This is a genomic window from Enterobacter cloacae complex sp. 677-3DZ2D5B (genome assembly GCF_004136695.1).
GTDB classification, from domain to species: Bacteria; Pseudomonadota; Gammaproteobacteria; order Enterobacterales; family Enterobacteriaceae; genus Enterobacter; species Enterobacter hormaechei_C.
Genome location: NZ_QFLS01000001.1, coordinates 573,235 through 801,020, shown reverse-complemented (window position 1 = coordinate 801,020; position 227,786 = coordinate 573,235). Strand labels below are relative to the sequence as shown.

At 55.2% G+C, this 227,786-nt stretch carries 231 protein-coding genes, 2 tRNA genes, 1 other RNA gene, 3 pseudogenes and 1 other annotated feature (1 of these 238 running past the window's edge); of the genes and pseudogenes, 118 read left to right on the top strand and 119 right to left on the bottom strand.

Annotation, left to right across the window (positions count from 1 at the left end; genetic code table 11):
- Positions 1-1,596, bottom strand: the 5' portion of a protein-coding gene (gene fumA / locus DD597_RS04020) for a class I fumarate hydratase FumA (protein WP_023314046.1). Its footprint begins 51 nt before the window's first position; only the first 1,596 of its 1,647 coding nucleotides appear in the window; the start codon lies at positions 1,594-1,596; its stop codon lies off the left edge, out of view.
- Positions 1,597-1,795: 199 nt separating this feature from the next.
- On the opposite strand from fumA, the gene manA reads away from it, so the two are divergent.
- Both manA and DD597_RS04010 read left to right on the top strand, forming a co-directional pair.
- A complete protein-coding gene (gene manA, locus DD597_RS04015; RefSeq protein ID WP_003857564.1) occupies positions 1,796-2,971 on the top strand; it encodes a mannose-6-phosphate isomerase in 1,176 nt (391 codons plus the stop codon).
- 99 nt (positions 2,972-3,070) lie between these two features.
- Complete coding sequence (locus DD597_RS04010; RefSeq protein ID WP_023324553.1) at positions 3,071-4,597, top strand: YdgA family protein; 1,527 nt, start codon at positions 3,071-3,073, stop codon at positions 4,595-4,597.
- Positions 4,598-4,698: 101 nt separating this feature from the next.
- Here the strand turns inward: DD597_RS04010 and DD597_RS04005 are convergent, their stop codons facing one another.
- The gene (locus tag DD597_RS04005; protein WP_003857568.1) at positions 4,699-5,727 is read right to left on the bottom strand and encodes a Mal regulon transcriptional regulator MalI; all 1,029 of its coding nucleotides are present in this window, start codon (positions 5,725-5,727) and stop codon (positions 4,699-4,701) included.
- 179 nt (positions 5,728-5,906) lie between these two features.
- Here DD597_RS04005 and malX point away from each other — a divergent pair, with 179 nt between their 5' ends.
- From malX to add, 3 genes are all read left to right on the top strand, one after another.
- Positions 5,907-7,499, top strand: coding sequence for a maltose/glucose-specific PTS transporter subunit IIBC (malX, locus tag DD597_RS04000; RefSeq protein WP_023324552.1), 1,593 nt, complete (start codon positions 5,907-5,909; stop codon positions 7,497-7,499).
- Positions 7,500-7,549: 50 nt separating this feature from the next.
- Positions 7,550-8,722 (top strand): MalY/PatB family protein, encoded by a 1,173-nt coding sequence (locus DD597_RS03995; protein ID WP_129255968.1) that lies wholly within the window; start codon positions 7,550-7,552, stop codon positions 8,720-8,722.
- Positions 8,723-8,818: 96 nt separating this feature from the next.
- Positions 8,819-9,817, top strand: coding sequence for an adenosine deaminase (gene add / locus DD597_RS03990; RefSeq protein WP_015570661.1), 999 nt, complete (start codon positions 8,819-8,821; stop codon positions 9,815-9,817).
- Between the two features lie 56 nt (positions 9,818-9,873).
- On the opposite strand, the gene DD597_RS03985 is transcribed toward add, so the two are convergent.
- On the bottom strand, positions 9,874-10,914 hold the full coding sequence (locus DD597_RS03985; RefSeq protein ID WP_129255967.1) for an oxidoreductase: 1,041 nt from the start codon (positions 10,912-10,914) through the stop codon (positions 9,874-9,876).
- Between the two features lie 239 nt (positions 10,915-11,153).
- On the opposite strand from DD597_RS03985, the gene blr reads away from it, so the two are divergent.
- The 12 genes from blr (at position 11,154) to gstA (ending at position 21,338) form a co-directional block, all read left to right on the top strand.
- Positions 11,154-11,279, top strand: coding sequence for a division septum protein Blr (blr, locus tag DD597_RS03980; RefSeq protein WP_151884424.1), 126 nt, complete (start codon positions 11,154-11,156; stop codon positions 11,277-11,279).
- 229 nt (positions 11,280-11,508) lie between these two features.
- Positions 11,509-11,724, top strand: coding sequence for a transcription modulator YdgT (ydgT, locus tag DD597_RS03975; protein ID WP_000217941.1), 216 nt, complete (start codon positions 11,509-11,511; stop codon positions 11,722-11,724).
- 85 nt (positions 11,725-11,809) lie between these two features.
- The gene (locus DD597_RS03970; protein ID WP_015570663.1) at positions 11,810-12,250 is read left to right on the top strand and encodes a DUF2569 domain-containing protein; all 441 of its coding nucleotides are present in this window, start codon (positions 11,810-11,812) and stop codon (positions 12,248-12,250) included.
- Positions 12,251-12,326: 76 nt separating this feature from the next.
- Positions 12,327-12,908: an electron transport complex subunit RsxA gene (gene rsxA, locus DD597_RS03965; RefSeq protein ID WP_003857582.1), complete on the top strand. Its 582-nt coding sequence runs from the start codon at positions 12,327-12,329 to the stop codon at positions 12,906-12,908.
- Positions 12,908-13,486, top strand: coding sequence for an electron transport complex subunit RsxB (gene rsxB, locus DD597_RS03960; RefSeq protein ID WP_003857583.1), 579 nt, complete (start codon positions 12,908-12,910; stop codon positions 13,484-13,486). The genes rsxA and rsxB overlap by 1 nt, the downstream gene beginning before the upstream one ends.
- Entirely contained in the window at positions 13,479-15,500 is a 2,022-nt protein-coding gene (gene rsxC / locus DD597_RS03955) for an electron transport complex subunit RsxC (protein WP_003857585.1), read from the top strand. The genes rsxB and rsxC overlap by 8 nt, the downstream gene beginning before the upstream one ends.
- Complete coding sequence (rsxD, locus tag DD597_RS03950) at positions 15,501-16,553, top strand: electron transport complex subunit RsxD (protein WP_003857588.1); 1,053 nt, start codon at positions 15,501-15,503, stop codon at positions 16,551-16,553.
- Between the two features lie 10 nt (positions 16,554-16,563).
- The gene (gene rsxG / locus DD597_RS03945) at positions 16,564-17,184 is read left to right on the top strand and encodes an electron transport complex subunit RsxG (protein ID WP_003857590.1); all 621 of its coding nucleotides are present in this window, start codon (positions 16,564-16,566) and stop codon (positions 17,182-17,184) included.
- A 2-nt stretch (positions 17,185-17,186) separates the two neighbouring features.
- Positions 17,187-17,873: an electron transport complex subunit E gene (locus DD597_RS03940; protein ID WP_003857592.1), complete on the top strand. Its 687-nt coding sequence runs from the start codon at positions 17,187-17,189 to the stop codon at positions 17,871-17,873.
- Entirely contained in the window at positions 17,870-18,505 is a 636-nt protein-coding gene (gene nth / locus DD597_RS03935) for an endonuclease III (RefSeq protein ID WP_003857594.1), read from the top strand. The genes DD597_RS03940 and nth overlap by 4 nt, the downstream gene beginning before the upstream one ends.
- A gap of 613 nt (positions 18,506-19,118) precedes the next feature.
- Positions 19,119-20,627, top strand: a complete 1,509-nt coding sequence (dtpA, locus tag DD597_RS03930) for a dipeptide/tripeptide permease DtpA (RefSeq protein ID WP_003857596.1) — start codon at positions 19,119-19,121, stop codon at positions 20,625-20,627.
- Between the two features lie 105 nt (positions 20,628-20,732).
- The gene (gstA, locus tag DD597_RS03925) at positions 20,733-21,338 is read left to right on the top strand and encodes a glutathione transferase GstA (RefSeq protein ID WP_003857598.1); all 606 of its coding nucleotides are present in this window, start codon (positions 20,733-20,735) and stop codon (positions 21,336-21,338) included.
- A 90-nt stretch (positions 21,339-21,428) separates the two neighbouring features.
- Here the strand turns inward: gstA and pdxY are convergent, their stop codons facing one another.
- The 5 genes from pdxY to anmK all read right to left on the bottom strand — a co-directional run bounded on the left by pdxY (position 21,429) and on the right by anmK (position 26,011).
- Positions 21,429-22,289 carry a pyridoxal kinase PdxY gene (gene pdxY / locus DD597_RS03920; RefSeq protein WP_096946945.1) on the bottom strand — a complete coding sequence of 287 codons (861 nt, stop codon included), beginning with the start codon at positions 22,287-22,289 and terminating at the stop codon, positions 21,429-21,431.
- Between the two features lie 66 nt (positions 22,290-22,355).
- The gene (tyrS, locus tag DD597_RS03915; RefSeq protein ID WP_017384594.1) at positions 22,356-23,630 is read right to left on the bottom strand and encodes a tyrosine--tRNA ligase; all 1,275 of its coding nucleotides are present in this window, start codon (positions 23,628-23,630) and stop codon (positions 22,356-22,358) included.
- A gap of 125 nt (positions 23,631-23,755) precedes the next feature.
- Positions 23,756-24,412: a pyridoxamine 5'-phosphate oxidase gene (pdxH, locus tag DD597_RS03910; RefSeq protein WP_003857601.1), complete on the bottom strand. Its 657-nt coding sequence runs from the start codon at positions 24,410-24,412 to the stop codon at positions 23,756-23,758.
- Between the two features lie 57 nt (positions 24,413-24,469).
- Positions 24,470-24,793 carry a C-type lysozyme inhibitor gene (gene mliC, locus DD597_RS03905; RefSeq protein WP_370325177.1) on the bottom strand — a complete coding sequence of 108 codons (324 nt, stop codon included), beginning with the start codon at positions 24,791-24,793 and terminating at the stop codon, positions 24,470-24,472.
- Positions 24,794-24,886: 93 nt separating this feature from the next.
- Positions 24,887-26,011, bottom strand: coding sequence for an anhydro-N-acetylmuramic acid kinase (gene anmK, locus DD597_RS03900; protein ID WP_022650944.1), 1,125 nt, complete (start codon positions 26,009-26,011; stop codon positions 24,887-24,889).
- Positions 26,012-26,266: 255 nt separating this feature from the next.
- On the opposite strand from anmK, the gene slyB reads away from it, so the two are divergent.
- Both slyB and DD597_RS03890 read left to right on the top strand, forming a co-directional pair.
- The gene (slyB, locus tag DD597_RS03895; protein WP_003857604.1) at positions 26,267-26,734 is read left to right on the top strand and encodes an outer membrane lipoprotein SlyB; all 468 of its coding nucleotides are present in this window, start codon (positions 26,267-26,269) and stop codon (positions 26,732-26,734) included.
- A 193-nt stretch (positions 26,735-26,927) separates the two neighbouring features.
- The gene (locus tag DD597_RS03890; protein WP_129255965.1) at positions 26,928-28,292 is read left to right on the top strand and encodes a GGDEF domain-containing protein; all 1,365 of its coding nucleotides are present in this window, start codon (positions 26,928-26,930) and stop codon (positions 28,290-28,292) included.
- A 35-nt stretch (positions 28,293-28,327) separates the two neighbouring features.
- Here DD597_RS03890 and slyA read toward each other — a convergent pair whose 3' ends face one another.
- Positions 28,328-28,768, bottom strand: a complete 441-nt coding sequence (slyA, locus tag DD597_RS03885; protein WP_006808997.1) for a transcriptional regulator SlyA — start codon at positions 28,766-28,768, stop codon at positions 28,328-28,330.
- A gap of 187 nt (positions 28,769-28,955) precedes the next feature.
- On the opposite strand from slyA, the gene DD597_RS03880 reads away from it, so the two are divergent.
- The 3 genes from DD597_RS03880 to DD597_RS03870 are packed head-to-tail and all read left to right on the top strand — an operon-like array spanning position 28,956 to position 32,088.
- A complete protein-coding gene (locus DD597_RS03880) occupies positions 28,956-29,192 on the top strand; it encodes a DUF1656 domain-containing protein (protein WP_003857607.1) in 237 nt (78 codons plus the stop codon).
- A gap of 2 nt (positions 29,193-29,194) precedes the next feature.
- Complete coding sequence (locus DD597_RS03875; protein WP_032610212.1) at positions 29,195-30,055, top strand: HlyD family secretion protein; 861 nt, start codon at positions 29,195-29,197, stop codon at positions 30,053-30,055.
- Positions 30,055-32,088 carry an FUSC family protein gene (locus DD597_RS03870; RefSeq protein ID WP_003857609.1) on the top strand — a complete coding sequence of 678 codons (2,034 nt, stop codon included), beginning with the start codon at positions 30,055-30,057 and terminating at the stop codon, positions 32,086-32,088. Before DD597_RS03875 ends, DD597_RS03870 begins: the two co-directional genes overlap by 1 nt.
- Here the strand turns inward: DD597_RS03870 and sodC are convergent.
- The 3 genes from sodC to DD597_RS03855 all read right to left on the bottom strand — a co-directional run bounded on the left by sodC (position 32,067) and on the right by DD597_RS03855 (position 33,851).
- Positions 32,067-32,585 carry a superoxide dismutase [Cu-Zn] SodC gene (gene sodC / locus DD597_RS03865; protein WP_032609061.1) on the bottom strand — a complete coding sequence of 173 codons (519 nt, stop codon included), beginning with the start codon at positions 32,583-32,585 and terminating at the stop codon, positions 32,067-32,069. The two genes, DD597_RS03870 and sodC, sit on opposite strands and share 22 nt — an antisense overlap.
- 81 nt (positions 32,586-32,666) lie before the next feature.
- Positions 32,667-33,563, bottom strand: coding sequence for an aldo/keto reductase family oxidoreductase (locus tag DD597_RS03860; protein ID WP_023313962.1), 897 nt, complete (start codon positions 33,561-33,563; stop codon positions 32,667-32,669).
- 48 nt (positions 33,564-33,611) lie between these two features.
- Positions 33,612-33,851 carry a DUF1289 domain-containing protein gene (locus DD597_RS03855; RefSeq protein ID WP_003857614.1) on the bottom strand — a complete coding sequence of 80 codons (240 nt, stop codon included), beginning with the start codon at positions 33,849-33,851 and terminating at the stop codon, positions 33,612-33,614.
- Positions 33,852-33,998: 147 nt separating this feature from the next.
- Here DD597_RS03855 and eptA point away from each other — a divergent pair, with 147 nt between their 5' ends.
- From eptA to rnt, 5 genes are all read left to right on the top strand, one after another.
- Positions 33,999-35,624: a phosphoethanolamine transferase EptA gene (eptA, locus tag DD597_RS03850; protein ID WP_032609060.1), complete on the top strand. Its 1,626-nt coding sequence runs from the start codon at positions 33,999-34,001 to the stop codon at positions 35,622-35,624.
- A 41-nt stretch (positions 35,625-35,665) separates the two neighbouring features.
- Positions 35,666-36,265, top strand: a complete 600-nt coding sequence (locus tag DD597_RS03845; protein ID WP_003857618.1) for a TetR/AcrR family transcriptional regulator — start codon at positions 35,666-35,668, stop codon at positions 36,263-36,265.
- 53 nt (positions 36,266-36,318) lie between these two features.
- Positions 36,319-37,416, top strand: a complete 1,098-nt coding sequence (locus DD597_RS03840; RefSeq protein WP_015570682.1) for an alkene reductase — start codon at positions 36,319-36,321, stop codon at positions 37,414-37,416.
- 99 nt (positions 37,417-37,515) lie between these two features.
- On the top strand, positions 37,516-37,923 hold the full coding sequence (gene gloA, locus DD597_RS03835) for a lactoylglutathione lyase (RefSeq protein ID WP_003857623.1): 408 nt from the start codon (positions 37,516-37,518) through the stop codon (positions 37,921-37,923).
- A gap of 96 nt (positions 37,924-38,019) precedes the next feature.
- Positions 38,020-38,679 carry a ribonuclease T gene (gene rnt, locus DD597_RS03830; protein WP_003857625.1) on the top strand — a complete coding sequence of 220 codons (660 nt, stop codon included), beginning with the start codon at positions 38,020-38,022 and terminating at the stop codon, positions 38,677-38,679.
- Between the two features lie 79 nt (positions 38,680-38,758).
- Here the strand turns inward: rnt and grxD are convergent, their stop codons facing one another.
- Entirely contained in the window at positions 38,759-39,106 is a 348-nt protein-coding gene (grxD, locus tag DD597_RS03825; protein ID WP_003832760.1) for a monothiol glutaredoxin 4, read from the bottom strand.
- Between the two features lie 338 nt (positions 39,107-39,444).
- On the opposite strand from grxD, the gene DD597_RS03820 reads away from it, so the two are divergent.
- Positions 39,445-40,203 (top strand): C40 family peptidase, encoded by a 759-nt coding sequence (locus DD597_RS03820; RefSeq protein ID WP_022650940.1) that lies wholly within the window; start codon positions 39,445-39,447, stop codon positions 40,201-40,203.
- 122 nt (positions 40,204-40,325) lie between these two features.
- Positions 40,326-40,907: a superoxide dismutase [Fe] gene (sodB, locus tag DD597_RS03815; protein ID WP_003857629.1), complete on the top strand. Its 582-nt coding sequence runs from the start codon at positions 40,326-40,328 to the stop codon at positions 40,905-40,907.
- Positions 40,908-40,944: 37 nt separating this feature from the next.
- On the opposite strand, the pseudogene DD597_RS03810 reads toward sodB, so the two are convergent.
- A pseudogene (locus DD597_RS03810) lies at positions 40,945-42,110 on the bottom strand (MFS transporter).
- A gap of 161 nt (positions 42,111-42,271) precedes the next feature.
- Complete coding sequence (locus DD597_RS03805; protein WP_003857632.1) at positions 42,272-42,361, bottom strand: YnhF family membrane protein; 90 nt, start codon at positions 42,359-42,361, stop codon at positions 42,272-42,274.
- A gap of 297 nt (positions 42,362-42,658) precedes the next feature.
- Here DD597_RS03805 and purR point away from each other — a divergent pair, with 297 nt between their 5' ends.
- Positions 42,659-43,684 carry an HTH-type transcriptional repressor PurR gene (gene purR, locus DD597_RS03800; RefSeq protein WP_003857634.1) on the top strand — a complete coding sequence of 342 codons (1,026 nt, stop codon included), beginning with the start codon at positions 42,659-42,661 and terminating at the stop codon, positions 43,682-43,684.
- Positions 43,685-43,701: 17 nt separating this feature from the next.
- Here the strand turns inward: purR and punR are convergent, their stop codons facing one another.
- Positions 43,702-44,613 carry a DNA-binding transcriptional activator PunR gene (punR, locus tag DD597_RS03795; RefSeq protein ID WP_003857638.1) on the bottom strand — a complete coding sequence of 304 codons (912 nt, stop codon included), beginning with the start codon at positions 44,611-44,613 and terminating at the stop codon, positions 43,702-43,704.
- A gap of 112 nt (positions 44,614-44,725) precedes the next feature.
- Here punR and punC point away from each other — a divergent pair, with 112 nt between their 5' ends.
- The gene (gene punC, locus DD597_RS03790) at positions 44,726-45,925 is read left to right on the top strand and encodes a purine nucleoside transporter PunC (RefSeq protein ID WP_003857639.1); all 1,200 of its coding nucleotides are present in this window, start codon (positions 44,726-44,728) and stop codon (positions 45,923-45,925) included.
- Between the two features lie 298 nt (positions 45,926-46,223).
- Positions 46,224-47,372, top strand: coding sequence for a cyclopropane fatty acyl phospholipid synthase (gene cfa, locus DD597_RS03785; RefSeq protein ID WP_003857641.1), 1,149 nt, complete (start codon positions 46,224-46,226; stop codon positions 47,370-47,372).
- Between the two features lie 31 nt (positions 47,373-47,403).
- Here cfa and DD597_RS03780 read toward each other — a convergent pair whose 3' ends face one another.
- Entirely contained in the window at positions 47,404-48,045 is a 642-nt protein-coding gene (locus DD597_RS03780; protein WP_003857643.1) for a riboflavin synthase, read from the bottom strand.
- A gap of 225 nt (positions 48,046-48,270) precedes the next feature.
- Between DD597_RS03780 and mdtK the strand changes: the two genes are divergently transcribed.
- From mdtK to DD597_RS03765, 3 genes are all read left to right on the top strand, one after another.
- Positions 48,271-49,644, top strand: a complete 1,374-nt coding sequence (gene mdtK, locus DD597_RS03775; protein ID WP_032609058.1) for an MdtK family multidrug efflux MATE transporter — start codon at positions 48,271-48,273, stop codon at positions 49,642-49,644.
- A gap of 153 nt (positions 49,645-49,797) precedes the next feature.
- Positions 49,798-49,874, top strand: a tRNA-Val gene (locus DD597_RS03770).
- A 4-nt stretch (positions 49,875-49,878) separates the two neighbouring features.
- Positions 49,879-49,955, top strand: a tRNA-Val gene (locus DD597_RS03765).
- Positions 49,956-50,133: 178 nt separating this feature from the next.
- On the opposite strand, the gene DD597_RS03760 is transcribed toward DD597_RS03765, so the two are convergent.
- The 7 genes and pseudogenes from DD597_RS03760 to tssB form a co-directional block, all read right to left on the bottom strand.
- A complete protein-coding gene (locus DD597_RS03760) occupies positions 50,134-50,604 on the bottom strand; it encodes an Hsp20 family protein (protein WP_003857647.1) in 471 nt (156 codons plus the stop codon).
- A 172-nt stretch (positions 50,605-50,776) separates the two neighbouring features.
- Complete coding sequence (glgS, locus tag DD597_RS03755; protein WP_022650936.1) at positions 50,777-50,977, bottom strand: cell surface composition regulator GlgS; 201 nt, start codon at positions 50,975-50,977, stop codon at positions 50,777-50,779.
- A gap of 356 nt (positions 50,978-51,333) precedes the next feature.
- Positions 51,334-51,729 carry a hypothetical protein gene (locus DD597_RS03750; protein WP_072034766.1) on the bottom strand — a complete coding sequence of 132 codons (396 nt, stop codon included), beginning with the start codon at positions 51,727-51,729 and terminating at the stop codon, positions 51,334-51,336.
- 331 nt (positions 51,730-52,060) lie between these two features.
- Positions 52,061-52,504: a type VI secretion system baseplate subunit TssE gene (gene tssE / locus DD597_RS03745; RefSeq protein ID WP_003857652.1), complete on the bottom strand. Its 444-nt coding sequence runs from the start codon at positions 52,502-52,504 to the stop codon at positions 52,061-52,063.
- On the bottom strand, positions 52,504-52,983 hold the full coding sequence (tssJ, locus tag DD597_RS03740) for a type VI secretion system lipoprotein TssJ (protein WP_129255964.1): 480 nt from the start codon (positions 52,981-52,983) through the stop codon (positions 52,504-52,506). Before tssJ ends, tssE begins: the two co-directional genes overlap by 1 nt.
- A 182-nt stretch (positions 52,984-53,165) precedes the next feature.
- Positions 53,166-53,990, bottom strand: a pseudogene (gene tssC, locus DD597_RS03735) (type VI secretion system contractile sheath large subunit); the annotation flags it as partial.
- A gap of 34 nt (positions 53,991-54,024) precedes the next feature.
- Positions 54,025-54,516, bottom strand: coding sequence for a type VI secretion system contractile sheath small subunit (tssB, locus tag DD597_RS03730; protein ID WP_129255963.1), 492 nt, complete (start codon positions 54,514-54,516; stop codon positions 54,025-54,027).
- A gap of 596 nt (positions 54,517-55,112) precedes the next feature.
- On the opposite strand from tssB, the gene DD597_RS03725 reads away from it, so the two are divergent.
- A complete protein-coding gene (locus tag DD597_RS03725) occupies positions 55,113-56,708 on the top strand; it encodes an FAD-NAD(P)-binding protein (protein ID WP_109948833.1) in 1,596 nt (531 codons plus the stop codon).
- Positions 56,709-56,736: 28 nt separating this feature from the next.
- On the opposite strand, the gene DD597_RS03720 is transcribed toward DD597_RS03725, so the two are convergent.
- Complete coding sequence (locus tag DD597_RS03720; protein WP_003857662.1) at positions 56,737-57,372, bottom strand: carbonic anhydrase; 636 nt, start codon at positions 57,370-57,372, stop codon at positions 56,737-56,739.
- 72 nt (positions 57,373-57,444) lie between these two features.
- Positions 57,445-58,227 (bottom strand): MBL fold metallo-hydrolase, encoded by a 783-nt coding sequence (locus DD597_RS03715; protein WP_003857664.1) that lies wholly within the window; start codon positions 58,225-58,227, stop codon positions 57,445-57,447.
- Between the two features lie 125 nt (positions 58,228-58,352).
- Here DD597_RS03715 and DD597_RS03710 point away from each other — a divergent pair, with 125 nt between their 5' ends.
- Positions 58,353-58,493 carry a hypothetical protein gene (locus tag DD597_RS03710; protein ID WP_003857665.1) on the top strand — a complete coding sequence of 47 codons (141 nt, stop codon included), beginning with the start codon at positions 58,353-58,355 and terminating at the stop codon, positions 58,491-58,493.
- A gap of 56 nt (positions 58,494-58,549) precedes the next feature.
- On the opposite strand, the gene DD597_RS03705 is transcribed toward DD597_RS03710, so the two are convergent.
- Positions 58,550-59,956: a DUF1996 domain-containing protein gene (locus DD597_RS03705; protein WP_063855509.1), complete on the bottom strand. Its 1,407-nt coding sequence runs from the start codon at positions 59,954-59,956 to the stop codon at positions 58,550-58,552.
- Positions 59,957-60,100: 144 nt separating this feature from the next.
- A complete protein-coding gene (locus DD597_RS24810) occupies positions 60,101-60,268 on the bottom strand; it encodes a hypothetical protein (RefSeq protein ID WP_032653328.1) in 168 nt (55 codons plus the stop codon).
- 245 nt (positions 60,269-60,513) lie between these two features.
- Here DD597_RS24810 and DD597_RS03700 point away from each other — a divergent pair, with 245 nt between their 5' ends.
- The 4 genes from DD597_RS03700 to DD597_RS03685 are packed head-to-tail and all read left to right on the top strand — an operon-like array spanning position 60,514 to position 63,577.
- Complete coding sequence (locus tag DD597_RS03700) at positions 60,514-61,344, top strand: ABC transporter substrate-binding protein (protein ID WP_129255962.1); 831 nt, start codon at positions 60,514-60,516, stop codon at positions 61,342-61,344.
- Between the two features lies 1 nt (position 61,345).
- Entirely contained in the window at positions 61,346-62,161 is an 816-nt protein-coding gene (locus DD597_RS03695) for an amino acid ABC transporter ATP-binding protein (RefSeq protein ID WP_129255961.1), read from the top strand.
- Positions 62,161-62,907, top strand: a complete 747-nt coding sequence (locus tag DD597_RS03690; protein WP_023324532.1) for an amino acid ABC transporter permease — start codon at positions 62,161-62,163, stop codon at positions 62,905-62,907. Before DD597_RS03695 ends, DD597_RS03690 begins: the two co-directional genes overlap by 1 nt.
- Positions 62,891-63,577: an amino acid ABC transporter permease gene (locus tag DD597_RS03685; protein ID WP_045332073.1), complete on the top strand. Its 687-nt coding sequence runs from the start codon at positions 62,891-62,893 to the stop codon at positions 63,575-63,577. The genes DD597_RS03690 and DD597_RS03685 overlap by 17 nt, the downstream gene beginning before the upstream one ends.
- On the opposite strand, the gene fumD is transcribed toward DD597_RS03685, so the two are convergent.
- From fumD to DD597_RS03665, 4 genes are all read right to left on the bottom strand, one after another.
- Positions 63,558-63,767 (bottom strand): fumarate hydratase FumD, encoded by a 210-nt coding sequence (gene fumD / locus DD597_RS03680; RefSeq protein ID WP_003857676.1) that lies wholly within the window; start codon positions 63,765-63,767, stop codon positions 63,558-63,560. The two genes, DD597_RS03685 and fumD, sit on opposite strands and share 20 nt — an antisense overlap.
- A 108-nt stretch (positions 63,768-63,875) precedes the next feature.
- Positions 63,876-64,688: a MetQ/NlpA family ABC transporter substrate-binding protein gene (locus tag DD597_RS03675; RefSeq protein ID WP_003857677.1), complete on the bottom strand. Its 813-nt coding sequence runs from the start codon at positions 64,686-64,688 to the stop codon at positions 63,876-63,878.
- 23 nt (positions 64,689-64,711) lie between these two features.
- Positions 64,712-65,380, bottom strand: a complete 669-nt coding sequence (locus DD597_RS03670) for a methionine ABC transporter permease (RefSeq protein ID WP_023324531.1) — start codon at positions 65,378-65,380, stop codon at positions 64,712-64,714.
- Positions 65,373-66,395: a methionine ABC transporter ATP-binding protein gene (locus DD597_RS03665; protein WP_045336581.1), complete on the bottom strand. Its 1,023-nt coding sequence runs from the start codon at positions 66,393-66,395 to the stop codon at positions 65,373-65,375. Before DD597_RS03665 ends, DD597_RS03670 begins: the two co-directional genes overlap by 8 nt.
- 400 nt (positions 66,396-66,795) lie before the next feature.
- Between DD597_RS03665 and DD597_RS03660 the strand changes: the two genes are divergently transcribed.
- From DD597_RS03660 to lpp, 4 genes are all read left to right on the top strand, one after another.
- Positions 66,796-68,166, top strand: coding sequence for a cystathionine beta-synthase (locus DD597_RS03660; protein WP_063855506.1), 1,371 nt, complete (start codon positions 66,796-66,798; stop codon positions 68,164-68,166).
- A 12-nt stretch (positions 68,167-68,178) separates the two neighbouring features.
- Entirely contained in the window at positions 68,179-69,324 is a 1,146-nt protein-coding gene (locus DD597_RS03655) for a PLP-dependent aspartate aminotransferase family protein (RefSeq protein ID WP_129255960.1), read from the top strand.
- A gap of 377 nt (positions 69,325-69,701) precedes the next feature.
- A complete protein-coding gene (gene pykF, locus DD597_RS03650) occupies positions 69,702-71,123 on the top strand; it encodes a pyruvate kinase PykF (RefSeq protein ID WP_003857687.1) in 1,422 nt (473 codons plus the stop codon).
- Positions 71,124-71,435: 312 nt separating this feature from the next.
- Complete coding sequence (gene lpp / locus DD597_RS03645; RefSeq protein ID WP_001082307.1) at positions 71,436-71,672, top strand: murein lipoprotein Lpp; 237 nt, start codon at positions 71,436-71,438, stop codon at positions 71,670-71,672.
- A 60-nt stretch (positions 71,673-71,732) separates the two neighbouring features.
- Here lpp and DD597_RS03640 read toward each other — a convergent pair whose 3' ends face one another.
- The 7 genes from DD597_RS03640 to sufA form a co-directional block, all read right to left on the bottom strand.
- Positions 71,733-72,746, bottom strand: a complete 1,014-nt coding sequence (locus DD597_RS03640) for a L,D-transpeptidase family protein (protein ID WP_022650923.1) — start codon at positions 72,744-72,746, stop codon at positions 71,733-71,735.
- A gap of 97 nt (positions 72,747-72,843) precedes the next feature.
- Positions 72,844-73,260, bottom strand: coding sequence for a cysteine desulfuration protein SufE (gene sufE, locus DD597_RS03635; protein ID WP_003857730.1), 417 nt, complete (start codon positions 73,258-73,260; stop codon positions 72,844-72,846).
- A 14-nt stretch (positions 73,261-73,274) separates the two neighbouring features.
- Positions 73,275-74,495, bottom strand: coding sequence for a cysteine desulfurase SufS (gene sufS / locus DD597_RS03630; RefSeq protein ID WP_129255959.1), 1,221 nt, complete (start codon positions 74,493-74,495; stop codon positions 73,275-73,277).
- The gene (sufD, locus tag DD597_RS03625) at positions 74,492-75,763 is read right to left on the bottom strand and encodes a Fe-S cluster assembly protein SufD (protein WP_022650922.1); all 1,272 of its coding nucleotides are present in this window, start codon (positions 75,761-75,763) and stop codon (positions 74,492-74,494) included. Before sufD ends, sufS begins: the two co-directional genes overlap by 4 nt.
- The gene (sufC, locus tag DD597_RS03620; protein WP_003857736.1) at positions 75,738-76,484 is read right to left on the bottom strand and encodes a Fe-S cluster assembly ATPase SufC; all 747 of its coding nucleotides are present in this window, start codon (positions 76,482-76,484) and stop codon (positions 75,738-75,740) included. Before sufC ends, sufD begins: the two co-directional genes overlap by 26 nt.
- Positions 76,485-76,493: 9 nt before the next feature.
- On the bottom strand, positions 76,494-77,984 hold the full coding sequence (gene sufB, locus DD597_RS03615) for a Fe-S cluster assembly protein SufB (RefSeq protein ID WP_003857739.1): 1,491 nt from the start codon (positions 77,982-77,984) through the stop codon (positions 76,494-76,496).
- Positions 77,985-77,992: 8 nt separating this feature from the next.
- Entirely contained in the window at positions 77,993-78,361 is a 369-nt protein-coding gene (gene sufA, locus DD597_RS03610) for a Fe-S cluster assembly scaffold SufA (RefSeq protein ID WP_003857741.1), read from the bottom strand.
- A gap of 496 nt (positions 78,362-78,857) precedes the next feature.
- Here sufA and DD597_RS03600 point away from each other — a divergent pair, with 496 nt between their 5' ends.
- Together DD597_RS03600 and DD597_RS03595 are read left to right on the top strand one after the other, a co-directional pair.
- Positions 78,858-79,217 carry a CHAP domain-containing protein gene (locus tag DD597_RS03600; protein ID WP_129255958.1) on the top strand — a complete coding sequence of 120 codons (360 nt, stop codon included), beginning with the start codon at positions 78,858-78,860 and terminating at the stop codon, positions 79,215-79,217.
- 1 nt (position 79,218) lies between these two features.
- On the top strand, positions 79,219-79,671 hold the full coding sequence (locus DD597_RS03595; protein WP_048208803.1) for a DUF3828 domain-containing protein: 453 nt from the start codon (positions 79,219-79,221) through the stop codon (positions 79,669-79,671).
- Between the two features lie 110 nt (positions 79,672-79,781).
- Here the strand turns inward: DD597_RS03595 and DD597_RS03590 are convergent, their stop codons facing one another.
- On the bottom strand, positions 79,782-80,510 hold the full coding sequence (locus DD597_RS03590; protein ID WP_003857744.1) for a MerR family transcriptional regulator: 729 nt from the start codon (positions 80,508-80,510) through the stop codon (positions 79,782-79,784).
- A 189-nt stretch (positions 80,511-80,699) separates the two neighbouring features.
- Positions 80,700-81,920 (bottom strand): diguanylate phosphodiesterase, encoded by a 1,221-nt coding sequence (locus DD597_RS03585; protein WP_003857746.1) that lies wholly within the window; start codon positions 81,918-81,920, stop codon positions 80,700-80,702.
- A gap of 339 nt (positions 81,921-82,259) precedes the next feature.
- On the opposite strand from DD597_RS03585, the gene ycgZ reads away from it, so the two are divergent.
- From ycgZ to fdhF, 4 genes are all read left to right on the top strand, one after another.
- Positions 82,260-82,499 (top strand): regulatory protein YcgZ, encoded by a 240-nt coding sequence (gene ycgZ, locus DD597_RS03580; RefSeq protein ID WP_003857747.1) that lies wholly within the window; start codon positions 82,260-82,262, stop codon positions 82,497-82,499.
- 4 nt (positions 82,500-82,503) lie between these two features.
- Positions 82,504-82,824: a hypothetical protein gene (locus tag DD597_RS03575; RefSeq protein WP_032658210.1), complete on the top strand. Its 321-nt coding sequence runs from the start codon at positions 82,504-82,506 to the stop codon at positions 82,822-82,824.
- A 29-nt stretch (positions 82,825-82,853) separates the two neighbouring features.
- Positions 82,854-83,132: a biofilm/acid-resistance regulator YmgB/AriR gene (locus DD597_RS03570; RefSeq protein ID WP_003857748.1), complete on the top strand. Its 279-nt coding sequence runs from the start codon at positions 82,854-82,856 to the stop codon at positions 83,130-83,132.
- 193 nt (positions 83,133-83,325) lie between these two features.
- On the top strand, positions 83,326-85,476 hold the full coding sequence (gene fdhF, locus DD597_RS03565) for a formate dehydrogenase subunit alpha (protein ID WP_063401521.1): 2,151 nt from the start codon (positions 83,326-83,328) through the stop codon (positions 85,474-85,476).
- A gap of 51 nt (positions 85,477-85,527) precedes the next feature.
- Here the strand turns inward: fdhF and DD597_RS03560 are convergent, their stop codons facing one another.
- The 6 genes and pseudogenes from DD597_RS03560 to DD597_RS03535 form a co-directional block, all read right to left on the bottom strand.
- Positions 85,528-86,181, bottom strand: a complete 654-nt coding sequence (locus DD597_RS03560) for a LuxR C-terminal-related transcriptional regulator (protein WP_023324523.1) — start codon at positions 86,179-86,181, stop codon at positions 85,528-85,530.
- 41 nt (positions 86,182-86,222) lie between these two features.
- Positions 86,223-86,735 (bottom strand): fimbrial protein, encoded by a 513-nt coding sequence (locus DD597_RS03555; RefSeq protein WP_129255957.1) that lies wholly within the window; start codon positions 86,733-86,735, stop codon positions 86,223-86,225.
- Between the two features lie 11 nt (positions 86,736-86,746).
- Positions 86,747-87,694: a fimbrial protein gene (locus DD597_RS03550; RefSeq protein WP_110108340.1), complete on the bottom strand. Its 948-nt coding sequence runs from the start codon at positions 87,692-87,694 to the stop codon at positions 86,747-86,749.
- 1 nt (position 87,695) lies between these two features.
- Positions 87,696-90,239 (bottom strand): fimbria/pilus outer membrane usher protein, encoded by a 2,544-nt coding sequence (locus tag DD597_RS03545; protein WP_129255956.1) that lies wholly within the window; start codon positions 90,237-90,239, stop codon positions 87,696-87,698.
- Positions 90,240-90,266: 27 nt separating this feature from the next.
- Positions 90,267-90,943, bottom strand: a pseudogene (locus DD597_RS03540) (molecular chaperone).
- Positions 90,944-91,000: 57 nt separating this feature from the next.
- Positions 91,001-91,531, bottom strand: coding sequence for a fimbrial protein (locus tag DD597_RS03535; RefSeq protein ID WP_022650915.1), 531 nt, complete (start codon positions 91,529-91,531; stop codon positions 91,001-91,003).
- Positions 91,532-91,885: 354 nt separating this feature from the next.
- Between DD597_RS03535 and DD597_RS03530 the strand changes: the two genes are divergently transcribed.
- Together DD597_RS03530 and DD597_RS03525 are read left to right on the top strand one after the other, a co-directional pair.
- Positions 91,886-92,545, top strand: a complete 660-nt coding sequence (locus tag DD597_RS03530; RefSeq protein WP_003857763.1) for a winged helix-turn-helix transcriptional regulator — start codon at positions 91,886-91,888, stop codon at positions 92,543-92,545.
- Between the two features lie 77 nt (positions 92,546-92,622).
- Positions 92,623-93,252 carry a helix-turn-helix domain-containing protein gene (locus DD597_RS03525; RefSeq protein WP_032658193.1) on the top strand — a complete coding sequence of 210 codons (630 nt, stop codon included), beginning with the start codon at positions 92,623-92,625 and terminating at the stop codon, positions 93,250-93,252.
- A 46-nt stretch (positions 93,253-93,298) separates the two neighbouring features.
- Here the strand turns inward: DD597_RS03525 and DD597_RS03520 are convergent, their stop codons facing one another.
- The 3 genes from DD597_RS03520 to DD597_RS03510 form a co-directional block, all read right to left on the bottom strand.
- Positions 93,299-93,493 carry a YdiH family protein gene (locus tag DD597_RS03520; protein ID WP_003857766.1) on the bottom strand — a complete coding sequence of 65 codons (195 nt, stop codon included), beginning with the start codon at positions 93,491-93,493 and terminating at the stop codon, positions 93,299-93,301.
- Between the two features lie 85 nt (positions 93,494-93,578).
- On the bottom strand, positions 93,579-93,989 hold the full coding sequence (gene menI, locus DD597_RS03515; RefSeq protein WP_003857767.1) for a 1,4-dihydroxy-2-naphthoyl-CoA hydrolase: 411 nt from the start codon (positions 93,987-93,989) through the stop codon (positions 93,579-93,581).
- Entirely contained in the window at positions 93,986-97,042 is a 3,057-nt protein-coding gene (locus DD597_RS03510) for an FAD-binding and (Fe-S)-binding domain-containing protein (RefSeq protein WP_129255955.1), read from the bottom strand. The genes menI and DD597_RS03510 overlap by 4 nt, the downstream gene beginning before the upstream one ends.
- 199 nt (positions 97,043-97,241) lie before the next feature.
- Between DD597_RS03510 and ydiK the strand changes: the two genes are divergently transcribed.
- Together ydiK and rprA are read left to right on the top strand one after the other, a co-directional pair.
- Positions 97,242-98,357 carry an AI-2E family transporter YdiK gene (gene ydiK / locus DD597_RS03505; protein WP_015570721.1) on the top strand — a complete coding sequence of 372 codons (1,116 nt, stop codon included), beginning with the start codon at positions 97,242-97,244 and terminating at the stop codon, positions 98,355-98,357.
- A 209-nt stretch (positions 98,358-98,566) separates the two neighbouring features.
- Positions 98,567-98,674, top strand: an RNA gene (rprA, locus tag DD597_RS03500) — antisense sRNA RprA.
- A 5-nt stretch (positions 98,675-98,679) separates the two neighbouring features.
- On the opposite strand, the gene DD597_RS03495 is transcribed toward rprA, so the two are convergent.
- The 3 genes from DD597_RS03495 to ppsA all read right to left on the bottom strand — a co-directional run bounded on the left by DD597_RS03495 (position 98,680) and on the right by ppsA (position 105,072).
- The gene (locus DD597_RS03495; protein ID WP_129255954.1) at positions 98,680-101,055 is read right to left on the bottom strand and encodes a glycoside hydrolase family 3 N-terminal domain-containing protein; all 2,376 of its coding nucleotides are present in this window, start codon (positions 101,053-101,055) and stop codon (positions 98,680-98,682) included.
- Positions 101,056-101,058: 3 nt separating this feature from the next.
- On the bottom strand, positions 101,059-102,459 hold the full coding sequence (locus tag DD597_RS03490) for an MFS transporter (RefSeq protein ID WP_003857776.1): 1,401 nt from the start codon (positions 102,457-102,459) through the stop codon (positions 101,059-101,061).
- Positions 102,460-102,693: 234 nt separating this feature from the next.
- Complete coding sequence (gene ppsA / locus DD597_RS03485) at positions 102,694-105,072, bottom strand: phosphoenolpyruvate synthase (RefSeq protein ID WP_129255953.1); 2,379 nt, start codon at positions 105,070-105,072, stop codon at positions 102,694-102,696.
- 335 nt (positions 105,073-105,407) lie between these two features.
- On the opposite strand from ppsA, the gene ppsR reads away from it, so the two are divergent.
- From ppsR to DD597_RS03445, 8 genes are all read left to right on the top strand, one after another.
- Positions 105,408-106,241 carry a posphoenolpyruvate synthetase regulatory kinase/phosphorylase PpsR gene (gene ppsR / locus DD597_RS03480; protein WP_017384644.1) on the top strand — a complete coding sequence of 278 codons (834 nt, stop codon included), beginning with the start codon at positions 105,408-105,410 and terminating at the stop codon, positions 106,239-106,241.
- 150 nt (positions 106,242-106,391) lie between these two features.
- A complete protein-coding gene (gene aroH / locus DD597_RS03475) occupies positions 106,392-107,438 on the top strand; it encodes a 3-deoxy-7-phosphoheptulonate synthase AroH (protein WP_023315935.1) in 1,047 nt (348 codons plus the stop codon).
- Between the two features lie 211 nt (positions 107,439-107,649).
- Complete coding sequence (gene hemP, locus DD597_RS03470; protein WP_015570723.1) at positions 107,650-107,838, top strand: hemin uptake protein HemP; 189 nt, start codon at positions 107,650-107,652, stop codon at positions 107,836-107,838.
- A 76-nt stretch (positions 107,839-107,914) separates the two neighbouring features.
- Complete coding sequence (locus DD597_RS03465; RefSeq protein WP_022650912.1) at positions 107,915-109,897, top strand: TonB-dependent hemoglobin/transferrin/lactoferrin family receptor; 1,983 nt, start codon at positions 107,915-107,917, stop codon at positions 109,895-109,897.
- 35 nt (positions 109,898-109,932) lie between these two features.
- Positions 109,933-110,961 carry a hematinate-forming heme oxygenase ChuS gene (gene chuS / locus DD597_RS03460; protein ID WP_022650911.1) on the top strand — a complete coding sequence of 343 codons (1,029 nt, stop codon included), beginning with the start codon at positions 109,933-109,935 and terminating at the stop codon, positions 110,959-110,961.
- Positions 110,958-111,776: a hemin ABC transporter substrate-binding protein gene (locus DD597_RS03455; protein ID WP_022650910.1), complete on the top strand. Its 819-nt coding sequence runs from the start codon at positions 110,958-110,960 to the stop codon at positions 111,774-111,776. The genes chuS and DD597_RS03455 overlap by 4 nt, the downstream gene beginning before the upstream one ends.
- Positions 111,776-112,768 (top strand): iron ABC transporter permease, encoded by a 993-nt coding sequence (locus DD597_RS03450; RefSeq protein WP_129255952.1) that lies wholly within the window; start codon positions 111,776-111,778, stop codon positions 112,766-112,768. Before DD597_RS03455 ends, DD597_RS03450 begins: the two co-directional genes overlap by 1 nt.
- Positions 112,761-113,540, top strand: coding sequence for a heme ABC transporter ATP-binding protein (locus tag DD597_RS03445; RefSeq protein WP_023324502.1), 780 nt, complete (start codon positions 112,761-112,763; stop codon positions 113,538-113,540). The genes DD597_RS03450 and DD597_RS03445 overlap by 8 nt, the downstream gene beginning before the upstream one ends.
- Here the strand turns inward: DD597_RS03445 and selO are convergent.
- From selO to thrS, 14 genes are all read right to left on the bottom strand, one after another.
- Positions 113,537-114,979, bottom strand: a complete 1,443-nt coding sequence (gene selO, locus DD597_RS03440) for a protein adenylyltransferase SelO (RefSeq protein WP_003857792.1) — start codon at positions 114,977-114,979, stop codon at positions 113,537-113,539. The two genes, DD597_RS03445 and selO, sit on opposite strands and share 4 nt — an antisense overlap.
- Before the next feature lie 61 nt (positions 114,980-115,040).
- Positions 115,041-115,754 (bottom strand): EAL domain-containing protein, encoded by a 714-nt coding sequence (locus DD597_RS03435; RefSeq protein WP_003857794.1) that lies wholly within the window; start codon positions 115,752-115,754, stop codon positions 115,041-115,043.
- 293 nt (positions 115,755-116,047) lie between these two features.
- Positions 116,048-116,512, bottom strand: a complete 465-nt coding sequence (locus DD597_RS03430) for an NlpC/P60 family protein (RefSeq protein ID WP_015570730.1) — start codon at positions 116,510-116,512, stop codon at positions 116,048-116,050.
- A gap of 72 nt (positions 116,513-116,584) precedes the next feature.
- On the bottom strand, positions 116,585-117,340 hold the full coding sequence (btuD, locus tag DD597_RS03425; RefSeq protein ID WP_022650906.1) for a vitamin B12 ABC transporter ATP-binding protein BtuD: 756 nt from the start codon (positions 117,338-117,340) through the stop codon (positions 116,585-116,587).
- Positions 117,340-117,891 carry a glutathione peroxidase gene (locus DD597_RS03420; protein ID WP_022650905.1) on the bottom strand — a complete coding sequence of 184 codons (552 nt, stop codon included), beginning with the start codon at positions 117,889-117,891 and terminating at the stop codon, positions 117,340-117,342. Before DD597_RS03420 ends, btuD begins: the two co-directional genes overlap by 1 nt.
- A gap of 33 nt (positions 117,892-117,924) precedes the next feature.
- Positions 117,925-118,905 (bottom strand): vitamin B12 ABC transporter permease BtuC, encoded by a 981-nt coding sequence (gene btuC / locus DD597_RS03415; RefSeq protein WP_129255951.1) that lies wholly within the window; start codon positions 118,903-118,905, stop codon positions 117,925-117,927.
- Positions 118,906-119,008: 103 nt separating this feature from the next.
- Positions 119,009-119,308: an integration host factor subunit alpha gene (ihfA, locus tag DD597_RS03410; protein WP_003857805.1), complete on the bottom strand. Its 300-nt coding sequence runs from the start codon at positions 119,306-119,308 to the stop codon at positions 119,009-119,011.
- Positions 119,309-119,312: 4 nt separating this feature from the next.
- Complete coding sequence (pheT, locus tag DD597_RS03405) at positions 119,313-121,700, bottom strand: phenylalanine--tRNA ligase subunit beta (RefSeq protein WP_032667094.1); 2,388 nt, start codon at positions 121,698-121,700, stop codon at positions 119,313-119,315.
- A gap of 15 nt (positions 121,701-121,715) precedes the next feature.
- Positions 121,716-122,699: a phenylalanine--tRNA ligase subunit alpha gene (gene pheS, locus DD597_RS03400; RefSeq protein ID WP_033145275.1), complete on the bottom strand. Its 984-nt coding sequence runs from the start codon at positions 122,697-122,699 to the stop codon at positions 121,716-121,718.
- Positions 122,700-122,761: 62 nt separating this feature from the next.
- Positions 122,762-122,886 (bottom strand) — a sequence feature (Phe leader region).
- A complete protein-coding gene (gene pheM, locus DD597_RS24805) occupies positions 122,837-122,881 on the bottom strand; it encodes a pheST operon leader peptide PheM (protein ID WP_001386830.1) in 45 nt (14 codons plus the stop codon). It overlaps the preceding feature by 45 nt.
- A gap of 117 nt (positions 122,887-123,003) precedes the next feature.
- Positions 123,004-123,360, bottom strand: a complete 357-nt coding sequence (gene rplT, locus DD597_RS03390) for a 50S ribosomal protein L20 (RefSeq protein WP_000124850.1) — start codon at positions 123,358-123,360, stop codon at positions 123,004-123,006.
- A gap of 50 nt (positions 123,361-123,410) precedes the next feature.
- Positions 123,411-123,608 (bottom strand): 50S ribosomal protein L35, encoded by a 198-nt coding sequence (gene rpmI, locus DD597_RS03385; protein WP_001124225.1) that lies wholly within the window; start codon positions 123,606-123,608, stop codon positions 123,411-123,413.
- 97 nt (positions 123,609-123,705) lie between these two features.
- Positions 123,706-124,248 (bottom strand): translation initiation factor IF-3, encoded by a 543-nt coding sequence (gene infC, locus DD597_RS03380; protein WP_023616141.1) that lies wholly within the window; start codon positions 124,246-124,248, stop codon positions 123,706-123,708.
- Between the two features lie 3 nt (positions 124,249-124,251).
- Positions 124,252-126,180 (bottom strand): threonine--tRNA ligase, encoded by a 1,929-nt coding sequence (thrS, locus tag DD597_RS03375; protein ID WP_003857814.1) that lies wholly within the window; start codon positions 126,178-126,180, stop codon positions 124,252-124,254.
- A 324-nt stretch (positions 126,181-126,504) separates the two neighbouring features.
- On the opposite strand from thrS, the gene yncL (DD597_RS03370) reads away from it, so the two are divergent.
- Together yncL (DD597_RS03370) and yniD are read left to right on the top strand one after the other, a co-directional pair.
- Positions 126,505-126,597: a stress response membrane protein YncL gene (gene yncL, locus DD597_RS03370; protein ID WP_071785204.1), complete on the top strand. Its 93-nt coding sequence runs from the start codon at positions 126,505-126,507 to the stop codon at positions 126,595-126,597.
- 98 nt (positions 126,598-126,695) lie between these two features.
- Positions 126,696-126,803 (top strand): small membrane protein YniD, encoded by a 108-nt coding sequence (gene yniD / locus DD597_RS03365; protein ID WP_003857815.1) that lies wholly within the window; start codon positions 126,696-126,698, stop codon positions 126,801-126,803.
- Between the two features lie 149 nt (positions 126,804-126,952).
- Here yniD and DD597_RS03360 read toward each other — a convergent pair whose 3' ends face one another.
- Positions 126,953-127,183 carry a hypothetical protein gene (locus DD597_RS03360; protein WP_129255950.1) on the bottom strand — a complete coding sequence of 77 codons (231 nt, stop codon included), beginning with the start codon at positions 127,181-127,183 and terminating at the stop codon, positions 126,953-126,955.
- 263 nt (positions 127,184-127,446) lie between these two features.
- Positions 127,447-128,205 carry a YdiY family protein gene (locus tag DD597_RS03355; RefSeq protein WP_026080717.1) on the bottom strand — a complete coding sequence of 253 codons (759 nt, stop codon included), beginning with the start codon at positions 128,203-128,205 and terminating at the stop codon, positions 127,447-127,449.
- A gap of 296 nt (positions 128,206-128,501) precedes the next feature.
- On the opposite strand from DD597_RS03355, the gene pfkB reads away from it, so the two are divergent.
- The 3 genes from pfkB to DD597_RS03340 all read left to right on the top strand — a co-directional run bounded on the left by pfkB (position 128,502) and on the right by DD597_RS03340 (position 130,782).
- Positions 128,502-129,434 (top strand): 6-phosphofructokinase II, encoded by a 933-nt coding sequence (gene pfkB / locus DD597_RS03350; protein WP_023324496.1) that lies wholly within the window; start codon positions 128,502-128,504, stop codon positions 129,432-129,434.
- Between the two features lie 91 nt (positions 129,435-129,525).
- A complete protein-coding gene (gene ghoS / locus DD597_RS03345) occupies positions 129,526-129,816 on the top strand; it encodes a type V toxin-antitoxin system endoribonuclease antitoxin GhoS (RefSeq protein WP_003857822.1) in 291 nt (96 codons plus the stop codon).
- Between the two features lie 105 nt (positions 129,817-129,921).
- Positions 129,922-130,782, top strand: coding sequence for a fructosamine kinase family protein (locus tag DD597_RS03340; RefSeq protein ID WP_022650899.1), 861 nt, complete (start codon positions 129,922-129,924; stop codon positions 130,780-130,782).
- Between the two features lie 36 nt (positions 130,783-130,818).
- Here DD597_RS03340 and DD597_RS03335 read toward each other — a convergent pair whose 3' ends face one another.
- On the bottom strand, positions 130,819-131,355 hold the full coding sequence (locus DD597_RS03335) for a YniB family protein (RefSeq protein ID WP_003857823.1): 537 nt from the start codon (positions 131,353-131,355) through the stop codon (positions 130,819-130,821).
- Between the two features lie 140 nt (positions 131,356-131,495).
- On the opposite strand from DD597_RS03335, the gene hxpB reads away from it, so the two are divergent.
- The 4 genes from hxpB to tcyP all read left to right on the top strand — a co-directional run bounded on the left by hxpB (position 131,496) and on the right by tcyP (position 135,262).
- The gene (gene hxpB / locus DD597_RS03330) at positions 131,496-132,167 is read left to right on the top strand and encodes a hexitol phosphatase HxpB (RefSeq protein ID WP_003857825.1); all 672 of its coding nucleotides are present in this window, start codon (positions 131,496-131,498) and stop codon (positions 132,165-132,167) included.
- Positions 132,168-132,295: 128 nt separating this feature from the next.
- Positions 132,296-133,057 carry a 2-dehydro-3-deoxy-D-gluconate 5-dehydrogenase KduD gene (gene kduD, locus DD597_RS03325; protein ID WP_003857827.1) on the top strand — a complete coding sequence of 254 codons (762 nt, stop codon included), beginning with the start codon at positions 132,296-132,298 and terminating at the stop codon, positions 133,055-133,057.
- Positions 133,058-133,152: 95 nt separating this feature from the next.
- Positions 133,153-133,743, top strand: a complete 591-nt coding sequence (locus tag DD597_RS03320) for a metal-dependent hydrolase (protein WP_015570742.1) — start codon at positions 133,153-133,155, stop codon at positions 133,741-133,743.
- A 127-nt stretch (positions 133,744-133,870) separates the two neighbouring features.
- Positions 133,871-135,262, top strand: a complete 1,392-nt coding sequence (gene tcyP / locus DD597_RS03315) for a cystine/sulfocysteine:cation symporter (RefSeq protein ID WP_023324494.1) — start codon at positions 133,871-133,873, stop codon at positions 135,260-135,262.
- A gap of 48 nt (positions 135,263-135,310) precedes the next feature.
- Here the strand turns inward: tcyP and cedA are convergent, their stop codons facing one another.
- Positions 135,311-135,565 (bottom strand): cell division activator CedA, encoded by a 255-nt coding sequence (cedA, locus tag DD597_RS03310; protein WP_071785203.1) that lies wholly within the window; start codon positions 135,563-135,565, stop codon positions 135,311-135,313.
- A 188-nt stretch (positions 135,566-135,753) separates the two neighbouring features.
- Between cedA and katE the strand changes: the two genes are divergently transcribed.
- Positions 135,754-138,003 carry a catalase HPII gene (katE, locus tag DD597_RS03305; RefSeq protein WP_022650896.1) on the top strand — a complete coding sequence of 750 codons (2,250 nt, stop codon included), beginning with the start codon at positions 135,754-135,756 and terminating at the stop codon, positions 138,001-138,003.
- Between the two features lie 109 nt (positions 138,004-138,112).
- On the opposite strand, the gene chbG is transcribed toward katE, so the two are convergent.
- From chbG to osmE, 7 genes are all read right to left on the bottom strand, one after another.
- Positions 138,113-138,862 carry a chitin disaccharide deacetylase gene (gene chbG / locus DD597_RS03300; protein ID WP_022650895.1) on the bottom strand — a complete coding sequence of 250 codons (750 nt, stop codon included), beginning with the start codon at positions 138,860-138,862 and terminating at the stop codon, positions 138,113-138,115.
- A gap of 11 nt (positions 138,863-138,873) precedes the next feature.
- Positions 138,874-140,229 (bottom strand): 6-phospho-beta-glucosidase, encoded by a 1,356-nt coding sequence (locus DD597_RS03295; RefSeq protein ID WP_129255949.1) that lies wholly within the window; start codon positions 140,227-140,229, stop codon positions 138,874-138,876.
- A gap of 109 nt (positions 140,230-140,338) precedes the next feature.
- Complete coding sequence (gene chbR, locus DD597_RS03290) at positions 140,339-141,157, bottom strand: transcriptional regulator ChbR (protein WP_017384663.1); 819 nt, start codon at positions 141,155-141,157, stop codon at positions 140,339-140,341.
- Positions 141,158-141,187: 30 nt separating this feature from the next.
- A complete protein-coding gene (gene chbA / locus DD597_RS03285) occupies positions 141,188-141,535 on the bottom strand; it encodes a PTS N,N'-diacetylchitobiose transporter subunit IIA (protein WP_003857835.1) in 348 nt (115 codons plus the stop codon).
- A 48-nt stretch (positions 141,536-141,583) separates the two neighbouring features.
- Positions 141,584-142,942, bottom strand: coding sequence for a PTS N,N'-diacetylchitobiose transporter subunit IIC (chbC, locus tag DD597_RS03280; protein WP_032609028.1), 1,359 nt, complete (start codon positions 142,940-142,942; stop codon positions 141,584-141,586).
- 80 nt (positions 142,943-143,022) lie between these two features.
- A complete protein-coding gene (gene chbB / locus DD597_RS03275; protein WP_015570750.1) occupies positions 143,023-143,340 on the bottom strand; it encodes a PTS N,N'-diacetylchitobiose transporter subunit IIB in 318 nt (105 codons plus the stop codon).
- Positions 143,341-143,621: 281 nt separating this feature from the next.
- Entirely contained in the window at positions 143,622-143,966 is a 345-nt protein-coding gene (gene osmE / locus DD597_RS03270) for an osmotically-inducible lipoprotein OsmE (protein WP_003857836.1), read from the bottom strand.
- A 231-nt stretch (positions 143,967-144,197) separates the two neighbouring features.
- Between osmE and nadE the strand changes: the two genes are divergently transcribed.
- Together nadE and cho are read left to right on the top strand one after the other, a co-directional pair.
- Complete coding sequence (gene nadE, locus DD597_RS03265) at positions 144,198-145,025, top strand: ammonia-dependent NAD(+) synthetase (RefSeq protein WP_003857837.1); 828 nt, start codon at positions 144,198-144,200, stop codon at positions 145,023-145,025.
- A 115-nt stretch (positions 145,026-145,140) separates the two neighbouring features.
- A complete protein-coding gene (cho, locus tag DD597_RS03260) occupies positions 145,141-146,019 on the top strand; it encodes an excinuclease Cho (RefSeq protein WP_072139661.1) in 879 nt (292 codons plus the stop codon).
- Here cho and ves read toward each other — a convergent pair.
- The 7 genes from ves to DD597_RS03225 all read right to left on the bottom strand — a co-directional run bounded on the left by ves (position 145,997) and on the right by DD597_RS03225 (position 153,576).
- On the bottom strand, positions 145,997-146,554 hold the full coding sequence (ves, locus tag DD597_RS03255; RefSeq protein WP_022650891.1) for an environmental stress-induced protein Ves: 558 nt from the start codon (positions 146,552-146,554) through the stop codon (positions 145,997-145,999). The two genes, cho and ves, sit on opposite strands and share 23 nt — an antisense overlap.
- A gap of 167 nt (positions 146,555-146,721) precedes the next feature.
- Positions 146,722-147,216, bottom strand: a complete 495-nt coding sequence (spy, locus tag DD597_RS03250; protein ID WP_015570753.1) for an ATP-independent periplasmic protein-refolding chaperone Spy — start codon at positions 147,214-147,216, stop codon at positions 146,722-146,724.
- A 337-nt stretch (positions 147,217-147,553) separates the two neighbouring features.
- A complete protein-coding gene (astE, locus tag DD597_RS03245) occupies positions 147,554-148,519 on the bottom strand; it encodes a succinylglutamate desuccinylase (RefSeq protein ID WP_022650890.1) in 966 nt (321 codons plus the stop codon).
- Positions 148,520-148,528: 9 nt separating this feature from the next.
- Positions 148,529-149,854 (bottom strand): N-succinylarginine dihydrolase, encoded by a 1,326-nt coding sequence (gene astB, locus DD597_RS03240; RefSeq protein WP_022650889.1) that lies wholly within the window; start codon positions 149,852-149,854, stop codon positions 148,529-148,531.
- Positions 149,841-151,328 carry a succinylglutamate-semialdehyde dehydrogenase gene (astD, locus tag DD597_RS03235; RefSeq protein WP_129255948.1) on the bottom strand — a complete coding sequence of 496 codons (1,488 nt, stop codon included), beginning with the start codon at positions 151,326-151,328 and terminating at the stop codon, positions 149,841-149,843. Before astD ends, astB begins: the two co-directional genes overlap by 14 nt.
- Positions 151,325-152,359: an arginine N-succinyltransferase gene (gene astA / locus DD597_RS03230; protein WP_022650887.1), complete on the bottom strand. Its 1,035-nt coding sequence runs from the start codon at positions 152,357-152,359 to the stop codon at positions 151,325-151,327. Before astA ends, astD begins: the two co-directional genes overlap by 4 nt.
- A complete protein-coding gene (locus DD597_RS03225) occupies positions 152,356-153,576 on the bottom strand; it encodes an aspartate aminotransferase family protein (protein ID WP_022650886.1) in 1,221 nt (406 codons plus the stop codon). Before DD597_RS03225 ends, astA begins: the two co-directional genes overlap by 4 nt.
- A gap of 433 nt (positions 153,577-154,009) precedes the next feature.
- On the opposite strand from DD597_RS03225, the gene xthA reads away from it, so the two are divergent.
- From xthA to DD597_RS03195, 6 genes are all read left to right on the top strand, one after another.
- Positions 154,010-154,816: an exodeoxyribonuclease III gene (gene xthA / locus DD597_RS03220; RefSeq protein WP_022650885.1), complete on the top strand. Its 807-nt coding sequence runs from the start codon at positions 154,010-154,012 to the stop codon at positions 154,814-154,816.
- A gap of 6 nt (positions 154,817-154,822) precedes the next feature.
- Complete coding sequence (locus DD597_RS03215; RefSeq protein ID WP_032628204.1) at positions 154,823-155,506, top strand: TVP38/TMEM64 family protein; 684 nt, start codon at positions 154,823-154,825, stop codon at positions 155,504-155,506.
- Positions 155,507-155,512: 6 nt separating this feature from the next.
- The gene (locus tag DD597_RS03210; RefSeq protein WP_072134609.1) at positions 155,513-156,682 is read left to right on the top strand and encodes an ABC transporter substrate-binding protein; all 1,170 of its coding nucleotides are present in this window, start codon (positions 155,513-155,515) and stop codon (positions 156,680-156,682) included.
- Positions 156,655-158,184, top strand: a complete 1,530-nt coding sequence (locus DD597_RS03205) for an ABC transporter permease subunit (RefSeq protein ID WP_047653636.1) — start codon at positions 156,655-156,657, stop codon at positions 158,182-158,184. Before DD597_RS03210 ends, DD597_RS03205 begins: the two co-directional genes overlap by 28 nt.
- A complete protein-coding gene (locus DD597_RS03200; protein ID WP_047653638.1) occupies positions 158,184-158,804 on the top strand; it encodes an ATP-binding cassette domain-containing protein in 621 nt (206 codons plus the stop codon). Before DD597_RS03205 ends, DD597_RS03200 begins: the two co-directional genes overlap by 1 nt.
- Positions 158,805-158,877: 73 nt before the next feature.
- Positions 158,878-160,185: a sulfurtransferase gene (locus DD597_RS03195; RefSeq protein ID WP_023324484.1), complete on the top strand. Its 1,308-nt coding sequence runs from the start codon at positions 158,878-158,880 to the stop codon at positions 160,183-160,185.
- Here DD597_RS03195 and DD597_RS03190 read toward each other — a convergent pair.
- A complete protein-coding gene (locus DD597_RS03190; RefSeq protein WP_022650879.1) occupies positions 160,182-160,799 on the bottom strand; it encodes a CDP-alcohol phosphatidyltransferase family protein in 618 nt (205 codons plus the stop codon). The genes DD597_RS03195 and DD597_RS03190 overlap by 4 nt on opposite strands.
- Positions 160,789-161,361: a carboxymuconolactone decarboxylase family protein gene (locus DD597_RS03185; RefSeq protein ID WP_047653640.1), complete on the bottom strand. Its 573-nt coding sequence runs from the start codon at positions 161,359-161,361 to the stop codon at positions 160,789-160,791. The genes DD597_RS03190 and DD597_RS03185 overlap by 11 nt, the downstream gene beginning before the upstream one ends.
- A gap of 75 nt (positions 161,362-161,436) precedes the next feature.
- Here DD597_RS03185 and DD597_RS03180 point away from each other — a divergent pair, with 75 nt between their 5' ends.
- On the top strand, positions 161,437-161,853 hold the full coding sequence (locus tag DD597_RS03180; protein WP_023315911.1) for a pyrimidine (deoxy)nucleoside triphosphate diphosphatase: 417 nt from the start codon (positions 161,437-161,439) through the stop codon (positions 161,851-161,853).
- On the opposite strand, the gene DD597_RS03175 is transcribed toward DD597_RS03180, so the two are convergent.
- Entirely contained in the window at positions 161,813-162,085 is a 273-nt protein-coding gene (locus DD597_RS03175) for a YnjH family protein (RefSeq protein WP_003857857.1), read from the bottom strand. The two genes, DD597_RS03180 and DD597_RS03175, sit on opposite strands and share 41 nt — an antisense overlap.
- A gap of 225 nt (positions 162,086-162,310) precedes the next feature.
- On the opposite strand from DD597_RS03175, the gene gdhA reads away from it, so the two are divergent.
- Entirely contained in the window at positions 162,311-163,654 is a 1,344-nt protein-coding gene (gene gdhA, locus DD597_RS03170; RefSeq protein WP_045895317.1) for an NADP-specific glutamate dehydrogenase, read from the top strand.
- A 71-nt stretch (positions 163,655-163,725) separates the two neighbouring features.
- Here the strand turns inward: gdhA and DD597_RS03165 are convergent, their stop codons facing one another.
- From DD597_RS03165 to DD597_RS03155, 3 genes are all read right to left on the bottom strand, one after another.
- Positions 163,726-165,633, bottom strand: a complete 1,908-nt coding sequence (locus tag DD597_RS03165) for a DNA topoisomerase III (protein ID WP_023324481.1) — start codon at positions 165,631-165,633, stop codon at positions 163,726-163,728.
- 4 nt (positions 165,634-165,637) lie between these two features.
- On the bottom strand, positions 165,638-166,681 hold the full coding sequence (gene selD, locus DD597_RS03160; protein ID WP_045350495.1) for a selenide, water dikinase SelD: 1,044 nt from the start codon (positions 166,679-166,681) through the stop codon (positions 165,638-165,640).
- Positions 166,682-166,797: 116 nt separating this feature from the next.
- A complete protein-coding gene (locus DD597_RS03155) occupies positions 166,798-167,349 on the bottom strand; it encodes an NAD(P)H nitroreductase (protein WP_003857859.1) in 552 nt (183 codons plus the stop codon).
- A 167-nt stretch (positions 167,350-167,516) separates the two neighbouring features.
- Between DD597_RS03155 and sppA the strand changes: the two genes are divergently transcribed.
- The 4 genes from sppA (at position 167,517) to DD597_RS03135 (ending at position 172,579) form a co-directional block, all read left to right on the top strand.
- Positions 167,517-169,373: a signal peptide peptidase SppA gene (gene sppA / locus DD597_RS03150; protein WP_129255947.1), complete on the top strand. Its 1,857-nt coding sequence runs from the start codon at positions 167,517-167,519 to the stop codon at positions 169,371-169,373.
- A 62-nt stretch (positions 169,374-169,435) separates the two neighbouring features.
- Complete coding sequence (gene ansA, locus DD597_RS03145; RefSeq protein ID WP_023303507.1) at positions 169,436-170,452, top strand: asparaginase; 1,017 nt, start codon at positions 169,436-169,438, stop codon at positions 170,450-170,452.
- Positions 170,453-170,461: 9 nt separating this feature from the next.
- Positions 170,462-171,103, top strand: coding sequence for a bifunctional nicotinamidase/pyrazinamidase (gene pncA, locus DD597_RS03140; protein WP_032609018.1), 642 nt, complete (start codon positions 170,462-170,464; stop codon positions 171,101-171,103).
- A 219-nt stretch (positions 171,104-171,322) separates the two neighbouring features.
- Positions 171,323-172,579 (top strand): glycoside hydrolase family 18 protein, encoded by a 1,257-nt coding sequence (locus DD597_RS03135; protein ID WP_032665945.1) that lies wholly within the window; start codon positions 171,323-171,325, stop codon positions 172,577-172,579.
- Between the two features lie 60 nt (positions 172,580-172,639).
- On the opposite strand, the gene DD597_RS03130 is transcribed toward DD597_RS03135, so the two are convergent.
- Both DD597_RS03130 and msrB read right to left on the bottom strand, forming a co-directional pair.
- Positions 172,640-172,918, bottom strand: a complete 279-nt coding sequence (locus DD597_RS03130) for a YeaC family protein (protein ID WP_003857863.1) — start codon at positions 172,916-172,918, stop codon at positions 172,640-172,642.
- Positions 172,919-172,959: 41 nt separating this feature from the next.
- Positions 172,960-173,373 carry a peptide-methionine (R)-S-oxide reductase MsrB gene (gene msrB, locus DD597_RS03125; protein ID WP_003857865.1) on the bottom strand — a complete coding sequence of 138 codons (414 nt, stop codon included), beginning with the start codon at positions 173,371-173,373 and terminating at the stop codon, positions 172,960-172,962.
- Positions 173,374-173,714: 341 nt separating this feature from the next.
- On the opposite strand from msrB, the gene gapA reads away from it, so the two are divergent.
- Positions 173,715-174,710 carry a glyceraldehyde-3-phosphate dehydrogenase gene (gene gapA / locus DD597_RS03120; protein WP_006809136.1) on the top strand — a complete coding sequence of 332 codons (996 nt, stop codon included), beginning with the start codon at positions 173,715-173,717 and terminating at the stop codon, positions 174,708-174,710.
- A 74-nt stretch (positions 174,711-174,784) separates the two neighbouring features.
- Positions 174,785-175,669, top strand: coding sequence for a D-hexose-6-phosphate mutarotase (locus DD597_RS03115; protein WP_023324474.1), 885 nt, complete (start codon positions 174,785-174,787; stop codon positions 175,667-175,669).
- A 66-nt stretch (positions 175,670-175,735) separates the two neighbouring features.
- Here DD597_RS03115 and DD597_RS03110 read toward each other — a convergent pair whose 3' ends face one another.
- On the bottom strand, positions 175,736-176,482 hold the full coding sequence (locus tag DD597_RS03110) for a MipA/OmpV family protein (protein WP_129255946.1): 747 nt from the start codon (positions 176,480-176,482) through the stop codon (positions 175,736-175,738).
- Positions 176,483-176,914: 432 nt separating this feature from the next.
- Here DD597_RS03110 and yeaG point away from each other — a divergent pair, with 432 nt between their 5' ends.
- From yeaG to DD597_RS03095, 3 genes are all read left to right on the top strand, one after another.
- A complete protein-coding gene (yeaG, locus tag DD597_RS03105) occupies positions 176,915-178,849 on the top strand; it encodes a protein kinase YeaG (RefSeq protein WP_129255945.1) in 1,935 nt (644 codons plus the stop codon).
- An 89-nt stretch (positions 178,850-178,938) separates the two neighbouring features.
- Positions 178,939-180,222 carry a YeaH/YhbH family protein gene (locus tag DD597_RS03100; RefSeq protein WP_017384692.1) on the top strand — a complete coding sequence of 428 codons (1,284 nt, stop codon included), beginning with the start codon at positions 178,939-178,941 and terminating at the stop codon, positions 180,220-180,222.
- A 99-nt stretch (positions 180,223-180,321) separates the two neighbouring features.
- Positions 180,322-180,822, top strand: coding sequence for a YbaK/prolyl-tRNA synthetase associated domain-containing protein (locus DD597_RS03095; RefSeq protein WP_022650816.1), 501 nt, complete (start codon positions 180,322-180,324; stop codon positions 180,820-180,822).
- 20 nt (positions 180,823-180,842) lie between these two features.
- On the opposite strand, the gene yoaI is transcribed toward DD597_RS03095, so the two are convergent.
- Complete coding sequence (yoaI, locus tag DD597_RS25090; protein WP_017384693.1) at positions 180,843-180,944, bottom strand: small membrane protein YoaI; 102 nt, start codon at positions 180,942-180,944, stop codon at positions 180,843-180,845.
- Between the two features lie 287 nt (positions 180,945-181,231).
- Here yoaI and DD597_RS03090 point away from each other — a divergent pair, with 287 nt between their 5' ends.
- The 3 genes from DD597_RS03090 to DD597_RS03080 all read left to right on the top strand — a co-directional run bounded on the left by DD597_RS03090 (position 181,232) and on the right by DD597_RS03080 (position 185,168).
- On the top strand, positions 181,232-182,563 hold the full coding sequence (locus DD597_RS03090; RefSeq protein ID WP_044596273.1) for a glycoside-pentoside-hexuronide (GPH):cation symporter: 1,332 nt from the start codon (positions 181,232-181,234) through the stop codon (positions 182,561-182,563).
- A 15-nt stretch (positions 182,564-182,578) separates the two neighbouring features.
- The gene (locus tag DD597_RS03085) at positions 182,579-184,615 is read left to right on the top strand and encodes a TIM-barrel domain-containing protein (RefSeq protein WP_023315858.1); all 2,037 of its coding nucleotides are present in this window, start codon (positions 182,579-182,581) and stop codon (positions 184,613-184,615) included.
- A 106-nt stretch (positions 184,616-184,721) separates the two neighbouring features.
- The gene (locus tag DD597_RS03080; RefSeq protein WP_003857881.1) at positions 184,722-185,168 is read left to right on the top strand and encodes a DUF441 domain-containing protein; all 447 of its coding nucleotides are present in this window, start codon (positions 184,722-184,724) and stop codon (positions 185,166-185,168) included.
- Here DD597_RS03080 and DD597_RS03075 read toward each other — a convergent pair.
- Positions 185,152-185,943 (bottom strand): helix-turn-helix transcriptional regulator, encoded by a 792-nt coding sequence (locus DD597_RS03075; protein WP_022650813.1) that lies wholly within the window; start codon positions 185,941-185,943, stop codon positions 185,152-185,154. The genes DD597_RS03080 and DD597_RS03075 overlap by 17 nt on opposite strands.
- Positions 185,944-186,042: 99 nt before the next feature.
- Here DD597_RS03075 and DD597_RS03070 point away from each other — a divergent pair, with 99 nt between their 5' ends.
- Entirely contained in the window at positions 186,043-187,230 is a 1,188-nt protein-coding gene (locus DD597_RS03070) for a CynX/NimT family MFS transporter (protein WP_023324471.1), read from the top strand.
- 31 nt (positions 187,231-187,261) lie between these two features.
- Here DD597_RS03070 and DD597_RS03065 read toward each other — a convergent pair whose 3' ends face one another.
- The gene (locus DD597_RS03065; protein ID WP_022650811.1) at positions 187,262-187,969 is read right to left on the bottom strand and encodes a CTP synthase; all 708 of its coding nucleotides are present in this window, start codon (positions 187,967-187,969) and stop codon (positions 187,262-187,264) included.
- 150 nt (positions 187,970-188,119) lie between these two features.
- Here DD597_RS03065 and DD597_RS03060 point away from each other — a divergent pair, with 150 nt between their 5' ends.
- Positions 188,120-188,464, top strand: a complete 345-nt coding sequence (locus DD597_RS03060) for a DUF488 domain-containing protein (protein ID WP_003857886.1) — start codon at positions 188,120-188,122, stop codon at positions 188,462-188,464.
- On the opposite strand, the gene DD597_RS03055 is transcribed toward DD597_RS03060, so the two are convergent.
- Both DD597_RS03055 and DD597_RS03050 read right to left on the bottom strand, forming a co-directional pair.
- A complete protein-coding gene (locus DD597_RS03055; protein ID WP_022650810.1) occupies positions 188,465-188,770 on the bottom strand; it encodes a hypothetical protein in 306 nt (101 codons plus the stop codon).
- An 80-nt stretch (positions 188,771-188,850) separates the two neighbouring features.
- Positions 188,851-189,105 carry a DUF333 domain-containing protein gene (locus DD597_RS03050; protein WP_022650809.1) on the bottom strand — a complete coding sequence of 85 codons (255 nt, stop codon included), beginning with the start codon at positions 189,103-189,105 and terminating at the stop codon, positions 188,851-188,853.
- Positions 189,106-189,417: 312 nt separating this feature from the next.
- Here DD597_RS03050 and DD597_RS03045 point away from each other — a divergent pair, with 312 nt between their 5' ends.
- Genes DD597_RS03045 through yoaJ form a run of 3 tightly spaced genes read left to right on the top strand, consistent with a single transcriptional unit; the run spans position 189,418 to position 190,665 of the window.
- Positions 189,418-190,446 carry a sensor domain-containing diguanylate cyclase gene (locus tag DD597_RS03045; protein WP_032609012.1) on the top strand — a complete coding sequence of 343 codons (1,029 nt, stop codon included), beginning with the start codon at positions 189,418-189,420 and terminating at the stop codon, positions 190,444-190,446.
- Between the two features lie 45 nt (positions 190,447-190,491).
- On the top strand, positions 190,492-190,590 hold the full coding sequence (locus DD597_RS03040) for a YoaK family small membrane protein (RefSeq protein WP_015570793.1): 99 nt from the start codon (positions 190,492-190,494) through the stop codon (positions 190,588-190,590).
- Positions 190,591-190,665 carry a protein YoaJ gene (gene yoaJ, locus DD597_RS25300; RefSeq protein WP_015570794.1) on the top strand — a complete coding sequence of 25 codons (75 nt, stop codon included), beginning with the start codon at positions 190,591-190,593 and terminating at the stop codon, positions 190,663-190,665.
- Between the two features lie 53 nt (positions 190,666-190,718).
- Here yoaJ and DD597_RS03030 read toward each other — a convergent pair whose 3' ends face one another.
- Positions 190,719-190,967, bottom strand: a complete 249-nt coding sequence (locus tag DD597_RS03030) for a GlsB/YeaQ/YmgE family stress response membrane protein (RefSeq protein ID WP_003857896.1) — start codon at positions 190,965-190,967, stop codon at positions 190,719-190,721.
- Positions 190,968-191,338: 371 nt separating this feature from the next.
- On the opposite strand from DD597_RS03030, the gene yncL (DD597_RS03020) reads away from it, so the two are divergent.
- On the top strand, positions 191,339-191,431 hold the full coding sequence (gene yncL / locus DD597_RS03020; RefSeq protein ID WP_071524166.1) for a stress response membrane protein YncL: 93 nt from the start codon (positions 191,339-191,341) through the stop codon (positions 191,429-191,431).
- A 124-nt stretch (positions 191,432-191,555) separates the two neighbouring features.
- On the top strand, positions 191,556-193,055 hold the full coding sequence (locus DD597_RS03015) for an EAL domain-containing protein (RefSeq protein ID WP_129255944.1): 1,500 nt from the start codon (positions 191,556-191,558) through the stop codon (positions 193,053-193,055).
- Between the two features lie 4 nt (positions 193,056-193,059).
- Here DD597_RS03015 and DD597_RS03010 read toward each other — a convergent pair whose 3' ends face one another.
- Both DD597_RS03010 and icd read right to left on the bottom strand, forming a co-directional pair.
- Positions 193,060-193,305, bottom strand: coding sequence for a YmjA family protein (locus DD597_RS03010; RefSeq protein ID WP_022650806.1), 246 nt, complete (start codon positions 193,303-193,305; stop codon positions 193,060-193,062).
- Positions 193,306-193,380: 75 nt separating this feature from the next.
- On the bottom strand, positions 193,381-194,631 hold the full coding sequence (gene icd, locus DD597_RS03005; RefSeq protein ID WP_003857898.1) for an NADP-dependent isocitrate dehydrogenase: 1,251 nt from the start codon (positions 194,629-194,631) through the stop codon (positions 193,381-193,383).
- A gap of 117 nt (positions 194,632-194,748) precedes the next feature.
- Here icd and rluE point away from each other — a divergent pair, with 117 nt between their 5' ends.
- Genes rluE through purB form a run of 5 tightly spaced genes read left to right on the top strand, consistent with a single transcriptional unit; the run spans position 194,749 to position 199,084 of the window.
- Positions 194,749-195,411: a 23S rRNA pseudouridine(2457) synthase RluE gene (rluE, locus tag DD597_RS03000; RefSeq protein ID WP_022650805.1), complete on the top strand. Its 663-nt coding sequence runs from the start codon at positions 194,749-194,751 to the stop codon at positions 195,409-195,411.
- A complete protein-coding gene (locus DD597_RS02995) occupies positions 195,411-195,884 on the top strand; it encodes an NUDIX hydrolase (RefSeq protein ID WP_022650804.1) in 474 nt (157 codons plus the stop codon). Before rluE ends, DD597_RS02995 begins: the two co-directional genes overlap by 1 nt.
- Before the next feature lie 40 nt (positions 195,885-195,924).
- Positions 195,925-197,037, top strand: coding sequence for a tRNA 2-thiouridine(34) synthase MnmA (mnmA, locus tag DD597_RS02990; protein WP_032103856.1), 1,113 nt, complete (start codon positions 195,925-195,927; stop codon positions 197,035-197,037).
- 27 nt (positions 197,038-197,064) lie between these two features.
- On the top strand, positions 197,065-197,694 hold the full coding sequence (hflD, locus tag DD597_RS02985) for a high frequency lysogenization protein HflD (RefSeq protein WP_006809213.1): 630 nt from the start codon (positions 197,065-197,067) through the stop codon (positions 197,692-197,694).
- Between the two features lie 19 nt (positions 197,695-197,713).
- Positions 197,714-199,084: an adenylosuccinate lyase gene (gene purB, locus DD597_RS02980; RefSeq protein ID WP_022650802.1), complete on the top strand. Its 1,371-nt coding sequence runs from the start codon at positions 197,714-197,716 to the stop codon at positions 199,082-199,084.
- An 87-nt stretch (positions 199,085-199,171) separates the two neighbouring features.
- Here the strand turns inward: purB and DD597_RS02975 are convergent, their stop codons facing one another.
- Positions 199,172-199,564 (bottom strand): hypothetical protein, encoded by a 393-nt coding sequence (locus DD597_RS02975; protein WP_181014327.1) that lies wholly within the window; start codon positions 199,562-199,564, stop codon positions 199,172-199,174.
- Positions 199,565-199,958: 394 nt separating this feature from the next.
- Here DD597_RS02975 and phoP point away from each other — a divergent pair, with 394 nt between their 5' ends.
- The 3 genes from phoP to DD597_RS02960 all read left to right on the top strand — a co-directional run bounded on the left by phoP (position 199,959) and on the right by DD597_RS02960 (position 203,307).
- On the top strand, positions 199,959-200,630 hold the full coding sequence (gene phoP, locus DD597_RS02970; RefSeq protein ID WP_026094318.1) for a two-component system response regulator PhoP: 672 nt from the start codon (positions 199,959-199,961) through the stop codon (positions 200,628-200,630).
- Positions 200,631-202,094 carry a two-component system sensor histidine kinase PhoQ gene (phoQ, locus tag DD597_RS02965; protein WP_015570801.1) on the top strand — a complete coding sequence of 488 codons (1,464 nt, stop codon included), beginning with the start codon at positions 200,631-200,633 and terminating at the stop codon, positions 202,092-202,094.
- Positions 202,095-202,185: 91 nt separating this feature from the next.
- On the top strand, positions 202,186-203,307 hold the full coding sequence (locus tag DD597_RS02960; protein ID WP_129255943.1) for a cupin domain-containing protein: 1,122 nt from the start codon (positions 202,186-202,188) through the stop codon (positions 203,305-203,307).
- A gap of 88 nt (positions 203,308-203,395) precedes the next feature.
- Here DD597_RS02960 and DD597_RS02955 read toward each other — a convergent pair whose 3' ends face one another.
- Both DD597_RS02955 and pepT read right to left on the bottom strand, forming a co-directional pair.
- A complete protein-coding gene (locus DD597_RS02955) occupies positions 203,396-203,887 on the bottom strand; it encodes a transposase (RefSeq protein ID WP_129255942.1) in 492 nt (163 codons plus the stop codon).
- Between the two features lie 98 nt (positions 203,888-203,985).
- The gene (gene pepT, locus DD597_RS02950; protein ID WP_023315823.1) at positions 203,986-205,209 is read right to left on the bottom strand and encodes a peptidase T; all 1,224 of its coding nucleotides are present in this window, start codon (positions 205,207-205,209) and stop codon (positions 203,986-203,988) included.
- A 237-nt stretch (positions 205,210-205,446) separates the two neighbouring features.
- On the opposite strand from pepT, the gene potA reads away from it, so the two are divergent.
- The 4 genes from potA to potD are packed head-to-tail and all read left to right on the top strand — an operon-like array spanning position 205,447 to position 209,255.
- Positions 205,447-206,595, top strand: a complete 1,149-nt coding sequence (potA, locus tag DD597_RS02945; RefSeq protein WP_171854206.1) for a spermidine/putrescine ABC transporter ATP-binding protein PotA — start codon at positions 205,447-205,449, stop codon at positions 206,593-206,595.
- Positions 206,579-207,436, top strand: a complete 858-nt coding sequence (gene potB, locus DD597_RS02940; protein WP_017693625.1) for a spermidine/putrescine ABC transporter permease PotB — start codon at positions 206,579-206,581, stop codon at positions 207,434-207,436. Before potA ends, potB begins: the two co-directional genes overlap by 17 nt.
- A complete protein-coding gene (gene potC, locus DD597_RS02935; protein ID WP_015570805.1) occupies positions 207,433-208,224 on the top strand; it encodes a spermidine/putrescine ABC transporter permease PotC in 792 nt (263 codons plus the stop codon). The genes potB and potC overlap by 4 nt, the downstream gene beginning before the upstream one ends.
- A complete protein-coding gene (gene potD, locus DD597_RS02930) occupies positions 208,221-209,255 on the top strand; it encodes a spermidine/putrescine ABC transporter substrate-binding protein PotD (RefSeq protein WP_022650796.1) in 1,035 nt (344 codons plus the stop codon). The genes potC and potD overlap by 4 nt, the downstream gene beginning before the upstream one ends.
- Positions 209,256-209,289: 34 nt before the next feature.
- On the opposite strand, the gene cobB is transcribed toward potD, so the two are convergent.
- Genes cobB through lolC form a run of 5 tightly spaced genes read right to left on the bottom strand, consistent with a single transcriptional unit; the run spans position 209,290 to position 214,229 of the window.
- On the bottom strand, positions 209,290-210,111 hold the full coding sequence (gene cobB, locus DD597_RS02925; protein WP_003857915.1) for a Sir2 family NAD+-dependent deacetylase: 822 nt from the start codon (positions 210,109-210,111) through the stop codon (positions 209,290-209,292).
- A 14-nt stretch (positions 210,112-210,125) separates the two neighbouring features.
- The gene (gene nagK, locus DD597_RS02920; RefSeq protein ID WP_022650795.1) at positions 210,126-211,037 is read right to left on the bottom strand and encodes an N-acetylglucosamine kinase; all 912 of its coding nucleotides are present in this window, start codon (positions 211,035-211,037) and stop codon (positions 210,126-210,128) included.
- 54 nt (positions 211,038-211,091) lie between these two features.
- Entirely contained in the window at positions 211,092-212,336 is a 1,245-nt protein-coding gene (lolE, locus tag DD597_RS02915; RefSeq protein ID WP_003857918.1) for a lipoprotein-releasing ABC transporter permease subunit LolE, read from the bottom strand.
- Positions 212,336-213,037, bottom strand: a complete 702-nt coding sequence (gene lolD / locus DD597_RS02910) for a lipoprotein-releasing ABC transporter ATP-binding protein LolD (protein WP_015570809.1) — start codon at positions 213,035-213,037, stop codon at positions 212,336-212,338. The genes lolE and lolD overlap by 1 nt, the downstream gene beginning before the upstream one ends.
- Positions 213,030-214,229, bottom strand: coding sequence for a lipoprotein-releasing ABC transporter permease subunit LolC (gene lolC, locus DD597_RS02905; protein WP_017384712.1), 1,200 nt, complete (start codon positions 214,227-214,229; stop codon positions 213,030-213,032). Before lolC ends, lolD begins: the two co-directional genes overlap by 8 nt.
- A 256-nt stretch (positions 214,230-214,485) precedes the next feature.
- Here lolC and DD597_RS02900 point away from each other — a divergent pair, with 256 nt between their 5' ends.
- From DD597_RS02900 to DD597_RS02890, 3 genes are all read left to right on the top strand, one after another.
- Positions 214,486-215,559, top strand: coding sequence for an acyltransferase family protein (locus tag DD597_RS02900; RefSeq protein ID WP_129255941.1), 1,074 nt, complete (start codon positions 214,486-214,488; stop codon positions 215,557-215,559).
- 145 nt (positions 215,560-215,704) lie between these two features.
- On the top strand, positions 215,705-219,151 hold the full coding sequence (gene mfd / locus DD597_RS02895) for a transcription-repair coupling factor (protein ID WP_129255940.1): 3,447 nt from the start codon (positions 215,705-215,707) through the stop codon (positions 219,149-219,151).
- Between the two features lie 144 nt (positions 219,152-219,295).
- Positions 219,296-220,261 (top strand): L,D-transpeptidase family protein, encoded by a 966-nt coding sequence (locus tag DD597_RS02890; RefSeq protein ID WP_022650791.1) that lies wholly within the window; start codon positions 219,296-219,298, stop codon positions 220,259-220,261.
- A gap of 77 nt (positions 220,262-220,338) precedes the next feature.
- Here the strand turns inward: DD597_RS02890 and bhsA are convergent, their stop codons facing one another.
- On the bottom strand, positions 220,339-220,596 hold the full coding sequence (gene bhsA, locus DD597_RS02885) for a multiple stress resistance protein BhsA (RefSeq protein WP_006809234.1): 258 nt from the start codon (positions 220,594-220,596) through the stop codon (positions 220,339-220,341).
- 245 nt (positions 220,597-220,841) lie between these two features.
- Here bhsA and DD597_RS02880 point away from each other — a divergent pair, with 245 nt between their 5' ends.
- Complete coding sequence (locus tag DD597_RS02880) at positions 220,842-221,477, top strand: TetR/AcrR family transcriptional regulator (protein WP_129255939.1); 636 nt, start codon at positions 220,842-220,844, stop codon at positions 221,475-221,477.
- A 59-nt stretch (positions 221,478-221,536) separates the two neighbouring features.
- On the opposite strand, the gene DD597_RS02875 is transcribed toward DD597_RS02880, so the two are convergent.
- From DD597_RS02875 to hinT, 8 genes are all read right to left on the bottom strand, one after another.
- Entirely contained in the window at positions 221,537-222,076 is a 540-nt protein-coding gene (locus DD597_RS02875; protein ID WP_017384715.1) for a glycine zipper 2TM domain-containing protein, read from the bottom strand.
- 193 nt (positions 222,077-222,269) lie between these two features.
- Entirely contained in the window at positions 222,270-223,574 is a 1,305-nt protein-coding gene (locus DD597_RS02870) for an NAD(P)/FAD-dependent oxidoreductase (RefSeq protein WP_022650789.1), read from the bottom strand.
- A 236-nt stretch (positions 223,575-223,810) separates the two neighbouring features.
- Complete coding sequence (gene ycfP / locus DD597_RS02865; RefSeq protein WP_032658040.1) at positions 223,811-224,353, bottom strand: alpha/beta hydrolase YcfP; 543 nt, start codon at positions 224,351-224,353, stop codon at positions 223,811-223,813.
- A gap of 31 nt (positions 224,354-224,384) precedes the next feature.
- The gene (nagZ, locus tag DD597_RS02860; RefSeq protein WP_003857934.1) at positions 224,385-225,410 is read right to left on the bottom strand and encodes a beta-N-acetylhexosaminidase; all 1,026 of its coding nucleotides are present in this window, start codon (positions 225,408-225,410) and stop codon (positions 224,385-224,387) included.
- An 11-nt stretch (positions 225,411-225,421) separates the two neighbouring features.
- Complete coding sequence (gene thiK / locus DD597_RS02855) at positions 225,422-226,246, bottom strand: thiamine kinase (protein ID WP_129255938.1); 825 nt, start codon at positions 226,244-226,246, stop codon at positions 225,422-225,424.
- The gene (lpoB, locus tag DD597_RS02850) at positions 226,227-226,871 is read right to left on the bottom strand and encodes a penicillin-binding protein activator LpoB (RefSeq protein ID WP_085929697.1); all 645 of its coding nucleotides are present in this window, start codon (positions 226,869-226,871) and stop codon (positions 226,227-226,229) included. The genes thiK and lpoB overlap by 20 nt, the downstream gene beginning before the upstream one ends.
- A gap of 13 nt (positions 226,872-226,884) precedes the next feature.
- Complete coding sequence (locus DD597_RS02845) at positions 226,885-227,259, bottom strand: YcfL family protein (RefSeq protein ID WP_003857939.1); 375 nt, start codon at positions 227,257-227,259, stop codon at positions 226,885-226,887.
- Position 227,260: 1 nt separating this feature from the next.
- Positions 227,261-227,620: a purine nucleoside phosphoramidase gene (hinT, locus tag DD597_RS02840; RefSeq protein ID WP_006809243.1), complete on the bottom strand. Its 360-nt coding sequence runs from the start codon at positions 227,618-227,620 to the stop codon at positions 227,261-227,263.
- Positions 227,621-227,786 lie beyond the last annotated feature (166 nt).

The following is a 227,786-nucleotide window of genomic DNA, read 5'->3' as shown; positions in this document are numbered from 1 at the left end:
GTTACCTTTGTCATCCACGAGGATGAACGCCGGGAAGTCTTCCACTTCAATTTTCCAGATCGCTTCCATACCCAGTTCCGGGTACTCCACGCACTCAAGGCTCTTGATACTGCCCTGCGCCAGCACCGCCGCCGGGCCACCGATGCTACCGAGGTAGAAGCCGCCGTGCTTGTGGCACGCGTCCGTCACCTGCTGGCTGCGGTTGCCTTTCGCCAGCATGATCATGCTGCCGCCGTTGGCCTGCAACTGGTCGACGTAGGAGTCCATACGGCCCGCCGTGGTTGGGCCTAACGAGCCGGAAGCATATCCATCAGGCGTTTTTGCCGGACCTGCGTAGTAGATCGGGTGATCTTTAATGTACTGCGGCAGCCCTTCGCCGTTGTCCAGGCGCTCTTTCAGCTTCGCATGGGCGATGTCGCGGCCCACGATAATCGTCCCGTTCAGGGATAGACGGGTCGAGACCGGATACTGCGAAAGCTGCGCCAGAATCTCTTTCATCGGACGATTCAGGTCCACGCGAACCGCTTCCCCCTCGCCCGCTTTACGCAGTTCTTCAGGGATGTATTTGCCCGGGTTGTTCTCCAGCTTCTCGATCCAGATGCCGTCGCGGTTGATCTTCGCTTTGATGTTACGGTCCGCTGAACAGGAAACGCCCATCCCCACCGGACAGGAAGCACCGTGGCGCGGCAGGCGGATCACGCGAATGTCATGCGCGAAGTATTTGCCGCCAAACTGCGCGCCCAGCCCCAGGTTCTGCGCTTCGGCCAGCAGTTCCTGCTCAAGCTGCACGTCGCGGAACGCCTGACCATGTTCGTTACCTTCCGTTGGCAGGCCATCGTAGTATTTGGTTGAGGCCAGCTTAACGGTTTTCAGGGTGCTTTCGGCAGACGTACCGCCAATCACAAATGCGATATGGTACGGCGGGCAGGCCGCGGTGCCGAGGGTACGCATCTTCTCGACCAGGTAGTTCTTCAGCTTGCCCGGGGTAAGCAGCGCTTTGGTTTCCTGGTAAAGATAGGTTTTGTTGGCTGAACCGCCGCCTTTGGCGATGCAGAGGAATTTGTACTCGTCACCGTCGACGCTGTAGAGGTCAATCTGCGCAGGCAGGTTAGTGCCGGTGTTCACCTCTTTGTACATATCCAGCGCCGCGTTTTGCGAATAGCGCAGGTTGTCTTCGGTGTAGGTATTGTAAACGCCGCGCGCCAGCGCCGCTTCGTCACCGCCGCCGGTCCAGACGCGCTGGCCTTTTTTACCGGTGATAATCGCCGTGCCGGTGTCCTGGCAGGTCGGCAGAATGCCTTTCGCCGCGATATCAGAGTTACGCAGGAATTGCAGGGCAACGTACTTATCGTTCTCGCTGGCTTCCGGGTCGCTCAGGATATCAGCAACCTGCTGCTGATGCGCCGGACGGAGCATAAAGGAAGCATCATGGAAGGCTTGCTGCGCCAGCAACGTCAGCGCCTGCGGGTCAACTTTGAGGATCTCCTGCCCTTCAAACTCAGAGACAGTAACGTAATCGCGGGTTAACAGATAATACTCGGTCTGATCCTGACTGAGGGGGAAAGGATCCTGATAATGGAAGGGTTTATTCGACATTGTTCTCTCACTTACTGCTTCGGTCTGTTTATTCAGGGCAGATGTTCCGCTGCCCGGCTTAAAAGCGAGTCAGCTTATCCTACACAATTTTTTAACAAAAACTGAGACTAGTACGACTTTTTACATCCGCAGGTTACTTCCATTCGGTTTATTGCTTTAATACGCGGAGTTAATTCCACATATGAATCAGGGCTTGATAATGCAAAAACTCATCAACTCAGTGCAAAACTACGCCTGGGGAAGTAAAACTGCGTTAACGGATCTCTACGGTATCGCCAACCCGGACAACCTGCCGATGGCAGAGCTGTGGATGGGCGCACACCCGAAGAGCAGCTCAAAAATTGAAGATGCCAGCGGTCAGGTTCGTAGCCTGCGTGACGTCATCGACGCCGACAAAGCCGCACTGCTCGGCGATAAAGTGGCGAATCGTTTTGGTGAGCTGCCGTTTCTGTTCAAGGTATTGTGCGCCGACCAGCCGCTCTCCATTCAGGTTCACCCGAACAAAAAAGCCTCTGAACTGGGCTTTGCCAAAGAAAATGCCGCCGGTATTCCGTTAGACGCCGCAGAGCGTAACTACAAAGATCCTAACCACAAGCCGGAACTGGTTTTCGCCCTCACCCCTTTTCTGGCGATGAATGCCTTCCGCGAGTTTTCCGAGATCATCTCCCTGCTGCAACCGGTCGCCGGGGCTCACAACGCGATCGCCCACTTCCTGGAAAACCCGAACGCAGAAGCCTTGAGCGAGCTGTTTGCCAGCCTGCTGAATATGCAGGGCGAGGAAAAATCACACGCGCTGGCGGTGCTGAAAGCCGCGCTGAACAGCCAGCAGGGTGAGCCATGGGACACCATTCGCGTAATTTCCGCGTTTTATCCGGACGACAGCGGTCTCTTCTCTCCGCTTCTGCTGAACGTGGTGAAGCTCAACCCGGGCGAAGCGATGTTCCTGTTCGCTGAAACCCCGCACGCCTACCTCAACGGCGTGGCACTGGAGGTGATGGCTAACTCCGATAACGTACTGCGCGCGGGCCTGACGCCAAAATACATCGACATCCCTGAGCTGGTTGCCAACGTGAAGTTTGTGGCGAAACCTGCTGCGGAGCTGCTTACTCAGCCGGTGAAAAACGGCGCAGAGCTGGACTTCCCGATTCCGGTTGACGATTTTGCCTTCTCCCTGCACGACCTCAGCGCAGACGAAACCGCCATTGCACAGGAGAGCGCCGCGATCCTGTTCTGTGTGGAAGGCGAAGCGACGTTGCACAAAGATAGCGAGCGTCTGGTGCTCAAACCGGGTGAATCCGCCTTTGTCGCAGCAAACGAGTCGCCTGTCCGGGTGAGCGGCACCGGTCGCCTGGCGCGTGTTTTTAATAAGCTTTAGGGACTTACTGAATTTTTTAACAACTCTTGCTAAGCTAGTAACAGGCGTTGTAACACCAGGCGGTTTTAACCGCCTGGTTTCATTTTAGGGATAATCGCAATGAAAAAATCGGTCGTAGCGGTAGGAGTGATTGTTGCTTTAGGCGTGATCTGGACGGGTGCTTCCTGGTATACCGGGAAACAGCTGGAAAGCCGTCTGGCAGAGATGATGACGCAGGCAAACAGCGAGATTAAGCGCAGCGCGCCTGAAGCAGGTCTGGAGCTGAGCTATCAGAACTACCAGCGTGGCGTGTTTACCAGCCATATGCAGGTGGTGGTGAAGCCGGTTGCGGGTAATCAGAACGCCTGGCTGAAACCGGGCCAGAGCGTGGTGCTGGATGAAGTGGTCAGCCACGGTCCGTTCCCGCTGGCGCAGTTGAAAAAGTTTAACCTGATCCCCTCTATGGCATCCGCCAGAACCGTACTGGTGAATAACGAGGTGACGAAGCCGATTTTCGATATGGCGAAAAATGAGTCGCCGTTTGAGATCAATACCCGCATCAGCTATGCCGGTGATACGCATTCCGACATCGACCTGAAAGCCCTGAATTACGAACAAGGCACCGATAAAGTCGCCTTCAGCGGCGGTAATTTCCAGCTTGATGCCGATCGCGACGGCAAGAATGTCTCCCTGACCGGCGATGCCGCCAGCGGCCTGGTGAATTCAGTCAATGAATATAACCAGAAGGTGCAGCTTACCTTCAACAACCTGAAAGCCAGCGGCAATAGCCGTATGACTGATTTTGATGAGCGTATCGGCGACCAGAAACTGAGCCTCGATAAGATCGCCATTGCGATCGAAGGCAAAGAGATGGCGGTGCTTGAAGGCATGGATCTGGACGGTAAGTCTGACGTGTCCAAAGACGGTAAAAGCATCAACACCCAGCTGGATTACAGCCTGAAAAGCCTGAAAGTACAGAATCAGGATCTGGGTACCGGTAAGTTGTCTCTGAAAATCGGCAACATTGACGGCCAGGCGTGGCACGAATTCAGTCAGAAATACAGTAAAGAGAGCCAGGCTCTGCTGACCGATGCCGCCCTGCAACAGAACCCACAGGCTTACCAGCAGCAGGCGATGACGGTGCTGTTTAATAACCTGCCGATCCTGCTGAAGGGCGAGCCGGTGATTACCGTTGCGCCCCTGAGCTGGAAAAACGGCAAAGGCGAAACCAACTTCAACCTGTCGCTGTTCCTGAAGGATCCGGCAGCCACGACTGGCGAGCCGCAGACCCTGGCGCAGGAAGTTGACCGCAGCGTGAAATCGCTCGACAGCAAGCTGACCATCCCGATGGATATGGCAACCGAGTTCATGACGCAGATTGCGAAACTCGAAGGGTATGGTGAAGAAGATGCAGGTAAACTGGCAAACCAACAGGTGAAAGGCCTGGCGGCGATGGGCCAGATGTTCCGCATCACGAAGGTGGAAGACAACACCATTTCCACCAGCCTGCAATATGCTAATGGCCAGGTGACGCTCAACGGCGACAAAATGCCGCTGGAAGAGTTTGTCGGTATGTTTGGTATGCCGACGCTGGGCATGCCTGAACCGGCCGAACCGGCTGCGCCGCCGGCAGTACCGCAGCAGTAAACGAAAAACCCCTCGCATGAGGGGTTTTTTATTGCCGGGTGGCGCTGACGCTTACCCGGCCTCCGATCCTGAGCCGTTGTAGGCCCGTGCAAGCAAAGCGTTTACTTCACCGTCACTAAGCGCGCAGCCACAATCTGATGCCCGGCCTGCACGTCCGTATTTTCAATGCGCTGCATAATTCGTTCTGCCAGGGTGTACCCCATTTCACGAGCCGGCGTCGTCGCCCAGACGATGGGGAGATCGTCTAACGCATTTTCACCGACATCTGCAAACGCCCCCAGCGCCACCTGATGGCCGAAGAACGTTTCTACCCCGCCCTCACCGCTCTGGCGTCCGGCGCGGATCAAGCCGAACCACGCCCCCATCGCAATAACGTCGTTATAGCAAATCACCGCGCTGATCGTCGGGCTGTTGCGAAGCAGCGTGCCGATGGCTTCCGCGGCTTTTTTCTGGCTGGATTCACACTCCACCACCCATTCGCTGTGAAACGGCAGGCCATATTTGATGAGCGTGGAACAGTAACCGCCCACCCGCTCGGCACGCGTCAGGGACGAGCTTTTACCGCCGAGCCAGGCGATGCGCTGATGGCCGCGATGAATAAGATGCTCGGTCAGCATTTGCGCGGCCTGCATGTTATCTGGCCGAAGGGTATCGGCTTCGTCGAGATAGCTGGCGCGCGACGCAAACACCAGCGGTACGCCTTTCTGCGCCGCGCGCTCACACAATTCACTGCCCACGCCGGACGCGCCGGCCACGATTACCCCATCCACCCCTTGTGTCAGCAGCAAATCCAGCCTGGAGAGCAGTTGCTCCGGTTCGCGCCCACCGTGGAGCAGGAAAACCATTCGCCCCTGCGCTTCAAGCGCCTCGGTAAGCCCGGCGGTCAGTTCTGCATAAAACGGCGACGCGAGGTCGCGAACAATCAGCCCTATCACCCCGCTTTGCCCACCGCGCAGCGCCGACGCCTGGCGATTACGCACAAAGCCCAACTGCTCAACGGCCTCGTTGACGCGCTGACCCGTTGCAGGAGAGATGCGCCCCTTCCCGCTTAATACCAGCGAAACGGTGCTGACGGAAACCCCCGCCGCCAGCGCGACATCGTTGATGGTGATCTTTTTCGCTACAGCCATGTGGTGGCGTGACTCCTTGATAATGGGATCGCTAAAACGTTTTATCAATACGTTATCTTTATACTACCAGTAAAAGCCTGAGAATGTGATTTAGCGCGCACTAAAGTTTGATAAAACGTTTTATCTTCTCGCCCCATCGAGGTCGTTAAATCTCTTTCTACCCTTTAAGGAGTCGTTTTATGACGACGAAAGCAGCACAAAAAATATCACTGTGGGAGTTTTTCCAGCAACTGGGTAAAACCTTTATGCTGCCCGTGGCGCTTCTCTCTTTTTGCGGGATTATGCTGGGGATCGGCAGCTCGTTAAGCAGTCATGACGTCATTACCCTGATCCCTTTCCTGGGAAATCCGGTACTTCAGGCGATCTTCATCTGGATGAGCAAGGTCGGATCGTTTGCCTTTAGCTTCCTGCCGGTAATGTTCTGTATCGCCATTCCTCTGGGTCTGGCGCGCGAAAACAAAGGCGTGGCGGCGTTTGCGGGCTTCGTTGGCTATGCGGTCATGAACCTTGCGGTTAACTTCTGGCTGACCGCCAAAGGGATCCTGCCGACGACCGACGCGGCGGTACTGAAAGCCAATAACATTCAGAGCGTGATTGGTATTCAGTCCATCGATACCGGGATCCTTGGAGCCGTGATCGCGGGGGTGATTATCTGGATGCTGCACGAGCGCTTCCACAACATCCGCCTGCCCGATGCGCTGGCCTTCTTCGGCGGGACCCGCTTTGTGCCAATCATTACGCTGGTTGTGATGGGTCTGTTTGGTCTGATCATCCCTCTGATTTGGCCGATTTTTGCCATGGGGATCACCGGGATTGGCCGCATTATCAACGGCGCGGGTGATTTCGGCCCGATGATTTTCGGTACGGGTGAACGTCTGCTGCTACCGTTTGGTTTACAGCACATCCTGGTTGCCCTGATCCGCTTTACGGAAGCAGGCGGCACCATGGACGTTTGCGGTCATTCCGTTAGCGGCGCGCTGACCATCTTCCAGGCCCAGCTGAGCTGCCCGACCACTCACGGCTTCTCTGAAAGTGCGACGCGTTTCCTTTCTCAGGGTAAAATGCCTGCCTTCCTCGGCGGCCTGCCGGGTGCTGCGCTGGCGATGTACCACTGTGCCCGTCCGGAAAATCGTCATAAAATTAAAGGTCTGCTGATCTCCGGCGTTATTGCCTGCGTGGTGGGCGGTACGACAGAACCTATCGAGTTCCTGTTCCTGTTCGTGGCACCGGTACTGTACCTCATCCACGCCGTACTGACGGGCCTGGGCTTTACCGTGATGGCTGTGCTCGGTGTGACCATCGGTAACACCGACGGTAACGTGATTGACTTCGTGGTATTCGGTATCCTGCACGGCCTGTCCACCAAGTGGTATCTGGTGCCGGTTGTGGCCGCCATCTGGTTCGCGGTTTACTACGGGATCTTCCGCTTCGCCATCACCCGCTTCAACCTGAAAACGCCTGGCCGCGATACCGATACGGCCACCAGCGTTGAACAGGCGGTGGCCGGTACCGTTGGGAAATCCGGATATAACACGCCGGCTATTCTGGCGGCGCTGGGCGGTGCGGATAATATTACTTCTCTGGATAACTGCATCACCCGCCTGCGTTTGTCGGTGGCGGACATGTCCAAAGTGGATACCAACGCACTTAAAGCTAACCGGGCTATTGGGGTGGTACAGTTAAATCAACACAATTTGCAGGTCGTCATTGGCCCGCAGGTACAGTCAGTGAAGGATGAGCTGGCAACCCTGATGCGAACCGTCGAAGCCTGATGCCTCGCCCCCCCTCGTCATGAGGGGGTTTTACTTTACGGAGCACCGTCATGTTTGATTTTTCAACCGTCGTGGATCGACACGGCACCTGGTGTACCCTGTGGGATTATGTCGCTGACCGTTTTGGCGCTGCCGACCTGCTGCCCTTCACCATCTCTGATATGGATTTCGCCACCGCCCCCTGCATTACCGATGCGCTGCACCAGCGAATAAACCACGGGGTGTTTGGTTACAGTCGCTGGAAAAATGACGAATTTCTGGCCGCCGTGGCGCACTGGTTCCGGCAACGCTTTAACAGTCAGATTGATACCGAAACCGTGGTGTATGGGCCGTCGGTCATTTATATGGTCTCAGAGCTGATCCGCCTCTGGTCCTCGCCTGGCGACGGCGTGGTGGTCCATACTCCGGCTTACGATGCCTTTTATAAAGCCATCGAAGGCAACCAGCGTACCGTTGTTTCCGTGCCGATGCAGAAAACAGCGCATGGCTGGGAGGGGGAAATGGCCTCGCTGGAAGCGGCGCTATCAAAACCGGAAAACACGATTCTGCTGCTGTGTAGCCCGCAAAACCCGACCGGAAAAGTCTGGACTCGGGAGGCGCTGACCACAATGGCGGCCCTGTGTGAACGTTATGACGTAGCGGTGATCAGCGACGAAATTCATATGGATATGGTATGGGGCATGCATCGTCACACCCCGTGGAATGAGGTTGCGCGCGGTAAATGGGCGCTGCTGACCTCGGGTTCCAAAAGCTTCAACATTCCGGCGCTGACGGGCGCCTGGGGGCTTATCGCCGATGATGCCAGCCGTAACGCCTATCTGAACGCATTAAAAGGTCGGGACGGACTCTCTTCCCCTTCCGTGCTGGCGCTGACCGCGCACATTGCTGCTTACCGGCAGGGCGAACCGTGGCTGGACGCGCTGCGGACCTATCTCGAAGAGAATCTGCGGTATGTTGCTCGCGAACTAAACAGTGCTTTTCCGACACTCAACTGGCAACCGCCCGAGGCCACCTATCTGGCCTGGATCGATCTCAGCCCACTCGGTATTGATGACAAGACGCTGCAAAACGTGCTGATTGAACAGCAAAAAGTGGCCATCATGCCGGGATATACCTATGGGGATGAAGGTAAAGGTTATGTGCGTCTGAACGCTGGCTGTCCGCGTAGTAAGCTTGAACAGGGCGTTCAGCGCCTGATCGCTGGCATCAACACGCTGCTGTAAATCATTTGCGCAACGGAATATTCCCTTGCGCAAATAGCTTTTTACCCCGTTTTGTTTTTATAATATGGCGCACTTTAACCAGCAAAGAGTGCGACCATGATTGATACACGCCTGCCTTTAACTGATATTCACCGCCACCTCGACGGAAACATTCGTGCCCAAACCATTCTCGATCTTGGCCGCCAGTTCAATTTAACCCTCCCTGCCGAAACGCTTGAAACCCTGATCCCCCATGTTCAGGTCACGTCGAACGAACCGGATCTGGTGAGCTTTCTGAGCAAGCTCGACTGGGGCGTGAAGATGCTGGCCTCGGTCGATGCCTGTCGCCGTGTCGCCTTTGAAAACATCGAAGATGCCGCGCGCAACGGCCTGCACTATGTCGAACTGCGTTTCTCCCCGGGCTATATGGCAATGACCCACAATCTCCCCGTAGCGGGCGTGGTTGAAGCGGTCATTGAAGGCGTGCGTGAAGGCTGTAAAACCTTTGACGTTCAGGCGCGTTTGATCGGCATTATGAGCCGTACCTTCGGTGAAGCGGCCTGTCTTCAGGAGCTGGAAGCATTACTGGCGCATCGCGACCAGATCACCGCCATCGACCTCGCCGGTGACGAGCTGGGCTTCCCGGGCAGCCTGTTCCTGTCTCATTTCAACCGCGCACGTGATGCAGGATGGCATATTACCGTTCATGCAGGCGAAGCCGCGGGGCCGGAAAGCATCTGGCAGGCCATTCGTGAACTGGGTGCGGAACGTATTGGTCACGGCGTGAAAGCCATTGAAGATCGCGCGCTGATGGATTTCCTCGCCGAACAACGTATTGGAATCGAATCCTGCCTGACCTCCAATATTCAGACCAGTACAGTGGCATCGCTGGCGCAACACCCGCTGAAAACCTTCCTTGAACACGGGGTGCTGGCTTCACTGAACACGGACGATCCGGCGGTTCAGGGCGTGGATATTATTCACGAATACAACATCGCCGCGCCGCAGGCCGGGCTGAGCCGCGAGCAGATCCGTCAGGCGCAAATCAACGGGCTGGAGATCGCCTTCCTGACGCCTGAAGAGAAACAGGCGCTGCGCGATAAAGTTGCTCAGTAGTCCTCTTTACTGCCGGGTGGCGCTGCGCTTACCCGGCCTACGAAAGCGTTTGGCACTTATGCCAGACAGAGCGTTGCGCGATGTTTGGCAGATTCGATCCCCAGCTCAATGAGCTCCATAATCTGGATTGCCTGGCTTGCGGGAACCGGATTTTCACCTGAACCGTTCAGCGCGTCACGAATGGCGGCGTAATACGCCGGATAGTTCCCCGGCAGGGTCAATACCGTCTCTTCAACCAGCGCCTCACCCTCCGCACGCGTCACCACCCCGTCGCGCATGTCGTAGCCCCAGTCCTCCTGCGGTAAGCGTTCGCCATTTTTGAGGCGCTCTTCCTGCGGATCCAGGCCGAACTTCACATAGCTGCCGCGCGCCCCATGAATGATATAGCGGGCCGATTCCGCCGCCGCAAGCATTGTCCCGTGCAGCACAATGCGCCGCTGCGGATAACTCAAAATGGCATGGAAATAGTCGGTGGTCTGCGCCCCCGGCCTGAGCTGCGCTAAATCGACCGTCATGCTTACGGGCAGACCAAACAGATGAACGGCCTGATCGAGAAGATGCGGCGCTAAGTCATACCAGATGCCGCTGCCCGGTCCCGCCTGCTCGCGCCAGCGATCTCGCACCTGCGGACGATAACGATCGAAGTGCGACTCAAAAAAGGCAATTTCGCCGAGCGTGCCTTCGTTGAGCAGCGCTTGGACCGTCAGGAAATCGCTGTCCCAGCGCCGGTTGTGAAAGACCGATAATAACCGACCCAGACTTCGCGCCAGCGCATCCAGCTCGCGCGCCTGTGACAACGTCACGGTGAAGGGCTTATCGACAACAACATGTTTGCCTGCCTCCAGCGCCGCTTTCGCCAGGGGGAAATGAGTGTCGTTAGGGGTAGGAATGACAATAAGGTCAATATTAGGATCGTTAAACAGATGCTTAGGCTCCGTTACCACCGGCACAGCTGGCCAGTCGGCGCGGACCTTAGTCTCATCGCTGCTTGTGATGGCCGCTAGTTCCATTCCCGGCGTGCCGGCAACCAGCGGTGCATGAAAGGTTTTGCTTGCGTACCCGTAGCCAATAAGACCGACGCGGATGTTTTCACTCATCGTTTGCCCCCTCGCTGTGCGCTTATTTATCACTGGCCTTGTGCTTAACGCACACATTAATAATGTGCCCTGTGAGTTAAAATAGCATCTCACGACAGCGTTTTTTGTTACCTCGCATTAAAGTGCGCATAGGGGGCCGGGGAATCGTTCCCAAAGCGCTTGCTCTGAAGAAAAGGGCGCTGTAACATTTGTAATCTGTATTTATGGATAAATTACAAACACAAATTATGACGTCAATAATTAATCGAATCATTGAATTAGCGGGATGGATTGTCCTTGGGGTTTCAGTCGTGTTGCTCGGCATTGCCAGCCATATCGATAACTACCAGCCGCCGGAGCCTGTGACTGTCGCACAACAAAAGTAAGCCGTGTCGTCATAAAGCGTGACACATTACGTCATGGAACATATTGCCAGCCGTAATGAACGGGGTTACCCTTCTCTTTCAGGCATCTCCTGATGCCTGATTCTTCGCAAAGAAAACTCCTAATTTCGTCGCGTTACCCGAGTGGACAGTTTACGTCTTTATTAATCCGTTTATTATTCGGACGCATTACCTTTATGGGTATTACCCTTTTATATGGAAACTTATTAATATGACAGTTCAGGACTATTTATTAAAATTTCGCAAGATCAATTCCCTTGAAAGCCTGGAAAAACTGTTTGACCATCTGAACTACACGCTGTCGGATAATCAGGACATCATCAATATGTACCGCGCTGCTGACCATCGTCGCGCCGAACTGGTCTCTGGCGGTCGTCTGTTCAATGTGGGGGAAGTGCCTAAATCCGTATGGCGTTACGTTGTATAAGAAAGTAGCCTTCGGCGTGAAATGTTATATACTCTCCGCCCTGCAAATTTCTGTATAACATTTCGCGCAGACTATGGGAGAGCGTATGACCGCATTGCCTGGAGAGAGAATTGGGGGCTGGTTAATCGCCCCGCTGGCATGGCTGCTGGTGGCATTACTAAGCGCTTCACTGGCGCTGTTGCTTTACACCACCGCACTGGTTACGCCTCATGCTATCCAGACACTGATGTCCCAGAGTGCGCTCAATATTGCGACGTGGTTTGTGTCGTTCGTTTTCGCGATCGCGATGTGGTACTACACGCTGTGGCTGACTATCGCCTTCTTCAAACGCCGCAAAAGCGTGCCAAAACATTACATTATCTGGCTGCTGGTCTCCGTGCTGCTGGCTGTCAAAGCGTTCGCTTTCTCGCCTGTGTCTGACGCGCTGGCGGTTCGCCAGTTACTGTTTCCGCTACTGGCGACGGCGCTTCTGGTCCCTTATTTCAAGCGTTCGACGCGCGTTAAGAAGACCTTTGTCAACCCGTAATAACCTTACAGTTAACCTGTTGTGGCCTGTTGTCGTTTATCCGATAATAGGCGGCTATTTTATTTCAGGCTAAATAATGACCGATTACTTACTGCTCTTTGTCGGAACTGTGCTGGTGAATAACTTCGTACTGGTGAAGTTCCTTGGCCTGTGCCCGTTTATGGGCGTCTCCAAAAAGCTGGAGACGGCAATGGGCATGGGGCTGGCAACCACCTTCGTGATGACGATGGCCTCCATTTGCGCATGGCTGATTGATACCTGGATCCTAATCCCGCTCGACATGCTCTACCTGCGCACTTTGGCCTTTATTCTGGTCATTGCGGTCGTGGTGCAATTTACCGAAATGGTGGTGCGGAAAACCAGCCCTGCCCTGTATCGCCTGTTGGGTATTTTTCTGCCCCTCATCACCACTAACTGTGCGGTGCTGGGCGTGGCGCTACTGAATATCAACCTTGGGCATAATTTCCTGCAATCGGCGCTGTATGGTTTTTCCGCCGCGGTCGGTTTTTCTTTTGTTATGGTCCTGTTCGCCTCGATTCGCGAGCGTCTGGCCGCGGCGGATATTCCCGCGCCGTTTCGCGGTAACGCCATCGCTCTGGTGACCGCAGGTTTAATGTCTCTGGCCTTTATGGGCTTTAGTGGTCTGGTGAAGTTGTAATGAGTGCTATCTGGATTGCCATCGCGTCCATCAGCGTGCTGGGACTCGTCTTTGGCATCATTCTGGGTTACGCCTCCCGCCGGTTTGCGGTGGAGGACGATCCGGTGGTTGAAAAAATTGATGAACTTTTACCCCAGAGCCAGTGCGGGCAGTGCGGCTACCCTGGCTGCCGCCCTTACGCTGAGGCGGTGGGCGTGCAGGGAGAAAAGATCAACCGCTGCGCGCCGGGTGGCGAAGCGGTCATGCTTAAAATAGCTGCCCTGCTGAACGTCGATCCCCAGCCTGTCGACGGCGATGAACAGGCCCAGGAGCCTGTTCGTGCCCTTGCTGTTATCGACGAAGCCAACTGCATTGGCTGCACAAAATGTATTCAGGCGTGTCCTGTTGACGCCATTGTGGGCGCAACGCGCGCGATGCATACCGTTGTGGCGGATCTGTGCACCGGCTGTAATCTCTGCGTGGCGCCCTGCCCGACGCAGTGTATAGAACTGCGCCCGGTTGAAACGACTACCGAAAACTGGAAGTGGGACCTTCAGACCATTCCGGTTCGCAATATTCCTGTGGAACAACATGCTTAAGTTATTTTCTGCCTTCAGAAAAGAGAAGATCTGGGATTTCGACGGCGGCATTCATCCGCCTGAGATGAAATCGCAGTCTAACGGCACGCCGCTGCGCCAGATCCCGCTGGCGACCCGTTACGTTATGCCCCTGAAACAGCATATCGGCGCGGAAGGCGAATTGTGCGTGAAAGAAGGCGATAGCGTTCTTCGCGGCCAGCCGCTGACCTTTGGTCGCGGACGGATGTTGCCGATACATGCCCCGACTTCCGGTAAGGTGGTGGCTGTTGCCCCCCATACCGTTGCCCATCCGTCGGCGTTGTCTGAGCTGAGCGTGATCATTGAAGCCGATGGTGAAGACCGCTGGATCGAGCGTGACGGCTGGAGCGACTACCGTTCCCACAGCCGTGAAGCGCTGATTGAACGCATTCATCAGTTCGGCGTGGCGGGTCTGGGGGGCGCAGGCTTCCCGACCGGCGCTAAGCTTCACGGCGGCGGCGATAAAATCGAAACGCTGATCATCAATGCCGCCGAGTGCGAACCGTACATCACCGCCGATGACCGTCTGATGCAGGACTGTGCCGCGCAGGTGGTGGAAGGTATTCGCATTCTTGCGCATATCCTGCAACCCCGCGAAGTGCTGATCGGTATTGAGGACAATAAACCGCAGGCCATTTCGATGCTGCGTGCGGTTCTGGCGGACAGCCATGATATCGCCCTGCGCGTGATCCCGACCAAATATCCGTCCGGCGGGGCAAAACAGCTGACGCAGATCCTGACCGGCAAACAGGTCCCCCACGGAGGCCGTTCGTCCGACATCGGCGTGCTGATGCAAAACGTGGGGACCGCCTACGCGGTGAAACGTGCGGTGATTGACGGCGAGCCATTGACCGAGCGCGTCGTCACGCTGACCGGCGAGTCCGTCTCCCGTCCCGGCAACATCTGGGCGCGTCTGGGTACGCCGGTGCGTCATCTGCTGGAACAGGCTGGCTTCTGCCCGGGTAGCGATCAACTGGTCATTATGGGCGGCCCGCTGATGGGCTTTACCCTGCCGTGGCTTGATGTGCCGGTGGTGAAGATTACCAACTGCCTGCTCGCCCCTTCCCTGACGGAGATGGGCGAAACGCAGGAAGAGAAAGGTTGCATACGCTGTAGCGCCTGTGCGGACGCATGCCCGGCAGATTTACTGCCGCAGCAGTTGTACTGGTACAGCAAAGGCCAGCTGCACGATAAAGCCCAGGCGCATAACCTGGCTGACTGTATTGAATGCGGTGCCTGCGCCTGGGTCTGCCCAAGCAATATTCCGCTGGTGCAGTATTTCCGTCAGGAGAAAGCTGAAATCTACGCCATCTCCATGGAAGAAAAACGTGCCGCTGAAGCGAAGGCCCGCTTTGAAGCGCGCCAGGCGCGACTGGAGCGCGAGAAACAAGCCCGTCAGGAACGCCATAAGCAGGCTGCCGTGCAGCCTGCGGCGAAAGATCAGGATGCCATTAACGCAGCCCTGGCCCGCGTACGCGAGAAGAAAGCCACCGCCGCCCAGACGGTTGTGATCGCTCCGGGAGAAAAACCGGACAACAGCGAAGCGATTGCAGCCCGCGAAGCGCGGAAAGCCGAAGCACGCGCGCGTCAGGCGGAGAAAGCGCAAAACGCCAAACCGGAAGCCGACATCGACCCGCGTAAAGCGGCGGTGGAAGCGGCTATTGCCAGGGCAAAAGCCCGCAAAGCCGGTCAGCAGACAGTGGTGGTTGAACAGGAAGCGACGGATCCGCGCAAGGCGGCCGTTGAAGCCGCTATCGCCCGCGCCAAAGCACGTAAAGCGGCACAGCTACAACCTGCCGAAGAGAGTGAAGCCCCTGTCGATCCGCGTAAAGCCGCCGTTGAAGCGGCCATCGCCCGTGCCAAAGCACGAAAAGCGGCACAGCAGGACGAACTGCCTGCGGCCGCTAATGACGATCCACGCAAAGCCGCAGTCGCCGCCGCGATTGCGCGCGTTCAGGCAAAGAAAGCCGCGCAGCAAGCCGTTAACGAGGATTAAATGGTTTTCAGAATTGCAAGTTCCCCTTATACCCATAACCAGCGCCAGACATCGCGTATTATGATGCTGGTGTGCCTGGCCGCGCTGCCAGGTATTGCCGTACAGTGTTGGTTTTTCGGCTGGGGTACGCTTTTCCAGTTAGTTCTGGGTTGCGCCAGTGCCGTCGCAGCGGAAGCCGCGATCCTGAAGCTGCGCAAAATGGAGGTGACTCGCATCCTGAGCGATAACTCCGCCCTGTTGACCGGCCTGTTGCTGGCCATCAGCATTCCCCCGTTCGCCCCGTGGTGGATGGTGGTATTGGGAACGGTGTTTGCGGTGATCATCGCCAAGCAGCTGTACGGCGGGCTGGGCCATAACCCGTTTAACCCGGCGATGATTGGCTACGTAGTACTGCTGATCTCCTTCCCGGTACAGATGACCAGCTGGCTGCCGCCGCATGAGATCGCCGCCACGGTGCCCGGCTTTATGGATGCCCTGCACGTTATCTTTACCGGCCACACCGCGCTGGGCGCAGATATGAACGCGCTTCGCATGGGCGTGGACGGCATCAGTCAGGCCACTCCGCTCGATACCTTCAAAACCTCCCTGCGTGCCGGACAAAGCGTGGAGCAGGTGATGAAATCGTCTATTTACAGCGGCGTACTGGCAGGTGCTGGCTGGCAGTGGGTCAATCTGGCCTACCTGTTGGGTGGCGCGTTCCTGCTGCAACAGAAGGCGATCCGCTGGCATATTCCGGTGAGCTTCCTGGTGACGCTGGCCGTCTGCTCGACGCTCGGCTGGGTTATCTCACCTGAGTCACTGGCCAGCCCGCAGCTCCATCTGCTCTCCGGCGCGACCATGCTCGGGGCATTCTTTATTCTGACCGATCCGGTCACCGCCTCTACCACCAACCGTGGTCGTCTGATTTTCGGCGCGCTGGCAGGCTTGCTGGTCTGGCTTATTCGCAGCTTTGGCGGCTATCCGGACGGCGTGGCATTTGCCGTGCTGCTGGCTAACATCACCGTTCCGCTCATCGACTACTACACGCGTCCACGCGTGTACGGTCATCGCTAAGGGTCGCGCCATGCTCAAGACAATGCAAAAACACGGCGTCACGCTGGCGATCTTCGCCGCCGCCCTCACCGGGCTGACCGCGCTGGTAAATGAACTGACGAAAACCACCATTGCAGAGCAGGCAATGAAGCAGCAAAAAGCGCTGTTCGATCAGGTGATCCCATCCGATCTCTACGATAATGACCTGCAAAAAAGCTGCTTTGTCGTGCAGGCTCCGCAGCTTGGTAAAGGACCCCATCGCGTTTATATTGCCCGCAAGGGCGATAACCCCGTGGGCGCCGTCATGGAAGCCACCGCGCCGGACGGTTACTCCGGTGCGATTCAGCTGCTGGTGGGCAGCGATTTTTCCGGCACCGTACTGGGTACGCGCGTGACGGAGCATCACGAAACGCCGGGCCTTGGCGACAAAATTGAAACACGCTTAAGCGACTGGATCTTACACTTCGCCGGAAAGATGATTCATGGCGAGGACGATCCTGCTTTCGCGGTGAAAAAAGATGGCGGCGAATTTGACCAGTTCACGGGCGCCACGATTACTCCGCGCGCGGTGGTCAACGCCGTAAAGCGCGCCGGGCTGTATGCCGAAACGCTGCCCGCGCAGATCAATCATCTTTCCACCTGTGAGGAGTGACCATGAGCCAGGTTAAAGAGGTTATCGTCCAGGGTCTCTGGAAGAACAACTCCGCGCTGGTGCAGCTGCTGGGGCTATGTCCGCTGCTGGCGGTGACGTCTACCGCCACCAACGCGCTCGGGCTGGGGCTGGCGACCACGCTGGTGCTGACCCTGACTAACTTTTCCATTTCTGTTTTGCGCCGCTGGACGCCGTCAGAAATCCGTATTCCGATTTATGTCATGATCATTGCGTCGGTGGTCAGCGTCGTGCAAATGCTGATTAACGCTTACGCATTTGGCCTGTACCAGTCGCTCGGGATCTTCATTCCGCTTATCGTGACTAACTGTATTGTCGTAGGCCGCGCTGAAGCCTTCGCCGTGAAAAACAATCCGGCCATATCCGCGCTGGATGGGTTTTCCATCGGCATGGGCGCGACTGCCGCCATGTTCGTCCTCGGCTCTCTGCGTGAAATTTTGGGCAACGGTACGCTCTTCGACGGTGCGGACGCGCTGCTTGGCGGCTGGGCGAAGTCGCTGCGTATTGAGGTGTTCCATACGGACACCCCGTTCCTGCTGGCCATGCTACCTCCTGGCGCCTTCATTGGCCTTGGGATGATGCTGGCGTTAAAATACCTGATTGATGAAAAACGTAAACGCCGCGCCGCTGAACGCAGCGTACAGGAAGGGATCCCCGAGAAAGCAGTATGAATAAAGAGAAACGCATTGCGATCCTGACGCGCCTGCGCGATGAGAATCCTCATCCAACGACAGAGCTGAACTTTAACTCGCCGTTTGAACTGTTGATCGCGGTGCTGCTCTCTGCACAGGCGACGGACGTGAGCGTCAATAAAGCCACGGCCCTGCTCTACCCTGTCGCCAATACGCCGCAGGCCATGCTGGAGCTGGGCGTTGAAGGTGTGAAATCCTATATCAAGACCATTGGCCTGTTTAACAGCAAGGCCGAAAACGTCATTAAGACCTGCCGGATCCTGCTGGAGAAGCACGGCGGTGAAGTCCCGGAAGATCGCGCCGCGCTGGAAGCGTTGCCGGGCGTCGGGCGTAAAACGGCAAATGTGGTGCTGAACACGGCGTTTGGCTGGCCGACCATCGCCGTGGATACCCATATCTTCCGCGTCTCAAATCGCACCCGTTTCGCGCCGGGTAAAAACGTGGAAGAGGTTGAAGAGAAGCTGTTAAAAGTCGTTCCTGCGGAATTTAAGGTGGACTGCCACCACTGGCTGATCCTGCACGGACGGTATACCTGTATTGCCCGTAAGCCACGCTGCGGTTCCTGCATTATCGAAGATCTCTGCGAATACAAAGAAAAAGTCTATCCCTGAGCGTAAACCACCTTACTTCTTACCTGTTCAAGCCCTTAGAATTAACAAGGGCTCTGATATCTTCTCGATTGACCATAAATTGCCCTCTCTTTCTCCTTTACGCATTGTCGATTCTTCGGTCATTTAACACTCAAACAGGTTAATAGTTTTTTCATCACCAAAAATTTCTATACATCTGTGATCGCGATCACTCTGATAACCTGATGTTGGATTTTTGTTGTTAAAACCCGCCCAACCCCTTTGTCAGACAAGATTTCGTCTATTCCACACCGCACATAAGACCAGTCATTTTTCAGAACATGGGCTATATCACTGTCAATCACCCGAAATAGCAGAACATATCGCCATACAGCCATTAAACAGGGTCACTCACAGTCAAAAAAACCACTAATTTTCAACCAATGAAATTTAAAGCTGCATAACATTTGCGTGAACCGATGATTATACCGCCAGAGTTATATGTAACAGATTATTACAAACGTATTGCCAGATGGGGCTGGATAGTGAACATTACCCGCCGTTTCCCCTCCCAATATAACTATAAAGCGGATGGACTACGGTCATCACGCTATGAACACCCCCGTTAATATGGGATGTAAAAAAAGAGGTATATGTGTCTACTGCAAACAATAAACCAACAGATGAGAGCGTAAGTCTTAACGCTTTCAAACAGCCTAAAGCGTTCTATCTCATTTTCTCTATCGAATTATGGGAACGTTTTGGCTACTACGGCCTGCAAGGGATCATGGCGGTTTACCTGGTTAAACAGCTGGGTATGTCTGAAGCCGATTCCATCACGCTATTCTCTTCCTTCAGCGCCCTGGTGTATGGCCTCGTCGCTATCGGCGGCTGGTTAGGCGATAAAGTCCTCGGTACTAAACGAGTCATTATGCTGGGCGCCGTTGTTCTGGCGATTGGCTATGGGCTGGTTGCCTGGTCCGGGCACGATGCAGGTGTGGTTTACATGGGCATGGCTACCATCGCGGTAGGTAACGGCCTCTTCAAGGCGAACCCATCTTCCCTGCTCTCTACCTGCTACAGCAAAGATGACCCACGTCTGGACGGTGCATTTACAATGTACTACATGTCCATCAACATCGGCTCCTTCTTCTCTATGCTGGCAACCCCATGGCTGGCCGCAAAATTCGGCTGGAGCGTAGCGTTTGCGCTGAGCTTCGTGGGTATGCTGATCACCGTTGTGAACTTCCTGTTCTGCCGTAGCTGGGTTAAAGACTATGGTTCAAAACCAGACTTCGAACCCGTGCACATGGGCAAACTGCTGGCAACCATCGTCGGCATCGTGATCCTGGCCGCTGTCGCCACCTGGCTGCTGCATAACCAGGGCGTTGCACGTGCCGTACTGGGCGTGGTTGCGCTGGGTATCGTGATTATCTTCGCGAAAGAAGCCTTCGCGATGCAGGGTGCGGCACGTCGTAAGATGATTGTGGCGTTCATTCTGATGCTGGAAGCGATCATCTTCTTCGTTCTGTACAGCCAGATGCCAACGTCTCTGAACTTCTTCGCTATCCGCAACGTTGAGCACTCCATCCTCGGTATCGCGTTCGAGCCGGAGCAGTATCAGGCCCTGAACCCGTTCTGGATCATGATTGGTAGCCCGATTCTGGCCGCTATCTATAACAAGATGGGCGACCGTCTGCCTATGCCGCACAAATTCGCTATCGGTATGGTGCTGTGCTCTGGCGCATTCCTGGTGCTGCCGCTGGGGACGAAATTCGCGACCGACGCGGGTATCGTTTCTGTTAACTGGCTGATCCTGAGCTATGCGCTGCAATCCATCGGTGAACTGATGATCTCCGGTCTGGGCCTGGCGATGGTTGCGCAGCTGGTCCCTCAGCGTCTGATGGGCTTCATCATGGGTAGCTGGTTCCTGACTACCGCTGGCGCGGCCATCATCGCAGGTAAGATTGCGAACCTGATGGCGGTACCAGACAACGTTACCGACCCGCTGGTTTCCCTGAATGTCTACGGCACCGTGTTCATGCAAATTGGTATCGCAACCGCCGTGATTGCCGTACTGATGCTGCTGACCGCACCTAAACTGAATCGTATGACGCAGGACGACGACAAATCCGCTAAAGCGATTAAAACCGCGAACGCGTAATGTCATCGGGAAACGACTGAACAGAAGCCGCTATTTGATTAGCGGCTTTTTTTTTATCCGAACGCGCACTAACATAGCTGGAACCTCAGCAAAAAGGAGTTACCGATGAAACTGTTCTATAAACCGGGCGCCTGCTCTCTTGCTTCCCATATTACGCTTCGCGAGAGCGGTAAAGATTTCACGCTGGACGGCGTTGACCTGATGAAAAAGCGCCTGGAAAACGGGGATGACTTTTTTGCGATTAACCCAAAAGGGCAGGTTCCGGCCCTGCTGCTGGATGATGGCACCCTGCTGACCGAAGGGGTGGCGATTATGCAATTCCTGGCGGACAACGTACCGGATCGTCAGCTCCTTGCCCCCACCGGCAGCATTGCGCGTTATAAAACGCTGGAGTGGCTGAACTATATTGCCACCGAACTGCACAAAGGCTTTACGCCCCTGTTCCGCCCGGACACGCCAGAAGAGTACAAACCTACCGTGCGCGCGCTGCTGGAGAAAAAGTTGCAGTACGTTAACGACGCGCTGAAAGACGACCAGTGGATCTGTGGCTCGCGTTTCACTATCGCCGATGCCTATCTGTTTACCGTTCTGCGCTGGGCGCGCGCGGTTAAGTTGAACATGGAAGGATTAGACCATGTCGCATCGTATATGACGCGCGTGGCGGAGCGTCCTGCGGTGGCGGCGGCTCTGAAAGCGGAAGGGTTGAATTAACGGAGCGGCCTGGGGAGCCGGGTGGCGCTGACGCTTACCCGGCCTACAAATTCCGTAGGCCCGTGCAAGCGCAGCGCCGCCGGGCAGTGTCTATAGCTGCGTTGCGCTAAAATAGTGCTCCGGCTTCGCGATGCGATCCTGTGCCGCGACGACCTGGAGCTCATATTCCTGCATCGTCTTCGTCGCAATCATGATTTCATAAACGGCTGCGGTGACGTGCTCCAGCGCATCGCGCAGGCTCGCGCCCTGCAATAGTTTCACCAGCAGCAAACCGCTGGTCACATCCCCGACTCCGACAGGCTGACGTGTACCGAAATCCACTAGCGGTCGACTGATATGCCAGGCTTCATCCTTCGTCACCAGCAGCTTCTCAAAACGGTCCTGGCTCAACCCTGCGCGTGCCAGGTGTTTCACCAGTACAATCTCTGGCCCTTGGGCGATCAGCTCGCGAGAGGCGCTTACAGCCTCTTCTACGCTGTTAACCGGATGCTCGCTGAGGATCTCCAGTTCAATCAGGTTGGGGGCAATAATATCGCTGGCGGGCAATGCATGACGGACATGAAACTCCGCAACGCCCGGCGCTACGATGCAGCCTTTTTCCGGATGTCCCATCACCGGATCGCAGAAATATTTCGCCGCGGGGTTTGCCGCTTTCATCTGGCGCACAATGCCGAGGATATGTTCCCCCTGCTCCGCCGAACCCAGATAGCCGCTCAGTACGGCATCGCAGCGTTTAAGCTGGTCGATATCCGCAATCCCCTGAACGACTTCCGTCAGATGCGACGGCGGCATCACGCAGCCGGTCCATTTACCGTACTGGGTGTGATTTGAAAACTGGACGGTATTGAGGGGCCAGACGTTAACGCCGAGGCGGCGCATCGGGAATTCCGCAGCGCTGTTGCCAGCATGTCCAAACACAACGTGGGACTGAATGGCGAGGATGTTCTTCATGTTGTACTTACCAAACCCTGTCAAAACAAAAGGGGCGTGGTTTCCCACGCCCCTGCATACTTTTAATTACTTCCAGCAGACCAGGCAGTAATTTTTCTTACCGCGACGCAGCAGCGTGTAGCGACCATAGAGACGGTCGTTCTCGGTAAAGGTATATTCCGGATCGGCCTGTTTTTCGCCATTAATGGTGATCGCGTTAGAGGCGATGGTTTTACGCGCCTGACCGCGAGACGGCTGGAGCTCGGAGTCCACCAGCGCCTGCATCAGATCGGCGCCTTTTTCCATCTCCACCATCGGTACGCCATCCTGCGCCAGCTGTTCGAAATCCGCTTCGCTTAAATCGCTCAGGGTCCCGTTGAACAGGCTCGCCGTAATGCGTTTCGCTGCCGCCAGACCTTCTTCGCCGTGAACCAGTTTGGTTACTTCGTCCGCCAGCACGTACTGGGCGCGTGGTGCTTTACCGCTGTTCTTGTCTTCTTCTTCCAGCGCATTGATTTCTTCGATATCCATAAAGGTGAAGAACTTCAGGAAGCGATAAACATCGGCATCCGCCGTGTTGATCCAGAACTGGTAGAATTTATACGGGCTGGTTTTCTTCGGATCCAGCCATACCGCGCCGCCTTCGGTCTTACCGAACTTGGTACCGTCTGCTTTGGTGATCAACGGCACGGTCAGACCAAACACCTGATTCTGGTGGAGGCGACGGGTCAGATCGATACCGGAGGTGATGTTACCCCACTGGTCGGAACCGCCAATTTGCAGAGATACGCCGTGCAGCTTGTTCAGGCAGGCGAAGTCATACCCCTGCAACAGGTTGTAGGAGAACTCGGTGAAAGAGATACCTTGGTCGTCACGGTTAAGACGCTGCTTCACTGCTTCTTTGTTAATCATCTGGTTAACAGAGAAGTGTTTGCCGATGTCACGCAGGAACGTCAGCACGTTCATGCCACCAAACCAGTCGTAGTTGTTCGCCGCAATCGCAGAGTTATCACCGCAGTCGAAATCCAGGAACGGTGCAACCTGTTTACGGATCTTATCCACCCACTCCTGCACGGTGTCTTCGGTATTCAGCTTACGCTCAGCGGCTTTGAAACTTGGGTCGCCAATCAGACCGGTCGCGCCGCCAACCAGAGCGACAGGCTTATGGCCGGCCATCTGGAAGCGTTTCAGGCATAACAATGGAACAAGATGCCCCAAATGCAAGCTGTCAGCGGTGGGATCGAAGCCGCAATAGAGCGCGATCGGGCCTTGCGCCAGTCGCTCTGCTAACGCTTCCTCGTCCGTCACCTGGGCCACGAGGCCCCGCTCTTGCAATTGTTTAATCAAGTTACTGCTTGCCATCAAATTCTCCATGTATAAACGACTGCACCTTTGCCGGTACACGACTTTTCGCCTGATGCGAAAGGACCATAGAATAAAGCGCCAGCGCGGTGTGCGCTAGCGCTTAAATCAACAAATTTTGGGGATTACGGTGCCAGTCTGTCGATTTTCCAGCCACCGTTGTCGCGCTGGTATAAAAAGCGGTCGTGGAGACGGTGTTCACCGCCCTGCCAGAATTCCATCTGCTCAATGGGGATGCGGAACCCACCCCAGAAACTCGGCAGCGGTACTTCACCCTGCTGAAACTTCTGTTTGAGTTCGAGGAATTTACTCTCCAGCACGCCGCGGGCTGAGATTCGGCTGGACTGTTTAGAGACCCAGGCACCGATCTGACTGTCGCGCGGGCGGCTGTGGAAATATTTCACCACTTCGAGCGTAGAGAGCCGCTCCGCCTTGCCGGTAACCATCACCTGGCGCTCAAGCATATGCCACGGGAAGAGCAGGCTAATACGCGGATTATTTTCAAGGTGATGCGCTTTACGACTGCCCAGGTTGGTGTAGAACACCAGCCCTTTCTCGTCATAATGCTTGAGAAGAACGATGCGTTGATACGGCTGACCATTTTCATCAACCGTGGCAACGACCATCGCCGTCGGGTCGGCCAGTTTCGCTTCGCAGGCCTGCTTCAGCCAGCGTTCAAAAAGCACCAGCGGTTCGGCGGGAAGATCCTGGCGGCGCAAACCGCCTTTGGTGTATTCACGGCGCAGATGCGCAATTTGCTGTAGTTCGTCGTTATCTGACATGGCGTTAGCTGAAAGTGAGATTGGGTGGCGCTATTGTGCGCGCCCCCTTCAAAAATCTCAACGCTTCGGATTTTGAAGCTGACAATTGTTCAGCACAATGCGGTCACGCTTGTAGACGGTGGCGCTGTCGCCTTTCGTCCAGAAGACGTAGATCCCGTCTGAGTAGCGCGCACCGGAGGCCGACATTCCCTGCTTCAGCGTCAACAACTTATTGTCATAAACAAAGCTGGCTTCCTGACGCGGGTTGTTCAGCTTCACCGTCAGCGGTTTTTCATCACAACGATATTCCAGCGTATCGGTTTGCATACGCTCAACGAACTGGTTATAGACGCTGCATCCGGTCATAAGAAAAGGTACAGCAATGAGAAGAAGTTTTTTCATGGGCAGATTCCGAAGACTATCCTGGTCCTGGAGGGCCTAACCGCCCTCCTGTTTTTCCCTATTTTACGGGTTACGCCTCCCGCTGAATTTCAGTTAACTCTGATTATGGCGCGGGTTTGCGGGGAAAATGGCCCCGAGGACGCTCGCCTCCCGCGCACCGGTTACGGAGGGTAAATTACCCGGCAGACCGGCAACCGTACGCCAGGCAAGCCAGGCGAAGGCCAGCGCTTCCATATCGTCTCCGCTGATCCCGGCTTCATCAGTGGTCGTGACTTCGGTGCCCGGCAGCAAGGCGGCGAGGCGTGCCATCACCAGCGGGTTTCGGCTTCCGCCTCCGCATACCAGCAAGCGCTCACACCCGCCGCTCAGCAACACCTGTTCAGAGATCGACACCGCGGTGAGCTCCGTCAGCGTAGCCTGAACATCCTGAGGCGCAAGGCCGGGGAAGCGCGCCAGCTGACGTTCAAGCCAGCCGTAGTTGAAATATTCCCGCCCCGTGCTTTTTGGCGCAGGCAGAGCAAAGAAAGGATCGCTTAACAGGGTTTGCAGCAAGGGAAGGATCACTTTCCCCTGGCTGGCCCACTGCGCGTCTTTGTCATAGGCTTTACCGCTCTGACGCCAAATCCAGGCATCCATCAGCATATTACCGGGTCCGGTATCGTACCCCCGCACGGGCTGCCCGGGAATAAGCATCGACAGGTTGGCGATCCCGCCGATGTTCAGGACCATCCTGCGCTCTACCGGGTGCGCCAGCAGCGCCTGATGAAATGCCGGAACCAGCGGCGCCCCCTGCCCGCCGAGGGCCATATCACGACGACGGAAATCACCCACCACCGTTACGCCGGTTTTTGCCACAATCTGGTTGTTATCGCCAATTTGCATCGTGTGCGGCGCCTCGCCGACAGGTTCATGCCAGACGGTCTGCCCATGGCAGCCTATTGCCACGATGTCCTGCGGGTGGAGTCTTTCCTGCTGCATCAGGGCCAGTACCGCATCAGCAAACAGCGCCCCCAGACGCACATCCAGTTGGCCCAGTTGGGAAAGCGTCAGCTGTTGCCCCTGGCAGATGTTCAGGATCTCTTCTTTTAACGAGACCGGAATTGGCCAGGTCAGGCTTGCCTGCTGCGCCACCATGTTTTCATCAATGGCGGCCAGAACGACATCCACACCGTCAAGACTGGTACCAGACATCACACCGATATAGCGACCCGATTTCATGCGCTTTCCTTACGTTACATGGGCTAAGTGCAAACACTCCATCATAAATAACGCGGCTTTGCTATGCGGTGATAATAATTTTTAACAATCTCAGACCTGTAGCACAGGCGATGTTTGTTTATGTCCCGTTAAGCCCTGTTCAGGTAAAATTTATTTATTCGGCATGCAAAGATATGAACTGTGGTCAGGAATGCCATATAATTTAGCCATAACGGATGCCCCAACCGGGCGTTTTTTGGTGAACAGGAGAGTCAAATGATTTTACGTGTACTGGGCGTTTCGCTGATTGGTTTAACACTGGCGGGTTGTGTGAATGACAGTTCACTCTCCGGCGACGTATATAGTGCTTCTGAAGCTAAACAGGTACAGAACGTGACATACGGTACTATCGTTAATGCCCGTCCTGTTCAGATTCAGGGTGGCGATGACACGAACGTGGTGGGCGCAATCGGCGGTGCTGTGCTGGGTGGTTTCCTGGGTAATACCATTGGCGGCGGCACCGGACGTTCTCTGGCGACCGCAGCGGGCGCAGTTGCAGGCGGCGTAGCGGGTCAGGGCGTTCAGGGTGCGATGAACAAAACTCAGGGCGTTGAGCTGGAAATCCGCAAAGACGATGGCAGCACTATTATGGTTGTGCAGAAACAGGGTAACACCCGCTTCTCTGCTGGCCAGCGTGTTGTTCTTGCAAGCAACGGCAGCCAGGTCACCGTCTCCCCGCGTTAATATCCTGATGGATGTGGTCTTTCAGACCGCATCCATTTACCAAAATCATCATTTCCAATAATATATTGGCACAATATATTCACATGGTGAATTATTCATTTCACCCGTTCTTGTCCGTGCGCAAAGTATTTTTTATTTCCCTCGCTTAGACTCTTCGCAATCTCTTTTTCCTTTTTTAATTTTTAAATTCTCTATGCTTGCGATCTGTCGATTTGTAAAGAACCGCTTTGTGGCCTTCGCGCTTGGGTGCATTGTTATCATTGCCGTATTACAAGGTTTTTTTATAAAACTTGTTGCATGGGTTCCTTCGTTTTCACCTTTGTTTTTCCCTACGCTGACGATATTTCTTCTGGTGTTCCATCTGTTTATTGCCTGTTTTATGGCAATGAAATACTGGTGCGACAAAAGGCGATTATATCTTGTTCCCATTGCCCTGGCCTTTGCCGGTTCGGCGTTACTGATGGTGGGGACACTGGCCAGCTTCCCGGCCTGGCTTGATCTCTATCAGTTCAACCAAGCGAACTATAACGACGCCATGATTTTCTACATGTTCCGCCACTTTTTAATGGCGGTGCTGATGATCGTCGCAGCATTACTGTATACCCTGCGCAATTCTGCGCTCTCACGAAGCGCCCATGTTGGTATCGTTGTCGGCGCCTCGCTCTTTACGGGCTGTATGCTTGGGCTGGCATTGTTCTATTCCAGCCATTCAACCCTGCTCACACTGGACCTGGTGGATAATGAAACCCGACAGTTTATGGTTCTCTGGAGCCAGGCGATCAATATCATTTTGATCGTCCTGTGGGTAGTAACGTTAATCACCCTGTTGGCCATTACCCGCGTGAGGAATTTGTTTTGGGTCGGCGGCAATTTTTTATGTGTCTGTTATATCGTCACTCTGCTCATGCTATTGTTAGGCGGACACGCTGAAGATATTTCATGGTACCGGGCACGGTTATTCGAAACTGTCGCTACGTTAATGATTATTTTCATCTTACTTTCCGACGTATTTAATTTGTATCGTGACTCGCATGTAAAATATCAGCAGTCTTATCAAAATTCCATCCGCGACCCCCTCACCCGTCTTTATAATCGCAGCTATTTCTATGATTCATTAAATCACGCGCTAAACACGGCCACGGTGACACATCCGGTGTCGGTGGTCGTGAGCGATCTTGACCGTTTTAAACGCATTAACGACTGCTACGGTCATTTGCAGGGGGATAGGGTTTTACAGTTTGTCTCAAACCTGTTGACCGATTCGGTGCGACCGCAGGATATCGCGGCGCGGATCGGCGGCGAAGAGTTTGTGCTCATGCTGACAAATACACCGTCCGATGTCGCGCATCAGGTTGCCGAACGTATTCGCCTCAAGTTGAGCGGGTTTGACAAGGCCAGCAGCGGTGGGCAGCTTCCGGAACCGATTACCATTAGTATGGGAGTATTCACCGCTACCTCGCCGGAAACCAGCGCTGAAACCTGTGTGGAAAGCGCGGATAAAGCCATGTACGAGGCAAAAGAGACGGGCCGCAACCGGGTGGTGGTGTTCAGAACATGACAAAGGCCTTGCACGAGCAAGGCCAGTGAACAACGTCAGTCGCGCGACTGTAAATCGTGGATGTTTTGCTCAAGACGGGCGATGAGTCCGATCAGCATCTCCAGCTCAGCGGGTGAAATACCGGCCAGGATCTCCCCTCGCGTTTTACTGATGACGGTTTCCATCTCAGTAATAATCGGGGCCGCTTTTTCCGTCAATTTGATCCGCTTGGCGCGACGGTCGCTGGCGCAGGTTTGTCGGGAGATGAGTCCCTTCTCTTCCAGCTGGTCAAGGGTACGCACCAGGGAAGGCTGTTCAATACCAATCGCTTTTGCCAATTGGATCTGTGACTGATCGGGCGGAAGCTGATGGATGTTGTGCAGCGTAACCCAGTGCGTCTGTGTGAGTTCCAGAGGTTTCAGGCGATGGTCAATCAGAGCACGCCAGATGCGTACCAACCTTGCCAGATCAGAACCTAATGGCGATTCCAATTTCATCTCCTTATAATTAGCTTGCTAAGTGATTATAGTGATTTTAGAATAGTTTGCAGTATTTGTATTGCCAAAACAAATGCAATCACGGTATTCATCATTCCTTAAAGGATGATTTACACTGAACGGTAATGCGCCAATGCATTGAAATCTGCCATTGTGGCCCTCATTCCACCGCAAAGGATCGCTGCTTGTGACGTTGTTTTCCTTCTCCGCAGGGTTGCCCCTCCAGGATCTGATTGTTGGCGCATCGGTCTACTTTCCGCCACTGTTTAAAGCCGTGATGGTCGGTTTTGTGATCTGGCTCATTGCGCATCGTCTGCTGCGCGACTGGATGTATTCCGGTGAAATCTGGCACCCGATGTTAATGGATCTCTCCCTGTTTACCCTCTCCGTCTGTCTTGGCCTTGCCGTGTTAACCGTGTGGTGAGAATAGCATTGAAAACGTTAAAATATTTTTCCACTCTTTTCGTCTTAGCGCTGGCGCTTATCGCCGGCTGGTGGCTCTGGAATTATTACATGCAGTCGCCCTGGACGCGTGACGGCAAGATCCGCGCGGAACAGGTCAGCATCACGCCACAAGTGTCCGGCAGTATCAGCGCGCTGCTGGTGAAGGACAACCAGTTCGTTCATGCGGGTGATGTGTTATTCCGCATCGACGAGACCCCTTTTCACATTGCGGTGCTCAATGCCCAGGCGCAGCTCGCAAAAGCTCAATCCGATCTGGCAAAAGCCAATAACGAAGCCGAACGTCGCCGACATCTGTCGAGGAATTACATCTCTGCGGAAGATCTCGATACCGCCAATATCAATGTAAAAGCCATGCAGGCCAGCCTGAAGGTTGCAGAGGCAACGCTGAAACAGGCCGAGTGGCAACTGACCCAGACCGTTGTCAAAGCTCCGGTGGATGGATGGATCACGAGCCTGTCGACCCGTGTGGGGGATTACGCCACCACAGGCCAGCCGGTCTTTGCCCTGGTCGACAGCCGCTCTTTCTATGTTGTAGGTTATTTTGAAGAGACCAAGCTGCGCCATATCCGCGAGGGAGCGCCTGCCCGAATCACGCTTTACAGCGGCGCAGAAACGTTACAGGGTCACGTTAGCAGCATAGGTCGGGCAATTTACGATCAGAGCGTGGAAACCGATTCTGGCCTGGTGCCCGACATCAAACCCAACGTACCGTGGGTGCGTCTGGCTCAGCGGGTGCCTGTTCGCGTCGAGTTTGATCAACTGCCGAAAGACATTACCCTGGTCTCTGGCACAACCTGCACCGTCGCCATCGGATCGCGATGATGAACCTGGGAGCTCTCTCCTGGCGCAATACGCCGTGGATAAAAGCGACACGGCCGCAGTGGCGTTACGCGCTGCGTAACGGCATCGCCATGTGCCTTGCGCTTACGGTTGCCTATTATCTAAATCTGGATGAGCCTTACTGGGCGATGACCTCTGCGGCGGTCGTCAGCTTCCCTACCGTCGGGGGCGTTATCAGTAAAAGCCTCGGGCGCGTGGCAGGTAGCCTGCTGGGGGCAACCGCCGCACTGCTTCTTGCCGGCCATACTCTGAACGATCCCTGGCTCTTTTTGTTAAGCATGTCGGCATGGCTGGGGCTGTGTACCTGGGCCTGCGCTCATTTTACCAATAACGTTGCCTATGCGTTTCAACTGGCGGGTTACACCGCGGCCATTATCGCCTTTCCGGTCGTCAACGTGCTGGATACCACCGAGCTGTGGGATATCGCCCAGGCACGCGTGTGTGAAGTGATGGTCGGCATTCTGTGCGGGGGCGTCATGATGATGATCCTGCCCAGTACCTCAGATGGCACTACGCTTATCACCGCCCTTAAAACGATGCACGCACGTTTGCTGGAACATGCCAGCCTGCTCTGGCAGCCTGACAGCAGCGATGACATCCGCCTCGCGCACGAAAAGGTCATCGGCCAGATCCTGACCATGAACCTGTTGCGCATCCAGGCTTTCTGGAGCCACTACCGTTTTCGTCGCCAGAACACGCTTCTGAACTATTTACTGCACCAGCAATTGCGGATGACGAGCGCGATCTCGAGCCTTCGTCGGATGTTGCTGAACTGGCCTGCACCCCCAGCCCATACCCGGGAGATTATCGAGGCGCTGCTCGCTGCCCTTGCGCGTTCGGATGCCGATATTTATACCGTGGCCCGCATTATCGCGCCGCTCGCCCCAGCGGATGAATATGACTACCGGCATCGCGCCTTCTGGCAGCGTCTGAACTATTTCTGCCGCCTGTATCTGCGCAGCAGCCGCTGGTTAAAAGCCGTCGAGAATGCCACGCCCGTCACCGAATTTTCCGTTCCCGGTAGTCCTGCTCTGGCGCGGCATACCGACGCAATGGAGGCGCTGTGGAGCGGTTTTCGTACGTTTTGCGCGTTGACGGCCGTGGGCGCATGGGCCATCACCACGCAATGGGATGCGGGCAGTGCGGCCCTGACGCTTGCGGCAATCAGCTGCGTGCTCTATTCCGTCGCCGCTTCCCCCTTTAACTCCCTGACGCTTCTGCTGCGTACGCTGGTGCTGCTGTCGCTGTTCAGCTTCGTGGTGAAATTTGGTTTGATGGTGCAGATAACCGACCTCTGGCAATTTCTGCTGTTTCTCTTCCCGCTATTAACCACCATGCAGTTGCTCAAACTGCAAATGCCTAAACTGGCCGGTCTGTGGGGTCAGTTAATTGTTTTTATGGGCTCATTTATCTCTGTAACGAATCCACCAGTTTACGATTACGCTGATTTTCTCAACGACAACCTGGCGAAGATCCTCGGCGTGGGGCTGGCGTGGCTGGCTTTCGCCGTGCTACGCCCAGGCTCGGACGCGCGTAAAAGCCGCAGGCATATTCGGGAGTTGCGCAGGGGTTTTGTCGATCAGCTGAGCCGCAGGCCGCATCTGCGCGAAAGCGAGTATGAATCGCTGGTTTACCATCATGTCAGCCAGCTGAATAACAGCCAGGATTCACTCTCCCGTCGCTGGCTACTGCGCTGGGGCGTGGTGCTGCTAAACTGTTCGCACGTGGTGTGGCAGTTGCGCGCCTGGGAGACGCGTTCCGATCCGCTGTCGCAGGTCCGTGATAACTGTATTTCTATGCTCCGCGATGTGATGAGCGAGCGCGGGGTGCAGCAGCGCCCCCTGAGCGTCACGCTCGCCGAGCTTCAGCGTATTTGCGACACGCTGGCGCACCATCATCAGCCTGCGGCCCGCGATCTGGCATCCATTATCTGGCGGCTGCACTGCTCCCTGTCACAGCTTGAACAGGCGCCGCCACCCGGAACGATTGGCGATCAGATCACCCCGCAGGCATAGCGCGCCCCGCCGCCGCCAAGCGGTTTAGGTTGATCGGACATGTTATCGCCGCCCACGTGGATCATCAGCGCCTTGCCTTTGACCTCGTCAAGCTTTTTGAGTCGTGGCGCCACAACCGGATCGGTGGCTTTACCATCGTTATTTACCACCAGCACCGGCAGATCGCCGAGGTGCCCCATCCCTTCCGGGCCTTCATGCTTACCGGAGTTCTGCGGGTCGAGATGCCCCCCTGCGGCTTCCGCAGCTGTTGGTTTCCCCTCTTTCATCGCGGGTTGACAGCTGCCTTTAGCATGAACGTGAAAACCATGTTCGCCGGGTGGAAGAGCCTTGAGATCGGGAGCAAATTCCAGCCCTTTATCGGTTTCGGTGATTTTCACCGTCCCGATGGACTGACCTACCCCCTGAGAAGTGACGAGATTCATTTCAACGTCCTCGCTGGCTGCCTGCGCCCCTGCGCAAACAACCAGCGTGACCATTGCCAGAGCAAAACGCTTCATATGACCTCCACGGGTTATTTTTTGCACCTTAAGTCTATACCAGAGGCGCAGATTTCACCGGAAAGTCAGGTTCAGGCGTGCTCAGGGTACGTCGTAGCCCAGCGCCGCCTTACGAATGCGGAACCACTGCTGACGCGTCATATCCAGCTCCTCAGCAACAAGCGCAGCGCGGACACGCTCAATTTTGCCGGAGCCAATAATTGGCAGCGGTTTAGACGGCAGGCGCAGGATCCAGGCGTAAACCACCTGCTCGATACTCTCCGCATTCAGTTCGCGCGCCACCGTTTCAAGCTCGTTACGCAGCGGCTGGAATGCCTCATCGTTAAACAGACGGCCGCCTCCCAGGCAAGACCATGCCATTGGACGGATGCGCAGCTGTTGCAGTTGGTCGAGCGTGCCATCCAGCAGCAGCGGCTGATGAACAGGCGAGATCTCCACCTGATTCGTCGCCAGCGTAAACGGCAGGCGAGACTGCAATAGCGCAAACTGTGCCGGGGTGAAGTTAGACACGCCAAAATGGCGCACTTTGCCGCTCTGGTGCAGCGTCAGAAAGGCTTCCGCGACCTCATCCGCATCCATCAACGGATCGGGACGGTGGATCAGCAGCAGGTCGATACGATCTGTGGCCAGGTTGACCAGTGACTGCTCGGCGCTTTTAACGATATGCGCGCTGTCAGTGATGTAATGTCCAAGCGCATGCTCCGGTTTTGCTGTGGTGGCAATACCGCATTTGGTCACAATCTCCATTCGTTCACGCAGCCCCGGCGCACGCTTCAGCGCTTCGCCAAAGGCGGCCTCGCACTGATAGCCGCCATAAATATCAGCATGATCGACGGTGGTGATCCCGAGATCGAGATGCTCTTCTATAAAGTCCGCCAGCTGGACCGGAGACATATTCCAGTCCATGAGGCGCCAGTAGCCCATAACAAATCGGGAGAATTCCGGGCCCTGTGGGGCAAGGGTAATACGCTGAACCATAACATTTTCCTCAAGGAAGTCATGTCACCAGTATACGCAATTACCCTGCTAAAACAGTGAAGGTTGCTGAGGTTCTTCGGGTTCAACCGCTTTGTTTGCACGAATTTTACGCAGCAGACGCTGTCGGCAAAGCCGTAAGACCTCCTGCTTTTGCGCGTCGCTGAAATTTTGCCAGTTAAAACGTTCATCGCGCGTGCGCATGCAGCCACGACAGTATCCTCGTTCATCAACCTGGCAAATACCCCGGCACGGGCTCTGGACAGGGAAAAATTCCAGTTGCTCTGCCACACCTACCTCCAGAACGTCATTATTCCCTACAGTGAAGACCCTAAATGGCTTGCATGCAAGGATGTCTGCCACAAACAGGACATTAAGGTTTCGCTAATCTTCCCTTCTTATACTCGCCGCATTGATATAACGAATGGTCTGCTTATCATGTGGTTCGCAAAAAAGTTACACTGTAACGATATAAAATTTACTCTGGGCTGTGCATTTTTCTTTACCGTACTGAATGCACTGTTTATCCAGCGCAGCTGGTCAATTATTGCGCCTGCGCATCTGCACGATGTCCTGTTTGCTGCCAGCGTGCCGCTGGTACTGTTCTGCGGCTGGGTGATTGTCTTCAGCCTGTTAAATATCCCCTATATTCGTAAGCCGCTCCTGATTGTCCTGACCCTGGGATGTGCCGCCGCGACCTGGTTTATGTATACCTATGGCGCGGTTATCGATCAGAACATGATTGTGAACGTGTTCGAGACTAATTCTCAGGAAGCGACAGCCCTGGTGACGCCGCAGATGATCCTGTGGCTGGTCGTAGCGGGCCTGGTTCCATCTGTTGTGTTAGCCCTGACGCGCATTCGCACCGGAAAATGGTGGTATGCCCTCCTGACGCGCTTCGCCGCTATGCTGGGTGCGCTGCTGGTGATCATCCTGGTCGCGTCAGTGTTCTATAAAGACTATGCTTCGCTGTTCCGCAATAACAAAAGCATCGTAAAAATGGTCACCCCGGCGAATTACGTGAGCGCCGTGGTGAAATACAGCAAAATGCGCTGGTTTGCCGGCGACCAGACGCTGGTCCGCATTGGCGAAGATGCTCATAAAGGCGCGCTGATTGCCAGCCAACGCAAGAAAACCGTGCTGGTTGTGGTGGTGGGCGAAGCCTCCCGCGCTGCAAACTACTCGTTAAATGGTTACCCGCGTGAAACCAACCCCGAGCTGAAAAAGCAGGATGTCATCAACTTCCCGCGGGCCTCCTCCTGTGGCACGGAAACCGCTGTTTCCGTCCCCTGCATGTTCTCCGGCATGACGCGGAAAAAATATGACGCGGACCTCGCCCATCATCAGGAAGGTCTGCTTGATGTGCTTAACCACGCCGGGTTCAACCTGCTGTGGCGCGACAACGACGGCGGATGTAAAGGCGCCTGCGACCGCGTGCCGCACACGGACATGACCCAGTGGAAACTGGATCAGTTCTGTAAGGACAAATCCTGTATCGACGACGTTAACCTGTACCGCCTGGACAACGTGCTGGATGGAATAAAGCAGGATACGGTTCTGGTTATTCACCTGATGGGCAGCCACGGTCCGGCCTATTACAAACGCTACCCTGATAGCTTCCGCAAGTTCACCCCAACCTGCGATACCAATGAAATTCAGGATTGCGATCATCAGTCGCTGATCAATACCTATGACAACACGATTCTGTATACCGACAGCGTCGTCAGCCGAACCATCGACGCACTGAAAGCCCGGCAGGCCAACATGAACACGGCGCTCATTTACCTCTCCGATCACGGTGAATCGCTGGGCGAAAGCGGAATTTACCTGCACGGTACGCCGTATATGCTGGCCCCGGAGCAGCAAACGCATATTCCTTTTATGTTCTGGCTCTCCCCGGATTATGCGAAAAACTTCGGCGTAAACACGGATTGCCTGCGTGACCATGCCGCAAAAGAGGCGGTTTCACAGGACAATTTATTCGCCACCGTTCTGGGCATGATGGACGTGAAATCAGCGGTTTATCAGCCGCAGCTGGATATTCTGTCGCAGTGTCGTCGCTAAGCGGGCTTGCATTAGACCGAACGGTCTATTAGAGTAAGGGCATGAGCAGACACACTGAACACGATACACGAGAACATTTGCTGGCTACCGGCGAGCGCCTTTGCATGCATCGCGGGTTTACCGGGATGGGGCTTAGCGAGTTGTTAAAAACCGCTGAAGTACCTAAGGGATCGTTTTATCACTATTTTCGTTCCAAAGAGGCGTTCGGCGTTGCCATGCTGGAGCGGCACTACGCCAGCTACCATCAGCGCCTGGCAGCCCACTTCGCCAGCGGTGAAGGTGACTACCGGGATCGTGTTCTGAACTACTATCAGGAAACGCTGACGCAGTTCTGTCAGCAGGGCATCATCAGCGGCTGCCTGACGGTAAAACTGTCTGCCGAAGTGTGCGATCTCTCCGAAGATATGCGCACCGCCATGGATAAAGGGGCCAGCGGCGTGATTGCCCTGCTGGCTCAGGCGCTGGAGAGCGGGCGCAATGAAAAAACGCTCTCCTTCTCCGGCGATCCGCTCACGCAGGCACAGGTGCTCTATTCCCTCTGGTTAGGCGCCAACCTGCAAGCAAAAATGTCTCGCAGCGCCGTGCCGCTCGAAAGCGCGCTGGCGCACGTGAAAAACTGTATAACCGCGCCTGGCGTGTAGCCGGCGTTTTTATTTACACTTTTACTAGTCGACTGGTCTACTCAGGAGCCATTATGTCCGCTGAAAAGCTGTTTACCCCACTGAAAGTGGGTGCCGTTACTGCCCCAAACCGCGTGTTTATGGCCCCACTCACCCGTCTGCGCAGCATCGAGCCGGGCGATATCCCAACGCCATTGATGGGTGAGTATTATCGTCAGCGCGCCAGCGCGGGCCTGATTATTTCCGAAGCCACGCAGATTTCTGCCCAGGCAAAAGGCTACGCCGGTGCGCCGGGTCTGCACAGCCCGGAACAGATCGCCGCGTGGAAAAAAATTACCGCAGGTGTTCATGCTGAAGATGGCCGTATTGCGGTTCAGCTGTGGCACACCGGACGTATCTCACACAGCAGCATCCAGCCTGGCGGTCAGGCGCCGGTTTCTGCTTCTGCCCTGAACGCCAATACCCGTACTTCCCTGCGCGATGAAAACGGTAATGCGATCCGCGTTGACACCACCACGCCACGCGCGCTGGAGCTGGACGAGATCCCGGGTATTGTGAATGATTTCCGTCAGGCCGTCGCCAACGCCCGTGAAGCGGGCTTCGACCTGGTTGAGCTGCACTCTGCGCACGGTTACCTGCTGCATCAGTTCCTGTCCCCTTCTTCCAACCAGCGTACCGACCAGTACGGCGGCAGCGTTGAAAACCGCGCGCGTCTGGTGCTTGAAGTGGTGGATGCTGTCTGTAATGAGTGGAGCGCAGACCGCATTGGTATTCGTGTCTCCCCGATCGGTACTTTCCAGAACGTCGACAACGGTCCGAACGAAGAAGCAGACGCGCTGTATCTGATTGAAGAGCTGGCGAAACGCGGTATCGCCTATCTGCACATGTCCGAGCCGGACTGGGCAGGCGGCAAGCCTTATAGTGAAGCCTTCCGCCAGAAAGTGCGCGAGCGCTTCCACGGCGTGATTATCGGGGCGGGCGCGTATACGGCAGAGAAAGCTGAAGATCTGATCGGGAAAGGCCTGATCGACGCCGTGGCCTTTGGCCGTGACTACATTGCTAACCCGGATCTGGTTGCCCGTTTGCAGAAGAAAGCCGAACTGAACCCGCAGCGCCCTGAAAGTTTCTATGGCGGCGGCGCGGAAGGTTATACCGACTACCCTTCACTGTAATCCCGCTTTGTACATTGATAGCGGCGACCTTTCGCCGCTATACTAAAACATCGTTTCTGTTCAAAAAGATAATCCATTCCACTGGTTAATGAGGAAATTATGCGCCTACTTCACACCATGCTGCGCGTTGGCGACCTGCAACGTTCCATCGATTTCTACACTAACGTTCTGGGCATGAAGCTGCTGCGCACCAGCGAAAATCCGGAATATAAATACTCTCTGGCGTTTGTCGGTTACGGCCCGGAATCTGATGAAGCGGTCATCGAGCTGACCTACAACTGGGGCGTGGACAGCTATGAGCTGGGTACGGCTTACGGACACATCGCGCTGGAAGTGGATAACGCCGCCGAAGCCTGCGAACGTATCCGCAGCAATGGCGGTAACGTCACCCGTGAAGCCGGTCCGGTTAAAGGCGGTACCACCGTCATTGCGTTTGTGGAAGATCCGGACGGTTATAAAATCGAACTGATTGAAGCCAAAGACGCTGGTCGCGGTCTGGGCAATTGATCCCGCAGGGCGCACTATGCGCCCGTTGTTTTGCTGCATCCCCTCTCAAAATTTGCCATAATGCGCACTGCTTTTTCCCCCTTGTAAGAGACCCTGATGTCCGATAACGCTCAATTTACCGGTCTGTGCGACCGTTTTCGTGGTTTTTATCCCGTTGTCATTGATGTTGAAACAGCCGGATTTAACGCTAAAACCGATGCGCTGCTTGAGATTGCCGCCATCACGCTGAAGATGGATGAACAGGGCTGGCTTGTACCGGACACCACGCTGCATTTCCACGTTGAACCCTTTGAAGGGGCAAACTTACAGCCAGAGGCGCTGGCCTTTAACGGTATCGATCCGACAAACCCGCTGCGCGGGGCGGTAAGCGAATACGAGGCGCTGCACGCCATATTCAAAATGGTGCGCAAAGGCATGAAAGAGAATGACTGTAGCCGCGCCATCATGGTAGCCCACAACGCTACGTTCGATCACAGCTTCACCATGGCTGCCGCCGAGCGCGCCTCGCTGAAGCGTAATCCATTCCATCCGTTTGTGACCTTCGACACCGCCGCGCTGAGCGGCCTGGCGCTGGGGCAAACCGTGCTCTCGAAAGCCTGCATCACGGCGGGTATTGCGTTTGACGGTACCCAGGCGCATTCCGCGTTATACGATACCGAGCGTACGGCGGAGCTGTTCTGTGAGATCGTCAACCGCTGGAAACGTCTGGGCGGCTGGCCGCTGCCGATGGGCGACGAGGCCGATCTTCAATCGTAGGTTGGGTTATCAACAGCCCCCCAGGACAAAAAAAAAGCGACCAACATAATGTGGTCGCTTTTTTATATCCGCAGAAACCTTATTCTGCGTCCGGCTCTTCGGTTTTATACTTCGCCGCAGTCTCTTTGATCAGCTGTTGCAGTTCGCCGCGCTGATACATTTCAATCAGGATATCGCATCCGCCAACCAGTTCACCATCAACCCACAGCTGTGGGAAGGTCGGCCAGTTTGCGTATTTTGGCAATTCAGCGCGAATGTCCGGGTTTTGCAGGATATCAACGTAAGCAAAACGCTCACCACAGGCGGACAGCGCCTGAACCGCTTGCGCGGAGAAGCCGCAGCTTGGCAGCTTCGGAGAACCTTTCATGTACAGGAGAATCGGGTTTTCAGCGATCTGGCGCTGAATTTTTTCAATAGTGGTGCTCATGTCTTGCTTCCTTTAACTTCTGTTACGGCATCAGTCTGACATTGTAGCGGGTCAGGCCGACATCGGAAAATAACATTTTTGTCACGTCTAATTATTTTATCGCTTATCGCATAAAGTTGCATTGCTAATGTCGTTTATCGCCAGACGGGGTGCGGTTTTGCTTAAGGAGCGAACAGGAGTGCGTCAGAATGGTGAATTTTTTTGCACTTGCTAACGAAACATAATTTTTGAATGAAAAATGCTATTAACTTCTTCTGATTTTATGGATTAGAATCGACAGGTTTTGTAAATCTCACGCGGGTATGCATTGTGGCCTGCATTTATCAGGGGACTGCCCAGTGGCGCGGATAACTAAAATCTCGATGACGCTCTGTGCTTTACTGTTTACCACACTCTCATTTACGCCAGCGGCGAACGCCTCTGAACAGGCGCGGCATTCTGCTGTACAAAAAACGCATCTGGCAAAATCCACAGAACGTAAGAAAAAAACCACCAGTAAAACAGTAAAGAAGAAAACCACCGCTCAGACCAAAAAGACCGCCTCCAGTAAAACCAAAACTCTCCGCTCCGGCACGCACAAAACCACCCGCACAACCGCCAGCCTGGTGAATGAAAAATGCACCGTGCGCAAAGGCCATAAAACGAAATGCGCAAAAGTGACGAAGCTGGCTGACGTGCATAAAGCGCGTATGCAGAAAGCGCAAAAAACGGCGATGAACAAACTGATGGGGCAAATAGGTAAACCGTATCGCTGGGGTGGCACCTCTCCGCGCACCGGTTTTGACTGTAGTGGGCTGGTTTATTATGCCTATAAAGATCTGGTGAAGTTTCGCATTCCACGCACCGCCAATGAGATGTACCATCTGCGCGACGCCGCCCCTGTAAACCGTGGCGAACTGCAAAATGGCGACCTGGTGTTCTTCCGCACCCAGGGACGCGGTACGGCAGATCACGTTGGGGTGTATGTGGGTAACGGTAAATTTATCCAGTCACCGCGCAGCGGTCAGGACATTCAGATCACCTCTCTCAGCGAAGATTATTGGGTGCGCCACTATGTGGGTGCGCGCCGCGTGATGACGCCAAAAACCATCCGCTAGCCCCTGCCCTGCCGCCCTTGTGGCAGGGTAAGTTCCTCTTTTGCATACCCTTTCAATTTGCTATCCTGTCCTTGTTGTCTGTAGGGTTATTGGCAACGTATAAAACTATAAGGAGAGAAGCAATGTCGTTCGAATTACCTGCACTACCGTATGCAAAAGACGCCCTGGCCCCGCATATTTCCGCGGAAACCCTGGAGTACCATTACGGCAAGCATCACCAGACCTATGTCACCAACCTGAATAACCTGATCAAGGGCACCGATTTTGAAGGCAAAACGCTGGAAGAGATCGTGCGCAGTTCAGACGGCGGCGTATTCAACAACGCCGCACAGGTGTGGAACCACACCTTCTACTGGCACTGCCTGGCCCCGAATGCAGGCGGAGAACCTGACGGTGAGCTGGCGGCAGCGATTAACGCCGCGTTCGGCAGTTTCGCGGATTTTAAAGCGAAGTTTACTGACGCAGCCGTTAAAAACTTTGGCTCCGGCTGGACCTGGCTGGTAAAAGAGGCTGATGGCAAACTGGCTATCGTTTCCACTTCTAATGCGGGTACCCCTCTGACCACCAGCGCCACGCCGCTGATGACCGTGGACGTATGGGAACACGCCTATTACATTGATTACCGTAATGCGCGCCCGAACTACCTGGAACACTTCTGGGCACTGGTTAACTGGGAATTTGTTGCGAAGAACTTCGCCGCGTAAGAGACACGCAGAAGGGGCAGCCCTTCTGCGTTTTTGTTTATTCCGCCGTACACACCGCTTGAGGCTGTTTACGACCAGACATTATCACCAGCAGCAGGCCGAGTGCGGCAATGATCGCCCCCATCACCGGCACAAAGCTATAACCCAAACCACCGGAGATCACCGCCCCGCCCGCTGCGGCCCCCAGCGCATTGCCCAGGTTAAACGCACCGATATTCACCGATGAAGAGAGCCCCGGCGCTTCGTGTGCAACGCGCATTACGCGCATCTGCAACGGTGGCACCACGGCAAAGGTTGCGGCGCCCCACACCACCATGGCAATCGCGGCACCCACTTCGTTACGCGCCAGCCACGGAATCGCCACCATGATGACAATCAGCAGCGTTAAAAAACCTTTCAGCGTCCCACTCACGGAGCGGTCGGCAAATTTCCCGCCGAGATAGTTGCCAATCGAGAACCCGACACCAATCAGCACCAGCATCGCGGTAACAAAGAGTGGCGTTGCGTGGGTTATGTCGTGCAGCACCGGGGAGATATAGGTGTAGAGCGTAAACATCGCCCCGGCCCCCAGCACCGTGGTGAGCAGCGCGGACAACACCTGAGGACGCATCAGCACCGCCAGCTCTTTACGTACTTCCGGACGTTCTCCAGCACTTCCTTTCGGCAGTGAGAAGAACAGCGCAACCATTGCGACCACGCCCAGTCCGGCGGTTGCGAGGAAAGACATACGCCAGCCGATGGCTTCTCCCAGCCAGGTGGCGGCGGGAACGCCGCCGATATTAGCGATGGTGAGGCCCATAAACATAGTGGCTACCGCGCTGGCCTGCTTATGTTTTGGCACCACGCTGGCAGCAACAACCGAGCCCAGTCCGAAGAAGGCGCCATGGTTGAGGCTGGTAAGAATGCGCGAAAGCATCAGAGTGGTGTAATCGGGCGAAATCGCGGAAAACACATTGCCGAGAGTGAAAATCGCCATCAGGAAAATCAGCGCGTTGCGGCGCGCACGGTGCGAAAGCAGCAGCGTCATCAGCGGCGCGCCCACCATCACGCCGATCGCGTAGGCGCTAATTAACATACCGGCCGCAGGGATAGATACGTCCACCCCCCGGGCGATAACAGGCAATAACCCCATCGGGAGAATTCAGTGGTGCCAATCCCAAAGGCGCCAATCGCCAGGGCCAGCAGGGGAAAATTGATTTTCATGAAGAGACTCCGGATACCGTGCCATAACCCGGCACAGAACTAAGAAGTCAAAAGCATGACATCAATCACAAAAAATGAGAAGTTAACATTTTGGCAAAAGATTTTTGCCGGAGAGGTAACAATAGCGGCAAGAGAGGGAGAAGGTTCTCCCTCCGCCTGAATCAGTGCAGTGCAGCGGTTAAACCACCGGCAACAATCAGAGCAAGAACAACAATGGTGGTAAACAGCGAAAACTTCAGATCGGTACTCATCAATTTTTCTCCTTTTATTCACCCTACGAAAAGTGAGCTTGCTCATTTTTACACAGTTCAGGTCAAAAATCTTCCAGGATTTAAACGGATATCCACTTTACCTCTTCCCCTTTTCATCAAGATAGGACAAAATTCCACGCTAAATTTATTAGCGTACCGGCCACTGACCCCCTCCTGACGTCCTGTGTCGTTTTCCCGGCGTGTCGCAACTCATGTTTGCGTAATAAGGGTGAGAGAAGGCAAACGTTTACCTTCAATTTTTTCAGGTGCTTAGGGTATGGTCTGGAGTGACATTTAATGGCAACAATTAAAGACGTAGCAAAACGCGCAAACGTTTCCACTACAACCGTATCACATGTTATTAACAAAACGCGTTTCGTCGCTGAAGAGACGCGTAATGCCGTCTGGGCGGCAATCAAAGAACTGCACTACTCGCCAAGTGCCGTCGCCCGCAGCCTGAAGGTTAATCACACCAAATCGATTGGCCTGCTGGCCACCAGCAGTGAAGCGGCCTATTTTGCTGAAATCATCGAAGCCGTTGAAAAAAACTGCTTCCAGAAAGGCTATACCCTGATTCTGGGCAATGCGTGGAACAACATTGAAAAACAGCGCGCTTACCTGTCAATGATGGCGCAAAAGCGCGTCGACGGCCTGCTGGTAATGTGTTCTGAATACCCTGAGTCGGTCCTTTCCATGCTGGAAGAGTATCGCCACATTCCGATGGTGGTCATGGACTGGGGCGAGGCGCGCGCAGACTTCACCGACTCCGTTATTGATAACGCCTTTGAAGGCGGCTACATGGCGGGGCGTTATCTGGTAGAACGCGGTCATCGTGAAATTGGCGTGATCCCGGGTCCTCTGGAGCGTAACACCGGTGCTGGCCGTCTGGCCGGTTTCATGAAAGCGATGGAAGAGGCGCTGATCACCGTGCCGGAAAACTGGATTGTTCAGGGCGACTTCGAGCCGGAGTCAGGCTATCGCGCCATGCAGCAGATCGTCTCCCAGCCGCATCGCCCTACCGCGGTGTTCTGCGGCGGCGACATCATGGCGATGGGCGCGCTATGCGCGGCAGATGAACTCGGCCTGCGCGTCCCCCAGGATATCTCGGTGATCGGCTATGACAACGTGCGCAACGCCCGCTTCTTTACCCCGGCGCTGACCACCATTCACCAGCCGAAAGATTCGCTGGGTGAAACGGCCTTCAACATGCTGCTGGACAGGATCGTCAACAAGCGTGAACAGTCCCAGTCCATTGAAGTTCACCCGCGCCTGATAGAACGCCGTTCCGTTGCGGACGGTCCGTTCCGCGACTACCGTCGTTAATCACTTTCCGGGGCCAGCTATGCTGGTTCCCGCAACCACTCCCGGTTCAGCGTTTCGCTGTCTCCCAGATAATCCAGCAGCCAGGCCATGGCGGGCGAGACGTCGTTTTGCTGCCACGTCAGACAGCATGCGGCATCCGGGAAGGGGTTTTCCAGCGTCAGAGCCACCCACTCTCCCGCGTCGATGCGCGGGCGCGCAAAATGCACCGGCACCATGCCAACGCACAGCCCCGCGCTCAGACAGGTGGCTGACGACTCCCAGTCCGGCGCGACCACGCGGCGCTGATTATCCAGCAACCAGGTAATGCGCTTGGGCAGCGAGCGGGAGGTATCTTCCAGCACCAGCGAGGGCCAGTTGCGTAATGTGTCATCGCTCAGCGGCCCTTCCAGCGCTGCCAGCGGGTGATCGCGCGCGACCACGCAGGTCCAGCTCAGCATGCCCATGTCGCGAAACGCGTAGCGCCCACCAACCGGGATCGCCTGGGTTGCACCAATCGCCATCTCCGCCCTGCCGTCCGCCAGCGCATCCCAGACGCCGTTGAACACTTCCTGCGAAACACGCAGTTCGACGTCGGAAAAATGACGATAGAAATCGACGATCATCTGCCGGGTCCGCTCCGGCTTAACAATGTTATCCACCGCGATAGCGAGATGCCCGCGCCAGCCGTTGGCGATCTGCTGGCACTGCTCACGGGTGATCTGCATTTTTTTGATGACAGACCGCCCTTCCTTCAAAAACCACGCTCCGGCAGGCGTGAGCTCCACGTCGCGATGACGCCGCTCGAACAGCGGCACCGCCAGCCACGCTTCCAGCTGACGCACCGTGTAACTGATCGCCGAGGGAACGCGATGCAGCTCCTGGGCGGCGCCGGTAAAGCTGCCGTTACGCGCCACGGCATCAACCACTTCAAGGGAATAATCTGACCACATCTTTAGCCTGCAAATTTTTTGAATGCACCCGCCAAATATTAGCGTTTCACAAGCCGCTTTGCACTCCCTACACTCTGCGCCAACGTACACCTGCCTCCTCAGGAGAAAAAAAGTGCAACCCAGGAAAGGATTTTTAGTCTGGCTCGGCGGCTTAAGCGTGCTGGGCTTTTTGGCGACCGATATGTATCTGCCCGCGTTCGCCGCGATGCAGGAAGATTTGCAAACCCCTGCCGCCGCCATCAGCGCCAGTTTGAGTTTGTTCCTCGCCGGTTTTGCTTTTGCGCAATTGCTGTGGGGGCCGCTCTCGGATCGTTTTGGCCGTAAACCCGTCCTGTTGTTGGGGCTGGCGATTTTTGCCGCAGGCTGTCTGGGCATGCTGTGGGTCCGCGATGCCGCCTGGCTGCTGGCGCTGCGCTTTATTCAGGCGGTCGGTGTCTGTGCCGCTGCGGTGACCTGGCAGGCGCTGGTAACCGATTACTACCCCGCCTCGCGCACTAACCGTATATTCGCCACCATTATGCCCCTGGTCGGCCTGTCGCCGGCGCTTGCCCCGTTACTGGGAAGCTGGATCCTGGCGCATTTCGACTGGCAGGCCATTTTCGCCACGCTCTTTGCTATTACGCTGGTCCTGATGCTGCCCGCGTTCGGGCTTAAACCGGCGCATAAAAAAGAGACGCATCCGGACGCGAAGCCCATCACCTTTACCTCTTTACTGCGGTCGAAAGCCTATCGCGGTAACGTGCTGATTTATGCCGCCTGCTCTGCCAGCTTCTTTGCCTGGCTGACCGGTTCGCCGTTCATTCTGCATGACATGGGCTACAGCCCGGCGGCTATCGGCCTGAGCTATGTACCACAGACCATCGCCTTCCTGGTGGGTGGCTATGGCTGTCGCGCCGCGCTGCAAAAATGGGAAGGCCAACAGATGCTGCCCTGGCTGCTGGTGCTGTATGCGCTAAGCGTGATTGCGACCTGGGCTGTCGGCTTTATTCCCGGCGCCGGGCTTGCAGAAATTTTGATTCCGTTCTGCGTCATGGCGATCGCTAACGGGGCCATCTACCCTATCGTTGTAGCCCAGGCGTTGCGTCCATTTCCGCAGGCGACAGGCCGCGCTGCCGCGCTGCAAAATACCCTGCAACTTGGCCTGTGCTTCCTGGCAAGTCTCGTGGTCTCTGCGTTGATTGCAACCCCGCTGCTCACCACTACCAGCGTGATGCTGATCACCGTTGCGCTGGCGGGATTGGGTTATCGCATGCAGTCCTCCGCGCTTCGCGAGCAGAATGACAATGCACAAACCGAAACGTCGCACGCCTGATTGCGCGGGAAACTATGTTAAAAACCAGTGATTAGGTAGCTAACAATTTTCTGTTGAATCACCAAATTTTGCGGCCTATACTGAATTTGGTTCGATTAAATACGATAAATATTAAGTGTTAACGGGAGCCGGAGCGCTCCCGTTTTACCATGGAAGGCATTTCGGCAAGGGTTATCTCCCTTCCTCTGTTCTACGTCGGATATTAGCCTCGCGGGCATTTACCGTGAGATTTCTCACAAACCAAAAAAGCGTCTACGCTGTTTTAAGGTTCTGATCACAGCAAGGTGATGGAGAAGCTATGAGTTCATCGTGTATAGAAGAAGTCAGCGTTCCGGACGATAACTGGTCCCGGATCGTCAGTGAACTGTTGGGACGTGCGGGCATTACGATTAATGGCTCATCCCCCTCCGATCCCCAGATAAAGCATCCCGATTTTTTCAAACGCGTGTTACAGGAGGGATCGTTAGGGCTGGGTGAAAGCTATATGGACGGCTGGTGGGAGTGTGAGCGGCTGGATATGTTCTTCTCCAGCGTATTACGCGCCGGTCTTGAAAAACAGCTCCCTCGTCATTTCAAAGATACCTTACGTATCGCCTCCGCCCGCCTGTTCAATCTGCAAAGTAAAAAACGGGCATGGATCGTCGGTAAAGAGCATTACGACCTTGGCAACGATTTGTTCAGCCGTATGCTCGATCCTTTAATGCAGTACTCCTGCGGATACTGGAAAAAAGCGACGACCCTGGAAGAGGCGCAGCAGGATAAGCTGCAACTGATCTGCGATAAATTGCAGTTACAGCCCGGTATGCGTGTGTTGGACATCGGCTGTGGCTGGGGTGGTCTTGCCTGGTTTATGGCGAAAAATTACGGCGTCAGCGTAGTCGGCGTCACGATTTCGGCTGAACAGCAGAAGATGGCGCAGGAACGCTGTCTGGGACTGGATGTTGATATTCGGCTTCAGGACTACCGCGACCTGAATGAGCAGTTCGATCGTATTGTTTCCGTAGGTATGTTCGAGCACGTGGGGCCGAAGAACTACAAGACCTACTTTGAGGTCGCCGATCGTAACCTGAAGCCTGACGGAATTTTCCTGCTACACACCATCGGCTCTAAGCGCACCGATAACAATGTGGACCCCTGGATCAACAAATATATCTTCCCGAATGGCTGTTTACCCTCTGTTCGCCAGATTGCGAACGCCAGCGAACCGCATTTTATTGTGGAAGACTGGCATAACTTCGGCGCAGATTACGACACGACCCTGATGGCCTGGCATGAACGTTTCCAGGCTGCATGGCCTGAAATCGCCGACAACTATTCGGAACGATTCAAACGGATGTTTAGCTATTATCTGAATGCCTGTGCGGGCGCGTTCCGTGCGCGGGATATACAGCTGTGGCAGGTGGTGTTTAGTCGTGGGATTGAGCACGGCTTGCGGGTGGCTCGCTGAAAAAATAACCCCGGTTTCCCGGGGTTAATTTTTATTCTTCTTCCACGGTCTTTATTATCGCCGCCTCTTTCGCCGCCAGCACGCGCTCAACGGTATCCACGACCGCCTGGGTCTGCGGATCAATTTCGATATTTACGCGCTGCCCCAATTTTTTTGCGCCAAGCGTAGTACGTTGCAGCGTTTCAGGAATTAAATGCACGCAAAAACGCGTTGGCGTCACTTCACCGACGGTCAGACTAATCCCATCGATGCCAATAAATCCTTTATAAAGGATGTATTTCATTAATGACGGATCCTGCACCTTGAACCAGATTTGACGGTTATTTTCCGAGGTCACGATTTTCGCCACTTCTGCGGTGGTCATAATATGGCCCGACATCAGATGCCCACCAATCTCATCGCTGAATTTCGCCGCGCGTTCAACGTTGATGATATCTCCTACCACCAGCTCACCCAGGTTAGTGATGCGCAGCGTCTCTTTCATTAAATCAAAGCTAATCTGATTACCGTTAATTTCGGTCACCGTCAGGCAGCAGCCGTTATGCGCTATCGACGCCCCGGTTTCAATGCCGTCGAGCATATATTCAGGCAGCTCAACCACGTGAGTGCGGAAATTCGGTTTTTCATCAATGGACACCACTTTGGCAGTGCCCTGCACAATACCAGTAAACATGCTTACAGCTCCTGTTCATTCCGAACGGCGATGACACCGTATAATCCCACCACAATAACAGTTGAAAAAACAGGTTGCCAGTGATGCGCAATTTCTGGCGATTTTTTCACTAGATAATTAGTTAAACCCCGCTACAATAGCTGGCATCCCTCTGTTTTTTCTTCTTGCTGCCAGTAACGGCGGCCTTTTTAGTCTCTCAAATAACTACAATACAAAGGTGTTCACGTGCAGAAGTATATGATCGAAGCGCGTCAGTTATTGGCACTGGCAATACCGGTGATCGTCGCGCAGGTAGCCCAAACCGCAATGGGATTTGTGGATACGGTAATGGCCGGTGGTTACAGCGCCACCGATATGGCCGCCGTGGCGATCGGAACCTCAATCTGGCTCCCGGCCATTCTGTTTGGTCACGGCCTGCTGCTGGCGCTAACGCCCGTCATCGCACAGCTTAACGGCTCCGGTCGACGTGACCGCGTGGCCCATCAGGTGCGCCAGGGCTTCTGGCTGGCCGGGTTCGTCTCCGTCCTGATTATGATCGTCCTGTGGAACGCCGGGTATATTATTCGCGCCATGCATAATATCGACCCGGCGCTGGCGGATAAGGCGGTCGGTTATCTGCGCGCCCTGCTCTGGGGCGCGCCCGGCTATCTGTTCTTCCAGGTGGCACGTAACCAGTGTGAAGGGCTGGCAAAAACCAAGCCGGGCATGGTGATGGGCTTTATCGGCTTGCTGGTGAACATTCCCGTGAACTATATCTTCATTTACGGTCATTTTGGCATGCCGGAACTCGGCGGCGTGGGCTGCGGCGTGGCGACGGCAGCGGTGTACTGGGTGATGTTCGGAAGCATGCTCACCTACATTAAGCATGCGCGATCCATGCGCGACATTCGCAACGACACCGCCTTTAGCACGCCTGACTGGTCGATGTTGACCCGCCTGACACAGCTGGGTCTGCCCATTGCGCTGGCGCTGTTCTTTGAAGTGACGCTGTTTGCCGTCGTCGCCCTGCTGGTCTCGCCGTTAGGGATTATTGATGTGGCAGGCCACCAGATCGCGCTGAACTTCAGCTCTTTGATGTTTGTTCTGCCGATGTCGCTGGCGGCTGCGGTGACGATTCGCGTGGGCTTCCGTCTGGGGCAAGGTTCTACGCTGGATGCGCAAACGGCTGCCCGCACCGGGCTGGGCGTCGGCGTCTGCATGGCGGTCTGTACCGCCCTCTTTACCGTGCTGTTGCGTGAGCAAATTGCCCTGCTCTATAACGACAACCCGGAGGTAGTGACTCTGGCCTCGCACCTGATGCTGCTGGCGGCCATTTATCAGATCTCTGACTCCATCCAGGTCATTGGCAGCGGCGTGCTGCGTGGGTATAAAGATACGCGTTCCATCTTCTTTATCACCTTTATCGCTTACTGGGTGCTGGGTCTGCCGTGCGGGTACATTCTGGCGCTCACGGATCTGGTGGTGGATCGCATGGGGCCAGCCGGATTCTGGATGGGCTTTATCATCGGCTTAACGTCTGCGGCCATTATGATGATGCTGCGCATGCGTTTCCTGCAACGTCAGCCCTCTACGGTTATTTTGCAGCGCGCTGCACGTTGATGACCCTGTAGCCGCCGGCTGGCGGCTACTTTCTCTTCACTTTGCGCGGTAATGAAGCAATCGCGTGAAATCAGAGAGAAAAATGCATTTTCCCTCTTGCCACCTTGGTGCTGTGCCGCTAATATTCGTCCCCGTTGTCACCGACAACACAATGCGTTCATAGCTCAGTTGGTTAGAGCACCACCTTGACATGGTGGGGGTCGTTGGTTCGAGTCCAATTGAACGCACCATCTTGCGTCTGTAGCTCAGTTGGTTAGAGCACCACCTTGACATGGTGGGGGTCGATGGTTCGAGTCCATTCAGACGCACCAATCTGTTTTCTCTCACATTTCATTCCCGTTCAGCCTCATGCAGAGGCAGCAAACCTTTTAAGCACATCGAAAGTGACCTCCAGCCCGCGCGTACCGGGAAAAGCGGAATGGCATAAGCCCCATCAGGTTAGCAAAACGCCCGGCGTTTGCCGGGCGTGAAAACAACGTCAGTCAACGATTACGGCTTATGTTCAATCGCTGGGTTGTTGTTGATGGCGATGCGCTGCGGTTTCTCTTCTTCCGGGATATCCTGGTGTAATTCAATTGCCAGTAAGCCGTTTTCCAGCGAAGCGCCGGTCACTTTCACATGCTCCGGCAGACTATAGCTGGCCCGGAAGTCGCTGCGGCTGATACCCCGATGGATCCACCCTTCTTCGCCGTTTTCGGTTTTCTCCTCTTCACGTTTACCGCTGATATTCAGCTGACCGCCAACGGTTTCAATTTCCAGTTCGCTCTCTTTCCAGCCCGGCACGCTGAGCGTCAGTTCATAGCGGTTATCGCCCAGCCGCCGGATATTGTAAGAAGGCGTGGAGGGCAACGGCGTACTGCCGGTTAGCTGGCTAAAAAGGCGATCGATACGGTTAAAACGGTCCGCAAACAGAGAGTCGGAGAGATCGTTCAACACGGGAAAGGTTCTGAGAGTCATCATGTACCTCCTGAACAGTAAAAAAGAATATTCAAAAAGTTCATGTCTTATGGGCAGGTGTTCCTTACCCGCTTTCTATATGAGGTTACCGCAAAATATTTCAACCTCAGGAGCCTGCAAAAATGTAGCTGGAACCTAAAAAAGCAACGGGCCGTTAAGCCCGTTGTTCGTTACATCATCGCAGTTCTATTACTCTCGCCCGCTCAGCCTGCTTTCGGTAGTGGTCATATCGCTCCCGGAACCATGCCTGCTGTTTATTACTCATATTGCCGGTCACGGCATCGATATCAACTGGCTGGCCCAGGGCGTACATACGGGCAAAACTGCGTGCCAGAAAATCAAAATTCTTTAATGCGTTTATATCTTGTCGCTTCATTAGCATATCCCTCCAGTCGCTGTGGTTACTGTTCAAGGTCATATGCTTTTCTGATCTCAGTATCCGCCTGAAAAAGATCGATTTTTGAGCGATGTGTGCGCATCCATCTGCCAGTGTTCACATTTCAGGAACGACAAAACTCTTCAGCCCTGGTCATGATTTTCCCTCCCTTTTATCACTCATGCAGAAAACATAAACGCCAGCCATGCAGTAAGTTCGCCACGTATCCGGAAGGTGCGAACGGCGTGCTTTAATGCCATACGCTGTAACAGGTCGCCCAGCGCGTTCAGGTGGGTTTCCACCTGCAAGCGTCTTATCAGTTCGAATAACAGACAAAGAACGTTTACACTGGCGGATTAATACTGATTACCTGAACAAATGGGTAAATGGGTGAATCCGGGCTTGTTGGCCAAATAGAGAGGGGCGCATGTAGGTTGCCGCGGTTGTGTATCGAACTGCGCATTGTTTTCTACAACACGCTGCTCCTGGCCTTTCACGGCTATTCTCTTTTTCGTCTGCGCTTTCCTGGCGGAGGGGGAGGGTTTTACCTGCCGGGGCAGTTCGGAGGCACCATAACCTGAACAGAATCGCTTCGACTGGCTCAGACTTCCGTCATTGCAGACAAAACGACCATCCGATGTACAGTGTGCTATGCCACCTTTTGAGCCAGAGCAGGGCTGTCTTCCACGGGCGGCACCAGCCTGCATGTTAAAAAGTACACTGACCGTAAGAAGGAGAATTCTCATTTTCATATCTGTATCCATGATTGACGTCATCATACTCAGGGTATCCCCTCAGCCATTGACCTTTTCGCCAGATAAAATGCAATGACTCATGGCGAAGAAATCAATTATTAATATTTCAGTACCCGCTACAGCACAAGCTCTACAATAACTCATTGAAAAGTAACTCTTTAATGTATCTTTTCTGACCAGGGTAAAATAAATATCTGGTCGTTCATGTTGCCTGCTCGCCCAATTTTCATGAAGTGGTTATTTTCGCAGGCGAAACTCTGCAATATGCATCCTCGCGATGTCGGTAAAAGATGTGGGGTGGTTTTACGTGCTGAATTTCAAAATTGGCTCACAATCGGGCTGTATTATCCAGATACTGCTGTTGTTTCAGATGACGGATTAATACCCTGCCCTCGGGCATAAACTCCGTGCCGTAGCGCACCAGCCCCACCCCCTTCAGCTCCGCATCAATGGCGTAGCGGAGTTCACCGGGCTGAATCTGTTCCTGCATCACCACATTAATCCGGCTCAGGCGCGGCTCGTATTTCAGCAACACAGCCGACAGTGTGGTAATCAGCTGGTGGGCGGTCCCGGGCATTCCCTGGAGGATTTTTGTCATATCCGGCAGACCGTAGTCCGGCAGGTGAGCCAGCGTACCGGCGCGGCAGTTGAGGATGCGCTGCATGTTATCGAGTACTGATAAAATCAGCTGGTTCTCCTCACTGACACTGTGCAGGTCAAGCCCGCCGGCGAAGTTACCGTACAGCATGTCATACAGAGACGGACGCGGCATCATTCCCCCTCCAGCGGTTTCAGCGTCAGACGATTATTACTGACTTCGATAACCCGCGCCTTATCCGGGTCAAGGTCGTCACGGGTCAGGGTAATACGCCAGGTATCATTTACCTGGTCCGGTGCCATAAACATCCCCGCCACCGCCACAACCTGCGCGCTCTCTTCCATCGGCATATCCAGCGTCACCGATTCGCCAGGGCGCAGGCGGATATCCTTTTCCGCCACAAGATCGGCTTTAATGGCCTGAGTGTCACTGGCGAACAGCGACGGATAATCAGTACTGTCAAACGCCTTACGCTCTTTAAGCTGGTAAATTCGCACCACCGTTGCCAGCGATGCCCCCTTCGCGTTGTTGTTCACCCCTTCGCGCGCCTGAATATCCAGGTGAAGGGTTTTCACCTGTCTGTAAAAAATGGACTTCGTGACGGCGACGGTGCCATCCGTCACTTTCTGCGTCAGACCGCAGCCGGTTACCAGCCCTGACGGGTTTCACGATAAACGGTATCGGGAGGGAACAGGCTGGTCGTATCGCCGCAGGCCAGCACCACCGCACCCTGAAAATCTTCCGGGGGCAGGACATGCTCCGTTACCGGTATGACGAACTGGCGACGCCGCCACCGGTGCCATAGCGCCGCGCCGCAGACCAGCAGAATACAGGTGCTGTCCGGGCCATACGGCAGACGCCCCAGCACGCGCGGCATCACGAGGCCGATGTAGCGGGCGTCGTCGGTGTCGCGGAAAGATTTCCACTTGATGTACTCGGCGCGGTCGAAGTAGTTGCCGATATCCTTAATTGCTGCGACCTCTTCCATCGAGTCTTTCAGGAAAAATTTCGGACCGACAGAGCCAATAAACGGCATATGTGCGGCAGCTGATACTTTAGAGATGTTGCGCAGCAGCGCCACATCCTGCGGGCTGGCGTCAAATTCATAGGATGAAATCACGGAACCAATCGGCTCGCCGCCCGGGGTGTCGTATTCGGCGGTATAGGTGTGCCAGTAGAGGCCGCTCTGAATAAGTTCCGGGGCGTCTTCAAAGTCCTGACGCAGATCTTCTTTCGACACATCCAGAATTTCGGTTTTCACATTCTGGCGGTAGTCGGTGCTGTCCACCAGCTGCTTCAGGCCGCGCCACAGGGACTCCACCTTCTGGAACTCATGGTGATGCATTACGGCATCCAGCTGACGGCTGATCTGGAAATCCAGCTCAGCGATATGGTGGTCAATCAGCGTTTTGTCGAGCTTCTCCACCGGCTGACCGGATTTGCGGATGCAGTCCATAAACACCTGCATCGCCGCCGTCAGGCGTTCACCCGCCGGAGCGTCAGAAAGCGCGGCGTCATCCAGAAACGCATTGATATCACCCAGGCTGGAGGCCGGGGTCAGGTTGATTTTTTCAAACAGGGAGGCGTAAACGCCCTCTTTTTCCAGTACGGTGGTCTGCCCCTGCGCGGAGGCGGTTTCAGTATTCACAGACATCAGCATATTCCCGGTTAATCCATTAAATTACACATGCCGCTTATTTCGGGGCCAGTGCACTCATTTCGTCGCGTAATTCCTGAGACAGCGCCGGGTCTTTGAGAATTTTCTCAAGTTCTTTTCTGAAAGTGGCGTTATCAAGAAGATTGGATTTGAGGTCGCGTAATAAATTACGCATGGCCAGCATGGCGTGGAGCTGGGGGATCTGGCGGGCAACCTGTTCAGGTTCGAAATCCTTAATATCGGAGAAATTCAGTTTTATGCTTTCTTCCGAGCCATCCCCGGCCATTGTGTTAGGAACCGTCAGATTCACTTCCGGGTTAAATTCCGAAAGTACGCTGTTGAAGTTATTTTTATTGACGTTGATTTTCTCCCTTTCCGATAATGGGCGATTCTCTTTTCCATTACTGAAATCACCGACGGTGAGGAGTTTAAGCGGCAGTTCGACTTTCTTCTGCGCGCCACCTGTATGCAGAGCCAGCTTTAAGTTTATGCGTGCCTTGGGCACCTCATTCTGGAATGAATCGGCCATAGCAATCCCTTTCTTTAAAAGAAATAAATGTTAAGTGAGTGACGTTTCTTTACAAAGCCATATTAGAGCAAATGTCCATTTTAAATCAACTTTTCAGATCAAAGATCTACAATTGGACTTTCCTTAAGAATATTCCACCAATAAGAATAAAAAAGAACGCCGCGTAGCGGCCTGCCGAAATGCCCTTGCGCGCTTTTTGTGAGCCTGACAAAAAGTTGCTCAAAGGTTGGCTACCAGATTATTTTGTTACTTTATCGAGGTGATGGAATAGTCCAGCCACGGACTATCCCATCACTCACAGTTATAAAAAATAAGGATAATATTGGCCCCACTATATATTTAAATATCCTATCTCTTTTTTTAACCCCTATCACATACAGATAATCGATAAACCTGGGACCAAACAGTTATTCCTTTCAGAAAATCAGGCAGAATTATATCTAATCAGCAGGGTCAATTGAATTGAATTTCCCATAAATTCAGGAAGGGGCGCAACATCCCCTCTTCTAAACGTCTTAATTTCTCCCTTCATTGAATGACTTAGCCTTTCTCCTGCTACGCTTGTTGTATGGTTCAGAAACGCAGGAACGCTTTCGATGAAAAAAATCGCCATTATCGGCTCAGGCCCAACAGGGATTTACACCTTTTACTCACTTCTTAACAACGCAGCGCCGCTTTCGATCACCGTTTTCGAAAAGGCAGACCAACCCGGTGTCGGAATGCCCTACAGCGACGAGGATAATTCCCGGCTGATGCTGGCGAACATCGCCAGTATTGAAATACCGCCCATTTTCATCACTTACCTGGACTGGCTCAAACAGCAGAATGCGGCCCGCCTTGCCCGCTATAACGTCGACAGTGAGAAGCTGCACGACCGGCAATTTCTGCCCCGTATTCTGCTGGGTGAATATTTCCACGACCGGTTTCTCGCTGTCGCTGCCGAGGCGAAAAAGGCTGGGTTTCATATCGAGGTTCACCCCAACGCAGAAGTCACTGATATTAAGGCTGATGCAGACGGCGTGGCCCTTTCAGTAAACAATGCCCCTTTCTCAAGGCGGTTTGATCTTGCGGTTGTTGCCACCGGCCACGTCTGGCCTGATGAAGATGAAACCACCCGCGCATATTTCCCAAGCCCATGGTCAGGGCTGATGGACGCGGAGGTCCGAGCCTGTGAGGTGGGGATCATGGGTACCTCCCTCAGCGGGCTGGACGCTGCAATGGCGGTTGTGATGCAGCATGGCCGGTTTAGCGGGAAGCAGTTCGTTGTCAATAAAGGCAGCGAAGGGCTAAAAATCATGCTGATGTCCCGCACGGGCGTTCTGCCGGAGGCCGATTTTTACTGCCCTATCCCTTATGAACCACTGTCGGTGTTAACGGATTGTGTGGTGGCAAGCGAAATCGACAAAGGCCCGGATGGGCTGCTTGACCGCATCTTTGCGCTGATGGTGAAAGAGCTTGAGCTGGCCGATCCGCGATGGTGTCAGGCGATAGCGCTCGGCACGCTGAATGCCGACACGCTCCGTGATGCCTGGTTTGAGGATCGTAAAAAGCACGGTCCTTTCACCTGGGCCGAAGCGAATCTGAAAGAAGTGGAGCGCAACAAGCGCGAAAAACGCACCGTTGCCTGGCGCTATACCGTGCTTCGTCTGCATGAAGTGGTACAGGCCATCGTCCCTTCACTCAATGAGCATGACAGAGAGCGGTTTAAATCCGGGCTGGAGCGTGTGTTTATCGATAATTATGCCGCCATTCCACCGCAGTCTATCCGCCGGTTACTGGCGCTGCGCGAGGCAGGGATCATTAGCGTGGTCGCACTCGGTGATGATTACGATCTGGATATCGGCAGCGATCAGACCGTCATCACCACGGCAAAAAAAAGTTACCGCTTCGACGTGTTTATCGACGCGCGCGGACAAAAGCCGCTCAGAAACAAGGACATTCCCTTCCCCACCCTGCGTAAACAGCTTGCGGGAACCGGCGATGACGTTCCGGACGTGGGAGAAGACTATACGTTGCTGGCGCCGGCATCACTGCGGGGGCGTATCGCTTTTGGGGCGATCCCCTGGCTGATGCACGATCATCCGTTTGTTCAGGGTTTGTCTGAGTGCGCTGAAATTGGTAAAGCGATGGCGGAAGCAGCTGGAAAACCTGCGTCGGGCGTGCGAAGGAAGTTACCTTACATGGAGTTTTAACAGGGCTTCCCTGCCCTGCGGTGTCGGATTACTCGAAGAAGACTTCCGGGTTTTCCGACAACGACACGAACGATTTAGTGTTCTTGTCCAGGGCAAGGATTTTGCCGCTTTCGATGTCATATACCCAGCCGTGCAGGCGAATGGCATTGTTGCGCAGGCCTACCGCCACCGACGGATGGGTCTTGATGTTGCTCAGCTGCGCAAAGACGTTTTCCTGCACCATCGCATTCACTTTATCGATTGGCTTATCCCAGGTTTTCTTCTCCACCACCGCTTTTGCCGCATCAGAATAGCGCAGCCAGTGGGAAACGGCCGGCATCGGCTCCAGATCGGCGTTGTCAGCAATCGCCTTCATCGCGCCGCAGTTGGAGTGGCCGCAAATAACGATATCGGTCACGCCCAGGGCCACTACCGCATATTCGATGGTCGCAGAGACACCGCCAGGCTCCGGCCCGAACGGAGGCACAATGTTGCCCGCGTTTCGAATGACAAAGAGCTGTCCTGGCTCCTGTTGCGTAACCAGTTCCGGAACCAGACGGCTGTCGGAGCAGGAGATAAACAGCGCTTTGGGATTCTGACTGGACGCTAAACTACGAAAAAGCTCTTTACGTTGCGGGAAAATCTCTTTTTGAAAGCTGAGAAAACCTTCAATGATATGTTGCATAGCCATTTCTCTTTTATCTGTTTTAGTTTAGGTATGATCGCGATCACACTCGTAAAATTTAACCACCGCGTCTTAGCGGAGACAAGCAATATATTTCTGGCCCGACCGCTGCACGATCTCATCTGCGTTCACCGGGATGTTCTGCCCTTCAAAGGCCCCGTACAGGCGCTGGTACGTTTTCCCGGTCAGTCGGCCGATCACCGACTCAACGGTGCGGGCAGGCAGCGGCAGCATATTCGGATAACTCCACATAAACGACACGGCGTCTTTCCCGGGTGTAACCTGCAAAATATCACCGGCCAGCAGCACGCCGTCGCCTGACTGCCAGTGCAGCACCGTGCCGCCTGCAAAATGCCCGCCCAGCCGCAGCAGAGTCACCAAAGGCATAATCTCCAGGGCGTCCTCCTCCCAGAAGCGTATCGCCGGGCTGTCACGCATCACCCACTGCCGATCGCTGGCGTGCAGGTAGATCGGCGCGTTAAACGCGGCGGCCCATTCCTGCATGGTGGTGTAGTAATGCGGGTGCGAAATCGCGATCGCGCTGATGCCCCCGAGCGCGTCAACTAACGCTCTGGTCGCCGGGTCAAGATTGGCGATGCAGTCCCACAGAACATTGCCCTGTGGCGTACGCAGCAGAAGCGCGCGCTGGTTGATGGCAAAAGCGGGAACGGTTTTGATGCTGAACAGCTGCGGCTCCAGCTGTTGCCATTTGTTGGTGTGCGTGGTCGTGAGGCTGTCGAAGTCCGTCCATGCCTGGCCCGTCACCGGGACATACTGGCGCTCATCGTCGCAAATCGGGCAGTTTTTGGGCTGTTCATCGTAAGCGGTACCGCAGGTTTTACAGAGTGTAATCATCGGCTTTCCTCAGCAATAAAGCACTGAGTATGGCAGGGATTATCCATATGTGCTGAGGGGTGCCTGGCCCGCTTTTTTTGACTTATACTGTGCCAGTATCAAAAACTGAATAACGCAGGTGGCACATGGAAATTGATCTCGATAACTTAGTCTTTAACGGGCTGGATGAAGCAGAAGAGCGCAACGCGGAACGTCTCGACGATGCGGATAAAAAAGCCCAGGCGATTGTCGCCGATGACGACTGCGGCGATGCCTGCAAGATCTGAAGAAAAAGCACCGGGCTCCCCGGTGCTTTTTTATGAATGCCTTTTGCTACCCAATATCAGATCTCCGGCGTTTTGCTAAACCCGGTCAGCATCAGGATCAGGCTTTGGGGAGATGAGCCCGTCTCAAACTGATAGTGATTTCCCTGACGATCGCCGCCGATATACCACGAAATTTCGGTTTTCCCTTCTGCCAGCGCCTTACGCACCGCTTTATCCACGTCCACCATCCGGTATTCGCGGGAGTGGTTCAGGTAAAGCACCGCATCCGAGCGGTAGTTGCAGGACGGCCGTGAATGCCAGCTTACGGTGGCCGGATCCCAGTCGTTACTCGCCGGATAGAAGAAAATTTGATCCGCGCCGTTGGTTTCCACTTTCCCGCCAAAAATTCTTACGCGGTATTTAAACTGGGCAGGATCCTGTCCGGCAGGCAGCGGTGGAATGTGGAACTTCACCAGCGACAATGTTTCGCTGTTTTTCGTGCGTCCACCGTTCTTCCAGTTATCCTGCGCCAGTAAGACCTGGGGATCGGGCTGTGAAAGTGCGGGTTCTATGCTGCTGAGCCAGACGTTGGCCTTCGCTTTTGAATAACCATACGGCACGGTGGTGCCGCAATCCATTCCGCGGTTCATGCACAGGTCGGTCATAAAGCGCGCGGCATCTTCCGTCCAGCCGTTCATGAAGTCAGCATGTGCCGTATACAGGCTACCCCACCGCTCTTCACGCTCACTGCCATGCATGATGGGGTCGAGGGAAAGCTGGACTTTACTGGTATCCAGAGAGCTAATTGTCGGGAGCACGTACGCAATATTCATGTTCACCGTCGGGATCTTCACCGGGAAGGCGGACGGACACTGTCCTTTCGTATCGTAGGTGGCGTTAGCCAGGCCGTGGGCGGGCTTCAGGTTGACCCCGTCCCAGCAGTTCGGGAACTGAATGCCGATATTAAACTGCACGGCATCCTTCGCCTTGCGTAAGCCGCAGACTTCACCCGTTCTGGTGGTGTAACCCTTGCCATTGGCGCATAAAAAGGTGATATGCAGATTTGGCGCGGTGCCGTGGTGATCGCCCGCCAGCAGCGACAGCCCCGCCGGGAACGGGTGCAGCGGCCAGGCGTCAACGTTCGATGCTTGATAATAGGTTTTTTGATAGGCGGGTTTGACCACCGTTCCGTCCGGCAATTTTAGCGACGGAGCCCAGTAGGCCGAGCTGTCTGCTTTGTTATCGCAGGTGGTCTTTTCCTGGGTACGCAGCGATTCACGGCTGGAGTAAGCATCCGTATGCACGTTACCAAAAAAATCGTGCAGCATAGCCTCGTTGGGCATGCCGAACATCATAATGGCATCATCGCCGAGGGTGTGGGAATAACTGCATACAACATGTGCCTGTGGTCCAGCGTGTGCCGCCTGCATGGTAAGCAGAAGTGCGGTGGCAGAAAGCGCGGGGGTTAATACTGTCCGTTTCATTATTATCTCCATCTGTGAAAGGAGATAGTGGTAACAAAACGGCCATCATTTACCGAGGATTAGCCTGGGTATTTTTCCCTTCATCCCCGCTTTACAGGCACCACGCACAGCTCATTCCAGTACATTTCGCGCGTCCGGCGCAGTTCAGCGTGACGTTTTATCATGGAACCACTCCGGGTCGATGTTGGCTACGTCCACGCCATACAGGCTGGCGACAGGCAGTATTGACTCAAGAACACGTTGCGCGCTGTTCTCCGCATTCACTGGTCGGGGCGCAAAAAACCGCCGTAACGTGCTTATCCATTTTTTCATCGTCATTACCCTTCTCGCTTAACCTGTCCTCAGTTAAACACCCAAATTGCGCCCGGGGGAAATATCAAAATCCACTGTCGATGTGCAGGATCTGCAAATAGCGCCCCGCCGTCTGCTCTCTTCTTTAACACCTTGTTCACTCATGCTTTTTTTCTCATAGCAAAGAACGATTTCTTATTTGGCGATAGCTTTCCCTTATGGGAGCGTAACGGGGTAAAACAAAAACAACGGGATGGCGTATGACTATGGCTGCAAAAATGAAAGGGTCTAAAAAACGGGCGCAGGTTCTGGGATTAGTGGCTGCCTGGGGCCTGGTTTCAGCGCAGGCGCAGGCCGATCGGCTGGCGGATATCAAGGCAGCAGGCGTGGTGAAAGTTGCCACGTTTGATGCTAATCCACCCTTTGGCTCGATTGATGCCAAAACGCATGAGATCGTGGGTTACGATGTGGACTTCGCCAAAGCGCTGGCGAAATCGCTCGGCGTCAAGCTTGAACTGGTCGCCACCAATCCGGCTAACCGCATTCCGCTGCTACAGTCCGGAAAAGCGGATCTCATCGTGGCGGATATCACCATCACCCCGGAACGCGCACAGGTCATTGATTTCTCGACGCCTTACTTCGTCACCGGCCAGCAGTTCCTGGTCCCGGCAAAATCACCGGACAAGCTTGATGACTATAGCCGGGCACGCATTGGCGCCGTAAAAGGTACGACGGGTGAACAGGCGCTGCACCAGCGTTTTCCGCAGTCCCGCGTCCTCTCTTACGATGACATCCCGCTGGCGCTGACGGCACTGCGCAATGGCAACGTGCAGGCCATTACCCAGGACAGCACCATTCTGGCTGGCCTGCTGGCGCAGGCGCCGGATAAAGCCGACTTCAAAATCCTGCCCGACCTGCTCAGTAAAGAAGAGATTGGCGTGGGGGTGAAAAAGGGTGAAACGGCGCTGCTGAAAGCCGTTAACGATGAGCTGGTTAACCTGGAGAAAAACGGCCAGGCGGCAAAAATCTATGACGTCTGGTTCGGTCCAGGCACCCCTGCTCCACAGCCTCGTAACTTTAAAATAGAAGCCCGGTAATATGCTCTCAGGTTTATTTTCGCACTCCGCGGCCAATGCCGCGGATTTTTCACGTCTGGAACAGGCCAGCGTTGAGTTTCGCCATGTGGACAAACGCTACGGCGACCATCCGGTTTTAACCGACATTAATCTCACCATCATGCCGGGTGAAGTGGTTGCCATTCTCGGCCCTTCGGGTTCCGGAAAATCGACCCTGATTCGGCTTATCAACCAGCTTGAGAGCCTGAGCGGCGGGGAGATTCTGGTCGACCACAAGCCGACCGGACAGCTTTCCGGCAGCAGGCTACGTCAGTTACGCAGCCGCGTCGGGTTTGTATTCCAGCAGTTCAATCTCTATGCCCACCTTACCGCCAGCCAGAACATCACCCTGGCACTGGAGCACGTTCACGGCTGGAAACCCCTGCCCGCCCAGGAGCGCGCGCTGGCGCTGCTGGAGAAGGTCGGCATGCTGGAGAAGGCGCACCGCTACCCTGCTGAACTTTCCGGCGGACAACAGCAGCGCGTGGCGATTGCCCGCGCTCTGGCCTCGTCGCCGCAAATCATTCTCTTTGACGAGCCAACGTCGGCACTCGACCCGGAGATGATTGGCGAAGTGCTGTTGGTGATGAAAGCCCTTGCCCACAGCGGGATCACCATGATTGTCGTCACCCATGAGATGCAGTTCGCCCGGGAAATTGCCGGTCGAATCGTCTTTATCGACGGTGGACACATTCTGGAAACCGCGTCCCCGGCGCAATTTTTCAACCAACCGTCGCATCCGCGTGCGAGGCGGTTCCTGCAAAAAGTGCTGGATCCGCTGCGTCAGGAGCAACTGTAATGCCCGCTCTGGACTGGCAGGGGGTGCTGGCCGGACAGCCCCTGCACTGGATCCTCTCCGGATTTCTCACCACTCTGTGGGTGACGCTGGCGGGGATTATGCTGGCAAGCCTGCTCGCCTTGTTCTTTATGCTTTTGCGGCTTTCCGGGGGACTTCTCGGGACGTCGTTCGTCAGCGGCTGGGTATCGCTGTTTCGCAATACGCCGCTGCTGGTGCAGCTGCTGTTCTGGTATTTCGCCGCCTGGAACGGGTTGCCGCAGGAGCTGCGTGACGCGGTGAATGCAGACCACAGCTGGTCCATTTTGCCCGGTGACGTCTGGTGGTTTACGCCCGAATTTTTATGCTCCGCCTGGGGGTTAGGCGTATTTACCTCAGCGTTTTTAATTGAAGAAGTCGAATCGGGGCTGCGTTCCGTACCTGCCGGGCAACGGGAGGCGGCGCTCGCCCAGGGATTTTCCTCATGGCGTCTGTTTCGCTACATTCTTCTGCCACAGGGACTCGCTAACGCCTGGCAACCCGTCGTTGGCCAGTACCTTAACCTGATGAAGCTCTCCTCGCTCGCGAGCGGAATTGGCTTCGCCGAACTGACCTACCAGGTTCGCCAGATAGAAAGTTACAACGCCCATGCCCTGGAAGCCTTTACCGTCGGTACGGTGCTCTACTTACTTACCGGGATGGTGACGGGGAGCGTGCTGGTGCGCCTCGGCCCCCATTCAGGGAGGAAAAATCATGATCCCCGGATTTAACGTTATTGTCGAAAACCTGGATTATCTGCTTTGGGGACGTGCGACTGCGGGAGAACCCGGCGGCGTACTGCTCTCACTGCTGATGGCCGCTGGCGCCGCCGCGCTTGCCCTGCCCGGCGGGATTGTGCTGGCATGCGTCGCCTGGCGCTATCCCGGCGTGGTGCGCAGTGCGCTGTTTGCGTGGGCAGAGTTGATTCGCGGGATCCCCCTGATCTTCGTAATATTCTGGATGTGGTATCTGCTGCCGCTGATAACCGGCAGGGATCTCCCTGGCGCGACGACCGTCACGCTGGCGCTGGCCTGGTTTACCGCGGCTGCGGTGATGCATTCGGTATTAGCCGGACTGAGAGCCCTACCGTCGGGCCAGAATGAGGCCGCGCTTTCTCAAGGGTTCAGTACGCAGCAAACGCTGTGGCGCGTGCTGCTGCCGCAGGCGCTGAGAAATATTCTGCCGTCGCTGGTGGGGATTTTTATCAGCCTGCTGAAGGATACGTCGTTGGCGTTTATCGTGAACGTTCCTGAACTGACCACGGTGGCGGGACAGGTCAACAACCGGGTGCAAATTTACCCGGCGGCCGTTTTTATCTTTACGGGTGTGATCTATTACCTGCTCTGCTGCTCGCTTGAGCTGCTCGCGAAGCGCTGGCGCGTTAGCCGGCCAGCGCTTTAACCACCGTTTCCATCGCTTTGGTGGTCAACTCACTGCGCTTAACGCGCTGGTTCGCCAGCGCGGTACGCAGTACGCCCGCAATGACAATATGTTTCGGCTCCTGCCCTAAATCACGCATTTCGAGAACGACCTTGCCTACCACCCGACACATCTCCTGGTACAGCGCTTCGTCTTTGGTCACATTGCCCATTGCCATCACTCCGTTGCCCTAAACCGTCAGCTTAAATCATTCGTCGGCTGGATACAAAAAAGAAGCCCGGCGTGTTGTTCGCCGGGCTTCGTCTGGAAAATCAGTCGATTAGTTGTTAACCGGGATGACTGCGCCTTTGTATTTGGTGCGGATCCAGTCCTGAATCTCTTTGGAGTGCAGCACGTTCACCAGCGCGACGATATCCTTCTTCTTCTCGTCACCGCGATGAACGGTAATGATGTTGGCGTACGGGTTATTCTCACCGCTTTCAACCGCAATTGGATCGTGGACCGGATCCAGGCCAGCATCAATCGCGTAGTTGGCGTTGATCACCACCGCAGCACCTTCGTCGTTGTTGTACATCTGCGGCAGCAGAGACGCTTCGACGTTAGGGGTAAATTGCAGCTTTTTCGGGTTCTCCACGATATCGCTGATGCGCGCGGTCACTTTATCGATGCCCGGCTTCAGCTTGATCACGCCCTCTTTTTCGAAGATGGAGAGAATACGCCCTTCCTCGGAAACCGCATCACGCATGATGATTTTGCCGCCCTCCGGCAGATCCTTCAGCGATTTGTATTTTTTTGAATAGATACCGATCGGCTCAATGTGGATTGCGCCCGCACTGACAAAATCATAATCCTTATCGCCCGCGTGATCTTTCAGCACGCTGTTCAGGTAAGGGATGTGCTGGAAATAGTTGGCGTCAATGTCATGCCCCGCCAGCGCCGTGTTTGGCAGTATGTAGTCCTGGAAGGGTTTAATCTCCAGATCGATCCCCTGCTTCGCCAGAATCGGCTTAGCCTGCTCCAGAATTTCCGCGTGCGGGGTGTTGGACGCCCCCACGGTGAGCGTATCCGCCCAGGAGGCAAAGCTCAGGGCGCTCAGGGTTGCGGCGGCGATCAGTGTCAGTGTCTTTTTCATGATGTGGTTCCTGTGTGTATTTATTAGCGTTTATCTAACAGTGAAGTAATGGCATCGCCGCAGAACTGGATAATGAACACGATGATCAGAATGGTCACCGTTGCCACCAGCGTGACGTCACCATGGTTGCGCTGGAATCCTTCCAGATAAGCCAGATTTCCCAAACCGCCGGCACCTATCACCCCTGCCATTGCGCTGTAGCTCACCAGCGCAATCAGCGTCACCGTCATACCTGAAACCAGTGCGGGTGAGGATTCCGGCAGTAAAACCCGAAACACTAACGTGCTCAGCCGCGCGCCCATCGAACGCGTGGCCTCAATGACCCCTTTGTCCACTTCTCGCAGGGCAATCTCGACCAGACGGGCGTAGAACGGCGCCGCGCCCACAATCAGGGCGGGCAGCGCAGCGTTAGCGCCGAGAATGGTCCCCACAACGGTCTTGGTGAACGGGATCAGCAGAACGATGAGAATGATGAACGGAATCGAGCGGAACACGTTCACCACAATCGACATCACGCTGTAGACCGTGCGGTTGTGGAATAACCCGCCGCGGGCAGTTAAAAACAGCGCCAGACCCAGCACGATGCCTAATACAAAGGTCGCCACGCCGGAAAGCGCGGTCATGTACAGCGTCTCCAGCGTCGCCGCCCAGAGCTGATCCCACTTGAGATGCGGAAAGAGATTCTCAGCCATGTTTAATCACCTCGCCTTCAATATCGCTGTGCTGCAGGTCGGCGAGGATATTGTTCAGTTGTTCATCAGATGCCACGACGTGCACCCAGAGTTGACCAAACACGCCGTGAGCGGTTTGGGTCATTTTTCCGTGCAGGATGTTAAACGGCAGGCCGTAGCGCAGCGTCAGTTCGCCCACAATCGGTTTATGCGTGCTGTGCCCGGTAAAGGTCAGCCTGATAACCGTACCTTCCAGATCGTTTGCCAGTTCGGTATTGAAGGTTTCTTCTTCAGCATACTGGCTCACCTGACGGACAAACTGCTGCGTAATCGGCTGCTGCGGATGGGTAAAGACGCTCAACACGTCGCCCTCTTCCACCACTTTACCGTTCTCCATCACCGCCACGCGGTCGCAGATTTTGCGCACCACGTGCATCTCGTGCGTGATCAGCACGATGGTCAGCTTGAACCGACGGTTAATATCCAGCAGCAGATCGAGGATCTGATCGGTGGTTTGTGGATCCAACGCCGAGGTGGCTTCATCACACAGCAGTACGTCCGGATGATTGGCCAGCGCGCGGGCAATGCCCACACGCTGTTTTTGCCCGCCGCTCAGCTGCGACGGGTAAGCATTCTCCCGTCCCTTCAGGCCGACCAGCTCCACCAGCTCGGCAACGCGAGCCTGAATTTGCGCTTTTGGCACACCGGCAATTTGCATTGAAAAGGCGATGTTTTCCTTCACCGTGCGCGACCAGAGCAGATTAAAGTGCTGGAACACCATGCTGATTTTCAGGCGTGCCTGACGCAGCGCTTCTCCCTTCGCGGCGGAGATATCCTGACCGTTAATGGTGACGCTGCCGGCGCTGGGCTTTTCCAGACCGTTCAGCAGACGGATCAGTGTACTTTTCCCGGCCCCGCTGTAACCGATGATCCCGTAAATCTGTCCCTGCTCTATCGTCAAGTTGACGTTATCAACGGCTGTCAGCGCCAGCTTCCCGTTGTCAAAGACCTTCGAAATATTGCTGAGTACGATCATTCTTATTCGTTATCCGTTACGCATATAGCGGTTTAGCAGTATGGATGTCCAAAAGATAGTAAACAGCCGTTATCAGCTTTTAAATGACCAAAAAAGAATTTCTTATAATTCTGCGGAATAAACAGCGAACTGGCGGGTGAAAAAGCATTTAGATGAATATCAGCAATAATTATCTGCCATTTGCATATCAGGTCACACTCACCCGGCGAAATCGGTTAATTTTGCAGCACTTTATGCGGATTTAGCCATCCTCACATCCGGACAACTTTACGTCTTGCTGTCTTTCCATCTGAAAACACAAGGATTATTCCTTTCTGTTCTTAAACTTGGTGAAACGTTCTTTATTGAGAAAATTTCATGGTTCTATCATCCGGTCATCACCTCTTCACAGGACATGACCATGACGCTTTACCACTCCGTCACCGAACTGATTGGCCGTACGCCGCTCATCCAGCTGCACAAGCTGGACACCGGCCCCTGCTCGCTGTTTCTGAAGCTGGAAAACCAGAATCCCGGCGGCTCGATTAAAGACCGCGTCGCGCTGTCGATGATTAACGAAGCCGAGCGTACGGGCCAGCTAAGGCCCGGCGGCACCATTATTGAAGCTACGGCGGGGAACACCGGCCTGGGGCTGGCGTTGATTGCGGCGCAGAAGGGCTACTCGCTGATCCTGGTGGTGCCGGACAAAATGAGCCGCGAGAAGATTTTCCACCTGCGCGCGTTAGGGGCGCAGGTCGTGCTGACCCGCTCGGATGTGAACAAAGGGCATCCGGCCTATTATCAGGATTATGCCCGGCGGCTGGCGAACGAACTGCCAGGCGCGTTTTATATCGACCAGTTCAGTAACGCGGCCAATCCGCTGGCGCATCGCACCACTACCGCACCGGAACTGTTTGAACAGCTTGACGGCCAGATCGATGCCATCGTCGTCGGCGTGGGGTCCGGCGGTACGCTGGGCGGCTTACAGGCGTGGTTTGCAGAACATTCGCCGCAGACGGAATTTGTGCTTGCCGATCCGGCCGGGTCGGTACTGGCGGACCAGGTTGAGACCGGACGCCATCACGATGCCGGCTCGTGGCTGGTTGAGGGGATTGGCGAAGACTTTATTCCTCCGCTGGCGCACATCGAGGGGGTTAACCGCGCCTGGCGCATTACCGATCGCGAGGCGTTCACCACCGCCCGCGATCTGCTAAAAACGGAAGGGATCCTGGCAGGATCCTCCACCGGCACGCTGCTGGCGGCAGCGCTGAAATATTGCCAGGCGCAGACTACGCCAAAACGTGTGGTCACCTTCGCCTGCGACAGCGGCAATAAATACCTCTCGAAGATGTTCAACGACGACTGGATGCGCCAGCAGGGGCTGATTTCGCGTCCGCAGGCAGGCGATCTCTCGGACTATATTGCCCTGCGCCACGATGAAGGCGCGACGGTCACTGCCGCCCCGGACGACACGCTTTCCACCGTGCTGGCCCGCATGCGCCTGTACGACATCTCCCAGCTGCCGGTGCTCGATAACGACAAGGTCGTCGGCATCATCGACGAGTGGGACCTGCTGCGACACATCGGGGGAGATGCCGATCGCTTCTCCCTCCCCGTGACGGCGGCCATGACGCGTCAGGTTGAATATCTGGATAAGCAGGCCCCGGAGAGCGCCCTGTACGCCATCTTTGACCGTGGCCTGGTGGCGATTATTTATGACGAAAACCGCTTTCTGGGTTTGATCACACGCAGTGACGTACTCACCGCCTGGCGTAACCGCCTGACAAAATAAAAGGAGCAAAAGATGAAAAACCTGGCCACCCTCAGCGTTCACAGCGGTGAGTATCACGACCCGCACGGCGCCGTGATGCCGCCAATTTACGCCACGTCGACGTTTGCGCAACCGGCACCGGGTGAACATACCGGCTACGAATACTCCCGGAGCGGCAACCCAACCCGCCACGCGCTGGAGACCGCCATCGCCGAACTGGAAGGCGGCACGCGCGGGTACGCCTTCGCGTCAGGGCTGGCGGCCATTTCCACCGTGCTCGAACTGCTGGATAAAGACAGCCATATCGTCGCCATTGACGACGTGTATGGCGGTACGTATCGCCTGATCGAAAACGTGCGCAAGCGCAGCACCGGGTTACAGGTGAGCTGGGTTAAGCCGGACGATGTAGCCGGACTTGAGGGCGCCATTCGCCCGGACACGCGCATGATCTGGGTGGAAACGCCAACGAACCCGCTGCTGAAACTGGCCGACCTGGAGGCCATCGCGGACATTGCCCGGCGCCATAATGCGATCAGCGTGGCGGATAATACCTTCGCCTCCCCGGTCATTCACCGGCCGCTGGAGGCGGGGTTCGACATAGTGGTCCACTCCGCCACCAAATATCTCAACGGTCATTCAGACGTGGTTGCCGGGCTGGCTGTTGTGGGGGCGAATAAGGATCTGGCGGAGCGTCTGGGCTATCTGCAAAACGCGATTGGCGGCGTTCTGGATCCGTTCAGCAGCTTCCTGACGCTGCGGGGCATTCGCACCCTCTCACTGCGCGTTGAGAAGCACAGCGCCAATGCGCTGGCGATTGCGCAATGGCTGGAGCAGCATCCGCAGGTAGACAGCGTGTTCTATCCCGGGCTGGCGTCACATCCCCAGTATGCGCTGGCCCGCAGACAAATGGCGCTGCCGGGCGGCATGATCTCCGTTGTGATTAAAGGCGATGCGCAGCGCGCGACAGAGGTGATCCGTCATCTTACGCTCTTTACCCTGGCGGAAAGCCTTGGCGGTGTGGAGAGTCTGGTGAGCCAGCCCTACAGCATGACCCACGCCTCCATTCCACTGGCGCAGCGTCTTGCAAACGGCATTCTGCCGCAGCTTATCCGCCTGTCGGTGGGGATTGAAGATGCGAAGGATCTGATCGCCGACCTTAAACAAGCGCTGAAAAAGTGAGCAAAAAACGGCGGGCGTTGCGCCTGCTGTCATAAGATGACATTAGGCCTTAACGCCTTGATAACAAACTTATGTGAATCTGCACAGATTGTTTTTGAAACGCTGTTTCCATTTTCCTTTTTACTGTAAATCAGCGTATAATGCGCGCCAAATCCCTGGTGAATGGTTTCAGCGCTTGGAATACAAAAAACAACGTACAACTTCTCCTCTCCTTCGTTGGGCTGGCACTCAGGCACACTTTCTTCTGCACGCTCATTTGATGTCACCTATTCTTAGTGCGTGTCATATACTCTTTCGCAACACAGGTTTGACTCCGCGGCGGTGCGCCCCCGGAGCGAGATTTCCATATCCTTCCCAACTTAAAGACTAAGACTGTCATGAAAAAGACGAAAATTGTTTGTACTATCGGCCCGAAAACCGAATCCGAAGAGATGCTGAGCAAAATGCTGGATGCCGGCATGAACGTGATGCGTCTGAACTTCTCCCACGGCGACTATGCTGAACACGGCCAGCGTATCCAGAACTTGCGCAACGTGATGAGCAAGACCGGGAAAAAAGCGGCAATCCTGCTCGACACCAAAGGTCCTGAAATCCGCACTATCAAACTGGAAGGCGGTAACGACGTTTCCCTGAAAGCGGGCCAGACCTTCACCTTCACCACCGACAAATCCGTTGTGGGTAATAACGAAATCGTTGCCGTGACCTACGAAGGCTTCACCAGCGACCTGTCTGTTGGCAACACCGTGCTGGTAGATGACGGCCTGATCGGCATGGAAGTGACCGCTATCGAAGGTAACAAAGTTATCTGTAAAGTGCTGAACAACGGCGATCTGGGCGAAAACAAAGGCGTCAACCTGCCGGGTGTGTCCATTGCTCTGCCAGCGCTGGCTGAAAAAGACAAACAAGACCTGATCTTCGGCTGCGAACAAGGCGTGGACTTCGTTGCTGCCTCCTTTATCCGTAAACGTTCTGACGTGGTTGAGATCCGTGAGCACCTGAAAGCGCACGGCGGCGAGAACATCCAGATCATCTCCAAGATCGAAAACCAGGAAGGCCTGAACAACTTCGACGAAATCCTCGAAGCGTCTGACGGTATCATGGTAGCGCGTGGCGACCTGGGCGTTGAAATCCCGGTTGAAGAAGTGATCTTCGCGCAGAAGATGATGATCGAGAAATGTGTTCGCGCGCGTAAAGTGGTTATCACCGCAACGCAGATGCTGGACTCCATGATCAAAAACCCACGCCCTACCCGCGCTGAAGCAGGCGACGTTGCGAACGCCATCCTCGACGGTACCGATGCCGTTATGCTGTCTGGCGAATCTGCAAAAGGGAAATACCCTCTGGAAGCGGTCAGCATCATGGCGACCATCTGTGAGCGTACCGACCGCGTGATGAAAAGCCGTCTGGATTACAACAACGACAGCCGTAAACTGCGCATCACCGAAGCCGTGTGCCGTGGTGCGGTAGAAACCGCCGAGAAACTGGAAGCCCCGCTGATTGTCGTGGCGACCCAGGGCGGTAAATCTGCGCGTGCCGTGCGTAAATACTTCCCGGATGCGACCATTCTGGCGCTGACCACCAACGAAACCACCGCGCGTCAGCTGGTGCTGAGCAAAGGCGTGATCCCACACCTGGTGAAAGAGATTGCCTCTACCGATGATTTCTATCGTCTGGGTAAAGAAGTGGCTCTGGAACTGGTTGATTGTGGCCTGGCTCAGAAAGGCGACGTGGTGGTTATGGTTTCTGGCGCGCTGGTTCCAAGCGGCACCACCAACACGGCATCTGTCCACGTGCTGTAATATTTCACGAACAAATTATTGTTTTGTTAAAAAGCGTCCTTCGGGGCGCTTTTTTTATTCCCGCCTTTAACCAGAACTATTCAAAAAGCAAATCGGGTTTTTCTATTTAATCGCGATTTATCTAAGATGAATCCGATGAAAAATGCCTTTTTTAACATAGCTTTTTCGTCAAAATTGCCGATTTCGTTGCTTCTTTGAGCGAACGATCAAAAATAGGCGTAATCCCATCAAAAAAATATTCTCAACCCAAAAAACTTTGTGTAATACTTGTAACGCTACATGGAGATTAACTCAATCTAGAGGGTATTAATAATGAATCGTACTAAACTGGTACTGGGCGCGGTAATCCTGGGTTCTACTCTGCTGGCAGGTTGCTCCAGCAACGCTAAAATCGATCAGCTGTCTTCTGACGTTCAGACTCTGAACGCTAAAGTTGACCAGCTGAGCAACGACGTGAACGCAATGCGTTCCGACGTTCAGGCTGCTAAAGACGACGCAGCTCGCGCTAACCAGCGTCTGGACAACCAGGCTACTAAATACCGTAAGTAATAGTACCTGTTAATAAAATGGCGCACATTGTGCGCCATTTTTTTTGCCTTAGTCAAACCTCTACTGAAGCGCTTTCTCTCCCTCGTCTTCCGCCACCGCCGCTGAGACACGACTATTCTGAACCGACAGGACAGAATTGCTGGCTGACGAACCATTGCCTGTTGAAACGGCAACCGGGATCCCGGCTCTGCGCGCCAGGGCTTTATCGATAAGCGTTTTATCGCTACCTGACTCCGCTGCAAAAGCGGTAAACGCCGCCGAGTGCGTGAACGGCACCGTCTGTGGGTTTTCGCCCTCAGCCTGCGCCAACGGCCTGTGCACTTCGATATAACGTTTGCCGTCCGGCTCGACGGAGAACTTCACCGGCTCATTGATAATCTGCACCCGCGTGCCGACGCGAACTTGCTCAAACAACGCTTTGATATCCGGCGCGTTCATCCGCATACAGCCCGAGCTGACCCGCAGCCCTACGCTGTCCGGCGCGCTGGTGCCATGAATAAGATATTCCCCATTCCCGATACCCAGACGAAGCGCAAAGCGCCCCAGCGGGTTATTTGGCCCTGCGGGTACCACAGGCGGCAGTTTAATTCCCTGGGCCAGTGAGCGCGCTCTGATGCCCGCTGTGGGGGTCCAGGTAGGGTTAGGGATTTTCTGACTCACACGGGTGGTGCTAACCGGTGTTTCCAGCCCAAGCTGACCAATACCCAGCGGATAGACCTGCACGATATTTTCGCCTGGCGGATAGAAGTAAAGACGCAGCTCCGCCAGATTCACCACAATGCCCTCACGCTCGGTGTCCGGCAGTAGCATCTGGGAAGGGATCGTAATGACCGTTCCTGGCGCAGGATTCACCGGTGCAATGGTATTATTGGTTTCAAGGATGAGCTGTGCGGCGGTATTAAACCGACGAGCGATAGACTGAAGTTTATTGTCCCCTTCCTGAATGGTGTATGTCTGGTTTTGCCCAATCAGGCGGCTGCCTGCGGGCGGTAAAGGATAATCAACCGCCCTGGCTGAATTAACAGCACTGAGCGAACCAAGGAGTAATAGAGTTATTAGAGACGCGCGCTTCATGCTGAGATTCCTTATTCACTGACCAAACGTCAGAAAGCTGAAAAACCAGCGAGGTGGAAACCACCCCGCGAAACAGAATGAATGCTGTTCTGTCAGTTTAGCTAAGGATTGCGGCTTTGGCGCGTATGGCGCGGATCATCGCTTCCAGTCCCTGGGATCGGGACGGGGTGAGGTGTTGGGTTAAGGCCATTTTTTCAAACCACGGGCGAACGTCAAAGGCGACAATATCCTGCGCCGACATCTGGTGATAAAGAATAAATACGACGGCAATAAGCCCCTTCACAATGGCGGCATCGCTGTCACCCTGTAAATCGATTACGCCATCATCCGTCTGCTGCATCTGGATCCAGACCTGGCTCTGGCAGCCCTGAATGATGTTGTCCGGGTTATGCGCCTCTTCGCTGAGCGGCGGCAGGCGCTGACCCAGTTCGATGATATAAAGGTATTTCTCTTCCCAGTTCGCGCAACGCCCAAAGTTGCGCAGCAATTTATCTCTGTCCGGCAAATCTGCCATCTCTCGCCTCTCCGTTAGCCAAGCAGCTGGTGAATACGTTTTAATCCCGCCACCAGTCTGTCGACCTCTTCCGTTGTGTTGTACATCACCAGCGATGCGCGGCACATGGCCGGTACCTCATAATACGCCATCAGCGGCATCGCGCAGTGATGCCCGGTACGCACAGCGACGCCGTAATTATCAAGGAAACTGCCTACATCATAGGCGTGATGCTTGCCGAGGTTGAAGGCTATCACACCCAGACGGTCAGCAGGACCATATAAGGTCAGTTCCGGGACGCTGGCCAGCTCCTGCAAGGCATAATGCATCAGCTGTTGTTCGTACTCCTGAATCGCCGCCAGCCCCGTTTCAGAGACGTAGCTAATGGCCGCGCCCAGCCCGATGATCCCGCCCGTGTTGGGCGTACCCGCCTCGAAGCGCCAGGGCGCACGGGCGTATGTTGTGCCGTCCGTCAGGCTGACGGTGGCGATCATGGACCCGCCCCCTTCCCACGGCGGCATGGCCTGGAGAATGTCCTCTTTCACATACAACACGCCGATGCCCGTCGGGCCATACAGCTTGTGCCCGGAGAAGACGTAGAAATCGCAGTCCAGGGCCTGAACGTCAACCGCATGGTGCATCACCGCCTGGGCACCATCAATCAACACTTTCGCACCGGCCTGATGGGCTTTGTCGACGATCAGCGCCACCGGATTTTCCGTGCCCAGCACGTTTGAAACGTGGGTCACCGCCACAAGCCGCGTTCTGTCGTCCAGCAGAGCGTCCAGCTTTTCCAGCTGGAGCGTGCCGTCTTCATTCAGGGGGATCACCCGCAGTTGCGCCCCCACACGCTCGCAGAGCATCTGCCAGGGCACGATGTTGGCGTGGTGCTCCATCTGGGTGATGATGATGTTATCCCCCGCGTGCACCTGCGCATTACCCCAGCTGTTAGCCACCAGGTTGATCCCTTCGGTGGTGCCGCGCACGAACACCAGCTCTTCCGGCGAACGCGCGTTGAGGAAGGCTGCAACCTGCGTGCGCACGTTTTCCATGCGCTGGGTCGCCTCGGCGCTCAGGGTGTGGATCCCGCGATGTACCGCCGCATAACCGTGGCGGTAAAACTCGGCTTCCGCATCCACCACCTGATTTGGTTTTTGCGCGCTGGCCGCACTGTCGAGATAGGCCAGCGGCAGACCGTTCACTTCACGGGTCAGTACCGGAAAATCTGCCCGGACTTTCTCTACGGGAAATGTCATGCTTCGCCTCCAGGCAGTCGCTGACCGATACGGGCCAGCACCTGCTGTTTAAGTCCGCCATCGGGCAGCGCTTCCGTCAGCTCAGCCGCAAAGGCGTAAATAATCATCTTTTGCGCGGCCTGCTGGTCTATCCCGCGCGAGCGCAAGTAGAACATCTGCTCATCGTCAATACGCCCGACCGTCGCGCCGTGACTGCATTTCACGTCGTCCGCATAGATTTCCAGCTGTGGTTTGGTGTCCACCTCTGCCAGACGTCCCAGCAAGAGGTTGTTGTTGGTCATCTGCCCGTCAGTTTTGATGGCGTGCTGCGCCACGTTGATCAGGCCGTTGAACACCGCACGTCCTTTGTCGCTGACGATGGTTTTGTGCAGCTGACGGCTGTTGCAGTAGCCTTTGTTATGCTCAAGCCAGGTGCGCGTGTCGCACACTTCTGACTTCACCGGCATCGCCAGGCTGTTAATACGCAACGTAGTGTTTTCACCGTTCAGCTGGGTGCTGGTATTGTGGCGCAGCACCGCGCCGCCAAGCAGAAAACTGTGGCTGTACGCCGCGGCATCCTGGCCCAGCAGAATATCGTTGTGGGCGAAGTGGTGACTGAGCGGATTCTCAAACGCCAGCTTGATGTGGTGCAGTTGGGCATTGGCCGCCACGTTCATCGTCAGACGCGAACCGGTAAAATGACGGGTGTCGTTAAGGCTGACGTAATGCTCGATCACCGTCGCCTCCGCCCCTTCTGCCAGCTCAAGATGGTGGCGATAGTGGGCGGTGTTAATCTCATCACCCGCAACGCCCTGGGTGATATGCATCAGCAGCAGCGGTTTCGCCGGGCGCTGGTTACGCTTAACGCGAATATGGGTGACAGATTGTGACAGGCTCTCTGTCAGGTGCAGGAAGACTTCAGGCTGAACAGGCGCGTTCAGCGACTGACGTTCATCGTTAATGACGATATCGAACCCGCTCTCCTGCACGCTGTCGCTCAGCTCCGCACGGAACAGACCGTCGACAAACACCAGACGCACGGCATCCACGCTCAGCGCCAGCATGTCGCGCTGATCGGGGCTGACCTGCGCCAGACGGGTGACAAACTCGCCGTTCAGCAGGCCATCCAGCGGGGTATATTTCCAGTTCTCATGTTTACGCGTCGGTAAACCGAGACGCAGCATCTGCTGGAGATGGTGCTGAGCCTGTTCAGAGCGCGCTCCAGCCTGCGCTTCAAACAGCCGGTGCCACTGCTGAAGTGCATTACTGCTGTTCGGTAAGCCAGCCATAACCCTGCTCCTCCAGTTGTTTAACCAGCGTAAAGTCACCGGATTTCACAATGCGTCCCTGGTAAAGCACGTGGACATAGTCCGGCTTGATGTAGTCCAGAATTCGCTGGTAATGTGTCACGATGATAAATGAGCGGTTGCCATCACGCAGGGAGTTCACCCCGTCGGCAACGATCTTCAGGGCATCGATATCCAGCCCTGAATCGGTCTCATCGAGAATGCACAGCGCTGGCTCCAGAACCGCCATTTGCAGAATATCGTTACGTTTCTTCTCACCGCCGGAGAAACCCACGTTTACCGAGCGGGTCAGCAGATCTTCCGGCATTTTCAGCAGCTTGATCTTCTCTTCCATCAGATCCTGGAAGTCAAAGCGATCCAGCGCCTCAAGGCCGCGATACTTGCGCACCGCGTTCAGCGCGGTTTGCAGAAAGAACTGGTTGCTGACGCCCGGAATTTCCACCGGATACTGGAAGGCCATAAAGATGCCCTCGCCGGCACGCTCTTCCGGCGACATCTCCAGCAGATCTTTGCCGTTAAACTCAACGGAGCCGCTGGTAACTTCATAATCTTCGCGTCCTGCCAGCGTCGCTGAAAGCGTACTTTTCCCGGAGCCGTTTGGCCCCATGATGGCGTGAACTTCACCCGGTTTGACGTCAAAATTGAGGCCACGCAGGATCTCTTTCTCTTCCACGCTAACCTGTAAATCTTTAATGCTTAACATGTGCTTTCCTTAACCGACGCTGTGTTCAAGACTAATGGCGAGGAGTTTCTGGGCTTCAACGGCAAATTCCAGCGGCAGTTCAGAGAACACGTCCTTACAGAAGCCGTTAACGATCATTGAAATCGCATCTTCTTCACTGATCCCGCGTTGCAGGCAGTAGAAAAGCTGATCTTCACCAATACGTGACGTAGTTGCCTCATGCTCAAGCTGGGCGCTGTTATTGCGGCATTCGACATATGGGAAGGTATGCGCCCCGCAGTCCGCGCCAATCAGCATGGAGTCACACTGGGTGAAGTTACGCGCGTTGGTTGCCGTCGGCATGATTTTCACCAGCCCGCGATAGCTGTTCTGGCTGTGACCGGCAGAGATCCCTTTGGAGATGATGGTCGATTTGGTGTTTTTACCGATGTGGATCATCTTGGTGCCGGTATCGGCCTGCTGATGACCGCTGGTCAGCGCCACGGAGTAAAACTCACCGATGGAGTTGTCGCCGCGCAGAATACAGCTCGGGTATTTCCAGGTAATGGCGGAGCCGGTTTCTGACTGCGTCCAGGACATTTTGCTGTTTTCGCCTTCGCACAGCGCACGCTTGGTGACGAAGTTCAGAATACCGCCGGTGTTACCGTCGCCCGGGAACCAGTTCTGTACCGTAGAGTACTTCACTTCCGCATCTTTATGGATGATGACCTCCACCACCGCCGCGTGCAGCTGGTAGCTGTCGCGCACAGGAGCGGAGCACCCTTCGATGTAGCTAACGTAGCTGCCTTCATCGGCCACCAGGATGGTGCGTTCAAACTGGCCGGTTTTTTCCGCGTTGATGCGGAAATAGGTCGAGAGCTCCATCGGGCAGCGCACGCCTTTCGGCACGTAGATAAAGGTACCGTCTGACGCCACCGCCGCATTCAGTGCCGCGAAGAAGTTATCGTTACTGGGTACCACGGTGCCAATGTACTTTTTCACCAGCTCCGGGTGATCGTGAATGGCTTCCCCGAAGGAGCAGAAAATAATCCCCTGCTCCGCCAGTTTTTCACGGTAGGTGGTTGCCACCGAGACGGAGTCAAAAATGGCGTCTACCGCCACCTCTTTGCCTTCGCGCACGGGCACGCCGAGCTGATTGAACGCCTCTTCCACCTCTTTACTCAGGAAGCTGTTCTCGGCACCGGTTTGCTGTACCGCACCGGGTTGCGAGGCGCAGGTATCATCACAGCTGCCGCAGGAGGGCGCAGAGTAATAGCTATAATCCTGATAGTTCAGCTTATCGTAATGCGCTTTCAGCCAGTGGGGTTCTTCCATCTCCAGCCACGCGCGGAATGCGCTCAGGCGAAACTCCAGCATCCACTCCGGCTCGTTACGTTTCGCCGAAATGGCGCGCACGACCTCTTCGTTGATGCCTTTCGCCAGTTCATCGGTTTGCAGCTGCGTGAAGAAACCCTCTTTATAGTTGAGGTGTCCGCCGCTCCAGGTGTTTACATCACTCGTTGCTTCAGTATTACGAGACATAGTACCGCCTATACCCCAAAGCTTTCGCCGCAGCCGCATTCGTTCTGGGCTTTCGGGTTATGAAATTTGAATAACTGGTTTAAACCTTCCCGAACGTAGTCGACTTCGGTTCCATCGATAAACGGCATCGCCTGTAGTGCGACGTATAACTTTGCACCGTCGGTTTCAAAGACCAGATCGTCCTTTTCAGGTTCGGTTACGGTATCCAGCACGTAGCCAAATCCCGCGCAGCCAGTCTGCTTAACGCCTAAGCGTACGCCGAGGATGTCGGGATTTTTTGCCACCAGCTCATGAATATGCGCCGCCGCCGCGGGCGTCAGCGTTAAGCCACGCCAGGCAAAATCGGCCGGATTGAAGGTTTCTGAATGCAGTTCCATAGGTCCACCTCATCTGATAAGCCACCAGGGCATAACACCATGTTAGTGATAACGATTATCACTTCAACCCCCTGCGAGCAGGGGCTTTGGGCTAAACCGCCCTTTTTGGCTACTTTCATTAAGCATAGACCCTGTGACGGGATGCGGATGGGATGGTTAGATTTGTTCAATGCATTGATAAATAATGCATTTCATAAGAAAGGCGGTAAGGTGGCGGGCAATGATAAAAATTGTATTGGAAATACCTATTTTTAAGATAGCTAAAGTACACCCAGGCACCAAATACATTATTTACGTATGCCTCCCCCTTAAGCCAGGTTCTTTTTAATCCTTTTTTGCCTTACCTGGGTGCGCATAAAGACGTTTAATGGATGAGTTAACCATTATTTATCAGTCTGATAGTGGTTAAATTCCGCTCATGATTATTTACATAAACTCATCCCTTTTCGGCGTAATGTTTCCCTTGTTAACCATTTATTCAATAAGGGATTAAATTATGTGGAGTGCCCATAAAGCCGCAGTTCATGCTCGCCAGCATGCAGGTCAGTATAGCCAGAAAAGATGTGCAGAATTTGTTTCGAAATCCATTCGCGCCGGCGGTGCTAATCTACAGAACACGCATTATGCTAAGGATATGAAAAGCAATTTAATTCTGGCGGGTTTCCACCAGGTTTACGGTGAGCCTGTTGAGGGCGATGTAGCGGTGATCCAGCCCACAGCGCACCCCCCCTATGGTCACGCTTGCATCTATGGAGGGAACGGCGTCTGGTACTCTGATTTTGTTCAGCGAACAATGTATCCGGGAAAAGAATACCGGGAAATGAAGCCAGCATATGCAATTTACAGGCATGACTGACATGAAAAAAATAATCCTGGCGCTCCTGCTTCTGCCCACTCTCGCATCCGCTGCACAGAAGTTACCCCCTGAGGTATCCGCTGCCCTTCAGTTTAATAAGTGGTACATCTCGCAAATTATTACCGGGAAAGAGCCCCTGAAAAACTATGAAGCGCTGAGGCCATATGTAACCCGCGAAACCATCAGCAAACTCAAAGCCATAGATAAGCTGGATCCAGAAGAATATGACGTGCCTGACGTCGATATGTTCATCAAGGCTCAGGGATATGAAGATGACTGGGACATCGTCAGTGCGCGGGCGCTGGATTACGATGCCGCCTGTATGCAGGTTTATATCTCATTCGGGAAAAAGCGGGATCACACCGTGATTGACTGCATGGTCAAGGAAGATGGCGCGTGGAAAGTTGAATCCGTGGCCAGCATGAATATTTCAGACAACCTGATGATGGAATAAACCGACGATATGACAGGGGTACTGATGCTATGCATCTTCGCGGATACCCCTGTCGTATCGCCAGAAGGCTAAAAACCCGCGCTGGCGGTTTACCGTTGGCCCCCTTAACATCAGTGATGGATCGAAACGGCGAAACCCTGTTCACGCCAGTGGTCGAGCTGCTCCTGTTGACGAGGCGTAGGCGCTTTACCGGTCCAGACGAAGATTTTTTGCCCGGGGAAGAGTTCCGGACGCGGAGAATCAATCGGCTCAGCCAGCACGTCGATATGCCAGCCTTTGTAGGCAAGACGGGCCGCTTCCAGCCACAAATGCGTACGGTCGTCGCACTCCCACCCAATCAGCAGCGCATCCTTACCTGCTTTTTTTCGCGACTCACCCAGGCTTGCAACGGCAAACTCAATCAGGACACCGTCCAGCAGGCTCGCCATGTGACGCACCGTATTCTGGTCCTGGTTCATTCGCTGCCGCACAGGGGTGATGATGTTATCTATCAGAACATCCATCGCATGGTCACGGCGGAACTCGCCGATTTTGGCGCGCAGTTTTGCCGGGCTGGCATAGCGCAGAACGGTTAACATCTCTTCCTGAAACGATGCCCAGTTCCCCTGAGTCATCACTTCTGTATTTTCAAGAAGCGCTTTTACTTTACCGACCGAAACACCCGTTTTCATCAGGCGTTTGATCTCTTCGATACGCAGGATATCTTCATCGTCAAACTGACGATGGCCCCCTTCGCTTCGCTGCGGCTTCAACAATCCATAACGGCGCTGCCAGGCACGCAACGTAACGGGGTTGATACCGCATCGTTCGGCCACTTCGCCGATACTGTAATAGGCCATTAACTCCCTCACGCACAATACTTCCATACCTAACCAAACCAACCTTATCAGATTGTACAAATCATTTGTATAACTAACTCCTCGTTCTGAGACAAGTGAATGGCTCAAAGAACCACTCACTCGTTAATATATTGTTGTATAAATTTAGCCGTACGTACAGGTCACTTTTAACAGTTACGTACAGGTTTTTTATAAATCGTACTTTTTCTCGGGCCAGGCAATCGCCGGAATGCCCCCCAGACGCGGGCTGGCGAAAAGGTGACCCTGGAACTGAGAAATCCCGGCAGATTCCAGCCACATCCACTCTTCAGCTAGCTCTACGCCTACCGCACAGAACAGAATTTCCAGGGAGGCGCAGCATTTAATGATTGACTGAATGATTGCCTGACGCGGGCCGCTCTTGTGCACGTTAGCAATCAAATCACGGTTGATCTTGATTCTGTCCGGCTGGAACTGGGCCAGCAGTTGCAGACCGGCGAATCCCGCGCCAAAGTGATCGATGGCCACGCTGATCCCGGCGCTTTTAAGCTGTCTGACCGCGCTGGTGAACTCTTCGAAGCGCGAGATCGCCTCGCTCTCGGTGAACTCGACCACAATTTGCTCCGGCACAAAACCGTTCGCCTCAATTGCCGTCAGTAAAAAATCGACGGCGCCAGGAACATTGACCAGCGTCATCGGCAACAGATTAATGGACAACGTTTGAGTCTGTAGGCCCAGCGCGCTGGCCATCGACAAAGCCACCTGCTTACTCTTCAGATCCGATTCGTACAGCGCCTCACGCGACAGGTTGGCAAAGTAGCTTTCCGGGGACTCACCGGACGGCGTGCGGATCAGGGCTTCCCAGGAAACCACCTGCTGCATAAACGGATCGACGATAGGTTGAAATGCGAAACTACAGTCCGCGCCCTTTGCCACTACCGTTGGCTGGGAGGATAATGGCGTGTTTTCGGTGACAAACTCCCAGGCGTCAGCCGGAGGCAGCTCAAAGTAGTTGGCTTTTTCAGTGGCCTCAACGAAGGTGCGGAAAAATTGTAGGGCGCGATCGTTATAGGTCAGCTGATAGCGGGTTGTGCCTTTATCGAGTACCTTTTGTAGCACTTCGTCGGTGTCGTACTGACGAAGGTCAAAGAGCTCCATACCTACGTTGCCAAAACGTCTTGAAGGCCCGTGATCGCTTAATAATTCGACCACGTTGTGATGCCGTGGGTCACGGCAGATGAGCTGATAGATCTCCTTAACGTTATCAGCGGGCCCTTCAAGTAACTGAAAGAAGTGTGTGCCGTTAAACAGCAAAATCCCCGTCACATCGAACTGGCGATTTCTACAATTTGCAGCAGCGACCATGTCTTCCAGCGCTTTCACTGGAACGTCCTCGCAGATATGACTGCGGTAAATAATGGTTGTGAGCATGCTAATCCTGAAGATTGAGGGGGTGACCACGAAAACACGTGGGGAGAACTCTGTTATAGCACATTAATTACCCAATAAATAATTTACATCTCAACAATTTACATGACTTCTTTGCGCCTTTTCCGGGCTTGTACAACTCTGCAACGCCACTTCGAATTGTACAATATATTTTGTGAATTTAGCAGTAAGCTGTATACATATAACCATATGATAAATATATACTTTATCAAATATATTATAAAATATTTAAAAAATTGTACATTTTTAATGTACAGATTTGAAAATTATGTATACCTTAAATGTAACGTTACTGATTACGAAAATTTACAGGAGCGAAACATGCAGCAGAACGGACACCTCGCAGACACAGCAACAGCAATTGCGCAGTACTTCGAAAAAGCCGCGCTTCCAACCCAACAGGAAACATTGGGTCAGGTTGTTGTTGAAATCCTTAGCGACGGGCGGAATCTGAATCGCAAATCGCTCTGCACAAAACTGTTAAGTCGCCTTGAAAAGGCCAATGGCCCGGAAGAGGAGCATCATTATCACATGCTTCTTGGCCTGCTCTTCGAACGTTAATGTTATGAACAGCAGTGATGCGGACAGACTGATCGACCAGCTTATTGGAGAAGCCGCTCTTTCACTTTTGAAGGAGCGCGGTCCTGTAACGACCGAGGGATTGGTTCAGCGTCTGCGTAACATGCAAGCCTGTGAGACGGATCCCCAGCGGCGGGAGACATTAGCGAGGGTGATAGCTGAAATCAGCTCTGGCACGGTCGCTTTTAAAGGTCGCAGAACCGCACAAGGACGAATTCAGAGAGAGGGATCTCTCAAAAATAACCGAGACAATGTAGTGCCGTTATTTGGAAATGGAAAACCGTCCGATCCCAAAAAGATACATTGACTACAACTTTACAGCTACGGTGAGAACAAATGAGACAAAATATTCAGCTTCAACCCGAATACCACTCCGCCTTTTTAGATAGCGCGTTGTCGGAGTATTTCCGTCACGCAGGCGATCGCTTTGCTGAAGAGTCTGCCATTTTTTCGACTGCGGTTCGTTGTGTTCTTGCTTCCGAAGGTCATCTGACCAACAAAGCGATCATTCTCTGGCTGATCCAGACGCTGGAATCCACCGATGATGTCGTTAAGGCGGATGTGATCCGCAAGACGCTGGAAATTGTCGTCGGTTACACCATGGACGATCTTTAACGCCTCACTCTTCCCATCTCTTCGGATAGCGTGTCATCGTCAATTCTGACGAACGGACTGACGATGACACGCCCTCTCTCCCCTAACGCCCTGTTAATCAAGCACGCCGAATTTGGCATGGATCCTGCTTAGTCCGCTAAGGGACTGGGCTTTCCAGTAAACATTGCTTCATTTCTTAACAGGTCTGTTATTGATGAAAAAAATCGCCAGCGTCTGCCCCTACTGCGGTGCAGGCTGCAAACTTAACCTCGTCGTTAAAAATAACCGGATTATCCGTGCCGAAGCCGCTGATGGCGTAACTAATCAGGGCACGCTTTGCCTGAAAGGGTTCTACGGCTGGGACTTTCTTAATGATACTCGGCTGCTTACCCCCCGCCTGACGCAGCCCATGATCCGCTACAGCAAAGGCGAGGCCTTTACCCCTGTTACCTGGGAAGAGGCCATTCGCTATACCGCTTACAGGCTTAAAAGCATCAAAGAACAGTACGGCCCTCGGTCCATTATGACCACGGGTTCCTCGCGGGGAACGGGCAATGAGACCAACTATGTGATGCAAAAATTTGCCCGTGCGGTGTTGAATACTAACAACGTCGACTGCTGCGCCCGCGTCTGTCACGGTCCGTCCGTTGCCGGTTTACAGGAGACCCTCGGCAACGGCGCCATGAGCAATTCCATTAACGATATTGAAAACTCAAAATGCCTGCTGGTATTCGGCTATAACTGCGCCGACTCTCACCCCATCGTCGCCCGACGCGTGCTTAAAGCACGTGAAAATGGCGCTAAAATCATTGTCTGCGATCCGCGTCATATTGAAACGGCACGCATTGCCGATCTTCATCTTCAGTTAAAAAATGGCAGTAACATGGCGCTGGTCAATGCCTTTGGCTATGTCCTGCTTGAAGAGGAATTGTACGACAAAAACTACGTTGCTCGCTTTACAGAAGGGCTTGAGGCGTACCGACTGACGGTAAAAGATTACGCACCCGAGCAGGTTGAACATCTGACGGGGATCCCCGCGCGGGATGTTCGTCAGGCAATTCGCATGTTCGCAGCGGCGCCTTCAGCAACGGTGATGTGGGGTATGGGCGTCACGCAGTTTGGTCAGGCGGTCGATGTGGTGAAAGGTCTCTCCAGCCTGGCACTGCTGACCGGCAATCTGGGCCGCCCTGCCGTCGGCGTGGGGCCGGTTCGCGGGCAAAATAACGTTCAGGGCGCCTGCGATATGGGTGTTCTGCCCAATATGTTCCCCGGCTACCAGGACGTCACTGATCCGGCGGTCAGACTGAAATTTGCCGATGCGTGGAAAATCAATGTCAACCGGATGGACGATCGCGTCGGAACGCGTATCACCGAAGTGCCGCATCTCGCGCTGGAAGGTAAGATCAAAGCGTATTACATCATGGGGGAAGATCCGCTTCAGACAGAAGCCGATCTGGGTCTGGTCCGCCGCGGCTTTGAGGCGCTCGATTTTGTGGTGGTTCAGGACATCTTTATGACCAAAACGGCAGAGCTGGCTGACGTGCTGCTCCCTGCCACCTCATGGGGAGAACACGCCGGTGTGTTCACCTGTGCCGATCGCGGCTTTCAGCGTTTCGGCAAAGCCATTGAGTCCAGCGGCAATGTCAGGCGCGACTGGGAGATCATCAGCCTGCTGGCCACGGAAATGGGCTATCCCATGCATTACGAGGATAACCAGCAGATCTGGGACGAAATGCGCGAGCTGTGCCCCCTCTTCTACGGCGTGACCTACGAAAAAATGGGCGAGATGGGTCACGTTCAATGGCCGTGCCCGACGCTGGATCATCCCGGTACGCCGTACCTGTACAAAGATAATCAGTTCGATACCCCGAGCGGTAAAGGGCAGCTCTTTGCCGCACCGTGGCGCGCGCCAGCGGAAATCCCGGATGCGGATTTCCCGCTGGTGCTCTGTACGGTCCGCGAGGTGGGCCACTACTCCTGCCGCTCCATGACCGGGAACTGCGCCGCGCTGCAAAGCCTGGCCGACGAGCCGGGCCGGGTGCAAATTAACCCGGCCGACGCGGATGAACGGGGGATTGCCGAAGGCCAGCTGGTCTGGGTACGTTCACGCCGGGGTAAAGTGATCACCCGCGCCAGCATCAGCGAGCGCATCAATGCGGGAGCAATCTATATGACCTACCAGTGGTGGATTGGCGCCTGTAATGAGCTGACGCAGGATAATCTCGACCCGATCTCCAGAACGCCGGAAACGAAGTATTGCGCCGTGCAGCTTGAGGCAATCGAGGACCAGCGCTGGGCGGAGGATTTTGCGGCTTCCGCGTACCAGACCATGAAGACGCGGTTGATCGCTGCGGTTAACGTTTAAATGCTTGCCGGGTGGCGGCTATCGCTGCCCGGCCAGCTATCCGCTGCCGTTTCAGGCTATTTGTTGTGCATAATTATTTTCCAGGTAATCGCGAAGCAGGTTCGGCCGGCTCTTTTTCTCCATCAGCCTTCTCAACAGTACGATCAGCTCGTAATCGCTTCGCAGATTAAATTTTTGCATCATCATATATTTATGGGTAAAGACCGTTTTTTCGCTCATCTCCAGCGCCTGAGCGGTCTGCACTACCGACAGCCCTCGGTAAAAATTGACCAGAATACGAATTTGTTGCCGGGATAACCCTTTATGCTGGCAGTCGAAACAGGTCTTTTTATTCCAGGTGTAACCCGGTAATTGCGTCGTGAACCACGCAATAAACAGAACGCCGCTAATACGATCAAGCGATGCCCGGCGAGGAAGAAAAATAATGTCCTGAAAGCAGGAAGGCAGCGCCGAAAAGCGCAGCTCATCGTCGACGAGACCTATCACAATTCCTTTTTGTCGGGCCAGTAACTCCGGAAAACAGGTCAGCGTTTCCCCCTGACATAATGAAAGAACAATAATATCGGCCTGGCTGACGTTTTCATTGGTCAGCGCCAGGTGAAAAGTGATGGAGCGATGAAAGTTATGCTTAAAAAAATCTTCGAAAAAGCTCTGTAGCCCAGCCTGAAAAAACAGATCCGTTTCCTGAATCAGAATATTTAACATAGTTCACACCAACGTCTTTAAAAAAGGCTTATCACCGGCATTCAGTTGTACTGCATCGTCATCACCACAACCGCGCGGATGCTTCCCGGCGTGGCGCCCCCCGTCATGGATTTTACCGAGGCCAGCATAGCTAATGTCGCGGTTCTGTCCGCGGCAATGGTCTGGGTCATGCTGGAGCCTGTTCCTTTAAGCGCACCGGTTTGGGCATCGCGCATGGCTATCGCCACATGTGTGGCCGAACCGCTGTTCATAAAATAGTCCGCGCCCGCCTCAGGATCGGGGCTGCCGGTGAAAGCGACGGTCACACTCTGCGTTCCCGTTGGGCACTGGGTAAACAGCAGACTGAAAGGCACCGGATCCGATGTTGAGCCCGGCGTCGCCATATTGGTTGCCTGAATATTGCCCAGATAGACATCGAGATTGTTATTGCCGCCATTAAATATGCATGGCGACGCCACGATATTTCCCGTCACACCGATGTTGACGCTATCAGCGGAGCATACCTTCCCGCTGAGTAAGGCAAGTAACAGCAGTGTCCTGCATCTTATTTTCATCTTCTTACCTGCTACTGGTAGGTCAAATTCAGGGTGGCGGAGGCATTCGCTGAACCTGACTCCACGCGGGTTAACGTCTGGTAATATCGGGCCGTTAATGGCAACGTCTCTTGCCCCCCGGCAGACTGTCGCAAAAATAGTCGGCTGTTCATCGCCAGCGGTGCACCGTTATAGATTAGCTGCACCCCCACCCCTTTTGCAGTGCCGGCATTTCCCTGCCCGGTTAAGGCCATCACGCTGGTATTGGCGCTGTCCGGATTCTGTATTCCACTGAGCGAGACCGTAATATTGGTTCCGGCGGCGCAGGTCAGGCCCAGGTTTTGCGTGTTCTGTGCTCCCGCTGGCGTGGTGCCCACCGTGGAGCCGAACGCCGAAGCGGGAATATCCCCTATAGGAAACGTCAGCTGGGCCGTATTCACCGTGCACGCCAGAGCATTGATGGTGCCGGAGGTGAGCTGCGTGGTCAGACCGTCACGGTAGAGGCCGTCGCTTCCCTGAAGCGTCACGACGCCAATCACACCCGGCGTTAATGCCCCCGATGAGACCGGACCCGTCACCACCAGCTCAATCCTCCCGCCGTACCAGTCCACATAGGAGGTCTGCGCATTGTACGAGAACGTATTGCTCGGGTTTTCAAAATAGCCGTTGGAAGAAAAGCGTATTCCTATCCCGCTGACGTTCGTGTTGTAGACATGGTTGCCGTAGCTGCTCAACGTGGCGCCGTTGTAGCGCATGCTGAATCCCAGCATCAGCGGATTCGTACACCCGGTAAGATAGGAGCCTGTGGCTGACGCCGCGCCGGAAAATACTACCGTGCCGACAGGCGCATCGCGCTGCACGTTGATCGTCCCCACGGACAGGGTGGAAAGCTGCGGGGTGATGGTGGTGCAGGTACCGGCCCGAGCCATATTTGCCGCCGCGAGCAAACAGAGCAGCAGCATCGTCTTAAGACATTTCATGTTAGCGTTCCTGACGGCAGGTGGCGCGTATATCAGCGATCCCACCGTACGTTGAGTGATTCGGCAGCGTGAAATCAGCGCGGCATTGCTGGCTGGCCTGACTTCCCCATGTGGCGACTAACGTTCCCTGCTCGCGCATCCCGGTTAAATAGACCTGACCGCGATCGCCGACAATAAAACTGCCGCTGTCATCACCCACAAGGGTGACCACCGCCCCAAACGGAACGGCGCGATCGTTGTCGGTCAGGGTCATCAGCACCCGGCGTCCTGACTTCGGCAGATAATCGGCTCTCACCACCGCTCCCCGCGTCGGCGTCACCGTGCGGGTGTTGATCTCCAGCTCGACATCGTCCGGCATATTTTCCGGGTCGAGGGTGAGATCGTTTTTCCGGTAGACAGAAAGGTTGCTCACGACCGTATATCCGCGAAAATCTGTCCGTACACCGGGCTGATTGCGGATATCCACGTCGTGGGCGCCAGGGGCTTTGATTAGGACGCTGGTCTCCCCCAGCGGCTGGGAAAGCGTGATGCCATCAGCATGGGCGAGAATGCCGCCTTGCAGCCCGTAATTCAGGCGTTCACTGTTTTTGTCATAACCATAACCTGCCGTGACTTCGCCATAGGTGCCTTTGTAATCCGCGTTCACGTTGCCGGTATAGCCCACGCCCTCTGTGCCGTATCCCTGCTGGACGTTCCAGTTCAGGGCACGATTCTCAAGCGCCACTCCGTTCAGGCCGACGTTATGCGTCGTCCCGTTATTGCTGCTGGCGTTCATGCCATAGTTAGCCCATGTCTGCGGCAAAAATTTATCCAGCGGAATGCTGACGTTGAACGCCAGAAGCTGGTCGTGGTCAGCGTTTTTTTGGCTGTCGCGGGTCTCGGACGCTGAGCGGACATTTTTGCTGTAGGTCCATGTCAGGCCATAGCTGATGTTGTGCCAGTAGTTGCTATAGCCGACGCTCCACGAAGCCATCGACTTACCGTCATTCCAGTAATCTTCCCGCGCCGCACTGAGGGTAAGCGCGCCCAGATTGTCCCCCAGCGTCTGGCTCATCGTCAGCTCGGCACGGTTACGCCGCCTGTCCTGAAGCGCGCTGCTGTCGCCGTACGAATCGAGGACGTCCTGCATCCCGTAATAGCCGCGGGTCGAGTAGCGATACCCGGCAATCGAAAAGTTCGTCCCGGTAGTGATAAAATTCTTGCTGTATCGGGCCCGCCACGACTGACCGCTTGTTTTCGCGGTATGTTCCGGCGTTGACCAGCCCTGAGTGACGTCTGCGGATACTGCCCCGAGATCGCCCATGTTCTTGCCCACCCCCAGAGCCGCTGACTGGTACTTATCTGCCCCCTGAACGCCGCCATAAAGCGTGATGCCGTGCGGGAGGCCGTAAATTCCGGTCAGTTGCCCGAAGGAGGTTTTCTCCACGCTACGGTTATACGAGCGATACTGCCCGGCGGTAAGGGCATATTTCAGGCGTCCCTCCCGTTGCAGGACCGGCAGCGAAGCGTACGGCAGGGTGAAATGTTGCTCACTGCCATCAGCTTCGACGATCGTCACATCAAGATCGCCCGCGCCGCCGGTGGGATACATATCCGCGATCTCAAACGCGCCCGGCGCCACGTAGCTTTGGTAGATTTGATAGCCATTCTGACGCACCACGACCTGCGCGTTAGTTCGCGCAATACCGCGCACCACCGGCGCATAGCCTTTCAGGGAATCCGGCAGCATATCGTCGTCGGACGCCAGCTGGACGCCGCGAAACGGCATGCTGTCAAAGACATCGGCAGGCGCGGAACTGTCTCCGAGCGTAAGCTGGGCTTGCAGGGGAATAATCGCGCGCTGAATCAAGGTGTAGACGTTGTCCCACTTATCCTGGCCGGACGCATCGCGGGACCAGGTGGTGTAGTTGCGTAACCGCCAGGGACCGACGTTGATCCCCGGCCGCAGGTTTGCATACTGGCTGTCGCTGCGGGTGCCTGCCCCGCTTCTTGCCCGGCTGTTTGCCCCGCTCAGGCTGTAGTTGAGCATGGCCGCGGTAATGCCTTCATCCCACATATCCGGCGGAACGTAACCTCTCGCTGGCAGGTCTATGGCCGCCTGTGGGATGCTGATCGCCAGGCGCTGGGCGCCAAACTGGAAATCCGCGCTGGCCTGTGGAATCGCCCTGAGATCGGCGCATTCTTCTTCCGCGGCGTCGAGCTGCGGGAAAAGCGCCGTTTTCACGCCCCACGCTTTTAACTGCCCGATACTCAGGCACGGCTGCAACGTTTCACTGCCGTTAGCATCCTTCACTGCCATGAAACGAATATCCCGCGTTTCCAGCAGCCGATCGTCAAGAATAATATCAACATGGTATGTCCCGGGCGCCTGCGAGCCGGATTCAAAGGCAGATAAATCCGCTTTCCCCATTCCGGGATTATCCAGCTCTACCAGTTCCGTATTAAACGTCTCACTGGCATACAGTGTGGGAGAGACACCAGCAAGCGCGAGGGCAATAAATATTGCCAGGCGCGCAGGCTGCATTGTATTCAATGCCGTTGTCATGACGAGCACCTGATTAACGCGTAAGGATCACAAACTGGCCCGGTGTAATTCACCAGGGCTGCCATAATCGTTAATGACTTTAAACGTCAGCGTATTGCCACTGGTTCCATTCGGTAACGGGAAACGGGCTGTGCCCGAAGGCATCACATACGTGACATCGTCAAGTTTCTTATTACCCAACGTAATTTCATTGAAATTGATAACGTACGGCGTTGGATTATTAACCAGAAGGGTATTTCCCGCACGACGCCAGGTTAATTTATTGGCCTGCTCCTCGGGGGTAGACGCACGAAGAGCCTCTGGTCGATAAATTAATTTGATGCGCGTTTTGACGGCAATTTGCAGCGAGTTCATCTGCTTAGAGGCTGACGGAATAGCTTTGATGTTCAGCCAGAATAAACTCTCCTGCCCTTGAGGCAGAGAGCCTGTCATGACAATACGCTCGAGGTTTTTTGTCCGCCGTCCAGCCGATACAGCGGAGGAGTAATAATAAAAGGCGTTTTACCCGATTGTTCATCCTGAACATCTATCCACGACTGAATTAAATAAGGACCGTTATCAGGATTCGTAATATTTATTGACGCTTCTTTTTTAGCCCCATCAAAAATAACACGGGTGCCGCCAATAATTACTCCTGCACTGGCGGATGTTAACGTCAGCGGTAACAGCGCCATAACCAGGCCCGTTGTGGTGATAAAACGCATTTTTTTACCTCATAAAACAAGGGGCCAGGCGGCCCCCTGCTAATTACTGCCATTGACTTAGTTGTACACCACAGAGAAGTTCGCGACCGAGTTAGCCGGGCCCGCGGTAACGGATGCCGCGGTGGAAATATACTGCGCGTAGAAGCTCAGCGTATTATCAGCCGTACTGCTGAGTGCGTAGGTATAGCTGTTGCTGCCGTGCAGCGGCAGATCGGCTTTATCTGCCGTCATCAGGTTAATCGCCACCCCGGTAGCCGCTCCCGCCACGGACGTATCAATCGCCAGCAGGCTGGCGTTGGTTAAATCCGGCGTGCCATCAAAACGGACTTTTGCATTGGTGACCGTTACCGGACAGTTTTTCAAAATAATATTAAACTGCGTCGCAGCCGTTCTCGCCCCGGTTGTCGGGAATTCCGTTTTATAATAATCGCCCAATACCACCACCTGATTCTGGGATGCCACATCAACGTCGCAGGCAGAATCCAGAATATTTCCGTTAAAATTAACGGTACCGGCCGCTGCCAATGCATTGGTCATAGTGAGTACAGAACCTGCCGCTAACATTGCCATCATCAATTTTTTATTCATAATTTTATATCCCGTATTACTCTATTTATTACCGACATTCAGTTGCAGAAATTAACCCCCTTCCGACGAGTCAAAATTTATACAACTCCTTTTCCGCATACAATCAATTTTGAGGTCTAGCTGTAGACCCTCTTTTAACAAATAAAAAACATATTCACTCGGAAATAGCTTAAGAATAATGTCCACAGTCTACTTTTAGACCTGAACAAAAAAAGTTGCAATTTCAATTAATTAACGCTTAAAAAAAGATAAGTCTATAATTAGACTCGCTGCAAACATTCCCTGACCTGCTGTTTTTTAAGATAATTCTTTATGCCGATCAAAAAATGATCGCATCAGTCAGTGAGGTCTCAAATGAATACCCGATTCGCGCCTGAGTCAGAAATTGATAAATCAACAGTGCTCGGCGCTAAGCCTTTTAAGCACATTGAAAAAATAATCGATAATGTTTTGCCGCATGCGGAGAGAGGCATTATTGCCAGAGGAGAAATTATCCATTATTGCTCCGGCGATACCCGTCAATGCTTTTTACTGTTGCATGGCAGCGTGGCGTTGCACCGTCGCGGGGACGGTATCGTCTTAAATTCTGAATCTGCGCCATTTATACTCGGCGTGAGCAGCCAGTTATCGTCTGAGCACCTGTACGTCAGAGCGCTGGAAACCTCAGAGGTGGCCAGCGTTTCGCTGGCGCGTTTCAATCATGTTGTCGCACAACAGAATTTATGGGAGCACTTCTCAAACCTGCTGATCTATACCGCATCGCGCGTTTACGAACATTGCGCCCAGATATCGCAAATGTCGGCTTATGACATTATCCGCTTTCAGCTGGTTGAGTTGATGCAGGAGCCGGAAGCCATTAGACAAAACATTACCGCCGCAGCCTATATCAAAAGCCGCACCTATCTTTCACGCAGTGGCATTATGCGGATCCTCGCGGAGTTGCGGACGGGGAAATACATCACCATGGAGCGTGGCGTTCTAGTAGAGATCCATCACTTACCCCGTAAATACTGAGGCTGTATTTATCTCTGGAGAAGGTGGAAAAGAAGAGCGACACTATAGAGAGTACAGTCTCTTTCCAGGTTAACTCTATGTCTTCTGACAAACCATCGCATCGCGGATCTCCCTATGCTCAGGAACTGATTTCTCATTTACAGCCGCACTGCACCACGCATAAAACCGATCCCGGCGAGCAACTTAATCTCCAGGTAAACGGGCAGAGCATGTGTTATTTAATTCTTGACGGCACGGTCGCAATATACAGAAGAAGCGACGACATGATGCTTTCGACGGCGCGCAGTCCCGCCCTGTTTGGCCTCGCTAACCTGACGGACATCTATTTTACCGACTACCTTCGAACGGTAACGCCTTGCCTGATTGGTGTGCTCACGACCGAGCGGGTGGCTGAAATTATCAAAGAGAAGGCGCTGTGGGGGCTGCTTTCTAATCATCTGATGTTTGTCTATAACCGGCTTTATCACAACGTCATGCCGAAAGGCGCGCCAACCGCGTACGAGATGATTCGCCAGCAGCTCGTGCTGCTGATGCAGGAAGATGACAGCTACCGACGTAGCGTGACGGCGGAAAGGTATATCAGGGATAAAACCCAGCTTTCCCGCAGCGGCGTAATGCGGATCCTGGCTGACCTGAAAACGGGCGGGTTCATCGAAATGGAAGAAGGCCGGCTGATTAAAATTAATAAACTGCCTGCCAGATACTGACTGTCAGACACAAAAAAGGCCGCGCTTGCGGCCTTTTCTTCACTGCTTAATGGACGTGAACGCCCAACCGCCAGGCAAAGTAGATCTCTTCTTTCAGTTCGTTTGAAGAGAGCGCCAGCAAATCCGTAAATTCCAGCTCAAGCTGTTTCAGCTTTTTCAGGTACTGCGCGGGAGACAGATTGCTTTTATCGCGACGTAAATATTCAATTGCCAGCTGTGTTGGGGTTATTTCAGTATCCATGATGTCCTCGCTTATGTTCAAAACGTGACCAGTATATCACAATCAGGCGGCTAATTTTTGACCAAAAGCAAGACATCCGGAAACTTTACACAACGGCCGTCGTCAGCCTTGATGAACAACACAGGCGATCCTGCTCGTCCAGGATATCAATTTGCCACACCTGATGGCGGCTTCCAGCATGCAGCGCCCGGCAGACGCCGCGCACGCGCCCGCTGCGAACGGAGCGGATGTGGTTGGCATTGACCTCCAGACCCACCACCTTCTGCTCTCCTTCCGTACACAGGTAGCCCGCCACCGATCCCAGCGTTTCGGCCAGCACGACGGACGCGCCGCCGTGTAACAGGCCAAACGGTTGATGAGTACGGCAGTCTACCGGCATCGTCGCTTCCAGTTCGTTGTCGCCAATGCGCGTGAACTGGATGTCCAGCAAACCGACCATGTTCTCCGCGCCCATGGCATTTAAGGCCTCCAGCGTGACCGCACGTTTCCAGATCATCCGATAATCTCCAGTAAAGCCTGCAATGGATGGCGAACGCCGTTACCTTCCACCCGTTTCACCTGGCTGCGGCAGGAGTAGCCCGTCGCCAGACAGCGGTTGCGTGGCAGGCGCTGCATCGCCTGATGCCACGACAGCTCGTAAATGCCGAGCGAATTAGCGTGGTTTTTGACTTCATGGCCGTAGGTTCCGGCCATACCGCAGCAGCCCACGTTGACGCTTTCCAGCTTCGCGCCAAACCGGGCGAAGATAGAAGCCCACTGGGCAGGCGCCGTCGGCAGCGCCGTCACTTCGGTGCAGTGCCCAAACAGGTACCAGGATTCTCCGCTGACCTCCTGAGGGGGCGTTTGCGTCAGCACCGCAGGCAGCCACTCGTGTACCAGTAAGACCTGAAAATCACCGCGCTTATCGCCGAGCGTCTGCTTATATTCGTCCCGGTAACAGAGCACCAGCGCCGGATCGACGCCCACCATCGGCATGCCGAGCTGCGCCACGCGATTCAGAAAATCTGAAGTTTTCTGCGCGGTTTTCGCAAAGCGGGTGAGGAAGCCTTTAATGTGCTGCGCCTTGCCGTTCGGCGAGAACGGCAGCACCACCGGCTGGTAGCCGATTTTCTCGGCCAGTCGGACAAAATCGGTCACCACCTGCGCATCGTAATAGCTGGTAAACGGATCCTGCACCACCAGCACCACCTTCGCTTTCTGCTCAGGGCTTAATGCTTCCAGTTGTTCCAGGGTCATATTCGCCGAGCGGTGCCCCACCAGCCGACGCTGGAGCGATGGCACCGACAGCAGCGGCAGATCCACCATGCCGATATGTTTTTCAGACAGTTTTCGCACCAGTGGCTGGTTGATAAAGAAGTTAAAGGTTTTTGGCGCACGGGCCATCAGCGGCGCGTAACTCTCCACCGTCGCTACCAGATGATCGCGCATCGGGCGTAGATAACGCGTGTGGTACAGCTGGAGGAAGCGGGAACGGAATTCCGGTACGTCAATTTTAATTGGGCACTGGGTTGAACACGCCTTACACGCCAGGCAGCCGGACATCGCCTCTTTCACCTCATGCGAGAAATCGTATTCGCCTTTGTTCGCATGCCAGCTGTTGCGGGTGCGTTCGATAAGCCCGCGCAGGCTCGCGCGTTTTTCCGGCAGCTCCTGTTCCAGCTTGAGCGGGTCAACGCCGCGGTCGGCCAGCAGGCGCAGCCATTCGCGCACCAGCGTGGCACGCCCTTTTGGGGAGTGGATGCGGTTGCTGGTGATTTTCATCGACGGACACATCGGGCTTTTCACATCGAAGTTAAAGCACAGCCCGTTGCCGTTACACTCCATCGCGCCGCGCCAGGAAGCGCGTACCGCAATCGGAATTTGGCGGTCATAGGTGCCGCGCTTAACGGCATCCACCTGCAACATCGGCGCATCAACGCCCTCCGGCGGGCAGATTTTTCCCGGATTGAGGCGGTTATCAGGATCGAACGCGGCCTTCACCTTACGCAGCTCGGCGTAGAGCTGTTCGCCAAAAAAGGCCGGGCTGTACTCGGCGCGGAACCCCTTGCCGTGCTCGCCCCACAGCAAACCGCCGTATTTGGCCGTGAGGGCCACGACCTCGTCGGAGATCGCCTTCATCAGGATCTCCTGCTGCGGATCGCACATGTCCAGCGCCGGGCGCACGTGCAGCACGCCCGCGTCAACGTGCCCGAACATGCCATAGCTCAGACCATGGCCGTCGAGCAGCGCGCGAAACTCCACGATATAATCCGCCAGATGTTCCGGCGGCACGCAGGTATCTTCCGCAAACGGAATCGGCTTCGCCGCCCCTTTCGCGTTGCCGAGCAGCCCCACCGCCTTTTTACGCATCGCGTAGATTCGCTCGATGCCGGAGAGATCGTTACACAGCTGCCAGCCAATGACGCCGCCTTCCCCCTGCGCAATCAGCTCGTCCAGACGCTGGCAGAGCGTGCTTACCTGGCTCTCAATCAGCTCTGCGTCATCCCCGGCGAACTCGACGATGTTCAGGCCGAGCATCTCTTTATCCGGCACGTCGGTAATCAGTTCGCTCACCGAATGCCAGACAATATCCTCCCGGGCCAGGTTCAGGACTTTTGAATCGACGGTTTCCACCGACAGCGCCCGCGCCTCCACCATAAACGGTGCATTACGCAGCGCGGAGTCAAAGGAGTTGTATTTGACGTTCACCAGACGGCGCACCTTTGGCAACCGGGTGATATCCAGACGCGCTTCGGTGATGAAGGCCAGCGTCCCTTCTGACCCGGTCAGTACGCGGGTAAGATCAAACTGGCTCATATCGTCATTGAAGACATGTCGCAGATCGTAGCCCGTCAGGAAGCGGTTTAGCTTCGGGAATTTGTCAAGGATCAGCTCGCGATTTTCGCGGCAGCGCTCCAGCACGGTGCGATAAATCCGTCCGCTGGTGGTGCTCTCTTTTGCCAGCGTTTCGGCCAGCTCGATCGCCATCGGTTGGGTATCGAGGATATCGCCCCCCAGCAGCACCGCCCGCACACCCATAACATGGTCGGAGGTTTTGCCGTAGACCAGTGAGCCCTGCCCCGAGGCATCGGTGTTGATCATCCCGCCAATGGTCGCGCGGTTACTGGTGGAAAGCTCCGGCGCAAAAAAATAGCCGTAAGGTTTCAAAAACTGATTCAACTGATCTTTGATCACCCCCGCTTCCACACGCACCCACCCCTCTTCCGGGTTGATCTCAATGATGCGGTTCATATAGCGGGACATATCAATGATGATGCCCTGGTTCAGCGCCTGCCCATTGGTACCCGTCCCGCCGCCACGCGGGGTGAAGACCAGGGAGCTGAAACGCTCCTGCGATGCCAGACGGGCGATGAGCGCCACATCGGCGGTAGAGCGCGGGAAAACGACGGCATCGGGAAGAAGCTGGTAAATACTGTTATCGGTCGCCATCGTCAGCCTGTCGGCATAATCGGTAGCGGTGTCACCTGTAAAACCCTGTTGCTCCAGTGCCTGCAAAAAATTAAGCACCAGCTGAACGACGCCCGGTGCCTGAGAAATCTGTGGGATCATTGCTGTCGACCCTAATGAGAATAGTGTGAAATCGTTTGCGTTGTGTCTGGAAAGTTTTATCACATTTTTTTCTTATGTGCTTCGTAGAATTACGGGCAAAATCCGCCTGTCAAAAATCGCTGAAATCACTAATGATTAGAGAGATGCGGTTTATATTCCCATCAGCCTTGCTGGTGTTCATTTAAGGAAAGTTTCGTTTATGGTCAATCTTCGTCAGCCCAGGGATGTCGCGCAGATACTGCTGTCGGTGCTGTTCTTAGCCATTATGATTATTGCGTGTCTGTGGATCGTTCGTCCTTTCGTGCTCGGATTTGCCTGGGCCGCGACCGTCGTCGTCGCCACCTGGCCTTTACTCTTGCGTTTGCAGAAACTGCTGTTTGGTCGCCGCGGCCTGGCCGTGCTGGTGATGACGTTGCTGTTGTTCCTGCTGTTTATTATTCCCATTGCACTACTGGTTAACAGCCTGGTTGACAGTAGCGGCCCGGTTATTCGCGCGGTCACCAGCGGTGATATGACGCTGCCGGATCTCGCGTGGCTGAACAGTATTCCTGTTGTGGGCGCAAAACTGTACAGCGGCTGGCACAGCCTGCTGGAGATGGGCGGTAGCGCCCTGATGGCCAAAGTGCGTCCGTACATCGGCACAACCACCACCTGGTTTGTGGGGCAGGCTGCGCACATCGGTCGCTTCATGATGCACTGTACGTTGATGCTGGTCTTCAGCGCCCTGCTGTACTGGCGCGGCGAGCAGGTTGCGCTGGGGGTACGTCATTTCGCCACCCGACTGGCAGGTAAACGCGGCGATGCGGCCGTGCTGCTGGCAGCCCAGGCCGTCCGCGCGGTGGCGCTCGGTGTGGTGGTCACAGCGCTGGTGCAGGCTGTACTTGGCGGAATCGGGCTGGCGATTTCCGGCGTACCTTATGCCACCATTTTCACCGTCGTCATGCTGATGACCTGTCTGGCGCAGCTCGGTCCGCTGCTGGTGCTGGTTCCCTGCATTATCTGGCTTTACTGGACGGGGGATACGACCTGGGGCACGGTGCTGCTGGTCTGGAGTTGCGTGGTGGGCACCATGGATAACGTGATCCGTCCCCTCCTCATCCGCATGGGCGCTGACCTGCCGCTGATTCTGATCCTGTCTGGGGTAATCGGGGGGTTAATTGCCTTCGGCATGATTGGCCTGTTCATCGGTCCGGTTCTGCTAGCGGTGACCTGGCGTCTCTTCTCCGCCTGGGTGCATGAAGTACCGCCGCCGGGAACCGATCCAGACGTCATCTTAAGCGAACTTGAAGAGCTGGAAGATAAGAACGCGCAGTAAGAACGGATGCCGGGTGGCGCTAACGCTTACCCGGCCTACACTCTCCACAGCAATACTTAAACGTTGCTAAACTATTTATTCTCTGCACACTGGTCAGACCCGCCTTTTCCTGCCTAAAACCGTCATTCTCTTCAAGAAATCTTTACCTGCCTTTAACTATTGAGACGAATCCGATCGACTCAAAATCCTGGCATGCCTACTATTAAGACACGGTTATAAATCAACATCTTGATTTATAAGCATGGAAATCCCCTGAGTGAAACAACGAATTGCTGTGTGTAGTCTTTGCCCATCTCCCACGATGGGCTTTTTTTTATCCTTTTTACGCCAGTGTAATGTCACAGCGACTAAGCATCCGCCAATCCCCCGCCAGTTCCCGCGTCTCTCCGGTTACCAGCACGTTCACCACCTCGCGTATATCCGCCGAAGACGCGCCAACCTGTAGCTCAAACTCCCCTGGCTCGACAATTCGCTTTCCGTCCCGGCGGGTGAAATTAAACATCTCCACCGGCAGGGTAAAGGTCAGCGTGGCGGTTTCTCCCGGTGAAAGCGTCACGCGCTGGAACGCTTTCAGCTCCTGAAGCGGACGCACCTGCGTGGCGACCTTGTCGCGTACGTACACCTGTACCACTTCGCTGCCGCTGCGCTCGCCGGTGTTGGTGATATTGACGCTTAACGCCACCTCTCCGTCGATCGGGACGCAGCTTTCAGCCAGGCGGGCCGCGCCCCAGCGAAACTGCGTCCAGCCGAGACCGTAACCGAACGGGTAAAGTGCGCCGAAATGGAACGCAAACGGCGTGCCGCCGCTTTTCAGCTTGTGGTTATAGTAGTACGGCATCGCCCCGGCGTTTTTCGGCACGCTCACTACCAGCCTGCCCTGCGGCTCCGCGCGGCCGGTTAAGACATCGGCAATCGCCCAGCCCCCTTCCTGCCCCGGCGCCCAGGCCATCATCAGCGCGGCCACCTTCTCTTCCAGCCCCTGAAGGTTATAAGGACGCCCGCCCGTCATGACGACAATCACCGGCTTACCGGTTGCCACCAGCGCCTCCAGCAGCTGTTGCTGCACGCCTGGCAGATCCAGCGAGTCGGTATCCGATCCTTCCCCCACGGTGCCGCTCTGGAACAGCCCGGCAAGGTCGCCCACGCAGGCCACCACCACGTCACTCTCTTTTGCCGCGCTCACGGCGTCGGGGATCAGATCCATACGTTGTGAAACCGGCGATTGCTGTATCGGTTTACCGCCGCTGTCGCCCGGGAACACCGGCGCGCCCGCCATCCGTTTTTCGATAATGTGACACCCTTTGGCGTAACGTATCAGCGATGCGCCAAGGTACTGTTCCAGCGCCGCGCGCGGGGTGGTCACCTGCGAGGTCTCTTCAACCATATCGCTGATGATCAGGTGAACCGGGAAGCTGTAGCCGCTCAGCAGCGCCAGCGGATCGTCAGCCGTCGGCCCCACCACCGCTACACGGGATTTTCCGCCGAGAGGTAATATGCCGTTGTTTTCCAGCAGCGTGATCGATTTTGTTGCCACCTCGCGCGCCACCTGCCGGGTCGCCTCACTCTGCAAATCGATGCCGTCTTCGTCGGCGTACGGTTTTTCAAACAGCCCGTGACGGAATTTTTCACTTAGCACGCGCGCCACAATCTCATCCACTTTCGCCATTGAGATAAGCCCACGCTCTACCGCTTCCGCCAGATGACGCGCGCAGTCATCCTTCGGCAATTCCACGTCCAGCCCGGCGTTAAACGCCAGCGCCGCCGATTCCGCTGGATCGTGAGAAATTCCGTGGTGCTGGTGCAGCAGGCTGACGCCGCCGTAATCCGCCACGATAATGCCGTCGAAGCCCCACTGTTCACGCAGCACGGTAGAGAGCAGGAAATGGTCGCTGTGCCCTGGCTGATTATCAATGTCGTGATAGGCTGGCATCACCGAACCGGCGTTGGCCAGCTTCACCGCCATCTCAAACGGCAGCAGGAAGGTATCGTTTAGCTCGCTGAAACCGAGATGGACCGGCGCATGGTTGCGCGCCCCTTCGCTGAAGGAGTGGCCGACGTAATGTTTCAGGGTCGCCAGCAGATCGCGCTTATCGCCCTGCAACCCCTTCACGTACGCCGTCGCCATCACCCCTACCAGCCACGGATCTTCCCCAAATGTCTCTTCCGTCCGTCCCCAGCGCACATCGCGCGAGACATCCAGCACGGGGGCCAGCCCCTGCTGGCACCCGACGGATCGGGCCTCTTTGCCAATCTGCTCCGCTGCGCGCTGTACCAGCTCCGGGTCCCAGGTGGAACCGTAGTTTAGCGACGACGGGAACAGGGTTGCATCTTTGCACAGCAGCCCCACCAGACACTCCTCATGAAACAGCGCCGGAATGCCGAGCCGGGTCTCCTCCATCATCATGCGTTGCAGGCGGTTGGCGGCACGCACGCCGGTTTTTGCATTAACAATGTGCGTGCCGAGCGGACGGGTGATCTGCCCGACGCCGAGCTTCAGCCTTTCGTTGAGGGACGCCTGTTCGCTCACGCCAGCGAATTCATCGCTCAGATCGCTGCGCTCGCGGTGGTTGCCGTGTTCATCGAGGATCAGCCAGTACGCGTGCATCTGGGCAAATTTCTCTTCCGGCGTCATACGCGCCAGTAAATCAGCGACACGCTCGTGTACGGGACGTCCCGCGTCCTTGTAGATCGCAGTCATGGTTTACTCCTGTAGTGCGGATTGGGTTGCCGGGCTGAGCTGCCCCGCATCGTTTCGACTATCGCGTTTGCTGGCCAGCTCGCGGGCGATGCTGTCCACCAGCCGGCTGTTAAGTTTGTAGATGGCAAGGAGCGCCACCATGCAGAGGAACAGCGCGCAGGGGATCAGGGTGAACAGGGCATTGATGGTTGCAAGAACATGAGGCGCCTGGTTTGCCTGACCCGGAGCGTAATCCACCATGCCAAGCACCCAACCGACCACCGCCCCACCCAGCGCCAGCCCAAACTTGATGGCAAACAGGGCGGTAGAAAAGACCAGCCCGTCCAGGCGGCGGCCGCTACGGTGTTCTTCGTAGTCCACCACATCGGAGAACATGGTCCATTGCAGCGGCGTGGTCAGGTTCTGAATAAAGCTAAACACAATATTCAGACCGAATATCAGCCACACCTGCGAAGGCGGAATGAAGAAAATCAGCGCGCCAAAAATAACGAAAGAAATAATGGTCCACTGATAGGCACGCACCCGGTCAAATTTCCCCAGCAGGCGTTCAGATAATAATGCGCCGCTTAAGGAGGCCACCATGCCGGAAACAATAAAGGCAAAAACCAGTTCCGGACGTAACAGAACATAGTTAACGTAATACATGGTCGCAGAGCCACGCGTCACGACGGCGGTTAACAGTAAAATATTAAACAGAAAAACAATTCGCCACTGGCTATTGGCGGCCAGCAGTTTTAAATCCGTCAGCATCGAACCGGAGGTGTCATTGCGCGGCGAGTAACGCTCCCGGGTCATAAAGAAGCAGCAGAAGAATAAAACAATGCCCAGCAGCCCCATCAGGCTCATGGCATAGAAATAGCCTTTTTGCACATTCCCCTGGCCTAATAATGAGACCAGCGGCAGCGCGATGACCGTTACAATCAACCCGCCGATAAACGACAGGCCAAAGCGCCAGGATTGCAGCGAGTGGCGTTCGCGCGGGTCGAGCGTCAGCGCGCCGGGCATGGCACAGTAAGGGACGTTAATCGCAGAATAGATCAGACTCAGGATGGCATAGGTTACGCAGGCATAGACAATTTTTGCCGTCTGCCCGGCATCCGGTACGTAGAAGGTAATCAGGCAGCTCACGCCAAACGGAATGGCAAACCAGAGCAGCCAGGGACGAAAACGACCGTGGCGGGTCTGAGTGCGGTCCACCAGCGCGCCAATGCACGGGTCGACAAACGCATCGACCACGCGCACCACTAAAAACATGGTGCCCATAATGGCGGCAGGCAAACCGAATACGTCCGTATAGAAATAAGCGAGAAATAACGTTGCCGTTTGCCAGACCAGCGCGCTGGCCATATCGCCGAGGCCATAACCTATTTTATCTTTGGTACGTAATACAGAGGAGATTGTCATTGTTATTTGCCTTTTTATCAGGTTAAAACGTATTTCAACCAGTCGCGCATCATCCCGACGGATGTACGCGGTAAGGCTCAAGTATTAGCAACGCCCTGCCCGCTAACAATTGTCTAAATTAACAGATAAATTATGATATTTGGTTTTTTGCTTTATTTGTGATGGTGAGCATATTCGCAGGAAAATAAAAAAGGCGAGGACAGATATCCTCGCCTTTTTCAGATTATGCAGGTTTTACTTGTTCAGCTCTGCCAGGCTCAGCCAGGTCTGCACCACGGTGTCCGGGTTCAGGGAGAGGCTATCAATTCCCTCGTCCATCAGCCAGGCCGCAAAGTCTTCATGGTCAGAAGGACCCTGGCCGCAAATCCCGACATATTTACCCTGTTTCTTCGCCGCGCGGATGGCCATGGAGAGCAGCGCTTTCACCGCCTCGTTACGCTCATCGAACAGCTCAGAGACAACGCCGGAGTCGCGGTCCAGGCCGAGCGCCAGCTGCGTCATGTCATTCGAGCCAATGGAGAAGCCGTCGAAGTGCTCCAGGAACTGCTCGGCCAGCAGGGCATTGGACGGAATTTCACACATCATGATGATCTTCAGCCCGTTCTCGCCGCGCTTCAGCCCCTGACGCGCCAGCTCATCTACCACCGCCTTCGCCTGATCCACGGTACGGACGAACGGGATCATGATTTCCACGTTGGTCAGCCCCATGTCGTTGCGCACGCGTTTTACCGCCTCGCACTCCAGCGCGAAGCAGTCGCGGAAGCTTTCCGACACGTAGCGTCCGGCGCCGCGGAAGCCCAGCATCGGGTTCTCTTCTTCCGGCTCGTAGCGTTCGCCGCCCACCAGGTTGGCGTATTCGTTCGACTTAAAGTCCGACAGACGCACGATCACGCGTTTCGGGTAGAAGGCCGCGCCGAGCGTGGCGATCCCTTCCGTCAGACGACCAACATAGAACTCTCTCGGCGAGTCATAACCTTTCATCATCTCGCGGATTTCGTTTTGCAGTTTTGCGTCCTGGTCGTCGAACTCCAGCAGCGCACGCGGGTGCACCCCGATCATACGGTTAATAATAAATTCCAGACGCGCCAGGCCCACGCCTTCGTTCGGCAGGCAGGCGAAGTCAAACGCGCGGTCCGGGTTGCCGACGTTCATCATGATCTTCAGCGGCAGATCCGGCATGGTATCCACGCTGGAGCTTTTCACGCTGAAGTCGAGGATATCAGCATACACGTAACCGGTATCGCCTTCGGCACAGGAGACCGTCACGTTCTGGTCGTCCTTCATGCGTTCGGTCGCGTCACCACAGCCGACTACCGCCGGGATCCCCAGCTCACGGGCAATGATTGCCGCGTGACAGGTACGGCCACCGCGGTTGGTGACGATGGCAGCCGCTTTTTTCATGATCGGTTCCCAGTCCGGGTCGGTCATGTCGGTCACCAGCACGTCGCCTGGCTGAATGCGGTTCATCTCGCTAATGTCGTGGATCACTTTCACCGGACCGGCACCGATGCGGTGGCCGATTGCGCGGCCTTCCGCGACAATTTTGCCCTGTGCGTGCAGGGTGTAGCGCTCCATGACCTGACCGCGTGAACGGACGGTTTCCGGACGCGCCTGCACGATAAACAGCTTGCCGGTGTGTCCGTCTTTGGCCCACTCGATGTCCATCGGACGGCCATAGTGTTTTTCAATCTGCACCGCCTGCTTCGCCAGCTCTTCCACTTCGGCGTCGGTCAGGGAGAAGCGATCCCGCTGCTCCTGCGGCACATCTTCAATGGTGACCTGCTTGCCATGTTCTTGCGTCGGGGCATAGATCATGCGGATTTTTTTCGAGCCCATGGTGCGGCGTACCACTGCCGGACGGTTAGCCGCCAGCGTAGGCTTGTGCACATAGAATTCGTCAGGGTTCACCGCCCCCTGCACCACCATTTCGCCCAGACCCCATGCGGAGGTGATAAACACCACCTGGTCGAAGCCGGATTCAGTGTCGATAGAGAACATCACGCCGGAAGAGCCCACGTCGGAGCGCACCATGCGCTGTACGCCTGCGGAGAGCGCGACGCCGCGGTGGTCATAGCCCTGATGGACGCGATAGGAGATGGCGCGGTCGTTGAACAGGGAAGCAAACACATGCTTCACCGCCACCAGTACTGCCTCGTAACCCTGGACGTTGAGGAAGGTTTCCTGCTGTCCGGCGAAAGAGGCATCCGGCATATCTTCTGCGGTAGCGGAAGAGCGCACGGCAAAGGAGGCCTGCGCGTCGTCAGCGGAGAGCTGGTTGTAGGCGTCATGGATGGCTTTTTCCAGTTCCGGCTGGAAAGGTGTGTCGATAATCCACTGGCGGATTTGCGCGCCGGCTTTGGCAAGCTCGGTGACATCATCAATATCCGTTTTATCCAGCAGGTCGTAAATGCGCTGGTTTACACCGCTCTGTTCTAAAAACAGGTTAAACGCATCGGCGGTTGTGGCAAACCCGTTAGGTACGGAGACACCCATACCGGACAGATTTGTAATCATTTCACCCAGGGAGGCATTTTTGCCCCCAACTCTGTCTACATCATTCATGCCGAGTTGGTTATACCAAAGCACCAGCGGTGACGAGCCATTGTTGGACATCGAAACAATCCTTTTGTGATATTTGATCGGAGTAAGAAACACCTGACTACGTATTTATACTGGCATATTTATTTTCGCTAAAAAAACGGTGAATCGTGTAAGCAATTTAAATTTTCAACTTTTCGGACAGTTTCCCGGCATTCGCTAACCCGATGATTCCTATAGATTCCGGCAAAAACCATAGAAATAAAGCCGCTATTCGGAAAATGAAATCCACTTTTCAGGAAAATCAAAAACACCATTTCATTTTAAATTCAGATAAGTTCTTTGCTGTGAAATTAACTTTTTTAATTTATGCTTTCAGGCAATTACGTACGCTATTCAGGGTGGATAAAATGGATAATGCTGTCGATCGCCACGTTTTTTATATTTCTGATGGGACGGCGATTACCGCCGAGGTGCTGGGACACGCGGTGATGTCGCAGTTTCCGGTATCGATAAACAGCATCACGCTGCCGTTCGTGGAAAATGAGAGCCGGGCCAAAGCGGTCAAGGACCAGATCGACGCTATTTACCAGCAGACCGGCGTTCGTCCGCTGGTGTTCTATTCCATTGTGATCCCTGAGATCCGCAATATCATTCTGCAAAGCGAGGGCTTCTGTCAGGACATCGTGCAGGCGCTGGTTGCCCCCTTGCAAAGCGAACTGAAGCTCGACCCGACGCCGATCGCCCACCGTACCCACGGGCTGAACCCCGGTAACCTGACCAAATACGATGCGCGTATTGCCGCTATTGACTACACCCTGGCGCACGACGACGGGATCTCGCTGCGCAATCTCGACCAGGCGCAGGTGATTTTGCTCGGCGTGTCGCGCTGCGGTAAAACTCCCACCAGCCTATACCTGGCAATGCAGTTTGGCATCCGCGCCGCCAACTACCCCTTTATTGCCGATGATATGGATAACCTGGTGCTGCCCGCCGCGCTCAAGCCGCTCCAGCATAAGCTGTTTGGGCTGACCATCAACCCGGAACGACTGGCGGCGATCCGCGAAGAACGTCGCGAGAACAGCCGCTACGCCTCGATGCGCCAGTGCCGAATGGAAGTCTCTGAAGTCGAAGCGCTGTACCGGAAAAATCAAATTCCCTGGCTGAACAGTACCAACTATTCAGTAGAAGAAATTGCCACCAAGATCCTCGATATCATGGGGCTAAATCGCCGCATGTACTAATACGCTAGTACATTAATTCAGTTTCAGTTATTATCATGCCATCCTCGGGGCGACGTGCCCCGAACTTGAAATCAGCAGGGATTGGTTTAAGGTGATGCCCATCACTTCCCGGTAGTCTGCCGATGAAGCAAAAAATTTCTGAGACATTCCATGAACAAAACCGACGAACTGCGCACCGCGCGCATTGATAGCCTGGTCACACCGGCTGAACTGGCCAGGCTGCATCCCGTTTCCGCCGAGGTGGCGGACCATGTGACGGCCTCCCGTCGCCGCATCGAAAAAATTCTCAATGGTGAAGACAAACGTCTTCTGGTGGTGATTGGCCCCTGCTCCATCCACGACCTGGACGCGGCAATGGATTATGCACAACGCCTTCAGACGCTGCGCGGCACGTATCAGGATCGCCTGGAGATCGTGATGCGTACCTACTTTGAAAAGCCGCGTACCGTCGTGGGCTGGAAAGGATTGATTTCCGATCCGGATCTGAACGGTAGCTACCGGGTGAATCACGGTATTGCGCTGGCGCGCAAGCTGCTGTTACAGGTTAACGAGCTGGGCGTGCCGACTGCCACCGAATTTCTGGATATGGTGACCGGACAGTTTATTGCCGACCTCATAAGCTGGGGCGCGATTGGCGCGCGTACCACCGAAAGTCAGATCCACCGTGAAATGGCGTCGGCGCTCTCCTGTCCGGTGGGCTTCAAAAACGGAACGGACGGTAATACCCGAATTGCCGTAGATGCCATCCGCGCGTCACGCGCCAGCCATATGTTCCTCTCCCCGGATAAAAATGGCCAGATGACCATCTACCAGACCAGCGGCAACCCGTTCGGACATATCATTATGCGTGGCGGTAAAAAACCGAATTACCATGCAGAAGATATTGCCGCCGCTTGCGAAACGCTGGCGGAATTTGACCTGCCGGAGCATCTGGTGGTGGATTTCAGCCACGGCAATTGTCAGAAACAGCACCGCCGCCAGCTGGACGTCTGCGAGGAAGTTTGCCAGCAGATCCGCAGCGGCTCGACCGCCATTGCAGGAATTATGGCGGAGAGTTTTATCAAAGAAGGCACGCAGAAGATCGTCGCCGGACAGCAAATGGTCTACGGCCAGTCAATCACCGACCCGTGCCTGAGCTGGGAAGACAGCGAACGGCTGCTGGAGATGCTGGCGTCTGCGGTAGATTCGCGCTTCTAACCCCTTGCCGGGTGGCGGCTTTGCATTACCCGGCCTACGATTCGTGCCCTTCTCCCTCTCCCCGTGGGAGAGGGTCGGGGTGAGGGCGTCAGACCGCATCTCTCCCCCAAATTTGATCCCGTCACACAATTTTCACAAAAACGCTTGCTGTGAATTTGCAGTTTATTGATAATGATTATCATTGTTACATTGATTGTTATTTATAAACATTATGTCACCGACCGATAACAGCGCGGCAACGCCAACAAAAACACACACAGCGCCGTCCCCTGCTCCCACCGATCGCCGAATCGACAGTAAAAGCCTGTTGGGTGAGGAGGGACGGGTCATTATCGAGCATGACGGCCAGCACTACCTGCTGCGCCAGACCAATGCCGGAAAACTGATCCTGACTAAATAAACCAGACAACACATTCGCCAGCCACCCAGGTGATCCCCAGGCAGCCAGCGCTTTTCAATTCTTATGGAGAGTTGCTATGCCACACCTGCAATCCGCGTCTTTACGCCCGTCTCTTCTGGCGCTGGCGATTGTCAGCACCCTGCCGGGCGTTACGTTTGCCGCTGCAGACGAGATCACCGTCACCGCCACCGGCAATGCCCGCAGCGCCTTTGAAGCTCCCATGATGGTGAGCGTGATTGACGCCACCGCGCCGGAAAACCAGACCGCCAGCTCCGCTGCCGACCTGCTGCGCAAGGTGCCCGGTCTGACGCTGGACGGCACCGGGCGCACCAACGGTCAGGACGTTAACCTCCGTGGCTATGACCGCCGTGGCGTGCTGGTGCTGGTGGATGGCGTGCGCCAGGGCACCGATACCGGGCACCTGAACAGCACGTTCCTCGATCCGGCGCTGATCAAACGTATCGAAGTGGTGCGCGGCCCTTCCGCCTTGCTGTACGGCAGCGGCGCGCTGGGCGGCGTAATTTCGTATGACACCGTCGACGCCAGCGATCTGCTGGATGCAGGTAAAAACAGCGGCTATCGCGTATTTGCTACCGGTGCAACGGGCGATCACAGCATCGGGATGGGCGCCAGCGCCTATGGCCGCACCGATACCCTGGACGGTGTGGTCTCCTGGTCCAGCCGCGATCGCGGCGACATTCGCCAGAGTGACGGCGCGAGGGCGCCAAACGACGAATCCATCAACAATATGCTGGCGAAAGGCAGTTGGAAAATCGATCCGGCGCAGACGCTGAGCGGCTCCCTGCGCTACTACAACAACGACGCGCAGGAGCCGAAAAATCCGCAGACCACGGATGCCAGCAGCAGTAACCCGATGACCGATCGTTCCACCATTCAGCGCGATGCCCAGCTTGGCTACCGCATTGCGCCAGCCGGAAACAACTGGCTGAACGCCGATGCGAAAATTTACTGGTCCGAAGCGCGGATTAACGCCCAGAACATCGACGCCAGCGGTGAGTTCCGTAAGCAGACCACCAAAGGCGGCAAAGTCGAAAACCGCACCCGCCTGTTCAGCGACTCCTTCGCCTCGCACCTGCTGACCTACGGCGGGGAATACTATCGTCAGGAGCAACACCCTGGCGGCGCGACCACCGGCTTCCCGGACGCTAAAATCGACTTCAGCTCCGGCTGGTTGCAGGATGAGATTACCCTGCGCGACCTGCCGGTAACGCTTCTCGGCGGGACGCGTTACGACAACTACCGCGGCAGCAGCAGCGGTTACGATGACGTGGATGCGGATAAGTGGTCATCACGCGCCGGGTTAACCGTGAGTCCAGCCGACTGGCTGATGCTGTTCGGCTCTTACGCCCAGGCCTTCCGCGCGCCAACGATGGGCGAGATGTATAACGACTCGAAGCACTTCTCTATCGGCAGCTTCTACACCAACTACTGGGTGCCGAACCCGAACCTGCGTCCGGAAACTAACGAAACCCAGGAGTTCGGTTTTGGGCTACGTTTTGACGATCTGCTGCTCGCCAACGACGCGCTGGAGTTCAAAGCCAGCTACTTCGACACCAAAGCGAAAGATTACATCTCCACTACCGTCGATTTTGCGGCGGCCACCACCATGTCCTATAACGTACCAAATGCCAAAATCTGGGGCTGGGACATGATGGCAACCTACGCGACCAGCCTGTTCAACCTGGACGTGGCCTACAACCGCACGCGCGGGAAAGATACCGACACGGGCGAATACATCTCCAGCATCAACCCGGACACCGTCACCAGCAAGCTGGATATCCCGGTGGCGCAAAGCGGATTCTCCGTGGGCTGGATCGGCACCTTCGTCGAACGTTCAACGCACATCAGCAGCAGCTACAGCGAGCAGCCTGGCTACGCAGTGAATGATTTCTACGTCAGCTATAAAGGTCAGCAGCAGTTCAAAGGCATCACCACCACCCTCGTGCTGGGGAACGCCTTCGACAAAGCCTACTGGTCACCGCAGGGCATCCCGCAGGATGGCCGCAACGGCAAGATCTTCGTCAGTTATCAATGGTAATTCCCTTCGGGGCAACGATTCAGAAGGATAAGATTATGGGTCACTACACACGCTGGCTTGAGCTTAAAGAAGAACATCCGGGTAAGTACGCCCGTGATATCGCCGGATTAATGCACATCAGCGAAGCAGAGCTGGCATTTGCGCGCGTTGGACACGACGCCTGGCGGCTGCGCGGTGAAATCCGTGAGATTCTGGCGGCGCTGGAGTCGGTGGGGGAAACCAAATGCATCTGCCGTAACGAATACGCCGTTCATGAACAGATCGGAGCGTTTACTAACCAGCACCTCGGCGGCCACGCCGGGCTGGTGCTAAATCCGCGTGCGCTGGATCTGCGTTTGTTCCTCAACCAGTGGGCGAGCGCGTTTCACATAAGTGAAACGACCTCCCGCGGCGAACGTCAGAGCATTCAGTTCTTCGATCATCAGGGCGACGCTTTACTGAAGGTCTACACCACGGATCACACCGACGTTGCCGCCTGGGGCGACGTGCTGACCCGTTTTATCATTGCCGATAACCCCGCTCTGGCGCTAAAGGCTGTCGAGGCCCCTGCGCATTCCGACGGTGCTGATGCAGGCTCGGTGGAGAAAGAGTGGCGCGCCATGACCGACGTGCATCAGTTCTTTAGCTTACTGAAGCGCCATAACCTGAGCCGCCAGCAGGCGTTTCGTCTGGTGAGTGACGATCTGGCCTGTAAGGTGGATAACAGCGCGCTGGCACAGCTGCTGGAGACGGCGCGACAGGACAGAAACGAAATCATGATCTTCGTCGGCAACCGCGGCTGCGTGCAGATTTTCACCGGTGTGGTGGAAAAACTGACGCCCATGAAAGGCTGGCTGAACATCTTCAACCCAACCTTTACCCTGCACCTGCTGGAGGAGGCCGTCGCGGAGACGTGGGTAACGCGCAAGCCGACGGCGGACGGTCACGTCACCAGCCTGGAGCTGTTTGCGGCGGATGGCACCCAAATCGCCCAGCTCTATGGGCAGCGTACCGAAGGCGAGCCTGAGCAGAGCCAGTGGCGTCGCCAGATTGACGCCCTGACGCCAGAAGGGCTGGCCGCATGAAAAACTGGTTTGCCCTGCTCTGCGCCCTGCCGCTGGTCGCCGTCGCCGCGCCGGAGAGAATTGTCGCCCTCGGCGGCGACGTGACGGAGATCGTCTACGCCCTCGGCGCGGAGTCTTCTCTGGTTGCGCGCGACAGTACCAGCCAGTGGCCGCAGGCGACAAACGCGCTGCCTGACGTGGGGTATCTTCGCCAGCTGAATGCGGAGGGGATTTTGTCCGTACGCCCGACGCTGGTGCTGGCAAGCGACCAGGCGCAGCCCTCTCTGGCGCTGAAGCAGGTTGAACAGAGCCACGTCCGGGTGGTTACCGTTCCCGGCACGCCTGACCTGCGCGCGATTGACGAAAAAGTGAGGGTGATAGCTCAGGCGACGCATCATGAGGCGCAAGGGGAAACCCTGCGCAGCTCGCTGCGTCAGGCGCTGGCGGCACTGCCCTCAATACCGCTCAACAAGCGGGTGCTGTTTATCCTCAGCCACGGCGGAATGACCGCAATGGCGGCCGGGCAACAGACCGGCGCGGATGCGGCAATACGCGCCGCCGGGTTGCAGAACGCCATGCAGGGCTTTACCCGCTATCAGCCGCTTTCCCAGGAGGGGGTGATGGCCAGCCAGCCGGATCTGGTGGTGATTTCGCAGGAGGGCCTTAACGCGCTGGGCGGCGAAGAAAATCTGTGGAAACTGCCCGGTCTGGCGCAAACGCCAGCGGGACGAAGCAAGCAGGTGCTGGCTATTGATGACATGGCCCTGCTGGGCTTCAGCGTCCGCACGCCGAAAGCCATACAACAGCTGCGTGCCAGAGCGGAGCAACTGCCCTGATGTCCCGGCGCATCACGTTATCGTTATGGCTTCTGGCGGGGTCGCTTACCGTCATGACGATCATGGCTACCGGTTTTGGGGCGTTACGCCTGCCGGTGAACGTGCTCTGGAGCGGCAGCGATGAGACGCTACGCCAGATCTGGCTCACCATCCGTCTGCCCCGCGTGCTGCTGGCGCTGGTGATTGGCGGGTCGCTGGCGCTCGCCGGCTGCGTCATGCAGGGGCTGTTCCGCAATCCGCTTGCCGACCCGGGCCTGCTCGGGATCAGCAGCGGTGCGGCGCTGGCCGTCGCCCTGTGGGTTGTGCTCCCGCTCGCGCTGCCCGCGCTGGTGATGCTTTACGCCCCTATGCTGGCGGCATTTCTTGGGGCGCTGGCAGCCACAGGCGTGATCTTCCTGCTCAGCAAGCAGCATGACACCTCTCTGTCACGTCTGTTGCTGGTGGGTATCGCCATCAATGCCCTGTGCGGTGCGGCAGTGGGTGTGCTTTCGTGGGTCAGCAATGACGCCCAGCTGCGTCAGCTTTCACTCTGGGGAATGGGAAGTCTTGGTCAGGCGCAGTGGTCCACGCTGCTCGCCGTGACCTCGCTGATGGTGCCTGCCGCTCTGGCGATCTGGCGCTGTGCCAGTGCGTTAAATTTACTGCAACTGGGTGAAGAGGAAGCGCATTACCTTGGCGTGGACGTTGCCCTTGTACAGCGAATATTACTGTTATGCAGCGCCCTGCTGGTCGCTGCGGCTGTCGCCGTCAGCGGCGTGATTGGCTTTGTCGGACTCGTGGTGCCGCACCTGATGCGCATGTGGTTGGGCGCCGATCACCGGGCAACCCTCCCCGGCACGGTACTCGCGGGCGCGTTACTGCTGCTGGTGGCGGATACGGTCGCGCGCACCCTGGTCGCCCCGGCAGAAATGCCGGTCGGCCTGCTCACCAGTATCCTTGGCGCTCCCTGGTTCTTATGGCTCATTTTTCGTAGTGGAGAACAGCATGGCTGAACGTTATACGGCTGAAAATCTGACTTTTACCCGGTCTGGCCGCACGCTGACAGATAACGTTTCGCTGTCACTGTCGCAGGGAGAGCTGGTGACATTGATCGGCCCCAACGGCGCAGGGAAATCCACGCTGCTGCGGCTGCTGACCGGCTATCTGAAACCCGACAGCGGAGGCTGTTCACTGGCGGGAAAAGCGCTGGATGAATGGCATCCGCAGGTGCTGTCGCGCTATCGGGCGGTGATGCGCCAGCAATCTCAGCCTGGATTTGACTGGCAGGTGGAGGAGATCGTTGGAATGGGGCGTGCGCCCTGGACGCGTCACCCGGAACCGTCAATTGTGCGTGAGGTGTTGCAGCTGACCGGTTGCCTGCCGCTGGCCGGCAGGCGCTATCATGCCCTCTCGGGGGGCGAGCAGCAGCGCGTCCAGCTCGCCCGCGCGCTGGCGCAGCTGTGGCGTGACGGAACGCCGCGCGGCTGGCTGTTTCTCGACGAACCCACTTCCGCTCTGGATCTCTACCACCAGCAGCATCTGCTGCGCCTGTTGAAATCGCTGACCCGTCAGGGCCATCTTCACGCCTGCGTGGTGCTGCACGATCTCAATCTTGCCGCATTATGGTCGGACCGGATCCTACTGTTACACAACGGCAGGATTGTTTCTCAGGGCATACCGGAGACGGTTTTGCAGGCCGACGCGCTGGCACGCTGGTACGGTGCGCAGGTGCACGTCGGCAGACATCCGGCGCACGCCGCGCCGCAGGTTTTTCTCGCCCCTTAGCTTGAGCAGCTCACTTCCAGCCGCTTGCCCCAGTCCGGCGGGCGGCTGACATAGTCATCCTCCCGGTCGGCAAACGGCGTGCGCAGGGCGATATGTAGCCGATGCAGCTCGGTATAGTCCCCCTGCTCTGCCTGCTCAATGGCCCGCTGCGCCAGCCAGTTGCGCAATACCATCGCCGGGTTAACCGCCTTCATCCGCGCCTGGCGGGTATCGTCATCAATTTGTTCCTGCTGTAAACGCGCCCGGTAAGCGGCAAACCAGTCATCAAACGCCTGTCGATCGACGAACTCGTCGCGCAGCGGTGACGCAGCGCTCTGCTGCGCTGTCTGACTCAGCATACGGAAGGTTCGGGTATAGTCGCTGCCTTCACGCGCCATGATGGCAAACAGCCCATTCAGCAGCGCGTTATCGCCTTTTTCCTGCGTCATCAGCCCCAGCCTGGTGCGCATTAACACACCGTATTCCCGCAGCAGGACCTCCTGATAGCTGTCCAGCGCATCGTTCAGGGCATCGACGTCGATAAACGGCGACAGGCTTTGTGCAAGCCGCTGAAGGTTCCACAGCCCCACCGCAGGCTGGTTGTCGAAACGGTAACGCCCCTGATAGTCCGAATGGTTACAGATGTAACCCGGCTGATAGTCATCAAGGAAGCCGTACGGACCGTAGTCAAACGTCAGCCCTAACAGGGACATGTTGTCGGTGTTCATCACCCCGTGCGCAAAGCCGACGGCCTGCCAGCGGGCAATCATTGCGGCGGTGCGCGCAACAATATCACGGAACCAGAGAACATAGCGGTCCGGCTCGTTTTGCAGGTGCGGCCAGTGACGACGAAGAGCGTAATCGGCAAGCTGGCGGACTTTATCCGGCTCGCGGCGATAGTAGAAGTGTTCAAAATGACCGAAACGCAGATGGCTTTCCGCCACGCGGACCAGCATCGCTCCCTGCTCCATCGTTTCGCGGGCCACCGGCGTGTCGCTGGTGACAATGGACAGCGCACGTGAGGTAGGGATCCCCAGAGCGTGCATCGCCTCGGAAGCCAGACCTTCACGTATAGTTGAACGCAGCACCGCGCGGCCATCTCCCATGCGTGAGTATGGGGTTAGCCCTGCCCCTTTCAGGTGCCAGTCGAGCGTTTCGCCATTCGGCAGAACTTGTTCACCCAGCAGGATACCGCGGCCATCGCCGAGCTGTCCCGCCCAGACGCCAAACTGATGTCCGCTGTAGACCTGAGCCAGCGGCTTCATGCCCGGAAGCAGCGTTTCGCCGCCCCAGACGCCGGCGCCTTTTTCTGGCTGAAAAAGCGTCGAAGGGATGCCAAGCGAATCCGCTAATGCATCGTTATGCCAGATAAGACGCGCGTTTTGTAAAGGCGTTGGCTTAAGCGCGGTGTAAAAGCCGGGTAATTCATCGTGCCAGTGAGCAGTAAAAGACAGGGTCATAAGTCCTCCTGCTTTAAGTGTAGAGGGTTTCCCTGGACGTAAACACGGGCGAAGAAAGGGGTTATTGCTGTACGAGAGTCGTGACCCGCTCTGCCGGGACGGCAGGCCACAGGCTTCCCTGCATTGCACCAAAATTGAAGGGCAGCACGCGTTGTAAGATGCCGTGATCGTCAATTCCCGAGACCATGACCGACTGACAGTGCGGCGCGATCTGCCAGAGAATAGCGCGCATAAAAGGCTCAAACGAGAGTGCCGAGACACGCTGCTGGATAAAGTTTTTATCCAGAACCACCCGTTTGAACAGACCATCATAAACCGGCTTAAGGGACGCAGCCCCTGCACCGAAGTTAGCCAGCACTAGGGGGAAATGGATCGCCATTCTTGCCAGACAGGGATCGTCTTTCCCGTTATTTAAACCTGGATAGTTCTCATTAACAGTAAACTCAAGAAACGGATATCGTTCAAGGATTGAAACAGCGTTCTCATTAGTTAATAAAAACTCAACAATTGCAGGTGTAATATTGATCCATGCAATTAACTGATGCTGAATAAAAAATAGCTTACAGGTATCGAGTAATTGTAGTTTCTCCTGAAACAGCGCTAATTCATCTTCCTGAGAAAGATGTGGGATAACCAGTTCAGTCGGGATCCGTACGTCCGCACCCACGCCAGTAAAGTTAACCAAAATCTCTAAACCTTTAAGCAAACCTGCACTATCACGCGCCGGAAGGAGTAAAAGTTCAGACTGGTAAGCATTATCTAGCGTAATAATCATCGCGCTTGTCCTGCATTAAAGATGAGAGAGAACATCCTGGAGCAATTGCAGGCACAATTCCACTGTCTTGATTTTAATAAGGTTAATTTCATTCTTTCCGTATTAATTTTCAGATTTTTCCCTGAATCTTAATTAATTTTATCCTGGTTATTGAATAATAGCCAGTTTTAGATAAAACAGGCACATGCGGACATAAATAATTGGGCAAAAAATTTAACTTTAATCAACCCGCAAGAAAAGCCTGACGTCTATTTTCACCGCCAGGCCCTCCGCACTGCATTTTTATGCAGCGGTTAAATACGTCTGGCCTGCCAGAAGTTTTTACGCCAGTAAACATTATCCAGAGAGGAGCGCATCACGCCACGGCTGGTCGAGGCATGAATGAACTGATTATCGGTGTCATAAATGCCGACATGAAGGCCGCTTTCACCGGAGCCCGTTTTAAAAAAGACCAGATCGCCGGGCAGGAGTTCGTCTTTATCAATTTCAGTGCCGATTTTCGCCTGCATACGCGTTTCTCGCGGAAGCTGGAGGTCAAATTTATCGCGGAAGGTCATCAGCACGAATCCTGAGCAATCCACCCCGCCCCGGCTCATGCCGCCGTAGCGATAAGGGGTGCCGCGCCAGTTGCTGAGCTGATCGTTCAGGCTGGCAATGACCGTAATGGAATCGGAAAGCCGTGGGTTGGGCGGAGGTGCACGATGGCTGCTGCATCCTGCAAGAAATAGCGCCGCAACAAGGAGAAACCAGAATCGCATTTCAGACGAATCCTCTGCTTTTTTTGTTCTTTCGGTAATTTAGCGTGCATCTATGCGACTGTGCAAGAAAGGTTATTCCTGCGCCGTGGAAATGAGCATCTTGTGGCCTTCAATATCCAGCCTCCGGAACGACATGTGGTAAGCGCTCGCAAGATTGGCGGCCGTCAGCACGTTGTCGCGCGTTCCGCTGGCAATCAGTTTGCCACGCGCCAGCAACCACACCCGATGCGCGTGGCGCAACGTATGGTTTAAATCATGGCTGCTCATCACAATGGCGATCCCCTTGCGACATAGCGCGCTGAGCAGGGTATCCAGCGCTGCCTGTTGGGCAACGTCCAGCCCGCTCATCGGCTCGTCCAGCAGCAGCATCCGCCCGTGAGGATTTCCCGCCGGATGGATCTGAAGGATAACGGCGGCCAGACGCACGCGCTGCCACTCGCCGCCGGAAAGCTGATTTGCCTGCCGGGTGAGCTTATCGTCTAACCCGAGCGCCGCAGCAACCTCGTTGAGCAAGCCCACCTGATTTTTATCAGACAGATGCAGCGTCAGGTAGTGCCAGACGGGCATCGCAAAGGGCGGAACCTGCTGCTGAACCAGGTAGCTTCGACGGGAGGCAAGTGTAGCGGGTAGCCAGTCGACGAGCGATTGCCCGAGAAAGGTTATCTCTCCTTCCCCGGTGGTCAGCCCCGCCATGCGAGCCAGCAGCGTGCTTTTTCCGGCGCCGTTTGGCCCAACCAGGTGAAGGATTTCACCTGCGTTGACTGCGGCAGTCACAGGCTCAAGACGTCCCTTCCCGGCAACGTCCGTGAGCTGCATCAGCAGCGTCATTATTTCGCCAGCGCCAGCTTGATTGATTCCATCACGATAGGATCTTCCGGCGTCATGTCAGGCGAAAAACGCTGCACGACCTGACCGTCACGTCCAATCAGGAATTTTTCGAAGTTCCACAGAATATCGTCCGGATAGAGCGGCGCGCGGCCTTTACTCGCCATACGCTCATAGAAACCACTCTCTTCAGGCGCAACGGCGGTCGGCGCCGCGGCCACCAGTTTGGCATACAGCGGATGACGATTTTCCCCGTTCACGTCAATTTTGCTGAACATCGGGAACGTCACGCCATAGGTTGTGCTGCAAAAGGTCTTAATTTCCTCTTCGCTGCCCGGCTCCTGGCCCAGGAACTGGTTGCACGGGAAGCCGAGTACGGTAAAGCCGTCTTTTTCCCAGGCTTTATGAATGTTTTCCAGCTGTTCATACTGCGGCGTAAGGCCACATTTCGACGCCACGTTCACGATGAGCAGCACCTTGCCCTTGTAGCCTTCCAGCGTGGTTTTCTCGCCGTCAATGGTCGTCACTTCGGTATTCAGAATATCAGACTGCATAGCATTCCCTCAGGTTGACTTACAGGTTGTGTTTTAACGTCCAGCTTTTAATAGTAGCCAGATAAAGACCGGCGCGCCCAGCGTTGCGGTCACCACGCCTATGGGCAACTCAGCGGCCGTCAGGGCGAGTCGGGCGATGATATCGGCAACCAGCAGCGTTGCCGCCCCGGCAACCGCCGAGGCCGGGAGCAGGGTTCGGTGGTCCGTCATGCCGCACAGACGCAGCATATGCGGGATCACCAGCCCAATAAAGCCAATCGCCCCCGCCAGCGCCACGCTTACGCCCACCATCCAGCCGATGGCGATAACCAGCACGTTGCGCCAGAATCCAATCGGCATCCCGAGCTGGCGAGCAGACGTTTCGCCCAGCGCGAGAATATTCAGCGGCTGCGCCTGGAAAACCATCCACAGGATAACCGGGATCAGGAGCACCATCAGCCACCCCTGACGCCAGTCGACGCCACCAAATCCCCCCATCATCCAGTACATTAACTGGCGCAGATCGAAGGAGGTGGAGAAGTAGACGGCCCAGGTCATCAGCGCACTACAGATGATCCCCAACGCTACCCCGGCAAGCAGCAGCCGGCTGGTGGATAAATGGCGACGAGCAAAGCGCAGAAGGATAAGGGTTATCAACAGCGCGCCAAGGATGGCGCTGAGGCTAATCCCCCAGGCGGAGAGCTCGCCTCCCCCCAGCATCACGGCGGCGATAAGCCCGACGCCTGCACCATTCGAGACCCCGAGAAGCCCGGGTTCCGCCAGAGGGTTTTCAAATAATGCCTGCATGATCGTACCGCACAGCGCCAGCGCAGCGCCGACCAAAAGGACAGCCAGCGTCCGCGGCAGGCGGATCTGCCAGACAAAGAGCTGCCCTTCAGGCGTAAACCAGCTTTCCGGCCCCAGCCACCGATCGCCCGCACACAGGCTGACGTTGGTGGCGACAATCAACAGCACCCCGAGCAGACACAGGCGGCGGAGATCGGAGCGGTGCTGAAGACGGGCAAGATCAAGCATAGACGATAGGTTATCCGGTTGAGATATCATTGATTTTACGGCGGGTTTAGCAAATAGCGCAAAGAAAAAAGGCCGCGTGAGCGGCCTTTTTAGTTAGTTCATATTACTCTGCTTTGGGCGTTGCGTTTTCGACACGGCTTTTTAACTTCTGTCCGGGTCTGAAGGTCACCACGCGGCGGGCTGTAATGGGAATATCTTCCCCCGTCTTCGGGTTACGGCCCGGACGTTGGTTTTTGTCTCGCAAATCAAAATTGCCAAAGCCGGAGAGTTTAACCTGCTCACCATTTTCCAGAGCACGACGGATCTCTTCGAAAAACAGCTCTACCAGCTCTTTGGCATCCCGTTTGCTAAGCCCAAGCTTATCAAACAGATATTCTGACATTTCAGCTTTTGTAAGCGCCATAGGTTCAATCCCTCAATGATGCCTGGAATCGCTCTTTTAATGCCTCTACACATTTGGCGACGGTAGCGGCAATCTCCTCTTCTTCGAGTGTACGGCTGGTATCCTGAAGGATAAGGCTAATAGCGAGGCTCTTGAAACCTTCTGCTACGCCCTTGCCGCGGTACACGTCAAATAAGTTTACGCCAACTACCTGATTTACGCCAACTTTCTTACATTCGGCCAAAATATCTGCTGCGGGCACATTTTCAGCGACCACAACCGCGATATCACGGCGGTTTGCCGGGAAGCGTGAGACGTCCTGCGCCTGAGGAATGACGCGGTCTGCAACCGGGTTCCACTCCAGTTCGAATACGATGGTACGGCCATTCAGATCCAGCTTACGTTCCAGTTCCGGGTGAACAACCCCAATGAAACCAACACGTTTGCCGTCTAAATAGATCGCCGCACTCTGACCCGGATGCAGGGCTGGAATCGCTTCTGCGCGGAATTCAATTTCGGATAATTTACCGGTCAGATCGAGAATCGCTTCCAGATCGCCCTTCATATCGTAGAAATCAACCGTCCCTTTTGCCAGGTCCCAGTGCTCTTCATAGCGGTTACCGCTGATGGCGCCGGCCAGCATGAGATCCTGACGGATGCCTAAATTCGCCTGAGTATCCGGTACAAAGCGCAAACCGCTTTCGAAAATACGTACACGGTTTTGCTGACGGTTCTGGTTATAAACGATAGTGCCCAGCAGTCCCGTCCACAGGGACAGACGCATCGCTGACATCTCGCTGGAAATCGGGCTTGGCAGGATCAGCACTTCCTGACCCGGGTGGATCAGCTGTTGCAGCTTAGGATCAACGAAGCTGTAGGTGATCACTTCCTGGTAGCCTTTGTCGTTCAGCATGGTTTTCACACGCTTCAGAGACAGATCGGCTTCGCGATGGCTGCCCATCACCAGACCCGCCTGCACCGGCTCGTCAGGGATGTTGTTGTAGCCGTAAACGCGGGCCACTTCTTCCACCAGATCTTCTTCGATCTCCATGTCGAAACGCCAGGATGGCGCAACGGCTTTCCACTCGTCCTGACCTTCTGTGACTTCGCAGCCCAGACGCGTCAGAATGTCGGTCACCTGCGCATCGGCAACGTGGTGACCAATCAGGCGATCCAGCTTGCTGCGGCGCAGGGTAATGGTCGCACGCTTCGGCAGTGTCGCTTCGTTGGTCACATCAATTACCGGACCCGCTTCACCGCCGCAGATATCGATCAGCAGGCGAGTTGCACGCTCCATCGCTTTGTATTGCAGCGCAGGATCCACGCCACGCTCGTAGCGATGAGAAGCATCAGTGTGCAGACCGTGACGGCGTGCGCGGCCGGTGATGGAGAGCGGGCTGAAGAACGCGCATTCCAGCAGGACGTTTTGCGTCTCGTCGTTAACGCCAGAGTGCTCGCCGCCGAAGATACCGCCCATCGCCAGCGCTTTGTTGTGATCGGCAATCACCAGGGTGTCGGCGTTCAGTTTCGCTTCGCTGCCGTCCAGCAGAACCAGGGTTTCGCCCTCTTTCGCCATGCGCACGACGATCCCACCTTCGATACGATCTTTATCAAAGGCGTGCATTGGCTGGCCCAGCTCCAGCAGAACATAGTTGGTGACGTCAACCACGGCGTCGATAGAACGGATACCGCAGCGACGCAGTTTCTCTTTCATCCACAGCGGGGTTGGCGCTTTAACGTTAATACCTTTCACCACACGACCGAGGTAGCGTGGGCAGGCCTCAGGCGCGTCTACCTGAATCGGCAGCACGTCACTGATGGTTGCCTCAACCGGCGCGATCTCCGGCACGTTCAGTTCGGTCTGGTTTAGCACGGCCACGTCGCGGGCCACACCGATGATGCCTAAGCAGTCGGCACGGTTTGGCGTTACGCTGATTTCGATGGTGTTGTCATCAAGCTTCAGGTATTCGCGGATATCGGTACCGACTGGCGCATCCTGCGGCAGTTCAATAATGCCGGAGTGATCGTCGGAAATACCCAGTTCGGAGAAGGAGCACAGCATACCTTCAGACGGCTCACCGCGCAGCTTAGCCGCTTTGATTTTGAAATCGCCCGGCAGTACCGCACCGACGGTCGCCACGGCCACTTTCAGGCCCTGACGGCAGTTTGGCGCACCGCAGACGATATCCAGCAGACGATCACCGCCCACATTGACTTTTGTTACGCGCAGTTTGTCAGCGTTAGGGTGCTGACCGCATTCAACCACTTCGCCCACGACCACGCCGGTGAAGGCGCCAGAAACCGGCTCTACACCGTCAACTTCCAGACCCGCCATGGTGATCTGGTTGGAAAGCGCGTCGCTGTCCAGCGTGGTGTTCACCCATTCGCGTAACCACAGTTCACTGAATTTCATTGTTCTGTCCTGCCCTTATTTAAACTGTTTGAGGAAACGCAGATCGTTTTCGAAGAACGCACGTAAATCGGTTACGCCGTAGCGCAGCATGGTCAGACGCTCCATGCCCATACCGAACGCAAAGCCGGAATACACTTCTGGATCGATACCCACGTTGCGCAGCACGTTTGGATGCACCATGCCGCAGCCCAGCACTTCCAGCCATTTACCGTTTTTACCCATCACGTCAACTTCCGCAGACGGTTCGGTGAACGGGAAGTAGGACGGACGGAAGCGAACCTGCAAATCTTCCTCAAAGAAGTTGTTCAGGAAATCGTGCAGCGTGCCTTTCAGGTTGGTGAAGCTGATGTTTTTATCAACAATCAGACCTTCCATCTGGTGGAACATTGGGGTGTGGGTCTGATCGTAGTCGTTACGATAGACGCGGCCAGGCGCGATAATACGGATTGGCGGTTCCTGATCCTTCATGGTACGGATCTGAACGCCGGAAGTCTGGGTACGCAGCAGACGGGTTGCGTCAAACCAGAAAGTGTCGTGGTCAGCACGTGCCGGATGATGGCCAGGAATGTTGAGGGCATCGAAGTTATGGTAATCATCTTCAATTTCCGGGCCAGTCGCCACGGTAAAGCCGAGCTCACCGAAGAAACTTTCAATACGATCGATAGTACGGGTAACCGGATGCAGACCGCCGTTTTCGATACGACGACCCGGCAGAGAAACGTCAATCGTTTCTGCCGCCAGACGCGCATTCAGTACTGCGCTTTCCAGCTCGGCTTTACGCGCGTTCAGCGCCTGCTGTACCTGCTCTTTGGCTTCGTTAATCACTGCACCGGCTGCCGGGCGCTCCTCTGCTGGCAGTTCACGCAGGGTAGTCATCTGAAGGGTCAAATGCCCTTTCTTGCCCAGATATTCGACGCGGACATTGTCTAACGCGGCAACATCTGAGGCCTGGTTAATGGCGGCCGTTGCACTGGCAACCAGCTCTGCGAGATGTGACATGGTTTTCCTCATTATGTCGGTGCAGACACCGAATTGTTGGACGTATTCTCTTAACTTCAGGCACAAAAAAAGCCTCCATCGGGAGGCTTATCTGGCGCTGTTTTTCGTTTCATCTTTCACGCGCTAGCCTCCTGAAGTCAGGTGCTAAAGTAAAAGAAGAAGCGGAAAATAGCAGCATTCATGCTTGCGTTACCTTGTAGGGTAAAAACCGTTAAGACCTTATTGAAAAGCCTGCACGGATAAATGTCAATCTTCTGATGGTGTTAAATGAAAAGAGGAGGCAAAGCCCCCTCTCTCAACTGGCTTATGCCAGTGCTGCTTTCGCTTTTTCGACCAGAGCGGTGAACGCTACTTTGTCAAATACTGCGATGTCAGCCAGGATCTTACGGTCGATTTCAACAGAGGCTTTTTTCAGGCCGTTGATGAATTTGCTGTAAGAAATACCGTTCTGACGTGCTGCTGCGTTGATACGCGCAATCCACAGTTGACGGAACTGACGCTTACGCTGACGACGGTCACGGTAAGCGTACTGACCTGCTTTGATAACAGCCTGGAAGGCAACGCGGTATACGCGTGAACGCGCACCGTAGTAGCCTTTAGCTTGTTTCAAAATTTTCTTGTGACGTGCACGTGCAATTACACCACGTTTTACGCGAGCCATGTGTGCTCTCCTGTATCTATTCTAAGTTAAAAAAGTTAAACGTTAACGACTTATGCGTACGGCAGGCACGCGATGACCAGGCCCAGATCGCCTTTAGAAACCATGGCTTTTGGACGCAGGTGACGTTTACGCTTGGTAGCTTTCTTAGTCAGAATGTGACGCAGGTTAGCGTGCTTGTGCTTAAAACCACCTTTACCGGTTTTTTTGAAGCGCTTAGCAGCACCGCGTACGGTCTTAATTTTTGGCATTTTAATAACTTCCACTTCGCATTGTTAAATAAACGAAACATAGGCGAACAAAACCTATGAAACCCGAAGGCTCCACAGATTTTGCTGCTTGAAGGCCTTACTGTTTCTTCTTAGGAGCGAGCACCATGATCATCTGGCGGCCTTCGATCTTCGTAGGGAAGGATTCGACTACTGCCAGTTCACTCAGATCGTCACGGACGCGGTTAAGCACTTCCATACCAATCTGTTGGTGGGCCATCTCACGACCGCGGAAACGCAGCGTGATCTTGGCCTTATCGCCATCTTCCAGAAAGCGAATCAGGCTGCGGAGTTTTACCTGATAATCGCCATCGTCGGTACCAGGACGGAATTTGATTTCCTTAACCTGGATAACTTTTTGCTTCTTCTTCTGTTCCTTAGAAGACTTACTCTTTTCATAAAGGAACTTGCCGTAGTCCATGATACGACAAACTGGCGGTTCGGCGTTAGGGCTGATTTCAACTAAATCTACTCCAGCTTCTTCAGCCTTTTCGATCGCTTCTCTCAGACTCACAATCCCCAGCTGCTCGCCTTCCAGACCTGTTAAGCGAACTTCCTGGGCGCGAATCTCGCCATTGATACGATTCGGACGTGCCGTTTGAACTCGTTTTCCGCCTTTAATACCTTATTCCTCCAGTTGTTGAAGACTGCGGCTGCGAATCTCTTGTTGCAGCTTCTCAATCACTTCACTTACGTCCAGGCTCCCCAGGTCTTTACCACGGCGGGTGCGAACGGCAACTTTGCCTGCTTCCACCTCTTTATCACCACAGACCAACATATACGGGACACGACGTAAAGTGTGCTCGCGGATTTTAAAGCCAATCTTCTCATTTCTCAAGTCTGCTTTTACGCGAATGCCCGCATTTTGTAGTTTCTGCGTCAATTCTTTAACGTAATCCGCCTGAGAATCGGTAATGTTCATCACCACGACCTGCACTGGCGCAAGCCAGGTTGGGAAGAAGCCTGCGAACTCTTCGGTCAGGATGCCGATGAAGCGCTCCAGTGAACCGAGAATCGCACGGTGAATCATAACCGGCACCTGACGCTCGTTGTCTTCGCCAACATAAGAGGCGCTTAAACGCTGCGGCAGGGAGAAGTCCAGCTGTACCGTTCCGCACTGCCATGCGCGATCGAGGCAGTCATACAGGGTAAATTCAATTTTCGGACCGTAGAATGCGCCCTCGCCCAGCTGGTATTCGAACGGAATACCGTTCTCTTCCAGCGCTACGGCGAGATCCGCCTCTGCGCGATCCCATGTCTCATCGCTGCCGATACGTTTTTCCGGACGCGTTGAGAGTTTGACCACGATCTTCTCGAAGCCAAAGGTGCTGTACATATCGTAGACCATACGAATACAGGCGTTAACTTCTTCACGGACCTGATCTTCAGTACAGAAGATATGCGCATCATCCTGAGTAAAGCCACGAACACGCATCAGACCGTGCAGCGCACCTGATGGCTCGTTACGGTGGCAGCTACCGAACTCCGCCATACGCAGCGGCAGATCGCGGTAGGATTTCAGACCCTGGTTGAAGATCTGAACGTGGCCCGGGCAGTTCATTGGCTTGATGCAGTATTCACGGTTCTCAGACGAAGTGGTGAACATCGCATCTTTGTAGTTGTCCCAGTGGCCGGTTTTTTCCCACAGCACACGGTCCATCATGAACGGGCCCTTCACTTCCTGATACTGGTACTCTTTCAGCTTGGAGCGCACGAACGTTTCCAGTTCACGGAAGATAGTCCAGCCGTCGTTATGCCAGAACACCATCCCCGGCGCTTCTTCCTGCATATGATACAGGTCAAGCTGCTTACCGATTTTACGGTGGTCACGCTTAGCCGCCTCTTCCAGGCGTTGCAGGTATGCGTTCAGGGCTTTCTTATCGGCCCACGCGGTACCATAGATACGCTGCAACATCTTGTTGTTGCTATCGCCACGCCAGTAAGCGCCTGCGATTTTCATCAGTTTGAAGTGATGACAGAAGCGCATATTCGGCACGTGCGGACCACGGCACATGTCGACGTATTCCTGGTGATGGTACAAGCCTGGCTTGTCATCATGAGCGATGTTTTCATCAAGAATCGAGACTTTGTAGCTCTCGCCGCGCTTCACGAAGGTTTCACGCGCTTCGTGCCAGCTGACTTTCTTCTTAATGACGTCATAGTTGGTTTCGGCGAGCTCGTGCATACGTTTTTCGAGCGCGTCGATATCTTCCTGGGTCAGGGTGTGGTCAAGGTCAACGTCGTAGTAGAAACCGTTGTCGATAACCGGGCCGATCGCCATTTTGGTGTTTGGCCACAGCTGCTTGATAGCATGGCCTAACAGGTGCGCGCAGGAGTGACGAATGATCTCCAGACCTTCTTCGTCTTTCGCGGTGATGATCGCAAGCGTTGCATCGCTTTCAATCAGATCGGACGCGTCTACCAGCTCGCCGTTTACGCGGCCTGCAATGGTTGCTTTTGCAAGTCCAGGACCGATATCCAGGGCAACATCCATTGGGCTAACAGCGTGGTCGAAATGGCGTTGGCTGCCATCAGGAAGAGTAATTACAGGCATTTTATATCCTTATTTGCAGTGATGCCCCACACATAAGAGCATATACAAAGAAAATAATCGTGATTAAACAGTAGATTACGAAACCATCTGACCAACAATCGTCAAATTGGTTCGTCATCATTCACCGGCCGATTTCAGAATAATGCGGGTTTACGACAGGCGACGTAATGGTAACACTATTGACAGGGCGAATGCACCTTCCAGCGACCGTTTTGAACCGCACATACTGTTGTCTGCATTAATGAACTTTTGTTGACGGGTGCTCGCAATCCGAAAGTGCTGAGCTATTCTTGATCTGGTCCTTAAACATCGAAGGGGTATCACATGAACGTATCGAGTAGAACCGTTGTGATATTAAATCTACTTTCCGCTGCTGGCCTGGTATTGATTCTGGCTGACAGATTCCATTGGTTTTAAGCCGAACCGGTGTTCCGGCATAACCTGTTCTCCCTTGTTGAGCGCTTTCTGGCGCAGACTTTGGTAGACTAAGGGTATCAACTGACAAGGATTAGGTTATGCCAACAAAAAGATTTGCCGTGAAGCACTGGAAAATGGTCGTGGTGTTAATTGCTATTTGCGGCGCGATGTTGCTGCTGCGCTGGGCCGCTATGATCTGGGGCTGATATTTTGTCAGCGAAAACCTGCCGTGAATTTACTGAATAAATCTTAACTATCTTTACGATAATTTATGGTCCAAAACCGGTACGTCATAAGCCGGTTTTCGACAGGCTGTGGCAGCGTATATATTCCGTCACACGTGGCAGTTGAAATATCAGGACCACTCACCCGCCACCAGCTTATGTACATCAAATGCATTATTCATTGACTGGCCGGTAGACTGAGAGCCAGGGGCAATGTTGGAGCCTGCTTCTACATCAGAGGCTTTAGCGATCCCGATTGGGCTGTTAACGTCATTGGCAGGTTGCGTATTATCAGCAGCAAATACGCCAAATGAAAGTGCGGAAAGCACCATCGCTGCTGTAGCGGTTTTGATTTTTTTCATAATTTTATTCTCATACTTATTTAATGCGATATGCCTGAGGCAAGTTTTTCGCCTGTGCCGTAAGTGTAGATCTGGATCACATTCTTGCCTAGTCAAATTATTTATCAATTCGTGTCAAATAAACTGAATAAGCCCTGGCCAGCTAATTATGGAGAAATTATGAAGATGAAACCAGACACATTATTTTAAAACGCCGTTTAATATAAATAAGCACAGTTTCAGAAAATAAAAAACGGGCCGGGATTATTCTCGGCCCGACGATATTACATTTTATAACCTAATGAAATCGTGGTTCGGCGATCGGTATGTTCCGGTGCAGAATCAGGTGGGGATGAGTTCCAGGTTACGTTGTACGCCACCTTGAGTCCAAAGTGTTCATTGATCGCCACGTTCAACGCACTTTCTGAGTTCAGCGTTGTATCTTCAGCACCAAACACCGACACACCCTGGGTGAATTTTGCGTTGTCGGTCATCTGCCATGCATAGGTGCCCGATGCATAACCCAGCGGCTGGGTTTCATCTTCGCCGTTGGTGTACTCGTCGTAACGGACACCCGGACCGAATTCAAAACGCAGGCTGTGCACCGGCCCATTGAGGAACTGACGACCATAACCCGCAGTTACGACATCACGCTGGCGATAGCCGTTGTAGCGGTCAGTCAGCCAACTCGCCTGCCCGAACAGGTAGTCATAATCGGTCATGTTGTATCGGCTACGTCCGCCTACCGCGTATTTCTCCGATGAGCGTTGATCGTTAGCAGAGGTGTTGCTGGCATTTCCCCACAGCGACCAGGCCGTGGTGTTGCCGTACCAGGTCAGGGTGCTGTCTGCGGTCAGGGAGGAGCTTTTCGTATTACCGGATTGCGCCAGATACCCGGCATTCACGTTACCTTCAAAGGGTTTTTTGGCAGTGGAGGGATCGTCCATGACAGTAAAAACGGTATCATCGGCGGTTGCATTCAGTGACGCAAATACGCCACCCGCCAGCATCAGTGCTGCGGGTACTGTCTTCAAAAGCTTCATTTTATTTAAGGAGTCCGTACAACATAAAAAGAGACCGTCACGGTCTCGGAAACTTTCTTGCGGATCAATGACAAGGCGACCATAGAAAGGTAACAAATTATAAAAAGCCGCAAATAACATAGCAATATTTTCTTCTTTCATTTTTTGAATAAGAACGATCCCAAAACGCGTTTTATTTTATATGCCCGGCGCAGCTTATTTGTCAGCATTCATATTTAAAATCATACTGTTATTTACGTTGCCTTCCTGCCAAACGGTGCCAGGCTTAAAAGAACCCATGATAAAAGGAGGTCATGATGGCTTCGATTTATACGCTGACACTCTCCCCTTCCCTCGACTCCGCGACCATGACGCCGCAAATCTACCCGGAAGGTAAGCTGCGCTGTAGCGCGCCGGTGTTTGAGCCGGGCGGCGGCGGCATCAACGTGGCGCGCGCTATTACCCATCTCGGCGGAAAAGCCACCGCCATCTTCCCCGCTGGCGGCGCCACGGGAGAACATCTGGTGGCGTTGCTGGCAGATGAACAGGTGGCCGTAGACACCGTCGACGCTAAAGACTGGACCCGGCAGAACCTGCATGTCCATGTTGAATCCAGCGGCGAGCAATATCGCTTTGTGATGCCGGGGGCGAAATTGACCGATGATGAGTTTCGTCAACTGGAAGAGAAAGTGCTGACCATTGAAAGCGGCTCATTACTGGTGATCAGCGGTAGCCTGCCGCCGGGCGTCAAAACAGAGAAACTGACGGCGCTGGTTCAGGCGGCGCTCCAGCGCGGCATCCGCTGCATTGTCGATAGCTCGGGCGAAGCCCTGAAGGCGGCGTTAGAACCCGGACAACTTGAACTCGTTAAACCTAACCAGAAAGAGCTCAGTGCCCTGGTTAATCGAGAACTCAGCCAGCCTGATGACGTTCGTACTGCCGCAGAAGAGCTGGTACGTACGGGCAAAGCACATCGCGTTGTTGTTTCTCTCGGTCCTCAGGGGGCGCTGGCCGTCGATAAGACGGGCTTTGTGCAGGTTGTGCCACCGCCGATGAAAAGCCAGAGCACCGTGGGTGCCGGTGACAGTATGGTTGGCGCGATGGTGCTGAAGCTGGCGCAGGGCGCTTCGCTTCTGGAGATGGCACGCTATGGCGTCGCGGCAGGGAGTGCAGCCACCATCAATCAGGGAACGCGTCTGTGTTCGCTTGCGGATACCCAGAAAATTGTCGATTACCTCGAGAGAAGCTGAACCTGCTTCCCCTTCCCATGGAGGGGGAAGTCGCTAAACAGGGCATATCGACTATGCTAAGAAAACTTTCAGGATAACAACGAGGTGAATTATGAGCAGTGGTGATATCACCCGCTACGTCGTAACCGTGAATATTCATGAGGCGTCGCTGACCGAACTGAATGAACTCAACAACGCGTTCACGCGCGCCAATTTTCTGCTCACGCTGACGGACGATGAGGGCAATATTCACGATCTCGGCTCACTGGCATTTGGCCTGATAAGCCCGCTGAGTCAGGAAGAGGTGAAGGCGCTGGCCAGTAGCCTGGTGGAAAGCGTGACTGACAAAGCCACGGAAATTGATGTGGATAGCTGGGAAAACTGGCATAAAAAAGAACAATAAGTGCCCTGTATAAAATTAAACCGCTCAGTTGTGCGTTAGTTCCTGTTTTTTTATAGCCGTTTTGCGCTAACTTTATGATCTGGCAGACAACATGGGAGAGACATCATGTGGCAGGCTATCAGTCATCTTTTAAGTGAGCAGCTGGGTGAAGGTGAAATTGAACTGCGTAACGAACTGCCAGGCGGAGAGATCCATGCCGCATGGCATTTACGTTACGCCGGGCGCGATCTTTTCGTTAAATGTGATGAGCGCGAATTGCTCCCCATTTTTACTGCCGAAGCCGATCAGCTTGAGCTGTTATCGCGCAGTAAAACAGTCACCGTTCCGCAGGTTTTAGCCGTCGGCAGCGATCGTGACTATAGCTTTCTGGTGATGAACTATCTTCCCGCGCGTCCTCTGGATGCGCACAACGCCTTTATTCTCGGGCAACAGATCGCCCGTTTGCACCAGTGGAGCGATCAACCTCAGTTTGGGCTCGATTTCGATAACGACCTCTCCACCACCCCACAGCCAAACGCATGGCAGCGCCGCTGGTCGACTTTTTTCGCCGAACAGCGCATCGGCTGGCAGCTGGAGCTGGCCGCTGAAAAGGGATTAGCGTTCGGCAACATCGACGCGATTGTTGAACATATTCAGCAGCGTCTGGCTTCGCATCAGCCTCAGGCTTCCCTTCTGCACGGTGATTTATGGTCAAACAACTGCGCGCTTGGGCCTGATGGTCCCTATATATATGACCCGGCCTGCTACTGGGGCGACAGAGAGTGTGACCTCGCGATGCTGCCGTTGCACCCTGAACAGCCGCCGCAAATTTATGATGGCTATCAGTCTGTCTCGCCGTTACCTGCGGGTTTCCTTGATCGTCAGCCGGTTTATCAGCTGTACACCTTGCTAAACCGGGCTATTTTGTTTGGCGGGAGTCATCTGGTAAATGCCCAGCGGGCGCTGGACCGTATTCTGGCGGCATAGCGGGAAGGGGCGGCATCACGCCCCTTCCCTTAGGATTTACAGGAAGCCAAGCAGCGTAAAGAAGAAATACCCGGCCACAATGATGATGACCGGCAGAATGTAGAGCGGGAAAAACTGCACAAAAATGGTATGACGCGGAACGACAATGCGCGATTCGATCTGCTCGCGGCTCATCCCGTCAGGGCCTTTCGCCTTCTCAAGTATCAGCTGATCTTCCACCCCTTCGCGTAAAAAGCGGGTCTGGCGACTCATGCGCGCGCCGGAGGCCTGCAACGCCATCGCGATAAATATCAACGCATAGATTATCCAGAAACCGACATTCAGCTGGTGGTGAAAATCCGGCGTGGGCGAGTTGAACCAGAAGACGTTCAGGAACGGGGTGTTAAACCGCATCATCTCAATCATGACGTGGGCAAAATCAAGCATAACGGCATTGATGCCCGGCTGTTTTTCGCTGTGATCGTACATAAATTTGAGTACGGAGATCAGCGTTGAAATCAGGGCGGGAATAAAAATAACCCAACCAGCAACACGTTTTAAGACCGCGATGCGTCCAGCTTGTTGATACGTCATTAGTTCCTCTTCATAAAGACGCGTTATTTGTGCCTAAGTCTACCTGCTGTCGGTCAATTTCGCCCGCTCTTTGCATGCAATATGCTAAATTGCTTGTGCTTAGCACCGTTCGTCTTACCCCAAGATAAGGAGATGTTGTAATGTCGACACCGCGCCAGATACTTGCCGCTATTTTTGACATGGATGGATTGCTGATTGATTCCGAACCCCTGTGGGATCGGGCTGAACTGGACGTGATGGCCAGCCTCGGCGTCGATATCAGTCGTCGTAACGAGCTTCCCGATACCCTGGGGCTGCGCATCGATATGGTGGTTGACCTTTGGTATGCCCACCAGCCATGGGTTGGCCCGGATCGCGACGAAGTTACGGCGCGCATTATCAACCGCGCCATCTCCCTCGTAGAAGAGTATAAGCCTCTGTTACCGGGCGTACGCGACGCTATCGCCCTGTGCAAGGCGCAAGGGCTGAAAGTGGGGCTGGCCTCCGCCTCACCGCTGCATATGCTGGAAAAAGTGCTGACGATGTTCGGGCTGCGCGACAGCTTCGACGCGCTGGCCTCGGCCGAAAAGCTTCCGTACAGCAAGCCACATCCGCAGGTGTATATGGACTGCGCCGCGAAACTGGGGCTGGATCCGCTTACCTGTGTGGCGCTGGAAGATTCGGTTAACGGCATGGTGGCGTCCAAAGCCGCACGTATGCGCTCCATCGTTGTGCCGGCTGAAGAAGGCCGACACGATCCCCGTTTTGCCCTGGCGGATGTCAGGCTGACGTCTCTTGAAGAATTGACTGCCCGCCATCTGCGTGGGGAGTAACGCTCTTTCAGGCAGCTTCGGCTGCCTGCCCCGCAAAATCAAAACAACGTTTTACTTTATTTGCTTTTCTCATTCCAGACTCCTATTCTTACGTGCAGAATGACAATAACCTGACTTCTGAGGCGCGTATGATACTGGATGCTTTTACTCTGGCAGGAAAAGTGGCGATGGTGACCGGGTGCGATACCGGTCTGGGGCAAGGCATGGCCATTGCCCTCGCCGAAGCAGGATGCGATATCGTGGGGGTTAACCGCAAGGTTCCTGACGAAACGGCAGCGCGCGTTACGGCGCTGGGACGACGCTTTATCGCGATTCGCGCCGATCTTGGCAAGCAGGAGAGTATTCAGAGCGTGGTGGATACCGCAGTCGCTGAGATGGGCCGCATCGATATTCTGGTTAACAATGCCGGCACCATCCGCCGTGCCGATGCGCTGGAATTTAGTGAGAAGGACTGGGACGAGGTCATCGATCTCAATCTGAAATCAGTCTTTTTCCTCTCTCAGGCAGTGGCGAAACAGTTTATCGCGCAGGGTCAGGGCGGCAAGATCATTAACATTGCTTCCATGCTCTCCTTCCAGGGCGGCATCCGGGTGCCCTCCTATACGGCATCCAAAAGCGGCGTGCTGGGCCTCACCCGCCTGCTGGCGAACGAATGGGCGCCGCTAGGTATTAACGTGAACGCTATCGCGCCAGGTTATATGGCGACCAATAACACCCGGCAACTTCGGGATGATGAGCAGCGCAGCCAGGCGATCCTCGACCGGATTCCGGCGGGCCGCTGGGGTCTCCCGGAGGATTTACAGGGTCCGGTGGTGTTTCTGGCTTCAAGAGCATCTGATTACGTTAACGGTCATACTCTCGCCGTAGACGGTGGCTGGCTGGCGCGCTAACCGCGCGTTTGTGACAAAGAGTTACACCGTCACCTCTTTCACACACTGTATAAAAACCCTATACTGTATGAATCGACAGTTTACCGGGTTTTATCATGACGGCGGAAGGCCACCTGCTTTTTTCACTTGCCTGTGCAGTGTTTGCCAAAAACGCTGAACTGACCCCTGTGCTGGCACAGGGGGACTGGTGGCATATTGTCCCTTCCGCCGTACTTACCTGCCTGCTGCCGGACATAGATCATCCAAAGTCATTCCTTGGCCAGCGGCTAAAGTGGATTTCAAAGCCCATCGCCAGAGCCTTTGGTCATCGCGGGTTTACCCACAGCCTGCTGGCCGTATTTGGCCTGCTTACACTCTTCTATTTAAAGGTTCCGGAGAGCTGGATCGTCCCGGCGGATGCCATTCAGGGCATGGTGCTTGGCTACTTAAGCCATATCCTCGCCGATATGCTGACGCCAGCGGGCGTACCGCTGCTCTGGCCCTGCCGCTGGCGTTTCCGCCTGCCAATCCTCGTGCCGCAAAAAGGCAACCAGCTGGAGCGCGTTCTGTGCATGGCGCTGTTTGCGTATGCCGTCTGGATGCCGCAGACATTGCCCGAAAATGGTGCAGTGCGCTGGTCATCGCAGATGATCAACTCGCTGCAATTTCAGTTCAATCGTTTTATTAATCACCAGATTGAACATTAAACCGACAATATAATCACTTTTGTCATAAACCATTCCATATGGATATAAGCGTGACATCACACTTCTGATAACCTTGCGCCAACAGGTTCGGTAAAAACCGACCGTATAATAAATCAGGAGAACGGGGATGAATTTTCCACTCATCGCGAACATTGTTGTGTTCGTCGTATTGCTATTGCTTCTCGCCCAGGCTCGCCACAAACAGTGGAGCCTGGCGAAAAAGGTACTGGTCGGTCTGGTCATGGGCGTGGTGTTTGGCCTGGCCTTACACGCTATTTACGGCTCCGACAGCCCGGTACTGAAAGACTCCATTCAGTGGTTCAACATTGTCGGTAACGGCTATGTACAGCTGCTGCAAATGATCGTTATGCCGCTGGTATTCGCCTCTATTCTGAGCGCCGTAGCCCGCCTGCACAATGCCTCTCAACTGGGTAAAATCAGCTTCCTGACCATTGGTACCCTGCTCTTCACCACGCTGATTGCAGCGCTGGTGGGTGTGCTGGTAACCAATCTGTTTGGCCTGACTGCTGAAGGTCTGGTGCAGGGTAGCGCTGAAACCGCGCGTCTGACGGCGATTGAGACCAACTACGTGGGTAAAGTGGCCGATCTGACCGTTCCGCAGATGGTGCTCTCCTTCATTCCGAAGAACCCGTTTGCTGACCTGACCGGCGCAAGCCCAACCTCCATTATCAGCGTGGTGATCTTCGCGGCATTCCTGGGCGTGGCTGCGCTGAAGCTGCTGAAGGACGATGCGCCGAAAGGCGAGCGCGTTCTGACGGCCATCGATACCCTGCAAAGCTGGGTGATGAAGCTGGTGCGTCTGGTCATGCAGCTGACGCCGTACGGTGTCCTGGCGCTGATGACCAAAGTCGTTGCAGGTTCTAACCTGCAAGACATCATTAAGCTTGGCAGCTTTGTGATTGCCTCGTACCTCGGTCTGGGCATCATGTTTGTTGTGCACGGCATTCTGCTGGCGGTGAACGGCGTTGGCCCGCTGAAATACTTCCGTAAAGTCTGGCCGGTGCTGACCTTCGCCTTTACCAGCCGTTCCAGCGCGGCATCTATCCCGCTGAACGTCGAAGCACAGACCCGTCGTCTGGGCGTACCGGAGTCTATCGCCAGCTTCTCGGCCTCCTTTGGCGCCACCATCGGGCAGAACGGCTGTGCGGGTCTCTACCCGGCGATGCTGGCCGTAATGGTTGCCCCAACAGTGGGGATTAATCCGCTGGATCCGGTCTGGATTGCGACGCTGGTCGGTATCGTGACCATTAGCTCCGCCGGTGTTGCGGGCGTGGGCGGCGGCGCGACCTTCGCTGCGCTGATCGTTCTGCCTGCGCTTGGACTGCCGGTGACGCTGGTTGCCCTGCTGATCTCTGTTGAACCGCTGATCGACATGGGTCGTACCGCCCTGAACGTGAGTGGCTCAATGACCGCCGGTACCCTGACCAGCCAGTGGCTGAAGCAGACCGACAAAACAATTCTCGACAGTGAAGAAGATGCGGAACTGGCCCATCGTTAATCACGGCCGAAATAAAAAAACCGCCTGAGGGCGGTTTTTTTATGGCTGTTATTCTTCAACCTCTTCATCCTGGCGGGTCTGCATAGCCCATCGCTGCGCCGATTCTGGCACCGTAAACGCAGGGGAGCGACGGAAGTGCTCGCCAATCAGCACGAAGGCAACGTATTTACCCCGTAACATCCAGACATCGCGAAAACCATCCACTTTCAGGGCATGGTCAGGCGGCGCGGGTTCAACGCGGGGCACATAGCTAATAACCTGGCGGTTTTGTTGACGAAGAGGTTTCATAAGCGACGGGTTCACTAATGCAAATTCTTAAAGCAGGAAATTTCTATCATAGCCGATTCTCCCCCCACCCGTCGCGCCTGACATGTGGCAGATGGCTCCTTTCGCTAATCACTTCCTCTGAAAACGCTTAGTTCGCCTGCTAATTCATCACATTGTTCTATCCTTAATAGGGTTTTCAGGAACGAACAAAGGAGAATCGTGCAATGTCGAACAATGATAAACCCCATCAATCCCCTATTCATGGCACCGAAGAATCTCAACCGGGAATGGACTCACTCGCCCCTGCGGATGGCTCTCATAAACCGTCGCCGGGCCTCTCCGCGCCGGGCGAGCAACCTACTGCACCGGGAAGCATGAAGTCACCCGATGCGGACAACGAAAAGTTAAAATCTCTCGACCCGCACCGCAAAGGGGGTGAAGGCTATGCGCTGACCACCAATCAGGGCGTGCGCATCGCCGATGATCAGAACTCCTTGCGCGCCGGAACGCGCGGCCCGACGCTGCTGGAAGATTTCATCCTGCGGGAAAAAATCACCCATTTCGACCATGAGCGTATTCCTGAACGTATCGTTCACGCTCGCGGCTCTGCGGCGCACGGCTATTTCCAGCCGTACAAGAGCCTGAAGGAGATCACGAAGGCGGATTTCCTTTCCGATCCGAACAAAATTACACCGGTATTTGTGCGCTTCTCTACCGTACAGGGCGGCGCGGGTTCGGCCGACACGGTGCGTGATATCCGCGGCTTCGCCACCAAATTCTATACCGAAGAGGGCATTTTCGACCTCGTCGGGAATAACACCCCGGTTTTCTTCATTCAGGATGCGCATAAATTCCCTGACTTTGTCCATGCGGTAAAACCAGAGCCACACTGGGCCATACCGCAGGGACAAAGTGCGCATGACACCTTCTGGGACTACGTCTCCCTGCAACCGGAAACACTTCACAACGTGATGTGGGCGATGTCTGACCGGGGGATCCCACGCAGCTATCGCACCATGGAAGGCTTTGGTATTCATACCTTCCGTCTGATTAACGCTGAAGGTAAAGCGACGTTTGTGCGTTTCCACTGGAAACCGGTCGCGGGGAAAGCGTCCCTGGTGTGGGATGAAGCACAGAAGCTGACCGGGCGCGATCCGGACTTCCACCGTCGCGAACTGTGGGAATCCATTGAAGCCGGTGATTTCCCGGAATACGAGCTGGGGTTACAGCTGATCCCGGAAGAGGACGAGTTCAAATTCGACTTCGACCTGCTCGACCCGACCAAGCTTATTCCCGAAGAGCTGGTGCCGGTTCAGCTGGTGGGCAAAATGGTGCTTAATCGCAACCCGGATAACTTCTTCGCGGAGAATGAGCAGGCTGCGTTCCACCCGGGCCATATTGTGCCGGGGCTGGATTTCACCAACGATCCGCTGCTCCAGGGCCGTCTGTTCTCTTATACCGATACGCAGATCAGCCGTCTCGGCGGACCGAACTTCCACGAAATTCCTATCAACCGTCCGACCTGCCCGTACCATAACTTCCAGCGTGACGGGATGCATCGCCAGGATATCGATACCAACCCGGCGAACTACGAGCCAAACTCCATTAACGATAACTGGCCGCGTGAAACCCCGCCGGGGCCAAAACGTGGCGGATTCGAGTCGTATCAGGAGCGCGTGGACGGAACAAAAATTCGCGAGCGCAGCCCGTCATTCGGCGAATATTACGCTCAGCCTCGCCTGTTCTGGAACAGCCAGACCCCGATTGAACAGCAGCACATTATCGGCGGTTTCAGCTTTGAGCTGAGCAAAGTGGTGCGTACCTACATTCGCGAGCGCGTGGTCGACCATCTGGCGCATATTGATATCCAGCTTGCTCAGGGCGTGGCGAATAATCTCGGCATCACGCTCACCGATGAGCAATGCCATGCCGCACCGCCAAAAGACGTGAACGGGCTGAAGAAGGATCCGTCCCTGAGCCTGTACGCGGTACCTGGCGGGTCAATTAAAGGCCGCGTAGTGGCTATTCTGCTGAACGATAAACCGCGCGCCAGCGACGTACTGGGGATCATGCGGGCGCTCAAAACCCAGGGCGTACATGCCAAACTGCTTTACTCTCGCATGGGTGAAGTGACGGCCGATGATGGCTCCGTCCTGCCGATTGCCGCGACCTTCGCCGGAGCACCGTCGCTGACGGTTGATGCGGTGATTATGCCGTGCGGCGACGTTGAGAGCCTGCTCGGTAACGGTGATGCCGCCTATTATCTGCTGGAAGCCTATAAGCACCTGAAGCCAATCGCTCTGGCAGGCGATGCGCGGAAGTTTAAAACTCTGCTGAAGGTACCGGATCAAGGGGAAGAAGGCATTGTCGAAGGTGATAACGTCGATGATGCGTTTATGACCCGGTTGTTTGACCTGCTCGCCGCGCACCGCGTGTGGTCGCGCAGCAGTAAGATTGACCAGATACCGGCGTAAAAAACCTGAAGCCCTCACCCCGGCCCTCTCCCCTGGGAGAGGGAGAAAACAATAAAAACGGTAACCAAAAGGTTACCGTTTTGCTTTTACCTCGCCACCGGGCTTTGCCTCAAAGATCCCTGAACGTCCCCAGACGATACCCACGCTCGGCAATCGCATACTTTAACGACGCCGATGTCAGCACATCCAGTTCTGCCAGACGCGGCCAGCAGTAGGCGCTCTTACGTACTATCTCATCGACAAACGCCGGGTGCGCCATTACCTCAAGCGAGCGCTCCCCTTTTGCGGCGGAGTCATCCAGCACCTTCAGGAACAGCGCTTCATCGATCTCGTCGCCATAAAATGCGCTGCTGAACCCCTCCGTTGACGTCACCGCGACGTCCGGCAACCCGCGCACCTCACGATCCACGCGCATCGCCACGCCTTTACGTTGCGCAAACTCTGCCACAAGCGGGAAAATCGCCGGGATCATATGCACATGATGATGGCTGTCAATATGGGTAGGTTCGCGGCCAAACACATCCACAAAGCGGTTAAACTGGCACTCCAGCTCGCGGGCAATCTCATCGAGCGGCAGAGCGTCCTGCTCCGCCATTTCCCAAATCCATTTCCCCAGTTTTCCCTCGCGCGTCAGACCCGGCATCGGTGAAAGGGGCAACCCAAGCGTCAGCACAAAATGCATGCCCACGCCCAGCTCGGGCAGCTCACGGCTTAACTGCGCCGCATGTTCCACCGCCTCACCGTTGATGAGCGCTGTTGTAGAGGTCACGACGCCCCGGCGACAGGCTTCAATAATGCCGTAGTTCTGCCCTTTTGACAGGCCAAAATCATCGGCATTGACGATCAGCAGGTTTTCCATCGCGCCTCCTCTTAACGGTGTGTGAGTTTCAGTTTCTCAACCGTTGCAGCAAAGTTTGGCAGCCATTTTTCATGCGCCAGGATCATCTCACTCGCGAGTTTTTCAGCGTCACGGTCAGAATGCACCAGCGGGCTGAGATTCAGCGCCAGCAGCACGTCATTCAGTTCGCCGCTCAGGGCAGCATTGCTCGCCGCCACTTCAAAGCCTTTGATGGTGTGAATCAGCCCCATCACCTTATCGTCGAAGTGGGTAATGCGGGGATGCGGTTTTGCACCCTCGCGTCCAAGGATGCAGGTCATCTCAACGGCCCAGTCTGCCGGGATATTGTCGATGTGCCCGTGATGGGGAACGTTCACATAGTGCTCGGCCTGCTTGTCATTGTAAATGGCGTTAATCACTTCACACGCCGCATCTGAATAGTATGCCCCGCCGCGCTGCTCCAGCTCTTTCGGTTTGACGTTCAGGTTCGGATCTTTATACAAATCAAACAGCTGCTTCTCTACTTTCTGCACAACCTGAGCGCGTGCGCCACCTTTGTAGTATTCGCCCATTTCAATGGCCAGCATCTCTTTCTGCTTGAAGTAGTAAAGCAGATACGAGCACGGCAGCAGATTCAGGGAGCGGATCAGCCCTTCGCTGAACGGCAGATCGAAGATGTTTTTCACCGAGGCCGCAGTCAGGCGACCAAAGGCGACGCCGTCGAGCAGTTCCGCAAAGCGCGATTGCCCGTTCACAATCACATCTTTGATAAAGACCATGTGATTCAGGCCGAACAGGTCAATGGACAGATCATCGTGCTCGGTCAGTTCCAGTACATCGCGGATGAACATCTTCATGCCAATCGGAATATTGCAGACGCCGATAAAGCGTTTGAAACCGGTATGGCGATAGACTGCCTCGGTGACCATCCCGGCCGGGTTGGTAAAGTTGATCACCCAGGCGTTCGGGCAGATCTCCTCCACGTCTTTAATGATGTCAAAAATGACCGGAATAGTACGCAGGCCTTTAAACAGGCCACCTGCCCCGTTGGTTTCCTGGCCCAGATAACCATGGCTCAGCGGAATGCGCTCGTCCAGCTCACGCGCCTTCAGCTGGCCGACGCGCAGCTGCGTGGTCACGAAGTCAGCATCTTTCAGTGCCAGGCGACGATCCAGCGTTTTATGCACGGTTAAGGGCACGCCCGCTTTTTCAACCATGCGTTTGCACAGTTCAAAAATAATATTCAGCTTCTCCTGACCTTCTTCAACATCCACCAGCCATAATTCGCTGACCGGTAATTCATGATACCGTTTCAGGAAACCTTCAAGTAATTCCGGGGTATAGCTGCTGCCGCCACCAATGGTTACGACTTTTAATTTCTGTTGCATAATATCTCCCTTAGCGTATCAGGTTAATCGCCTGCAAGGTATAGCGTGCTCTTCCCGCTATTTGGGCAAGCCATTACGTCACTGTTCCTGGCGGATAAACCGCCGAAAGTTAATTAATTACCGTTAAATTTTTGCGGTAACTGTTCGGTGTGAATGAAGTCAATTTTTTAAAGGTTTTAATAAACAGACTGGGACTGCTGTAACCCGATTCGTAAGCGATATCGGTGACAGAGTAATTAGTAATTTCCAGCTGTTTTTTGGCAAAGTTAATGCGGATTTCATTAATAATTTGCACAGGCGTTTTACGGTAATAACGCTGCGTGGCGCGCGTCAAATATTCCTGCGATTTACCCGACAGCGCCACCATATTCTCCAGGGCGTTATCGCTGAACTGTCCTTTGTCGTGCATCAGCTCCACGGTACTACGCAGCCACTGAGGAATATCATCCACCACCTGCTGTTCTTCACGGTGATGGCGGAGGCGATTCATGACGTAGAACGTCACGGTTTCAATAAATTCATCAAATTCATTGTCGCGGAAATTCAGCGAGGCGATAACCGTTTCAATCCAGGTCATAAACTCATTTTTAACGCGATACACCTGTGACGCCACAAAGCAGAACGGCACCAGCGGCAGATAATGCTTCTCGAAGAAACGCCTGCTCACGCCTACGTTCAGAATGCGCGTCGCACCAAACTCATAAAAGCTCTGGTGATAAGATCCCATCGGCAGGAAGACGAAATCGCCACGCTCAAGCAGGACGCGCTTACCGTTGATCTCCTGATAGTAGCGGCCGGTCAGAACAATCGTGAACTCGTAGTAGTCATGCTGGTGCAGACCGCTGGCGCTCTCCGTTTTGTTGTAAATCACCACGTGAAAATTCTTGCCATTAAACAGCTGCTGCTCATGTGCGGTTTTGATTTCCATCGTGCTGACCTCCTGCTACTTCATCCTGACTTATTGCATCTTCTCGTGAAGCTCGATGAGCTCCGCTACCAGCTCGCGCGCCAGCATGGAGGTCATCAGATGATCCTGCGCATGTACCAGCACCAGACTCACTTTCATCTTCCCTTCGCCCTGGTCGCTTTCGATAAGCTTCGTCTGCACCAGATGCGCTTCGTTTAACGCCGTACGGGACTGCTCCATCATGGTTTTCGCGGCAACGAAGTCGCCCTGCTTAGCCTGCTTAAGAGCCGCATACGCCAGGCTGCGTGCCTGCCCGGAGTTGATGATGAGGCCCATCACCACCTCTTCCAGATCGTTCTCTGCGGTTTCTTCGGCAACGATACTCTCTAAATCTAACATTTTTTAAGCTCCTTTCCGCTGGCGCGGGTTGCCCCGCGCCGTGCAATTTTAGAATTTCAGTGCGAGGGCGATATCCTCTTCGCTCTCTTCTTCATCGATAACCGTTGCGGCCTTGTTCGCAATCGCCACGAACGGCATGTAGAGCAGGGTTGCAATCCCGAGGTTGAATATCGCCAGCAGGAAGGCCGCCACGCTACCGTTGGTGTTGAAGAACGCGCCCAGACCAGCCGGCATCGTCCACGGCGCAATGTTGGTCACCGGCGGGATAATGCCCAGGTAGTACGCCGTCAGCGTAATCGCGGCCAGCAGCGGCTGAACCAGGATGAAGGGAATGAACATCACCGGGTTCATGATAATTGGCAGACCAAACAGGATCGGCTCGTTAATCTGGAAGATGCCTGACGGCAGGGCCAGCTTCGCAACCTGACGATGGTCGGCGCGGCGAGAAACAATAAAGACCGCGATGATCAGACCCAACGTCGCCCCGGTACCGCCCAGGAAGATATAGGAGTCAAGCATCGGCTTCGCCCACACATGGAAGGTTTTACCGGCCGCCAGCGCCGCATCGACGGAGCCGTACTGCTGGTAAAGCGCGACGTTTTCCAGTGCCCATGGGGTCATAATACCGCTGTCCAGCGCCGCCAGTGCCAGTGAACCATGCACGCCGAAGAACCACAGCAGGGAGGTAAAGATGACATACGCCCAACCGACCACGCTACCCATCGACGCCAGCGGCGTTGAGATAGAGTCCATAATGATCTGGTGGAAGTTTGTGCCCCAGTGAGAGAGCGCCCAGGCAATAATCCCCATGATGGAGAGAATAATGAAGCCCGGAATCAACGCGGAAAATGAACGAGAAACAGAGGCCGGAACGCTATCCGGCAAGCGGATAACCCAGTTACGGCGAATAATGAAGGTGAACATTTCGGCCACCACCAGCCCGATAATAATACCGGAAATGATGTTTGCCCCACCCAGCCAGTTGGCGCCAACGGCATAAGCTTCGCCCACGCTGTACGGTGTGACGGTCATGAACGCGGCAATGGACAGTAAGCCTGCCGCCAGCGGATCCACTTTACGCTCTTCCGCCAGCGCCATTCCAATAAAGAAAGGCGCCATTAGCGACATAATACCCAACGTACCGTTGTATACGTTGCCGCCAATGGCTTTTAAACCATTAAGGGTTTCAATAGTTGAAGCATCTAACCTAATTCCTAATGAATAAAAAAAGGAACCTTCTCCAAAGCTCAGAAAAACGTTGTTAATTAAAACGAACATTGCCCCGGCTAATGTCAACGGCATTAATTTAATAAAGCCGTTCTTAATGGCATTAACGTGAGGCTGCTTTCCTATTTTAACAGCAAAAGGAAGGAGTACCTTTTCAAGTGAAGCGATGACTTTACTCATAGGAAAATACCCTTAAAGGCCGCAACGACCGTTACGGCGTATTGTGTGTGAAATAACTCTTTGACGGGAAAAATAAAAAATTAATTAGCAGCTTTTTTAATCGCCGCAACGGCAGCTTTTAATACACCTAAACCATCAATCTTGCCGTATAAAACGGAATCGATCACTTCGACCGGCTTATTGGGTAGCAGACGCTGAATTTCTGGCAGCATATAAGCGATTTGCGGCCCGAGTAAAATAACGTCGGCTGTCTGACCCTTCTCGCCCGCCAGCGTTTCCGGAAACGCCTCAATCACCACAGGGACTTCATATTTTTCGGCCTGAGCGCGCATTTTGGAAACCAGCAGCGAAGTGGACATGCCCGCAGAGCAAAACAGATAGATATGTTTCTTTTCCATGATAACTTCCCTCTTGTTTGGCTACCCGCCGTCTCGCTATCACTCGACTCGCTATCCTGGCTGACGGGCAGTGTGCTGAACATTGTTTATCGTTGAAGTGAGTATACGCAATGGTACAGGGAGGGGATAATTCTGGATAGACTGAAATTGTCTCTCATTGACCTGGCTTGTTGACTACCTTCACATTTCAGGCAAATAATTCGCGCCAAGAAATAAGATTCACGTATGCATAAAAAAACCGGCCTTCCGGCCGGTTTGTTAACGCTCTCAGGCAAGCAGGCTTACTGTGCCTTAGGTGCCTGTGGGTCGGTGTCGTATTCGGCACAGGTCTGGTAACCAGAATTGATCACGTGACCCGTATCATCCAGGGCGACAAAGTAGGTCTCTGCCTTACCATCACGTTGACCCAGAATATAGGTCTGGCAGGTACCACGCGCGTGGATCATAGTAACTTCTGAAGAAGGTTTACCGGCAATGGCTGCAACCTGGGAACGCGTCATGCCTTTTTTGACGTCTTTTACCACTGGCTGTGTGAACTGATCTTTGGTGCGATCGTAAGCTGTACACCCTGCCAGCATAGTCAGTACCGCCGCTGCGCTTAAAATTCCTGCTACGTTCTTGTTCATATTCCGTCCTCTTGTTTATCAGCGTGTTAACTAAGCATGGGATAAAAATTACTATTGTTCAACTTTGCGAGTTACGCCAGACGAATTTCGGAAAATTCTAATAAAACAACGGTAAGCTGCTAAATCGCTGTAAAACAGTACACTCAAAACTGTGATCCTTGTCGTTTCCCCGACAAAGGGTTAGTTTTAACAGATCACACTTTCTGTTTGGTTCTGCATAGGGAGGGCGTAATGGCTCTGCAACAAGAAATTATTCAGGCGCTGGGCGCGAAACCTGCGATTGATGCCAATGAAGAGATCCGTCGTAGCGTTGATTTTTTGAAAGCTTACCTGTCTGCACACCCTTTCCTGAAGACGCTGGTGCTGGGTATCAGCGGCGGTCAGGATTCCACTCTGGCCGGCAAGCTGAGCCAGATGGCCATCTCCGAGCTGCGTGACGAGACCGGTGACACCGCGCTGCAATTTATTGCCGTACGTCTGCCGTATGGCGTGCAGGCCGACGAGCAGGACTGTCAGGATGCGATCGCGTTTATTCAGCCGGACCGTGTTCTTACCGTAAACATCAAAGGTTCGGTACTGGCAAGCGAGCAGGCCTTGCGTGAAGCCGGTATTGAACTGAGCGATTTTGTTCGCGGCAACGAGAAAGCCCGTGAGCGCATGAAAGCGCAGTACAGTATCGCAGGGATGACCAAAGGGGTCGTCGTCGGCACCGACCACGCCGCGGAAGCCATCACCGGCTTCTTCACCAAATACGGCGATGGCGGCACGGATATCAACCCCCTCTTCCGCCTGAACAAGCGTCAGGGCAAGCAGCTGCTGGCGGCGCTGGGCTGCCCGGAGCACCTGTATAAGAAGGCGCCAACGGCGGACCTGGAGGACGATCGCCCTTCCCTGCCGGATGAAGCCGCGCTGGGCGTCACATATGACAACATTGATGATTATCTGGAAGGCAAAACGCTCGACGAAGGTACCGCCAAAATTATCGAAGGCTGGTATCTGAAAACCGAGCACAAGCGCCGTCCGCCGATTACGGTGTTTGATGATTTCTGGAAAAAGTAAAAGCAAAACGGTAACTCAGTTTTACAGGCCGGGTAAGGCGTAACCGCCACCCGGCTCTTTTTTAACCACCGAACACCTGCTACACTGTATGCCTGAACAGTATATGGAGCAGTATGTGAGCAGGCGTCAATCCGCCCCGCGTCTTGAGTTTGAAGCGGCGGCTATCTACGAATATCCCGAGCATCTTCGCCCCTGGCTTGAGGCTCTGCCTAAACAGCCTGGCGTCTATTTCTTCCACGGCGACAGCGATACCATGCCGCTCTATATCGGCAAAAGCGTGAATATCCGCAGCCGGGTGATGTCGCACCTGCGTACGCCGGATGAAGCATCGATGCTCAGGCAGTCCCGGCGGATCACCTGGATCGAGACGGCAGGCGAACTGGGCGCGCTTCTGCTCGAAGCCCGGCTCATCAAGGAACAGCAGCCGCTGTTTAACAAACGCCTGCGCCGCAACCGCCAGCTGTGTTCCTTGCAGGTTAACGCAGGAAAACCGCAGGTTGTTTATGCCCGGGAAGTGGATTTTTCGCATGAACCCAATCTTTACGGTCTGTTTGCCAACAAACGTGCCGCACTGCAAACCCTGCAATCCCTGGCTGATGAATTACAGCTTTGTTACGGCCTGTTAGGACTGGAAGCCACCACCCGCGGTCGCGCCTGTTTCCGCTCCGCGCTGAAACGCTGCGCCGGGGCGTGTTGTGGAAAAGAGAGCGTTGAAGAACATCATGCCCGGTTTATGGCGGGCCTGGCCTCTATCAGCGTTAACTGCTGGCCGTGGGAAGGCGCGGTGGCGCTGAAAGAAACCCGCGATGCGATGACGCATTATCACATCATCCGCAACTGGCTCTGGCTTGGCGCCGTTGAAAGCCTGGATGACGCTACCGCCCTGCTGCGCACCCCTGCCGGGTTCGATCAGGATGGTTACAAAATTCTCTGTAAGCCATTATTAACCGGAAAATATGAGATCATCGTCCTCAGTGACCCGGCAGCCAGGTAATTTCACTGAACAGCAGCGACCCCTTCGTTTCCAGTAAACGGAGGGTATGACTGCCCGCTTCCCAGCTGGCACCCTGATCGGCGGTCAGTAATTTGTCGCCCAGTTGCCAGGCGCCACTTAAGACAAAGACCACCCCACCGCGTGACGCGAAGGTAGTGAACGTTCGGGTAGCAACGCGCACCTTTGCCTGGCAGCAATCCCGTCGGGTCATGATGTTGAAGTCCATCGACATCTGCCCCTCTGTGAGCACGGCTTTCACCGCCAGATCGCCCGCAAATCGGTAAGGCTGGTGATGCTTCAGAGTATGACAAAACGCCCTGCCTGCATCCAGGGTCACCTCGCCGCCTTCCAGCAGCGTAATCACCCGGTCAACGCCCGGGAACGCCGAGAATTCGCCGTTACTGGCGATGGAGGCAATACTGGCCCGCCAGAAAAAATCCCGCGTCGCGGGAGGAAAACAGCAAATCTCACGCGTCTCACCCGCACCATTACGCCAGAGACTGACCGGCATTTTACGGATATCAAAGAATTCCATGACCACTCCTGAAGGACGCACCGTGCGCCAGGGCATTTTCACAGACGTATTATCGGCAGCAGTCAGGCCAGACCTTAGGCATGGGATAAAAGAAAAACCGCCGGTCCTGTCCACAGCGTTTTCGCTTTTGTAGACAGGAGCCCGGCGGTCTTAAGAGAGTGAACCGATTATTCGGTTGGTGCAGGCATTTTACCTTCCGGCGCTGCACGTTCTGTCAGACGCTTCTCAAAATTGGCATTAAATTGCTTTTTCTGTTCCGGCGTCAGAATGTTGTAAATCTTGTTCTGGGTTTCCATGTGGGCCAGCATGCGTGCTTTATGCTGCTCGGCCATTTTGTCGATCTGCGCTTCCGCTTTTGCTTTATCGAAGCTGTCGCTGGCAATGATGTCATGCATTGCGCGGCGCTCTTCCAGCGGAGGACGTTTCATCTGGTCACGCTGGCTTTTCATGATGTCGCGGATCTGCTGCTTCTGCGCATCGGTGAGGTTCAGATCTTTAAACATCATCATCTCATGGTGCATACCCGGCTTGCCTTTATGATGCATCATCATTTTGCCTTCCGTCGGCGCGGCGGTAGTGGTCGCGGTATCGGCGGCGAACGCCATGCTGGTAGCGCCCAGAGCCAGGGTAGAGGCAACAAACAGTGCAGTTAATTTACGCATAATGTCTTTCCTTACTTTCAGTTATTCTTCGGCGCTATGCCGTGTTGACGAGATTAACTTTACGGCGTTTATCGTCAATTAGTCAGAGCAACGGTAAAACAATGAAAGTGTAAAAAACAACTTTTCGCCAATTGTGGAGAAATTAAGGAAAAAGCGTGGAGAGATGAAACAAAAATATTCAACAGGATGATTTTAAAGAGATTATGGAGAAGTATAGCGAAGTGCCGTTTAATAATAAAGCAATTCTCCAGGAATATTCCGCAAACAATACCAGAGCGCTTTTAACGCTAAGAAATTTATTCTTCATTTCCCCTCCGGTCTGCGCGAGGGGAGACGTTCAGGGCATTTTTTCCAGCATCAGACCTGCTCGCAAACCAAACGCGACCGACGGATTAGGAAATAAAACATATTCCGTGGATTTCTGTACCGCATAGCGCGTCTCACCATCTTCCGCCAGCAGGACGCCCTGGCGAAACGGCGTAAAGTTCAGCGTATGGGGTGCCATATGAAGCTGGAAAGCCTCGCTTTGACGCGTGATCTGCTGCACGACCCGATAGCGCACGACGGGTTCCCGGGTGGGTTCCGGCGCAACCCCGGCTAGCAACGCCCGGAGCGCCTGATGCGTAGGGGTAAAACGCGTCAGGTCGTTTTGCCCGAACGGCAGCGCTTTTCCCAGCTCCAGGGTGCAGGATAACGCGCCAACATTCTCGCAGGTGAAGTGGGTAAACGTGCCGCCTGGTGTCTGGTGGAAGACCAGTGCCTCCAGCCCCGCATCGCCAAGCCAGGTCAGAAACGCCTCATCCCACGGCTGATGACGCTGCGGTAACACGCCAAAACGCACATGGTACGAGGCGCGAATGGCCGTATGCAGATCAAGGTGCCAGCGCGTTTCCCCCGCCCCGGCAAAAAACGCCGTGACCACCTTCTCCAGCCATTGCGCGCGAGTCGTCTCATCACTCTGTGGAAACTGCGCCCAGCGACCACCAAACATGCGGTTGATGTCGCTCACGAGATACCGTTTATTTTGCGCCAGCGCAGGCGGATTTCCCAGTACCACCAGCAGACGGCAGTGCAGCGTGATCTCTGCGCGATACAGCGCGCGCAGCAATAGTTCGACAATCTCCACGGGCGCGGTTTCGTTTCCGTGAATGCCGGTAGAAAGCAGCAGCGACAGGTTATATTTCCCCGTCGGCGTGAGTTCAAGCACGCCCGGCCCCAGCCATCGCCAGTGGAACGAAGGGCCTGCCCCCTCTTGCCGCTCCGGTGTCTCTTCGGCCAGCGTCAGCGCCAGTAAGTTTTCCATATCGTCTCCTTAGCGCTGGAACGGATAAACCGATCCCAGTTGCAGGATGGTTGATAATGCATCCAGCGCTTCGCGGCCTTCGCGCAGCAGCTGCGGATCAACCAGATCGGCCTGAACCAGACGGTCACGATAATAGCGGTCCACCCAGTCATTGAGGGTATTGAACAGCGTGTCGTTCATCATCACCGCCGGATTCACGGCCTGCAATTCCTCCGGCGTTAACACCACGCGTAGTCGCAGGCACGCCGGTCCCCCGCCGTTGGCCATACTTTCCCGAAGATCAAACACGCGCAGTTCATCAATCGGGTTATCCGCCTGCACCAGTTCGCTGAGATAGCGCCAGACGCCCTGATGGTTGTGGGACTCCTGCGGCAGCACCAGCATCATGCTGCCGTCATCCCGGCTCAGCAGCTGGCTGTTGAACAGATACGTTTCGACCGCGTCCTGCACGCTTACCGCCTGCGTGGGCACCTGAATCGGCATAAATCCCGGCACGCGTTCGCGCAGCGTGGCCAGCAACTTTTCCTGATGGGCAAACGCCTGCTCGTGGCAGAACAGTACCTGACGGTTGGAAACGGCAATGACGTCGTTATGAAACACGCCCTGGTCGATCACCTGCGGATTTTGCTGGGCAAAAATCACCTGAGAAGGATTAACCTGGTTCAGCCGCGCAACCGCCTGGCTTGCGGCTAAGGTTTGTCTCGCCGGATAACGAACCGGCGCGGCGTGGCCGCCCTCTTCCCGTCCATAGATAAACAGCTGCAAACCCGGCTCGCCATAGTCGCCGCCCAGACGGTTGTGGTTTGCCGCCCCTTCATCGCCAAACATCGCGACCTGCGGCAGCGCCGAATGTACCTCGAAATGCGCATCATGATTAAAAATGGCGCGCAGCACGCGCCCGGTGGTCTCCGCTTCGCTGGCGCGGTGGAATTTGTTGTTCAGGTTAGCAACGGTCAGATGCACTTTGCCGTCCAGCGTATCCGCCGACGGCGCAACGGTGGCGGCATTCGCCACCCACATCGAGGAGGCTGAACTGGCTGCGGAAAGCAGGTGTGGCGTCTGCGTGCCTGCTTTTTCCACCACCTGTTCATCCGTACCGCTGAACCCCAGCTGGCGCAGCACGGCCACGTTTGGGCGCTCCTGCGGTGGGATCACCGCCTGCGGGAAACCGGCATCTGACAGCGCCTTCATTTTCAATAGCCCCTGCTTCGCCGCCAGCTTCGGGTTCGAGACCTGGAAACGGTGCTTCGTCGAGGCTTCATTACCGAACGACAGCCCGGCATAGTGGTGCGTCAGCCCCACGAGGCCGTCAAAGTTAACCTCACGCGCTTTCATGGGCGTCACCCTCAGTAAAATCCAGCCCCGGATTCAACGTCTCCGGCAGCGTCAGCGCCGGGGTTTCCAGGCTTGCCATCGGCCACGCGCAGTAATCGGCGGCATACCAGGCGCTGGCGCGATGGTTGCCCGACGCCCCTACGCCACCAAACGGCGCAGTGCTCGCCGCACCGGTCAGCGGTTTGTTCCAGTTCACGATCCCGGCGCGCGCTTCCAGCAGCAGCTGGTCGAATTTCTCGCGATGCGGCGATATCAGGCCGCTCGACAGGCCGTAGCGGGTATTGTTGGCCATCTCGATCGCCGACTCAAAATCGTCATAGCGCCAGACGCACAGCAGCGGGCCAAAGACCTCTTCATCCGGCACGTTGCTCGTCGCACTCATCTCAACAATCCCCGGCGTCAGCAGCGACGTGCCCGGCTGAACCAGCTTCGGCTCCAGCAGGGTTTTCGCCCCGCGCGCCACGTGCTCCTGCCACGCTTTCAGTACGTTCAGCGCCGCCTGCCCGGAGATCAGCCCGCCGATAAACGGCTGCGGCTCGGCATCCCATTTCGCGGGAACCAGACGCGCGCTCACCTCCACCAGACGCTTCAGGAACGCATCCCCCTGCGCGCCGCGCTTAACCAGCAGGCGGCGGGCGCATGTGCAGCGCTGTCCGGCGGTAATGAACGCCGACTGAATGGTCAAGTGGACCGCGGCATCGATATCCTCCGGATCTTCCACAATCAGTGGGTTGTTGCCGCCCATCTCCAGCGCCAGAATTTTTTCCGGTTGCCCCGCCAGCTGACGATGCAGCTGATAGCCCGTTCCGGCACTGCCGGTAAACAGCAGACCGTCAATGTCGCTCAGCGCACTCAGCGCCTGACCGGTTTCACGCCCGCCCTGCACCAGATTCAGCACCCCCGGCGGCAGCCCCGCCTGCTCCCAGAGTTTTACCACTGCTTCTCCGGTTAAGGGGGTTAACTCACTCGGCTTGAAGATGACGGTATTCCCCGCCAGCAGCGCAGGCACAATGTGCCCGTTCGGCAGATGCCCGGGGAAGTTATACGGGCCAAACACCGCCAGTACCCCGTGCGGACGGTGGCGCAGCGTGGCCGCGCCGTCTGGCATCTCGGTATGCTGCTCGCCGGTGCGGGTATGGTACGCCTTCACCGATATCGCAATTTTGTTGATCATCGCCGTGACTTCGGTTGTTGCCTCCCAGCGCGGCTTACTGGTTTCGCAGGCAATGATGCGGGTCAGCTCGGCTTTATTGGCCTCCAGCAGCGCAGCAAATTTCTCAACCAACGCCTGGCGCTCGAAGAATGGCCGTTTCGCCCACGCCGGAAACGCGCGGCGTGCAGCCTGACAGGCCTGCTCAACCTGCCCGGCGCTTGCGTCGTTCCCAGACCAGAGCACCTCCTGGCCGACCGGGTTAGTTTTTGTCCGCGCGTCACCTTCGCCCGTAACCCAGTCACCGTTAATCCATAGAGTCATGCTGTTTTCTCCTCAGGGCAGAGCCGCACCAGGCGAACCGTGTCGCCAGCGTTACATTTCAGGGCATCCAGTTGCGCAGCCGTCAGTACCAGACGCTCGCATGATGGGTTGGTTCGCACCAGCATGGCGCGGAAGTTGGTGTAATTCTCGTTCGAGACCAGGCAGGCTGGCCACTCGCCCGGCGCGGGCTGGCCTTCTGAAACCTCAACCAGGCGGCTTTTACGGATGGCGCGAACGCGGTCAATGTCGCATTCCAGCGTCGGGCCGCCGTCGAAGATGTCGACGTAGTTACGGTAGCGAAATCCCTCTTTCTCCAGCACCGCGCGGGCCGGGGCGGTTTGCGGGTGAACTTCGCCGATCACCGCCTGCGCTTCTGGCGTTAGGAAATGGGTATAAATAGGATGCTTCGGCATCAACTCGGCGATAAACGCCTTCTGACCGGTGCCGCACAGGTAATCCGCCCGGCTAAATTCCATGGAGAAGAAGCGTTCGCCCAGACTCTCCCAGAACGGCGAGTAGCCCGTCTCATCAATCACGCCGCGCATCTCCGCGACCACTTTTTCGTTGAAGCGGTCGCGAAAGGCGGCCATAAACATAAAGCGCGATTTGGAGAGCAGATAACCGTTGCCCTCTTTGCGCCAGTCCGGATCGAGAAACAGGGTGCAGAGTTCGCTGGCGCCGGTATGGTCATTACAGAGGAAGAGCGTCGGCAGCGCGTTGTAAACGTTCAGCTCTTTCGAGGCGTGGACCATCGTGCCGACGCGGTAGTTGTACCACGGATCATTAAGCCCGACGGCCACCTCGATAGCGCAAATCCCCGCCACGGTTCCCGTGTCGGTATCTTCCAGCACGAACACATAGCCCTGTTCGCTTTTTGGCAACGTCCCCTGCCAGGTTTGCAGGGCGCGCTCAATGCGCGCCGACAGCGTTTTTTCATCAGCAGGCAGCGAGGTCAGCCCGCCCCCTGTCTTACCGGCAAGCTGCATAAGCCCGGCGAGATCGCCGTGCGCAACGGGACGGATGACCATCATGATGACACCCCGGACTTCACCTGTTCGCAGGCCAGCGCAAAACGATCTAAGCCAGTTCTGACCTCTTCCTCGCTGACGATCAGCGCAGGGGCAAAGCGCACCACGTTAGCACCGGCAATCAGCACCATTACGCCCTGCTTTGCCGCTTCCTGTGAAATCAGCTTCGCTTTGCCGGCAAACTCAGGGGCAAGCTCACAGCCTATTAACAGCCCCAGACCGCGGATCTCTTTGAACAGGCCAGTTTTGCTGTTAATGGCCGTGAGTCGCTCAACAAACCACTGGTGACGCTGCTTCACGCCGTTCAGCACCTCAGGGGTGTTGATGATATCCAGCACCTGTCCGGCGACAGCGGTTGCCAGCGGGTTGCCGCCGTATGTGGTGCCATGAGTGCCCACGGTCATCACGCTGGCGAATTTTTCGGTGGTCAGCATCGCCCCCACCGGGAAACCGCCGCCGAGCGCTTTGGCTGTTGAGAGCACATCCGGGGTCACGCCATAGTGCATGTAGGCATACAGCTCACCCGTGCGGCCCACGCCGGTCTGGACTTCGTCAAAAATCAGGACCGCGTTATGCCGATCGCACAGCTCGCGCAGCCCTTGCAGGAACGCTTTCTGGGCGGGCATGACGCCGCCTTCCCCCTGCATGGGCTCGACAATCACCGCACAGGTGGTGTCGTCAATCAGCTCGCTGGCAGAGTGTAAATCGTTATACGCCGCATGACGGATATCCGGCGGCAGCGGCGCAAAATCCTGAGAATATGAGGGCTGACCGCCCGCACTGACGGTAAACAGCGTGCGGCCATGGAAAGCATTTTTAAAGGCTACGATGCCGCTCTTATGCGCGCCGAATTTATCGTGCGCATATTTGCGCGCCAGCTTCAGCGCCGCTTCGTTCGCTTCCGCGCCGGAGTTACAGAAAAAGACTTTTTCTGCGAAGGTGGCGTCGATCAGCTTCTTCGCCAGACGCAATGCCGGTTCGTTGGTATAACCGTTGCCGGTATGCCAGAATTTCGCCGCCTGGTCATTCAGCGCCTGCCGCAACGCCGGGTTTGCATGCCCCAGCGCATTCACCGCAATCCCACCTGCAAAGTCGATATACTCTTTGCCCTGCTGATCCCACAGGCGAGAGCCTTCCCCACGTACCGGAATAAAAGCCGCCGGAGCGTATACCGGCATCATCCATTCATCGAAATTTTCACGCGTAACTGACAGAGACATAGCGACCTCATCCGGTAAATAAAAGGTTGTTTAAATGTTAAATAATTGAGTGTTTGCACTGTGAATGTAGATTGCAGCGTTCGTGCCAGCCAGCGATAAAAATGCATAAATGGGTTTGGGTAACAGAATATCAATGAGTTACAATATGGAGATATTCACTTATAATGCATAAATAGTGAATATTTTTACGACAAGCGGCGCTTTGCCGCATGAAAACAAGAAAGAGTATGCAGAGGCCAAATATAATTCTGGAATTGTGATCGCTCGCGAAATTTATCGGTCGTTTACGCCCTGTTCGAGGGCAAAACGCGCCGAAATGGTGCAAATATTGCACCGTTGGCATTATCTGTCGCAGTAATTGGGCGAAGCGGATAACAGACGACGTAAATTCTGCTACCATCCTTGCACTATTCACCTTGCATTGGCAGCGACTATGAAATTTGTCTCTTTTAATATCAACGGCCTGCGTGCCCGCCCTCACCAGCTTGAAGCGATTGTTGAGCAACATCAGCCAGATGTGATCGGCTTGCAGGAGACAAAAGTTCACGACGATATGTTCCCGCTCGAAGAGGTAGCGAAGCTGGGCTATAACGTTTTTTACCACGGTCAGAAAGGCCACTACGGCGTTGCGCTGCTGACCAAAGATACGCCGGTGTCGGTGCGCCGTGGCTTCCCGGGTGACGGTGAAGAGGCGCAGCGCCGCATCATCATGGCGGAAATTCCTTCCGCACTCGGCAATGTGACCGTCATCAACGGCTATTTCCCGCAGGGTGAAAGCCGCGATCATGAAACCAAATTCCCGGCCAAAGCGAAGTTTTATCAGGATCTGCAAAACTACCTGACAACCGAACTCAAAAAAGAAAACCCGGTGCTTATCATGGGCGACATGAATATCAGCCCGACGGATCTGGATATCGGTATTGGCGAAGAGAACCGTAAGCGCTGGCTGCGCACCGGCAAATGCTCTTTCCTGCCGGAGGAGCGCGAGTGGATGGAGCGCCTGCTGGGTTGGGGGCTGGTGGATACTTTCCGCACGGCTAACCCGGAAACGCAGGACCGTTTCTCGTGGTTTGACTACCGCTCTAAAGGCTTCGATGACAACCGGGGCCTGCGTATTGATCTGCTGCTGGCGAGCGCCCCCCTGGCCGAACGCTGCATCGAAACCGGTATCGACTATGACATCCGCAGCATGGAAAAGCCGTCCGACCATGCGCCGGTATGGGCAACGTTCAAGCTGTAAACTTCAGTGAATATTAAAAAAATCAGTCTCCTGTGCGCCCTTCTGGGCGCATTTGTTTTAATTGTTGTTTTGCTTCCACCGGGCATGCTCTCCCTCGACACGCTAAAAATACACCAGCAAACGTTGCTCGCTCGTGTGGAGCAAGCGCCCCTTCAGAGCGCGCTGTTCTATTTTGCGGTTTACGTTCTGCTCTCCGCGCTATCGATCCCCGGAGCCGCGCTTCTGACGCTGCTCGGCGGGGCGCTTTTCAGCCTGTGGGAGGCGACGCTGTTGGTGTCATTTGCCTCGACGCTCGGCGCCACGCTTGCCATGCTCGTCAGCCGTTATCTGCTTCGAGACTGGGTGCAACGGCGCTTTGCCGCACAGATGAGCACGATAGATGCGGGAATGGATCGCGACGGCGCGCGCTACCTTTTTGCCCTGCGCCTGATGCCGTTGTTCCCGTTCTTTCTGGTCAATTTGCTGATGGGGCTAACCCGTCTCAGGGTGTGTCACTACTGGTGGGTCAGCCAGCTTGCAATGCTACCTGCCACCGTCATTTATCTGAACGCCGGACGCGAGCTGGGGAAACTCACCTCGCTGCGCGATATTCTGTCGCCGGGACTGCTGTTCGCCTTTACACTATTAGGGTTATTACCGCTGGTCACTCGCTGGCTGTTTTCCCGTTACATCCCTTCGATTAAAAAGTGAGGCATTATGCGCCGGGTGCGTTTTTGCGCGTTTCTGACGAGTCTGCTGCTGGCAACCTCTGCCTTCGCCGCAGAGAGCTGGCAATCCATTCAGCAACAGGCCACCGGGCAGACCGTCTGGTTTAACGCCTGGGGCGGTGACGAGGCCGTTAACCGCTACCTCGACTGGGTAAGCGGCGAGATGAAAACGCACTACGCCATCAACCTGAAGATCGTTCATCTGGCCGATGCCGCCGACGCGGTGAAGCGGATCCAGACGGAACATGCCGCAGGACGTAGCAGTAACGGGTCGGTGGATCTGCTCTGGGTAAACGGGGAAAACTTCCGCAACCTGAAAGCGGCAAACCTGCTGCTCACCGGCTGGGCGCAAACCCTGCCCAACTGGCGCTACGTCGATACCCGTAAACCGGTAACGGAAGATTTTGCCATCCCGACCGATGGGGCAGAATCCCCGTGGGGCGGCGCGCAATTAACCTTTATCGCCCGTAAAGCGAGTACGCCGACACCACCGGCAGATCCCCACGCGCTGCTGGTATACGCCCGACAGCACCCTGGCAAGGTGAGCTATCCGCGACCGCCGGATTTTACCGGCACGGCGTTTCTTGAGCAGCTACTGCTGGCGCTGACCGCCCATCCGGAGGCGTTAAAAAACGCGCCAGACAGTACCTTTGCGCAGGTCACCGCGCCGCTGTGGGATTACCTTGATACGCTGCACCCCCTGCTGTGGCGCGAAGGAAACGATTTTCCTCCGTCGCCTGCGCGCATGGATACGCTGCTGGCCAGCGGCAGTCTGAACCTGTCGCTCACCTTTAACCCCGCCCATGCGATGCAAAAGGTGGCGAGCGGTGAACTGCCTGCCGACAGCTACAGTTTCGGCTTTCTCAAAGGCATGATCGGCAACGTCCATTTTGTCGCCATCCCGGCAAACGCCAGCGCGAGCGCAGGTGCGAAAGTGGTGGCGAATTTCCTGCTGTCACCACAGGCGCAGATCCGCAAAGCTAATCCTGCCGTCTGGGGTGACCCGAGCGTGCTGGATGGCGAAAAACTGCCTGCGAAAGCGGCAAAACAGCTTCGCGCCTTTACCCCCTCAGGCACGCCTGATGTGCTTCCCGAACCGCACGCCGCCTGGGTTAACGCCCTGGAGCAGGAATGGCTTCGCCGCTACGGAACCCGCTAAGCGGGCTGGTCTGGGCGGCAATGGCGGTCATCTATCTGCCCCTGCTTCCCGCCAGCGGCATGCTGCTGGCCCCGGCGTTTTCTCCCGGCAACTGGGCGACGCTGTTTGCCGACCCGCAGCTGCCGCAGGCGCTGGCCGCCACGCTGGTGTCAGCGCTTATCGCGACGCTGGGCTCACTGTTTATCGCCCTGACCCTGCTTGCGCTTCTCTGGCCGGGTGAAGGCTGGCAGCGCCTGAGCACCCGTTTGCCGTGGCTGTTAGCCGTGCCGCACGTCGCCTTCGCCACCAGCGCGCTGCTGCTGTTTGCGGAAGGGGGGCAGTTTTACCGGATCTGTACAGTCTGTTCGCCGCAGCTTGACCGCTACGGTATCGGGCTTGGCCTGACGCTTGCGGTCAAAGAGAGTGCGTTCGTTCTGTGGACAATCTACGCCGCGCTGCCTGAAAAGCGCCTCGTACAGCAGAAAATTGTCCTGCATACCTTCGGCTACGGACGAATGCAGGCGCTCAACTGGCTCATCCTCCCGGCAATCGCCCCCGCGCTGGGCGCCGTGATGCTGGCGGTGCTCGCCTGGTCGCTTTCCGTGGTGGATGTGGCGATCGTGCTCGGGCCGGGCAACCCGCCTACGCTGGCGGTGCTGGCCTGGCAGTGGCTCACCCAGGGCGATGCGCAGCAGCAAACCAAGGGAACGCTGCTGTGTCTGGTGTTGCTCCTGCTGCTGGCGGCGCTTGCCGCGGTGGGATACGGCTTCTGGACGGCATGGCGGCGCGCCCAGCCTGACCCCTCCGGGGTACGTCGCGCTTCGCATAGTGCGCTGCCCGCACGGGTGCTGGGCGGGTTACTGCCGCTGTGCGGCGTGCTCTGTGCGCTGGTTCTGCTGATGCTGGCACGCCGGGACGACATCGGCCCCGTCAGCGACAGCCTTTCACTGGGACTGCTGTCCAGCCTGACAGCGCTGGCCATCCTCATGCTCTGGCTTGAGTGGGGATCCCAGCGCGGCGCGGTGTGGATCTGGCTGCCGCTCGCCCTCCCGGCGCTGCCCCTCGTGTCCGGGCAATACGCCGTAGCGCTGTGGCTGGGCATCGACGGCCAGTACGCTGCGGTGCTCTGGAGCCATATGCTCTGGGTCCTCCCGTGGATGCTCCTGGTGCTGCAACCGGCCTGGCGCCGGCTCGATCCCCGGCTTATCCTCACTGCCAGAACGCTGGGCTGGCGGCGGGCGAAAATTTTCTGGCTAGTGAAATGCCCATTGATGGTTCGTCCGGCCCTGCTGGCCTTTGCCACCGGCTTTTCCGTGAGCATGGCCCAGTACATGCCTACCCTCTGGCTGGGGGCGGGACGTTTCACCACCGTGACGACGGAGGCGGTCGCCCTCAGCAGCGGCGGCAGCATTCCGATCCTCGCCAGCCGGGCGCTGGGTCTGTTGTTGTTGACCAGCAGCGTATTTGCACTTGCCGCGCTGCTCTCCCGGCTCGTGGGCCGTCACAGACAAGGATTACGTTAATGCTGACCGTGAAAAATCTCACCATTGCGCCGCTCTTCCGTGAGGTCAACTTCCGCGTCCCGGCGGGGGAGATTGTCACGCTGATGGGGCCCTCCGGGAGCGGGAAATCGACCCTTTTCGCCTGGATGGTGGGGGCGTTATCCGCTGATTTTAAGGCGCACGGCGAGCTATGGCTGAACGATCGCCGCTGCGATATGCTCCCCGTGGAAACGCGCGGGATCGGCATTCTGTTTCAGGATGCCCTGTTGTTTGACGCCTTCAGCGTGGGGCAAAACCTGATGCTGGCGCTGCCGGCGCACATCGTCGGGCGCGCCCGCCGCAACGCGGTCGAGCAGGCCCTGGAGACTGCCGGGCTGGCAAACCACTACACCAGCGATCCGGCGACCCTTTCCGGCGGCGAGCGCGCCAGGGTCAGCCTGTTGCGCGCCCTTCTCGCCCAGCCGCAGGCATTGCTGCTCGACGAGCCGTTCAGTCGACTGGATAAAACGCTGCGCGCCTCATTCCGGGCGTGGGTATTCGAGGTCACTCGCCAGCGCAGGATCCCGGTGGTGCTGGTCACGCATGATGAGGACGATATTCCGCCCGGCGGCGAGGTGATTGAGATTTCTCGCTGGCAATAATGTGCTAACGCAATGTTTTTGGCTTCAGGAGAGACGACAATGCCCCCCTCTTTTAATGACGTCAGGTTTTTCGATGAAACGTGTTTCTCAACTGACCGCGCTGGCCCTGATCTGCGGCCTCGCCTCACTCTCCTCCACGGCGGCTGATATGCCCCACTCCCTCACGCTGGCTCAGCTTCAGACGCAAAATGGCGCGGTAATTGATACGCGCATCAGTGCGTTCTATAACGGCTGGCCGCAGACCCTGAGCGGAACGTCCGGGCACGAGCCCGCCGCACTTAATCTCTCTGCCAGCTGGCTTGGGGCAATGAGCGATGAACAGCTCAGCGGCTGGGCAAAACAGCATCGGCTTACGCCAGACATGCCGGTTGCGCTCTATGGCAACGATAATGACAACCAGACCGTCAAAACACGGCTGGAGAAAGCGGGCTTTACCCACGTCTCCACCCTGAGCGATGCCCTGCAACAATCCGACCGTCTGCAACGTCTGGCGCATTTCGAACAGCTGGTTTATCCGCAGTGGATCCGCCAGTTGCAGCAGGGCAAACCCGTTACCGCCGCACCAGCCGGAGAGTGGAAGGTGATCGAGGCTGGCTGGGGTACGCCGAAGCTTTATCTCCTGAGCCACATTCCCGACGCGGGCTATATCGACACCAATGAAGTGGAAAGCGAACCGCTGTGGAATAAGGTCTCTGACGAAAAGCTGAAAGCGATGCTGGCGAAGCACGGGATCCGTCACGATACCACCGTCATTCTGTACGGTCGCGACGTGTATGCCGCCGCGCGCGTGGCGCAGATCATGCTCTACGCGGGCGTGAGGGATGTACGGATTCTGGATGGCGGCTGGAAGGCGTGGTCCGACGCCAGCCTGCCCGTTGAGCGCGGAACGCCTGCAAACGTGAAGCCAGCCCCTGATTTTGGCGCGCCGATCCCGGGCCAGCCGCAGCTGATGGTGGATATGGAGCAGGCCCGGGGAATGCTGCACCGTCAGGACGCGTCGCTGGTGAGCATTCGTTCCTGGCCAGAGTTTATCGGTGAAACCAGCGGCTACAGCTATATCAAGCCAAAAGGTGAAATTGCCGGTGCGCGTTGGGGCCATGCGGGCAGCGACGCGACCCACATGGAAGATTTCCACAATCCGGATGGCACCATGCGCAGCGCCGATGATATTGCCGCCATGTGGAAAACGTGGAATATCCTGCCGGAGCAGCACGTTGCGTTTTACTGTGGTACCGGCTGGCGCGCGTCTGAAGCCTTTATGTACGCCCGCGCCATGGGCTGGCAGAACGTTGCCGTCTACGACGGCGGCTGGTACGAATGGAGCAGCCATCCGCAGAACCCGGTCTCCACCGGGGAGCGCGGACCGGAGAGCGCACGCTAGCGGGGAAGTGACTTCAGCGTGATATAACCGCTCCAGATGCGCGTTGTGGTGGTCAGCCAGCACAACGCGCCAAACACCCATGCAAAGAGCGCGAAATGCGCCGGAAACAGGCTGCACAGCACAAACAGCGCGATGGTCTCTGTTCCTTCCGTTAATCCTCCAATGTAATAAAGCGACTTGTGCGCATAGCCGGGGTTGTCGATATCATGCTTCCCCGCCAGCGCGGCAAAGGCCAGAAAACTGCTGCCCGTCCCCATAAACGCGAAAAGCAGCCAGGCGGCGGCGATCGCATTATCAGCCGGAGCGGCCAGCGCAAAACCAAACGGCACCAGGGCGTAAAACAGGAAGTCGAGGGCGATATCAAGAAATCCTCCCGCGTCCGTCAGGCCACGGCGACGCGCCAGCGCGCCGTCCAGACCATCCAGCAGCCGGTTCAGCACAATGGCGATCAGCGCCGCCGGATACCAGCCCAGCGCCAGAAAAGGTAACGCCAGCACGCCAATCGCAAACCCGGCGAGCGTTAAGCCATCAGGCGTGATAAACGGTTTATCCAGCGCGGCGGCCAGCTGATTTAACCCGGGTTTCAGCCGGGGGTGCAGATGTTTATCCAGCATGTGGTTTACCTTTAAACGTGGCGCACAGCCCCTGAGTCGGGATATCCAGCGCGGCGTTAAAGCGGGCGGAAAGATTCTGAAAGGCAATCAGAGCCGTCATTTCGGTGATGGTCTCTTCCGTAAAGTGGCGCTTCAGCAGGCTTTTGATATTTTCATCCACCTTAGGCGGCGTGGCGGTGACCGCTTCCGCATAGGCCAGCGCCGCGCGCTCCTCTTCGCTGAACAGGGTGGAATTTTGCCAGTCGCTGACGGCCTGCACTTTATCCAGCGCCCCGCTCCGCTCGGCCAGACGCAGGCTGTTGGCATCAATACAAAATGCGCAGTGGCAGATCTGCGAGACCCGCGTCATTAGTAGCGATCGGAGAACCGGGGTCAAACGCGCCTTGCGCCGCTCCAGATAGCCGACAAACAGCGCCACCAGCCAGAAAAGACGCGGCATACGCCCCCACCAGCGAGTGGGGTTCAGCACCGCGCCGAAGTGTTTTTTCTGCATGGCGGCGATGGGGCTAAGGCTGACGGGAAGGGTTTCCATGGGCGCAACCCAGGCGGATATCTCTTTCACCTGATTCTCCTGATGACTGGACTCTTTGGAAGGGCACGATAATATGTCGTTTTTCGCTATTAATTATTGACGAACATGCTGAAAACACTCGATGTGGTTGCGGCCATCCTCGAAAATGAGGGCAAGATTTTGCTGGCGCAGCGTCCCGAACATGCCGATCAGCCAGGAATGTGGGAATTTGCGGGCGGGAAGGTTGAAGCCGGTGAGACCCAGCCGGAAGCGCTGATCCGCGAACTGCGCGAAGAGCTCGGCATTGAGGCCGTGCCCGCGCGGTATGTGGCAAGCCACCAGCGGGAGGTGTCGCAGCGGCTGATTCACCTCCACGCCTGGCATGTGCCTGAATTTAGCGGTGAGCTGAAGGCGCATTATCACTCGGCGTTGGTATGGTGTACGCCAGAAGACGCGTTCACGTATGATTTAGCCCCGGCGGATATACCGCTGCTGGAAGCGTTTATTCTTTTACGCGACGCCAGACCAGCGGGTTTGTACTGAGGGTGCGTTCATCACGCTGGCACTGCAACAGCACGCCATCCGCCCTGACCACTGCGCCTTCGGAATAGTTTTGATCCTGATAGATACAGCACTGATTACACGGCTGCGCACGCTGGCCGCCAGCGCTAAAGACCTCTGGCGGCACGTTAACCTCGACATCCGGGCGAATGCGATCAGCCTGTGCCCCGGCGGACACCATCAAACATAACGCGGCCATTGCGTAACGGTTCATAGACTTTGTTTCCTTTGCATCGTTTATATCTATAACGGTCGATCCGGACGGGATCTTTAATGTATCTCGTCATCGCTTTTAGTTATGACGCGCGCCCTGTCATTAATTTCCCTTGCAGCATAAATTTCTGCTTGCCTCTCAAAGCGGTGCGGGTGGTATAGTCAAAAAAACGACACAAAACATCTCCGCCACACGCATAAATTATTATAAGAGGTTCTTATATCTATGGATCAGACACGCTCTCTGGAAAGCTTTCTTGCCCATGTTCAGCAGCGCGACCCGCACCAAAGCGAGTTTGCCCAGGCCGTTCGTGAAGTCATGACCACCCTGTGGCCCTTCCTTGAGGAAAATCCGCGCTACCGCCAGATGGCGCTGCTTGAACGTCTGGTAGAGCCAGAGCGCGTCATCCAGTTCCGCGTGGCGTGGGTGGACGATCGCAATCAGGTGCAGGTCAACCGCGCATGGCGCGTGCAGTTTAACTCCGCCATTGGGCCGTTTAAGGGCGGGATGCGCTTCCATCCTTCGGTGAACCTGTCGATTCTGAAGTTCCTCGGCTTCGAGCAGACCTTTAAAAATGCGCTCACTACCCTGCCGATGGGCGGCGGTAAAGGCGGGAGTGATTTCGATCCGAAAGGCAAGAGCGAAGGCGAAGTGATGCGCTTCTGCCAGGCGCTGGTCACTGAACTCTATCGCCACCTTGGGCCGGACACCGACGTTCCCGCCGGAGATATCGGCGTGGGGGGTCGTGAAGTGGGCTTTATGGCCGGGATGATGAAAAAGCTCTCCAACAACAGCGCCTGCGTCTTTACCGGCAAAGGTCTGTCGTTTGGCGGTAGCCTGATTCGCCCGGAAGCGACGGGTTACGGTCTGGTCTATTTCACTGAAGCGATGCTTAAGCGTCACGGGCTGAGCTTCGAGGGGATGCGCGTGGCGGTCTCCGGCTCCGGCAACGTGGCGCAGTACGCTATCGAGAAAGCGATGGCGTTTGGCGCGCGCGTGGTTACCGCCTCCGACTCCAGCGGCACCGTAGTGGATGAAGCGGGCTTTACGGCAGAAAAACTGGCGCGTCTGTGTGAAATCAAAGCCAGCCGTGACGGTCGGGTAGCGGATTATGCCCGTGAGTTTGGCCTGACCTATCTGGAAGGTAAACAGCCGTGGGGCGTGCCGGTGGATATCGCCCTGCCGTGCGCGACGCAAAACGAACTGGACGTGGATGCCGCCCGGACGCTGATTAGCAATGGCGTGAAAGCGGTGGCCGAAGGGGCGAACATGCCAACCACCATCGACGCCACGGACCTGTTCCTGGACGCGGGCGTGCTGTTTGCACCAGGCAAGGCGGCGAACGCTGGCGGCGTGGCAACATCCGGTCTGGAAATGGCGCAAAACGCCGCGAGAATGAGCTGGAAGGCTGAGAAAGTGGATGCCCGTCTGCACCACATCATGCTGGATATTCACCACGCCTGCGTGGAGTATGGCGGCGAGGCGTCTCAAACCAACTACGTGCGCGGGGCGAATATCGCCGGGTTCGTGAAGGTGGCGGATGCGATGATTGGGCAGGGTGTGATTTAAGGTTTATATCGTGCGGCCGGGTGCCCTCACCCCGGCCCTCTCCCATAGGGAGAGGGTGAAAACCGGGCGTATCAGGCCGCGCTTTTCTTCTTTTTAAACGGTTTCTTCGCACCCGCGCCTGGTGCAACCATCCCTCTGAAGCGCTTCACCGGCGTGCTGCGCGCCTGATCGATCAGCTGGTAAAGCGTCCCCACCAGCGGCTGCATAAAGTCCTGATAGCGGCACTGCTTCTCGCTAATCTGCGTCAGCACCGATTCCCAGTGCGCGGTCATGTCCGGCCTGGCGGCCAGCTCCGGCAGGGAATGAATCAGCGCGCGCCCCGGCTCGGTCGAATGGATATAGCGCCCCTTTTTCTCAAGAAAACCGCGCTTAAAGAGCAGCTCGATGATCCCCGCGCGGGTTGCTTCCGTACCCAGACCGTCGGTGGCGCGCAGGATCTTCTTCAGATCTTTATCCTGCACAAAACGGGCGATCCCGGTCATGGCCGAAAGCAGCGTCGCATCGGTGAAGTGGCGCGGCGGCTGGGTCTGTCGTTCAACCACCTCCCCCTTCTCGCACAGCAGCTCGTCGCCTTTGGCCACGACCGGCAGCGGCGTACCGTCGTTCTCTTCGTCACGCTCTTTGTTGCCGAGCAGCGTGCGCCAGCCCGCTTCCGCGAGGAAACGCGCTTTGGCGATAAATTTGCCTTTGGCAATTTCCAGCTCAATAACGCACTTGCGGAAAACCGCGTCCGGGCAGAACTGCATCAGATACTGACGCGCGATCAGGTTATAGACTTTTGCTTCGTTGTCGGTCAGGTTGACGTTGCTGGTGCGCGCCGTCGGGATTATCGCGTGGTGGGCATCGACTTTTTTATCGTCCCAGCAGCGGTTATGGGTATCCGGGTTTACCGCCGGTTGCGGCAACAGATCCGGCGCATGGACACCAATGGCGTTCATCACCGAGTGGCGTCCGGCGAAGTGTTCCTCCGGCAGATAGCGGCTGTCCGAACGCGGATAGGTGATCAGCTTGTGGGTTTCATAGAGCTTCTGGCAGATATCGAGCACGTTCTGCGCGCTCAGGCCAAACTTTTTCGCGGCCTCGATCTGCAACGCCGAAAGGGAGAACGGCAGCGGTGCGGGCTCTGATTCCCGTTTGTCGTTATAGCTGGTGACTATCGCGGGTTGGCCGGTAATGCGGTTAACCACGTGCTCCGCCAGCGGACGATGCAGCAGCCGTCCCTCTTCGTCCTGATATGACTCACAGGCATCGCTCGGCTGCCAGACGGCGGTAAAGCGTTCGTCTTTCGGCGTGACGATATGCGCTTTGACTTCGAAGAAGTCTTTGGCGACGAAATTTTCGATCTCTTCGTCGCGACGCACCACCAGCCCCAGCACCGGGGTTTGAACACGCCCAACAGAGAGTACGCCCTGATAGCCCGCATTGCGTCCCAGGATGGTGTAGGCGCGGGTCATGTTGATCCCGTACAGCCAGTCCGCGCGGGCACGTGCCAGCGCGGACACACACAGGGGAATAAATTCGCTGTTGGCGCGCAGGCGCGAAATCGCGCGCTCCACCGCCTGCGGGTTAAGGTCGTTGATCAGGCAGCGCTGCACCTGCTGACGCTTTTCCGGCGCCAGCTCCAGGTAGTCCAGCACTTCATCGACCAGCAGTTGCCCTTCCCTGTCCGGGTCACCCGCGTGGACCACTTCCGTCGCCTCATGCAGGAAACGCTTAATGACGTTGAGCTGTTTGGTGACGGAAGGACGCGGTTGCAGACGCCACTTTTCCGGCACAATCGGCAGATCGTTGAGATTCCAGCGGGCGTAGCGGCTGTCGTAGACATCCGGCTGCGCCTGTTCAAGCAGGTGACCGATACACCAGGTGACCACCTGCCCGTTACCGCATTCGATAAAGCCATCACCTTTGCGATGCGGCTTGGGCAGCACGTCGGCGATGGCTCGCGCCAGACTCGGCTTTTCGGCAATAAACAACCGCATCGAATTAACGGATCTCAATCATCGGGCGGCCACCGCGGGCGGTCACCAGCTCGCCAATGGCCGTCAGGGTGATGCCAAACTCGGCAGCCGTCGCCTGAACGTCAGCTTCAGCTTCCGGCGTCACCGCCAGCAGCAGACCGCCGGAGGTTTGCGGATCGCACAGCAGGTTACGCCATGCTTCCGGCATTTCGCCCATTAAATGGCCGTAGCTGGCGAAGTTGCGCTGCGTCCCGCCCGGCACCGCGCCCTGAGCAATGTACTCTTCCACGCCCGGCAGTTTCGGCACATCCTGATACCAGATCTGCGCCTGCACGCCCGCGCCCTGACACACTTCAGAGAGGTGCCCCAGCAGACCAAATCCGGTCACGTCGGTCATGGCCTTCACGCCGTCGATATTGGCGAATGCCGCACCGGCGAGGTTCATCTGACACATAACTTCCGTTGCCAGACCGATATGCTCGGGCTTCAGCAGGGATTTCTTCTCGGCAGTGGTCAGTACGCCAATGCCCAGCGGCTTGGTGAGGAACAGTTTGCAGCCCGGTTGCGCCGTGCTGTTGCGCTTCACGCGTTCGGTGGGCACCACGCCGGTGACGGCCAGGCCGAAGATCGGCTCCGGCGCATCGATAGAGTGACCACCGGCCAGGGCAATACCCGCCTGCTGGCAGGCAAAGCGTCCGCCTTCGATCACGTCGCGGGCAATCTCAGGCGGGAGGTTGTTAATCGGCCAGCCCAGAATGGCGATCGCCATGATCGGTTTACCGCCCATCGCAAAGATATCGCTGATGGCGTTGGTGGCCGCAATGCGTCCGAAGTCGAATGGGTTGTCGACAATCGGCATAAAAAAGTCAGTGGTGCTGATAATGCTGGTGCCGTTACCTAAGTCATAAACCGCTGCATCGTCACGCGTTTCGTTACCGACAAGCAGGTTCGGGTCGACAAACTTCGCCTGCTCACTGTGCAGGATGGTCTCCAGCACTTTCGGGGAAATTTTACAACCGCAACCGGCTCCGTGGCTGTATTGCGTTAAACGAATGGTTTGCTCGCTCATGGACGTCTCCTGTCATCTCAATCGCGCTATGGTAGCGCTCATTCCATAAAGAGGTAAGTATGACTGTCTGAATTCTGCGGCGGATGCTCAGAATCCAGACAGTTTAGCGCGGGTAATTAAAAACGGCTGACGAAAGGCGTGGTGTCCGGCACGCTGATGGTGCTGGAGGCTTTAAGCTGCGGGGTGCCGAGATAGAGGAAGCCGACAATTTTATCGTGCTCGCCACAGGCAAAGCCATCACGCACGACCGAACTTTCGGTCAGCGGTCCGGTGCGCCAGATGCCATTGAAGCCCTGCGCGACGGCGGCCATTTGCATTGCCATTACCGCGCAACCGGCAGACATCTCCTGCTCCCAGACCGGCACTTTATGATCGGCCTGGCATTTTGCGACTACCGCGATGATCATCGGCGCACGGAATGGCGCGTTGCGGGCTTTATCAATCCCCTTCTCATCCTGGCCTGCGGCAACAGCCCCCTGCTCCAGCAGCTGGCTGAAGCGGCCGCGCCCTTCGCCTTCAATCACAAAGAAGTGCCACGGCTGCAATGTGCCATGGTCCGGCGCACGCATTCCGGCACGCAGAATGTTTTCCAGCTGCTCGCCGACGGGTGCCGGTTCGGCCAGGCGGGAAGCGCTACGACGGTTAACAAGCAGTTCAAGTGCGTCCATTGGTTAACTCCTTTCATGAAATTTACTCACAAAATTAACACGACAGCAGAATTTGTTACAGCGTGGCAGGCGATTCCTGCTGACAAGTGGCGGTTGGGTCATTACGATAACCGCACATTACCGTCCCGTGGCGACGGAAACAGTCCTTTTCTGGTTAGGGAGAATACATGCGAACCCTTTGGCGAATCATTGCCGGTTTCTTTAAATGGACGTGGCGACTGCTCAACTTCGTCCGCAACCTGGTGATGAACATCTTTTTCATCTTCCTGGTCCTGGTATGCGCTGGTATCTGGATGCATATCAGCAACGCAAACCAGTCGCAGCATTCGACGCGCGGCGCACTGTTACTCGATATCACCGGGGTGATTGTTGATAAGCCATCGACCAGCAACCGTCTGGGCGTGATTGGCCGCCAGCTGTTCGGCGCAACGTCAGACCGTCTCCAGGAAAACTCCTTGTTTGATATTGTCGACACCATCCGTCAGGCCAAAGACGATCGTAACATTACCGGTATCGTACTTGACCTGAAAGATTTTGCCGGCGCCGATCAGCCGTCAATGCAGTACATCGGTAAAGCGCTGCGCGAATTTCGCGACAGCGGTAAACCGGTTATTGCCATTGGCGACAGCTACACCCAGGGGCAATATTATCTGGCGAGCTTTGCCAATAAGATCTGGCTTTCGCCACAGGGCACGGTCGATCTGCATGGCTTCGCCACTAACGGTCTGTACTACAAATCGCTACTCGACAAGCTGAAGGTCACTACCCACGTCTTCCGCGTCGGGACCTATAAATCCGCCGTGGAGCCGTTTATCCGCGATGATATGTCCCCTGCTGCCCGTGAAGCGGACAGCCGCTGGATTGGTGAGCTGTGGCAGAACTACCTCGGCACCATTGCCGCTAACCGTCAGATTACCGCTGAGCAGGTCTTCCCGGGCGCGCGCGGCGTGCTGGACGGCCTGCGCAAGGTGGACGGCGATACAGCGAAATACGCGCTTGATAACAAACTGGTCGATCAGCTGGGTTCCAGCGCTGAAATTGAAAAAGCGCTGACCAAACAGTTCGGCTGGAGTAAAGAGGATAAAAACTACAGCGCCATCAGCATGTATGACTACGCCGCGAAAAAGCCGGACGACAGCGGTGACAGCATCGCCGTGGTGTTTGCTAACGGGGCCATTATGGATGGCGAAGAAACGCCGGGGAACGTCGGCGGGGACACCACCGCGTCGCAGATCCGCGATGCGCGCCTGGATCCGAAAGTGAAGGCAATTGTCCTGAGGGTGAACAGCCCTGGCGGCAGCGTCAGCGCCTCTGAAGTGATCCGTGCTGAACTGGCCGCCGCGCGCGCCGCAGGCAAGCCGGTAGTGGTCTCGATGGGCGGCATGGCGGCTTCCGGGGGGTACTGGATCTCGACGCCAGCCAACTACATCGTGGCTAACCCAAGCACGCTGACCGGCTCGATTGGCATCTTCGGTGTGATCAACACCGTTGAGAACAGCCTGGATTATCTCGGCGTCCACACCGACGGCGTTTCCACCTCGCCGCTGGCAGACGTGTCCGTTACCAAATCCCTGCCGCCTGAGGTGTCTGAGATGATGCAGCTCAGCATTGAGAGTGGCTATAAACGTTTCATCACGCTGGTTGCGGACTCCCGTAAAAAGACGCCAGACCAGATTGACCAGATCGCGCAGGGCCACGTCTGGACCGGCCAGGATGCGAAGAGCAACGGTCTGGTAGACAGCCTGGGTGATTTCGACGACGCCGTGAAGAAAGCGGCGGAGCTGGCGAAGCTCAAGCAGTGGCACGTGGACTATTATCAGGACGAACCGACGTTCTTCGATATGGTCATGGACAGCATGTCCGGCTCCGTCCGCACCATGCTACCGGAAGCGCTTCAGGCGTATCTGCCGGCGCCGGTGGCGACCGCGGCGAAAGCCATGAAAGCGGAGAGCGACAAGCTCGCAGCCTTTAATGATCCACAGAGCCGTTACGCGTTTTGCCTGACCTGCGCGAACGTGCGTTAAAAACCGTCCCCTCTTCCCGTGAAGAGGGGATTTTTTCTTTTGAAGAACAAGAACTCATTACCATGCAGAAGAAATCAATATATGTCGCCTATACCGGCGGTACCATCGGTATGCAGCGCTCAGAAAATGGCTATATCCCGGTTTCCGGCCACTTGCAGCGCCAGCTGGCGCTGATGCCTGAATTTCACCGTCCGGAAATGCCGGACTTTACCATCCACGAATATGAGCCGCTGATGGACTCCTCCGACATGACGCCGGAAGACTGGCAGCATATTGCGGACGATATTAAAGCCCATTACGACCAGTACGACGGCTTCGTGATCCTTCACGGCACCGACACCATGGCGTTCACCGCCTCGGCGCTCTCCTTCATGCTGGAGAACCTGAGCAAGCCCGTCATCGTGACCGGTTCGCAGATCCCGCTGGCGGAACTGCGTTCAGACGGGCAGATCAACCTGCTTAACTCCCTGTACGTGGCCGCTAATTACCCGATCAACGAGGTAACGCTGTTCTTCAACAACCGACTGTACCGCGGGAACCGTACCACTAAAGCGCACGCCGATGGCTTTGACGCTTTTGCCTCACCTAACCTGCAACCGCTGCTGGAAGCGGGGATCCATATCCGTCGTCTGGGCACGCCGCCCGCGCCAAATACCGCAGGCGAGCTGATCGTTCACCCCATTACCCCGCAGCCGATTGGCGTGGTGACGATTTACCCGGGTATTTCCGCCGACGTGGTGCGCAACTTTCTGCGCCAGCCGGTGAAGGCGCTGATCCTGCGCTCCTATGGTGTGGGTAACGCCCCGCAGAACGGTGAGTTCCTTAAGGAGCTTCAGGAGGCGAGCGATCGCGGGATTGTGGTGGTCAACCTCACCCAGTGTATGTCCGGCAAGGTCAATATGGGCGGCTACGCCACCGGTAATGCTCTGGCTCACGCAGGCGTGATAAGTGGTTTCGATATGACCGTTGAGGCAACACTGACTAAACTTCACTATTTACTGAGTCAGGATCTGGATATTGATTCCATTCGCCGCGCCATGATGCAAAACCTGCGCGGTGAACTGACGCCGGACGAATAAGGAGATCCCATGAAGCAACGCGCCCTGTTACTGGTCGATTTGCAAAATGATTTCTGTGCGGGTGGTGCGCTGGCCGTCGCGGAAGGCGACAGCACCGTAGACGTCGCGAATTCGCTGATTGCGTGGTGTAAAGCTCGTGGTGAAGCGGTGGTGGCGAGTCAGGACTGGCATCCGGCAAACCACGGCAGCTTTGCCAGCCAGCACAACGTTGAGCCTTTCAGCCAGGGCGAACTGGACGGGCTGGCGCAAACCTTCTGGCCCGATCACTGCGTGCAGCAGACGGAAGGCGCTGAGCTGCATCCGCTGCTGAACCAGAAGGCCATCGACGCGGTGTTCCACAAAGGTGAAAACCCAACCATCGACAGCTACAGCGCGTTCTTTGATAACGGTCATCGTCAGAAGACGGCGCTGGACGCGTGGTTGCGCCACCATGAGATCACCGAGCTGATTGTGCTGGGCCTGGCGACGGATTACTGCGTGAAGTTCACCGTGCTGGATGCGCTCCAGTTGGGCTATACCGTGAATGTCATCACCGACGGCTGTCGCGGGGTGAATATTCAGCCGCATGACAGCGCTCAGGCGTTTATGGATATGGCCGCAGAAGGCGCAACGCTGTATACGCTGGCTGACTGGATGGAGACGCAGGCGTAAGCTTTTTAGCCGGGTGACGGCTTCGCCTTACCCGGCCTACTTTCTCTGGTTTTGTAGACCGGGTAAGCGTCAGCGCCACCCGGCATTTCTTCCCCAATCCCCATAAAGTGAACTCCCTCGCATCACAAGCGAAACGGCGATGCTATTCTCTCGAGGCTGTTTTTTCGCCACGCCTTTTCTGTGGCGTGGTTATTTTTATTCAGTCAAAGAGGAAATTATATGAAACGTTTGCCCTTGCTGGCAGCATTACCCTTGCTTTGCGCGTCACTGGCTTCCGCTGCGCCCCTGATGTCCGTGGGTTACTTCAATGGCGGTGGCGATGTTACCGCCGGACCGGGTGGCGATATTCATAAACTCGACGTGCGCCAGATCACCCACCTCAACTACTCGTTTGGTCTGGTCTATAACAACGAGAAAGACGAAACCAACGCCGCGCTGAAAGATCCGGCAAAACTGCATCAAATCTGGTTATCACCCAAGGTGGCATCCGATCTGGCGTTACTTCCTCAGCTTCGTAAACAAAACCCGAACCTGAAAGTCCTGCTTTCCGTTGGCGGCTGGGGCGCGCGAGGTTTTTCTGGCGCAGCGGCAACCAAAGAGAGCCGCGCGGTGTTTATTCGCTCCGCGCAGGAGATCGTCAGTCAATACGGCCTGGACGGGATCGATCTCGACTGGGAGTTCCCGGTCAACGGCGCGTGGGGACTGGTCGAGAGCACTCCAGCCGACCGGGATAATTTCACCGCGCTGTTAAAAGAGATGCGTGACGCGTTTGGTAAGAAAAAGCTGGTCACGATTGCGGTGGGCGCGAATGCGGAAAGTCCGAAAAGCTGGGTGGATGTGAAAGCCATTGCCCCCCTGCTTGATTACATCAACCTGATGACCTACGACATGGCGTACGGTACTCAGTATTTTAACGCGAATCTGTATGACTCCAGCGACTGGCCAACGGTTGCTGCCGCAGACAAATACAGCGTCGATTTTGTGGTGAATAACTATCTGGCCGCCGGGCTGAAGCCGCAGCAGATGAACCTCGGAATTGGTTTCTATGGGCGCGTGCCGAAACGTGCCGTAGAGCCAGGGATCGACTGGAGCAAACCAGACGCGCAAAACAATCCGGTGACGCAGCCCTACTTCGGGCCGCAGGAACTGAGCCTGTTCAAATCGCTTGGCTATGATCTGACCAAAGATACCTATGTGAAATACAACGATATCGTCCGCAAGCTGCTGAACGATCCGCAAAAACGCTTTACCGAGCACTGGGACGAACAGGCGAAGGTGCCGTGGCTGTCGGTGAAATCTGCCGACGGGAAGGCGCTGTTTGCGATTTCCTATGAGAACCCGCGCTCCGTGGCGATCAAAGCGGATTACATCAAGGAGAAAGGACTTGCCGGCGCCATGTTCTGGGAGTATGGGGCTGACGACGAAAACCAGCTCGCGAAACAGCTGGCGGAGTCGCTTGGGATCCTGCATCAGTAGTAAGACAATCAAGCCCTCTCCCTTTGGGAGAGGGTTGGGTGAGGGCATAAACCCGCACCGTTATTGCATTTTCATCGTCGCAATCGGCTTCGGCGTGATGCCGAAGTCTTCTTTCAACTCGCGCTTGCTTTTCATCACCATCTGACCGTTAGTGTCGATGGTCATGTGCTGGGCGTCGGTATTGTGACGCGCCTGCCACAGCATCACCAGCTGCAAGCTGTTCTCTTTTTGCTCAGGTGTGAGCGCCACACCGTCCGGCCATTTTCCCAGCTCAACGGCCGTCACCAGACGCTGATAAACCTCCGGGGTCATACCTGCAATCATGTCATCAATATTCATGATCTCTCCCTTTCAAAGGAATAATTTGCTGAATCGTTTTTTCAACCCTTGGTCTGGTCGCCGTTTTCATCATCGGTAAAGCTCATGGAAGCCGAATTTACGCAGAAACGCTCCCCCGTCGGCTGCGGGCCATCCGGGAAGACATGCCCGAGATGGGCGTCGCAGTTCCCGCAACGAATTTCGGTGCGCACCATGCCGTGCGAGGTGTCCGTCAGGTAGCGGATCGCATCATCGCTGACAGGCTCGTAAAAACTCGGCCAGCCGCAGCCAGAATCGTACTTCGTCTGGGAGTTAAACAGCGGTGCATCACACACCAGGCAGTGGTAGACGCCTTCCCGTTTATTGTGCAGCAAACGCCCGGAAAACGGCGGTTCTGTGCCGTGATTTTGCGTCACGTAAAACTGCATCTCTGTAAGGTTTTTTTTCAAATCGTCGGGGTTACGTTGGTTCGACATATGCTTACATCTCGCTGTTGAAACAGACATCTTTTAACCCAGATTCTAACAAAACATTAACACCCGCGCGTGCACTTTTGTTCTAAACTTATGTGTCGCGAAAAGGCGGTCAGGCAATTGTGATCAATTTCACATTTTAATCCTGCGAGGCCTTTAAAATTCCGGGCGCAGCCCCCATGTGGTTGCTAGCTCAAAGGGAAAGTGAGGCGAGTCAGTCGCACAAACGTTAGTCACAGGATTGATTTGTCGCAATGATTGACACGATTCCGCTTGACGCTGCGTAAGGTTTTTGTAATTTTACAGGCAACCTTTTATTCACTAACAAATAGCTGGTGGAATATATGACTATCAAAGTAGGTATCAACGGTTTTGGCCGTATCGGCCGTATTGTTTTCCGTGCTGCTCAGAAACGTTCTGACATCGAAATCGTTGGTATCAACGATCTCCTGGACGCTGAATACATGGCGTACATGCTGAAGTACGACTCAACTCACGGTCGTTTCGACGGCACCGTTGAAGTGAAAGACGGCCACCTGGTTGTTAACGGCAAAACCATCCGCGTTACTGCTGAGAAAGACCCAGCTAACCTGAAATGGAACGAAATCGGTGTTGACGTTGTAGCTGAAGCTACCGGTATCTTCCTGACCGACGAAACTGCACGTAAACACATCACTGCGGGTGCGAAGAAAGTTGTTCTGACTGGTCCTTCCAAAGACAACACCCCAATGTTCGTTCGCGGTGCAAACTTTGAAACTTACGCTGGCCAGGACATCGTTTCCAACGCATCCTGCACCACCAACTGCCTGGCACCGCTGGCTAAAGTTATCAACGACAACTTCGGCATCATCGAAGGTCTGATGACTACCGTTCACGCAACCACCGCTACTCAGAAAACCGTTGATGGCCCGTCTCACAAAGACTGGCGCGGCGGCCGTGGCGCGGCTCAGAACATCATCCCATCTTCTACCGGTGCTGCTAAAGCAGTAGGTAAAGTACTGCCAGAACTGAATGGCAAACTGACTGGTATGGCGTTCCGCGTTCCAACTCCTAACGTATCCGTTGTTGACCTGACCGTTCGTCTGGAAAAAGCTGCTTCTTATGAAGAAATTAAGAAAGCAATCAAAGCTGCTTCCGAAGGCCCAATGAAAGGCGTTCTGGGTTACACTGAAGACGACGTTGTATCTACCGATTTCAACGGCGAAGTGTGCACTTCCGTGTTCGATGCTAAAGCAGGTATCGCACTGAACGACAACTTCGTGAAACTGGTTTCCTGGTACGACAACGAAACTGGCTACTCTAACAAAGTACTGGACCTGATCGCTCACATCTCCAAATAAGTTGAGATGAGTGCTTGATCCTAAAAGGCGACTTCGGTCGCCTTTTTTATTGTTTTTAGACAGAGGATTGCTTAATGATTAATAAAATTTTTGCACTTCCGGTAGTCGAACAACTTACCCCTGTGCTCTCCCGCCGTCAGATTGACGGTGCCGATATCATCGTCGTTGATCATCCGCGCGTTAAAGCCTCCGTCGCGCTCAACGGCGCCCACCTGCTCTCCTGGAAACCAGAAGGTGAAGAAGAAGGCCTGTGGCTGAGCGAGGCCACCTCGTTCAAAAGAGGGGCGGCGATCCGCGGCGGCGTACCGATTTGCTGGCCATGGTTTGGCCCGTCAGCGCAGCAGGGATTACCGTCTCACGGTTTCGCCCGTAACCAGCAGTGGACGCTGAAAGCCCACAACGAAGATGAAAACGGCGCGGTGTTGACCTTTGAGCTCCAGGCGAATGATGAAACGCGCGCCCTGTGGCCACATGAATTCACCCTGTATGCCCGCTTCAAGCTGGGTAAAACCTGCGAGATTGAACTGGAAGCGCACGGCGAATTCGAAACTACGTCCGCCCTGCACACCTATTTCAACGTAGGCGACATTCAGGCCGTTAAGGTGAGCGGACTTGGCGATACCTTTATCGACAAAGTGGATAACGCGAAAGAAGGCAAGCTGGACGACGGCGTGCAGACTTTCCCGGATCGTACCGACCGCGTATACCTGCACCCGGAAGCCTGTAGCGTCATCCACGACAGCGCGCTGAACCGCGGTATTGATGTGGTTCATCACCACCACAGCAACGTAGTGGGCTGGAACCCGGGCCCTGCCCTTTCCGTCAGCATGGCGGATATCCCGGATGACGGTTACAAGACCTTCGTCTGCGTGGAAACCGCGTGCGTGACCGCGCCGCAGAAAACCAGCGAAGAAAAACCGTCCCGCTTAGGCCAGACGATCAAGATTGTGAAGCGCTAATATTGTTCAGGCATCATAAAAAACAAACGGGGCGCAAGCGCCCCGTTTTAATGCATTACGTTCTGGTCAGAACTTGTAGGTCACACCTACAGAGAAGATGCCAGACCAGGACTTGTCGACCATCGGGCTGTCTTTCACTTCATCGCTCAGACGAATGTAACGGCCAGTACCGTACACATTCCAGTCACCGAGGAAGTTATACGATGCGGTGAGTTCCAGGTACGGGTCCCAGCCATCATCCGCGCTGTAGCTATTCAAACCACAGCGGCGAGACTCCGCTTTAGACACGCCATAGTAGTAGTCGTTGTAATTTTCGCTGCTGTACTGCACACCGATACCCGGCGTCAGCGTCACTGCGCCGTTGGTATAGCGGTAAAGCCACGCCAGATCCCAGATGAAGCCGTTGCTGTTGTCCAGGGTATCGCCCGCCAGCGCAGTGCGCAGGAAGCCATACTCGGTATTATGGACGTAAGAAAGCCCCGCCATCAGTGAGCTTCTGCGTTTGTCCAGTTGACGAAGCGCATTGCTGTCGCTGTCGCCTGGTTTAAAGTGCGTTGGGTCGTAATAGGCCATGATGGAGAGCTTATCGGCCGTATCGTTCCACAGATAGTAGCCGCCGCCCAACCCACGGAACCAGAAGTTATCGCCTTCATAGGTGACAACGGGGACAGGATAAACGTCGCGGTCATACTGCTTGTACGGGCTGTTAATCACGCCAGCACCCGCGCCAACAGTCCACTGGCTCTCAGCCTGTACGGTGCTCGCTGCGGTAGCGGCAAGGATGCCCAATGCCAGAAGTTTGAGTTTGGTCACAATCCATTCTTTCCTGTAGTCAAATAATCAGCGGGTGAAGTGTAACCGCCATTCCCGTACATCCCAAAATTTTTTGCGCACTAATCCGTTTGATTAACCCGTTATTTTTCATTTTTCAGATGACATCCCGCTTTCATTTATGTGACCGATAAATGAAAAACCCGCTTTTCGCTTATAACCGCAGTGGAAATTTTTGGATGAGTTATTGATATGTCATTGAAAGTAGATTTTATCCGTATGCAAGTTTTGCAATTGCCATCTACGCTTTAATTTAAGAAGAGGTTTTGCTGAACACCCTGCGGTTCATAGCCTTCGACCTGGCACACAGGTTGCTGCTCTGGCAGTGAGGTGCGAAAAATTCTCTTCCGGGAGCCTCCACTACTCATACGAACGGCTCTTATCCTGTGCTAAAAAACGAAAGGACGGCATGCCATGAATATATTCGATCACTATCGCCAGCGCTACGAAGCTGCCAAGGACGAAGAGTTCACACTGCAGGAGTTTCTTACCATTTGTCGGCAAGATCGCAGTGCCTATGCCAATGCGGCAGAACGGCTATTGATGGCTATTGGTGAGCCAAACATGGTTGATACTGCCCTGGAGCCACGGCTTTCCCGTCTCTTTTCGAATCGGGTGGTCGCCCGATACCCGGCGTTTGAAGAGTTCTATGGCATGGAAGATGCCATTGAGCAGATCGTCTCCTACCTGAAGCATGCCGCTCAGGGGCTGGAAGAGAAGAAGCAGATCCTTTACCTGCTGGGTCCTGTCGGTGGGGGTAAATCCTCCCTGGCTGAACGGCTGAAAGTGCTGATGCAGCGCGTGCCGATCTATGTGCTGAGCGCCAACGGCGAGCGCAGCCCGGTCAATGACCATCCGCTGTGCCTGTTTAATCCGCAAGAGGATGCGCAAATTCTGGAAAAAGAGTTTGGCATTCCGCATCGCTATCTCGGTACAATCATGTCGCCGTGGGCGGCAAAACGTCTGCACGAGTTTGGCGGGGACATCACCAAATTCCGCGTCGTGAAAGTGTGGCCGTCTATCCTCGAGCAGATCGCCATTGCCAAAACAGAACCCGGTGACGAGAACAACCAGGATATCTCGGCGCTGGTGGGTAAAGTCGATATCCGTAAGCTGGAGCATCACGCGCAAAACGACCCGGATGCCTACGGCTATTCCGGTGCGCTGTGCCGTGCCAACCAGGGGATTATGGAATTCGTCGAGATGTTTAAAGCACCGATCAAAGTGCTGCATCCGCTGCTGACCGCCACCCAGGAAGGGAACTACAACGGGACGGAAGGTATTTCCGCCCTGCCGTTTAACGGGATTATCCTTGCCCACTCTAACGAATCTGAATGGGTGACCTTCCGTAACAACAAAAACAATGAGGCGTTCCTTGACCGTGTGTACATCGTCAAAGTGCCTTATTGCCTGCGGATCTCCGAGGAGATCAAGATTTACGAAAAACTGCTCAACCACAGTGAGCTGGTCCATGCCCCTTGCGCACCGGGAACGCTGGAAACGCTGTCGCGCTTCTCGATCCTGTCGCGCCTGAAAGAGCCGGAAAACTCCAGCATCTACTCAAAAATGCGCGTGTATGACGGCGAAAGCCTGAAGGATACCGACCCGAAAGCGAAATCGTACCAGGAATACCGCGATTACGCCGGGGTCGACGAAGGGATGAACGGTCTGTCGACGCGTTTCGCGTTTAAGATCCTCTCCCGCGTCTTTAACTTCGACCACGCGGAGGTGGCCGCCAACCCGGTACATCTGTTCTACGTGCTGGAACAGCAAATTGAACGTGAACAGTTCCCACAGGAGCAGGCTGAACGCTACCTGGAGTTCCTGAAAGGCTACCTGATCCCGAAATACGCCGAGTTCATTGGCAAAGAGATCCAGACCGCCTATCTGGAATCCTATTCCGAATACGGCCAGAACATCTTCGACCGGTACGTCACTTACGCTGACTTCTGGATCCAGGATCAGGAGTATCGCGACCCGGATACCGGCCAGCTGTTTGACCGTGAATCCCTGAACGCGGAACTTGAAAAAATCGAGAAACCAGCCGGGATCAGCAACCCGAAAGACTTCCGAAACGAGATTGTGAACTTCGTGCTGCGCGCCAGAGCGCATAACAACGGCCGCAATCCGAACTGGACCAGCTACGAAAAACTGCGCACCGTTATAGAGAAGAAAATGTTCTCTAACACGGAAGAGCTGTTGCCGGTTATCTCGTTCAACGCCAAAACTTCAACCGACGAGCAGAAAAAGCACGACGATTTTGTCGACCGTATGATGGAAAAAGGCTATACGCGCAAACAGGTCCGCCTGCTTTGTGAATGGTATCTGCGCGTGCGTAAATCGTCTTAAAACAAGTGCCCGGTAACGCGCTTACCGGGCCAACAAAATGTCCGGCACTTACGGACGCTGCAAGTTGGCAAATGCAGTACGGGGGATATATGACCTGGTTTATTGACCGGCGTCTTAACGGCAAAAACAAGAGCACGGTGAATCGCCAGCGCTTCTTGCGCCGTTATAAAGCGCAAATTAAACAGTCGATCTCCGAGGCCATCAACAAACGCTCGGTGACCGACGTCGACAGCGGCGAATCCGTCTCCATCCCCAACGATGACATCAGCGAACCGATGTTTCATCAGGGGCGTGGCGGCCTTCGCCATCGTGTACACCCAGGTAATGACCACTTCGTCCAGAATGACAGAATCGAGCGACCCCAAGGCGGAGGCGGCGGTTCTGGCAGCGGTCAGGGGCAAGCCAGCCAGGACGGAGAAGGCCAGGATGAGTTTGTCTTCCAGATTTCAAAAGACGAATATCTCGATCTGCTGTTTGAGGATCTGGCCCTGCCGAATCTGAGAAAGAATCAGCACCGTCAGCTCAACGAGTACAAAACCCATCGTGCGGGCTATACCGCAAATGGGGTGCCCGCCAACATCAGCGTGGTGCGTTCACTGCAAAACTCGCTGGCGCGACGCACGGCGATGACGGCAGGCAAACGGCGCGAACTGCGCGAGCTGGAAACCAGCCTGAAAGTAGTGGAAAACACGGAACCGGCGCAACTGCTGGAAGAGGAGCGCCTGCGAAAAGAGATTGCCGAACTGCGGGCGAAGATCGACCGGGTGCCGTTTATCGACACGTTCGACCTGCGCTACAAGAACTACGAAAAACGCCCTGAGCCTTCCAGCCAGGCGGTGATGTTCTGCCTGATGGACGTGTCAGGTTCAATGGATCAGGCCACCAAGGATATGGCTAAGCGTTTTTATATTCTGCTCTATCTGTTCCTGAGCAGAACGTATAAGAACGTGGAGGTGGTCTACATCCGCCATCACACTCAGGCGAAAGAGGTGGATGAACATGAGTTCTTCTACTCGCAGGAGACCGGTGGCACCATCGTGTCGAGCGCCCTGAAGCTGATGGATGAGGTAGTGAAGGAGCGCTACGATCCGGCGCAGTGGAACATCTACGCCGCGCAGGCATCGGATGGCGATAACTGGGCGGATGACTCGCCGCTGTGTCATGAAATTCTGGCGAAGAAGATCCTGCCGGTGGTGCGTTACTACAGCTACATTGAAATTACCCGTCGCGCCCACCAGACGCTATGGCGTGAGTATGAGCATCTGCAAGCGATGTTTGATAACTTTGCGATGCAGCACATTCGTGACCAGGATGACATCTATCCGGTCTTCCGGGAACTGTTCCAGAAACAGTCATCCACCAGCAACGCATGACCCAACAGCCAGCGCTCCCGCTGGCTGTTTTCTTTCAGCCCTCTCCGTCCCGTGCTAATGTAGCAAGCTACGTATTGGCAAATCACAGGTGAAATCGTTATGTCTGATGACGTGACCGGGACGACGACCCATCAGCGGCTAATCAGCTTATTAACCGAGCAGGAGGCGCGCTTTCGCGTGGTGGCGCATGAGGCCGTTGGGAAATGCGAAGCGGTCAGTGAAATTCGCGGGACCGATCTCCGGCAGGGTGCAAAAGCACTGGTCTGCAAGGTAAAAGGCAACGGCGTTAAGAAACATATTCTGGCAATCCTTGCCGCCGATCGGCAGGCCGATCTGAGCCTGCTGGCCAGCCATTTCGGTGGGCTAAAGGCCTCTCTCGCCAGTCCGGCAGAAGTGGATGCGCTTACCGGCTGCGTTTTCGGCGCCATTCCCCCCTTCAGCTTTCATCCGGATCTGACGCTGGTCGCCGATCCGCTGCTGTTTGAGCGCTTCGATGAAATCGCCTTTAACGCCGGCCTGCTGGAAAAATCGGTGATAATGGATACCCAGGACTATCTGCGTATCGCCCGTCCTGAACTGGTGACGTTCCGTAAACAATAAATACAGCGGCTGGCTAACGGTCAGCCGTTTTCCAGCAGCAGCACGGAAGCAATCAAAATAATCGCGATGATAAAAAATGATGAGGAAATAATTAGCGTTTCGACAAACATAGGATCGTTCATGATGCCCTCTGCTTTGCCCATTTACCTCTTTTTTACTCCCCCACAATGACAGCTAAATGACAATGACGCGTCCGCGAAAAGACGATTTTTTTCGCTGAAACGATTCGCTGTTAACTATCCTCCTCCGTATAAAGTCACTGTTTAAATACTTTATTTGTTACCGGTATCACGAAAAGAAATTTACGTAACCCCGATGCCAGATCTCGCAATTGTTAACCTTTTCATCCTGGTTAACCCTGTTTACGGAGCACCTCAAAAATAAACCTTACACTGGCAAGGTGAATACAATGACCGAGATAATTACCCGTAAAGAAAAGATCAGTTATGGGTTAGGCGATATGGCGAGCCATATTGGGCTGGATAACGTCATTATTTTTCTGACGTTTTACTATACGGACGTGGTGGGGCTACCTGCCGCATTCGTGGGCACCATGTTTCTTCTGGCGAGAACCGCCGATGCCATAATAGACCCGGCGATGGGCTATATCGCTGACAGGACGCGCACGCGCTGGGGCAAATTCCGTCCCTGGATGCTGTGGCTGGCGCTGCCCTTTGGCGCAAGTTGTCTGCTGACCTACGCCGTGCCGGCGTCCCTCGATCTGCACGGTAAAATGATTTTCGCTACCGTCAGTTATACCCTGATGATGCTGATGTATACCGCAATCAATATTCCCTATTGCTCCATGGGCGCGGTGATTACGCCCGACAACGATGCGCGAATTTCCCTCCAGTCTTATCGCTTTTTCCTTGCCACTTTGGGTGGCGCGCTGTCGACATTCTTTATGATGCCGCTGGCAGAGTTTTTAGGTGGCGACGATAAATTACTGGGCTACCGCTGGGCAATGGCCATTATGGCGACCGTCGCGGTCGTCATGTTCTGGATCTGCTTCGCCAATACGCGTGAACGTATTAAGGCTCCCGCTACCCACAATAATTATCTTGCGGAACTGCGGGATTTATTACGAAACGACCAATGGCGGATTGTCGCCGTCCTGGTATTAACCAACATTGGTTTTGGCGTTATTCGCCTTGGCGCAATGATGTATTTCGTCACTTATTATCTCGGTAGCGCAAGCTATTTTATGTGGATGCTCGGGGCGCATATTCTCGGGAAAGCCGCAGGCAGCGCGCTGGCCAAACGTCTGACGCAGAACGTCAGCAAAGTGCAGATGTTTGGATACTGTTCCGTACTGGCGGGGGTACTCAGCATCGCTCTGTTCTTTGCGCCTAAGTCGGTGCTTATTCTGGTGCCCATGACGTTTATCGTCTCCACCCTTTACCAGGCCACCACCACGCTGATGTGGGTAATGATGGCGGACGTCGCCGATTACGGCGAATGGAAACAGGGCAAACGCATGGACGGCGTGATCTTCTCCACTTTCCTCGCCGTACTCAAGTTGGGGATGGCGATCAGCGGCGCGATTGTTGGCTGGACGCTGGGCTTAAGCGGTTATGTTGCCAATGCCCCGGAGCAGACCAACACGGCCATGTACTGCATCATCGCCCTCTTCACCGTCGTGCCTGGCGTCTTGTCACTCTGCGCGTTTGCCACGCTGCGCTGGTATAAGCTCGACGACAGCACAATGCAATCCATCCATCTCGCCAAACACCCTGTTTAGAAGGACGCGTTATCCATGAGTGAGCTGATTCAACATTCCAACAGCATCGAATGGCGTTTTGAACGCCAGATCCTGCGTATTGAACCGTGGGGAGAAAACAGCCTGCGCGTCAGGGCCACCTGCTCCCCGGCTTTTGAGGACGCCTTACAGGCACTGTTGCCCGCCGCCCCTTGCCAGGCTGAGATTATCGCCGAAGCGGAAAGCCTGACGCTGCGCAACGGCAATATTACCGCGACGCTGAACCTTAAAGGTCAGCTGGCCTTCTACAATCAGCGCGGCGAACTGCTGCTGGAAGAGATGTGGCGCCAGCGTTCAACGGTGGGTATCGGTGCCAGCGAGAAGAGTCAGGATAAATATGTCAGCGCCCTGAAGCTGGATGGCCGTGAATTTAAGCCGCTAATGGGGGGAAAATATCAGCTCACCGTCCGGTTTGAATCGCGTCCGGATGAACGCATCTATGGCATGGGTCAGTATCAACAGCCGTGGCTGGATCTGAAAGGCTGTACGCTGGAACTGGCGCAGCGCAACTCCCAGGCCAGCGTGCCCTTTATGCAGTCCAGCCTTGGCTATGGCCTGCTGTGGAACAATCCGGCGATTGGTGAAGCCAGCTTTGCAAAAAATCAGACGGAATGGCGCGCCCGCGTGACGGGAGAAATGGACTACTGGATCACCGCCGCTGACACGGTGGCGGATATCACCCGCCAGTATGTAAAAGCCACCGGAACTCCGCCCGCCGCCCCGGCGTTTATCAGCGGGCTGTGGCAGTGCAAATTACGCTACCGTACCCAGCAGGAGGTGCTTGAGGTTGCGCGGGAGTATCGCCGCCGTAATCTGCCGCTGTCGGTAATGGTCATCGACTTTTTCCACTGGCCGAATCAGGGCACCTGGTGCTTCGACCCCGTAGACTGGCCCGACCCTGAAGGGATGGTCGACGAGCTGCGCGAAATGGGTATTGCGCTGATGGTGTCGGTGTGGCCAACGGTAGAGGCGCGCAGCCCTCTCTATCCGCTGATGAAAGCCAAAGGCTGGCTGGTCAGCAGTGAACGTGGCGTGCAGGTCAACCTCGACTTTATGGGCAATACCACCTTCTTTGATGCGACCCATCCTGAGGCGCGGAAATTCGTCTGGGATACGGTGAAGAAAAATTACTACGACATGGGCATTAAGCTGTTCTGGCTGGACGAAGCGGAACCGGAATACCGCGCCTATGATTTTGACAACTATCGCTACCACGCCGGTCCGGTACTGGAAGTGGGCAATCGCTACCCGCGTGATTTTGCGCAGGGCTTTTACGATGGGCTCCAGGCAAACGGTGAAACCGACATTGTTAACCTTGTACGCTGCGCCTGGGCAGGCAGCCAGCGATTCGGCGTGCTGGCGTGGTCGGGTGATGTCCACTCCTCATTCCATGCTTTTCGCAATCAACTCGCCGCGGGACTGAATATGGGCCTGGCGGGGATCCCATGGTGGACGACCGATATCGGCGGCTTCCAGGGAGGGAACGTTAACGACCCGGCGTTCCACGAATTACTGATCCGTTGGTTCCAGTGGGCGGTGTTTACACCGGTTCTGCGCATGCACGGCTATCGCGAACCGCAGATCCAGCCTCCGGAGCGCTACCGTGACGGCATTCCTCAGTGTAACAGCGGTTCGCCTAATGAGCTGTGGAGTTACGGAGAAGAGAATTACGCCATCATGCAGCACTGGCTTACCGTGCGCGAAACCCTGCGCCCGTATATTGACGCGTTGTACCAGCAGGCTCATCTGCACGGAGACCCGCTCATGCGTCCGCTGTTCTGGCACTATCCGCAGGACAAGCAGAGCTGGGCGTGTGAAGATCAGTATCTGTTTGGCGAAGATCTTCTGGTGGCACCGGTTATGCAGGCCGGCCAGCGTGAGCGCGATGTCTGGTTGCCGACGGGCAATAGCTGGGTCGCTCTCAACGGTGAGCGCTACGCCGGTGGGGAGCATATCAGGGTGCCTGCGGCGCTGGAAACCATCCCGGTGTTTATCCGCGAAGGAAGTCCGCTTATCCAGCAGCTGGTGGACTGACGTCAGGCAAGTGCCCAAAAATAGACAATTTTTTCAGTAAAGCCTGCCTGCCGTCGCGTTTGCGCGTAAAGTAAGCAGGCTTACTATTTTTGGCAAGGATCCCGTCATGTTCGACCCTACACTGCTCATACTTCTGGCCCTGGCTGCACTGGGTTTTGTCAGCCACAACACCACCGTCGCGATTTCCATTCTGGTCCTGATCATCGTTCGCGTCACACCGTTGAACACCTTCTTCCCGTGGATAGAAAAACAGGGGCTTACCATCGGGATCATTATTTTGACCATCGGCGTGATGGCCCCGATTGCCAGCGGAACGCTACCGGCCTCAACGCTGCTGCACTCCTTTGTAAACTGGAAATCGCTGGTGGCGATTGCGGTGGGCGTTTTTGTCTCGTGGCTTGGCGGTCGCGGCGTGACGCTGATGAGCAGCCAGCCTTCGCTGGTGGCCGGGCTGCTGGTGGGCACCGTGTTAGGCGTGGCGCTGTTTCGTGGCGTGCCGGTTGGCCCGCTGATTGCTGCCGGTCTGGTTTCGCTGTTTATCGGGAAGTCGTAGTCAGGCTGGCGATATAGCGGGCGGGCGTCTGTCCCAGTCCTTTCTTAAACATGGTGATGAAGGCGGTGGTGGAGTCATACCCCAGCGCCTGCGCCGCCTGCTGGACCGACTTCCCGCCGATCAAAAACTGCAATGCGACAATCAGCTGGAGCTGGTGCCGCCAGCGGCGAAAGCTTAAGCCGGTCTCTTTCACCACCAGCCGCGCCAGATTGCGTTCGCTCATGGCAAAGTGGCTTGCCCACTGCGCCAGCGTCTGCCAGGCGGCAGGTTCGTTTGCCATGGTCTCACTCATCAGGCGAATTTTTGGATGCGGAGATACCGGCAGCTGTAGATGCTCCTGCGGTTGCAGGGGCAGTTCATCAAACAGGACGTCTACCAGCCTTCCCGTAGCGGGAAGAGGCAACTCTTCCCGTGACCTGTCCGCAAGCGCCAGCACCAGCTCCCGCACCAGGGGCGATATTTTCAGCGTACAGGTACGCGTCGGCAATTCGAGCGCACCGGGTTCAATAAACAGCAGGCAGAGCTGCGCGCCGGGCGTCGCCTTGTTGCTGTGCGGCGTTTGTCCTGGGATCCACACCGCATACTGGGGCGGCACCATCAGCATCGCGCTCTCCACTTCACAGGTGATCGCTCCACCCAGCGCCATAATCAGCTGCCCTTTGCGGTGCTGATGCAGCGGAATAAATTGTTCCTGTGCCACCACGCGGATGCGAAAGGCCACCGCCGCGTCGTGCTGGCTATCGGGATCGTAGCCGTCGAGCCCCAGTCCGTACATAAAGTTGTCCGATATTAGCGATAAACTGTCATTTTAGCCTGATTTCAACCACAACTTAAATCGGTATGGTATGCGCTCGCCTGAACGTAAGAGACAATAATGACTACTGCTATTCAACCTTCCGGGAAACAGGGTGCACTGCTGGTTGCAGGCATCCTGATGATCGCCACGACGCTGCGCGTCACATTTACCGGTGTCGCCCCCCTGCTCGACACCATCCGACAGGACTATGGCTTAAGCACGGCGCAAACCGGCCTGCTCACAACGCTGCCCCTGCTTGCCTTCGCCTTTATCTCTCCCCTTGCCGCAGGCGTCGCCCGGCGCCTGGGCATGGAGCGCAGCCTTTTTATCGCTCTGCTGCTGATTTGCATCGGGATTGGCGTACGTTCGCTGCCGTCGGCCGCGCTGCTGTTTATCGGTACGGCGATCGTGGGCTGTGGGATTGCGCTGGGCAATGTCCTGTTACCTGGCTTAATCAAACGTGATTTTCCGGGCCAGGTCGCAAAACTCACGGGGGCGTATTCGCTGACGATGGGGGCCGCCGCTGCCGCAGGGTCGGCGCTGATCGTCCCGCTGTCGCTGGGGAGTGGTGGCTGGCACGGAGCGCTGTTGATGCTGATGTTCTTCCCGCTGGTGGCGCTGCTGCTGTGGTTACCGCAATGGCGCCAGAGGCCGGCCGCCACCCTGACCGGCGCGGGCGCGTTGCACAACCGGGCTATCTGGCGCTCGGCACTCGCCTGGCAGGTGACGCTTTTTATGGGCATTAACTCGCTGATTTACTATGTCATTATCGGCTGGTTACCCGCGATTTTGCTTAGCCACGGCTACAGCGAAACGCAGGCTGGCTCCATGCACGGGCTTCTCCAGCTGGCAACCGCTGTTCCCGGTCTCGCCATTCCGCTGATCCTGCACCGTCTTAACGATCAGCGTGGCATAGCCGGGCTTGTCGCTCTGATGTGCGCTGTCAGTGCGGCCGGGTTCTGGTTCGCGCCGGGGCTGGCCGTCGTCTGGACGCTGGTGTTTGGCTTTGGATCCGGCGCCACCATGATCCTCGGCCTGACGTTTATCGGACTGCGGGCCAGCTCGGCACATCAGGCCGCCGCGCTCTCCGGCATGGCACAGTCGATTGGCTATCTTCTGGCGGCCTGTGGCCCACCGCTGATGGGGAAAATTCACGATACCGCCGGAGACTGGCGCATTCCGCTGCTGGCCTGTGCGCTGGCTGCGGTAGTGATGGCCCTGTGCGGCATGCTGGCCGGGCGTGACCGGGAGATCACACCCCGCTGACATTCAAGGCAGACCTGACGGTCTGCTTTTTTTATCCCTGCGCCGCCCGCAGCATGGCCTGTACCAGCACGACAGGTCGCCCTTGAAGCGCAGCCCGCTCATGCTGGAACAGGGTGATGACAAAGAAAGGATGGGTTATCAGCTCTGCCGCGCGGATCTCGCCCTGCTCGTCCCAGCCCGTTACGCGCATGTCGCCCCGCTCAAGCTGGCTGGCAAACTCAGACGAGACACCGTAATTGCAGTGATACCCCTCCTGAATTTCCGGCTTGCCATACGCTTTGGCAATCAGCGTGTTATTCCGCAGCTCTATCGCGTCGGTTTTTTCTACCAGCGAGCAGGTCAGCGGCGCAATCACCATCCTTCCCTCGGTATCGGTTTCGGCATGGCCTGCATCGTGCCAGCCCAGTACATTACGCGCATACTCAATCAGCGCATGCTGGAACCCGCCGCAGGTGCCGAGAAAGGGGATGCTATTCTCACGCGCGTAACGCGCCGCAATAAACGCCGCCTCGGTGTTTTTATACGGGCTTGCCGGTACCAGCCAGATGGCATCATACCCGACGAGGTCTTCGGGGCTGGTCAGCTCAGGCGTGGCGAGCCAGTCATAATCAGCGGTGAGATCCAGAACCGCAGCGGCGTCGTCAATCGCCAGCGGGATCGCCTGGTGCGCAATAACATCAGGATTGAAATCACCAACCAGCGCAATGCGCAGCGTCGTTTTAACCGGGGAGAGTTCCATGAGAGATTCCTTATGCCGGAGGATTTTCAGATAACATAAGGAGCCTCAGACTACCGATCTTTTGCAATTATCACAATACCTTAAATTGGGTGGATAAAAGCCGGGTGCTATAGTGTTCTTGCCGAACGTCGCACGGCAGGAGGAAAACGGATGATTCAATGTAAGCGCGTATATGAACAGGCAACATCAGACGATGGTTACCGGGTGCTGGTAGACAGACTCTGGCCGCGAGGAATAAAAAAGACCGACCTCGCCTGTGATGAGTGGTGTAAATCGCTAACGCCGTCCAGCGAACTGCGAAAAGCTTTTCACAGTGAAACGATAGATTTCACTGCGTTCAGTGAAGCCTATCGTAAAGAGCTGGCGCAGCATCAGGATGAAGGCAAACGCCTGGCGGCCCTCGCCCGACAGCAGACCGTGACGCTACTCTACGGGGCGAAAAACAGGGAGCAGAATCACGCGCGGGTACTGGCGGACTGGCTACGTAAACTGTGATTAACCGATCGCCAGCTCATCCACGTTGTGTGGCATCTCGTCGGGAGTTAGCGGCATCAAATGTTCCGGGCGAACAAACGCAAAACCGTGCTGGTTATCAAAGGCGTAAACATCACCGGTGACCAGCCACAGCGCACGTGCTGATGTATCAGGTAATTGCGTCATGACGCCGTTAACCGGGTTTACAAAACGCTGGCCCGGCTGACAAAGGCCAAACAGCTCCACGGATTTACCGATATTTCGACGGCCTGCCGCCGTACGCGCACCCACGATCATCGCCATGCTGCCCGGTTTTAACTGAAACATACTTCTTCTCGCAAACGTACTGCCAGAAACTGGCTAAGAATAATCCTAAAGAGAAGTGTATCGCAGTTTTATTGCCCTTGTCATCTGGTTGGTTGCGGGTGATCGCGTCGGTAGAGATCCCATTCATCGATCACTTCCCCGCCTGGTAATTTGCACTCGGTACGTACACCCTGCGGGCTTTGAACAGGGATTTGCTCTCCCCCTTTCTCCAGACAGTACACTGACGCCGGGTTTGCCATACCAATAGCGTGCGGCGGTTGAGGCGCATCAGGAGGGGTGGTCTTTGTTGAGCAGGCGGCCAGCGGTACAACCAGCGCCAGGAGAAGATATTTCATTATCATGATCCTTCAGGGTGTAAAAACGTCAGAGTAACGGGTCATCGCCGTTTTCTCCATGATTTCTCCATTAAACCTGCACGATTCCCTCTTATAGTGATACCTGTTCTCACACTGACCAGAGAACATCATTCCGTAATCAAGATGTTTTGCCCCGATCTCAACATCGGGGCTTTTTTTTAGCCTCTCCCTCATCCGCTTTCAGAAGAATCTATAAAATTAATCCTGTTCATGTTTTACTATGACCGGAGTCTAAATTTTCAGCATAACATGCAGATACAGAGGTCTTCTGCATGGGAGTCAACCTGCCTCATGTCAGATATCATTCTTGCCCGTGTTTCAGAAACCCTCTCCACTGAGCAATCTCTCGACAGTCTTGTGCGTCAGCTACTGGAAATGCTGGAAATTGTGACGGATATGGAATCAACCTACCTGACCAAAATCGATATTAACGCGCGTTTGCAGCACATTTTATATGCCCGTAACAGCAAGCAAATGCAAATCCCGGAAGGGTTCAGCGTTCCCTGGGACGAAACGCTCTGTAAGCGCGCCATGGATAGCGACACTTTGTTCAGTAACGAGGTGCCTGACCGCTGGCCGGAGTGTGAAGCGGCAAAAGCACTGGGTATTACAACCTATATGAGCGTGCCGGTTCACCTGGCTGACGGTTCTCTGTACGGCACGCTTTGCGCTGCCAGCACCGCACAGAAACAGTTCAGCGAGCGTGGCGAGCAGGTGATCAGGCTCTTTGCCGGGTTAATTGGTCAGTATATTCAGAAAGAGTCGCTTGTGCTTCAGCTTCGTGAAGCAAATGCGGCGCTCATTACCCACTCTTACACCGACGCCCTTACCGGCCTGCCGAATCGTCGCGCCATTTTTGAAAACCTTACCACCCTGTTCTCACTGGCGCGCCATCTTAGCCGCAACGTCATGATTGCCTTTATTGACCTCGATGATTTCAAGCGAATCAATGACCAGTACGGGCATGAGGCGGGCGATCGCTTCCTCGTACAGGTCGGCAAGCGACTGACTCACGAGCAAACGCAGGATGAGATTATTGGCCGGCTCGGCGGCGATGAATTTCTGGTTGCCAGCCTGAGTCACAGCGATGATGGCGACACCAGTACAGAGATCAACGCAATCAAAACCCGCCTCAATGGTCTTATTGCGGGCGAATACGGGTTAGGCAATGCCACCATTCTTTATCCCGGTGCAAGCCTTGGCGTCGTTATTGTTGATCCTCACAGCACGGATGAAGATAGCGCCCTGCGCACCGCGGACCTCGCGATGTATCAGGATAAAAAAGGAAAAAGCAAAACAGGCTTTGTCGCGTTAGATTAAAACCGTACACTCTACGGCCTTATACAAACTCAAACAGGTGATGGCATGAGAATAGGGATCCTCTTTCCGGTGGTTATTTTTATCACAGCGGTGGTGTTTTTAGGCTGGTTTTTCCTTGGCGGTTACGCCGCGCCGGGGGCATAAATGAGAAAAACGACCATCATCATGCTGATTGTCGCCATCGTGGCCGTCGCCGGTACGCAGTTAGGCTGGTGGTAACGCCCAAAGTAAAAAGGCCGCCGTCAGGCAGCCTTTTTTAACACAGGTCAGATTTAGCTTTTGATTTTTCTGTAGATAAACAGAACAACCAGCGCGCCAATCACCGCGACGACAAAGCTGCCGAAGTTGAAGCCATCAACTCTGCCAAAGCCGAACAGGGTACTGATCCAGCCGCCGACGACTGCACCCACAATCCCCAGAATGATCGTGACGATGAAACCGCCGCCATCTTTGCCCGGCATAATCCACTTCGCCAGGATCCCCGCAATCAGCCCAAAGATAATCCAGGATAAAATTCCCATAGCTTTCCTCTCTGTATGGTTTTTGTCATTAAATCAACGACACAGAAAAGGATAGCACAGGATCTGAGAAAGGAAATTTGTGATAAGAATCACACGGCTCGTTTGAGTAAAATATGAGCAGTAAAAAATGTCGATCCACACTCATCCTGGGGTTGCATCTTCTACTGAGAAAGATTATCTTTCTCATTACTGAATAGTTGAGCAAATAACTCAGGTATTCAGTACGACATTGCTCACATTGCTTCCAGTATTTCTTGCCCACTTTTTAGTGGGCTTTTTTTTTGCCTCAACCCACCAAAATCTGGCGTTTTTTCTGTGGAGGTGAAACGCTATTCTCTGTGGCTTCTGAATAACCAAAAAGCGTTGATAACATGAACGTATCGAGCAAGTTCGTCATCTGCCTTAATCTTGTTTCTGCCAGTACGCTACTGTTACTGCTCTCAACACGGTTTGAGTGGTTCTGAGTTGAAAGGAGCCTGGCAGGGTGGATTTCCTTCCGATTCCGTGCCGGCTCAACTCTCATACTTGTAGCTTTTATGACCTGTGATAAGATCCCTGCACCTCAGGACGTGGCGGGACAGCAGGAAAATGAAGAAGGCCATTGCCGTTGCTATCATCTCAACCCTAATGGTCGTCCTGTCGCTGTATGCGGTTAACGCCATTATCGTTGAGCAGCAAAAGAACCGGCAGAGGGAGATCTCCCACACGCTCTTAAGCTATTCCGAAGAGTTAACACAAAATATCGCCAGTACGCTTAAAAATACCACCGTGCAGGGATGCGATAGCGCCAGTCTGAACGTCTACCGAAAATTAAAGATGCGTAGTCTCTATTTCGCCGATGTGGGGTTTATTGAAAAGGGGAAAATCACCTGCACCGCGTTTTGGGGCAAGCTGGCAAATCCCATCGCCCTTCCCCCTGAGCTGCATAAAACCCAGAACGGATTCAGTCTGGCGCAGTTTTCGCAGAAAGATTTCTTTATCGGTAATGCGACAATTTATAACCACCTTATTATTTTCACCTCCCGTTCAGCCTACGATAAATTTGCCCCCGTTACCGCCAACTATTCGCTTCGTTCTTCCACTAAAGATTTCGGCCGCACCTTTTTCACCGTTACGCCGCCATCAGAAAACCTTAGCCGCTTACAGTCTCTGTTATTTACGCTGGCTGTGACAGAGTGCAGTACACGCTGGGATTTGTGTGTCACCGTCACACACCACGATGCCGGACTGGCTTCGCTCTCCCTCGTAGTGATGGTGCTTCTGTGCCTGTTTTTATACTTTATCTGGGTATCCCTGACGCTGTTTTCTCTTCGACTGTATGAAGACCGACGTTCTCTGGAGCGAACGCTGGTCAAGGCGGTGAAAGCGAATACCATCAGCGTTCATTTTCAGCCCGTTATTCGGGTGGCTGATAAGAAAATCGTCGGGGTTGAAGTGTTATCAAGATGGCAGGATAACAATCACAAAGAGGTTTCTCCTGAGCTGTTTATCCCGTTAATCAAAAAAATTGGCCTGTATAACGTTTATTATCAGAACATGATAAAGAAATCCCTGGCGGAAATTGCCGCGCTGGCCGCTGAACATCAGTTAATGATTTCACTGAACGTTGGCCGGACGGAAATTGAAGACGGCAAATTCCTGTCGGTATTACGTCATGCATGCTCAGAGAACGCGATTCCTTTATCGTTAATCAAAGTTGAGTTATCCGAGAATGGCGTTTCCACCTCGGCCATCCTTGAAGAGTTTTGTGAGGAGCTTAAATCGGCAGGCGTCAAAATTTCAATAGACGATTTTGGCGTGCAAAACTCTAATCTTGCCAGGCTCACAAATCTCAAATATGACGAAATCAAGGTAGATAAGTCGTTAGTGGACGGCATCAGCGAGCACTATAAACAGGATATCCTGGTGATCTTCAGCGACGCGCTCGCTAAACTGAACAAAACCCTGGTTTTTGAAGGGGTTGAAAGCGAAACACAATTTCAGTTCATCGCGCAGAGATACCCCGATGCCCTCGTACAAGGCTGGTACTTTTCAAAGTCGCTAACCCGGCACGACCTCGCCAGGCTGCTGGCAGACTCAGCGCGATGACGCGTTATTCATTGCCCCACTGATTCAGGAAGTTCGCAATATCGTCAATGCGCGCTTCGTCTATCTCCGCCTGGACAGCCATCTCCCGCTGCGCCTCTTCACTGATTTCCTCATTGTTGTATAAGCGAGTGAGCAGCAGCTGGAAATAGTGTGCCAGCGGCGTACGCTCTGCCTCTTCTACCGGTTTCGCCGTTTCAGTCGCATACTCGTCGACGATGTCATAATACTTGAGCGGGATATCATGGGTCATAGCGTTGTTTCCGTCTTGTGTGCATAAAAAACGGGAACCCTCAGGCTCCCGTTGTCATTTAACCCAGCGAGTGGATTACATGTTCGCGATAATCGCGTCGCCAAACTCTGAGCATTTCAGCAGTTTAGCGCCTTCCATCAGACGTTCAAAGTCATAGGTGACGGTTTTCGCGTTAATCGCGCCTTCCATACCCTTAACGATCAGGTCTGCGGCTTCGAACCATTCCATATGACGCAGCATCATCTCTGCGGACAGAATGATAGAGCCTGGGTTGACTTTATCCTGGCCTGCGTATTTCGGTGCAGTACCGTGAGTGGCTTCGAACAGGGCGCACTCGTCACCGATGTTCGCGCCCGGGGCGATACCGATACCACCCACCTGTGCTGCCAGCGCATCGGAGATGTAGTCACCATTCAGGTTCATACAGGCGATCACGTCATACTCAGCAGGACGCAGCAGGATCTGTTGCAGGAACGCATCGGCAATCACATCTTTAATGATGATCTCTTTACCGGTGTTCGGGTTCTTAATTTTCTGCCATGGGCCGCCGTCGATCAGTTCACCGCCGAACTCTTCGGTCGCCAGCTGGTAGCCCCAGTCTTTGAACGCGCCTTCGGTGAACTTCATGATATTGCCTTTGTGAACCAGGGTCACAGAGTCACGGTCGTTGGTGATAGCGTATTCGATGGCGGCACGCACCAGACGCTTGGTCCCTTCTTCGGAGCACGGCTTGATGCCGATGCCGCAATGCTCTGGGAAGCGAATTTTCTTCACGCCCATCTCTTCGCGCAGGAATTTAATCACTTTTTCTGCATCAGCAGAGTCCGCTTTCCATTCGATACCCGCGTAGATGTCTTCAGAGTTTTCACGGAAGATAACCATGTCGGTCAGTTCCGGGTGCTTAACCGGGCTTGGAGTGCCCTGGTAGTAACGCACCGGACGCAGACACACATACAGATCCAGTTCCTGACGCAGCGCCACGTTCAGGGAGCGAATGCCGCCGCCAACTGGCGTGGTCAGAGGGCCTTTGATAGCAACGCGATAGTCGCGGATCAGGTCCAGCGTTTCGGCTGGCAGCCAGACGTCCTGGCCATAAACTTGAGTGGATTTTTCACCGGTGTAAATTTCCATCCAGGAAATTTTACGCTCGCCTTTGTAGGCTTTCTCAACAGCGGCATCAACCACTTTCAGCATCGCCGGGGTAACGTCTACACCGATACCGTCGCCTTCAATGAACGGGATAATCGGGTTGTGAGGAACGTTAATCTTGCCGTTTTGCAGGGTGATCTTTTTACCTTCCGCCGGAACAACTACTTTGCTTTCCATTAACCTCTCCTTCGAGCGCTTCTGGTTGTTACTGATCTTATGTTAATAAATTGTAATGAGCCTTCCGATAGTACCTGATTGTCCGACGCCATGAAAGGTCTTCGTTATTAGGCTATAATGCGGCAATTGATAACGCCTGAAAATACCATGACGAAAACTTCTTTTAGAAAACACCGGGTTGAGCGATTCAGCTCACGACAAGCCACCAGAAGAACGCCAGAACCCCAGCCAACGCGGGTCATACTGTTCAATAAACCCTACGATGTATTGCCGCAGTTTACCGACGAGGCCGGGCGCAGCACGCTGAAGGACTTTATCCCCGTACAGGGAGTCTACGCAGCGGGACGCCTGGATCGCGACAGCGAGGGGCTGCTGGTCCTTACCAATGACGGCGTGCTCCAGGCCAGGCTTACTCAGCCGGGCAAACGTACCGGAAAAATTTACTATGTGCAGGTTGAAGGCGAGCCGGACGACGCGTCGCTGGCAAAGCTGCGCAACGGCGTAACGCTGAACGACGGTCCCACCCTGCCGGCTGGTATTGAACGTGTGAATGAACCCGAGTGGCTGTGGCCGCGCAACCCGCCGATTCGTGAGCGTAAATCCATTCCTACCAGCTGGCTTAAAATCACCCTTTATGAAGGCCGCAACCGACAGGTCAGGCGCATGACTGCGCATGTGGGCTTCCCTACCCTGCGACTCATTCGCTACGCCATGGGCAGCTATACGCTGGACTCGCTGGCAAACGGGGAATGGCGGGATGTTACCCCTAAGGAGAACTGATGTTTAAACCTCATGTTACGGTCGCCTGCGTGGTCCACGCGCAGGGGAAATTCCTGGTGGTGGAAGAGACCATTAACGGCAAAGCGCTGTGGAACCAGCCAGCCGGGCATCTTGAAGCCAATGAAACCTTATTGCAGGCAGCGAAACGCGAGCTCTGGGAAGAGACGGGTATCCGCGCCGAACCGCAGCACTTTATCCGTATGCATCAGTGGATAGCGCCTGACCAGACACCTTTCCTGCGCTTTTTATTCGCCGTTGAGCTTAACGAAACGTGCGCCACTGAACCGCACGACGACGATATCGATCGCTGCCTGTGGGTGACCGCAGAGGAGATCCTGAACGCGCCAAACCTGCGCTCGCCACTGGTTGCGGAAAGCATCCGCTGCTGGCAGTCTACGGCGCGCCTGCCGCTGGATGTCATTGCAGAATTTAACTGGCCGTTTACAGAGGGTGTCAATGGTGGGGGGGCGTGATAGAATACGCCGCCTTGAAGTTCAATGTCGTGAGTATTCCATGTCAGATAACAGCCAGAAAAAAGTAATCGTCGGCATGTCCGGCGGTGTCGATTCCTCCGTTTCCGCCTACCTGTTGCAGCAACAGGGCTATAAGGTGGAGGGCCTGTTCATGAAGAACTGGGAGGAAGACGATGGCGAGGAATACTGCACTGCCGCTGCGGATCTCGCCGATGCGCAGGCCGTGTGCGATAAGCTCGGCATCGAACTGCACACCGTTAACTTTGCCGCAGAATACTGGGACAACGTTTTTGAACTCTTCCTCGAAGAGTACAAAGCGGGCCGCACGCCAAACCCGGATATCCTGTGCAACAAAGAGATCAAATTCAAAGCCTTCCTGGAATTCGCTGCGGAAGACCTGGGCGCAGACTACATTGCGACTGGCCACTACGTGCGTCGCGCGGATGTGAATGGCAAAAGCCAGCTGCTGCGCGGCCTGGACGGCAATAAAGATCAGAGCTACTTCCTCTATACGCTGAGCCACGAACAGATTGCCCAAAGTCTGTTCCCGGTCGGCGAGCTGGAAAAGCCGGAAGTGCGTAAGATTGCTGAAGATCTGGATCTGATCACCGCGAAGAAAAAAGACTCCACCGGTATTTGTTTTATCGGCGAGCGTAAATTCCGCGAGTTCCTGGGGCGCTACCTGCCTGCACAGCCGGGCAAAATCGTCACCGTTGACGGTGATGAGATTGGTCAGCACCAGGGACTGATGTACCACACTCTTGGCCAGCGTAAAGGTCTGGGTATCGGCGGCACCAAAGAGGGCAGCGAAGATCCGTGGTACGTGGTCGACAAAGACGTCGAAAACAATATTCTGGTTGTGGCTCAGGGTCACGACCACCCGCGCCTGATGTCCGTTGGACTGATCGCGCAACAGCTGCACTGGGTCGATCGCGAGCCGCTGAAAGGCACGCTGCGCTGCACAGTGAAAACGCGCTACCGCCAGACGGACATCCCTTGCACCGTAACCGCACTGGATGACGATCGCATTGACGTGCGTTTCGACGAGCCGGTTTCCGCCGTTACCCCTGGCCAGTCTGCTGTTTTCTACAGCGGCGAAATTTGCCTCGGCGGTGGGATCATTGAACAGCGCCTGCCGCTGCCTGCTGTTTAAACCGTTTGCACACATAAAGGAGACCGTGTGGCGAAGAACTATTACGACATCACCCTGGCGCTGGCGGGAATTTGCCAGTCAGCCCGTCTGGTGCAACAGCTGGCGCATCAGGGTCATTGCGACGCTGACGCCCTGCACGTTTCACTTAACAGCGTTATCGATCTCAACCCAGGCTCCACGCTGGGCGTCTTTGGCGGCAGTGAAACCAATCTTCGTCTCGGTCTTGAAACTCTGCTCGGCGTGCTCAACGCCAGCAACCGTCAGGGGTTGAATGCGGAACTGACCCGCTACACCTTAAGCCTGATGGTGCTGGAACGTAAGCTGAACGCGGCAAAAGGCGCAATGAATACCCTGGGCGATCGCATCGCCGGGCTACAGCGCCAGCTCGACCACTTTGACCTCCAGTCTGAGACCCTGCTGAGCGCGATGGCCGGTATCTACGTTGACGTGATTAGCCCGCTCGGCCCGCGTATTCAGGTCACCGGTTCGCCTGCCGTATTGCAAAGCCCACAGGTACAGGCGAAGGTACGCGCTTCGCTGCTGGCAGGCATCCGTGCCGCCGTGCTGTGGCAACAGGTCGGCGGTGGCCGCCTACAGTTGATGTTTTCTCGTCATCGCCTGACGACTCAGGCAAAACAAATTCTTGCTCATTGTTAACCTCCCGGAGTTGCGAATTATGGAATTATCCTCACTGACCGCCGTATCCCCTGTCGATGGACGCTACGGCGATAAAGTCAGCGCGCTGCGCGGGATCTTCAGCGAATATGGCCTGCTGAAGTTCCGTGTTCAGGTTGAAGTACGCTGGCTGCAAAAGCTGGCCGCCCAGACAGCAATCAAGGAAGTTCCTGCTTTTGACGCAAAGGCAAACGATTACCTTGATAAAATCGTTGCTGAGTTCAGCGAAGAAGATGCCGCGCGCATTAAAACCATCGAACGCACCACCAACCACGACGTGAAAGCAGTTGAATACTTCCTGAAAGAGAAAGTGGCATGCGTCCCTGCCCTGCACGCGGTATCTGAATTTATTCACTTCGCCTGTACGTCTGAGGATATTAACAACCTGTCTCACGCGCTGATGCTCTCTACCGCGCGGAAAGAGGTGGTACTCCCTTACTGGCGTAAAATCATTGATGCGGTGAAAGCGCTGTCCGTGGAATACCGCGACATTCCGCTGCTGTCCCGTACTCACGGCCAGCCAGCAACCCCATCTACCATGGGTAAAGAGATGGCGAACGTGGCGTACCGCATGGAACGCCAGTATCGTCAGCTGGAGCAGGTTGAGATCCTCGGCAAAATCAACGGCGCGGTGGGTAACTACAACGCCCACATCGCCGCGTACCCGGAAGTGGACTGGCACCAGTTCAGCGAAGAATTTGTGACCTCTCTGGGGATCCAGTGGAACCCGTACACCACCCAGATTGAGCCGCACGACTACATCGCCGAGCTGTTTGACTGCATTGCGCGCTTCAACACCATCCTGATCGACTTCGATCGTGACGTATGGGGTTACATCGCCCTGAACCACTTCAAGCAGAAAACCATCGCCGGGGAAATCGGTTCGTCCACCATGCCGCACAAAGTGAACCCAATCGACTTCGAAAACTCCGAAGGTAACCTGGGTCTGGCGAATGCCGTGTTGCAGCATATGGCGAGCAAGCTGCCGGTATCCCGCTGGCAGCGCGACCTGACTGACTCCACGGTGCTGCGTAACCTGGGCGTAGGTATTGGCTACGCGCTGATCGCCTACCAGTCCACCCTGAAAGGTGTGAGCAAACTGGAAGTTAACCGCGACCGTCTACTGGACGAGCTGGATCACAACTGGGAAGTGCTGGCGGAGCCGATTCAGACCGTGATGCGTCGTTACGGCATTGAAAAACCGTACGAGAAACTCAAAGAGCTGACCCGCGGTAAACGCGTTGATGCTGAAGGTATGAAACAGTTTATCGACGGTCTGGCGCTGCCAGAAGAAGAAAAAGCGCGCCTGAAAGAGATGACCCCGGCAAACTATATTGGCCGCGCCATTACTATGGTTGACGAGCTAAAGTAATCGCCCTTCCCCCTTTCCATCCGGAAAGGGGGCTGTTTTTCATCATCGAGTTGATGTTTTCACGTCACATTACCTGTTTTGCCGGGATTAAAGCCTGCCGTCAGGATGGTTGTTAATTTTCGTCGTGGAATAACTTTCCGGAATATATCGTTTTAAGCCGAACGGGCACAGTTTGAACTGGCACGGGGTTTCAGCCGTGCACGGACGATCCATCTCTTGCCGGTTGCCTGGACACGCGTTTTTCTGTTTGAACCCCATCCAGCCTATGGATGTATAGGGCATTGCCTGCGCTATCCATACTCTACGGCGTCGATCGTTAATCAGGATCCCCTGGTTTGAGGTGGTGATGATTTCACCTGTACGAACGTAATAATCTCCCTTTAACCACAGGATATAATTCAGGCCATACTGTGTTTCAACTTTGCAAAAGATAGTTCCGCTTTCCGGGCTCGCAATAGTCTCAACAACCTTCCATTCCATAAAACCCTCTTTACTCGCTATATTGCTGTTTTGTCGTGTAAAAATGCTGCTTTTCTGGCACATCTTATGCAAATCTAATTTCGCACCATAAAATAAGCGTAGACAAAGGCAGACATAGTGAGAACATCCTTACAAAAAAAAGGGCAATCTTTACAAAACTGGCGTGACCCTTCTGTCAAAAAAGCGACTCGCCTTCAACATTTCATAAACGGATGGCTGTTTTATCCGGATTGCAGAAGCTTGCGAAAACAAGTCCGTTTATATTACCCGCGCCTGGCGTCATGCCCCCTGTGTTCTGGAGCATGCAAAAAAATCATTTAATTTCATCGCGCTGGTGTCAACCTGAATAATCAGCGTTAAACTATTCATACCATTTATAAAGGGAGAAGTGATGATGCGCGTACTGGTTGTTGAGGATAACGCATTGCTACGTCATCACCTGAAAGTTCAACTTCAGGAGATGGGTCATCAGGTGGACGATGCTGAAGACGCAAAAGAGGCCGATTATTATCTCAATGAACACCTGCCGGACATCGCCATTGTCGATTTAGGGCTACCGGATGAAGACGGATTGTCCCTTATCCGCCGCTGGCGTAGCCATGACGTTTCCCTGCCGGTGCTGGTGCTAACTGCCCGTGAAGGCTGGCAGGACAAGGTTGAAGTCCTGAGCGCTGGCGCGGATGACTACGTGACCAAACCCTTCCATATTGAAGAAGTCGCCGCGCGTATGCAGGCGCTTCTGCGCCGCAACAGCGGGCTGGCGTCGCAGGTGATCTCTCTGCCGCCATTCCAGGTGGATCTCTCCCGCCGCGAATTTTCTATTAATGATGAAGTGATCAAGCTGACCGCATTCGAATACACCATCATGGAAACGCTGATCCGTAACAACGGTAAAGTGGTGAGCAAAGATTCCCTGATGCTTCAGCTCTATCCGGATGCCGAACTGCGCGAAAGCCACACCATTGACGTGCTGATGGGCCGCCTGCGTAAAAAAATTCAGGCGCAGTACCCGCATGACGTGATCACCACCGTGCGTGGTCAGGGCTACCTGTTTGAATTACGCTAAATGAAAGGGATTTTGCGTCACATTTTACCCCTTTCGCTGCGGGTTCGCTTTTTGCTGGCAACCGCCGCCGTCGTGCTGGTGCTGTCGCTCTCTTACGGGATGGTGGCGCTGGTCGGGTATAGCGTGAGCTTCGATAAAACCACCTTCCGCCTGCTTCGCGGCGAAAGTAACCTGTTTTATACCCTGGCGAAGTGGGAGAACAACCGAATCACCGTCGAGATGCCGGAAAACCTGAATCAGCAGAGCCCGACGCTGGCGCTGATCTACGATGAAAAAGGGAAATTGCTGTGGGCCCAGCGCGATGTCCCGTGGCTGAAAAAGCGCATCCGTCCGGAATGGCTGAAAACCAACGGTTTTCATGAAATAGAAGCCGATCTCAACTCCACCAGCAGCCTGCTGCGTGACGATCGCGCCTTACAGATCAAGCTTAATGAGATCCGTGCCGAAGATGACGACACGGAGATGACCCACTCTGTGGCCATCAACCTTTATCCCGCCACCCTGAACATGCCGCAGTTAACCATTGTGGTGATCGATACCATCCCGGTTGAGCTGAAACGCTCATATATGGTATGGAACTGGTTTGTGTATGTTCTGGCTGCCAACCTGCTGCTGGTGATCCCTCTCCTGTGGGTTGCTGCATGGTGGAGCCTCCGCCCGATTGAATCCCTTGCCAAAGAGGTACGCGAGCTGGAGGAACATCACCGCGAGAAGCTGAACCCGGAAACTACGCGCGAACTGACCAGCCTGGTGCGCAACCTCAACCGCCTGCTGAAAAGCGAACGTGAACGCTACGACAAGTATCGCACGACGCTCACCGACCTTACGCACAGCCTGAAAACCCCGCTGGCGGTGATGCAGAGTACCCTGCGTTCCATGCGCAGTTCGAAAATGAGCGTGGATGATGCAGAGCCGGTGATGCTGGAACAAATCAGCCGTATTTCACAGCAGATCGGCTATTACCTGCACCGCGCGAGCATGCGCTCCGGAAGCGCCCTGTTGAGCCGTGAACTGCACCCGGTAGCCCCGCTGCTGGATAACCTCACCTCGGCGCTGAACAAGGTGTACCAGCGTAAAGGGGTCAACATCAGTCTGGATATCTCACCGGAAATTAGCTTTGTTGGCGAGAAGAATGACTTTATGGAAGTGATGGGAAACCTGCTCGATAACGCCTGCAAATATTGTCTGGAGTTTGTCGAGGTCTCCGCGCGGGTAACGGATAACGAACTGCATATTATCGTTGAGGATGATGGTCCTGGCATTCCCCGTAATAAACGCGAAGTGGTGTTCGATCGCGGCCAGCGCGCCGATACGCTGCGGCCAGGCCAGGGCGTCGGATTATCCGTCGCCAGGGAAATTGTCGATCAGTACGAGGGCAAAATTGAAACCGGTGAAAGTTTGCTGGGCGGAGCCCGGATGGAAGTCATTTTTGGCCGCCAGCATCCCGTATCGAACGATAGTTGACCCGGAATGTGAAAAATACGCGGATCTCGCAGCCAGGGAGCGGGGCTTCCGTTATAATCCGACTCAGTAAGAGCCTGCGGAATACATAAATATGGATTATCAATTAACGCTTAACTGGCCCGACTTTATTGAACGTTACTGGCAAAAACGCCCGGTCGTTCTTAAACGCGGGATCAGCAATTTTATCGACCCTATTTCTCCTGACGAACTCGCTGGTCTGGCGATGGAAAACGAGGTAGACAGCCGTCTGGTAAGCCACCAGGACGGGAAATGGCAGGTCAGCCACGGTCCCTTTGAAAGCTACGATCACCTGGGCGAAAACAACTGGTCTTTACTGGTGCAGGCGGTCAACAACTGGCACGAACCTACCGCAGCCTTAATGCGTCCCTTCCGCGCCCTGCCAGACTGGCGAATGGACGATCTGATGATCTCCTTCTCCGTTCCCGGTGGCGGCGTGGGTCCGCATCTGGATCAGTACGACGTGTTTATCATTCAGGGTACCGGTCGCCGTCGCTGGCGCGTGGGCGAAAAAGTGCCAATGAAACAGCACTGCCCGCACCCGGATCTGCTCCAGGTTGATCCGTTTGAAGGGATCATTGATGAAGAGCTGGAGCCAGGTGACATTCTTTATATCCCACCGGGCTTCCCGCATGAAGGTTATTCCCTGGAAAACTCGCTGAACTATTCGGTTGGTTTCCGCGCGCCAAGCGGGCGCGAGATGATCAGCGGATTTGCTGACTATGTTTTACAGCGTGAGCTGGGCAGTTACCGTTACAGCGATCCGGACGTTCCGGCGCGTGAGCATCCGGCGGATATTCTGCCAGAGGAGCTGGATAAGCTGCGCGGGATGATGCTGGATCTGATCAACGAACCGGAGCACTTCAGACAGTGGTTTGGCGAGTTTATCAGCCAGTCGCTTCACGAACTGGACGTCGCACCGCCAGAGCCGCCTTATCAGGCAGATGAAATTTATGATGCGCTCCAGCAGGGCGATAAGCTGGTTCGTCTGGGCGGATTACGTGTACTGCGCATTGGCGAAGAGGTATTCGTCAACGGCGAGCGCCTGGACTCTCCGCATCGCCCGGCGCTGGAAGCAATTGCCAGCCATATGGTGCTGACTGCGGATACCTTTGGCGACGCGCTGGACGATCCCTCCTTCCTCGCCATGCTGGCCGCGCTGGTTAACAGCGGGTACTGGTTTTTTGAGGACTGAACCGCTTTAATGCCCGGTGGCGCTGCGCTTACCGGGCCTACGATCGAAATGTAGGCCGGGTAAGGCGTAGCCGCCACCCGGCTTTGTTTTACTTCCGCCCCCCCGCCGCAAAATCCTCAATCTCACCCGCCCAGTCTGCCGGATATAACCCCTCCCGCACGTCCCGATGAAACGTTGAATAGGGCCAGTCGACGACTTTCCCGACATAGCCATGCTTCAGCGGATTGATGTAGACGTAATCCATATGCCGCCGATAATCCTGCTCATTGCGAATGGTGTGCTCCCAGAAACGCGGTTGCCAGACGTGGCGCAGCTCAATGTTGCGGCTAAACGTTTTTTTGATGTCGCGCCAGCGCGCTGAAAAGTCGCTGTCCCCTTCCGGCAGGGTCCAGATACAGTGCATATGTTCAGGCAGGATAACCCAGGCGTTAATGGTGAAGGGCTTCGCACGCTTAACCGTGGCGGTAGCGGAACGCAGGCTGTCGATGTGGCGAGTAAGTAAATCGCTCTGGCGGTTTTGCAGATTGACGGTGAAAAACCAAGTCCCACCGGGGATGTAGTAGCGGCGGTAGTTTGACATTTGAACTCCCTGTTCATGTGCCGGGTGGCGGCTACGCCTTACCCGGCCTACATATTGCACCTGTAGGCCCGGTAAGCGAAGCGCCACCGGGCATTTTCTTACCGCTTCGCGGTTAACTCCGCTATCCGCACAATCACCTGCACCGCTTTCTCCATCCCTTCCAGCGTCACGAACTCATGCTTGCCGTGGTAGTTATATCCACCGGTAAACAGGTTCGGGCACGGCAGGCCCATAAACGACAGCTGTGAACCATCGGTTCCACCACGGATCGGTTTCATCACCGGCTCGATGTCACAATCGCGCATCGCCTGCTGGGCGATATCAAGAATGTGCGGATGTTCCATCACCTTCTCGCGCATATTGTAATAGCTGTCTTCGATGATGAGCTCAATATAGCAATCCGGATGTAGCCCCTTGCCGACTTTTTTCGCGATCTCCATCATCTTACGCTTGCGCGCTTCAAAGGCTTTGCGGTCGAAATCGCGGACAATATAGTGCATCTGCGCGCTGTCCACGGTCCCCTTGATGCTGGTCAGATGATAAAAACCCTCATACCCTTCCGTCATCTCCGGGCTCTCTTCGGCGGGCACTTCCGCATGAATACGCGCAGCCAGCGACAGTGCATTCACCATCACTCCTTTCGCAGAGCCCGGGTGCACGTTATTCCCGACGATTTTGATCGTTACCGATGCCGCGTTGAAGTTTTCATACTCAAGTTCACCCACGCCGCCACCGTCAACGGTGTAGGCCCATTGCGCGTTAAACGCCTCAACGTCAAAGTGTTTCGCGCCTTTTCCAACCTCTTCATCCGGCGTGAAGGCCACGCGGATATCGCCATGCGGGATATTTTTGCCCTTCAGCACCGCCAGCGCCGTCATGATCTCGGCGATGCCCGCTTTGTCATCGGCCCCCAGCAAGGTTTTGCCGTCGGTGGTGATTAACGTCTGCCCCAGCAGCTGATGCAGTACCGGGAACATCACTGGCGACAGCACTTCGTCGCCAATGCCCAGTGCTATATCACCGCCGCGGTAGTTTTCAACAATCTGCGGATTAACGTGTTTACCGCTAAAATCAGGTGAGGTATCGACATGAGAAATAAAGCCAATTGCCGGGATATCGCCGTCAATATTCGCCGGCAGCGTTCCCATCACGGTCCCTTTTTCGCTGAGCGTGACGTCAACCAACCCCATAGCCTCCATCTGCTCTTTCAGCAGATTTAGCAGCTTCCACTGGCCTTCGGTGCTTGGCACCTGTCGGACCCCCGGCTTAGATTGGGTATCCAGCGAAACGTAATGTAAGAAACGCTCAAGTAGTTTATCCATGCAGTCACCCTCACTTTTTGTGACAACATTATCATTAAGCAGCAAAACGCAAATATTGCGTCAGGTCACTTTTATCCCGCAAACGAGAACTTTTTACGTTTATATCGTTCTGCGTTAATAAATGTAGCTTATGAATAAGTGAGAAGGATTGGCGATTCAATGGGTTTGCCGTAGAATGTCCGCCCTCATTACGAGTCACCAAGGTGGTTACACACAAACCCCGCTTCAGTCTGCTGCCTGAGGCGTCTATATGGGACAGCGCGAAAATTGAATACACAACCCCGTTCCCTTTCACCGCTGGTGCAACTGGAACGAATTCGTAAAAGTTTCGATGGCAAAGATGTCATTTCCGACCTTAATCTGACCATCAATGACGGTGAGTTTCTCACGCTGCTCGGCCCCTCCGGCTGCGGCAAAACCACCGTCCTGCGCCTTATCGCCGGGCTGGAAAGCGTCGATAACGGCCATATCCATCTTGAGAACCAGGACATTACCCAGGTTCCTGCCGAAGATCGCCACGTCAATACCGTCTTTCAGAGCTATGCCCTGTTCCCGCACATGACCGTGTTTGAGAACGTGGCGTTTGGCCTGCGGATGCAAAAAACACCGGCCAGCGAGATCCCGCCTCGGGTTACCGAAGCCCTGCGCATGGTGCAGCTGGAGGCATTCGCCCAGCGCAAGCCTCATCAACTTTCCGGTGGTCAGCAGCAGCGTGTGGCCATTGCCCGCGCCGTGGTCAACAAACCTCGCCTGCTCCTGCTGGATGAATCCCTTTCCGCGCTGGACTACAAGCTGCGCAAGCAGATGCAGAACGAGCTTAAAGCACTTCAGCGTAAGCTCGGCATTACGTTCGTGTTTGTCACGCACGATCAGGAAGAAGCCCTGACCATGTCAGACCGTATCGTGGTGATGCGCGACGGCAAGATTGAGCAGGATGGCACCCCGCGTGAAATTTACGAAGAGCCGAAAAACCTGTTCGTCGCCAGCTTCATTGGTGAAATCAATATTTTCAACGCCACGGTGATTGAGCGTCTGGACGAGCAGCGCGTGCGCGCGAGCGTGGAAGGCCGCGAATGCAACATCACGGTGAACTTTGCCGTGGAAAAGGGGCAAAGGCTCAACGTCCTGCTGCGTCCGGAAGATCTCCGCGTTGATGAGATCCACGACACGGCTGACGTCGAAGGTCTGATCGGTTACGTTCGCGAACGTAACTACAAAGGGATGACCCTCGAATCCGTGGTCGAACTGGAAAACGGCAAAATGGTGATGGTCAGCGAATTCTTTAACGAGGACGATCCGGACTTCGACCACTCGCTGGATCAGAAAATGGTCATCAACTGGGTAGAAAGCTGGGAGGTTGTACTGGCTGATGAAGAACACAAGTAAGTTCCAGAATGTGGTGATTGCCACGATCGTCGGTTGGCTTGTGTTGTTTGTCTTTCTTCCCAACCTGATGATCATCGTGACCAGCTTCCTGACCCGCGACGACGCGAACTTCGTGGCGATGGTCTTTACGCTGGACAACTACGCGCGCCTGCTCGATCCGCTCTATTTTGACGTGCTGCTGCACTCGCTCAATATGGCGCTGATTGCCACCCTCGCCTGCCTGGTACTGGGGTATCCGTTCGCCTGGTTCCTGGCCCGCCTGCCGCAAAAAGTGCGGCCGCTGCTGCTGTTTTTACTGATTGTGCCGTTCTGGACCAACTCGTTAATCCGCATCTACGGGCTGAAAATCTTCCTCAGCACCAAAGGTTATCTGAACGAGTTTCTGCTGTGGCTGGGGGTGATCGAGACGCCGATCCGCATCATGTTCACCCCGGGCGCGGTGATTGTCGGCCTGGTCTATATCCTGCTGCCGTTTATGGTGATGCCGCTCTACTCCAGCATTGAAAAGCTCGATAAACCGCTGCTGGAAGCAGCGAAAGACCTGGGCGCCAGTAAGTTACAAACCTTTGTCCGCATCATTATTCCGCTGACCATGCCGGGTATTATCGCCGGCTGTCTGCTGGTAATGCTGCCTGCGATGGGGCTGTTCTACGTCTCGGACCTGATGGGCGGGGCGAAAAACCTGCTGATCGGTAACGTGATTAAGAGCCAGTTCCTTAACATTCGCGACTGGCCGTTCGGCTCGGCCACCAGCATAACGCTGACGGTGGTGATGGGGCTGATGCTGCTGGTTTACTGGCGTGCCTCACGCCTGCTGAATAAGAAGGTGGAGCTGGAATGATCGGTCGACTGCTTCGCGGTGGTTTTATGACCGCCATTTATGCGTATCTTTATATTCCGATAATCATTTTGATCGTGAACTCCTTTAACAGCTCGCGCTTCGGGATCAACTGGCAAGGGTTTACCACCAAATGGTATGGACTGCTGATGAACAATGACAGCCTGCTACAGGCCGCTCAGCACTCGCTGACGATGGCGGTATTCTCTGCCACCTTCGCGACGCTGATTGGCTCGTTGACCGCCGTGGCGCTGTACCGCTACCGTTTTCGCGGTAAGCCGTTCGTCAGCGGTATGCTGTTTGTGGTGATGATGTCCCCGGACATCGTGATGGCCATTTCACTGCTGGTGCTGTTTATGCTGCTGGGCGTCCAGCTCGGTTTCTGGTCGCTGCTGTTCTCGCATATCACCTTCTGTCTGCCGTTTGTGGTGGTAACCGTCTACGCGCGTCTGAAAGGGTTCGACGTTCGCATGCTGGAAGCGGCGAAAGATCTGGGTGCCAGCGAGATGACCATTCTGCGCAAAATCATTCTGCCGCTGGCGATGCCCGCCGTGGCAGCAGGATGGCTGCTCAGCTTTACCCTGTCGATGGACGACGTGGTCGTGTCCTCCTTCGTCACCGGGCCGAGCTATGAAATTCTGCCGTTGAAGATCTACTCAATGGTTAAAGTCGGTGTTTCACCCGAAGTGAACGCGCTGGCGACTATTCTGTTGGTGTTATCGCTGGTTCTGGTGATTGCCAGCCAGGTTATTGCTCGTGATAAAACAAAATCTCAGGGGACACAGAAATGAAAAAAATGCTTGCCGCTGCGGCACTGGTGCTCGGAATGGGCGCTGCGCATGCTGATGACAGCAAAACGCTCTATTTCTACAACTGGACCGAGTATGTGCCGCCGGGCCTGCTGGAGCAGTTCACCAAAGAGACAGGCATCAAGGTGATCTATTCGACCTACGAGTCGAATGAAACCATGTACGCCAAGCTCAAAACCTATAAAGATGGCGCGTATGACCTGGTGGTGCCGTCGACCTATTTCGTCGACAAGATGCGCAAAGAAGGCATGATCCAGAAGATCGACAAAACGAAGCTAACCAATTTTTCTAACCTCGATCCTGAGATGCTAAACAAGCCGTTCGACCCGAACAACGACTACTCCATTCCGTACATCTGGGGCGCGACGGCAATTGGCATCAACAGCGATGCCATTGATCCCAAAACGGTTTCATCCTGGGCTGACCTGTGGAAGCCGGAATACAAAAGCAGCCTGCTGTTAACCGACGATGCGCGCGAAGTGTTCCAGGTGGCGCTGCGTAAACTCGGCTATTCCGGCAACACCACCGATCCGAAAGAAATCGAAGCAGCGTATAACGAACTGAAAAAGCTGATGCCAAACGTGGCGGCGTTCAACTCGGATAACCCGGCTAACCCGTATATGGAAGGTGAAGTGAATCTGGGGATGGTCTGGAACGGCTCTGCGTTTGTGGCGCGTCAGGCCGGGACGCCGCTTGAGGTGGTCTGGCCGAAAGAGGGCGGCATCTTCTGGATGGACAGCCTCGCGATCCCGGCGAATGCGAAAAACGTCGAGGGTGCCCTGAAGCTGATCAACTTCCTGCTGCGCCCGGATGTGGCAAAAGAGGTGGCGGAAACTATCGGCTACCCGACGCCAAACCTGGCCGCACGGAAGCTTTTAAGCCCTGAAGTGGCAAATGATAAATCGCTTTATCCGGACGCTGAAACCATCAGCAAAGGGGAATGGCAGAACGACGTCGGTGACGCGAGCCGCCTGTATGAAGAATATTATCAGAAGCTAAAAGCAGGCCGTTAATGCATAACGGGCGACGCAATGTCGCCCGTTACTCTTATAGCCCCTTCAGGAATTTATCCACAAAGGCTGGCACCACCTCGCTCGCCAGACCGTAATGTTTCTCTTCAAACTCACTCCCGACCTGGCTTGGCTCCAGATTAAGCTCCACCGTATGGGCACCTTGAAGTCGCGCTTCGTGAACAAATCCCGCCGCCGGATAGACATGTCCTGAAGTACCAATGGCGATAAAGACGTCCGCCATGGCCAGGGCGCTGTAGATCTCATCCATTCCCAGCGGCATTTCGCCAAACCAGACCACATGCGGACGCAGACGCGAAGGGAACTGACAGCAGTGGCAGCGGTCTTCGTCCAGCACGTCCTCTTTCCACTCCAGCACCTGACCACTCCATGCGCACCGCACCTTGAGCAGTTCGCCGTGCATGTGAATGATGTTGTGGTTTCCGGCCCTTTCGTGAAGATTGTCGATGTTCTGCGTGACCAGCAGAAAACGATCCCCCAGCGCTTCCTCCAGCTTTGCCAGCGCCAGGTGCGCCGCATTCGGCGCAATCTCCGGCTGCTGAAGCTGGCGACGGCGGGCGTTGTAGAACGCCTGCACCAGCGCCGGGTCGCGGGCGAAACCTTCCGGCGTCGCCACATCTTCAACTCGGTGTTCTTCCCACAGTCCATCCGCTGCGCGGAAAGTCTGAATACCGGATTCGGCGGAGATCCCCGCCCCGGTCAACACCACCACTCTGGGTTTATCCATCGCTTCTGGCATCATCCTGTCTCTGAAAAAGATCCGCTGACGCAGGCGTTCACGTAAGCGGCGTTTATTTTTGCGAAAACGGCTGAGTCGACCCTGGCGACGCGACAGCATAATAACCTCGTAAACTAATCGGTGAGATGAAGGAATGCGGCTCCGCGCATGCCTCCTGCGTCCCCGTGTCGCGCACGCTCAATGCGCGGCACGCGGGCGACCGGCAATAAATGTCGGGTCAGACGCCCGGACAACTGTTCCGTAATCGCAGTGAAATTTGACAGCCCTCCCCCGATCACCAGCAGATCCGGATCGACGATAGTCAGGATATTCCCCAGACACACCGCCAGCAGATCCAGATAGCGCTCGACGTGCTCACGCGCCTGCGCATCCCCCTGCTCCCACAGGGTAATGATTTGAGGGGCCTCAAGTTTCTGATGATAGAAGTGTTCGTAAAGCCATGCAAACCCGCGGCCTGATAGGTAGTTCTCAATACAGCCGTGCTGCCCACAGCCGCAGCGGGTCAGCGGGAAATCACGTCCGACGACCTCCAGAGCATCCACCGGCAGGCGGATATGGCCAAATTCGCCGGTGATGTAGCTGCGCCCGGTAATGGGCTTACCGTTAATGACAATCCCGCCACCGACGCCCGTTCCGAGGATCAGCCCCATCACCAGCGGGAAGCGACGGAATTCATCATCCCAGGCTTCAGAGAGCGCGAAGCAGTTGGCATCGTTATCTAAACGCACGTCGCGTTCTAGGAGCGCGGAGAGATCGGCGCGAAGGGGTTTGCCGCTGGCGGCAGGCACGTTGGCCGCGTACAGCGTGCCGTCGTCGGTTTCGGGCATACCCGGAATACCAATGCCAACGCTGCCTTTGACGCCAAAGCGTTCATCCGCTTGCGCCACCAGCGCGGCAATGGCGGTTAAAAATTCATCGTAGCTTTCGCGCGGCGTGGGGACGCGGGTTTCCCATTGTAGCTTAAGGTCTTTATCGAACACGCCGAGCGCAATCTTGGTGCCGCCAATATCAAATCCGTAATACATGATGCATTCCTCTGTTTGATTCAGCGGCCAAAAGACCGCTAAACCATGACGAAATTACTGGCCACTTAATACCCTCGCCGGATCAATTCGGCTAGCGCGACGCGCCGGATACCAGCTTGCCAGCAGACTCAGTAAAAGTGCTGTAACCAGCACATAAATAACGTCCAGCCAGTGCAGTTCAGACGGCAGGAAGTCGATAAAATAGATATCGCCTGACAGGAACTGATGGCCAATAAGCGCTTCAATCCCGTTGATAATCGGCGTCAGCTGAAGGGAAACCACCACGCCGATCGCCACGCCGCAGAGGCTGCCAAACAGCCCCGCCAGTAAACCGTACCAGACGAAGATGGCGCGAATAAGACCGTCTTTCGCCCCTAAGGTACGCAGCACGGCGATGTCGCCGCTCTTATCCTTAACGGCCATCACCAGCGTCGAGACGATATTAAAACACGCCACCCCAATCACCAGCACCATCGCCAGATACATAATCGCGCGGATCATCTGGATATCACGATACATATACCCGTAAGTGCCGATCCAGCTTTTGATGTAGACATAGTTATTCGTCACGCTGCCAGCGTCACGCACCAGTTTATTGGCGTTGAAGACGTCGTTAACCTTAATGGCAATGCCCGTCACGCTGTCGCTCATATCCAGATACTGGCGTGCATCTTCCAGCGGCACCATCGCGAAGCTGTGATCGAGCTGGCCGCTCAGCTGCAAAATACCGGTGACGTGCAGACGTACGCGCTTAGGCTGCTGCAATTTGTGATCAGCGCTGGCGTTCGGGATCATGATCGAGACCCAGTCGCCCTGCTTCACCTTCAGCGCATCGGCAACGCCTTTGCCCATGATAATCTGCTGCTCGCCGGCCTTAAAGTTTGCCCATGCGCCATTTTGCACATAGCGCGGCAGCGCGCTCAGACGCTCTTCCTGACGAGGATTTACCCCTTTCACCTGAATGGCGCGCAGGTTTACCCCGCTCTCTACCAGCCCGGTAAAGTTAATGTAAGGTGCAGCCGCCGCAATACCGGGCACCTTTTCCACTTTGTTCAGGGCATCCTGCCAGTTGGACCACGGCTGGTTAACCGGCTCGATTTCACCGTGAGGGACAACGGCCAGAATGCGGTTATTCAGTTCACGCTCAAAGCCATTCATGGCGCTTAAGCCCACAATCAGCACCGCCACGCCCAGGGCGATACCGATGGTGGAGATCACGGAGATAAGGGAAACCATCCCGCTCCGGCGACGACCGCGGCTAAAGCGTAACCCGATGAGTAACGATAACGGTGAAGCCATTACTCCGCTCCCATCAGCGTCAGTTCAGCATTCAGACGACCGTCGCGCATTTCCAGCTGACGCCCCATCCGCTTAGCCAGTTGTAAATCGTGGGTGACCACCAGAAACGCGGTTCCCTGCGCGGCGTTCAGTTCGCCGAGAAGCTGGAAAATGCTGTCTGCGTTACGCGCATCGAGGTTACCTGTCGGTTCATCCGCCAGCACCAGGCGCGGGTTGTTGACCAGCGCACGGGCGATGGCCACACGCTGACGCTCACCGCCGGAAAGCTCAGACGGACGGTGATTCCCGCGATGACCCAGCCCTACCGCTTTTAGCATGTCGCTGGCGCGGGCATTAATTTCCGCGGGTTTCTTTTTACCAATCAGCAGCGGCATTGCGACGTTTTCCAGCGCCGTAAAGTCCGGCAGCAGATGGTGGAACTGGTAGATAAAACCCAGCTCACGGTTACGCAGCTCGGCTTTCGCCGTAGACGACATTTTACTCAGCGGCTGCCCGGAGAAGATCACATCGCCTTCGGTTGGCGTGTCCAGCCCGCCAAGCAGGTGCAACAGCGTACTTTTACCGGAGCCGGAGCTGCCGACAATCGCCATCATCTCGCCTTCGCCCACGCTAAAACTCACATTGTGCAACACGTCGGTCTGCACAGTGCCTTCCTGATAGCGTTTGGACAGGTTGTCGCACTGCAACAGGATCTTATTCATAACGTAAAGCCTCAGCGGGTTGAGTGGCGGCAGCCCGCCAGGAAGGATAAAGCGTAGAAAGCAGCGCAATGGCCATCGCGGCCAGCGCAATACCGACCACCTGGAGCGGCTCGATAGCCACCGGCAGCGCCGCGCCATCAAGCAGCGCGCCGATAATCGGCATGAGATTGTTGAGCTGGCTGGCGAGCAGCGCCCCCAGCGCCGCGCCGAGCAGCGCGCCGATGATGCCGGCGCTGGCACCCTGGACCATAAATACCGCCATGATCTGGCGCGGAGTCAGCCCCTGGGTTTGCAGAATGGCGACTTCGCCTTGCTTCTCCATCACCATCAGCCCGAGCGAGGTGATGATATTAAACGCGGCAACGGCCACGATCAGGCTCAGCAGCAGCCCCATCATGTTTTTCTCCATGCGCACGGCCTGGAACAGTTCGCCTTTCCGGTCGCGCCAGTCCTGCCATTTCGTCCCTTCCGGTAACGTCTGCTGGCTAAGGGTATCCACCTTCAGCGGCGCATCAAGCCACAGACGCCAGCCGGTAATATTTCCCGCGGGGTAGCGCATCAGACGCGAGGCGTCCTGAATGTTCACCAGCATCTGGTAACCATCAACTTCGCTGTTCGCCGCAAACGTGCCAATCACGTTGAACAGGCGCTGGCTTGGCAGACGCCCCATCGGCGTAAACTGACTGGCTGACGGCACCATCACGCGCAGCTGATCGCCACGGTTGACCCCGAGCTGCCCGGCAAGCTGCTCGCCGAGGATGACGTTGTATTTACCCGCTTCCAGGTCGGTTTGTTTCACATTGACCAGGAACGGCGTCAGCGGATCTTTTTGCGCGGGATCGATACCCAGCATCACCCCGACCGCCACGCTACGGGCGCTTTGCAGCACCACATCGCCCGTCGTGAGCGGCGCAACGCGCGTGACACCCTGTAACTTCACCGCGCTTTCCGGCAGCTGTTGCGGATTAACGGAACCCTGAGTGGAAGAGAGAACGGCCTGCGGCATGAGCCCCAGGATATTGTTTTGCAGCTCGCGCTCGAAGCCGTTCATGACGGAAAGCACCGTCACCAGTGCCATCACGCCAAGCGTAATGCCAATAGTCGAAAGCCAGGAGACAAAGCGACCGAAGCGGTCCGCGGCGCGCCCACGCATGTAACGTAAGCCTATAAAGAGTGCGACAGGTTGATACATGAAATCCGTCTGTTTGCTGATAGCAGACCCACGAGTATATAAGCGAATCCGTTAAGCGTAAATGACTGAAACCGTAAGATTCGGTAATCATTTTTCCGAAAAATTCAGATAAATCATCATGCTACTGACTGAACTTCCGCCAGACAGCCTCCACCTTTTCCGAAAATCGTCCTGATACAGACTGTTACCCATTACATCAGGGCTTCATTTTACAACAATCGGCGTTTCGTTTATGGCAACAAGGTCGTCACGCACCATGAAACAAAAAGCATTATGGATTAACCAGATAAAAGGCCTGTGCATCTGCCTGGTGGTAATTTACCACTCGGTGATCACCTTTTATCCTCACCTTGACGGGCTACAGCATCCGTTATCGGGCCTGCTCGCCAAATGCTGGGTCTACTTTAATCTTTACCTTGCCCCGTTCCGTATGCCGGTGTTTTTCTTTATCTCCGGCTATTTGATCCGTCGTTATATCGACGAGGTGAACTGGCGCACCAGTCTCGACAAGCGGATCTGGAGCATCGTCTGGGTTTTGGCCCTGTGGGGCGTCCTGCAATGGCAGGCGCTGACCCATCTGAATGCCTGGCTCGCCCCCGAGCGAGAACTGGCGACAGCATCCAATGCGGCCTACGCCGATTCCGTTTCAGGGTTTGTACTGGGAATGCTCACGGCCAGCACCAGCCTGTGGTATTTGTACGCGTTAGTGGTCTACTTTACGCTCTGTAAGCTGCTGAGCCGCTGGAAACTGCCGATGCTGGGGATTCTGGCGCTGGCAAGCATCGCAATCAACTTCCTGCCGTTACCGTGGTGGGGAATGAACAGCGTGGTGCGCAACATGATCTACTACAGCCTCGGCGCATGGTACGGCGCGCAGTTGATGGCATGGATGAAAGGGATGAATTTGCGCCGCAGCTGGCTGGTACTTCTCGCCTCTGGCGCGGTGTCGGTAGTGCTGTGGTTCGCTAATGTTCCTCTGCCGCTCTCACTGCTGTCGATCGTGGCCATCATGAAGCTCTTTTACAGCTTCGAGCAGCGTTATGCCGTTCATCCCAATAATCTGCTGAACGTCATCGGTTCAAACACCATCGCGATTTATACCACCCACCGCATTTTAATTGAGGCGTTTAGCCTGCTCCTGATTCGCGAAATGAATGCGGCGTACTGGCCGATCTGGGCGGAGTTAACGCTGATTCTGGTCTATCCGTTTATCAGCCTGCTCGTCTGCACGCTGGTTGGGCTGGGGGCACGTAAGCTCTCAACCGCCCTCTTTGGCGACCTTTTCTTCTCCCCTCCCGCGCGGCTTTCTCCACAGACTGCTACCCGTTAATCTCCTCGGCCCCCATCCGGGGGCACTTTCCCTCTTGTGCGGTTACGATTTGCTTATGCATAACGATCGAGGATAATAAAGACATTGCGTATCAGTGATATGCCCCAATACTGTTGGTATATCCCCAAGAGACTCTGACATAGCCATGCCTGAACACTATCGTTTTTCCTTGCCTGTAAAAGCAGGTGACCAACGCCAGCTGGGCGAACTGACAGGCGCGGCCTGCGCCACGCTGGTGGCGGAAATTGCCGAGCGGCATCCAGGGCCGGTGGTGCTGGTTGCCCCGGACATGCAAAACGCCCTGCGCCTGCACGACGAAATTCGTCAGTTCACCGACAGTCTGGTATTCAGCCTGGCCGACTGGGAAACGCTTCCCTACGACAGTTTCTCTCCGCACCAGGAGATCATCTCCTCGCGCCTGTCGACGCTTTATCAGCTCCCCACCATGCAGCGCGGCGTGCTGATTGTGCCGGTGAATACCCTGATGCAGCGCGTCTGCCCGCACAGCTATTTGCACGGCCATGCGCTGGTGATGAAAAAAGGCCAGCGCCTGTCGCGCGATGCCCTGCGCGTGCAGCTGGATGGAGCCGGCTATCGACATGTCGATCAGGTGATGGAGCACGGCGAATACGCGACGCGCGGTGCGCTGCTTGATCTCTATCCGATGGGCAGCGACCAGCCGTACCGTCTGGATTTCTTCGATGATGAGATCGACAGCCTGCGCGTGTTCGACGCCGACACCCAGCGCACGCTGGAGGAAGTGGACTCTATTAATCTGCTGCCCGCCCATGAGTTCCCGACGGATAAAACCGCCATCGAACTGTTCCGCAGCCAGTGGCGCGACAGGTTCGACGTGAAGCGTGATGCCGAACATATCTACCAGCAGGTCAGCAAAGGCACCCTTCCGGCCGGGATCGAGTACTGGCAGCCCCTGTTCTTTAACGAACCGCTGCCGGCGCTGTTCAGCTACTTCCCGGCAAATACGCTGATTGTTAACACCGGGGATATCGACGCCAGCGCCAGCCGCTTTGAAAGCGAAACGCGCGCCCGCTTTGAAAACCGGGGCGTTGACCCGATGCGTCCGCTGCTGCCGCCGGAACTGCTGTGGCTGCGTACCGACGAGCTCAACGCCGAGCTGAAACGCTGGCCGCGTATGCAGCTCAAAACCGATTCGCTTGCCGATAAGGCCGCCAACACTAACCTCGCCTTCCGGATGCTGCCTGACCTGGCCGTTCAGGCGCAGCAGAAATACCCGCTCGATAATCTGCGCAAGTTTCTTGAGTCCTTCACCGGGCCGGTGGTCTTCTCCGTTGAAAGTGAAGGTCGCCGTGAAGCGCTGGGCGAACTGCTGGGAAGGATCAAAGTCGCGCCAAAGCGTATTCTTCGCCTGAGCGAAGCGACCGGAAATGGCCGTTACCTGATGATCGGCGCCGCCGAACACGGATTCATTGATACGCTCAATAACCTGGCGTTGATATGTGAAAGCGACCTGCTGGGCGAGCGCGTCGCGCGCCGTCGTCAGGACAGCCGTCGCACCATCAACCCGGACACCCTGATCCGCAACCTGGCCGAACTGCACCCCGGTCAGCCGATTGTTCACCTGGAACACGGTGTGGGTCGCTATCAGGGGATGACTACCCTCGAAGCAGGTGGCATCAAAGGTGAATACCTGATGCTGACCTACGCTAACGACGCCAAGCTGTATGTTCCGGTGTCGTCCCTGCATCTGATCAGCCGCTACGCCGGGGGCGCGGAAGAGAATGCGCCGCTGCACAAGCTGGGCGGCGATGCCTGGGCGCGTGCACGCCAAAAAGCGGCGGAAAAAGTGCGCGACGTGGCCGCCGAGCTGCTGGATATTTACGCTCAGCGTGCGGCCAAAGAAGGGTATGCGTTTAAGCATGATAAAGAGCAGTACCAGCTGTTCTGCGACAGCTTCCCGTTTGAAACTACGCCGGATCAGGCCCAGGCCATCAACGCCGTGCTGAGCGACATGTGCCAGCCGCTGGCGATGGATCGCTTAGTCTGCGGCGACGTGGGCTTCGGTAAAACCGAGGTGGCGATGCGCGCCGCTTTCCTGGCGGTTGAGAACAACAAGCAGGTGGCGGTGCTGGTGCCGACCACCCTTCTTGCCCAGCAGCACTTCGACAACTTCCGCGACCGCTTCGCCAACTGGCCGGTACGTATCGAAATGTTGTCCCGCTTCCGCAGTGCCAAAGAGCAGACGCAGATCCTGGAACAGGCAAGTGAAGGCAAAATTGATATTCTGATCGGCACTCACAAGCTGCTGCAAAGTGACGTGAAGTGGAAAGATCTGGGGTTGCTGATCGTTGACGAAGAGCACCGCTTCGGGGTGCGCCACAAAGAGCGCATCAAAGCGATGCGCGCCAACGTCGACATTCTGACCCTGACCGCAACGCCGATCCCGCGCACCCTGAACATGGCGATGAGCGGCATGCGCGATCTGTCGATAATCGCTACCCCACCGGCGCGCCGTCTGGCGGTGAAAACCTTTGTTCGCGAGTACGACAATCTGGTGGTGCGCGAGGCGATCCTGCGTGAAGTGCTGCGCGGTGGCCAGGTCTATTACCTGTACAACGACGTTGAAAATATTCAGAAAGCCGCCGACAGGCTGGCAGAGCTGGTGCCGGAAGCGCGCATCGCCATTGGTCACGGCCAGATGCGCGAGCGCGAGCTGGAGCGGGTAATGAACGATTTCCACCACCAGCGCTTTAACGTGCTGGTGTGTACCACCATCATTGAGACCGGAATCGACATTCCGACGGCGAACACCATCATCATCGAACGGGCGGATCACTTCGGCCTAGCTCAGCTGCACCAGCTGCGCGGGCGGGTCGGGCGTTCGCACCATCAGGCCTACGCCTGGCTGCTGACGCCGCATCCGAAGGCAATGACCACCGACGCGCAAAAGCGTCTGGAAGCGATCGCCTCGCTGGAAGATCTGGGCGCTGGCTTTGCGCTGGCGACCCACGACCTGGAGATCCGCGGCGCCGGTGAGCTGCTGGGTGAAGACCAGAGCGGCTCCATGGAAACCATCGGTTTCTCGCTGTATATGGAGCTGCTGGAAAATGCCGTCGACGCGCTTAAAGCCGGACGTGAACCGTCTCTGGAAGATCTCACCAGCCAGCAGACCGAAGTGGAACTGCGCATGCCTTCCCTGCTGCCGGATGATTTTATTCCTGACGTGAATACCCGTCTGTCGTTCTACAAACGCATTGCCAGCGCGAAAAGCGAAGGCGAGCTGGAAGAGATCAAAGTCGAACTGATTGACCGTTTTGGGATATTGCCCGATGCGGCGCGCAACCTGCTGGATATTGCCCGCCTGCGTCAGCAGGCGCAGAAGCTGGGCATTCGCAAACTTGAAGGCAATGAGAAAGGCGGCGTAATTGAGTTTGCCGAAAAGAACCACGTCGATCCGATGTGGCTGATTGGCCTCCTGCAAAAACAGCCGCAGCATTTCCGTCTTGATGGCCCTACGCGTCTGAAATTTACTCAGGATCTGACGGAACGTAAAACCCGCATGGACTGGGTGCGTAACTTTATGCGTCAGTTGGAAGAGAACGCCATCGCATAACGGTTTCCCCCGCCAGCGCCCGGCTGGTGGGGGACAATTTACAAACTCTTTGCACTTCGCCCGATCTTCCCGACCATACATTCGCCATAATTATCATTAACGCCTTATAAAACAATAACCTTATCATTTGTATGGATTATGATAATGATGATTTCTTCGCGTTTTACCCGCTGGTTAACTCTGGTTGCGCTGGCCGCGACGGTTGCCGTCGCGCTCCCTGCTCGCGCCAATACCTGGCCTCTTCCGCCCGCCGGCAGCAACGTCGTAGGTGAAAACCGCTTTCATGTGGTTGAAAACGATGGCGGCTCGCTGGAAGCGATTGCCAAAAAATATAACGTCGGGTTCCTGGCGCTGTTGCAGGCCAACCCGGGCGTAGATCCGTACGTGCCCCGGGCGGGCAGCGTACTGACGATTCCGCTGCAAACCATCCTGCCGGACGCGCCGCGTCAGGGCATTGTGATTAACCTCGCCGAGCTACGTCTGTATTACTACCCGCCCGGCAAGAACGAAGTGACCGTCTACCCTATCGGTATTGGTCAACTGGGGGGCGATACGCTCACACCTACCATGGTCACCACCGTCTCTGATAAGCGCGCTAATCCTACCTGGACCCCGACGGCAAACATTCGCGCCCGTTATAAAGCTCAAGGTATCGACCTGCCCGCCGTGGTACCTGCTGGCCCGGATAATCCGATGGGGCATCATGCAATTCGCCTGGCGGCATATGGTGGGGTTTATCTTCTGCACGGAACGAATGCGGATTTCGGGATCGGGATGCGCGTCAGCTCCGGCTGCATTCGCCTGCGCGATGACGATATCAAAACGCTCTACCGCGTGATCGCCCCTGGCACGAAAGTGAATATCATTAATACGCCGATTAAAGTATCTGAAGAGCCAGGTGGCGTCCGTCTGGTTGAGATCCACCAGCCGCTATCGAAAAACATCAATGACGATCCGCAGACGTTGCCGATTAATCTGAATGCCTCGATGGTGAGCTTTAAAACGAATGCCAACACCGATGGCGCAGTGATGGAGCGGGCGATGGAAGCACGTTCGGGGATGCCAACCGATGTTACGCGGCATCATGAGGTTGCTCAGCAGTCAATGTAAAGCAGCAATAACGACAAACGCCCTGCATCAGCAGGGCGTTTTTTATTGCAGTGGCATAACGGAGGGTTGCGTTACGCTTATTTGTAGATAACTGCGGTACCGTGCAGGGTGTTAGGACCGGTCACAGAGGTGATGCGGAATGATTTCGCACCCATTTCGTCAGCTTTTTGCGCCAGCTGATCTTCCAGAGAGCCCAGGTTAGTCCCGGCAGTGGCAGAGATGGTACCGACTTTCTGCTGGTCTGCTGGAGTGGATTGCACTTCAACAGCAGCGAAGCTTGCGAAAGAGAGTGAACTCAGAACGGCGGCAGCGATGAGGGTTTTAACGTTTTTCATGATTTTATACCTTTAGGCAGATGATGTAGTGGTCGTTAGTTATTTAGTTAACGATCGATAGGTAAATGATAGATGTGATCCAGGTCACACGTCAACTCATTTTTATAATGGTCGTTAAATTAATTTCATTTGCCCTATATTACAAAAAGATAAAAATAAATTATTTTTCAGAAATCACCGCTGGTCGTTGCAGACGTTTATTTTTATAATGACTATTCAACAAAACAACAGAGGACCAACGGCACATGACAACCGATGTCACGCGTTGCGCAAAGAAAAGCCGTGGCCGACCAAAAGTGTTCGACAGGGATGCGGCGCTCGATAAGTCCATGACGCTCTTCTGGCAGCATGGGTATGAAGCCACGTCGCTTTCCGATCTCGTGGAAGCTACGGGTGCTAAAGCCCCTACCCTGTACGCAGAGTTCACCAACAAAGAAGGCTTATTCCGGGCCGTTCTGGACAGATACATCTCGCGCTTCGCGGCAAAACATGAAGCCCAGCTATTCTGTGAAGAAAAAACGGTTGAGCAGGCATTACAGGATTATTTCACGGCAATCGCGACCTGCTATACCAGCAAGGACACGCCTGCGGGGTGTTTTATGATCAACACCTCCGCGACCCTCGCGGCATCGTCTAAAGAGATTGCCAACACGGTCAAATCGCGACATGCGATGCAGGAGGAGACGCTCAGCACGTTTCTGGCTCAGCGTCAGCTGCGCGGCGAAATCCCGGCGCATTGCCGTCCGCAGGAGCTGGCCCAGTATCTGAGCTGTATTTTACAGGGGATGTCCATCAACGCCCGTGAAGGCGCGACGCTGGAAAAATTGCAGGGGATTACGCACACAACGCTGCGCCTGTGGCCTGAACTTCTTAAACTCTGACGCAAAAAAAAGCTCCTCAGCCTGAGCGCATGAGGAGCTAAGTTCAGAGAACATCTTTTTTACACTTTGTTATTCAGTATCAGCTGACCATTGCTGTCGAGAGGGATCTGCGTACCAGGATCTTTATCCATGCGGATTTTGCCTTGCTGATCGCCAATTTTGTAGGTTACGTCGTAGCCCAACATTTTTTCAGACTTGTCATACACGGTTTTACAGCGCTGCTGCGTTGTGGTGTAGGTATCATTTTCCTGCATCGCGCCCTGCACCTGGTTACCGGCATAACCGCCACCCAGCGCACCAACCACCGTCGCGACATCCTTACCACGGCCGCCACCAAACTGATGACCAATAACCCCACCAGCAACCGCGCCCAGCACGGAGCCAGCGATACGGTTTTCATCCTGAACCGGACGACGATGGGTGACAGAAACATTACGGCACTCCTGACGAGGCGTCTTGACCGTCTCTTTGATCGGTGTAGCGGAAACCACCTGCGCATACTGCGGGCCACGATCAAGTACGTTCAGACTGGCAACGGCAGCCACACCTAACGCAGCTGCGACGCCAATCCCTATACCCGCCAACATTGATTTATTCACGGGACTTCCTCCTTTGTTGCAATTGGTAGCAATTTTGCAGCGCAATAAACGCTTCGCCAATAAGATAAAGGATCAAAATCAGGGTTGTTGGCCGGGACAACGTGGGTTTAAGAGAACTCTTAAGCGTCAGGAGGGAAATGCACAGCATGATGTGCTAAGAATTCCCTCCGGAGGGTCCGGAGGGAGAGAGAAATTAGTGCAGCTTCAGGCGTGGACGGATCACGCGGTTGATGCGGCCAACCAGCATCATCAGGCCGGTTTTGAAGTAGCCGTGCAGCGCAATCTGGTGCATACGGTACAGAGAAATGTACACGAAGCGGGCGATGCGCCCTTCCACCATCATGGAGCCGCGCATCAGGTTACCCATCAGGCTGCCCACGGTGGAGAAGTTTGAGAGCGACACCAGAGAGCCGTGGTCTTTGTAGACATAGGCTTTCATCGGTTTGCCTTTTATCTGCGCCAGGATGTTATGCAGCACGAGGCTTGCCATCTGGTGCGCAGCCTGAGCGCGAGGCGGTACAAATCCGCCTTCCGGACGTGCGCAGGAGGCACAGTCGCCGATGGCGAAGATGTCCGGATCGCGCGTGGTTTGCAGCGTCGGCTCTGTCACCAGCTGGTTAATGCGGTTTGTCTCCAGCCCACCGATATCTTTCATGAAATCAGGCGCTTTGATCCCCGCAGCCCAGACCATCAGGTCGGCCTGGATGTACTCGCCGTCTTTGGTATGCAGGCCGCCCTCATCCGCGCTCGTCACCATGGTCTGGGTCAGCACGCGCACGCCCAGTTTAGTCAGCTCGTTGTGCGCCGCGCCGGAAATACGCGGCGGAAGCGCAGGCAGAATGCGTTCACCTGCTTCCACCAGCGTCACATTCAGCGCTTCGTTAGTCAGCCCTTTGTAGCCGTAGCTGTGCAGCTGTTTGACCGCATTGTGCAACTCCGCCGATAATTCAACGCCCGTTGCGCCGCCGCCCACGATAGCAATGTTGACCTTGCCGTTAGCACCCATGTTGTTGGTGTACTTCAGGAACAGGTTAAGCATCTCCTGATGGAAACGACGCGCCTGATGCGGGTTATCCAGGAAGATGCAGTGCTCTTTTACGCCTGGGGTGTTGAAATCATTGGAGGTACTGCCCAGGGCCATCACCAGCGTGTCATAGGCCAGCTTGCGCTCAGGAACCAGCAACTCGCCTTTATCATCACGCAGCTCAGCCAGCGTGATGGTTTTGTTTTCACGATTGATATCCACCACCGAACCCAGCTGGAACTGGAAGTGGTGGTTACGCGCATGCGCCAGATAGCTGAGCGCATCCACGCCCTCATCCAGCGACCCGGTCGCCACTTCGTGCAGTAACGGCTTCCACAGATGGCTGTGGTTACGATCCACCAGCGTGATTTTGGCTTTCTTACCGCGACCCAGTTTCTTACCCAGCTGCGTCGCCAGCTCCAGTCCGCCAGCACCACCGCCGACAATCACTATCTTTTTCAATGGCGTAGTCAACGTGACCCCCTCAAATTATTAACCAATTGTTAATTAAAAGTTATATAAATAACCCTTAATTAACAACAGGTTACTGCACTGAAACCATTCAGATTCATTGAGAATAGCACGTCAGGCGCATTGGTCATACCAAAATTGATATGTATCAAGTTTTGATGGTTTAAAAGTAGACAACTCTGACAAAAAAGAGGCCCGGTACGCTTTCACGTACCGAGCCTTTATCAGGTTCAGGGAGATCAGCCCAGCGTTTTAAAGGCTTTAATACGCTGCAAGTGCGGGGAAATGTGTTTGAACTTGTGGGTCTGCTCTTCGTCCCAGACAATTTCGTAGTAATGGTGCAGAAGCTCGGCGGCGCGGGAGCTGTTCAGCGCTTCATCGTTGCGGGAGAGGATCACCAGACACCGATCGCGGTTCTTTTCACGGAAATTGCTCACGCATTTGGTTGCGATGTCGGCGTACTCCTCCGGGCGATCGATTTTGCCTTCCATGTTTTCGTTCGGAAACAGGTTAGGATTAAAAATGACCTGACGGATATCGCACAAAAAACCGATGCGCTCTGCCCAGTATCCTCCTAACCCCACGCCGCAGATCAGCGGGCGATCGTCGATATTGAGCTGCAACATTTTATCCACTTCTTTAAGCAGATGCTGCATGTCATGCTTCGGATGACGTGTGCTGTAACTGATCAGCCGGACATCCGGATCGATAAACTGCAATTGCAGCACTTTCTCATGATTACCAGGACTGTTTGAGTCAAAACCGTGTAAATAGATGATCATCGTCTCACCACGCTACGCCTTCCGGGATGAATTAAAGGGCTGCTTTATGTGCCTGCCAGCGCTCGTTCAGGGCTTCAAGCCGGGCGTTTACCGTTTTCCAGCGCGCCGAGTCCATCAGCTCCTGACGACTAAATGAACCTTTATGATACAATTGTGTAACACGTTCAGCATTGATCGGCGACAGGTTATCCAGCACGCTCACCGCCCCTTTACGATTATTGCAGACGAGGATCATATCGCAACCCGCATCCAGCGAAGCCTGCCCACGTTCGGCATAGCTACCCATAATCGCCGCCCCTTCCATGGATAAATCGTCAGAGAAAATTACGCCATTGAAGCCTAACTCCTGACGCAGCACGGTTTTAAGCCAGTGTGGAGAGCCGCTGGCCGGACGCGGATCGACCTCACTGTAGATGACGTGCGCAGGCATGATGGCATCCAGCTTGTTATCAGCGATCAACGAGCGGAAAACCGACATATCTTTAGCGCGAATGTCTGCTTCCGGGCGCGGATCGCGCGGGGTTTCTTTATGGGAATCCGCCGTCACCGCCCCGTGGCCCGGGAAATGTTTGCCGGTGGTTTTCATGCCCGCAGCATGCATACCGTCAATAAAGCGCGTCGCCATTGCCAGCGCAATACGCGGATCGTCATGATACGAACGCTCACCAATTGCCGCGCTAATGTGTCCTACGTCCAGCACCGGGGCGAAGCTGATGTCGATATCCATGGCGATCATCTCGCTGGCCATCAGCCAGCCGGCATCCTGCGCCAGTTGACCGCCCTCTTCGATCCCCAGCAGCGCAGCAAAAGATTGCGCGGCGGGTAAACGGGTAAACCCTTCGCGGAAACGCTGCACACGCCCACCTTCCTGGTCTACGGCCACCACCAGGTGATTGCGCGACGCCGCACGGATCTGGCGAACCAGCTCACGCAACTGCTCCGGATCATGATAATTGCGGGTGAAAAGAATCAGCCCCCCTACCAGCGGATGTGCCAGAATTTCGCGCTCTTCCGCATCCAGCTCAAACCCTTCGACATCCAACATTACTGGACCCACACCAACCTCTCTTATCCTTTCGTTTGTAACTGACGCCAGGCATCATTTGCCAGCGCAATAAATTGTTTGTCACCTGTCTGCTGAAGGCGCATTTCAAACCATCCCGCCATCAGCATCAACACCCACGGACGCCAGCGCGCGACCTGCCGCGCAAGGGTGAGCGAATTGATGTTGGCGTTTCGGGCATAGGCGGTTATCAGCTGCTCGCGCGACGCCTCATCAGGCATCCAGACCGCAGCAAGTTCGAGCGCCACGTCACCGTCTCCGGCATATTCCCAGTCGATAAGTTTCTCGCCTGCCGTGGTATGAACGATATTCCCCGCGTGGACATCCATATGCAGCGGCGCCAGACGTAACGCCTGCGGCTCTCCCGCTTTACGCAACCGCTTAAGCTGCGCCAGCCAGTAGGGCGTGCGTCGTCCAGGCGCAGCCTGCTGCCAGTAGTGATCCAGCAAAGGAAGTAACGTTACCCGCCAGCCCAGACGCGGCTGGCGATGCAGATGATACAGCATGGCTGTCAGCGCAGGCGTATCGGGAAGCTCGCTTTTGATCTCACCCGCAATAAACGCCACCGCCATCCAGTCTCTGATAAAGAGATGAGGTTGTGGCGCAAGGTCGGCGGGCAGGCGCTTCAGGGCGCGGAACTGGCGACGAAAATGGGAGGCAGGCGCGGCGGCATCGTGATGCTGACGTAAAACCAGCCGATGGTCGCCATGCTCAATAATGCAACTCGCGCCGCCAAGCCCGGCGGGGGCTTGCGGCGCGATAACATGGTATTGAGGGAAATAACGCGTCAGGACATCATGACGCGTGCGCTTATTGTTGCGTAACGGCACCTTTACCTGACCAGATAATTTCGCCGGTCTGAACCAGCATTAACTGCATCTGCAACGACGGCGTGTTCACGTTGCCTGTCGCGTTAGAATAAAGGACATACTGCGCGCCAACGTTGCGGGCAATACCAATCGCTTTACTGCGCGAACCCAGGCTGTCCTGAGGCGACAGACCAAGCTGCTGCTTGGCGACCGCGAGCTGCTGAGCAGAGACCAGCGTAAATTTACCGTTGTTTGCCAGCGCGTTGCGCAGGGTTTCCGTCGCTTCTCCCGCATTCAGGGAACCGTTTGTACGGTTGTTCACGCTGTCCACCAGCAGCACGCTGCCGGGCGTAACACCCTGTGCCTGCAACATTTTGCCCACCATCGGCTGCATTGCGCCATTCCAGTCATAGTGGCGTACTCGCGGCGCAGGCTGTGCGGTGTCGTCCGGATGTTCGATCGGGCCAGGCTGCGCCGGAATGGTCGGTACAGACGGCACGGTTGGAACAGGCTGCGCTGGCGTTGTTGGCTGTTCCGTTCCCGGCTTCGCCTGATCCACCGGTGCAGGTTCTTCCGTTCGCGTCACACAACCCGCCAGAAAGAGTGCAAAGGCACTCAGGAGCGCATAACGGCTCATTGTTTTAATCAAGGTTCACTCCTTACAAATAAAGATAAAGTCTCACCTTATGTGCACCCAGATAGCTGGCGCTGCCGTAGAGCGTGACCGACGATCTTGCCGGGATGGTCACGCTGCGCGGCGCCTCAAGCGGGTGCATCTCAAGACCTCTCACGTCATACCAGTAGAAGCGATAATGCACCGTCACTGGCTCTTGCCTTTCGTTATAGAGCGTAGAAGAGGCTGAAGACTGGATTTCGCTTATGGTCAGCGAAGGCTTCTCCGCCGTGATGCCCGCAGCAAGCACTGAGGACTCCATCACCAGCGTCTGTTCTTCACTGACCGGGATGGCGGGACGCGCGCTGCACCCAACCATTACCAGCGTCACGATCAGCGCTGCAATACGCCCAGTTAACATATTAAAGACCTTTATGTGCCAGCATCGGTCCCAGTGGACGTCCACCCAGCAGATGCATATGAATATGATAGACTTCCTGGCCGCCATGGCGATTACAGTTCATGATCAAACGGTATCCGTCTTCAGCAATCCCTTCCTGCTCAGCGATTTTTGCGGCCACCGTCAGCATACGGCCCAGCGCCACTTCATGCTCGGTTTTAACGTCATTAACGGTCGGGATCAGAATATTGGGAATAATAAGGATGTGCGTCGGCGCCTGGGGAGAAATGTCGCGGAAAGCCGTGACCAGTTCATCCTGATAGACAATATCCGACGGAATTTCGCGGCGGATAATTTTACTGAAAATCGTTTCTTCAGCCATGACCTTTTCCTTTTAAGTTTAATCTGGCGTCGTGCGTCCGTTGTTAACACACATTGTCTGATTTACTGCGTGACACAAGACAAGAGTATGAGCGAGTTTCTCCTGTCCTTTCAACCTTCTCCCGTGATTTCTTTCCTGATCGTCCCCCATCTGGCTGAAGAGGCAT

Bases quoted from the DNA above. Each gene is read 5' to 3' on its own strand.
- DD597_RS03845 (WP_003857618.1), top strand. From the start codon at position 35,666: ATGAGCAGACACACTGAACACGATACACGAGAACATTTGCTGGCTACC.
- DD597_RS03520 (WP_003857766.1), bottom strand. From the start codon at position 93,493: ATGGATACTGAAATAACCCCAACACAGCTGGCAATTGAATATTTACGT.
- pdxY (WP_096946945.1), bottom strand. From the start codon at position 22,289: ATGAAGAACATCCTCGCCATTCAGTCCCACGTTGTGTTTGGACATGCT.
- chuS (WP_022650911.1), top strand. From the start codon at position 109,933: ATGGGTCACTACACACGCTGGCTTGAGCTTAAAGAAGAACATCCGGGT.
- DD597_RS03805 (WP_003857632.1), bottom strand. From the start codon at position 42,361: ATGAGTACCGATCTGAAGTTTTCGCTGTTTACCACCATTGTTGTTCTT.
- lolD (WP_015570809.1), bottom strand. From the start codon at position 213,037: ATGAATAAGATCCTGTTGCAGTGCGACAACCTGTCCAAACGCTATCAG.
- chbG (WP_022650895.1), bottom strand. From the start codon at position 138,862: ATGGAAAACCTGCTGATCGTCAATGCCGATGATTTTGGCCTGTCAAAA.
- DD597_RS24810 (WP_032653328.1), bottom strand. From the start codon at position 60,268: ATGAAAAAATGGATAAGCACGTTACGGCGGTTTTTTGCGCCCCGACCA.
- phoP (WP_026094318.1), top strand. From the start codon at position 199,959: ATGCGCGTACTGGTTGTTGAGGATAACGCATTGCTACGTCATCACCTG.
- DD597_RS02900 (WP_129255941.1), top strand. From the start codon at position 214,486: ATGAAACAAAAAGCATTATGGATTAACCAGATAAAAGGCCTGTGCATC.
- DD597_RS03555 (WP_129255957.1), bottom strand. From the start codon at position 86,735: ATGAAAATAAGATGCAGGACACTGCTGTTACTTGCCTTACTCAGCGGG.
- pheT (WP_032667094.1), bottom strand. From the start codon at position 121,700: ATGAAATTCAGTGAACTGTGGTTACGCGAATGGGTGAACACCACGCTG.
- grxD (WP_003832760.1), bottom strand. From the start codon at position 39,106: ATGAGCACCACTATTGAAAAAATTCAGCGCCAGATCGCTGAAAACCCG.
- fdhF (WP_063401521.1), top strand. From the start codon at position 83,326: ATGAAAAAAATCGCCAGCGTCTGCCCCTACTGCGGTGCAGGCTGCAAA.
- bhsA (WP_006809234.1), bottom strand. From the start codon at position 220,596: ATGAAAAACGTTAAAACCCTCATCGCTGCCGCCGTTCTGAGTTCACTC.
- DD597_RS03490 (WP_003857776.1), bottom strand. From the start codon at position 102,459: ATGACAATCTCCTCTGTATTACGTACCAAAGATAAAATAGGTTATGGC.
- sufD (WP_022650922.1), bottom strand. From the start codon at position 75,763: ATGGCTGGCTTACCGAACAGCAGTAATGCACTTCAGCAGTGGCACCGG.
- DD597_RS03040 (WP_015570793.1), top strand. From the start codon at position 190,492: ATGAGAATAGGGATCCTCTTTCCGGTGGTTATTTTTATCACAGCGGTG.
- ghoS (WP_003857822.1), top strand. From the start codon at position 129,526: ATGAGCAGTGGTGATATCACCCGCTACGTCGTAACCGTGAATATTCAT.
- yncL (WP_071524166.1), top strand. From the start codon at position 191,339: ATGAACGTATCGAGCAAGTTCGTCATCTGCCTTAATCTTGTTTCTGCC.
- rsxB (WP_003857583.1), top strand. From the start codon at position 12,908: ATGAGTGCTATCTGGATTGCCATCGCGTCCATCAGCGTGCTGGGACTC.
- DD597_RS03670 (WP_023324531.1), bottom strand. From the start codon at position 65,380: ATGGCTGAGAATCTCTTTCCGCATCTCAAGTGGGATCAGCTCTGGGCG.
- pncA (WP_032609018.1), top strand. From the start codon at position 170,462: ATGAAGCAACGCGCCCTGTTACTGGTCGATTTGCAAAATGATTTCTGT.
- malX (WP_023324552.1), top strand. From the start codon at position 5,907: ATGACGACGAAAGCAGCACAAAAAATATCACTGTGGGAGTTTTTCCAG.
- astD (WP_129255948.1), bottom strand. From the start codon at position 151,328: ATGACTCTATGGATTAACGGTGACTGGGTTACGGGCGAAGGTGACGCG.
- chbB (WP_015570750.1), bottom strand. From the start codon at position 143,340: ATGGAAAAGAAACATATCTATCTGTTTTGCTCTGCGGGCATGTCCACT.
- thrS (WP_003857814.1), bottom strand. From the start codon at position 126,180: ATGCCTGTAATTACTCTTCCTGATGGCAGCCAACGCCATTTCGACCAC.
- DD597_RS03190 (WP_022650879.1), bottom strand. From the start codon at position 160,799: ATGCTGGATAAACATCTGCACCCCCGGCTGAAACCCGGGTTAAATCAG.
- eptA (WP_032609060.1), top strand. From the start codon at position 33,999: ATGTGGTTCGCAAAAAAGTTACACTGTAACGATATAAAATTTACTCTG.
- astB (WP_022650889.1), bottom strand. From the start codon at position 149,854: ATGAAAGCGCGTGAGGTTAACTTTGACGGCCTCGTGGGGCTGACGCAC.
- hxpB (WP_003857825.1), top strand. From the start codon at position 131,496: ATGTCGACACCGCGCCAGATACTTGCCGCTATTTTTGACATGGATGGA.
- DD597_RS03135 (WP_032665945.1), top strand. From the start codon at position 171,323: ATGAAACGTTTGCCCTTGCTGGCAGCATTACCCTTGCTTTGCGCGTCA.
- potD (WP_022650796.1), top strand. From the start codon at position 208,221: ATGAAAAAAATGCTTGCCGCTGCGGCACTGGTGCTCGGAATGGGCGCT.
- DD597_RS04010 (WP_023324553.1), top strand. From the start codon at position 3,071: ATGAAAAAATCGGTCGTAGCGGTAGGAGTGATTGTTGCTTTAGGCGTG.
- DD597_RS02890 (WP_022650791.1), top strand. From the start codon at position 219,296: ATGATGATTTCTTCGCGTTTTACCCGCTGGTTAACTCTGGTTGCGCTG.
- yeaG (WP_129255945.1), top strand. From the start codon at position 176,915: ATGAATATATTCGATCACTATCGCCAGCGCTACGAAGCTGCCAAGGAC.
- DD597_RS03710 (WP_003857665.1), top strand. From the start codon at position 58,353: ATGGAAATTGATCTCGATAACTTAGTCTTTAACGGGCTGGATGAAGCA.
- DD597_RS03575 (WP_032658210.1), top strand. From the start codon at position 82,504: ATGAACAGCAGTGATGCGGACAGACTGATCGACCAGCTTATTGGAGAA.
- DD597_RS03130 (WP_003857863.1), bottom strand. From the start codon at position 172,918: ATGAATATTGATGACATGATTGCAGGTATGACCCCGGAGGTTTATCAG.
- DD597_RS03590 (WP_003857744.1), bottom strand. From the start codon at position 80,510: ATGGCCTATTACAGTATCGGCGAAGTGGCCGAACGATGCGGTATCAAC.
- aroH (WP_023315935.1), top strand. From the start codon at position 106,392: ATGAACAAAACCGACGAACTGCGCACCGCGCGCATTGATAGCCTGGTC.
- yoaI (WP_017384693.1), bottom strand. From the start codon at position 180,944: ATGAACGATCCTATGTTTGTCGAAACGCTAATTATTTCCTCATCATTT.
- DD597_RS03750 (WP_072034766.1), bottom strand. From the start codon at position 51,729: ATGAAAATGAGAATTCTCCTTCTTACGGTCAGTGTACTTTTTAACATG.
- DD597_RS03545 (WP_129255956.1), bottom strand. From the start codon at position 90,239: ATGACAACGGCATTGAATACAATGCAGCCTGCGCGCCTGGCAATATTT.
- DD597_RS03015 (WP_129255944.1), top strand. From the start codon at position 191,556: ATGAAGAAGGCCATTGCCGTTGCTATCATCTCAACCCTAATGGTCGTC.
- DD597_RS03510 (WP_129255955.1), bottom strand. From the start codon at position 97,042: ATGATCCCACAGATTTCTCAGGCACCGGGCGTCGTTCAGCTGGTGCTT.
- DD597_RS03010 (WP_022650806.1), bottom strand. From the start codon at position 193,305: ATGACCCATGATATCCCGCTCAAGTATTATGACATCGTCGACGAGTAT.
- DD597_RS03640 (WP_022650923.1), bottom strand. From the start codon at position 72,746: ATGAAGCGCGCGTCTCTAATAACTCTATTACTCCTTGGTTCGCTCAGT.
- DD597_RS03435 (WP_003857794.1), bottom strand. From the start codon at position 115,754: ATGATTATTACGCTAGATAATGCTTACCAGTCTGAACTTTTACTCCTT.
- pheS (WP_033145275.1), bottom strand. From the start codon at position 122,699: ATGTCACATCTCGCAGAGCTGGTTGCCAGTGCAACGGCCGCCATTAAC.
- DD597_RS03205 (WP_047653636.1), top strand. From the start codon at position 156,655: ATGGCTTCGCCGCTACGGAACCCGCTAAGCGGGCTGGTCTGGGCGGCA.
- katE (WP_022650896.1), top strand. From the start codon at position 135,754: ATGTCGAACAATGATAAACCCCATCAATCCCCTATTCATGGCACCGAA.
- DD597_RS03065 (WP_022650811.1), bottom strand. From the start codon at position 187,969: ATGGAACTCTCCCCGGTTAAAACGACGCTGCGCATTGCGCTGGTTGGT.
- ppsA (WP_129255953.1), bottom strand. From the start codon at position 105,072: ATGTCCAACAATGGCTCGTCACCGCTGGTGCTTTGGTATAACCAACTC.
- kduD (WP_003857827.1), top strand. From the start codon at position 132,296: ATGATACTGGATGCTTTTACTCTGGCAGGAAAAGTGGCGATGGTGACC.
- ves (WP_022650891.1), bottom strand. From the start codon at position 146,554: ATGGAATTCTTTGATATCCGTAAAATGCCGGTCAGTCTCTGGCGTAAT.
- ansA (WP_023303507.1), top strand. From the start codon at position 169,436: ATGCAGAAGAAATCAATATATGTCGCCTATACCGGCGGTACCATCGGT.
- pdxH (WP_003857601.1), bottom strand. From the start codon at position 24,412: ATGTCAGATAACGACGAACTACAGCAAATTGCGCATCTGCGCCGTGAA.
- DD597_RS02975 (WP_181014327.1), bottom strand. From the start codon at position 199,564: ATGGAATGGAAGGTTGTTGAGACTATTGCGAGCCCGGAAAGCGGAACT.
- DD597_RS03075 (WP_022650813.1), bottom strand. From the start codon at position 185,943: ATGTACGGACTGGGGCTCGACGGCTACGATCCCGATAGCCAGCACGAC.
- add (WP_015570661.1), top strand. From the start codon at position 8,819: ATGATTGATACACGCCTGCCTTTAACTGATATTCACCGCCACCTCGAC.
- DD597_RS02960 (WP_129255943.1), top strand. From the start codon at position 202,186: ATGGATTATCAATTAACGCTTAACTGGCCCGACTTTATTGAACGTTAC.
- DD597_RS03940 (WP_003857592.1), top strand. From the start codon at position 17,187: ATGAGCCAGGTTAAAGAGGTTATCGTCCAGGGTCTCTGGAAGAACAAC.
- anmK (WP_022650944.1), bottom strand. From the start codon at position 26,011: ATGAAATCGGGTCGCTATATCGGTGTGATGTCTGGTACCAGTCTTGAC.
- DD597_RS03420 (WP_022650905.1), bottom strand. From the start codon at position 117,891: ATGCAGTCTGATATTCTGAATACCGAAGTGACGACCATTGACGGCGAG.
- sufE (WP_003857730.1), bottom strand. From the start codon at position 73,260: ATGGCAGATTTGCCGGACAGAGATAAATTGCTGCGCAACTTTGGGCGT.
- DD597_RS03675 (WP_003857677.1), bottom strand. From the start codon at position 64,688: ATGAAAAAGACACTGACACTGATCGCCGCCGCAACCCTGAGCGCCCTG.
- DD597_RS03695 (WP_129255961.1), top strand. From the start codon at position 61,346: ATGCTCTCAGGTTTATTTTCGCACTCCGCGGCCAATGCCGCGGATTTT.
- menI (WP_003857767.1), bottom strand. From the start codon at position 93,989: ATGATCTGGAAACGTGCGGTCACGCTGGAGGCCTTAAATGCCATGGGC.
- ycfP (WP_032658040.1), bottom strand. From the start codon at position 224,353: ATGATCATCTATTTACACGGTTTTGACTCAAACAGTCCTGGTAATCAT.
- punR (WP_003857638.1), bottom strand. From the start codon at position 44,613: ATGTGGTCAGATTATTCCCTTGAAGTGGTTGATGCCGTGGCGCGTAAC.
- ydiK (WP_015570721.1), top strand. From the start codon at position 97,242: ATGGTCAATCTTCGTCAGCCCAGGGATGTCGCGCAGATACTGCTGTCG.
- gloA (WP_003857623.1), top strand. From the start codon at position 37,516: ATGCGCCTACTTCACACCATGCTGCGCGTTGGCGACCTGCAACGTTCC.
- DD597_RS03995 (WP_129255968.1), top strand. From the start codon at position 7,550: ATGTTTGATTTTTCAACCGTCGTGGATCGACACGGCACCTGGTGTACC.
- slyA (WP_006808997.1), bottom strand. From the start codon at position 28,768: ATGAAATTGGAATCGCCATTAGGTTCTGATCTGGCAAGGTTGGTACGC.
- chbA (WP_003857835.1), bottom strand. From the start codon at position 141,535: ATGTTAGATTTAGAGAGTATCGTTGCCGAAGAAACCGCAGAGAACGAT.
- gstA (WP_003857598.1), top strand. From the start codon at position 20,733: ATGAAACTGTTCTATAAACCGGGCGCCTGCTCTCTTGCTTCCCATATT.
- btuD (WP_022650906.1), bottom strand. From the start codon at position 117,340: ATGACGCTGCTGATGCAGCTCACGGACGTTGCCGGGAAGGGACGTCTT.
- DD597_RS02880 (WP_129255939.1), top strand. From the start codon at position 220,842: ATGACAACCGATGTCACGCGTTGCGCAAAGAAAAGCCGTGGCCGACCA.
- mnmA (WP_032103856.1), top strand. From the start codon at position 195,925: ATGTCAGATAACAGCCAGAAAAAAGTAATCGTCGGCATGTCCGGCGGT.
- DD597_RS03080 (WP_003857881.1), top strand. From the start codon at position 184,722: ATGTTCGACCCTACACTGCTCATACTTCTGGCCCTGGCTGCACTGGGT.
- DD597_RS03660 (WP_063855506.1), top strand. From the start codon at position 66,796: ATGACGCTTTACCACTCCGTCACCGAACTGATTGGCCGTACGCCGCTC.
- DD597_RS03780 (WP_003857643.1), bottom strand. From the start codon at position 48,045: ATGTTTACTGGTATTGTGCAGGGCACTGCCAAAGTGGTGTCCATTGAT.
- DD597_RS03600 (WP_129255958.1), top strand. From the start codon at position 78,858: ATGTGGAGTGCCCATAAAGCCGCAGTTCATGCTCGCCAGCATGCAGGT.
- ycgZ (WP_003857747.1), top strand. From the start codon at position 82,260: ATGCAGCAGAACGGACACCTCGCAGACACAGCAACAGCAATTGCGCAG.
- phoQ (WP_015570801.1), top strand. From the start codon at position 200,631: ATGAAAGGGATTTTGCGTCACATTTTACCCCTTTCGCTGCGGGTTCGC.
- ihfA (WP_003857805.1), bottom strand. From the start codon at position 119,308: ATGGCGCTTACAAAAGCTGAAATGTCAGAATATCTGTTTGATAAGCTT.
- DD597_RS03535 (WP_022650915.1), bottom strand. From the start codon at position 91,531: ATGAATAAAAAATTGATGATGGCAATGTTAGCGGCAGGTTCTGTACTC.
- chbR (WP_017384663.1), bottom strand. From the start codon at position 141,157: ATGGAAATCAAAACCGCACATGAGCAGCAGCTGTTTAATGGCAAGAAT.
- DD597_RS03175 (WP_003857857.1), bottom strand. From the start codon at position 162,085: ATGAACCGTTACGCAATGGCCGCGTTATGTTTGATGGTGTCCGCCGGG.
- DD597_RS03870 (WP_003857609.1), top strand. From the start codon at position 30,055: ATGAACCTGGGAGCTCTCTCCTGGCGCAATACGCCGTGGATAAAAGCG.
- DD597_RS03685 (WP_045332073.1), top strand. From the start codon at position 62,891: ATGATCCCCGGATTTAACGTTATTGTCGAAAACCTGGATTATCTGCTT.
- DD597_RS03595 (WP_048208803.1), top strand. From the start codon at position 79,219: ATGAAAAAAATAATCCTGGCGCTCCTGCTTCTGCCCACTCTCGCATCC.
- DD597_RS03180 (WP_023315911.1), top strand. From the start codon at position 161,437: ATGCTGAAAACACTCGATGTGGTTGCGGCCATCCTCGAAAATGAGGGC.
- lpp (WP_001082307.1), top strand. From the start codon at position 71,436: ATGAATCGTACTAAACTGGTACTGGGCGCGGTAATCCTGGGTTCTACT.
- DD597_RS03720 (WP_003857662.1), bottom strand. From the start codon at position 57,372: ATGCAACATATCATTGAAGGTTTTCTCAGCTTTCAAAAAGAGATTTTC.
- DD597_RS03985 (WP_129255967.1), bottom strand. From the start codon at position 10,914: ATGAGTGAAAACATCCGCGTCGGTCTTATTGGCTACGGGTACGCAAGC.
- astE (WP_022650890.1), bottom strand. From the start codon at position 148,519: ATGGAAAACTTACTGGCGCTGACGCTGGCCGAAGAGACACCGGAGCGG.
- rplT (WP_000124850.1), bottom strand. From the start codon at position 123,360: ATGGCTCGCGTAAAACGTGGTGTAATTGCACGTGCACGTCACAAGAAA.
- DD597_RS03860 (WP_023313962.1), bottom strand. From the start codon at position 33,563: ATGGTTCAGCGTATTACCCTTGCCCCACAGGGCCCGGAATTCTCCCGA.
- DD597_RS03700 (WP_129255962.1), top strand. From the start codon at position 60,514: ATGGCTGCAAAAATGAAAGGGTCTAAAAAACGGGCGCAGGTTCTGGGA.
- hemP (WP_015570723.1), top strand. From the start codon at position 107,650: ATGTCACCGACCGATAACAGCGCGGCAACGCCAACAAAAACACACACA.
- mfd (WP_129255940.1), top strand. From the start codon at position 215,705: ATGCCTGAACACTATCGTTTTTCCTTGCCTGTAAAAGCAGGTGACCAA.
- sufB (WP_003857739.1), bottom strand. From the start codon at position 77,984: ATGTCTCGTAATACTGAAGCAACGAGTGATGTAAACACCTGGAGCGGC.
- DD597_RS03840 (WP_015570682.1), top strand. From the start codon at position 36,319: ATGTCCGCTGAAAAGCTGTTTACCCCACTGAAAGTGGGTGCCGTTACT.
- purR (WP_003857634.1), top strand. From the start codon at position 42,659: ATGGCAACAATTAAAGACGTAGCAAAACGCGCAAACGTTTCCACTACA.
- xthA (WP_022650885.1), top strand. From the start codon at position 154,010: ATGAAATTTGTCTCTTTTAATATCAACGGCCTGCGTGCCCGCCCTCAC.
- DD597_RS03210 (WP_072134609.1), top strand. From the start codon at position 155,513: ATGCGCCGGGTGCGTTTTTGCGCGTTTCTGACGAGTCTGCTGCTGGCA.
- spy (WP_015570753.1), bottom strand. From the start codon at position 147,216: ATGCGTAAATTAACTGCACTGTTTGTTGCCTCTACCCTGGCTCTGGGC.
- tcyP (WP_023324494.1), top strand. From the start codon at position 133,871: ATGAATTTTCCACTCATCGCGAACATTGTTGTGTTCGTCGTATTGCTA.
- DD597_RS03450 (WP_129255952.1), top strand. From the start codon at position 111,776: ATGTCCCGGCGCATCACGTTATCGTTATGGCTTCTGGCGGGGTCGCTT.
- DD597_RS03665 (WP_045336581.1), bottom strand. From the start codon at position 66,395: ATGATCGTACTCAGCAATATTTCGAAGGTCTTTGACAACGGGAAGCTG.
- ppsR (WP_017384644.1), top strand. From the start codon at position 105,408: ATGGATAATGCTGTCGATCGCCACGTTTTTTATATTTCTGATGGGACG.
- DD597_RS03560 (WP_023324523.1), bottom strand. From the start codon at position 86,181: ATGTTAAATATTCTGATTCAGGAAACGGATCTGTTTTTTCAGGCTGGG.
- mliC (WP_370325177.1), bottom strand. From the start codon at position 24,793: ATGAAAAAACTTCTTCTCATTGCTGTACCTTTTCTTATGACCGGATGC.
- DD597_RS03465 (WP_022650912.1), top strand. From the start codon at position 107,915: ATGCCACACCTGCAATCCGCGTCTTTACGCCCGTCTCTTCTGGCGCTG.
- DD597_RS03655 (WP_129255960.1), top strand. From the start codon at position 68,179: ATGAAAAACCTGGCCACCCTCAGCGTTCACAGCGGTGAGTATCACGAC.
- selD (WP_045350495.1), bottom strand. From the start codon at position 166,681: ATGAGCGAGCAAACCATTCGTTTAACGCAATACAGCCACGGAGCCGGT.
- selO (WP_003857792.1), bottom strand. From the start codon at position 114,979: ATGACCCTGTCTTTTACTGCTCACTGGCACGATGAATTACCCGGCTTT.
- DD597_RS03970 (WP_015570663.1), top strand. From the start codon at position 11,810: ATGACCGCATTGCCTGGAGAGAGAATTGGGGGCTGGTTAATCGCCCCG.
- sodC (WP_032609061.1), bottom strand. From the start codon at position 32,585: ATGAAGCGTTTTGCTCTGGCAATGGTCACGCTGGTTGTTTGCGCAGGG.
- nadE (WP_003857837.1), top strand. From the start codon at position 144,198: ATGGCTCTGCAACAAGAAATTATTCAGGCGCTGGGCGCGAAACCTGCG.
- DD597_RS03055 (WP_022650810.1), bottom strand. From the start codon at position 188,770: ATGTTTCAGTTAAAACCGGGCAGCATGGCGATGATCGTGGGTGCGCGT.
- nth (WP_003857594.1), top strand. From the start codon at position 17,870: ATGAATAAAGAGAAACGCATTGCGATCCTGACGCGCCTGCGCGATGAG.
- DD597_RS03090 (WP_044596273.1), top strand. From the start codon at position 181,232: ATGACCGAGATAATTACCCGTAAAGAAAAGATCAGTTATGGGTTAGGC.
- DD597_RS03050 (WP_022650809.1), bottom strand. From the start codon at position 189,105: ATGAAATATCTTCTCCTGGCGCTGGTTGTACCGCTGGCCGCCTGCTCA.
- gapA (WP_006809136.1), top strand. From the start codon at position 173,715: ATGACTATCAAAGTAGGTATCAACGGTTTTGGCCGTATCGGCCGTATT.
- DD597_RS03550 (WP_110108340.1), bottom strand. From the start codon at position 87,694: ATGAAATGTCTTAAGACGATGCTGCTGCTCTGTTTGCTCGCGGCGGCA.
- DD597_RS03525 (WP_032658193.1), top strand. From the start codon at position 92,623: ATGTCTTCTGACAAACCATCGCATCGCGGATCTCCCTATGCTCAGGAA.
- tssB (WP_129255963.1), bottom strand. From the start codon at position 54,516: ATGGCCGATTCATTCCAGAATGAGGTGCCCAAGGCACGCATAAACTTA.
- potC (WP_015570805.1), top strand. From the start codon at position 207,433: ATGATCGGTCGACTGCTTCGCGGTGGTTTTATGACCGCCATTTATGCG.
- DD597_RS03115 (WP_023324474.1), top strand. From the start codon at position 174,785: ATGATTAATAAAATTTTTGCACTTCCGGTAGTCGAACAACTTACCCCT.
- btuC (WP_129255951.1), bottom strand. From the start codon at position 118,905: ATGCTTGATCTTGCCCGTCTTCAGCACCGCTCCGATCTCCGCCGCCTG.
- rnt (WP_003857625.1), top strand. From the start codon at position 38,020: ATGTCCGATAACGCTCAATTTACCGGTCTGTGCGACCGTTTTCGTGGT.
- DD597_RS03725 (WP_109948833.1), top strand. From the start codon at position 55,113: ATGAAAAAAATCGCCATTATCGGCTCAGGCCCAACAGGGATTTACACC.
- astA (WP_022650887.1), bottom strand. From the start codon at position 152,359: ATGATGGTCATCCGTCCCGTTGCGCACGGCGATCTCGCCGGGCTTATG.
- sppA (WP_129255947.1), top strand. From the start codon at position 167,517: ATGCGAACCCTTTGGCGAATCATTGCCGGTTTCTTTAAATGGACGTGG.
- DD597_RS03045 (WP_032609012.1), top strand. From the start codon at position 189,418: ATGTCAGATATCATTCTTGCCCGTGTTTCAGAAACCCTCTCCACTGAG.
- DD597_RS02845 (WP_003857939.1), bottom strand. From the start codon at position 227,259: ATGTTAACTGGGCGTATTGCAGCGCTGATCGTGACGCTGGTAATGGTT.
- DD597_RS03070 (WP_023324471.1), top strand. From the start codon at position 186,043: ATGACTACTGCTATTCAACCTTCCGGGAAACAGGGTGCACTGCTGGTT.
- potB (WP_017693625.1), top strand. From the start codon at position 206,579: ATGAAGAACACAAGTAAGTTCCAGAATGTGGTGATTGCCACGATCGTC.
- DD597_RS02995 (WP_022650804.1), top strand. From the start codon at position 195,411: ATGTTTAAACCTCATGTTACGGTCGCCTGCGTGGTCCACGCGCAGGGG.
- DD597_RS03715 (WP_003857664.1), bottom strand. From the start codon at position 58,227: ATGATTACACTCTGTAAAACCTGCGGTACCGCTTACGATGAACAGCCC.
- ydgT (WP_000217941.1), top strand. From the start codon at position 11,509: ATGACAGTTCAGGACTATTTATTAAAATTTCGCAAGATCAATTCCCTT.
- pfkB (WP_023324496.1), top strand. From the start codon at position 128,502: ATGGCTTCGATTTATACGCTGACACTCTCCCCTTCCCTCGACTCCGCG.
- DD597_RS03570 (WP_003857748.1), top strand. From the start codon at position 82,854: ATGAGACAAAATATTCAGCTTCAACCCGAATACCACTCCGCCTTTTTA.
- lolE (WP_003857918.1), bottom strand. From the start codon at position 212,336: ATGGCTTCACCGTTATCGTTACTCATCGGGTTACGCTTTAGCCGCGGT.
- rluE (WP_022650805.1), top strand. From the start codon at position 194,749: ATGCGGCAATTGATAACGCCTGAAAATACCATGACGAAAACTTCTTTT.
- manA (WP_003857564.1), top strand. From the start codon at position 1,796: ATGCAAAAACTCATCAACTCAGTGCAAAACTACGCCTGGGGAAGTAAA.
- DD597_RS02955 (WP_129255942.1), bottom strand. From the start codon at position 203,887: ATGTCAAACTACCGCCGCTACTACATCCCCGGTGGGACTTGGTTTTTC.
- hinT (WP_006809243.1), bottom strand. From the start codon at position 227,620: ATGGCTGAAGAAACGATTTTCAGTAAAATTATCCGCCGCGAAATTCCG.
- osmE (WP_003857836.1), bottom strand. From the start codon at position 143,966: ATGAACAAGAACGTAGCAGGAATTTTAAGCGCAGCGGCGGTACTGACT.
- sufC (WP_003857736.1), bottom strand. From the start codon at position 76,484: ATGTTAAGCATTAAAGATTTACAGGTTAGCGTGGAAGAGAAAGAGATC.
- DD597_RS03225 (WP_022650886.1), bottom strand. From the start codon at position 153,576: ATGTCTCTGTCAGTTACGCGTGAAAATTTCGATGAATGGATGATGCCG.
- yncL (WP_071785204.1), top strand. From the start codon at position 126,505: ATGAACGTATCGAGTAGAACCGTTGTGATATTAAATCTACTTTCCGCT.
- DD597_RS03060 (WP_003857886.1), top strand. From the start codon at position 188,120: ATGATTCAATGTAAGCGCGTATATGAACAGGCAACATCAGACGATGGT.
- chbC (WP_032609028.1), bottom strand. From the start codon at position 142,942: ATGAGTAAAGTCATCGCTTCACTTGAAAAGGTACTCCTTCCTTTTGCT.
- DD597_RS03155 (WP_003857859.1), bottom strand. From the start codon at position 167,349: ATGGACGCACTTGAACTGCTTGTTAACCGTCGTAGCGCTTCCCGCCTG.
- pykF (WP_003857687.1), top strand. From the start codon at position 69,702: ATGAAAAAGACGAAAATTGTTTGTACTATCGGCCCGAAAACCGAATCC.
- DD597_RS03455 (WP_022650910.1), top strand. From the start codon at position 110,958: ATGAAAAACTGGTTTGCCCTGCTCTGCGCCCTGCCGCTGGTCGCCGTC.
- DD597_RS03100 (WP_017384692.1), top strand. From the start codon at position 178,939: ATGACCTGGTTTATTGACCGGCGTCTTAACGGCAAAAACAAGAGCACG.
- DD597_RS03705 (WP_063855509.1), bottom strand. From the start codon at position 59,956: ATGAAACGGACAGTATTAACCCCCGCGCTTTCTGCCACCGCACTTCTG.
- DD597_RS03430 (WP_015570730.1), bottom strand. From the start codon at position 116,512: ATGCGATTCTGGTTTCTCCTTGTTGCGGCGCTATTTCTTGCAGGATGC.
- DD597_RS03585 (WP_003857746.1), bottom strand. From the start codon at position 81,920: ATGCTCACAACCATTATTTACCGCAGTCATATCTGCGAGGACGTTCCA.
- DD597_RS03690 (WP_023324532.1), top strand. From the start codon at position 62,161: ATGCCCGCTCTGGACTGGCAGGGGGTGCTGGCCGGACAGCCCCTGCAC.
- fumD (WP_003857676.1), bottom strand. From the start codon at position 63,767: ATGGGCAATGTGACCAAAGACGAAGCGCTGTACCAGGAGATGTGTCGG.
- purB (WP_022650802.1), top strand. From the start codon at position 197,714: ATGGAATTATCCTCACTGACCGCCGTATCCCCTGTCGATGGACGCTAC.
- DD597_RS03200 (WP_047653638.1), top strand. From the start codon at position 158,184: ATGCTGACCGTGAAAAATCTCACCATTGCGCCGCTCTTCCGTGAGGTC.
- gdhA (WP_045895317.1), top strand. From the start codon at position 162,311: ATGGATCAGACACGCTCTCTGGAAAGCTTTCTTGCCCATGTTCAGCAG.
- glgS (WP_022650936.1), bottom strand. From the start codon at position 50,977: ATGAAGCGACAAGATATAAACGCATTAAAGAATTTTGATTTTCTGGCA.
- DD597_RS03195 (WP_023324484.1), top strand. From the start codon at position 158,878: ATGAAACGTGTTTCTCAACTGACCGCGCTGGCCCTGATCTGCGGCCTC.
- DD597_RS03095 (WP_022650816.1), top strand. From the start codon at position 180,322: ATGTCTGATGACGTGACCGGGACGACGACCCATCAGCGGCTAATCAGC.
- yniD (WP_003857815.1), top strand. From the start codon at position 126,696: ATGCCAACAAAAAGATTTGCCGTGAAGCACTGGAAAATGGTCGTGGTG.
- msrB (WP_003857865.1), bottom strand. From the start codon at position 173,373: ATGTCGAACCAACGTAACCCCGACGATTTGAAAAAAAACCTTACAGAG.
- DD597_RS03320 (WP_015570742.1), top strand. From the start codon at position 133,153: ATGACGGCGGAAGGCCACCTGCTTTTTTCACTTGCCTGTGCAGTGTTT.
- DD597_RS03530 (WP_003857763.1), top strand. From the start codon at position 91,886: ATGAATACCCGATTCGCGCCTGAGTCAGAAATTGATAAATCAACAGTG.
- DD597_RS03030 (WP_003857896.1), bottom strand. From the start codon at position 190,967: ATGGGAATTTTATCCTGGATTATCTTTGGGCTGATTGCGGGGATCCTG.
- tssE (WP_003857652.1), bottom strand. From the start codon at position 52,504: ATGCCGCGTCCGTCTCTGTATGACATGCTGTACGGTAACTTCGCCGGC.
- rpmI (WP_001124225.1), bottom strand. From the start codon at position 123,608: ATGCCAAAAATTAAGACCGTACGCGGTGCTGCTAAGCGCTTCAAAAAA.
- DD597_RS03360 (WP_129255950.1), bottom strand. From the start codon at position 127,183: ATGAAAAAAATCAAAACCGCTACAGCAGCGATGGTGCTTTCCGCACTT.
- sufA (WP_003857741.1), bottom strand. From the start codon at position 78,361: ATGGAACTGCATTCAGAAACCTTCAATCCGGCCGATTTTGCCTGGCGT.
- DD597_RS03165 (WP_023324481.1), bottom strand. From the start codon at position 165,633: ATGCGGTTGTTTATTGCCGAAAAGCCGAGTCTGGCGCGAGCCATCGCC.
- rsxD (WP_003857588.1), top strand. From the start codon at position 15,501: ATGGTTTTCAGAATTGCAAGTTCCCCTTATACCCATAACCAGCGCCAG.
- cobB (WP_003857915.1), bottom strand. From the start codon at position 210,111: ATGCTGTCGCGTCGCCAGGGTCGACTCAGCCGTTTTCGCAAAAATAAA.
- icd (WP_003857898.1), bottom strand. From the start codon at position 194,631: ATGGAAAGCAAAGTAGTTGTTCCGGCGGAAGGTAAAAAGATCACCCTG.
- DD597_RS03445 (WP_023324502.1), top strand. From the start codon at position 112,761: ATGGCTGAACGTTATACGGCTGAAAATCTGACTTTTACCCGGTCTGGC.
- sufS (WP_129255959.1), bottom strand. From the start codon at position 74,495: ATGACATTTCCCGTAGAGAAAGTCCGGGCAGATTTTCCGGTACTGACC.
- DD597_RS03295 (WP_129255949.1), bottom strand. From the start codon at position 140,229: ATGCAACAGAAATTAAAAGTCGTAACCATTGGTGGCGGCAGCAGCTAT.
- DD597_RS03495 (WP_129255954.1), bottom strand. From the start codon at position 101,055: ATGACTGCGATCTACAAGGACGCGGGACGTCCCGTACACGAGCGTGTC.
- tyrS (WP_017384594.1), bottom strand. From the start codon at position 23,630: ATGGCAAGCAGTAACTTGATTAAACAATTGCAAGAGCGGGGCCTCGTG.
- sodB (WP_003857629.1), top strand. From the start codon at position 40,326: ATGTCGTTCGAATTACCTGCACTACCGTATGCAAAAGACGCCCTGGCC.
- DD597_RS03355 (WP_026080717.1), bottom strand. From the start codon at position 128,205: ATGAAGCTTTTGAAGACAGTACCCGCAGCACTGATGCTGGCGGGTGGC.
- DD597_RS03085 (WP_023315858.1), top strand. From the start codon at position 182,579: ATGAGTGAGCTGATTCAACATTCCAACAGCATCGAATGGCGTTTTGAA.
- rsxA (WP_003857582.1), top strand. From the start codon at position 12,327: ATGACCGATTACTTACTGCTCTTTGTCGGAACTGTGCTGGTGAATAAC.
- DD597_RS03340 (WP_022650899.1), top strand. From the start codon at position 129,922: ATGTGGCAGGCTATCAGTCATCTTTTAAGTGAGCAGCTGGGTGAAGGT.
- DD597_RS03890 (WP_129255965.1), top strand. From the start codon at position 26,928: ATGCTTGCGATCTGTCGATTTGTAAAGAACCGCTTTGTGGCCTTCGCG.
- cfa (WP_003857641.1), top strand. From the start codon at position 46,224: ATGAGTTCATCGTGTATAGAAGAAGTCAGCGTTCCGGACGATAACTGG.
- DD597_RS03760 (WP_003857647.1), bottom strand. From the start codon at position 50,604: ATGATGACTCTCAGAACCTTTCCCGTGTTGAACGATCTCTCCGACTCT.
- pepT (WP_023315823.1), bottom strand. From the start codon at position 205,209: ATGGATAAACTACTTGAGCGTTTCTTACATTACGTTTCGCTGGATACC.
- rsxG (WP_003857590.1), top strand. From the start codon at position 16,564: ATGCTCAAGACAATGCAAAAACACGGCGTCACGCTGGCGATCTTCGCC.
- rsxC (WP_003857585.1), top strand. From the start codon at position 13,479: ATGCTTAAGTTATTTTCTGCCTTCAGAAAAGAGAAGATCTGGGATTTC.
- DD597_RS03335 (WP_003857823.1), bottom strand. From the start codon at position 131,355: ATGACGTATCAACAAGCTGGACGCATCGCGGTCTTAAAACGTGTTGCT.
- lolC (WP_017384712.1), bottom strand. From the start codon at position 214,229: ATGTATCAACCTGTCGCACTCTTTATAGGCTTACGTTACATGCGTGGG.
- slyB (WP_003857604.1), top strand. From the start codon at position 26,267: ATGATTTTACGTGTACTGGGCGTTTCGCTGATTGGTTTAACACTGGCG.
- nagK (WP_022650795.1), bottom strand. From the start codon at position 211,037: ATGTATTACGGATTTGATATTGGCGGCACCAAGATTGCGCTCGGCGTG.
- DD597_RS04005 (WP_003857568.1), bottom strand. From the start codon at position 5,727: ATGGCTGTAGCGAAAAAGATCACCATCAACGATGTCGCGCTGGCGGCG.